Genomic DNA, 227,896 nt, shown 5'->3' on the forward strand with positions numbered 1-227,896 from the left:
CCGGCGGTGACCCAGCGGGTGCTCGAGCGGATCCGGCACGGCGTGGAGCAGCCCCGCGAGCTGGCCTCGCTGACCGACCAGGAGCGCCGCATCCTCGAGTACGTCGCGGAGGGGCTGACCAACCGCGAGATCGCCGGGAAGATGTTCCTCGCCGAGAAGACGGTGAAGAACTACGTCTCCAGCCTGCTCGCGAAGCTGGGCCTGGAGCGGCGCACCCAGGCCGCCGTGCTGGCGACCCGGCTGCTGGGCGAGCACCCGCACTGACCACGGCGCCGCTGTCAGCCGGCGGCCAGCACCAGCTCACGGATCCGCGGCACGGTGTCGTCCGCGACGTCGAGCACCACACGCGTCTGCCGCCCGGCGGACGCGTCTTCCACGACCGCGCCACGGCGGCCGTCGACCTCCACGCGCAGCCCGAGCATCGGGGCGTCCGAGAGGCCGGCGGCTCCCGTGAGGACCGCGGCGGCGAGCGGGTCGTGCAGCGGCACCCGCCGTTCCCCGAGCACCGGCTCGTAGTAGTCGAAGTAGCCGGTCAGCATCGCGGCCAGCGCCGTGCTCAGCGGCGTACCGTGCGCGCGCAGCGCCTCCTGGTCGCCGGGGCCGAACCGGTGCCGCATCGTCACGTCCAGCGGGACCAGCGTCACGGGCCAGGCCGCCGCCAGCACCTCCGCGGCCGCCTCCGGGTCGACGGCGATGTTCGCCTCGCTGTGCCCGGTGACGTTGCCCGGCACCCGCACCGCGCCGCCCATGACGGTCACGTCGCGGATCAGCTCGGGCAGGCGCGGTTCGCGGCGCAGGGCCATCGCCAGGTTCGTCAGCGGACCGGTCGCGAGGATCCGCAGCTCGCCCGGCCGGGCGCGGGCCAGCGCGAGGAGCAGATCGACGGCGGTCACGGGTACGGGCCCGGCCGCGGCCCGGGGCAGCTCCACGCCGCCGATCCCGTTGCCGCCGTGCACCACCGTGGCGTCGTGGGTGCTCGAGCCGTCGAGGGCGTGCCGGGCGCCGACCGCCACGGGCACACCACCGCGCCCGCCCAGCGCCAGCAGGTCGAGCGTGTTGCGGGCCGCCTGCGCCGCGCCGGTGTTGCCGGTGACCGTCCCGACGCCGAGCAGCTCGGCGTGCGGGGTGCCGAGCAGCAGCGCGATGGCGAGCGCGTCGTCCACGCCGGTGTCGCAGTCCAGGTAGATCGGGTCGCTCACACGGGCTCCCTCGGGTTGGGCGGGGACGGCTGCGGGTAGGTACGCGGCCCATGACGGAGTACGGAATCCATTGTTCGCACGAGCAGATCCCGCCCGCCGATCTTCTCGCAGCCGTGATAGCCGCCGAACGGGCGGGGTTCGACGCCGCCATGTGCTCGGACCACTTCTCGCCGTGGAGCGCGCGGCAGGGACAGTCCGCCTTCGCCTGGTCGTGGCTGGGTGCCGCGCTGCAGGCCACGAACCTGTCGTTCGGCGTGGTCAACGCGCCGGGACAGCGGTACCACCCGGCGATCATCGCGCAGGCCATCGGGACGCTCGGCGCGATGTACCCGGGCCGCTTCTGGGCGGCGCTGGGCACCGGCGAGTACAGCAACGAGCACATCACCGGCGGGCCGTGGCCCCGCAAGGAGGTCCGCAACGCCCGGCTGCGCGAGTGCGTCGACGTGATCCGGGACCTGCTCGCCGGCGAGGAGGTCACCCGGGACGGGCTTGTCACCGTGGACCGGGCCCGGCTGTGGACCCGGCCGCCGGAGCCGCCGCCGCTGATCGGGGCCGCGGTCAGCACCGAGACCGCCGCATGGTGCGCGCAGTGGGCCGACGGGCTGGTCACGGTCAACGCGCCGGAGGAGAAGCTGCGCGCGATGATCTCCGCGTACCGGGACGCCGGCGGCCGTGGACCGGTCTGCCTGCAGGTGCACCTGAGCTGGGCGGCGACCGAGTCCGAGGCCGAGGAGATCGCGTACGACCAGTGGCGCAGCAACATCTTCCCGCCGCCGGTCTGCTGGGACCTGGAGACCGCCGAGCACTTCGACGTCGTGTCGCAGAACGTGACGGTCGAGCAGGTCCGTTCGGTCGTCAACGTCTCCGCGGATCCGGACCGGCACACCGAGTGGCTGCGCGGGTACGCCGGCCTCGGCTTCGACCGCATCTACCTGCACCACGTCGGCCAGGACCTGAGCGACTTCGTGACGACGTTCGGCGCCAAGGTGCTGCCCGCGTTGCGCTGACGGGCTGAGCCGCCGGGGGACGGGCGGGGTCAGAGGTCGAGCTGGTAGAGCACCGACCAGTGGGTGGGCGCGTACCCCAGGGTGTCGTTCACCCGGCGCATCGCGACGTTGCTGTCCGCGGTGTCGGTGAGCAGCCCCGCGACGCCCGAGTGCGCCTCGCGGACGTGCAGGATCGCGGCCGCCTTCATCCAGCGTGCGAGACCCCGCCCGCGGTGCTCGGCCAGCACGCCGGTGCCGTAGTGCTGGGCGTCCCCGGTGCCCGTGCCCGGCACGACGAGCTCGGTGAAGCCCGCGACGCTCCCGTCGTCCTCACGGATCGCCGCCACGGTGCACAGGACGTCGCCGCGCCGGTCGATCGCCGCGGCGATGGCGCGTACCCGGTCGACGTCCCACTCCTCGGCGGCGACGTCGGTCTCGTCCATCGGCATGTCGTCCATCGCCCGCCGGGAGGCGGCGAACGAGGGCGCGAGGTCGCCCGCGACCGTGCCCTCCCAGCTGTGCAGGCGATATCCCGGGTGCGGCTCGCGCGCGAGGGCGGCGAGCCGGGCGAGGTCGGCGTCGGCGACGGCGAGTCGCGCGAAGGTCAGGTTCAGCACCGGCCGCATCCCGCGGGTGGCGAGGAACGGCGATCCGCCCGTGACCGGGCCTGCGGTGACCGACCGCCGTCCGAGCTTGCGCGCGGCGGCTGTCGCCGCCTCGAACAGGGCGGTGCCGACGCCGTGCCGGCGTTCCGCCGGGTGGACCGACACGTCGAGCTCGGCGCGGTGGTCGGCCCCGGGCGCGGTCGGTACCCGCAGGTACGCGATCCCCAGCGGCCGCCCGTCCTCCCCGGTGGCCACCCACGCCAGCCGGTACGACGACGAGCCCGGTTCGGTGTCCCGCAACGCTGTGATGTGCACGCCCCATTGTCGCGCGCCGGTGGTGCCGGGAAGCGCTTCCCACGCGCAACCGGTTCCGGGCCGGGAATCCGGCTGCGGTACACGAGAAAGCGCTCTCTCGACGGCGAACCTTTCGCCATCCTTAAGTCCGTCGATGCGCGCTTGACCGCGTCCGGTTCGCCGCGATTGAGTACCCGACTGTTAAGTGCCTTTCCGGTTCCCCGCCCCCACCGGGAGTTCCCCGTGCGTAGATTCCCCCGTCGCACCGCCCTGGCCGCCGGCACGCTCGTCGTGGCCGTGCTCGCCACGGTCGGCGTCCGCTTCACCGCCGACGCCGCCTCCACAGCCGCCTTCTCACATCCCGGAGTGCTGGTCAGCCGGGCGCAGCTCGACTTCGTCAAGGGCCGGGTCGCGGCCAAGGCGCAGCCCTGGCTCGCCGCGTACGACCAGATGAAGTCCAGCCGGTACGCCTCGCTGACGCGCACGCCGAAGCCCCGCGCGACCGTCGAGTGCGGGTCGTACTCCAACCCGAACAACGGCTGCACCGACGAGCGTGAGGACGCCATCGCCGCGTACACCGACGCGCTGACCTGGTACATCACCGGCGATGCGGCGTACGCCAGGAAGTCGATCGAACTGATGGACGCGTGGTCGGCGACCATCCGGAACCACACCAACAGCAACGCACCCCTGCAGACCGCGTGGGCCGGCTCGGTGTGGCCGCGCGCCGCCGAGATCATCAAGCACGCGTACGGGACGTGGCCGAACCAGGCCCGCTTCGCCGCCATGCTGCGCGACGTCTACCTGCCCGTGGTGATCCCCGGCATCCACAGCAACGGCAACTGGGAACTGTCCATGATGGAGGCGGCGGTCGGCATCTCCGTCTTCCTCGACGACCGCTCCAGCTACGACCGGGCCATCTCGCGGTTCAGGCTGCGTGCGGCCTCGTACATCTACATCGCCGCCGACGGCTCCCAGCCGAAGTACCCGCCGGCCGGCGGCATCGACACCCGGGCCGAGCTCGTCAGCTACTGGCAGGGGCAGAGCACGTTCGTCGACGGGCTCGCGCAGGAGACCTGCCGCGACTTCACCCACACGGGGTACGGCATCTCCGCCATCGCGCACGTCGCCGAGACCACCCGCATCCAGGGCGGCGACCTCTACCCCGATCTGCAGGACCGGCTGCGGCACACGCTCGGATTCCACACGAAATTCGAGAACGGTACGTCGGTGCCCTCGACCATCTGCGGCGGCACCGTGACGAAGGGCCTCGGACCGGTCACCGAGGTCGCGTACAACGCCCTGCACAACCGGATGGGCATCGCGATGAGCAACACCGAGACGTACACGGTGGCCAAGCGCCCGCAGGGCAGCAACAACCTGTTCGTCGCGTGGGAGACGCTCACCCACGCGAACAACCCCGCCTGACCCCCTCTCCCGCAAAGGTTCCCCGCATGAATCCCCGTGGAAAACGGCGTCTGATCGCCGTCCTCGCCTCGACAGCGGTCGTCGGCGGCCTCGGCGTCGCCGGCGTCACCACCGCCCTGGCCGCCACCACCGGCACGGTCGTCAGCTCCGCCAACGGCAAGTGCCTCGACGTGACCGACGGCTCCACCGCCAACGGCACCCTGCCCCAGATGTGGTCCTGCGCGAGCGGACCCAACCAGACCTGGACGTACGGCGACGACCAGTCGCTCAAGGGCCTCGGCAAGTGCCTCGACGTGGCCAACGGTGCCACGACCGACGGCGCTGCCGTGCACCTGTGGGACTGCTACGCCGGGCTCACCAGCCAGCAGTGGACGTACACTGCGGGCCGGGACCTGGTGAACGTCAAGTCCGGCAAGTGCCTCGACATCAAGGACAACAACCTCGCCGACGGCGCGAAGCTGCAGATCTGGAGCTGCTCCGGCGGGGCCAACCAGAAGTGGACGGTCAACGGCGCCACCACGCCCCCGACCACCACGCCCCCGACGGTCCCGCCCGGCACCGGCAACCCGGACCTCGGCCCGAACGTCACGATCTTCGACCCGTCCATGTCCGCGTCGACGATCCAGAACAAGCTCACCTCGGTCTTCAACCAGCAGGTCAGCAACCAGTTCGGCACCCAGCGGTACGCCCTGCTGTTCAAGCCGGGCAGCTACAACGTCGACGCCAACGTCGGCTTCTTCACCCAGGTCGCCGGTCTCGGCCTCAGCCCCGACCAGGTCACCATCAACGGCCGGGTGCACACCGAGGCCGACTGGTGGCCGGACGGCTCGCAGAACGCCACCCAGAACTTCTGGCGCTCCGCCGAGGGCCTGTCGGTCAACCCGACCGGCGGCCTCGACCGGTGGGCGGTCTCGCAGGCGGCGCCGTACCGGCGGATGCACGTGCGCGGCAACCTCGCGCTGTCCGACGGCGGCTGGTCGTCCGGCGGGTTCATGTCCGACACGAAGATCGACGGGCAGATCCAGTCGGGCTCGCAGCAGCAGTGGCTGACCCGCAACTCGCAGATGGGCAGCTGGTCCGGCTCCAACTGGAACCAGGTCTTCGTCGGTGCCCAGGGCGCGCCGGCGAACAGCTTCCCGTCGCCGCCGTACACGACCGTGGCGCAGACCCCGAAGGTCGCCGAGAAGCCGTACCTGTACGTCGACGCGAGCGGGAACTACCAGGTGTTCGTCCCCTCGGTGCGCAGCAACTCGTCCGGCACCACGTGGGCGAACGGCACCCCGGCGGGCACCTCGCTGCCGATCAGCAGCTTCTACGTGGTCAAGCCCGGTGACACCGCGGCGAGCATCAACGCGGCCCTCGCGTCCGGCAAGAACCTGCTCGTCACGCCGGCCACGTACCACCTGAACGCGCCGATCACCGTGACCCGGCCCGGCACCGTCGTGCTGGGGCTGGGCCTCGCCACGTTCGTACCCGACAACGGCGTCACCGCCATGACCGTCGCCGACGTCGACGGCGTCCGGGTGGCCGGCCTGCTCCTCGACGCCGGCACCACCAACTCGCCGGTGCTCATGGAGGTCGGCCCGAACGGGGCGGCCGCCGACCACTCGGCCAACCCGACCGTCCTCTCCGACGTGTTCTTCCGCATCGGCGGGCAGATCGCCGGCAAGGCCTCGGTGTCCCTGCGGATCAACAGCGACGACGTCATCGGCGACCACGCGTGGATCTGGCGCGCCGACCACGGCAACGGCGGCACGGTCGGCTGGACGATCAACACGGCGGCCAACGGGCTCGTGGTCAACGGCGACGACGTCACGTTCTACGGCCTCTTCGTCGAGCACTACCAGCAGTACCAGACGATCTGGAACGGCGAGAACGGGCGCACGTACTTCTACCAGAACGAGATGCCGTACGACCCGCCGAACCAGGCTGCGTACATGAACGGCTCGACGCAGGGCTGGGCGGCGTACAAGGTGGCCGACTCGGTCACCAACCACCAGGCGTGGGGGCTGGGCAGCTACTGCTACTTCAACGTCAACCCGTCGGTGGCCAACGCCCGCGCCTTCGAGGTGCCGGCCAAGCCGGGCATCAAGTTCACGAACATGGTGACCGTGTCGCTCGGCGGCACCGGCACGATCTCGCACGTCATCAACACCAAGGGCGCCGCGGTCACCAGCGGCCACCAGGTCGAGAACCTGGTCAGCGGGCCCTGACCGGACGGCACGCCGCGGCCCGCCCGGGAGGTCCCGGGCGGGCCGCCCCCGTCTCAGCGCTGCTTGTTGTAGTTCCACTTCGCCCACACGTACCCGGCGAGCGCGATGGCGGCGCACCAGGCCGCCGACGCGGCCAGGTCCGCGCCGACCGGCGTGCCGGCGAGCAGGCCCCGGACCGTCTCCATGATCGGCGTGTACGGCTGGTACTCGGCGAACTGCCGCAGCCCGGCGGGCATGGTGTCGGTCGGGACGAAACCGCTGCCCAGGAACGGGAGCAAGGTCAGCGGGAGGGGAGTGTTGCTCGCCTCCTCGACGGTCTTCGCCGCCATGCCGAGCGCCACCCCCAGCCAGGTGAACGCGAAGCTCACCATCGTCAGCACCGCCAGCACGCCCAGCCAGGCGCCCGGCCCCGCGTCGCTGCGGAAGCCCACGGCGACCGCGATGCCGACCACGATCACCAGGCCGATCAGCGTCTGGATGATGCTGCCCAGCACGTGCCCGGTGAGCACGGAGACGCGGGCGATCGCCATCGTGCGGAAGCGGGCCACGATGCCCTCGGTCATGTCCATGGCCACCGACACCGACGTCCCGGTGGCCGCGCCGCCGATGGTCATCAGCAGGATGCCCGGCAGCACGTACGTCAGGTATTCGGCGCGGCCACCGCCCAGCCCGGCGCCGAGCGTCCCGCCGAAGACGAAGACGAACAGAAGCAGGAAGATCACCGGCATCCCGGCGAGCATGACCGTCATCGCCGGGTACCGCCGCATGTGCCGCAGGTTGCGGCGCAGCATCGTGCTCGAGTCGCGGACCGCGAGGGCGAGGCTGCTCATCGGGCGGGCTCCTTCGGTGTCGTCGAGGCGGTCAGCGCGAGGAACACGTCGTCGAGGTCCGGCGTGTGCAGGGCCAGCGCGTCGAGCTCGATGCCGGCTTCGTCCAAAGTGGTCAGCAGCGCCCGCAGCGACGCCACGCCGCCGTCGCCGGGCACGTCGAGCGTCAGGCCGTCCGGCGGCACGGGAAGATCGAGCAGTCGGGCGGCCCCCCGCAAGCCGTCCGCGCCGGCGAAGGTGAGGCTGACGTGGCCGCCCGGCACCAGGCGCTTCAGCTCCGCGGCGGTGCCCTCGGCCACGATCCGGCCGCCGTGCAGCACCGCGATCCGGTCGGCGAGCTCGTCGGCCTCCTCCAGGTACTGCGTCGTCAGGAAGACCGTCACCCCACCGGCGACCAGGCCGCGGATCGTGTCCCAGACCGCGCGGCGGCTGCGCGGATCCAGCCCGGTCGTGGGTTCGTCCAGGAACAGCACCCGCGGGCTGCCCATCAGCCCCATGGCGATGTCGAGGCGCCGCCGCATCCCGCCCGAGTACGCCGACGCGACCCTGTGCGCCGCGTCCACCAGGTCGAACCGCTCCAGCAGCGCCGCCGCCCGCTCCCGGCCCGTCCGCCGGTCCAGGTGGTGCAGGTCGGCCATGAGCAGCAGGTTCTCCTCGCCGGTCAGGAAACCGTCCACGGCGGCGAACTGCCCGGTGACACCGATCGCGGCGCGTACGGCGTCCGGGTCGGTCCGCGGGTCGGCGCCGGCCACCCGGATCTCACCGCCGTCCGGGCGCAGCAGGGTGGTGAGGAGGCTGACCGTGGTGGTCTTGCCGGACCCGTTGGGCCCGAGCAGGGCGAAGATCGAGCCCGCCGGGACGTCCAGGCCGATGCCGTCGAGGACCGTGTGGTTCCCGTACGCCTTACGCAGCCCCGTCGCCGTGATCATGCGGCTTGCTGCCGGGACGGGCGGACGATCGAGATGTTGCCGAACGACGTGCGGGCCCGGACCTCCACCTTGTTCTCGCCGGGCTCCGCGGCACCGCCGGCGGCAAGCTGGTTCTGCACCTTGCCGAAGGAGGTGTGCAGATCCAGGTACGCCGCGGTGCCCTCGGCGATGCCGACCTGAAGCTCGCCGACGGCGGTCTGCACCGAGACGGTGCCCCGCACGACCTCGGCCACGCGGACACTGCCGTTGGCCGTCGACGCGGTGATGTCGCCCTCGGCGTGGCCCACGACGATGTCGCCGTTCGCCGCCTTGACGTTGATGTCGCCGGCCACCCAGTCGACGCGGGTGTCGCCGTTGGAGTTGCGGACCACGGCGGAACCCCGGATCGCGCCGACGTGCAGGCTGCCCGAGGCGGTGCTCGCGTGGGTGTCACCCTCGGCGGTCCGCACCTCGACCGTGCCGGCGGACGTGTTGAGTTGCAGCGCGCCGGTGTGCTCGAGCCGTACGTCACCGGTCGCGGTCTTGATCCGCGTCTCGCCCAGCGTCCCGGTGCCGTGGAACGTGCCGATGGCGGCGCCCGCGTGCAGCCGGGAGCCGGTCGGGAGGCCGATCCGCAGGTCGATCGAGCCGGTCTTCCCGAACAGCCCGAGGCTGCGCTGCTTCGGCGTCTTCACCAGCAGCTCGCCGTCGGCGTACTCGATGCGGGTCTGCTCGGCGGCCCGGACGTCGTGGTCGGAGGCGGGGTTGCTGGGCCGGACCTCGACGACGGTGTCCGGGCGGTCGCTCGCCGCGACGCGGACGTCCGCGACGACCAGCTCGAGCGTGGCGGTGATGGGCTGGGGGGTGTCGAACGTGGGCATGGTGGTCCCTTCCGGGGGAGTCGAGATGGTCGTCCAGGGGTGAGGAGTCAGCGGGCCCAGCCGGTGTAGCGCTGGCCCCCGAAGGCGTGGCTCGAGGTGACCGTGGGAGCGGCCGCCGGCTGCTGGGCCGCCGCACTCGCGGCGCGCACCAGCCAGGCGTTCACGGAGAGCCCGTCACGGGCCGCGGCCTGCTCGATACGGGACTTGAGCTGCTCCGAGAGGCGGAAGTTGATCCGGGAGACGCCACCCTCCTCGCCGTCGGGCGGCGGCGGTGACGCCGGCATGGCGCCATATGGCATCACCTCTGGTGCCGGAGCCTCCACCGGGGGGAGGGTGACGACGAAGGCGGGGTCGCCGGCACGCAGGCGCACCTCGACCGATCCGGGCGCCAGGTCGCTGGTGATCTCGTCTGCCGCGGCGGAGAGCGCGTCGAGCAGCGCCAGCCGGAAAGCCGACTCCATCGGTGCGGTGAGGCGTTCGGCCAGCGCCCGGGCCTCGGAACCACCGAGCTCGGCCGCCGATGCCAGCTCCTCCCGGAGCCGGGAGACGTACGTTGTCAGGTCCATGGCACCACTATGGCACCACTGTGGCGCCACCACAATGGCTTTCGGGAAGTGTCGTACCGGGCTGCCATAGTGCCCGCCATGGATTGGGCGGCCTGGCACGACGACTACGACGACCCCGCGAGCGCGCTCGCCCGCAGGCTGGAGTGGGTGCGCGCGGCGATCCGGACCTGGCTGGACGCGGCGCCGCCCGGACCGCTGACGGCCATCAGCCTGTGCGCCGGACAGGCCCGCGACCTGATCGGCGCGCTCGCCGGGCACCCCCGGGCCGCCGATGTCCGCGCCCTCCTCGTCGAGATGGACCCGCGCAACGCCGCGTACGCGAGAACCGCCGCGGAGGCGGTCGGGCTGGCAGGCGTCGAGGTGGTCGAGGACGACGCCGGCCGCACCGACCGGTACGCCGGGGTGGCGCCGGCGCACCTCGTGCTGGTGTGCGGCGTCTTCGGCAACATCTCCGACGCGGACGTCTCGGCGACGATCTCCGCGTGTGCCGCCCTCTGCCGCGAGAACGGCACGGTGGTGTGGACCCGGCACCGGCGAACGCCGGACCTCGTGCCCGTGATCTGCGAATGGTTCGAGACCCGCGGGTTCGAGCGGGTGGCCGTCGCGGGGGACGGGTTCGGGGCGGGGGTGCACCGGCGGGTGCTGCCGGCGGCGCGACTGGCGCCCGGGGTGCGCATGTTCACGTTCCGGGATCGGCGGTGAGGCCTCGCTGTCCGGGGTGGTGCTTCGGGGCGAGCGGTCCCGGGGCGTTGCGTTCGGGGCGAGCTGATCTGGGGGCGGTGCTTTGAGGGCGGCGGTCTCTTGTGGAGCGGCTCTCGTGCCGCGGGCGCCCGAGTCGGCAGGTGGCCCGGCGTGACCGCTGTCCCGCTGGGTGGGAGCGCTCCCATGTAGTGGCCACGAAGTTGAAGCTTATCGTTGTTTTCCGGCGCTCCGGCTCTCTACCCTGCGGGCATTCCCATCGCTCCGTCCCCCGAAGGAGAGCCATGTTCCCCCACCGCTACGCCGCACCGATGTGGTCACTGTTCCGCATCGTCGTCGGCTTCCTCTTCATGTGCCACGGCCTCGCCACCGTCTTCGGGGTCCTCGGCGGCAACCGCGGCACCGGCCAGGCGCTCGAGGCCGGCACCTGGCCCGGCTGGTACGCCGGCGTGATCCAGCTCGTCTGCGGCGCCCTCGTGCTCGCCGGGCTCGGCACCCGGCCCGCCGCGATCCTGGCGTCCGGCTCCATGGCGTACGCGTACTTCACGGTCCACCAGCCCGAGGCCCTCATGCCGATCCAGAACGGCGGCGTCACCCCGGCGCTGTACGCCTGGTCCTTCCTCATGATCGCCGTCCTGGGCGCCGGCCCGTGGTCCCTCGACGCGCTCATCGCCCGGCGTCGCGGTGCGGCCGAGCCGGTGCCCGCCGACCGGGGCGAGCTGGCCGCGACCCGCCGCTAGAACCACCACCCGGCCCGCCATCGCGCCTCCCGCGCGGCGGCGGGCCGCTGTGTGGGCCGGGCCGGCTTTTCGCCGTGTGAGCCGGGCTGTGTGGGCTGGGCTGGGCGGGCTTCGCTGTGTGGGCTGGGCTGGGCTGGGCTGGGCTGGGCTGGGCGGGCTGGCTTGGGCTGGGCTGGGCTGGCGGGCTGGCGGGTTGGCTTCGCTGTGTGGGCTGGGCTGGGCTGGGCTGTGCGGGCTGGGCTGTGCGGGCTGCCTACTGCCACGGCTGCCCGGCCCGTCGGCTGCCAGCATGCTGTGCGACTTCGGTCGGTCGGTCGGGCCGGCTGGTCGTTGCTGGGTGGATGGCCGCCGGCGGCGAACGGTGTCAGCGCGGTGGTTCGACCGGCTTGCTGAAGTAGACCCGCCGGAAGCCGTTCTCCGCGACGCGGTGCGTCTCCACGTACCCGCGCCGGGGGTAGTAGGCGAGGTTCTCCGTCATCAGCTCGTTCGTGCAGAGGCGCACCTCCGGCCGGCCGCCCTGCCGTGCCTGCTCCTCCGCGAATTCCAGCAACCGGCCGCCGACGCCCCGCCCCTGCACGTCCGGTGACACGGCGACGGTGTCCAGCAGCAGGTGATCGTCGTGCTGCACCAGGAGGGCCAGGCCGACGATCTCCCCGGCCTCGACCGCGACCCACACCTGGCCGGCGCTGACCGCCTCCGGGTAGTCGTTGTGCATCGGCGCCGGGTCGCAGCCGAGGCGGGGCACGTACTTCTCGAACGCCGCCGCCGTCAGTCGTCGCAGCGTGTCGACGTCGGCGGCCGTCGCCGGGCGCACGATGAGCACGGGCTGACGATAGACCAGGATCGTTCCAGCAGGGAGCCGGCGCCGGGAGCCGGAGCCGCGAGCCGCGAGCTGGATGTGGAGCTGCGGCGTGGGGGTCAGGGCCGGATGACCAGGGTCTTGGCGGCCATGTCGCCCAGGCGGCGGCGGTTCTTCGAGTTCACCACGATGATCAGCGCGACGAGGTAGCCGGCGATGCCGTCGATCAGCCGCGCCAGCGTGCGGACGAAGCCGGACAGCAGACCCGGGCGGCCGCCCGTCTCGGCGTCCACCACTCGGATGCCGGTGATGAGCTTGCCGACCGTACGGCCGGTGAGGCCTTCCAGCACGATGTAGTAGAGCGCGGCGATGACGAAGAGCCACCGGTTCTGGCGGGTGGAGATCTCGGTCAGGTCGAAGTCCCACCATGCCTTGCCGCTGTCGAGGAACCACGCGAGGGCGCCGTTGACGAGGCCGAACACGATGCCGTCGATGAAGGTGGCCACGATCCGCCGGCCGGTCACGCGGACGTCCGGCTTCGTCGCTGCGTAGGTCATGGCTAGATCATGACGGACGGCCGCCAGCCGGACGCGCGCGAACGAGGCCCGTCCGGCCAGGTCTGACCGCCCGGGCGGACGGGTTGCCCGCCCGCCCCGGGACGGAAGGCGGCGGCGCCGCCGGCGAAGGCAGTCCTGCGGCGGCCCGTAGCCTGAGATCACCAGGCTACGGGGGCGTAGTCCTTCAGGAAGCAGCCGTACACGTCTTCGCCCTGCTCGCCGCGGACGATCGGGTCGTAGACGCGGGCCGCGCCGTCGACCAGGTCGAGGGGGGCGTGGAAGCCCTCGTCCGCGAGGCGCATCTTGGTCGGGTGGGGGCGTTCGTCGGTGATCCAGCCGGTGTCCACACTGGTCATCAGGATGCCGTCGGCGAACATGTCGTCCGCGCTGGTGCGCGTCAGCATGTTGAGTGAGGCCTTGGCCATGTTGGTGTGCGGGTGGCCCGCTCCCTTGTAGCCGCGGCTGAAGATGCCTTCCATCGCCGACACGTTGACGACGTAGCGGCGGGGGAAGGGGGACCGCGTCATCGCCGGGCGGAGGCGGCTGACGAGGATGAACGGCGCGGTGACGTTGCAGAGCTGGACCTCGAGGAGTTCGAGGGCGCCGACCTCGTGGACGCGGTCGCTCCAGCTGTTGGTGGGTGCCAGGTCCGGCACCAGGCCGCCGGCGTCGACCGCGGTGGCCGCCGCGATGCGTTCCGGGCTCGCCGAGCCCGCGGTGAGCGCCAGCGCCGTCAGCGCGTGCGGGCTGAACGTCGCGCCCGCGTCCGGGCCGGTGAGGGCGGCCGGGTGGGCGGTGGCCCGGCCGCCGACGTACTCCAGCTCCGGGAGGGGGCCGCCGGGCAGCGGCGCGGACTCCGCCGCGACCAGGGAGGCGTACGAGCCCGGCGAGCGGCGTACGGTCTGGGCCGCGTTGTTGATCAGGATGTCCAGGGGCCCGCGGGCGGCGACCGAGTCGGCGAGGGCGACCACCTGGGCCGGGTCCCGCAGGTCGATGCCGACGACGCGGAGCCGGTGCAGCCAGTCGGCGCTGTCCGGCATGGCGGCGAAGCGGCGCACCGCGTCGTGCGGGAAGCGGGTGGTGATCGTGGTGTCGGCGCCGTCGCGCAGCAGCCGCAGCGCGATGTACATGCCGATCTTCGCCCGGCCGCCGGTGAGCAGCGCCCGGCGCCCGGTGAGGTCGGTGCGGGCGTCGCGGCGGGCGTGGTTCAGCGCCGCGCACGCCGGGCAGAGCTGGTGGTAGAACGCGTCGACCTGCACGTACCGCTGCTTGCAGATGTAGCAGCCGCGCGGCTGCTTGAGGGTCCCGGCCGTCCGCGTGCTCGTGGACGTGCTCAGCGGGATGCCGGCGGTCTCGTCGTCGATGCGGCTCGGCGCGCCCGTCGCGGTCGCCTCGGTGACCGCGCGGTCGTGTTCGAGGATCGCGTCGCGGCGGTCCCGGCGGCGGCGCAGCTTCACCGTCTTGAACAGACCCGCGGTGGCCCGGCGTACGGCGACCGCGTCGGGGTGTTCCGGGTCCAGAGCCTCCGCCTGGGCGATCACCTCGAGGCACAGGGCGAGCCGGTCGGGGTCGATCCCCGGTGCGTGCGGCGCACGGCGGGCGTGGCCGCCGGAGGTGGCGGTCTCGTCGGCTGTCGCGGTCATCCTCTTCCGTCCCGGTAGGTCGTCACTCCGGGGCACTGTACTTTCCGCGCGGGCCGGAGCCCAGTTCGGCCACCGGGCCGGGCTCAGCCTTCGGCGGGCCGGTCGGTCTCGATGACGGCGGTCGTGTCGGCGTCGGCGGGCGGGGTCGCGCGCTGGGCGAGGTCCACCGTACGGCCGAGGTCGCCCAGGTCGCGGGGCCGTCCGGCGGGGCGGTCGGGCGGTGCGGGCCGGTCGTCGGCGGGCCGCCACGGTGACGCCGCGGGGGCGGCCGGGACGGTGTCCAGCGTGATCCGCGCCGGCGCGGCGCCGGGACTGGAACCGGCCACGGGAATCCCGGCCCCGGGAGCCCAACCGGAAGCCGGCGGGTCAGAAGAGACCGGCGGGGGAGAAGAGGCCGCAGGGGGAGAAGGGGCCGGTGGGGGAGAAGAGGGCGCGGGGGGAGAGGAAGGCCGGGGGCGCGGGTCAGGCCCCTCGGGGGCGGCGTGGCGGCCGACCGAGACGGTGGGGAACAGCTCCTCGTCCTCGTACTCGGCGAGGCCGGCCCGTTCCTGCAGGCGGCGCAGCGGGCCGGGCGCCCACCAGGCCGCCGGGCCCATCAGGCGCAGGACCGCCGGGACCAGCAGCATGCGCACCACCGTGGCGTCGAGGACCAGCGCGATGATCATGCCGACGCCGACGAAGCGCATCGTGGTCACCGAGGACAGGGCGAAGGCGCCCGTGACCACGATGAGCAGGATGGCCGCCGCGCTGATCACCCGGCCGGTACGGGCCAGGCCGGTGGTGACCGCCTCGGCCGTGGACGCGCCGCGGGTGCGCGCCTCCACCATGCGCGAGAGCAGGAAGACCTCGTAGTCGGTGGAGAGGCCGAACACGACCGCCGCCATGAGGACGACGATGCCCGCCTCGAGGGGTGCCGGGGTGACGTGCAGCAGGCCCGCGCCGTGTCCGTCCTGGAAGATCCAGACGAGGATGCCGAAGGTGGCGCTCAGGCTCAGCGCGCTCATCACGACCGCCTTGACCGGCAGCAGCACCGAGCCGAACGCCAGGAACATCAGCAGCAGGGTGGCGCCGACGAGCAGGCCGATCATCAGCGGCAGCCGATCCGCGGTGGCCGCCAGGCTGTCCACGTTGCGGGCCGTGGCGCCGCCGACGAGCACTTCCGTGTCCTTCGGTGGCGGCAGTGCGCGGATGTCGTCGACGGCCGTACGGGCCTGCGCGCTGAACGGGTCCTTGCCGGCCAGGGTCGCGGTGTACGTGACGACGGCGCCCCCCGAGCCCGCCGGGGTGACCGCCGCGACGCCCGGCACCTTGGCGACCGCCGCGGCGAACTGTTCGGTGCCGGCGGGCGGCCCACCCCCGGTGCCGCGCAGCACGACCTGGATGCCGGCGCTGCTGAACGCGGGGAAGTCCGCCTTGAGCATCTCGACCGCCTGGCGGGCCGGGTCGCCGGCGGGCAGCACCCGTTCGTCGTTCTCCCCGAAGTGCACCCCGCGGATCGGCGCGGCAAGCACGAGCAGCCCGGCGAGGATCGGGAGCACGACGAGCAGCGGGCGGCGCAGCACCACGTCGGCGAGCGCGGCCCAGCCCGCTCCGGCCGGGCGGGGGTTGGCGCGCTGCGGCAGGCGTACGGGAAGCTTGTCGACCCGGTGACCCAGGACGGCCAGCAGCGCGGGCAGCAGGGTGAGCGACAGCAGCGCCGCCAGGCCGACCGCGGCGAGCCCACCGTAGGCCAGCGACTTGAGGAACCCCTGCGGGAACAGCAGGAGGCCGGCCAGCGCGGTCATCAGCAGCGTCGCGGAGAACACCACGGTGCGCCCGGCGGTCGCCACGGTCCGGGTGACGGCTTCGGCGGGCGTACGCCCACCGGCCTGCTCCTCCCGGAACCGCCCCACCATGAACAGCCCGTAGTCGATGGCCATGCCCAGGCCGAGCAGGCTGGCCACGTTGACGGCGAACGAGTTGACGTCGTGGCCGTACGCGACGGCGTGCAGCACGCCCAGCGAGCCGAGCACCGCGCAGCCGCCGACGAGCACCGGCAGCGACGCCGCGACCAGCGAACCGAAGATGAACAGCAGCAGGACCAGCACGATCGGCAGGGAGATCGCCTCGGCGAAGGCCAGGTCGTCGGTCGAGCGGCTGGCGGAGGCATCGCCCAGCGGCGCGGCCCCGGCGAGGTGCACGGTGGCGCCCGCGACCGCCAGCTTGCCGTCGATCTGCCTGTACGCCTCCAGCTTCTCGCCGTCGTCCTGCCCGGCGAGGGTGAGCACCGCGACCGCGCTCTTGCCGTCGCCGGCGGCGTACTGGTCCGCCTTGTCCGGCCAGTAGCCGGTGACCGCGGTGACCGCGGACTTCGGCAGCGCCTCGAGCCGTGCCTCGATGCGCCGGCCGAGGGCCGGGTCGTCGACGGTGCTCTGTGCCGGGCGGTAGATCGCGACGACGTCACCGCCGCGCGCGCCCAACTCCCGCTGGACGACGTCGGCGGCCCGGGTGGACTCGCTGCCGGGGTCGGTGTAGCCGCCCTCGGACAGCTGGCCGAACACCCCGGCGCCCCACACCCCGGCCGCCGTGACCGCGACGACCGCGGCCGTGAGCACGGCCCAGCGGAACCGGGCCACCCACGCACCCCACGCGGCGAACAACGATGCCCCTCCTCAGCGCAGGGTCGCCGCCTGCAGGGCCACGCCGCCGCAGTCGGAGTTGAACGAGTCCTCGGTGACCCAGCTCAGATTGATCTTGCCGTTCTTCGGTGCCCGGTACGTCACCACGAACGCCACGGTGTCCAGGTTGGTGCCGCGTTCCTCGAAGGTGCTCGTGGCCGCCGGACCGCCCGTGGAGAGCTTCGCGGTCAGCCGGCCGCGGCCCGCGAGGGCGCCGACGTACAGCTTCAGCGTGCGCGCCGACGTGCCCGCCGGGGCGGAGATCGTGAAACCGTTGCCCTTGCCGCAGGTGCGGATGCCGGTCGGGGTGCCGTCGGAGTGGTCGACGGGCGAGCCGCCCCGCCACGCGAAACGCTGCGGGCTGAACCCGTGCCGGAACCGGGGCGCGGTCGGCGGGCCCTCGAGGATGGCGAAGCCGCCGTCGTCGTCGCGTTCCAGGGAGAACGTGCTCTGCTCGCCCCAGTGCACCCAGTCGCGGGTGCCCTCGGCGCTGAGGTCGACGAGCCCGGGTACGCCGGTGCGGGCGATGCTCACCGAGCCGCGGAACGGCGGAGGGCTCGACTTGCGCGGCGGCGCGGAGCTGCTCTTCGCGGGCGTCGGTGACGGCGAGCCCGTCGGTGAGGGGCTGTCGGAGGCGCTGGGCAGCGGGATCGGGAACTGCTGGTCCGGCGGGTTGAGCGGCACGTCGCCGAGGGCGGGCGGCTGGACCGGCGGGATGGCCGCCTTGTCGTCGCCGCGGACGGCCCGGCTGACGATGAACCCGAAGGCGATCACCACGAGCACCCCGGCGAGGATCACCGCGGCCGGCATGAGGAACTCGCTGAGCCGGCGGCTGCGGCCCTCCAGCAGCTCCGGCGGCACGGCTGCGCCGCGGCGGCCGGCTGTGCGGTAGCCGTACCCGGGGCGCAGGCCGGCGGCCGGGTCCGGCCGGCGCGGGGCCCGGTCGGAGGGGCGACCTCCGGGCTGTGGCGGGCGACCTGTCGTACGGTCGTCGTCCGGCAACCGACCCTCCCCGGTCGTTCGCGGGCGCGCGCCGCACCGCCGGTGGCGGCCGGGCGGGTTGTCCCTGGTCGTGGTGCTGTTGGGGGGTCCACGTTCTCACCTTCCGTGAGTGACGGAGAAGAGCGAATTGAGTAACCACCCGTTTTGTTGATCACGCGGGTCGGCGGTTCGGTGGAGGTTCGCGCCGGGCCCGCGGGTGCCGGCGAGTACCGTGTCCGAAGTTTCCCCCGTGTCCCGCGAGTAGGAGAAGTCAGAGCAGATGAGTGTCCAGGACAAGACCGCCGGCAAGCGTCGCGGCCAGGCGCTCACGGGCGCGCTCGCGGGTGTCGCGGTGATCGCCGTGCTCGTCGCGGTCTTCATCGGCATCCAGGTGTCGGACGACGACGACAAGCCCGCGGCCACCTCCGCGCCGGCCGCCGCCACGTCGGAGCCCGCCCAGGCGCAGCCGAGCGCCCCGGCCGCCGAGCCCAGCGCGCCCGCCGCCCAGACCCCGCTCGACCCGGCGCTCAAGGAGAAGCCGGTGGTCAAGGCCGGCAAGGGCAAGGTCACCAAGCTGGTCGTCAAGGAGCTCATCGCGGGCAAGGGCCCGAAGCTGACCGCCGGCCAGACGATCCAGGCCAACTACGTCGGCGTGACGTACAAGGACGGCAAGCAGTTCGACTCGTCGTGGGACCGCGGCCAGCCCGCGGAGTTCCCGGTCGGCGTGGGCCAGCTCATCGAGGGCTGGGACAAGGGCCTGGTCGGCGTGCCGGTCGGCAGCCGGGTGCAGCTCGACATCCCGGCCGCCCAGGCGTACGGCGAGAACGCGACCGGCGGCCGTCCCGCCGGCGACCTGCGCTTCGTCGTCGACGTGCTGGCCGCGCAGTAACGGCTACAGCTCGCGGACCACGACGTCCGCCTGACGGGAGCGGCCCGCCGCGGCAGGCCGCTCCTCCACGGCGTACTTGAGGTCGCGCAGCGCGGTGAGCAGCTCGTCCACCGACGCCGGCGTCACGCCCGCGGTGGCCAGCGCCCGCACGAGGCGCCCCTTGGTGGCCTTGTTGAAGTGGCTCACCACCGAGCGGCGCGGCTCGCCGTCCACGATCCGCTCGTGCAGCACCCGCAGCGCCACGGCCTGCGGCCCCGGCGCCCACATCGCCGCGTAGGCGCCCGAGCGCAGGTCCAGCACCGGTCCGTCGTCCGGCAGGTGCCGGGTCAGGGCGGTCTTCCAGTACGGCGTCAGCCCGCCGATCCCGGGCAGCGTGACCCCGGCCGAGCACCGGTACGCGGGGATGCGGTCGGTGAGCCGCACGACGCCCCACAGCCCGGAGAACACGACCGCCCGCTCGTCCACCCACGCCCGCGCCTGCGGGGCGAGCGTGGCGGCGTCGAGGGCCTCGTAGAGCACTCCGGTGTACACCTCGGCGGCCGGCGCCGCGGGGGCGGTGGCCAGGACGGCGTTGCGCTCGAGCTCGCCGCGCTGCCCCTCGCTCAGGCCCAGCGTGGCCAGGGAGTCGGCGACCGCCCGGGCGCTCGTGCGCCGGCTCAGCGCGGACAGCCGCCCGAGGACCCGCCGGCGGGCCGGGGCGAGCTTCGGGAGCCAGAGCGTGGCCGGGTCGACCGGGTCGCCGGCGGCCGGTGCGGTCTTGCCCTCGGACGGCGGCAGGAGAACGATCACGCCGCGAGGTTACAAGCCGGGGTCGGACAGGGCGTCGGCGACGCTCGGGTACACGCCGAGGGCCGGGGTGAGCCCGACGGTCTCCAGCAGCCCGTGCAGCCAGGCGCTGGGCGCCGCCAGCCGGACCCAGCCACCGGCCGCCGCGGCCCGGCGGTGCCCGGTCACGAACGCGCTGAGCCCGGTCGAGTCGCAGAACTCCACCCCGGAGAGGTCGACCACGATCCGCGGGCTGGGGCGGTCGAGCACCTGGTCGAGGGTGGTGCCGAGGACCGGGGTGGCGTCCATGTCGAGGTTTCCGCGGACGGTCACGACCACCGAGTCGTCCAGGTTGCCGATGACGGACACGTGCACGGGAAGCCTCCTGCCATCGACGGAGCCTTCTCTCTGCCCCGTCAGGGCCGCTCCGGAACCTGCGGAACGGTGATCGTCGTCCGCACGGTCGCCTGGTCGATCTCGGTGGTGCGTACGGTGAAAGTCAGCTCGTACGTGCCCGGCACCGGGAAGGTGAGCGCACCCACGGCGTCGTTGCGCGGCGGCAGCGGCAGCATCGGCGCGGAGACCGGTTCCAGGTCCTGTCCCTGCAGCCGGGTGGTGACCGTCCACTCCGGCGCGGGCAGCGGCTTGCCCTCCGGCGTGTACGTGAACCCGTGCACGGTGTTGTTCTCGCCCAGCTCGACGGGATACACGTAGTACTGCAGCGTGAAGAGGTCGGCCGTCAGCGTCTGGGACACGCCCTTCTCGGCGGGCGCGGTCCGCTCGGCGGTGACGCTGCGCCCGGGCGTCGTCTGCACGAGGACGGCGCTGAGCCCGAGCACCGCGACGGTCGCCGCGACCTCGATGCCCACCATGCGGCGCAGCCGGCCGGGGCCGGCGGTCACCACCGCCGAGCGCTGCACGAACCGCCGGGCGAGGGCGGCCGCACCGAGCACCGCCGCCAGCACGGCGACCTTGGCCAGTACGATCCGGCCGTACCCGGTGGCCCACAGTGCCGCCGGTGTGCCGACGTGCACCACGGCCTGCACCACGCCCGCGCCGGCCAGCCAGACCACCGCCAGCGTCGCCCATCGTGACCACGCCGGCAGGATCCGGCCGAGCACCCGCGGGTGGGCCCGGCGCAGCAGGAACAAGCCCAGGGCGACGAGCCCGCCGAGCCACACCGCCATGGCGGCGAGGTGCACCACGTCCGCCGCGATGATCGCCGGACTCAGCGGCGACTCGACGGCGTGCCCGGTCAGCGGCCAGGTCGTCAGCCCCGCCGCGGCCAGCGCGAGCAGGGTGGCCGTACGCCACGGCGCGGACCGGCCGTGCAGCACCGGGGGAAGCAGCACCGCGACGGCGGCGAGCACGGCCAGGCGGGTCAGCAGGGTCAGGCCGTACGGGCCGGCGAGCACGTCGGCCAGCTCGGTGACGGACACGTCCCAGACCGGTGCCCCGCTGGCGTCCGGCGCGCGGGTCCACAGGGCGCCGAGCGTCGCGGCGGCCGTGGCGATCAGGCCCGTACGGACCAGCAGGATCGGCCCGCGCCGGGAGAGCCGCCGGGGCCACAGCAACCCGAGCAGCAGCGCCGGGCCGGCGATCAGCGTCAGGCCGGCGTACCCGAGGAAGGTGAGCGCGGGGCGCACGGCCGCGACCGACGGGTGCACGCCGGTGGGGTCGCCCTCGGCGGGCCGCGCGGACGGCGCGCCGACCGAGAACGTCATGGCGCCACCGACGGGGTGGCTGTCGGCGGAGATGATCCGGTAGCTGACCAGGTACGTCCCCAGCGGCTGACCCGCCCGGCGCACCTGGATGCGCAGCACCGGCCCGTCCGCGGTGACCGCGCCGGTGATCCGCTTGCCGTCCGGGGCGAGCACCTGGGTCCGGCCCTCGACCGGCGTGACCGGCTCGCTGAACCGGATCACGATCTCCTCGGGGGCCGCCCCGACCACGCTGCCCGGCTCCGGGCTGGCCGTCTGCAGCGCCGCGTGCGCCGCCGCGGGGGAGGCCGGCAGGAGCAGAGCGGCGAGCCCGATCACGAGCATGACCAGGACACGGACCACCCGCGGCCCCCCGACCGCACAGACTCGAGTCACGACAGGTAGTTCGGATGTTTCGCGGGAAAGGTTCAATCCCCGCGTGGCGGCTTACCGACCACCCCTCGCGGGTACGGCACGACGATACGATCCCGGGCAGGTCCACGCCCTCAAGGAGGCCCCTCGATGTCCGTGCATCCCCGCGCCGGCACCCCCGCCGATTCCCGCGACACCATCGACGTGCCCCGGGTGGTCCTGAGCTACTACACCGGCCACCCCGACCCGGAGGTGGCCGAGCAGCGGGTCGCGTTCGGCACCTCCGGCCACCGCGGCTCCAGCCTGAGGACCGCGTTCAACGAGGACCACATCGTGGCCACCAGCCAGGCCATCGTCGAGTACCGCAAGGCGCAGGGCACCGACGGGCCGCTCTTCCTGGGCCGCGACACGCACGCGCTCTCCGAGCCGGCCATGGTGTCCGCGCTGGAGGTGTTCGCCGCCAACGACGTCAAGGTGTTGATCGACAGCCGCGACGGCTACACGCCGACGCCCGCGCTGTCGCACGCCATCCTCACGTACAACCGGGGGCGCTCGGGCGGGCTCGCCGACGGGGTCGTCGTCACGCCGTCGCACAACCCTCCGGACGACGGCGGGTTCAAGTACAACCCGCCGAACGGCGGCCCGGCCGACACCGACGCCACCAAGTGGATCCAGGACCGGGCCAACGAGCTCATCGCGGCCGGGCTCAAGGACGTCCGCCGTGTCGGCGCCGCCCGCGCCCGCGTGTCCGAGCTGGTCTCCGGGTACGACTACCTGTCGGCGTACGTGGACGACCTGTCCTCGGTCATCGACATGGAGGCGATCCGCTCGGCCGGCGTACGGATCGGCGCGGACCCGCTGGGCGGCGCGTCGGTGGCGTACTGGGGCGAGATCGGCGAGCGGTACGGGCTGGACCTGACCGTGGTGAACCCGGACGTGGACCCGACGTTCGGGTTCATGACGCTGGACTGGGACGGCAAGATCCGGATGGACTGCTCGTCGCCGTACGCGATGGCGTCGCTGATCCAGCAGAAGGACCGCTTCCAGCTGGCCACCGGCAACGACGCGGACGCCGACCGGCACGGCATCGTCACGCCCGACGCCGGCCTGATGAACCCCAACCACTACCTGACGGTCGCGATCTCGTACCTGTTCCGGGTGCGCGTGGACTGGCCCGGCGCGGCGGCCATCGGCAAGACGCTGGTGTCCTCGTCGATGATCGACCGGGTCGCCGCGGACCTGGGCCGCACGCTCGTCGAGGTGCCGGTGGGCTTCAAGTGGTTCGTGCCGGGGCTGCTCGACGGCACGGTCGGCTTCGGCGGCGAGGAGAGCGCCGGCGCGTCGTTCCTGCGCCGCGACGGCAGCCCGTGGAGCACCGACAAGGACGGCATCCTGCTCGACCTGCTCGCCTCCGAGATCCTGGCCACCACCGGACGGACCCCCAGCGAGCACTACGGGGACCTGACGGCGAAGTTCGGCTCGCCCGCGTACGCCCGCATCGACGCCCCGGCGACCCGCGACGAGAAGGCGATCCTCGCCAAGCTGTCGCCCTCGCAGGTCAGCGCCAAGGAGCTGGACGGCGAGCCGATCACCGCGGTGCTGACCACGGCGCCGGGCAACGACGCGCCGATCGGCGGGCTCAAGGTGGCCACCGAGTCCGGCTGGTTCGCCGCCCGGCCCTCCGGCACCGAGGACGTCTACAAGATCTACGCCGAGTCGTTCAAGGGCCCGGAGGCGCTCGCCCGGATCCAGGAGGAGGCCCGCGCGGTGGTGTCGGCCGCCCTCAAGGGGTAGCGCCGGGACGCACGAGACCGAGGTCGTAGGCGGCGATCGTCGCCTGCACCCGGTCCCGGACGCCCAGCGTGGCCAGCAGCGCGTTGACGTGCGCCTTCACCGTGCCGGTCGTGATGCCCAGCGCCGCGCCGATCTCGGCGTTGGACAGGCCCCGCGCGATGCTGACCAGCACCTCCCGCTCGCGCGGGGTGAGGCCGGCCAGGCGGGCGTCGTCGGGCACGGTGGCGGTGATCCCGCCGCCGGCGAACGCGTCGATGAGCCGCCGGGTGACGGCGGGGCTGAGCATGGCCTCGCCGCCGGCCACCACGCGGATCGCGGCGAGCAGGTCGGCCGGCTCGGTGTCCTTGAGCACGAAGCCGGACGCGCCCGCGCGCATCGCCTCGAACACGTAGGCGTCCTGGTGGAACGTGGTCAGCACGAGCACCCGCGGCGGCTGCGGCCGGGCGGTCAGCCGCGCGGTGGCGGTCAGCCCGTCCATGCCCGGCATGCGGATGTCCATCAGCACGACGTCGGGCCGGACGCGGCCGGCGACCTCCAGCGCCGCGGCGCCGTCCGCGGCCTCGCCGACGACGCTCAGGTCGGGCTCCGCGTCGACGATCGCCGCGATGCCGGCCCGGACCATCAGCTGGTCGTCGACGACCATCACACGCGTGGCGATGTCGCCACCTCCTCGTCCTCCCCGGCCCGCTGCGGCGGCACCGGACCGTCCTGGGGCGCGGGGATCCGGATCTCGGTGTTCCCGTCCCCGTCGGCCGCGAGGCTTCCGCCGACCGCGGCCAGCCGGGCCCGCAACCCCGCGGCCACCTCGCCACCGGCATCCTCCGGCATCGGGATCACCGCGAGGCGCAGCGGGTCGCCGGTGAGGTCCACCCGTACCCGCACCGGGCCCGTGTCGCCGGCCAGCAGCAGCTCCACCACCCGGTACGCCGAGACGTCCAGGTCCGTGCTCAGCCGCCGGCCGGTGCCGGTGATCTCCAGGCCGACCGTACGGCCCCCCGCACGCCACCGGTCCACGAGCGCCGGCAGCGCGGCGAGCGTCGGCTGCGGCGCACGGGCCTGGTCCCCGCCGGCCGGGGCGTCGCGCAGGTCGTTGAGCAGGCCGCGCATCCCGTCCAGCGCGGTCCGGGCGGCGCCCACGACCGCGTCCAAGTCTCCCCGGTCGGCCGCCTCGGGCACCCGCGCGGTGTCGCGCAGCACCGCCTCGCGCAGGCCGGCCGCCACCCGGGCCCGTTCCGCGCCCGCCTCCGCGAGGGCCCACGCCGTGGCGGCCGCGACCGCGTGGTCCTCGCGGGCCCGTACGCGCTCGCGCCGGCGCCGCGTCAGGAAGCCCGCCAGCCACGCCCCGAACACCGGGAACGACAGCGGGATGCCGCCGGCGATCGCCATGATCAGGAACGTGGCCGGTGCGGGGGCCGCGGTGTCCTCGGGCGGGTCGAGCACCAGCATCAGGCTGACCGCGGACACCACACAGCCCAGCACCGCGGGCATCGCCAGCCAGGTCAGGCCCGGGCGGCGGCCGTAGCGGGCCACCGCGTGCACCGCCAGGACCTCCGCCCCGGCCCCCGTCACGGCGATCCAGCCGTGGGTGATGGTGAGCAGCCGCGCGGCGAGCAGCAGCGGCCACACCCAGCCGGTGACGAGCACGGCCGCCAGCACGGTCCAGGGCCGGCTCCGCCGCCACGCCAGCGGCAGGGCGTGCCCGATCAGCGCCAGGGCGGCCAGCGAGGCGGCGCCGGCCGGCAGATCACCCTCCAGCGCGACGAGCAGCCCGGCGGCGGGGGCGCCGAGGGCGAGCAGCAGGACGGCCACGTCGATGACCGAGTCCGGGCCCGGCCGTCGCACGCCACCGGGGACCGGGGCCGCGTCGGCGGGCAGCAGCGCGTCCACCTGCCAGCCGCCGCCGGGCCGCGGACCGGCCTCGAGCGTGCCGCCGAGGGCCGCCGCCCGCTCGCGCATCCCGGCGATCCCGCGGCCGGAGCCGAGGCGCGCGGCGGATCCGTCCGGGGTGGCGCCGGCCGGGCCGTCGTCGGCGACGGTCAGGCGTACGCCGTCCGGGGTGCCGGTGAGGCCGACGGTGACCGACGCGCCCGGGGCGTACCGCAGCGTGTTGGTGAGGGCCTCGCGGGCGATCCCGTACGCCGCCTCCGCCACGGCCGGGCCCATCGGGTGCGTGCCCTCGACGGTGACACGCTGCCCGAGGCGCCGGAAGCCGTCCGCGAGCTCGGTCAGACCCCCGCCGGGTGCCGGGACGCCGGGCTCCTGCAGCAGCGCCACCAGCCGCTGCAGGGCGGTCAGCGTCTCCCGCCCGGTACGCGCCGCGAAGTCCCTCGCCTCGGCGACCAGCTCCGGGCGGGTGGCTCCGACCCGCTGCGCGGCCGAGGCGATCACGACGATCGACGTCAGGTGGTGCGCGGTGACGTCGTGCAGCTCCCGGGCGAGCCGGTGCCGTTCGGTGTCCGCAGCCCGGGACCGCCGCTCCTCGGCCTCGGCCAGCCGGGTGGCGGCGTCGGCGCGGTCGGCGTACCAGCGGTGCCGGGCGCGGCCCAGCGCCGCCACGCCGGTGTAGACCACCACCAGCACCGCGAGCGCGGCCGGGAAGTCGCCGCCGAGCTCGTCGTCGCCGGCCACCAGCGCGGCCTGCCAGACGACCAGCGCCGCGGCCGTGGCCAGGGCCGTGCGCTGGGGGCGGCGTACGGCGATCCCGTACAGCATGACGAGGTCGGCGACCGTGATCACGGTCAGCGAGTCCGGCGGCAGGCCCAGGTCGGCGACGGTCATCGCGGCGACCACCACCCCGGTTGTCGCGATCGGGGCGGTACGCCGCCACAGCAGAGCCGCCGCGACGGTCACGGTCAGCGCCACCGCGGTGGCCGCCGAGGTCGCCGTCACGTGCTCCCCGGTGGCGTACGCCAGCCCCGGCCACGCCGCCAGCTGCAGGACGGCGAGCGCGGCGGGCAGCAGCCAGACCGGTGTGCGTTCCATGACGCCACAGACCCTAGGGGGCGCGCGCATCCCCGCACATCCGTCCGCGGGCCGGGCGGGGTCTCTATCGCAGGTTGGAGCCCCCGCGCAGGCGGTCCTGGTAATTCTCAGCTTCGACCCGCCCGAGCCGACTGGAATTCCACCAGGACCGTACAGGTATCTCGCGATGACCAGCACAGACGGGACCCCACGCCACCATGACCGCACCAGCCACGCGGGTCGGCCGCCGGCGCGCGCAGAAGCAGGCCCGCCCGGGCCCGCTTCCGCTCGCCGTGGCGGTGCTCGCGCTGCTGGCGGTACTGGGGTGGCTGCTGGTGCAGGACGGCGGCACGACCCGTCCCGGGTACGCCGGCGGCCCGTTCGCGATGCTCGGCGCCTTCCTGGCCTGCCGCCGGATCGGTGCCATGATCGTGGTGGCACGGCCGGTGCGATCCTTCTGGCGGTGGTTCGCCAACGCGGCCATCTGTCTGGGAGCCGGGGCCGCGATCAGCTTCGCGCTGGCCAACAACCGTCCGGGTCTCTCGCCATACGTCGCCGCGCCGATCATGCTCGGCGTGGCCATGGCGATGGTGGCCTTCGTGCAGCTCCCGCGGGAGCGCCGGTCCGCGCTGAGGTGGGCGCAACTCGTGCTCGACGGGGCGACCGTGGCCGTCTCCGGCGCGCTGATCTTCTGGTACGTCGTCTTCCAGCTCGCCGATCCCGCCACGCCGCCGGCCACCCTGCAGGGCGCGGCGGTCGTGGGCGTCGGCGGGCTCATCGCGCTCGTGGTGATCGGGCGCGCGGCGATGAGCCCCACCAGCGCCGTGGACCCGTTGTCGCTGCGGATGCTCGCCGTCGCGCCGCTGACCGGGGTGGTCGCCTCGGTGCTGCTGATCGCCGGCAGCCCCACCGCGCGGCTGTGGCTGTCGGCGCTGGCCATCCCGCTGGTCGGGCTGGCCATGTGCCTTGCCGCGTACCGTCAGCAGCTTGTGCTGAGCCGTCCCGGCATGGCGCCCTCGGCGCCCGCGCGCCGCAGCGTTTACAACGCCCTGCCGCTGGTCTCGGTGATCGCGACCGCGGCGCTGGTCATCACCGTCTCGGCGCGCCAGCTCGACTCGCACCAGCGCGTCGTCATCGTCGGCGCGGTGCTGATCGCGGCGTTCGTGGTCGCCCGGCAGCTGCTGGGCCTGCGCGCCAACGAGCGGATGCTCGGCGGGATCCGCCGCCAGCAGGCCGAGCTGGAACGTCTGGCGATGCACGACCCGCTGACCGGGCTGGCGAACCGGGCCCGCTTCGGCACGGTCCTCGGCGAGCGGCTGGACGCACACCTGCCGGCCAGCGTGCTGCTGGTCGACATCGACGACTTCAAGATGGTCAACGACACCATGGGCCACGCCGTCGGCGACCAGCTGCTCTACGAGGTGGCGCAGCGGCTGCGGCACCACAGCGCGGTCACCCACCTGCCGTCGCGCCTGGGCGGCGACGAGTTCGCCGTGCTGCTCGACACCGACGAGCCGGTGCAGGCCGAGGCCGCGGCCGCGCGCATCCTGGCCGCGCTGGCGGTGCCGTTCCGCGTCGGCGAGCACCAGTTGCTCGCCCACGCCAGCATCGGCGTCGCCCTGGCCGGCCCCGGCGACAGCGCCGACGAGATGCTGCGCAACGCCGACATCGCGATGTACGCGGCGAAGGCCTCCGGCAAGGCGTCCTACGCCCGGTTCGAGCCGCGGATGCGCAACGAGGTCGTCAACCACGCCCGGCTCGGCAGCGAGCTGCACAACGCGATCATCCGGCACGAGCTGTACCTGATGTACCAGCCGGTCTTCGACATCACCACCGGCCGTATGTCCGGCGCGGAGGCGCTGGTGCGCTGGCGGCACCCGACCCGCGGCAACGTGTCGCCGGGCGACTTCATCCCGGTGGCCGAGCGCTCCGGGCTGATCGTGCCGCTCGGCTCCTGGGTGCTGCGCGAGGCGTGCGAACAGCTCGCCCGCTGGCACGCCGAGTACGGCCCAGCCGCCATCCGCTCGATCAACGTCAACGTGGCCGCCCGGCAGCTGCGCGAGTCCGGCTTCGTCGACGAGGTCGCGGCCGTGCTCAGCGATACCGGCCTCGTACCGGCGAACCTGGTGCTCGAGGTGACCGAGTCGTCGGTGGTCGACGGCCGGCAGGTGCGCGAGACCCTGGAGGCGCTGCACGAGCTGGGCGTACGCCTGGCCCTCGACGATTTCGGCACCGGCCAGTCCAGCCTCAGCCTGCTGCGGGCGTTCCCGGTGGACGTGCTGAAGCTGGACAAGTCCTTCGTCGACGGGATCTGCGACGGCGAGGACCGCGGCCGGCTGGCGGTGGCCGCGGCCGTGGCCCAGCTCGCCGAATACCTCGACCTCTACGCGGTCGCCGAGGGCATCGAGACCGCCGCGCAGCTGGAACGGCTGCGGCAGATGGGCTACCGGCTCGGCCAGGGCTACTACATGGCCAAGCCGCTCCCACCGGCGGAGATGGCGGCCCTGATGGTGCGGACCGCCACCGCCGTCCCGGTCTAGGCGGACACCTCGTTGCGCTCGGCGCCCCACATCGTGTGGAACGAGCCGTCCTTGTCGACCCGCTGGTACGTGTGCGCGCCGAAGAAGTCGCGCTGGCCCTGGATCAGCGCGGCCGGCAGGCGCTCGGCGCGCAGCCCGTCGTAGTACGCCAGCGCGGACGCGAAGCCCGGCGCCGGGATGCCCTGCGCGGCCGCGAGCGCCACGACCCGCCGCCACGCGTCCTGCGCGCCGCTGACCGCCTCGAGGAAGTAGTCGTCGACGAGCAGGGTCTGCAGGTTCGCGTCCTTGTCGTACGCCTGCTTGATGTAGTCGAGGAACTTCGCCCGGATGATGCAGCCGGCCCGCCAGATCTTGGCCATCGCGCCCGGGTCGATCTGCCAGCCGTACTCGGCGCTGGCCGCCTGGATCTGCTGGAAGCCCTGCGCGTACGCGACGATCTTGGAGGCGAACAGCGCCTGCTCGACGTCGGCCTGCAGGTCCGCGCCGCCCGCGCCGGCGGTGGCCGACGGGCCGGGCAGCTTGCCCGCGGCGGCCGCGCGCACGTCCGCGCCGCCGGACAGCGCCCGGGCGAACACCGCCTCGGCGATGCCGCTCACCGGCACGCCCAGGTCCAGCGCCGACTGCACGGTCCAGCGGCCGGTGCCCTTCTGCTCCGCGCGGTCCACCACGATGTCGACGAACGGCTTGCCGCTCTCGGCGTCGACCTGCTTGAGCACCTCGGCGGTGATCTCGATCAGGTACGAGCCGAGCCGCCCCTCGTTCCAGCCCTTGAAGATCTCCGCGATCTCCGCCGGCGAGTGGCCCCCGGCCTGCCGGAGCAGGTCGTACGCCTCGGCGATGAGCTGCATGTCGGCGTACTCGATGCCGTTGTGCACCATCTTCACGAAGTGGCCGGCGCCGTCCGGGCCGACGTGCACGCAGCACGGCTCCCCGTCGACCTTGGCCGAGATGTCCTCCAGCAGCGGGCCGAGCGACTCGTACGACTCCGGCGAGCCGCCGGGCATGATGCTCGGGCCGTGCAGGGCGCCCTCCTCGCCGCCGGACACGCCGGTGCCGACGAAGTGCAGGCCACGCTCCTTGAGGGCCGCCTCGCGCCGCCGGGTGTCCGCGAAGTGCGCGTTGCCGGCGTCGATGAGCATGTCACCCGGCTCGAGCAGCGGGGCGAACTCGTCGATGACCGCGTCGGTGGCCTTGCCGGCCTTGACCATGATCACCACGCGGCGGGGCCGTTCCAGGCTCGCCACGAAGTCCTCGGCGCTCTCGGACGGGATGAACGTGCCCTCGTGGCCGAACTCCTCGACGAGCTCCTTCGTCCGGCCGTAACTGCGGTTGTGCACCGCGACCGTGTGGCCGTGGCGGGCGAAGTTGCGGGCCAGGTTGCGCCCCATCACCGCCAGGCCGGTCACGCCGATCTGAGCCTTCTGCGTCATGAACGTCCTTCCTCCACGCGAGCGGGGCGGGGTGTATCCCGTCCGTCGCCAAGCCGTCACGGCCATTGTTACGGATCGGCAACGCCGGGGGTTCGACCGGTCGTGAACCAGGTTCACCCTGCGGGACGCCACGTCCCGGACGCGCGCGTCCGCAAAGATCGGGCCGACGGTACGCTCGGCGCGTGAAGCGCGGCGAGATCTGGACCATCGGCAGCCGCACCGACCTGCGCTACCGGGTCCTCGTGCTCTCGGCCGACAGCTACAACGAGCGGTCGAACGCGTCCCCGTTCTGCGCGCCGATCGTGCGCCAGCGTGGCGTGACCGAGCTGCCGCCGTACGCGGTGGCCCTCACCGAGCAGGACCCGATCACCGGCGTCGTGGTGATCAACCGGATGCGCCGCCTGCCCGCCTCGGTCGGTGCGGAGCGCATCGGCATGGCCACCGGCGCGAGCATGGCCCGGGTCACCGAGGCGATGCGCGGCCTCTTCGAGCTCTGACCTCCCGACCGCACGATCGCGGTAGCCCGTCCGGGTGACCCGGGCCGCCTCGCGCCGCAGGTGGGATGGGGGTGGGGGTGTTCGGGGGATGACGATCTCGGCCGGGCTGGCGTATTCAGGAGGACATCGAACGACGCACGTGGAAGGGACAGTGACCTGGATGGGCGGCCGTCAGGCGTACGTGGAGGCGGTGGAGATGCGCCCTTCCCACCCCACGGACGACGCCGGCCGCGCGCTGGTCGACCGGGCCGTCGGGCTGCTTGCCGGCCGCACCCGCTGCCGGCTGTCGGACGCGCATCGGCACCTGCTGCAGATGGCCGCCGACCAGGGCCGTGACCTCGCCGACGTGGCCGGCGGCGTGATCACCCTGTTCGACGTCACCGAGCCGTCCGCCCGCGCCACCGCGCCGTACCCGCGCCTGCCCGCGGTCGGCGTCGCCCCGGTCCGGCGCCCGGACCCGTGGCTGGCGACGGCGCAGGCGGTCCTCGACGGCATGCCCGGCCAGGCCGCGCTGCTGCTGCCCGTCCGCGACGCCGGGTGCCTCGTCGACCTGGAGTTCGCCGCGGTGACTCCGGAGGCCGAGCTCGGCGACGGGCTGCACGGCCGGGCCCTGATCGGCGTGCGACTGGGCGACCACTTCCCGGAGAGTCTGCTCAGCGACCGGTGGAGGTGCTACGAGCGGGTGCTGGACAGCGGCGAGCCGGCCGAGCTCGGACCGTTCCTGATGGGCGGCGAGCGGTACACCGTCCGTGCCCACCGGATCGGCTCCGGGCTGCTGATGAGCTGGGAGCGGCACGGGCGCGGCCCGGGGGAGAGCGAACGCATCGCCGGCACCGAGCGCCTGGGCAACCTCGGCTGGGGCGAATGGGACCTGGTCAGCGGGGAGGTGCGCTGGTCCGCGCAGGTCTTCCGGATCTACGAGCGGGATCCCGCGCTGGGACCCATGTCGCGCGAGGAGACCGAAGCGCTGACCCTGCCCGAGGATGTGCCGCTGCGGCTGGCCGCCGTCGAGGCGTTCCAGCGCGGCGAGCAGGTCGACGTGACCCTCCGGGCCCGGGTGCACGGCCGGATCAAGTACCTGCGGACGGTCGCGGACGCCGTCCGGGACGCGGCCGGGTCGCCGCTGCGGATCTACGGCATCGTGCAGGACGTCACCGCCCGCGAGGCCGGCGCCCGGCGCCTGGCCGAGGTCGAGCACCAGCTCGCCGAGCAGCGCCGGTCCGCGGCCGCCGATCACGCGCTCGCCGCCCAGCTGCAGCGGGCCATCCTGCCGATCCCGGACGGGCCGGTGGCGCTGCCCGGCCTCAAGGTCGCCGTCCGCTACCTGCCGGCCGGGCAGGAGGGCATGGTCGGCGGCGACTGGTACCACGCGACGACGCTCGGCGACGGCTCGGTGCTGCTCGCCGTCGGCGACGTGGCCGGGCACGGCACCCAGGCGGCCACCACGATGGCGCAGCTGCGTCATTCGCTGCGGGCGCTGGCCGTGACCACCTCCGACCCGGCCGAGCTGCTCGGCCACCTCAACCGCCTGACCTGCGACCTGGACGCGGAGTGCCCGGAGATCGCCGCGACCGCGATCGTGGCCCGCTTCGACCCGGCCCGGCGCCGCCTCACCTGGGCCCAGGCCGGGCACCCGCCGCCGCTGCTGTCGCGGGGCGGCCGGACGGCGCCGCTGCCCCGCCCGTCGGGGCCGATGCTGGGCGTCGTCGAGGACGCCCGGTACGAGTGCGCCGTGCTCGACCTCGAGATCGGCGACCTGCTGCTGTGCTACACCGACGGGCTGGTCGAACACCGCTCCCGTGGCCTGGACGACGGTCTCGACGCGGTCATCCGCGCGGTCGACGAGTCGGTCCGCGCCTCGCCCCGGCAGCCCCTCGGCGAGCTGCTGGCCCGGCTGCGCCAGGCGAACCCGGACGACGACACGTGCATCCTCGCCGTACGCCCGATGACCGGGGAGACCCACGACCTGCGCCGATACCTGGGCCGTCGGTGAGATTCGCGCCCGCGCGGGTACCCCTGGGGTCGTGGACCTCACCCGGCCCCTGGCCCCGGACGTGCCCGCGGCACCGCACAGCGCCAGCGGTGAGCGCACCCGCCTGCACGACCTGAGCGGTCTCGCGCCGCCCGCGCGCCCGGCCCGGCGGTGGACGCCACGCCGGGTGGTGGCCACGCCGGCGGCGTACGACCATCCGCACGGCCACCGCATCATGGACCGGCTCGGGGAGCTGGGCATCGAGGTGGAACGGCTGCCCGGCAACCGGCTGACCGGGCTGCGCGGCGCCACCGAGCGGGAGACGTACGCCCGCGCCAAGGCGACCCTGGCGATCGTGGTCAGCCCGCCGTCGCGCCGCAAGCTGCAGCCGATCGCCCCCAGCGCGGACTGGCGCTTCGACCTGGCCGAGGGCTGCCCGGCGCACTGCCAGTACTGCTACCTCGCCGGCTCGCTGACCGGGCCGCCGGTGACCCGCGTCTACGCCGACCTCGACGACATCCTCGCCGGGCTGGCGCCGTACGCCGGAACCGCGAAGCGCCGCCCCGAGGAGGGCACCACCTTCGAGGCGTCCTGCTACACCGACCCGCTCGCGCTGGAACACCTGACCGGCAGCTGGCGCCGCGCGGTGGAGCACTTCGGCGCCTGGGACGACGCGGTGCAACTGCGCTGGACGACGAAGTTCGCCGACGTGGGCACCTTCGTCGGTCTGCCGCACCACGGGCGCACCCGGGTCCGCCTCAGCGTCAACTGCCTGCCGGTCACCACCCGCTTCGAGGGCGGCACGGCCAGGCTCGAGGACCGCCTCGCCGCCCTGCGCCGCCTCGCCCTCGACGGCTACCCGGTCGGCCTCACGATCGCGCCGATCATGCCGGTGCCGGACTGGCCGGAGCACTACGGCCACCTGCTCGACGAGGTGGCCCGCGCGGTGCACGGCGTGCCAGGCCTCGACCTGACCGCCGAGCTCATCACGCACCGCTTCACCCCGGGCAGCAAGGACGTGCTGCTCGGCTGGTACCCGGCGACCCGCCTGGAGATGGACGAGGAGGCCCGCGACCGCAAGCACGGCAAGTTCGGCGCGGTCAAGTACGTCTACCCGCGTACCACCATGACGGACCTGCGCTCCTGGTTCGAACGGGAGATCGCCGAGCGCCTGCCGGCCTGCCGCATCCTCTACTGGACCTGACCCGCGTTGCTCCACACCCGGAGCGCCCGGCGGACCAGGTCGGCGTTGTCCACCGCCGGGGCGCCCGTCTCGTCCACCAGGGTGTCCTCCAGCCCGATCCGGGTCGGCAGCCCGAGGCGCCCGGCATGCCGCACCAACGGCCAGCACGCCTCCTCCTCGCCGTGCAGCAGCCGAGGCCCGGCGACGCCCAGCCGGTCCAGCCGGTCCAGGATCTGATCCGCGGCCCGCTCGGCGTCCGCCACCGCCGGGTCCACGACCTCGATCAAGATCCGATCCACCGGTACGCCGCCGAGCACGCTCGCGGCGCCGGCCGTCCACACGCCCGCCTCGACGGCCACCCCCGCTTCCCGGACCGCGGCGGCGGTGTCGGCGAACCGTTCCTCGTGCACGTTCACCGACGCCATGTCGGGCCGCTGCTCCGGCGGCAGGCCGGCCCACGCGTGGATCCGCTCCAGCCGCAGCCGGGCATCGCCGCCGGTGATCCACAGCCCGGTCGAGACGCCGACAGGCGTTCCCGGGCAGGACGCGCGGACCGCGGCGACCGCGGCCCCCACGTCGAGCGTCTCGGCGCCGGTCGCGTCCCGCGGGTGCAGGTGGACGGCTTCGGCCCCGGCCGCGACGGCACCCGTCGCCGCTTCGGCAAGCTGCGCCGGCGTGACCGGCACGCCCGGATGGTCACCGGGCCGCCGCCCGCCGTTGAGACACACCTTGATCCGCCTGATCACGCCCCACCCTGACACGCTTGGCATGATGGCGCCCATGAGCGAGCAAGTCCGGGTGTCCTGCGTGTTCGTCTGCCACGACGGCAACGGCAGGATCCTGCTGGCGAAACGCTCGGCCGCCGCCCGCGACGAGCCGGGCACCTGGGACACCGGCGCGGGCGCGCTGGAGTTCGGCGAGACCTTCGACGACGCGGTCACCCGCGAGGTCCGCGAGGAGTACACCGCCACCCCGCAGGACATCACGATGCTGGGGGTGCGCAACGTCGTCCGGCCGGGCTCGCACTGGGTCGCGCTGGTTTTCGCCGTACGCGTGGATCCGGCCGTCGCGCGGATCGGCGAGCCGCACAAGTTCGACGAGCTGGAGTGGTTCACAGTGGACGCGCTGCCGTCCCCGCTGCACTCGCAGCTGCCGGCCACCCTCGAGCTGTACGCCTCCTCAGCCGTGGGCGGCCGGTAGCCACCGATCGCCGGTGAGGGCGAGCGGGCCCGGCCCGGCCGCGCCGATCACACCGGCGGCCTGCAGCGTCAGGAACTCGTCGACGAGGTGGGCGGGGAACTGCACGCCTCGGCAGCGGCGCAGCTCCGCGCGAGCGCGGTCGGCGGGCAGGTTCAGCCCGTCGTCCCCGTCCGCGCGCATGAACGCCCACGCCGCGCAGACCCCGGCCACCGCGCCGGCCGGAACCGGTACGGCATCGGGACGCCGGCGGGCGGCGTCGCCCAGAACCGCGGCCCACGCGCCGATCTGCTGGTCGAGCCACGCCACGTCGTCCGGCGTGGACGCGGCCACCGCCGGCTCGGGACGCTCCGCCGGATCGGTGATGACGACCCGGTCGCGGCCGGCCCGTTTGGCCGTGTAGAGCGCGGCATCGGCGACCGTGACCAGCGTGTCCGCGGTGACGCGGTGCGGCGGGACCGCGGCGGTGCCGCCGATCGAGATGGTGACCGTCACCGGGGTCCGGCCGTCCACCAGCACGGGCTCCCGGCTCATCCCGGTGCGGATGCGCTCGGCCAGCCCGGCCAGGTCGTCCGGCCCGGTCGCGCCGGCGAGGACAGCGAACTCCTCGCCGCCGAAGCGGGCCACCACGTCGCCGCCGCGGCAGGCGCTGCGCAGCCGGCGGGCCACCTCCACGAGCACCTGGTCGCCGGCCGGGTGGCCGTACGTGTCGTTGACGCCTTTGAAATGGTCGACGTCGATGAGCAGGAGCGCGAACGATTCGCCGTGCCGGGCCGCGCGTTCGCTCTCGAGCCGCAGCTGCTCGGTGAGGAACCGGCGGGTGTGCAGACCCGTGAGCGCGTCGGTGATGGCGAGCCGCCGCTGCGCCGCGATGAGCCCGGCCATGCGCACCAGGACGAGCAGGAACAGCACGGCCGACGCGCCGACCACGACGAGGTCGGACTGCCCCTCGCCGCGCAGGGTCTGCACCACCAGCACGGCCGGGGCCATCGCGGTGGCGGTACCGAGGAGCAAAAGCCGGTACGGCGTGGAGCCGGAGCGGGGTTCGGCCGGATCGGCGATGTGCCGCATGGACGGGTGCAGTCCGGCAGCCCCGAGTGCGACGTAGCTGAGCAGCCAGATCCCGTCGGCCCAGCCGCCGTCGGCGAAGGAGCCGCTGAGGGTGAGCAGGCCGTACGTCGTGTCCCCGAGCAGGGTGAGGCCGAGGAACGCCAGCAGCAGCTGGTAGGCCGGCTGCCGGGCGCCGCCGTTGAGCATCAGGCGGACGGCGACGGTCAGCACGCACAGGTCCATCACCGGGTACGCGGTGGCCGCCACACGGTCCAGCGTGTCGACGCCGGGCGCGCTGACCGTCGGCAGGATCAGGAAGACCCACCACAGGACGCCGGCGCCCACCGCGAGGATCGCGGTGTCGACCAGCGCGGCGGTGTTGCGCTGCGGGGTCCGCCGCCGGGTGAGCCGCACGAGCGCCGCGGCGACCAGGACGTACTGGGCGAGGTAGAGCACGTTCGCCAGCGGCGGATAACTGGCGTCGTCCTGCGAGGCGAAGTAGTACATGAGGTCGCCACCGGTGTACATCACCTGCCCGGCAGCGAACAGCCACCACACCGACGCCGGCCGCGGCCGGTGCCGGCGGATGCCCACGGCGAGCGCGCCGGCCGTCGAGCCGCTGATCAGGCAGTAGAGGAAGGTCTGGACGTCCCACCCGAAGGCGGCCGGCAGCACGAAGTAGCCGGCAAGAGGCACCAGGGCGCCGGCCGACCACAGCATCCACGCCCGCCCGGTCAACGATGTCACGCCCTCATGACAACCCCGGACGGTTCACGGCCCGGGTGTATCCCGGTTGCCCGACGGGAGCCACGGCTCAGCGGTGGGCGAAGACGAAGCCGCCCTCCACGCCCGGCGCCGGGCGGTGCACCATCTCGGCCTCGACGGTGAACCCGGCCGCGACGAGCCAGCCCGCGACCCGGGCCGTCGGGCGGCTGTGCACCTGGACGCGCATCGGGTGTCCGCCGTACCCCTCGGTCTTGAGTCTGCTGCCCGTACCGGAGTGGAAACCCAGGAGAAGCGGCCCGCCGGGCCGCAGCACCCGGAAGAACCCGGCGAGGACCGCGGGCATCTCGTCGTCCGGGACGGTGCAGGTGGCCGGTGATCCGCCCCGGGCCGCAGCCGACGTCCGCGACCGGGCCGCCGCCCTGGGCGCGTACCAGCTCGGCGAACAGGGCCAGGATGCCCCGCTGGAACGGCTCGCCGTCGAGAGCGTCGCGCAGCATGTCGGCGTAGCTGGTCGCCACTGTGTCGTACGACGCCCGGGTGTCGTGCAGCCAGTCGGGATCGCGCATGGGCGGCACGATATCGCCTCAGCGGTGCAGGCCGTCCAGGTCCCAGCGGGGCACCGGCAGCCCGGCGGGAACCCGCGAGCCCATCGGCGAGTACGTCATCACCTCGTCGGTCGCCCACCGCATGTACGCGACCAGCGCCGCCCGCACCGCCGGATCGGACGTGAGGCGTACGCCGTCGACCGCGGCGGCGAAGCAGGCCACGAACCGGTCCCCGAGGTCGTCCTCGGCTCCCTGGCTGGCGTGCAGACCGAGCATCGCGGAGTGGCCGCCGTACGCCGTGGAGTAGACCGGCGGCCCGCCGAACACCTCACCCCAGTAGTCGGCGAGGCGTTGCACGTGCTCCGGGTTGGTGGTGTGCGAGAACGGGTGCTCGAGGACGGGATCGGCCAGGCACCGCGCGTGGAAGTCCGCGGCGAGCGCGAGGAGAGCCGGCGCCCCGCCCACGGCGTCGTAGAGGGTCACGCGCCCACCTTGCCAGATGGCACGGGCGGCTTAGGGTGGGCCGGTGGTTCTCCCGCGCTTCGCCGACGTCCGGGCCGCCGCCGTCGTACCCTGCGCGACCCCCACCGACGTGGCAGCGGCCCTGCGCCAGGCCGCCGGAGGTGGGCATCCGGTGGCGGTACGCGGCGGCGGCCACTGTTTCGCCGGCCGGTCGAGCGGCACCGGCGTGGTGATCGACACCAGCCCGATGACCGGCGTCGACGTGGATGGCGACCGGGCCGTCATCGCCGCGGGCACCCGGCTCGCCGAGGTGTACGACGTCCTCGCCGCGCACGGGCGCACCATCCCGGCAGGATGCGGGCCGACCGTCGGCGTCGCCGGCCTGACCCTGGGCGGGGGACTCGGCATCCTCGGCCGCCGGTACGGGCTCACGTGCGACAGCCTCCTCGCGGCCCGCCTCGTCCTCGCCGACGGGCAGCCGGTCGACGCCGACGACGATCTACTGTGGATGCTGCGCGGCGGTGGCGCCCCCGGCGTGGTCTGCTCGCTGACGTTCCGGACGGTGCCCGCGCCGGACTCGACCGCGTTCCGGCTCTCCTTCCCGGCGGCCGCGGCCACCGGCCTCGTCGACGCGTGGCAGGACACCCTCCCGTCCCTCGACGACCCGCTGGCGCCGAGCCTGCACGTCACCGTCCCCCCGGACCCCGCGGCACCGCTCCAGGTGACCGTCTCGGGGGCCGCTCCCACGAGCGCCGCCGTGGACGACCTGATCCGGCGCCTCGGCGTGACACCGGTGTCGGACGCCCGGCACGACGGCACCCACCGTTCGACCAAGCGCTGGCTGGCCGGAGAAGACCTCCCCGACGTCCGGTACGCGTACCTGCACTCAGAGTTCTTCCGCTCACGCGTACCGGCGACCGGCCTGATCGCCCGCCTGCTCGACGACCGGCGGCCGGGCGAGGAGCGCGAGCTCGACTTCTCGCCCTGGGGCGGCGGGTACAACCGGGTGCCGGCGGCCGCCACCGCGTTCCCGCACCGCGAGGCCCTGTTCCTGCTCAAGCAGACGGCCATGGTGCCGCCGGGCCGCCGGCCGGGCGCGTGGCTCGACGAGTCGTACGCGCTCGCGCACCCCTTCGGCACGGGCGGCGCGTACCCGAACTTTCCCGAACCCGGCCTGCCGGACGAGGCCTACTACCTGGGGAACACCGGCCGGCTCCGCCGGCTGCGGTCCTTCCACGACCCCGCGGGGGTCTTCACGCCGGGCCGGGCTGAGAGCGTGACCAGCTGAGGCGCGGTCGGATCGCGGAAGAATTTCTCCGGCTCGGTGTCGGATCCGGGGCGGGCCGTTCGTGGAGCAGGCGAGGGGCGGCCGGACCGGGCCGCCGGGACAAGGGAGTCATGGGATGCCGCGGTACCTGATCTCGTTCGACGACGGCGCGATGGACCACATCCCGGCCGGGGAGATACCGGAGGTGGCCAAGGCGGCGCACGCCGTGCTCCAGGAGGCCGTGGATGCCGGCGTGTTCGTGTTCGGCGGCGGGCTCGAGCGCCAGCGGGCCGGGGTCGTCGCCGCCGACGGGGTGGTCAGCGACGGGCCGTACCCGGAGACCAAGGAGGTCATCGGCGGCCTCACGATCGTCGACGTGCCGTCCCGGGAGGAGGCGCTGAGCTGGGCCGGGAAGATCGCGGCCGCGTGCCGGTGCGCTCAGGAGGTCCGGGAGCTCATGCCCGATCCCGAGCTGGAGGAGATGCTCCGCCGGGCCGGCCGCTGAGGGCGGAGTCCCCAGGCGTCAGCGCTCTCGCGCGGGCTCGCTCCGCGCGAAGGTGATGTTGACCTCGAACGTCGCCTCGGCCGAGCCCTTCGACAGGATGACGCCCGCCTCGGCGGCGAGGGTGATGCCGAACGACGCTTCGACCTCGTTGACCTGCCAGCCGGCGTGGACCGGCAGGTCGGCGAGGCCGGTCGAGATGGAGACGGCGCCGGCCCGGATGGCGTCGCGGATGTCGTCGAGGCGGGCCGTCAGCATCTCGCTGACGTTCGAGTTCCAGCCGATCTCCCGGCCCCCGTCGGTCATCTCGACGACCGGCACGTAGACGGGCGGCGGCGTGTTCTCACTCATGGCATGTCCTCATCGTCGTGGTGAAGGATTTCCGGTTCGACGCCCGCATCGATGTCGTACAGGCCGATCAGCCAGGTGGCGAGGCGAGCCGGTTCGCCGTCGGTGGCGAGCGCCGCCCGGAACAGGGGTACGGCCCGATCGTCGCCGAGCCGGGCGAGGGTGGCCGCGGCGCAGACGCGTACCTCCGGGTCGGGGTCGTCGGCCAGTGCGGCCACCGGTGCGGTCACCGACAGCTCCCCGAGGCCGCCGAGCGCCAGCGTCGCATAGCACCGCACCTCCGCCACGGCGTCGCTCAGGGCCGTGACCAGCGCCGGAACGGTGGCCTTCCCCTCGGCGCACCACAGGCCGTAGGCGGCGCCGACGCGGACGCCCGGTCGTCCGTCCGTGAGCGCCGCCGCGAGCGCCGACCAGCCGGGCTCGCCGAGTCCGGCGAGGACGGTGGCGCAGGTTTCGGCCGGACCGTCGTCCACGGGAGCCCGCAGGCCGTCGACGAGCGCCGGTACGGCCACGGCGCCCATCCGGCGCAGGGTCTCCGCCGCACGCTCACCCCGGACCGGGTCGCCGAGGGCCTCGACCAGGGGCCCGGCCGCACGTGGCCCGAGGCGGACGAGGGCGTTCATGCCGGGCGGGTCCACCGCGTCCGCGTCGTAGGCGAACCAGTCGGGCAGCTCCTCGCCGAGCAGCGTGACGAGTGCGGCGATCGCGGCGTCGTCGGCCAGCGCGACGATGGTGTCCTCGGCCTCGGCCCGTATCCGGTCGTGCTGACTGCGCAGCTGGGCGACCATGGGCGCGGCCGCCCGCGGATCGGCGATCTCGGCGAGCGTCTCGATCGCGGCCAGACACGTGAACCCCGTGTCGCGGGACAGCAGGCCGAGCAGGGGGCCGACGGAGCTGGGGTCGGCGAAGGATCTGAGGCTGTCGGCCGCGTCCTCCCGTACGGTCCATTCCTCGTCGGAAAGGGCCTGGTGGAGGGCGTCGATCGCGCGGCGGTCGCCGAGCTCGCCCAGGCGTTTGACCGCGACCAGGCGCGAGTCGCGCCGGCTGCTGCGGGTCGCCTCGATCAGCACGTCGGCCGCCCCGGCCGGGTCGAACCTTTCCAGCGCGTCGATGATCGACCATTGGTCGAAGCCGCCGCGGCCCTTCTCCTCCACGGTCCGGAACGCGCGATTCAGGGCGGCACCGATCCCGGCGCCGTCGGCGTCGCCGGTCACCTCGCGGTCGGCGAGCCGGGTCAGGGCCCCCGCGGCGGCCATGATGACGCCGACGGACGCGTCGTCGAGGGCGGCGGCCAGCCGGGCGACGTCGCCGGACCCGCCGCTGTGGCCGACGATCCTCGCGGCCTGGGCCCGCGCCCCGGGGGCCGGATCATCGAGCACGGGGAGGACGACGGGCATTGCCGCCGGTCCGAACGCGATCACCGCCTCGGCGACCGCGTCCCGGGCCAGGTGGTCGGGATCGCCGAGCGACGCCACCAACGGCGCGACCGCCCGTTCGTCCCGCGACGAGCCCAGCCGCCGGGCGGCACCCCACCGGATCCGGGGGTCGTCGTCCCGCAGCGCCTCGATCAGGGCGGGCGTGGCGCCCCGCCATTCCAGAGAGGACAGCCGGAAGGCGGCGCCGAATCGGAGGAGCCGGTCGCCGGACGTCAAGCACTCGATGAGCGGCTCCCTCGCCCGGTACGCGTCCTGGATGAGGTCCCGGGCGGTCCCCGCGGCGTGCTGGGGTTTGCCGCCGCCGCTGACGTACTCGCCGGGGTCGTGCTCCGCCATCCACTCGAGCACCGGCAGCGCCCGGAGGTCCGCGCCCTCGCCGAGCACCCGCGCGGCGAGATGGCGTACGGCGTCGTGATCGTCGTCGAGAGCTTCCAGGAGCAGGGTCCGCGCGGGCGTACCGAGCTTGGTGAGAACTTTCCGTGCGGCGGTGTAGACCGTACGGGCGCCATGGTCCTTCTCGAACCGGCGCTCGTGACGCACCGCGGCGAGCAGGGTCTCGGCCAGCGTGTCCAGACCCACGTCCCGGTACGTGTCGTCGTTGAATTCGCCGATGGACTCGGCCGCGTTCGCGCGTGTCGCGTCTTCGCCGAGGGCGCCGAGGAGAGCGCGCAGGGAGTCGGCTCCGCCCAGCACGGCCGACGCCCCGGCGGCGCGGTGAACGACCGGCGGAACCGGATCGTCGAGAAGCGGGACCTGCCGGTCGGCCACAGACCGGTCGCCGGTCCGTCCCAGCCTCTCCAGCAACGCGACCGCGACCCGGGCCACATCCTCGTCGGCGTGCCCGGCCGCCGTCACCAGGATGTCGACGTCACGGTCGCTCAGCAGGTCGAGTGCGTCGATCATCGATCGCCAGGGGACGTCGTCGACAATGACGGAGCCGAGCGACCTCGGGTCCAGGGCGGCGGCGATGTGGCGGGCCATGCCGGGGCCGGCTTCGGGCAGCGCGGTCACGAGGGGGACGAGAGCCCGCTCGCCGAGGGCGTTGAGCAGGTTCGCGAGGTCGTCGGCGACGTACCCGTCCGCGCCGCGCATGGTCTCCAGGAGGAGGGCCGGTGTCCGGTCGTCGGCCAGCGTCAGGATGTCGCGCATCAGCGGTGACAACTGGTCGGGGCGGGTCCGGGTGACGCCCGTGATCCGGTCGAGGATCGCAGGGAGGGCCTCCGGTCCGCCCAGCTCCGTGAGCGCCGCGGAGGCGCTGACGACGACGTCGCGGTTCGAGCTGCCGAGCAGCTCGATCAGCGCGGGGACGGCCCGTTTGTCGGCGAGGGAGCCCAGCACCGACGCGATCACGGCGCGCAGCGGCTCCCAGCGGTCGTCCGACGCATCGTCGAGTGGGCCGAGCGCGGCGAGAAGCGCCGACACGGTATCCGGTCCGGACAGCGGCACCAGGACCTCGCGGACAAGCGAGTGCAACCGGCACGCTTCGTCGTCCGTCCCTGCCGGCCCGTCGCCGGGAAGGATCGAGGCGAGGGTGACCAACGGCTGGGCTGCCCTCGCCACCGCCGGGGCCGCGGCGTCGGCGACCTCGCTGTCGGGGTCACCGAGCGCCTCGATCAGCGGCAGCGCCGCCCTGCGGAGGCCGGCGACGAGTGGCGGTGCTGCCGACGGATCGCGCCATGCCGTCAGGACCTCGATGAGCGCGGTGCCTGGTGGAGATGGCATGCCCGCGATGGCGGCTTCGGCTGCCTCCTGGACGGACCGCGGCTCGTGAAGCAGGCGCCCCAGCGCTTCGCAGGCTGCTCGGCGTACCTCGGCGTCGGCGACCCGGAGGGCGGTGACGAGCGCGTCGACCGCGGCGGGATCCTCGATGTGACCGAGCTGTTCGACAGCCAGGGCGCGGGCCTCGGGCTCCCCGGATCGCACCATCGCGGCGAGGGTGTTCACGGCGCGGGCGTCCCCTGACCGGCCCAACCCGATCGCCGCGATGTCGCGCACCGCCGGGTCGATGTCGTACAGCGCGTCGTTGAGGGACACGGCCAGCCGCGGATCAGGGGGCTCGAGGACGGACAACGAGGTGGCGGCTTCGCCGAGACCGGCGATGGCGCACACGCGAGTCGCGGGATCGTCGCTGTCCGCGGCCGCGACGAGCGCCGTGATTCCCGGCTCGCCGAGGCCGGACAGGGCCGTCGCGGCGTTCCAGCGCATGTCCGGATCGGCGTGGTGGAACAGGAGGTCGGCGAGCGGCTCGACCGCCCCCTCGCCGCAGATCCGTAGGCAGCGAGCGGCCTGCTCGGCCACGTCCGCGGAATCGCTCACCATGGCGTGGAGGAGATGCGGCACGGCCCGGGGGTCACGCATGTAGGCGAGCGCGCGGAGCGCCCACGTGCGGACGTCCTCGTCGCCGTCGCTCAGCGCGTCGATGAGCGGACCGAGCGCGGGTTCGCCGAAGTAACCGAGCGCGCTCGCACTGTAGTCCTGGACCGTCCGCTCGTCGTCGGCCAGCGCGGCGATCAGCGGGGGAATCGCCCTCGGACGGTGGGAGAGTCCGAGCACGAAGGCGGCGTTCGCTCTCCGCCGTCCGTTCCGGTCGTGGCGCAGCGCCTCGATCAGCGGATCGAGGGCCGCCTCGCCCATCGCGAGCAGCGCGCCGACCGCCCCGTCCCGGGCCTCCCTCTCGCCGAGAGCCGCGATGAGATCGGGCACGGCGCGGGGATCGCCGAGGCGGCCGAGCGCGCGACCGGTCGCCCGGGACAACTCGCCGGAGGACGCCGACGCGAGGGTCTCGACCAACGGGCGCAGGGCACGCTCGTCGCCCGTCTCACCGAGCGCGGTCACGGCGGAGACCTGCACCGCCGTGTTCCCGGCTTCCCGGAGGCGCTCGATCAGCACGGGGGTGGCGCGGGAGTCGCGCAGCGCGGCCAGCCCGAGTGCGCAGGTCCACCGCACCGCCGGGTCGGAGTCGGTCAGCATGCCGGCCAGCGGTCCGGCGGCGCGTCCGTCGCGGAGCGCTCCCAGGATCGTGGCCGTGGCGCGGCGTACCCCGGCCGCGGCGTCACCGAGCAGCGGGGTCAACCGGTCGACCAGCGTCGGATCGCCCGTCGCCCAGACCGGCCAGACCTCGTTGAACTGCGGCTGGGCCACGGTCTCGACGAGGGCGGCGGTCGCCGGACGGCCACGCAGATGGTCGGCCGTGAAGTACTCCTGGATCAGCTGGTGGGTGAAGCGGACCTCGCCCGGCGACGTGACGACGAGGTCGGCACCCTCGGCGATCCGCCAGAACGTGGCGTCGTCCGACTCGAGCCATTCGGCGGCCCGCTGCCGATCGACGGAGCCGAACAGTCCGGCCGCGGTCATGCGGAATGCCAGGCAGCCGAGCTGCCGCCGTACCTCCTCGGCGTCGCCCCCTTCCCGGACCAGCGCGCCGACCAGGGTGACCGTCAGGATCTCGTCGAGGTTGTCGGAGAGCGTGCGCCGGACCCAGAAGTACCCCATCAGCTTCACGAGGAAGAAGGGGAGGGCGGCCAGCTGGTCCAGCCGCCGGGCGCGCCCGAGGGCCGTCAGGAACGCCGCCGCGGAACCGGGCGCCTCGCGGAAGTACGCCTCCGCGAGGGCCTGTGTCTGGTCCTCGTCGAGGTCCAGCAGATGCACGTCGTGCCACGCGGGGCCGCCGTCGAAGTCTCGCGGCCGGCAGGTCAGGACGCAGCCGTTCTCCTCCCACTCCGGGCGCGCCGCCAGCGCTGTGATGGCCTCGACGCGGGGGTCGGACAGGCGTCCCGTGGCGGGGTCGCGGGACAGCCGGGGCATCTCGTTGAGCCCGTCGAGCAGCAGGACGACGCGGCCCGCGCTCATCAGCCCGGGCAGCCGTTCGGCCAGGGTGAGCTGATGCAACGACCGGAGCTGCGCCTGCAGGAAGTCGAGCAGGCCGGCCGCGGGGTCGCCCCACTCGCTGAGGTCGGCGAAGATCGTCAGTCGCGCGTCGTCGCCCGCCAGGCCGGTGAAGAGGCCCCGCAGCGTGCTGGACTTGCCGGCGCCGGGGCGCCCGAGCAGGACGACCCGCCGGTGGCGCGCCAGGAAGTCGCCGAGGTCGTCGACAGGTCGGCCCGCGTCGGGCGCCGCGGTCTCGCCGGGTGGAACGGGAGCGTAGCGAGGGCCCAGGAGGGCGACCATCTCGTCCTGCTCGCGGCGCAGCGCGGCCGGGACGGCGACCGGCGTCCGGTCACCCCGTTCGAGCCCGAGAGAGACGTGCGGTCTGCGGCCGTGGCGCTCGTCGAACTGAGCGGTGAGCGCCTGCCGGTAGCGCGCGGCGAGGTCCGCGTCGGACGGCTCATCGCCGGTCGGCACCCAGACGGCGTCGAGGCCGAACCGGGTCAGCGCGTCGGCGATCGGTACGGCGTACAGAACGTTGGTCGCCTGGCCCTTCATGGCCGGCCCGGCCCCGGGACGCTGCAGCAACTGTTCGAAGAGGACACCGAGCACGGGCCGGGCGTCCGACGTCGCCAGCAGAACGGGGCTGCCCGAGTAACCCTTGTACCCGCCCAGCTCCTCGTTGACGAGCAGCTGCAGGACGGGGAACTCCGGCCCGTGATTCTTGCTGAACGGGCGCCGGGCGTCGGTGATGATGCCGGTCAGCCGCGAGTCGTTGGGGCGCGGTCGCGAGTCCACCAGCCAGTCGAGGCGATCACGCGCGCGGGCCGCGGCGAATCCGTCGACGCTCTCAGCCAGGTACAGCACTGCGACGTCGAGGTCGGCGTCGGTCTCGGCCCGCTCGACGCCGACGGCGCGGCCCGAGTCGGTGACGAACTGGAGCGACGCCTCCTCGCAACCGCGGATCACATGCTCGGCGGTCATCGCGACCCGGCTCGAGCGGCCCGGCCCCACGGCGACCACGAAACCGCTGCCCCTGAAGTCACCTCGCGCGAGGATCCGTCCGATCGTCATCGAGGGGCCCGCCGATGGTCCACGCCGACAGCATGCACGGCGGCCCGGCTCCGCGCCGTCGTGTACCCGACATAGCGTGGAAATCTACACAAACGAGGCGAAACTCTGGCGCGGACTTCGGATAAGGTCCGATAGTGGCCAGCATGCGCTCCCGCCGACTCGAGCAGATCCTCGGCGCCACTGTCGGAGAAGCGACCTACGAGCAGCTCGAAGCGTTGTGCCCCGAGGTGGCGGAAGACGAGGACCTCGACTTCAAGGCGGCCCACTACGGGTCGAACGCCGATGCCAAGAAGGAGATCTGCCAGGACGTGGCCGCAATGGCCAACACCGCCGGGGGCCTGATCGTCGTCGGCATGGCGGAGGACGCCCAGGGCAGGGCCTCCGGTGCCACCGACGTCGAGCTCACCGATCAGGAGCGGAACCGGATCCGAAGCACCGTAGCGTCAGGAGTCCATCCCCTCCCGTCCTTCGACGTGCGCAACGTGGAGAACCCGGCAAACCCGGGGCGCGGTTTCATGCTGATCGAGGTGCCCCGCAGCGTCATGGGGCCACACGGCGTCGCGATCAACGATGGATTCCGGTACCCGCGGCGAAACGGAGCCACCCGATACTGGCTGTCCGAACCACAGGTCGCCGAGAGATACCGCGCGCGGTTCGCTTACCTGGGAGACCGTCTCGACGAGGCCCGCCGTATCGAACACGAGTACATTCAGCGGCTCGATCCGAAGCAGACGTTCGTCGTCACGACGCTTGTGCCTGACCTACCCGGCGATGCGGTGGTCACCATGACGACCTTCCGGGAATTCGAGCGGCAGATCCTGACGACGAGTCCCTACCTTCCCGCCGGAGGCAGCGGCACCTTCAACTTGGCGTCGGTACGCCGGAAGCGCTTCGTGGCGACGGGCGCGATGAAGGCGAGCGAGCGCGTCTCGTGGGCGGGATGCGAGCTCCATGAGAACGGCAGTGGTGTGTTCGCGGCGATCATCGAGACACCGTCCGATGAGCTGGCCCCCACGGCGACCTGGGTCGGCGACCAGGCCATCGTCCATACCATCGCGAGTGCCATCCGTTTCCTGAGCCGCCATGCGCGGGACAGGGCCCTGACCTCCGGTCTCGCGACGCTTCGCGCGACGATCTGGCCGGCCGGCCGGGAGCATCCGTTGGAGTTGGTGCGGTTCACCGACGGCGGAGCGACGCGGCTCAAGAGGCAGGATGTGGTGGAACCCCCGGTGGCCGACACGGTCGCCGACCTCGAGGAGACCGCCGACGACGGTCAGGCCCTGCTCGCGGCGACCTATCGGCTGGCCGGCGGCCTCTTCCAAGAGTTCGGCCATCCTGAGGCAGAGCAGCTGACCTCGGAGGGGGCCCTGCGGCTCCACCACTGGAACAGCACCTACCAGGGTTACCTGCGCCCGTGGGCTGAACAGGCCGGCATCGAACTGCTGGAGCGCTGAACCGGCCGATCGAGCACGGTTGACGGCACCGCGCCCGACGGTGAGCCTGCTACGCGCAGGTGATGCAGAAACGGGCGAACGGCCGCGCTGCCAGCCGTTCCTCGGCGATCGGCTGCCCGCACCGCTCGCAGACGCCGTACGTGGCCGCGTCCACCCGTCCCAGAGCGTCGTCGACCTCGGCGACCCGCTTCCGCGCGGCGGCCAGCAGCGCAGTCAGCTGGGCGCGTTCGAAGCCGATGGTGGCGCCCTCCGGGTCGTGCTCGTCGTCGGCATTCGAATCCCGGGAGGCCGCGAACAGCGCCTCGAGATCCCGGGCCAGCGTCGCCGCCTCGGCTTCCGCGCCGGCCCGCAGCCGCAACAGCTCATCCCGGACCATTCCCGCAGCATATCCACGCGGCCGCCATCGGGATGGATACTGACCGCATGGGCCCTGGCGTCCTGGTCGTCAGCGTCGCTGCGTTCTCGTCGGGTGAGCTCGTCCAGGCCTTCCGCCGGCGTCGCGGCGCCGCTCCGGTCGATCTGCGGTCGGAGGTCGCGTTCCGGTTGGTGTTCTTCGCGGCCGTCCTGATGCTGCCGCTCGGCCGGGCCCTCGTGCCCGGCGCTGTCATCGGCGGGGGCGCCTGGCTGGGGGCGGTGCCGGCGTGGGCGGGGATGCTGCTGCGCTGGTGGTCGTTCGCCAGCCTGGGGGAGTACTTCACCGTCGTGGTCCGGACCAGCGCTGCCCAGCCGGTCGTGGACCGCGGGCCGTACCGGGTTCTGCGGCATCCGGGCTACACCGGGCTGCTGCTGACCTGCGCCGGCGTGGGGCTGATGGTGGGAAACGCGGTGAGCGCCGCCGGGGCGTTCGGCCTGGTGCTGGTGGCGCTCGTCGTCCGGATCCGCATCGAGGAGCGGGCCCTCGTCGCCGCCCTGGGTGACCGCTACCAGCGGTTCGCCGCAGGCCGGGCCCGGCTCGTCCCGTTCGTGTGGTGACGGGTCAGCGGCGCCGGCGGGCATGGCTGATCATGGTCTCCGTGGATTCCGGGACGTTCTCGTTGGTCACCCCACCGCTGTTCGCCGCGCTCGCACCCGCCCGCAACGTGCTGATCGCCGGCGCCGGTGGCGGGTTCGACGTGTACGCCGGCCTGCCGCTGGCCGTCGCGCTGTGGGATGCCGGCGTACGGGTCCATCTGGCGAACCTGTCGTTCTCCGAGCTCGTCGAGATCGGCCGCGAGTCGTGGGCAGACGAGCACGTCGTGGAGGTGACACCGGAGACGGGCAGCTCGGACTGGTACTTCCCGGAGGGCGCGCTCGCCCGGTGGCTGGCCGCCAACGACCTGCCGTCGACGGTGTACGCCTTCCCGCCGCTCGGCGTGCAACTGCTGCGGGACGCGTACCGGTATCTCGTCGAGCGCCTGGAGATCGACGCGGTCGTGCTGGTCGACGGCGGCACCGACATTCTGCTGCGCGGCGACGAGAGCAACCTCGGTACGCCCGTCGAGGACATCACCAGCCTCGCCGCGGTGGCCGGCCTCGACCTGCCGGTGAAGCTCGTCAGCTCGCTCGGGTTCGGGATCGACGCGTACGACGGCGTGAACCACGTCGAGGTGCTGGAGAATCTCGCCGCGCTCGATCGCGAGGGTGGCTATCTCGGCGCTCTGTCCGTACCGAATGCCAGCCGGGAGGCCGTGCTCTACCGCGACGCGGTCGCGAACGCCCAGGCCGCGACCCCGGCGCGGCCCAGCATCGTCCACGGGCAGATCGCCGCGGCCACGAGCGGCGCGTTCGGCGATGTCCAGTTCACGAGGCGTACGGCGGGCAGCCCGCTGTTCGTCAACCCGTTGATGGCGATCTACTTCACGGTCGACCTGGACATGCTCGCCGCCCGGTGTCTGTACCTGGACCGCATCGAGAACACGCTCGGCAGACGCCAGGTGACGACGCGGATCGAAGCCTTCCGGGCCGAGGTCTCACCGCGCATCCCGCGCGTCTTCCCGCACTGAGGCGCGCGAGCCCCGAGGGTCTACCTTGTCTCGCATGCATCTGGCGCCGCCCGTGCCGCCGAGGTCGCCGACCGGCGTGCGTTTCGCGTGCGCGCTGCTGTACGGCGTCGCGGGGCTCTGCCTGCTCTCCGCGGTCCTCGAGCTGGTGTTCGTCAACACGGACCTGAGCGTCTACCGCGACGCGTACACCGGTGACCCGGGGTCGGGGTTCGGCAGCCTGGTCATCGCGACGCTCGACATCTTCTTCGCCGGTGGCGCGGCCGTGCTGGCCGTGCTCAACGGTCAGGGCCGCAGGAACGCCCGGATCACGACGTACGTGCTCGGCGGGATCTCGCTGCTGTGCGGTGGCCTGGGCGCGCTGTCGGACCCGTTCCACGGCCCGTCCCACCCGGCCGGCTCCGGCGCGGCCGACCACGTCATGCCCGCCGTGTACGGCCTCAGCGCGGGCGCCCTGGATGTGTTGACGGCCCTGGCCATCCTGGCGGTGCTGGTGCTGCTCGCGGTGCCGTCGTCCAGCCACTACTTCGAGACCTGCCACCGCAACCGGTACGTGCTCATCGTGACGACTCCGCCGCCGCCCGGGGTTCCCGTGCAGCGTGACCTGCCGCCGCACACGGGCAGCCTGCCGCCGATCGACCCGTGGGCCGGACCCGGCGGCGGCTGACCGTCCCTGCGGGGTGCGGAGGTCCCCGTTCCCGCCCCCACCGTCGTGGATCTGCACCCGGTGGTGTGCTGTGCGCTGTGCGCCGTCACCTGTGTGCTGTGCTGGGCATGCGTTGTCTTCGGGGAGTCGAACCCCCGCGCCTGCCCCCGGCGCACCATCGAAGGGCCGGATTGCCCGCCGGCTTTCGGGTTTGTGCACGCCTCCACGTCGGCTACCTGCTCCGCATCCCTCAGTCGATCAGATCGGTCTCCCAGTTCATCCGCTGGATGAGCGTGTCGACCTCGCGGATCCGCCGGGCGAGGTCGTCGGCGCGGCGGCGTAGCTCGGCCACCGGCAGGGCGGGCAGCATCTTCAGCTCGGAGCGCAGCTGCCGGAACCCGCGCTGCCCCTCGCCGGTCGCGGCGTCCGCGGCCGACGTGACGACGCTGTGCCGCAGCCGGAGCACGTCGCGGCGGGCGAGGGCGTCGGTGAGCGTGCCGCCGCCGTCGACGACGGTGGTGGCGTTGGTGCGGTTGATCCGCCGGATGAGGGTCTCCAGTTCGTCGAGGACGGCGTCCGTCTCGTCGAGCAGGGCGGCAGCGTCCTCGGCGGGGGTCTCGCCCTCCTGGTACCGGGCGCTGCCGGTGATCCGGGAGCGGAGCTGTTCGGCGCGCCGTGACGCGTCGGCGCGCAAGGCCAGAGCCTCGGCAAGTTTCATGGTCCCGAGTATGGACCGAGATGATCACGCCCGCAGACCTTTACCCGGCGCTCACCGGCGGCTATCCTCAACCCATCGGTTGATAAGCCAGGTGGTTGAGAATGACGACAGTGCATCCCATCGACGGCGTCTTCGCCGCGCTCTCCGACCCGACGCGCCGGGCGATCCTGGCCCGGCTGGCCCTGGGGGAGGCGACGGTCGCCGAGCTCGCCGCGCCGTTCCCGATCAGCGCGCAGGCGGTCTCCAAGCACCTCAACGTGCTGGAACGCGCCGGCCTGATCGTGCGGACGCGCGAGGCGCAGCGGCGGCGGGTCCGGATCGAGCCCGGCCCGCTGCGTGACCTCGCCGGCTGGGTCGCCCAGTACCAGCGGCTGTGGGAGGAGCGCTACGACTCGCTCGGCACCTACCTGGACACCCTTCAGAAGGAGGAGCCATGAGCAACACCATCACCATGAGCACCCCGTCCGACACCGAGCTCGTCATGAGCCGCACCTTCGACGCGCCCCAGGAGCTGGTCTTCGCCGCCCACACCCAGGCCGAGCACCTGCGGCACTGGTGGGGCCGGGGCAACCCACTGGACGTGACCATCGACTTCCGCGTCGGCGGCACGTGGCGCTTCGTCGAGACGGCGGATGGGCAGGAGCACGCCTTCCGTGGCGAGTTCCGCGAGATCCAGGCCCCGGACAGCTTCACCTGGACCTTCGAGTACGAGCCCTGGGCCGGCCGGGTCATCGTCGAGCGGTACGAGTTCACCGAGCGGGACGGCCGCACGACGGTGACGGGCACCAGCACGTTCGCCTCGCCCGAGGACCTGCAGGCCATGGTGAAGTCGGGCATGGAGACGGGCGCCGAGCAGAGTTACGCCGCGCTCGACGCGTACCTGGAGAAGGCCCGCGGGTGACACGCGAGCCCGAGGTGCCGCACGCCGTGCGGCACCTCGGGAGGTGGTCTAGGGTCGTTTCCCATGGGCGTCCGTACGTGGCTCGACCACTGGCCGGTGTACCGGCAGCTGACCGGAACCGACCCGCTGGGGCGCGGCGAGGCGGCGAAGTCGGAGCGCTCGCGCTCCCTCACGGCACGCACCGAGACCGCCGACTCGATGGCCCGGTCGGTCTGCCCGTACTGCGCGGTCGGCTGCGGCCAGCGGATCTTCGTCAAGGACGGCAAGGTCGTCCAGATCGAGGGCGACCCGGACAGCCCGATCTCCAAGGGCCGGCTGTGCCCCAAGGGCTCGGCCAGCAAGAGCCTGGTCACCAGCGATCGGCGCCAGCAGAAGGTCCTCTACCGCCGGCCGTACGGCACGCGGTGGGAGGAGCTGGACCTCGACACGGCGATGAGCATGATCGCCGACCGGGTGCTCGCCGCGCGCGACGAGACCTGGGAGGACGCCGACGAGGACGGGCGGCCGCTCAACCGCACGCTCGGCATCTCCAGCCTCGGCGGCGCCACGCTGGACAACGAAGAGAACTATCTGATCAAGAAGCTCTTCACCGCCGTGGGCGCCATCCAGATCGAGAACCAGGCCCGTATTTGACACTCCGCCACCGTCCCCGGTCTGGGGACCAGCTTCGGCCGTGGCGGGGCCACCGGATTCCTCCAGGATCTGGCGAACGCGGACTGCATCATCATCCAGGGTTCCAACATGGCGGAGGCCCACCCGGTGGGCTTCCAGTACGTGGTGGAGGCGAAGAACCGCGGCGCCAAGGTCATCCACATCGACCCGCGGTTCACCCGGACCAGCGCGCTCGCGCACTCGTACGTGCCCGTGCGGGCCGGTGCGGACATCGCGTTCCTGGGTGGAGTGATCAACTACATCCTCGGCAACGAGAAGGACTTCCGGGAGTACGTGCTCTCGTACACCAACGCGTCCATGCTCGTCAATGAGGATTTCAAGGACACCGAGGAGCTCGACGGGCTGTTCTCCGGCTACGACCCCGAGCTCAACACGTACGACCAGAGCAGCTGGCAGTACCTCGGCCAGCAGGACGAGGGCCAGGAGGAGGGGGAGGCGCACGCCGACCGGGAGACCGCCTCCGGGCTGGAGCAGGAGTCGCACGGCCCGCCGGTCCCCGCCGACGTGCCCCGCGACCCGACGTTGCAGGATCCGCGCTGCGTCTACCAGGTCCTCAAGCGGCACTACGCCCGGTACACGCCGGAGGTCGTCGAGCGGGTCTGCGGCGTGCCGCAGGACAAGTTCCTCGAGGTCTGCGAGGCGTGGACGGCCAACTCCGGCCGCGAGCGCACCACCGCGCTCGTCTACTCCGTGGGCTGGACCCAGCACAGCGTCGGCGTGCAGTACATTCGCGCCGGGGCGATCATCCAGCTGCTGCTGGGCAACATGGGCCGGCCGGGCGGCGGCGTGATGGCGCTGCGCGGGCACGCCAGCATCCAGGGCTCCACCGACATCCCGACGCTGTTCAACCTGCTCCCCGGCTACCTGCCGATGCCGCACCACAGCCAGCACGAGACGTACCGGCAGTGGATCGACGCCATCCGGCACCCCGAGCAGCAGGGCTTCTGGGCGAACGCCGAGTCGTACGCGGTCAACCTGCTCAAGGCCTACTACGGCGAGAACGCGACGAAGGACAACGATTTCGGGTACGGCTGGCTGCCCCGGCTGACCGGCGACCACGGCACGTACCAGCAGGTCCTCGACATGATCGACGGCAAGATCAAGGGGTACTTCCTGCTCGGGCAGAACCCGGCGGTGGGCTCGGCGCACGGCCGCGCCCAGCGCCTGGGCATGGCCAACCTGGACTGGCTCGTGGTCCGCGACCTGTTCATGATCGAGAGCGCCACGTTCTGGAAGGACGGCCCGGAGGTCGCCACCGGCGAGATCGTGCCGGAGGAGTGCAAGACAGAGGTGTTCTTCCTGCCCGCCGCCTCGCACGCCGAGAAGGAGGGCACGTTCACCCAGACGCAGCGGATGCTGCAGTGGCGTGAGAAGGCGGTCGAGCCGCCGGGCGACTGCCGCTCGGAGCTGTGGTTCTTCTACCACCTCGGCCGGATCATGCGGGAACGCCGGGCCGGCTCCATCGACAAGCGCGACCAGGGGCTGCTCAACCTCGCCTGGGACTACCCGCTGCACGGCGAGCGGGGCGACGAGCCCAGCGCCGAGGCCGTGCTCAAGGAGATCAACGGCTACGAGATCGCCACCGGCCGGCCGCTGTCCGCGTTCACCGAGATGAAGCCGGACGGCTCCACCGCGGGCGGCTGCTGGATCTACACCGGCGTCTACAAGGACGGCGTCAACCAGGCCGCCCGGCGCAAGCCGCGTACCGAGCAGGACTGGGTGGCCCGCGAATGGGGCTGGGCCTGGCCGGCCGACCGTCGCACGCTCTACAACCGCGCCTCCGCCGACCCCGAGGGCCGTCCCTGGTCCGAGCGGAAGAAGTACGTCTGGTGGGACGAGGACGCGGGGGAGTGGACCGGCTACGACGTGCCGGACTTCGAGAAGACCAAGCCGCCGTCGTACCGGCCGCCGGAGGGCGCGACCGGCGTCGAGGCGATCAGCGGCGACGACCCGTTCATCATGCAGGGCGACGGGAAGGGCTGGCTCTACGCGCCCAGCGGGCTCATCGACGGCCCGATGCCGACGCACTACGAGCCGGCCGAGTCGATGATCCGCAACCCGCTCTACGGCCAGCAGGCCAACCCCACCCGCAAGGTGTACGAGCGCTCGGACAACCTGACCAACCCGAGCCCGCCGGAGCGGCACAGCGAGGTCTACCCGTACGTGTTCAGCACGAGCCGGCTCACCGAGCACCACACCGCCGGCGGCATGAGCCGGCAGCTCGCGTACCTGTCGGAGCTGCAGCCGGAGATGTTCGTCGAGGTGTCGCCGGAGCTCGCGGCCGAACGCGGGCTGGAACACCTGGGCTGGGCGCACATCGTCACCGCCCGGGCGGCGATCGAGGCGCGGGTGCTGGTCACCGACCGGCTCACGCCGCTGCGCATCGAGGACCGTACGGTGCACCAGATCTGGATGCCGTACCACTGGGGCGGCGAGGGCCTGGTGACCGGCGACTCCGCGAACGACCTGATCGGCATCACGCTCGACCCGAACGTGCTGATCCAGGAGAGCAAGGTGGGCACCTGCGACATCCGGCCGGGCCGCCGCCCCACCGGGCCGGAGCTGCTGGCGTACGTGCAGGGTTACCGGGATCGGGCCGGCCTGACGCCGGGTCACCGCACGCCCATCCTCACCACCGAGGTCGACGAGCCGGAGGACAGCTGACGTGGCGGGACCCAACAGCTTCTACGGGCCGCTGGACCCGGCGCCCGACGCCGGGTACGTGGACGCGCCGCCGCGGATGGGCTTCTTCACCGACACCAGCGTGTGCATCGGGTGCAAGGCGTGCGAGGTGGCCTGCAAGGAGTGGAACCTCGTCCCGGACGACGGCTTCAACCTGCTCGGGACCTCGTACGACAACACCGGCGGGCTGACCGCGAACTCGTGGCGCCACGTCGCGTTCATCGAGCAGCCGGCCGCGGGCAGCGGCCACGGCACCGACACGCCGGGCGCGTTCGCCGGGATGCCGACCGGGCCGTCCGCGAGCGCGCACACGGCCGTCGTCGCGGCCGGGACCAGCCAGGACACGGGTACGGATCCCGGTGTGCCCGCGGCGCCCGACGCGCTCGCCGCCGCGGCCACGATCACCGCCCCCGGCACTCAGTTCCTGGGGATGCCCGGGGCTGATCTGCCCGGGCGGACCATGGACGCGCCGCGCTCCGACTTCCGCTGGCTGATGATGTCCAACGTGTGCAAGCACTGCACCCACGCGGGCTGCCTGGACGTGTGCCCGACCGGTGCCCTGTTCCGCACCGAGTTCGGCACGGTCGTCGTGCAGGAGGACATCTGCAACGGCTGCGGGTACTGCATCCCGGCATGCCCGTACGGTGTCATCGACCAGCGCAAGGACGACGGCCGCGCGTGGAAGTGCACGCTCTGCTACGACCGGATCGGCGACGGCCTCACCCCGGCCTGCGCGAAGGCCTGCCCCACCGAGTCCATCCAGTACGGCGAGCTCGACGAGCTGCGCTCCCGGGCCGCGCACCGCCTGGAGAAGCTGCACGAGCAGGGCGTGGCCGAGGCCCGCCTCTACGGCCACGACCCGAACGACGGCGTCGGCGGCGACGGCGCGTTCTTCCTGCTCCTCGACGAACCCGAGGTGTACGGCCTGCCCCCGGACCCGGTGGTGACCACCCGCGACCTGCCGGACATGTGGAAGCGGGCCGGCGTCGCGGCGCTGGCCATGGCGGCGACCATCGTCGTGTCGTTCGCGGGACGGCGGCGATGAGGCCCCGGGAGGAGCGGGAGCGGCCCCGCGACGAGCGCCTCAGCCCGCCCCCGGCCGGCCACGAGGGCAGCGGCCTGAGCCGCGACGCGGGCGGTGCCTCCCGCTCGGCGCGCCGCGGTGGCAAGGGGCGCGGCCGCGGTGACCGCTCGATGGTGCCCCCGGCCGACTTCCGCTCCTACTACGGGCGCCCCATCGTCAAACCGCCGGTCTGGCACTACGACATCGCGGCGTACCTGTTCACCGGCGGCCTCGCGGCGGGCTCCTCGCTGCTCGCGGCGGGCGGTGACGCCACCGGCCGCCCCGCGCTGCGCCGCGCCGGGCGGATCACCGCGCTGGGCGCGCTGACCGCCAGCACGTACTTCCTGATCAACGACCTGGGCCGCCCCGAGCGCTTCGTCAACATGCTGCGGGTCGCGAAGCCCACCTCCCCGATGTCCATGGGTACGTGGATCCTCAGCGCGTTCGGAGCCGCGGCGGGCGCTGCCGCGGTCGCCGAGGCCGCCCCGATCCTGCCGGAACGCGGCGTGCTCGGCCTGGCCCGGCGCCTGCTCCCACCGGTGGGGACAGCCGGCCAGTACGCCGCCGCTGCCGTCGCGCCCGCGCTGGCCACGTACACGGCGGTCCTGCTCGCGGACACGGCCACGCCCAGCTGGCACGCGGCGTACCCGGAACTGCCCTATGTCTTCGCGGGCAGCGCGCTGGCCAGCGGCGCGGGCGTCGGCCTGCTGGCCGCACCCTGCGACCAGGCAGGCCCGGCCCGCCGCATGGCGGTCTGCGGCGCGGCCCTCGAGCTGTACGGCGCCCACCGCGTCGAGACCACCAAAGGCATCCTCAGCGAACCGTACCGCGACGGCCGGCCCGGCAGACTCCTGCGCGCCGGTCGCCTGCTGACCGCGGCCGGCGTGGCGGGCGCGGTGCTCGGCCGGCGCAGCCGCGTCGTGTCGGCGCTGTCCGGGCTGTCGCTGCTGACCGCTTCGCTGGCTACCCGGTTCGGCATCTTCGAGGGCGGCGTGGCGTCGGCGAAGGATCCGAAGTACACGGTCGTCCCGCAACGGGAACGCCTGGCGGCGCGCGCTGCCGAAGTCGCCGCCTCGGACGCGAAGACCACCGATGTTCCGGAGGGAAGCGGCTCGGGCGGGATCGGCGTCTGAGCCTCAGCCCGGCCGTCCGGCGGCGAGCGCCGGGTACGTCGGGAGCGTGATCGCCTCCGCCTTGCCGAACTGCCGGGCCAGCAGCTGCCGCATGGGCCAGCGTGACATCGACCGCATCGACAGCGCCCGCAGCCGGATCGCGGCCTGCGACCTCGGCGCGAACGCGGCCATCCCGCCCGGGGGCAGCCGGGTGCCCTCGGCCACGTAGGCGGCCATCTCCGCCTGGTATGCGGTGAAGGCGGTCTCCGGGTCGGCCGCCGTGGCCAGCTCGCCCGCCAGGACGTACGCACCGACCAGGCTCATGCTGGTGCCGAGCCCGGCCAGCGGGGAACCGCAGTAGCCCGCGTCGCCGAGCAGCACCACCCGGCCTCTGGCCCACCGCCCGACGTGCACCCGGTCGATCGAGTCGAAGTGGAAGTCGTCGGCGGCCGGCATGGCGGCGAGCAGGGCGGGCACCCGCCATCCCGCGCCGGTCAGCCGCTCGGTTACCAGGCGCTGCACGTCGGCCCGGCCGAGCCGGTCGTACCGGGTGCGGGAGCGGAAGGTCAGCATCGCCTTCGCCGTGCCGACCCGCTCCGGGCGGATCCCGGCGACCCGGCCGCCGGGCGCGTTGTACATCTCGAACCAGCCGCCCAGGTCGCCCGGGTCCGGCACGGTGAACAGGGCCCCGTACCCGCCCACCGGCCGGACGAACTCCTGCTCGGGACCGAACGCCAGGGCGCGTACGCCGGAGTGGACGCCGTCGGCGCCGACGACCACGTCGAACCGCTCGGTGCCGCCGCCGGCGAAGGTGACCCGGCCGTCCGGGTGCAGCGCCGAGATGCGGTCGCCGAAGCGGTAGCCGGCCGTCGCCGCGGTGGTCTCCAGCAGGATGCGGCTCAGGTCGCCCCGCGCGATCTCGATCTCCGCGACGATGCCCTCCCCGCCGAAGGCGTCCGCCGGCATCGCGGCGAGCCGGCGGCCGCGGGCGTCCACCAGCGCGACGCCGCGTTCGTCGACGCGGTGCGCCCGGACCGCGGGCATGAGGCCCATCCGCTCCACGACGGTACGGGCGGCGCCCCGGATGTCGACCGCCTGGCCGCCGGGCCGGGGCTGCGGCGCCTGCTCCACGACGGTCACCTCCGCCCCGGCGCGGTGCAGCCAGAACGCCAACGCGGGCCCCGCGATCCCGGCCCCGGAAATCAGTACACGCATGTCGGACGCTCCCTGCGTACTATGTACGGACGTGTACTAGGCAGCGTATTAACGACTCCCTCCAGGGGCAATCTGCACTAGTACGGGACCGGCCGGGTGGACCCGGTGTACTAGGACAGGAGGCGAGATGGGCGAGGCGCCGTACCGGCAGATCGTGGCCGAGGTCCGCCGGCGCATCGAGGCCGGTGAGCTCCGGCCCGGCGACCGGGTGCCGTCCGCGCGCGCGATCACCCGTGAGTGGGGCGTTGCGATCGCCACCGCGACCAAGGCGCACGCCGCGCTGCGCGAGGAAGGGCTCACCGTCTCCCGGCCGGGCGTGGGCACCGTGGTGGCCGGTCCGGCGCCCCGGCATGACGGGGTCCTGAGTCACGACCGGGTGGTCGCGGCCGCCATCGCGATCGCCGACCGGCACGGCATGGCCGAGCTGACGATGCGCCGGCTCGCGGCCGACCTCGGCGTGGCGACGATGTCGCTCTACCGGCACGTACCGGGGCGCGACGACCTGATCCTGGCGATGATCGACGCGGCGATCGGCACGATCCGGCTGCCGCGTCGGCACCCCGGCGGCTGGCGGGCCGCCTTGGAACTGGCGGCGCGGCAGGAATGGGCGGTTTTCCAGCGGCACCCGTGGCTGGCGCCGTCACTGTCGCTCACCCGGCCGCAGATGGCGCCGAACGGCGTACGGCTCAGCGAGTGGGTGCTCGCGGCGTTCGACGGCACCGGGCTCGGTCTCGACGAGCGGATGTACGTCCAGCTCACGCTCTTCACGTTCGTCCGGGGCGTGGCGAGCGCGCTCGAACCGGAAGCCGAGGCCGTCCGCGAGACCGGCCTCACCGACGAGCAGTGGCTCAGTACGCAGGAGCAGCAGTTCGCGACGCTGCTGGCCGCCCACTCGATGAGCCGCTTCCGGCGCTTGACCGCCGACGGCTTCGATTTCAGCCTGGAACGGCTCTTCGAGTTCGGCCTGGCCCGCCTCCTCGACGGCCTCACGCCCTTCGTCGAGAGTCGCTAGCCGCCGTTCACACCCGGCGCTGTTGCCATTGCTGGTTGGCGCCGCCGGAGCAGGCGTACTGGATGAGGCGGGTGGAGTCGGCGGTGGACGCGTCGCTGACGTCGAGGCACTTGCCGCTGTGCCGGGCGACGAGCCGGGCGTAGCCGCCGCCGGCGTCCTGGAGCTGCCATTGCTGGTTCGCGCCGGCGCCGCAGGTGTACTGGATGACTCTGGCCCGGTCCGTCGTGGCGGCGTCGGCCACGTCGAGGCACATGCCGCTGTGCCGGGCCACCAGGCGGACGTAGCCGTCGCCGGTGCTTCTGGCTTCCCACTGTTGATTGGCGCCGGACCCGCAGGCGTACTGGATGACTTCCGCTCCGGCGGCGGAGGAGGCGTTGACGACGTCGGCGCACTTGCCGGAATGGCGGGCGACGAGGTTGACGTACGGCGGGGTGACGCCGCTCGCCACGCCGGTCGCGGTGTCGACGGTGACCTGGGGGTACCAGTCCATGGCCATGCTCGTTCTGCTCGGGAAGCGCAGGGGCAGCCAGACGTAGCGGGAGTCCGCGTACGTCGCGCCGTAGCCTGGGCCCCACCAGTCGCCGAGATACAGGTACGTCGTCGTCTGCGAGCCCTGCACGGGCAGCACGAACGCGGTCTGGCTGCCGTAGGCGGTGGCGTTCCCGACGTCGGCCCAGCCGCTCCATGGTCCGCTCAGGCTGGTGGCGGTGGCGTACCTCTGCTGGTTCGGTGCCCATCCCGTGGCGCCGGAGGTGAGCATGAAGTAGATCCCGTCGCGCTTGAACAGGGCCGGAGCCTCGCGGTGGTCGCCCGTCCACGCCCGCACCAGCGCGGCGACGTTGGTGTAGTCCGAGGTCAGGCGGTACACGTGGAGGTCGTAGTTGTCGCGGGCGGCGGAGACCATGTAGCCGGCCCCGTCGTCGTCGACGAACGCGGTGATGTCGCGGGACATGTGCTGGTTGAAGGGACGGAGGCTGCCGCGGTACGCGTAGTCGCCGTCGATGGTGGGCGAGGTGGCCACGGCGGCCCGGGCTTCGCTGTAGTCGCGCCCGTTCTCCTTGTGCATCCACATGACGTACTGCCCGGTGGAGCGGTTGTAGATGACCTTCGGGCGTTCGATGTTCGCGACCTGGAGTTCCGGCGCGGAGGCCTGGGTGAGGACGTTCCTGCGGAATTCCCACGTCTTCAGGTCCGTGGAGCGGTAGAGCGCGACCGCCCGGAAGGTCAAGTCGGCGTTGCGGCTCTCGCCGAACCAGTAGAAGTAGCCGCCGGAGGCGAGGATGCCGCCGCCGTGGGCGTGCACGATGGAGCCGGCCGTGTCACGCGGCTGCACGCTGTTGTCGATGGTGACCGCAGCGGCCTGAGCGGGCTGAGCCGTGACGACGGTGGCTACGGCGGCCAGCGCGGTCGCGGCGATCGACGCCAGCAGCCGCGTCCGGCGGCGGGGGGACGAACGCCGCCCGGCAATCCGTGACACGTCGTCATGGACGGGGTGCGTGGCTGTGGCCGGCATGGTCACCAGCATCGCTCACTCATCGATGAACAGCAATATGTGCTTATCTGGCGTCGGGTACCAGTGCCGCGAGGAAGACCTCGGGCGGGGTGCTCGCGGGGCGGTCGCTGACCTGGCCGTCGCCGAGCTCGATGACCCGCCACCGCCCGTCGTCGCGCAACGCCAGGTCGACGGTGACGAACGGCAGGCCCAGGCTGCCGATCCCGGACAGGTCCACCTCGGCGGGCGGGAGGGCGTCGGGGGAGTCGGGGTGCGCGGTGACCAACCGGCAGGTGCCGTCGACCCACCACGTCCGCACCTCGGCGCCGGTGAACGACTCGAAGCGGCGGAGCACGAAACCGCCCGTGAAGTCGTCGCCGCGCAGCTCCCGGAAGCGGCTCGCGACCCGCCACGCCGCGTCACCGTCCGCGACGTCCGGGAGGTACGCGGCCTCGTGCCAGTAGTGCTTCATCGACTTCGTGTAGTCGCGGAGGACGGCCGGCCCCTCGCCCAGCTGGGCGCGCGCCTTGTCGAAGCCGCCCCGGTCGTCGCCCACGGTCCAGACCGTCTCCGGCGTGACCGCGGCGAGGGAGTCGTACCAGCCGGGCAGCTCGTGCGCCTGCCGGTACTGCTCAGCGGTGGTCCTGAGGACGACACCACGGCCGGCCAAGGATCGTTCCAGGGCGGCGTAGTGGTCCGCGTGCAGCATCCAGCCCCGATATCTGGCGGGGCCACTGACCCGTACCTTCGAAACGGCCGTCTCGGCACCACCGTCACGCGCGGCAGCGTCGTGGTCGATCAGCGCGACCGCGATGCCCGCCTCGCGGGCCGCAGCCGCCTCCGCGGCGAAATGCTCGTCCGGGCGTCGCGGCCGCAGCGGATCCGACGGTACGAGCAGCAGCGCCGTCACCGGAGCTCGAGGGTCTTGCCGTCGGGGCGTGCCGGAAGCAGCTCGCCGATCACGGGGTGTCCGGGCACCTCGCCGGCGACCAGCAGCCCGCCGGAGGTCTGCGCGTCGGCGAGCAGCAGCAGCTCGTCGGCGTCGACGCTGCCGGTGTCGGCGTGCGGCATCACCCAGTCCAGGTTGCGCCGGGTGCCGCCGCTGATGTACCCGTCCCGGAGCGCCTCGCGCGCGCCGTCCAGGTAGGGGACCGCGCTCGCGTCGATCCGCGCGGTGACCCCGCTCGCCCGGGCGAGTTTGTGCAGGTGACCGAGGAGCCCGAAGCCGGTGACGTCGGTGGCGCAGACCGCCCCGGCCGCCACGGCGGCCTCGGCCGCGGCGCGGTTGAGCTGGGTCATCGCGGCGACGGCCTGCGCGAACACCTCGCCGGTCGACTTGTGGCGGCTGTTCAGCACGCCGATGCCGAGCGGCTTGGTGAGCGTGAGCGGCGTACCGGCGACGCCCGCGTCGTTGCGCATGAGGTGGGCGGGGTCGGCGACGCCGGTGACGGCCATCCCGTACTTGGGCTCCGGGTCGTCGACGCTGTGCCCGCCGGCGACGTGACAACCGGCCTCCCGGGCGATCTCCAGGCCGCCGCGCAGGACCTCGCCGGCCAGTTCCATGGGCAGCAGGTCACGCGGCCAGGCGAGCAGGTTGACGGCGACGACCGGGCTGCCGCCCATCGCGTACACGTCGGAGAGCGCGTTCGCCGCCGCGATCCGCCCCCAGTCGTACGCGTCGTCCACCACGGGCGTGAAGAAGTCGGCGGTGGCGACGACGGCCATGCCCGCGGCCAGCTTGACCACGGCGGCGTCGTCACCGTCGTCCAGCCCGACGAGCAGCTCGCCGGGCCCGCGCGGGGCGGCCTCGCCGATGAGGCCGGACACGACGGCTTCGAGCTCGCCGGGCGGGATCTTGCACGCGCATCCGCCGCCGTGGGCGTACTGGGTGAGGCGTTGAGGTTGCGTCATCGTCACCCTCGAACTGTTGCACGGTGCGGGGGAGGGCGCTCGGCGGGTGGGGTGGGCGGCGGCTAGGGTGATCGGCGGAGGCGTTCAGGTGGCTGGTGCCCCTCCCGGTCTTCAAAACCGGTGTGGCCCGGTATCCGGGCCAGGCGAGTTCGATTCCCGTCCGCCTCCGCTCATCTCCGTCGCCGTGTCCCGCCGGTGACCCACCGTGCCGGCTTCTGTGCGGCGGTTCCGGCTGCGAGGACATCGCGCGGACGCCAGACTGTGACAGGTGGTCGAAGGCATGATGATTCGCGGCCGCTCCCACGGGTTATCAAGGGTGGCAGGGTCGGTTCTCCGGAGGTGGTCGTGAGTCTGCAGTTGGCGGCGCGGGACGGCAGAGCCTGCACCGTGGTGGAGGTCGGTGGGCAGGTCGACATGGCCACCGGGCCCGAGCTCAACGACTTCCTCGGGCAGGTCACCACCGACAGACGTGACCGGCCCGTGGTGCTGGACCTGGCCGGCGTGTCCTTCCTGGACTCCAGCGGCATCGGGGTGTTGCTGGTCTGGTTCAAGGAGTTGCAGGGTGCGGGCGGCCGGTTGTGCGTCGCCGGGCTGCAGGAGCCGGTCGCCTACGTGCTGCGGGTGACAGCTGTGGACCAGGTGCTGGACGTGTACGACTCGGCCGAGGCGGCCGAAGCGGACATGCCGCCGGTGGTGCGCTGACCACCGCGGGGTGGTCAGCGGCGGTCGGCGGAGGTGGCCGCGGAGACGTCGGCGCCCGCGCTGGCGTGGCGGGACAGGTCGTGGCGTCCGTGCCAGTCGATGATCAAGAGGGTGGCATCGTCCTGGAGGGCGGGGCCGGCGACGGCGAGGACCCCGTCGGCGAGGCTGCGAGCGGCCTCGCGGGGATGCAGGGCGGTGAGTGATCGCAGCTCGGCCGTGAGGTCGAGGGCCGCGGCTTCGCGTTCCCGCATGCCGTCGGTGACGATGACCAGGCGGTCGCCGGGCTGCAGCGTCACCGAGCCGGCCCGGGTCCGCGTGCCGGGGAACATGCCGAGGGCGAAGTTCCGCGGCAGGGTGAGCTCGCCCGGTTCCCCGTCCCGGATCAGGATCGGCGGCACGTGGCCGGCGTTGACCAGCGCGCAGGTGCCCGTCTGCAGGTCCAGGCGGCCGAGAACGGCGGTGAGGAAGGCGCCCTTGGCCGGGGTGTGCCCGGACACGGCGGCGCTGGCATGGTCGGCCTGTTCGGTGAGGCTGTGCCCCGCGCGGCGGGAGTTGCGAAGGCTCGCCACGCCGAGGGTGGCGATCAGCGCGCTGGTCACGCCGTGCCCCATGGCGTCGGTGACACTGAAGTGCAGGGCGTCACGGGCGACGCTGTAGTCGAAGGTGTCCCCGCCGATGCTCGCCGCCGGCTCGAGCCAGCCCGACAGGGTGAACGAGCCGCCCTCGCAGGTGAAAGCGCTGGGCAGGAGCCGGCGTTGGATCTCGGCGGACAGGTTGAACGCGGTGGTGCGCTGTCCCCACTCGAACAGGTCGGTGTGGCGCCGGTTGGCGATCACGACGAACGCCAGCGCATGCGCGGCACGCGCGATCTCGCCGAGTGCCGCCGGCGCCGGCTCGGCGCTCAGGAGGATCTCCAGCAGGCCGATCACCTCGCCACGCTCGGTGACCGGCGCCAGGATCGTCCACCCGGCGTCGTCCTTCAGCACCTGCACGACCTGGGTCCGCAACGCCTCTTCCTGCGGACCGCCGTCGAAGGGCAGCACCGTCGCCAGCTCGTCGCCGTCGCGGCGGCCCTCCGCGGCCGGTTCGAACGGGACATGCGCCAGCCGGACCAGTGCCCGGCCGCTGAGGTCGGCGATGAGAAAGGAGACGCTGCTGGCGTGCAGTGCGGCACCGAGTTCGCCGGTGACGGCCTCGACCGCGTTGACAGGCGTCGCGTCCTCCGCGGCCGCCAGCATCCCGGCCAGCGCCACCTCGACAGATGGATCCATCAGGGCAGCATACGGCCGTGCGGGCAGGCAAGGATTCTCAGTAGTCTTCCGGGATGAGTGTGGACCTGTTCGCAGGAATTGCGGTCCGCGACTACGCCACGGCGGTCGCCTGGTATGAGCGGCTCCTCGGCGCCGGACCGTCCTTCCTGCCGAATGACACCGAAGCCGTGTGGGAGATCGCCGAGCACCGGTACGTCTTCATCGAGGTACGCCCGGAGAATGCGGGACACGCCATCCACACGTTGTTCGTCAGCGATTTCGACAGCCGGATCAGCGAGATCGCCGCGCGGGGGCTGAGGCCGGCGAAAAGTGAGACGTATGAGAACGGGGTCCGCAAGGCGACATTCCGCGACCCGGACGGTAACGAGATCGGGTACGGCGGAGGGCCCGCTTAGCGACTGCCGCAACCTGACAGTCCGGTGGGAAAGACGGGGCAACGAGGCGGACGCGACGCGCCTACCCTGGCTCGCATGGCGTTCGCGGACGAACTCGAGGTGAAGGTCGGCACGATCGAGCGGCTCGCGCTGGAATGGTACGAGCAATGGATGCGGCAGTTCGGTTTCACCTGGGACGGGCACGGCTCGGTGATGCTCGATCCGCAACGGCCGCAACCGCCGGCGCAGGGGGTCAACCAGCCTCTCAGCGTGGAGGAGCAGACCCGGCCGATGCAGGAGAACTTCCGGCTCTTCAACGAGCAACTGCAGGAGCTGCTGCTCAAGTTCCGCGGTTACTACGCCCTGGAGCCGCACTCGGTGAACGAGCTCCAGGAACGGATCGGCGGCTCGGTGTCCGATGTGGGCAACGGCACCAATTCGTCGGTGCACGACCGCCTGTCGCTGGCATTCGATCCGTGGCTCCTCGAGGTGATGAAGCTCGTCGACTCCGATGACTGGTCCGGTCCGGCCGCCGGCGCGTTCCAGAGCGGTTTCCTGACACCGTTCAGCCGCATGAGCGAGATCCAGAAGGCGTGCGTCCGGGAGCTGGGCCTCACCGCGTACGGATGGAACAAAGCGACCGAGGCGGCCGAGAAGAATCTCCGGGAGATAGCCGACGCCTGCATCTATCGGATGGGTCATCCGTCCGGCCTCAGCAATGTGGCTGTGCACGTACTGTCGATCACGTCGCTGGTCGCGGGCGGTCTGTCGTTCGTGCCGCCGGTAGCCCTCCCGGCCGGTGTCGTCTCGCTCTCCACGGCCGTCTGGACGTACATGGACGCCCTGAACAAACAGTTCGAGAAGAAATTCGACTTCTACATCGAGGGAAACACGCCGCTGCAGGCGGTGGTGTCCACGACCGAGGTGCTCAAGGAAGTGGATCGGCAGCTCGCGGAGTTCGACGGGGACCTGGCCAAAGCGCTCCAGGAGGACCTGACCGGCGCCGAGGGCTTCGAGCACCCGAGCATCCGGCTGCCACCGGCGGAATCGTCCGGCGGTATGGGCCGGCTCGACATGAGCAGCCAGCGGATGGTCACCTCGATCGTCCGGCTGCACCGCGCCGGAAGCACCAACCTCCCGATCATCGCCGACCAGTACGCCGCCGCGGCAAGCATCATCGGCGGCTGCATGCCGCCGTCGGGCGTTGTCACGTTCATGGTCCAGTCCGCCGCGGCCTTCGACCGCGGCGTGGACCGGCTCGTCGACGTCTTCCACAACACGTGCGACCGGGCGACCGTCGCGGGGGAGGCGCTGGTCCAGACGGCGAAGGACTACGACCTGACCGACACCGACCGCGCCGAGGCGATGCGCCAGATCTCGGAACAGGAGCAACAGCCGGTCTGGGTGGGAGACGAGCCGGAGCGGGCGGGCGGAGTGTGAAAGGGCCCGCCGACCGGGTGAGCGGACCCGTGGTGCGGCCGGCGGCTCCGGCCGATGTCGATTCGCTGGTGCGGCTGCGGGTCGCGTCACCCCGTGACGCATGCGGTTTTGACCGTTCGCACGACCTCGATCGGAGGCGCGCGGGTCCGCACGGCGAGCGCGTACCCGTCACACTCTGCGGTATGAACAACTCGGAGAGTGTGTCGGCTCCCTTGTCGACGTTCTCGCTTGCCGTTGCCACCCGATCCGCTGTGGAACGCCTGGCGCCGCAGGAGCTCGAGTTCCTCGATGATGCGCTGTCCGCCTGGGAGCGACAGGACCTGCCTCGCCGGCGTGACCGTAGCGCGGCGGCCGGTACCGTCGGCCTGGGAGTCGATATCGCACTCGTCACCGAGACGGTGCTCGCGGTGCTCACCGGCGCGGCCACCGAGGTGCTCGGCACGGTCGCCACCGACGCCTGGCAGCGGCGCCCCCGCTGGCGGCGGAGGACCCGCGGAGGCGGGGTCCCGGCGGCACATCAGCGGCTTGCCCTGACCGCCGGCCAGGCCGACCGGTTGCGCGAAGCCTGCCGCCGGCACGGCCAGACCCTGGGGCTCTCCGCCGAGCAGGCCGATCTGCTGGCCGATGCCGTGCACGGCGCCATCGAGGGCCCGGCACACCGGTGAGGCGGTCCACGGGGGACCTCGGCCGGATGTACGCCCTGCTGTTCCTCCTCCTCGGTGCGATCGGGCTGAACGCCGGATGGATCGCCACGATGTCGTACGCCATCGGAGCGCACACCCGGTTCGACGCGTGCATGGCCAATGCCGGGACCCTGTGGCCGGCTTCCGACCTCGCCGAGGCCGAGGCGACGCGTCAGGAGCTCGGGGCCTGCCTGCGACCGGTCACGCAACCCTGGGCGCTGATCATGCTGGCCGGTGCGCTCACCGCCTTCGTGCTCACCGCCCTGCTGGCCGGGGCGGGCGCCGTCGGGGTACGCCGCCGGCTTCGCGCTGAGGGCCGCGCGGGCGGACCGGCGGTGGACACGGCCACCGCACGGTTCGCCGAGTTGTGCCGGGAACAGGGCGTCATCTCCCGCCGGCCGCGGCTGCACGTCCTGCGACCCGGTGCGCGCTTCAGCGAGCCTTTCACCACCGCAGGCATGGGCCGCCCGGTGGTGGTGATACCGGCGGCGGTCGCCTGCGCGGCTCCGGACGTGCTGGACGCGGTGGTCCGGCACGAACTGGCACACGTCCGGTCCCGGGACGTGTTCCTCGCCGCCGGAGCGTGGTGGTCCGGGTGGACCGGCGTCCTGCTGCCCGCGGTGTGCGCGGCGCCCCTTCTCGACCCACGCCGGGCCGGCGCTCCCGGGTACGGTGCCGGGCTCCTCGTCGCCGTAGTTCTGGGCGGACTGTTGCTGGCGCTGCGGGCGCACGTGCTGCGTCGGCGCGAACTCGTCGCGGACCGGGCCGCTGTCGTGCACCCGGCGCGACCCGATGCGTTCGCTCATCTGCTGCGTACCGCGGACCGGCCCGCCGGCCGCCTGCGCTCGCTGCTCGCCGTGCACCCGGACACCCCGGCAAGGATCCGGGCGCTGAGCACCGGGACCGCCGGTACCGATGGCGGCTTCCTCCCTTCGGCGGTCACCGCTTTGGTGTCGCTCATCGCCGTCCAGCCGGTCTACCAGGTCTTCCTGCACTGGGTGGGCTGGGCCGGGCCGTCCTCGCGACCCCTGTTCGCCGTCGCGGGCGGGCTCGTCGCCGTGCTGCTGATCCCCGTCTGGGCCCGCCGGTACGCCGCCGACCCGAAGGCGCCGTGGTGGCCGCCGGTGCTCGGCGTCGCCCTGGGTGGGGCGGCCGGATTCCTCCTGCCGGGTCCGGGGCTGCCGGTCAGCCCCGGCAGCCGGGCACTGAGCGCCAACTGGATCACCGGACCGCTTCTGGTGCTGGCCTTCGGCGGGACAGCCGTCCTGCTCGTCGCCCTGGCGCGCGGCGTGGACCCGGACCGGCGCGGGCAGCTGCTCGCGGCGACGGTGGCCGGCGCGGGCGTCACCGCGGTGACGGTGCCCGCGGCGGTGCAGGCGGTCATCGAGTCCGGCGGCATGCTGCACCCCACTTTCATGCGGCTGGCGATGTTCTACGGCGCCGCATGGTCGCGGGCGGAGCCGGCGGTCGCGTTCGTGGCCCTCGCGGCCCTCGCGGTGGTCGCCGCCCGGTCCGCGCCGCGCCCCCGGCCGGCGCCGCGGCCCGTGCTGGGCCTGCTCGTCGCCGTGGCGGTCGCCGCTGCCACAGCCGGCGTGGTGATGACCCTGGTGCGCCAGTCACCGGACGGTGACAGGGTCGCGGATCTGCCGTTGCTATGGCACCGGTGGTGGGTGTCGGCGCTGGCGGGGGCCGTCGCGCTGATCGTGTTGCTGACCCGCTCGCCGGCCGGCCGCACCACCACCCTGCGACTGGCCGGGGCAATGACCGCGGCCGCCGTGGTCACCCTCGCCGCGGCGGTCGCACAGTTCACCGCCCGTGCCGTCGCCACCGGCTGGGACAACGACTATCACCCGTGGCTGCTCGGCCAGTACGTGACCGTGCCGTTGCGCCTGCTGCTGTTGATCAGTGCGGTGGTGGCGCCGGTCGCGCTGCTGGTGACCCGGCCGGTCCGGCGTACACCGGGACGGCTGGGCACGCCCCTCGCCGCAGCCGTCACCGCCCTGGTGTGCGCCGCCGTGATGTTCGGCGCAGGGGAGATCCTCACCGGTGGCACGGCGGACGCGCGCAGCCTCGCGGCGAAGGCGCAGCCCTCACCGCCGTCCACCACATCGATCGCCGTCACGCCGACATCGACGGCGACGAGTGGTTTGCTGACGCCGGAGCAGGCCCGGCGCGCGGTCGACGCGGCCGATGCCGTGCTGCCCGGTTGGGCGACGAATCCCGCCCTGGCCGGCGGAGACGACAAGTCGGCGTGCGCTGCCACACTGGTCACACCACCGATCGCTGAGCCGGACGTGGAAGCCGCCAAGGGCTTCTCCGCGACGCCGGAGAGCCAGCCACCGAGCGGCGCGCACATCGTCGTGACGGTGGAGTCGTACCAGCAGGCACCCAGGCCGGAGGCCGTGTTCGCCCCGCTGCGACAGGAGATCGACGCGTGCGGCTCGTACAGCGAGCCCAACCCGGAGGCATCCGACGGCCGCAGTCACATGCGGCTGTCCGTCCGGGAGCCGGGTGCGATCGGACATCCCTCGTTCGGCTACGGCCTCGTCCGTACCGACAAAGGACCGGCTGACCTGTCCGCGGTCACCACCGTGCACGCGGTCATCGTGGTCGTGGGCCACCACGTGGTGAGCGTCGGCGCCATCCTGCCCTACATCGGTGAGCCGTCCGGCCGCCGGCTGGCCGCACTGGACACCACCGCGGCGCGGGTGCTCGCCGAGGTGCTCCAGCACCTGGAAAGCTGATTCCGGCGGCTCATCCGCGTTTGGGATCATGAGGCGATGAGCTCGTATGTATCCCACACCACCGTGGACTGCGCCGATGCCTACGCCCTGTCGCGGTGGTGGGAGGCCGTCCTGGACTACCGCGAGGACCCCGACGACCCGAACGAGCCCGGCCACGAGGAGTGCATGATCTCCTCTGCCGACGGGCGGCACCGGCTGCTCTTCATCGAGGTGCCGGAGCCGAAGCAGGTCAAGAACCGCATCCACCTCGACCTGCGGCCCGCCGACGGCACCCGCGACGCGGAACTGGCCCGGCTGGTCGGGCACGGCGCGGCCGTCGTGGCCGATCGCCGCAACGCGGACGGTACGGGCTGGGTCGTGCTTGCCGATCCGGAGGGCAACGAGTTCTGCATCCTGCGCAGCGAGGCCGAGGTCGCGGGCCGGCAGCCGTGAGCCGATCGGGCTAGATGTCGAACTCGCCGGCCTTCACACCGGCCACGAACGCCCCCCACTGTCCCGGCGCGAAGATCAGGGTGGGTCCTCCGGGAGCCTTCGAGTCACGCACCGCAACAACGCCCGGCAGATTGTCGGCGACCTCGACGCAGTCACCGCCGTTGCCGCTGCTGCGCGAGCTTTTGCGCCACCTGGCCTCGGTCAGGTCCACCGGTCCGCCACCTCCGAGATCAAGGCGAGTGTCTGTTGCCGTGGCAGCGCCTCGGCACGCACAGCCTCCCATGCCTCCTGGAGGACTGCTACCTCCTCGGCGGCGTCGACGACGGTGCCTTTGATCTGGTTGTCGAGGTAGGCGGTGTCCCTGCCCTCGAACGGCGAAGCGAGGACGAACGGGCCGCTCAGCCCGGTGTAGCCGCCGACGGTTCTCGGCACGACGTGGATGTGGATGGTGGGTCGGCCGGCCAGCTCGATCAGGCGGAGCAGCTGGGCCCGCATCGTGGAGGGGCCGCCGATCGGCCGTTCGAGAACCGTCTGGTCGAGGACCGCGACGATCAGCGGCGGCGGGGTGCGGTCCAACACCTGTTGTCGTTCGATCCGGCTGGCGACGATCTGTTCGACCTGGTCGGCCTGGAGCGGACTGCCGGTGGCGCAGAGGGCGTGCGCGTATTCCGGGGTCTGGAACAGGCCGGGCAGGACCAAGGGCTGGAATGAGCGCAAGGCCCGGGCGTCGCGTTCGATCGCCGCCCATTCCCGGAACCACGGAAGCAGGGATTCCCGGACCGTCGCCTCGCGAATACGCAGGAGGAGCCCTCCACCGCCCAGCGCCTCGTCACACTTCTGGGCGAAGTCCATCCGTGGCGGTCGGCGGCACTGCTCGACGGCCGCCACCAGCGACGCCGAATAGCTGATCTTCTCGGCGAGGGCCTCCTGCGACAGGCCGGCCCCGCAGCGGAGGCGGCGCAGTTCGCCTGCGAACAGTTCCAAGACCTGGAGTTGCGTCACCTGCACGCTCCTGCACTCGGGGCCCGGCGAAGTCTTACAACGCGGTTGTGGCGGTCCTGAGACTTCCGAAGGTGTCGATGGGTGCGCAAGAGTGTCACCCAGACGGCCGGCTGGAACGGGTGGCAGATCGCATGCCAAGGACAGGTCGCGTCGTGCGGGCCGCCTCTCTCTCCGGGGGCGGTCCGCTGATCGCGCCCGTCCGGCCAACCTCCCGCCGCCGAATCCCGTCGTGATCCGGGGAGGTCAGCAATGGTGGACGAATGGCATGCGGCGCGCGGGCGCCGACGGTGGTGGTTCCTGGGGCGCAGGCGCTGCGTGTGTGGCCTGCTGTGGCCGTGTGTCGATGCCCGGTTGCGGGAGGTCCGACGGCTCCGGCGCGGGTGACGCCGCCCGCTACCCTGGCGCGATGATCACCCGTACGGCGGCAGCGAAGATCGTGGTCGGCGGCCTCGTCGTGCTCGCCTGCCTGTGGGTGCTGTGGTTCTTCGCGCTCATGGCCTTCGGCAGCGAGGGCGCCCTGCCGCCGAAGTCGCGGATCCCCGGCGTGCCGGCCGGCGCGAGCCTCGTCGAGGAGAGCGAGCAGTGCGGCTCCGGCGGGTGCTGGTGGCAGCTCGTCCTGGCGCCCGCCGCCGGGCAGTCGCCGGCCGAGCTGGCCGGGCAGATGGGGCTGACCGAGGAGCGCAGCCTGCGGCCGGAGCTGTTCGACCCCGGGTACGTCTATGTGGGGTCCGAGCCGCGCGGTGACCGCCTCGTCGTCCACGTCGGGTACCAGTGACAGCGTGCCTGGCTTGCGCCGGACGCCGCGGACCTGTGAGGTACCAGGATGAGCAACCCCGGCACCGCCGTCACCTACCTCCTGATCGACGGGGAGAACATCGACTCGACCCTCGGGCAGCAGATCCTCGATCATCGTCCCAACCCGGACGAGCGGCCCCGGTGGGAGCGGCTGCGGCAGTTCGCCGAGGAGACCTGGGGGCAGGCCGTGACGGCCCTGTTCTTCCTGAACGCGTCGTCCGGGGCGTTGCCGACCCCGTTCATCCGGGCGCTGCAGTCGATGGACTACCGGCCGATCCCGCTGTCCGGCGGGCCGGGGCAGAAGGTGGTGGACATCGGCATCCAGCGCACCCTGGACGCCATCGGCAAGCGTCGCGGGGACGTGCTGCTGGCCAGCCACGACGGGGATTTCCTGCCGCACATCGGGCGGCTGCTGCGCGACGACGACCGGCGGGTCGGGGTCGTCGGCTTCCCGGAGTTCTTCAATGCCGGGTTCGACCACCTGGTCGGTGACGGGCTGGAGCGGTTCGACCTGGAGCTGGACGCGGGATGTTTCACCAGCGTGCTGCCGCGGGTCCGGATCCTGCCGATCGACACGTTCGATCCTGAACCGTTTCTGTAGGAAAGGGCAGAGCCGGGTGCCTGCCGTTCCCCCGGGTGGCGCGCGTCGCCCAGGATGGGGCGGCAGGGATCGAGCCCAACCGGTCGCCAGGGCCGTGAGCCCGAGGCGGGGCAGATCCTCGACCGTGCAGGAGACATCCGTGCCTACCCCCTCCCGTTCGATCCGCATCGCCGTGGTCGGAGGCGCCGCCCTGATCATGGCGGCCGGCGCCTCGTACGCCATGGCCGGCGAGACCTCGCCGCAGAAGAGCAGCCGGCAGCAGGCCGGCCAGCAGCAGAGCAGCCAGCAGGCGAGGAGCGTCAAGGCGTTCCCGGCGAACGCGAAGTTCGACTACCAGATCGGCTCCGCGTACACGCCGCCGTCCGGGGTGAAGGTCGTCAGCCGTGACGTCGGCGCGACGCCCGCCGCTGGGCTGTACAACGTCTGCTACATCAACGGTTTCCAGACGCAGCCCGACGACGGCGCGGGCAGCGAGGGCACCAGCCAGTGGTTCGCCGCCGACTCCGCGCGGCGCAAGCTGCTGCTGCCCAACCCGACGCCGAGCGTGCCGACCGCCGACGACGGCGGGAAGTACTCGCGGGACTTCTACGTCGACCCCGGCTGGCCGGACGAGATCATGTTCGACGTGCGGACGCCGGCGAACCGGGACGCGCTCGCGCAGATCATCGGGCGGCAGGTCACGACCTGTGCCAGCAAGGGCTTCGACGCCGTCGAGGTGGACAACCTGGACACCTTCACCCGGGCGTACGCGAACGTCGAGGACCGCAAGAAGGCCAAGAACGACCCCGACTTCGACGGTACGGACGCACCGAAGCTGATGACCTCAGGGCAGGCGCTGGCGTACGCGAAGCTCCTCATCGATCGCGCCCACGCGGCCGGTCTCGCGATCGCGCAGAAGAACACCGCGGAGCTGGAGGGCGACGGCAAGGCCGCCGGCTTCGACTTCGCCGTGGTCGAGGAGTGCGGGAGCACCGGGGAGTGCGCGGACTACGCCGGCGCCTACGGCGGCAACTGGGTCGACGTCGAGTATTCGTCGTCCGGGTTCACGAAGGCGTGCCGCAGCGTCAAGAGCACGATCTCGGTGGCCCGCCGCGACCAGCTGGTCACCGCGCCCGGCTCGGGGACGTACGTCTACAACGAGTGCTGACCCGCCGCCGGGTACGGTGAAACCGGCGACACGGCGAGGAGGCGCGGGTTGGGTGACACCACGGTGGATCCGCGGCGCCGGATCCCGCGTACCGATGCCGTGCTCGCCGACCCCCGGATAGCCGCCGCCATCCCGCGTCTCGGGCGCGGGCCGGTCAAGGCCGCGGTCGTCGCCGCCCAGCAGCGCGCCCGCGCCGGGGAGATCGCCCCCGACGACGTGGCCGCGGCCGCCCTGGAGGCTCTGCCGAGCAGCCCGGGCGGCCTGCGGCCGGTCCTCAACGCGACCGGCGTCGTGCTGCACACCAACCTGGGCCGGGCCGCGCTGTCGGCGGCCGCGGTGGCGGCGGTGGCGGCGGCGAGCGGGCACACCGATGTCGAGCTGGACCTGGCGACCGGCCGGCGGGCCCGGCGGGGCCGGGGCGCGCTCGCGGCGCTGGCTGCGGCCGTGCCGGACGCGGGTGGCGTCCACGTGGTCAACAACGGGGCGGCCGCGCTCGTGCTGGCCGCCACCGCGCTCGCCGCCGGCCGGGAGATCGTGGTGAGCCGCGGGGAGCTGGTCGAGATCGGTGACGGGTTCCGCCTGCCCGACCTGCTGGAGTCGACCGGGGCGCGGCTGCGCGAGGTGGGCACCACCAACCGCACGTCGTACGCCGACTATGCCGAGGCGGTGGGCCCCGACACCGGCTTCGTCCTCAAGGTGCACCCGTCGAACTTCGTCGTGCGCGGCTTCACCCGGGCCGTCGAGGTGGCCGGGCTGGGCGGGCTCGGCGTACCCGTGGTCGCGGACATCGGGTCGGGGCTGCTCGCGCCCGACCCGCTGCTGCCGGACGAGCCGGACGCGGCCACGACGCTGCGGGCCGGCGCCGATCTGGTCATCGCCAGCGGGGACAAGCTGCTGGGCGGGCCGCAGGCCGGGCTGCTGCTCGGCACCGCGGAGCTGGTGGAGCGGCTCCGGCGGCATCCCCTCGCCCGGGCGCTGCGGGTCGACAAGCTGACCCTCGCCGCCCTGCAGGCCACCGTCGCCGGCCCGGAGACGCCCACCTGGCAGGCGTTGCGCGCCGACCCCGGCGCCCTGCGGTCGCGCACCGAGGACGTCGCGGCGCGGCTGCCGGGGGCCGAGGTCGTGACGTCGGTCGCGGTGGTCGGCGGGGGTGGCGCGCCGGAACTGGAACTGCCGTCGTGGGCTGTCGCGCTGCCGGAGGCGTGGGCGGAACCGCTGCGCCTGGGCGACCCGCCCGTCGTCGGGAGGGTCGTCCGGGGCCGGCTCCTGCTGGATCTGCGCTGCATCGCCCCGGAACGTGACGCGGACGTCGTTGCAGCGGTGGCCGCCGTGGGTATGCGCTGAGCGTGCACGTCATCGCCACCGCCGGTCACGTCGACCACGGCAAGTCCACGCTGGTCCGCGCCCTCACCGGGATGGAACCCGACCGGTGGGCCGAGGAGCGCCGCCGCGGCATGACCATCGACTTGGGGTTCGCGTGGACCACGCTCGTCCCGGGTGGCACGGTCGCGTTCGTCGACGTGCCCGGCCACGAGCGGTTCGTGCCGAACATGCTCGCCGGCGTCGGGCCCGTACCCGCGGCCATGATCGTCGTCGCCGCGGACGAGGGCTGGATGCCGCAGTCCGCCGAGCACCTGGCCGCGCTCGACGCCCTGGGCGTGCGGCACGGTCTGCTCGTGGTCACCCGCGCCGACCTCGCCGACCCGGCCGCCGCGGCCGAGCTGGCCCAGGAGGAGATCGCCGCGACCTCGCTGGGAGCGGTGGAGACCGTGGCGGTCAGCGCGGTCACCGGGGCCGGGATGGGCGACCTGCGGGCCGCGCTCGGGCGGCTCGTCGCGGGGCTGCCCGCGCCCGGCAAGGGACCGGTACGGCTGTGGATCGACCGGGCCTTCACCATCAAGGGCGCCGGTACGGTCGTCACCGGCACCCTCGGCGCCGGCCGGCTGCGGACCGGCGACGAGCTGGAGCTGACCGGTGCGGCGCGGACGGTGCGCGTACGCGGCCTGCAGAGCCTGGGGGAGGCGGTCGCCGAGGCCGAGGGACCGGCCCGGGTGGCGGTGAACCTGCGCGGGGTCGAACGCGACGCCGTCACCCGCGGGGCCGCGCTGCTCACGCCGGGGGCGTACCACTTCACGGAGCTGGTGGACGTCCGCGTGCACGGGGACGCTGCCGCCGACCTGCCCGCCACTCTGACCCTGCACACCGGTTCGGCGGCGGTGCCGGTCCGGGTACGGCCCCTCGGGGCGGACACCGCGCGGCTGCGGCTCGGCCGGGCGCTGCCGCTGCGCATCGGGGACCGGGCGCTGCTGCGCGACCCCGGCCGGCATCACGTCGCGGGCGGGGTGACCGTGCTGGACGTCGTACCCCCGGGCCTGAACCGGCGGGGCGCGGCGGCCGCCCGCGCCGCCACCCTGGCCGGGATGGACGGCGTCGCGGACCTGGCCGGTGAGCTGCGCCGACGCCGGCTGGCCCGGCGCTCGGAGCTGGAACGCATGGGTGTGCCGGCCGGCGGTGATCCGGTGGCGGGGGAGTGGCTGGCGGACCCGGACCACTGGGCGCAGCTGCGGGGCCGGCTCGCGGAGGAGGTCGACCGGCACGCCCGGGAGCGCCCGCTCGAGCCCGGCATGCCCGTCGAGGCCCTGCGGCACCGGCTCGGCCTGCCCGACCGGTCCCTGGTGGAGGCCCTGGTGACGCCGCCGCTGGTGGTCCGGTCGGGGCGGGTGTCGGCCGGTGGTCCGAGCGTGCCGGCCGAGCTGGTCGCCGCCGTGGACAAGGCATTCGGCGACCTCGCGGACCGGCCGTTCGCCGCGCCCGAGGCCTACCGGCTGGCCGAGCTGGGCCTCGGGCCGCGGCAGCTCGGCGCGGCGGTGCGGGCCGGCCTCGTGGTGCAGCTCGCGAACAACGTCGTGCTGCACGCGGGAGCGCCGGAACAGGCCGTGCGGGTGCTGGCGGGGCTGCCCCAGCCGTTCACGCTGAGCGAGGCGCGCCAGGCCCTGGATACGAGCCGGCGGGTCGTGGTGCCGCTGCTCGGGCTGCTCGACCGTACGGGAGCCACCCGCCGGCTGCCCGACGACCGCCGCACCGTGATCACGCCCGCTTAGGACGCTTGATGCACGGGCGTGTCGGCCACCCACACGTCGGCCAGGTCGCTCAGCGGCACGCCGAGGGCCCGGCTGAGCCCGACCACGGTGCCGAACGCCGGGGCGGGCAGCCGGCCCGCCTCGATCTTGCGGAGTGTCTCGGGGGAGATGCCGGCCGCCAGCGCCACCTCGACGAGGCCCCGGTCGCCGCGCGCGGCCCGGAGGGCGGCCCCGAGGCGCTGGCCCGCGGCGATCTGGTCGGCGGTGAGCGGTTGGCGAACCATGCCAGCAGAATAGCCCTCCGCAGGGCGTGGTATAAAAATACCGGTATAGAAATACCAGCCGTCGAGCCTTCAGTCCGTTTGTGGGTGGCGGCGGGGTGGTTGGACGGGGCGAGGGAGCGAGTGTCGTGATCGAGCTGAAGTCCAGCGAGGAGATCGGCCGGATGGCGGTGGCCGGCCAGTTCGTCGGCGAGCTGCTCGCCGAGCTGCGCGGGGTCGCCGCGGTCGGCGTCAACCTGCTCGACATCGAGCACCACGCCCGCCGCCGGATCAAGGAGCGCGGCGCCGAGTCCTGCTACTGGGACTACGCCCCCTCGTTCGGCCGCGGCCCGTTCCGCAACGTGCTGTGCCTGTCGGTCAACGACGCGGTGCTGCACGGCCTGCCCCACGACTACGTGCTGCGCGACGGCGACCTGCTCAGCATCGACATGGCGCTGGGCATCGACGGCTGGAACGCGGACTCCGCACTCTCCTTCGTCGTCGGTACGCCCGACCCGGAGGACCTCAAGCTCATCGAGGCCACCGAGGTCGCCCTTGCCGCCGGCGTCGCCGCCGCTCAGCCGGGCGGCCGGCTCGGCGACATCTCCGCCGCGATCGGCGACGTCGCCCAGTCCTACGGGTACGGCGTCAACTCCGAGTTCGGTGGTCACGGCATCGGGCGCACCATGCACGAGGCCCCGCACATCGCCAACAGCGGGCGGCCCGGGCGTGGCATGACGCTGCACCCCGGTCTCACGGTCGCCATCGAGCCGTGGCTCTGCCGCTCCACCGACAAGATCCGGTACGACGAGGACGGCTGGACGATCCGCTCGGCCGACGGGTCCCGTACCGCGCACTCGGAGCACACGGTCGCCGTGACGGCCGCCGGGCCGCGGATCCTGACCGGCCGTCCGTGATATCTTCTCGCCAGCCGTGCGAGAGACCGAGGAGGTGGTACCCGTGAACGTTTCGACATGGGTGCTCCCCTCAGGGGTCACGGTCGGGCGATAGGTCGTCGTCCGGGAGCGCCGTTCCGCCAGCGCTCCCGAAAGGCACGACCATGGAATTCACCGCTGACCAACGCCTCGACGACGGTGTCCTCGAGCGCCGCTTCACCCTCGGCGAGATCCCCGGCATCCTGTGGACGCCCGGATCCGCCTCCGCCGCCGCACCCGCCCCGCTGATCCTGCTCGGCCACCCCGGCGGGCTGGACCGGATGTACCCCCGGGTGGCCGCCCGGGCCCGGCATTCCGCGGCGGAGGGCTTCGCCTCGGTCACCATCGAGCTGCCCGGCAGCGGCGAGCGGCCCCCGTCCGCCGCCGCCGAACAGGCCCGCGCCGACCTGCGCGCGGCGGTCCAGGCCGGCGAGCCGGTCAGCGACGACGTCGTCGACCGGCTCGTGCTCCCGCTGGTCGAGCGGGCGGTCCCGGAATGGCGGGCCGTGCTCGACGCGGTCCTCGCGCTGCCCGGGATCGGCAGCCCGGCCGGATACTCCGGCGGGATCATCTCCATCGGTGTCCGGCTGGCGGTGGCCGAGCCGCGCATCGCGGCCGCCGTCCTGTTCGCCGGGAGCTACGTCCCCCGCGCGATCGTCGAGGAGGCCCGGCAGGTCACCATTCCGCTGCTGGTTCTTTTGCAGTGGGACGACGAGGGGAACGACCGGCAGATGGCCCTCGACCTGTACGACGCCTTCGGCTCGAAGGAGAAGACGCTGCACGCCAACCTGGGCGGGCACACCGGTGTCCCGCCCTGGGAGGCCGACTCCGGGAACCGGTTCTTCAGCCGGCACCTGAGGTAGGCCCGCGGCCGCGCACGAGGGGGAGGTAGACCTCGTCGACGATCTCGACGAGGACCTCGTCCGGGGCGGTCGGCACGCCCCGCGTCACGAACTCGTTGCGCAGCAGCACGATCGCGGCCGTCGCGACGCGGGGGTGCAGGGCCCCGGCCGGGGCCTCCCCGCGCGCGACGGCTCGCTCCACGACGGACAGCCACAGCTGCGAGCCGGCGTCGGCCGACCGTTCGTGGATCGCCGCGAGCAGTTCCGGGTCGTCGGCCGTTCCGGCGAGCAGGCTGCGCATCACCGCGCCCAGCGGCGACGACATGTGCCGGTTGGCGCCGCGCAGCAGGGCCAGGGCGTCCTCGCGCAGCGACCCGGTGTCCGGTACGACCGTCGCGCTCTCGGCGAGGTGCCGGTATGCCGCCACCCCCAACGCCGCTCGGTTCGGCCAGCGGCGGTAGATGGCGTTCTTGTTGGTGCCCGCACGCCTGGCCACCGCGTCCATCGTGAAGCCCGGGTAGCCGGTCTCGGTGAGCTCCTGCGCGGCGGCTCGGAGGATCGCCTCCTCGAGCACCGCCCCTCGTCGTCGTCGCACCCGCCCATCATAGATAAGGTACTTGCAGTACCCTAACCGCATGACGCGACGAGGCATCACCTACGACACCGGGTTCCGGCACGGCGCCGGGCCCAGCACCCATGAGCCGTACGACCACGAGGCGGTACGCCGGGACCTGCGGGTGATCCGCGAGGACCTGCGCTGCACGGCCGTACGCGTGACCGGCGGCGACCCCGACCGCCTGGAGTTCGCCGCCCGGGCCGCCGCCGACGCCGGGCTGGAGGTGTGGTTCTCGCCGTTCACCAGCGACCTGACCACCGCCGAGCTGCTGGACTTCCTGGGTGACTGCGCCGAGCGGGCCGAGCGGCTGCGCGCCGGGGGAGCCGAGGTCGTCATGGTGACCGGGGCCGAGCTGACCCTGTTCACCAAGGGCTTCCTGCCGGGGGAGACGCTGGAGGAACGGCTGGCCCTGCTCGCGCGCGGCGGCCTGCGGACGGAGGACGTCCGGCCACGGCTCAACGCGTTCCTCGCCGAGGCGGCCGCGGTCGTCCGGGCGCGGTTCGCGGGACGGGTCACGTACGCGGCCCTGCCGTCGGAGCAGGTCGACTGGGCGCCGTTCGACCTCGTCGGCGTGGACCTGTACCGGTCGCGGGAGGTTGCCGAGGTGTACCCGTACGCCGTGCAGGCGCTCGGGACGCACGGCAAACCGGTGGCGATCACCGAGTTCGGCTGCACCACCTTCCGCGGCGCGGCGGACCTCGGCGCGCGCGGCATGTTCATCGTGGACTGGGACGGCGCCACACCGCGGGCGCTGAAGGGCGACGTCGTCCGCGACGAGCAGGAACAGGCCCGCTACCTGCGCGAGCTGCTCGACGTGTACGAGGACAACGGCGTGGACACCGCCTTCTGGTGCACGTTCGCGTCGTACAACCTGCCGGGCCGCTTCGACGCCGCGTCGTACGGGCTGGTGCGGGTGGACGACGACGGCACGTGGGAGCCGAAGGCGGCGTTCGCGGCCTACGCGAAGGCGAACTCGGCGATCGCCGCGAGCGACGGGCGGTAGCCGTCCGTCGTGTCGACGACGAGCGTGGGGACGTCCAGGGTGATCGGTTCCCAGGCCGGCGGCCGGGCGAGCAGGGCGGCGTCGTCGTGGGCCGCGTCGGCGGCCATCCGGGCGGCGATCCTTGCGCGGGTCACCTCGGGCGGCGGCGCGCAACGGATGACCCGCAGGGGCGTCAGCGCCGCGAGCGGCTCGAGCCGGGGCCGCCACAGCCGGTCCTGGAACGCCGCCTCCACGACGGCGGTGACCCCGCCGCGGGCCAGCACCTCGAGCACGTCGAAGAAGGTCCCGAGCGTGTGCAGGTAATCCTCGTCCGGCGTCCCGGCGTGCACCACCCCGACGCGGATCTCGTCGCGGCAGACCGCCGGGCAGCCGATCGTGGCGGCCAGCGCGTGGGCCAGCGTCGACTTGCCCGTGCCGGGGGCGCCGCTGACGACGACCAGCGTCATGCGTCCCGGGCGGCCACGGTGTAGCGCACGGTCGTCGTCAGGCGCAGGCCGCCGTCGTCGGCGCGGGAGCCCTCCAGCTCCGCTTCGGCGGCGGCGGTGGCCCGCGGCAGCACCTCCTGGGGAATGTGGTTGAGCACCTGCCGGCCGGCGTGCGAGGCGACCCATCGCATCCAGTGGCCGATGTCGCGGAACCGGCTCACCACGACGCCCTCGGTGACGGTGACCGGCCCGTAGCCGGCCTCGGCCAGCGCCGCCCGGATGCTCCTCTCGTCCTGGAACGTGGACAGGCCCGGCGGCTGCCGGTTCACCAGCCCGGTCGCGAACTGCGACACGGCCTTGACGGCCCGGGTGTACAGCGGGTCGTGCGCGGCGAAGGAGCTGAAGGCCAGTCGTCCGCCGGGCCGCAACAGCTCCCGGTACGCCCGCAGCGCGGCCGGCGGATCGGGCAGGAAGAACAGCACCTGCCCGGCCGTCACCACGTCGAAGGAGCCCGGCGCGAACTCGGGCCGCTGGGCGTCGCCGACGGTGAGCGAGACCGTGGTCAGCCCGGACAGCTCCCGCGCGGTCAGCTCCACCATGGCCGGGGCGAGGTCGATGCCGGTGACCCGCCCGTCCGGCCCCGCGGCCGCCGCGGCCGGCACGAGCACCGCGCCACGCCCGCAGCCCACGTCGAGGACGTGGTCGCCGGGCCGGATGCCGGCGCGCCGGACCAGCTCGGCGCCCATGGGCGTGAAGAACTCGACGTCGACGGCGTCGTACGTGGCCGCCGCCTCGTCGAAGGCGCGAATCAGCTCAGAAGGCATAGCGGATCCGACAATACGGCGTCACCCGGTTGATCACCTCGGTGAGCGCCGCCACATTCCGGCCCTTCTCGCCGGTCCGGTACCGCACGTTCAGCGCGCCGTTCTGCGAGCGCTTGACCTGTTGCAGGTCGGGGCGCCACAGCAGCTCCTCCGCCTTCGGGTGCCAGCCCAGGTTGACCTCGTGCAGGTCGCGGTTGTGGGTGAGGAAGATGACCTCCGCCGCCAGCTGGGCCTTCGCCGCCGGGCCGATACCGGCGTCCAGCTCGGACAGCATCGCGGCCCAGTCCTCGAGCCAGCCGTCGCGCACCACGACCGGGCTGAAGTTGACGTGCACCTCGTACCCGGCCGCGACGAAGTCGTCGATGGCGGCGATCCGTTCGGCGATCGGGCTGGTGCGGATGTCGAGCAGCTTCGCGTCGCGGTGCGGCATCAGCGAGAAGCGGATCCTGGTACGCCCCTGGGGGTCCCACTCCAGCAGGTCGCGGTTCACGTGTTTGGTGGCGAAGCTGGCCTTGGCGTTCGGGAGCCAGCGGAACAGCTCGACGAGGTCACGCACGTTGTCGCTGATCCGGGCGTCGAGCGAGCAGTCGGAATTCTCGCCGATGTCGTAGACCCAGGCCTTCGGGTCGCACTCGTTCGGCTCCGGCTTCACGCCCTGGCGGCCGGCGTGGCGCTGCACGTACCCGAGGATCTTGTCGATGTTGGCGAACACGGTGATCGGGTTCGAGTAGCCCTTGCGCCGGGGCACGTAGCAGTACGCGCAGGCCATCGCGCATCCGTTGGCCGTGGACGGCGCGATGAAGTCCGCCGAGCGGCCGTTGGGGCGGGCGGTCAGCGACTTCTTCACGCCGAGCACCAGGGCCTCGCGCTTGATCCGGACCCAGCGGTTGACGTTGGTCTCGTCGCCGTACAGCTCGGGGATGCGGCTGTGGCTCTCCACCTCGACGCGCTCGGCGTCCGGGAAGCGGGCCAGGATCTCCCGCCCGCGCGGAAGCTCGGCGGCCGCGGGCTCGACGTAGATGCGCCGGATGTCGAGAAGGTCGCTCATGCCGGTACAACCTCGCGCAGCTCGGCACCGGCACGCTCGGCGGTGGCGCGCGCCCGGCGGCCCGTGGTCAGGACGCCGAGGACCAGGATGACGAGCCCGCAGCCCACCATGATCCACCACCCCGACCTCGAGGCCGCGGCCAGCCGCTCGGCGGCCGCCCCGCCGAGGCCGGAGACGACCACGGCGCCGATGACCGCCACGCCGAGCGCCGAGCCGACCTGCCGGCTGGTCGAGGCGATCGCGGCCGCGACCCCTGCCTGGGCGCGGGGGAGGCCGGAGACGGCGGTGTTGGTGATGGGCGCGTTCACCATGCCGAAGCCGAACCCGAACACCGCGTAGCTCGCGAAGAGCAGCCGGACCGGCGTGTCCGGGGCGAGCAGGGTCAGCGGCAGCATCGCCACGGCGATCGCCGCGCCGGCCAGGACCAGCGGCAGCCGTGGGCCCCGGGCGCCGACGATGCGCCCGGACAGCGGCGCCACGACCGCGGTCATCAGCGCCATCGGCAGCGTGTAGAGGCCCGCGTGCAGCGCCGACAGGCCGCGGACCTCCTGCAGGTACAGCGAGTTGAGGAACAGGAAGCCGCCCAGCGTGCCGAACGCGCAGACGGCGATCAGCGTGGCGCCGGAGAACGGGACGCTACGGAACACGCGCAGGTCCAGCAGCGGATCGCGCCGCCGGTTCTCGTACCGGATCAGCGCGGCCAGGGCGGCCGCTCCCGCGACGAAGCAGCCGACGATGCCCGGCGAGGCCCACCCCGCCGCCGGGCCCTCGATGATCGCGAAGGTGACGGTGGCCAGGACGAGCAGGACCAGGAGCTGGCCGACCGGGTCGAGGCGGCGCGGGCGGGCCGCGCGGGACTCGGGTACGAACACCGCGGCCAGCACGAACGCGGCGACCCCGACCGGCACGTTGATCCAGAAGATCGACCGCCAGCCCAGCCCGGCCACCAGGGCGCCGCCCAGCACCGGCCCGAGCGCCATGCTCAGCCCCACCACGCCGCCCCACACACCGATCGCCCGGGCCCGCTCGCGCGGCTCGGTGAAGGTGTTCGTGATGATCGACATCGCGACCGGGTTGAGCATCGAGCCGCCGACCGCCTGCACCGTGCGGAACGCGATGAGCCAGCCGAGGTCCGGGGCGATGCTGCACAGCAGCGACCCGGCGGTGAACAGGGCCAGCCCGGTCTGGAAGGTACGTCGCCGGCCCACCCGGTCGGCGGTGGACCCGGCCAGCACCAGCAGGCTGGCCAGCACCAGCGTGTACGCGTCGATGACCCACTGCAGCCCGGACACCGAGGCGCCGAGGTCGGCGCGCAGCGAGGGCAGCGCGATGTTCACGATGGTGGCGTCCAGGCCCACGATGAACAGGCTCAGACAGCAGATCGCGAGGATGAGCAGGCGGCGGCGGGGGGTGGGCTCGGGCATCGGTTCATTTGTACCGCCGAGAGACGTGCATGATGCAGTTATCGGCGGGGTAGCTGCGTCACATGACCACGAACGATGCCGGTACGGTGCGCACCAACGTGCCCGCCCGCCTCGACCGGCTGCCCTGGGCCCGCTGGCACTGGATGATCGTCATCGGCCTCGGCACCGTCTGGATCCTGGACGGGCTCGAGGTCACCATCGTCGGCAACCTGTCCGGCCGGCTGGCGGAGCCCGGCAGCGGCCTCGACATCACGCAGAGCCAGGTCACCGGTTTCGGCGCGGCGACGTACGTGCTCGGCGCCTGCTTCGGCGCGCTGTTCTTCGGCTGGCTCACCGACCGGTTCGGCCGCCGGAAGCTGTTCATGCTGACGCTCGGCGTCTACCTGTTCGGTACGGCGATGACCGCGCTGAGCTTCGACCCCTGGTGGTTCTTCGTCTTCCGCTTCATCACCGGCGCCGGCATCGGCGGCGAGTACGCGGCGATCAACTCCGCGATCGACGAGCTGATCCCTGCCCGGCACCGCGGCCGCATCGACATCGTCATCAACGGCACGTTCTGGGCCGGCGCGGCGGTGGGCGCGCTGGTGACGGTGCCGATCCTGACCCAGCTGCCGGTGTCCTGGGGCTGGCGGGCGGCGTTCGGGCTCGGGGTGGTGCTCGGCCTGGTGATCCTGCTGGTGCGCCGGCACGTCCCGGAGAGCCCGCGCTGGCTCTTCATCCACGGCCGCGGCGACGAGGCCGAGACGCTGGTGCGCGACGTCGAGCAGACCGTCGAACGCGAGGACGGCGTCACCCTCGAGCCGGCCGGGCAGTACATCACCATCCGCCAGCGGCGGTCGATCGGCTTCGGGGAGATCGCGAGGACGCTCGTGCGGCGGTACCCGAAGCGGGCCGCGCTGGGCCTCGCCCTCTTCGTCGGCCAGGCGTTCCTCTACAACGCCGTCACCTTCGGGTACGCGCAGATCCTGCAGACCTTCTTCGACGTGCCGTCGGGCAGCACGGGCTACTACTTCGCGGTGATCGCCGTGGGCAACCTGCTCGGCCCGCTGGTGCTGGCCCCGCTCTTCGACTCGGTCGGCCGCAAGATCATGATCACCGGCACGTACGTGATCTCCGGCGTGCTGCTGCTCGTGACCGCCTGGCTGTTCTCCACGGGCGGGCTCAGCGCCGTCACGATGACCGCCTGCTGGTGCGTGGTGCTGTTCTTCGCCTCGGCGGGAGCCAGCTCGGCGTACCTGACGGTCAGCGAGATCTTCCCGATGGAGACCCGCGCGCTGGCGATCGCGTTCTTCTACGCCGTGGGCACCGCGGTCGGCGGCGTCAGCGGCCCGCTGCTCTTCGCCGAGCTGGTCGGCACCGGCAAGGTCGGCGACACCGTGCTCGCGTTCGTCATCGGCGCCGTGCTGATGATCGCCGCCGGGCTGGTCGAGGCGGTCCTGGGCGTGAAGGCGGAGCGGCAGAGCCTGGAGCAGCTCGCCACGCCATTGACGGCCGACGATGCGGCGGAAGCCCGGTCGTGATCGGTTTGTTTATCGCGTAAACGGCCGGGGACTGAAGGGGTGTACCCCAGCCCCCGGAAGGACGGATCCCATGATCACGCGCAACGACATCCCCCGGCTCTACGGCATGGACGTGTACGAGACCGACGGCGGCAAGATCGGCTCGACGGCCGAGATCTACCTCGACGAGCAGAGCGGCGAGCCCGAGTGGCTTGCCGTCAAGACCGGCCTGTTCGGCATGAAGCAGTCGTTCGTTCCGCTGCAGCGCGCCGAGGTCGGCGACGACCGCATCACCGTGCCGTTCGCCAAGGACCAGGTCAAGGACGCGCCGCGGATCGACCCGGACGGGCGGCTCACCCCGCAGGAGGAGGACGAGCTGTACCGCCACTACGGTTTCTCGTCCACCGACGGCACCCTCGATTCCCCCGGGGGCACCGTCGACGAGGACCGTCCGGGATTCGCCGGCGGCACCGCCCGCTACGACCGGGACGAGGACGCGACCACGACGCGCAGCGGGGACACCTCCACGGATGCCATGACGCGCTCGGAGGAGCGGCTGGTCACCGACACCCAGCGCGAGCAGGTCGGCAGGGCCCGGCTGCGCAAGTACGTCGTCACCGAGCAGGAGCAGGTGACCGTGCCGGTGAGCCGCGAGGAGGTCCGCCTCGAGCGCGAGCCCGTCACCGAAGCGAACCGCGGCGAGGCGTTCTCCGGCCCCGACATCACGGAGAGCGAGCACGAGGTCACGTTGCACGCCGAGCGGCCCGTGGTCCAGACCGAGGCCGTGCCCGTGGAGCGCGTACGCCTCGGCAAGGAGACCGTCCGCGACGAGGAGACCGTCAGCGGCGAGGTCCGCAAGGAGCAGATCGACGTCGACGACCCGCGGTCCGAGCGCCGCTGAGGGTCCCACATCCGGCCGGGGGGGGGGGGGGGGGCGCCGCCCCCGCCGGCGGGGGCCCGGGGGGGGCCCCCACGCCGGCCGGGCGCCCGGGCCCCCCCCCCCCGGCCCCGCCGCTGCGTTTCTGCTCACCCGGCACGGAGGGTTGAGCGGCGGGCGCGCGGGGAAGTCGAGCGGCAAGCCGACCCCCGAGGAGCGACCGCATGAAGATCTGGCCGGGCAACCCGTATCCGCTCGGCGCCACCTACGACGGCGGCGGCACCAACTTCGCCCTGTTCTCCGAGGTCGCCGAGCGGGTCGAGCTGTGCCTGTTCGACGACGACGGCAAGGAGACGCGGATCGACCTGCCCGAGCGCGAGGCGCTGGTGTGGCACGGCTACCTGCCTCGCGTCGTGCCCGGCCAGCGGTACGGCTACCGCGTGCACGGCCCGTACGACCCGTCGCGGGGGCTGCGCTGCAATCCCGCGAAGCTGCTGCTCGATCCGTACGCGAAGGCGATCGACGGGCACAACGAGTGGGACAACGCGCTGTTCTCGTACCACTTCGGCGATCCGGGGCGGCTCAACGAGACCGACTCCGCCCCGTACGCGATGCGTTCGGTCGTGGTGAACCCGTACTTCGACTGGGCCAACGACCGGCCGCTGCGGATCCCGTGGCACCAGACGGTGATCTACGAGGCGCACGTCAAGGGCATGACTGCGAACAACCCGAAGATCCCCGAGGACGTCCGCGGCACCTACTCCGGCCTGGCCCACCCCGCGATGATCAAGCACTTCAAGGAGCTCGGCGTCACCGCGGTCGAGCTCATGCCGGTGCACCAGTTCGTGCACGACAGCGGCCTCATCGAGCGCGGCCTGCGCAACTACTGGGGCTACAACACGATCGGGTTCTTCGCGCCGCACAACGACTACGCGTCCTTCGGCGGCCGGGGCAACCAGGTCCAGGAGTTCAAGTCGATGGTCAAGGCGCTGCACGCGGCCGGCATCGAGGTGATCCTGGACGTCGTCTACAACCACACCGCCGAGGGCAACCACCTCGGGCCCACGCTGTCGTTCCGGGGCATCGACAACCCGGCGTACTACCGGCTCGTCGACGAGGACAAGCAGTACTACTACGACACCACCGGCACCGGGAACAGCCTCAACGTGCGCCACCACGAGTCGCTGCGGCTGATCATGGACTCGCTGCGCTACTGGGTCACCGAGATGCACGTCGACGGGTTCCGCTTCGACCTCGCCGCCGCGCTGGCCCGCGAGTTCCACGAGGTCAACCGGCTCGCCGCGTTCTTCGACCTGGTCAACCAGGACCCGGTGGTGAGCCAGGTCAAGCTCATCGCCGAGCCGTGGGACGTCGGCGACGGCGGCTACCAGGTCGGCGGCTTCCCGCCCCTGTGGACCGAGTGGAACGGCAAGTACCGCGACAGCGTCCGCGACTTCTGGCGCGGTGAGCCGTCCAGCCTCGGCGAGTTCGCCTCCCGCTTCACCGGCTCCTCCGACCTGTACGAGATCGACGGGCGCCGGCCGATCGCGTCCATCAACTTCGTCATCGCCCACGACGGGTTCACGCTGACCGACCTGGTGTCGTACAACGAGAAGCACAACGACGCCAACGGCGAGGAGAACCGCGACGGCGAGAGCCACAACCGTTCGTGGAACTGCGGCGTCGAGGGACCCACCGACGACCCCGAGGTCACGGCGCTGCGCGAGCGGCAGAAACGCAACTTCCTCGCCACGCTGCTGCTGTCGCAGGGCGTACCGATGATCGCCCACGGCGACGAGCTGGGCCGCACCCAGCACGGCAACAACAACGTGTACGCCCAGGACAGCGAGCTGAGCTGGATCGACTGGGAGGACGCCCGGCACCACGACGTGCTGACGCTGTTCACCCAGAAGCTCACGCAGCTGCGCGCCGAGCACCCGATCTTCCGGCGGCGCCGCTTCTTCACCGGTCAGCCGGCCGGCGACTCGAAGGTGCCGGACATCGCGTGGCTGCGCCGCGACGGCGAGCCGATGACCCCGCAGGACTGGACGCAGCAGTCCGGCATGACGATGACCGTGTACCTCAACGGCCACGGCATCCCGGAGCAGGACGCCCTCGGCGAGACCATCACGGACTCGTCGTTCCTCGTGCTGTTCAACCCGCTGCCGGACCCGGTGGAGTTCACGGTGCCGCCGATCGAGTACGGCCGCACCTGGGAACCGGTCATCGACACGGCCGACCCGCTGCTGGCGCACCGCAAGAAGACCGTCAAGGCGTCCGGGCAGCTGGAGGTCGGCGGGCACACCATGGTCGTGCTGCGCTGCCGCTACTGAAATCGGTTGCGTCCGGGCGCGACCGGCCGTCAGGGTGACGGTCGTGTCCGGACTCGATCTCGCCCAGCGCTTCTACGAGCGGGCGGTCCGGCCGCTGCTCGACGGCACCCCGCACGCCGCGGCCCTGCTCGGACCGGGGTCGGAGGTGCTCGGATTCGACGACGACGTGTCACCCGACCACGACTTCGGCCCGCGCGTGCAGCTGTTCCTGCCGCCGGGCACGGCCCCGCCCGACCTGAGCGGATTGCCCGGCCAGGTCGAGGTGACCACGGCCGCCGCGTACTTCAGAGCCCGGCTCGGCGCGGACCCCGCCGCAGGCATGACCCTGACGGACTGGTTGGTGAGCCCGACGCAGGTCCTGGCCACGCTCACCGCCGGGGCGGTCTTCCACGACCCGGACGGCGAGCTGGCCCGCCGCCGCGCCGCGCTGTCCTGGTATCCACGCGACATCTGGCGGTACGCGCTGGCCGCGGGCTGGCTCCGGGTGGCGCAGGAGGAGGCGTTCCCGTCGCGCGCCGGGGCGGCCGGGGACGACCTGGGCTCGCGTGTCGTCACGGCCCGCCTCGTGCGCGAGCTGATGCGCCTCGCGTTCCTGATCGAGCGGCGCTGGGCCCCGTACGCGAAATGGCTCGGCACCGCCTTCACCCGCCTGGACCTCGCCGCGCAGGCCGGACCCCCGCTTGCCGAGGCCCTGGCCGCGACCGGCTGGCGCGACCGTGAGGACGCCCTGGTCCGGGCCGCTAGCGTGCTCGCCGCCGCGACCAACGACCTCGGCCTCGCCCCGGGCGTGGACCCGGCACCCCGCCCGTACTTCACCCGCGACATCCGGGTGCTCGGCGGCGACCGGTTCGTCACCGCGCTGACCTCGGCGGTCGAGGACGCCGAGGTGCGGGCGCTGCTCGGCCGGCTGGGCGGGCGCCGCGGCGGACCGATCGGCACCCTGCCCGGCACCATCGACCAGGCCGTGGACTCGACCGAGGTCCTGACCGACCCCGAGCGCTGCCGGCGGGCCGCGGCGGTGCTCGGCCTGCCCGCCGATCCGGGCGTGGCACGATGATCGGCATGTCGGAGCTGGAGCGGTTCGTGCAGGCGCAGGACACGACCTACGACCGGGCGCTCGCCGAGCTGCGTGCCGGCTCGAAACGCAGCCACTGGATGTGGTTCGTGTTCCCGCAGATCGCCGGGCTGGGCTCCAGCCCCACGGCCCAGCGGTACGCGATCCGTGACCTCGCCGAGGCCCGCGCCTACCTGGCCCACCCCGTGCTGGGCCGGCGGCTGACCGAGTGCGCCGAGGCGCTGCTGGCCGTCGAGGGGCGCACCGCCGAGCAGATCCTCGGCTACCCCGACGACCTGAAGCTGCGTTCCTCGATGACGCTGTTCGCCGAGGCCGCGGGGGAGGAGCGGGGCGGCCCCTTCCGGCAGGTGCTCGACCGCTTCTACGACGGCGAGCCCGACCCCGCCACGCTGGAGCGGATCTAGCCGGCCACCCGGTACGGCTGCGGCGTGGTTTCCATGACCGGGAGCTTTCCGCGCGCGGGGCCGGGACTACTGAGCTCCGGTACTCAGGATCGGGTTGCGGGAGGATGACGGGATGACGGACGTCGTCGTGCTGGGCGGCGGGATCATCGGGCTGACGGCGGCGATGCGGCTGCGCCGACGCGGCGCCGGCGTGACGCTGTGGAGCCCCGCCGGGCCCCTGGACACCGTGTCGGCCGTCGCCGCGGCGGTCTGGTACCCGACCCGCACGGACTTCGACCCGCGGGTGCTGCGGTGGGCCGGGGCGACGTACGAGCACTTCCGGCGCGAGGCCCGCGACGGCGTGCCCGGGGTGCTGATGCGGCAGACCCGCAACCTCGAACGCGACGGCTCGACCGGCGAGCCGTGGTGGGCCGCGGCCGCCGGGAAGGTGGCGTACCGGGCTGCCACCGCGCCGTGGACGCGCGAGGTGCGCTTCGAGGCGCCCCTGGTCGAGATGGACGTCTACCTGCCCTGGCTGCGCGACCGCTTCGAGCGTGCCGGCGGGCGGGTGGTGGAGCGCGGCGCGCAGCGGCTGGAGGAGGCGCTCGCCGAGGCCCCGATCGTGGTCAACGCCACCGGGCTGGCCGCCGGGGCGCTCTGCGGCGACCCCGCCGTCCACCCGGTTCGTGGGCAGATCGTCCTCGTCGCCAACCCCGGCATCACGGTGTCCGTCCGCGACCAGGGCGAACCCGGCACGTACGTGCACCCGCGCACCCGCGACGTCGTGCTCGGCGGCACCTACGACGCAGGCGAGTGGTCGACCACACCGGACCCGGCGACCCGCGAGGCCATCATCGCGCGGTGCGTGGCCCTGGTACCGGAGCTCGCCGGCGCGCCGGTGCTGGGGGAGAAGGCGGGGCTGCGCCCGGCACGCCACGGCGGCCCGCGGGTCGAGGCGGAGCGGCGTCCGGAGGGGACGGTGGTGCACGCGTACGGCCACGGCGGCGCCGGCATGACGCTGTCCTGGGGCTGCGCGGACGAGGTCGCCGGGCTGGCCGGCGCCTGACTCGTTCATGCGGCGTTCACCTTGTGTCGGGCTGCGACTCATCCCGGGCTCCTAGCGTCCGAGCCAGCGTCCGTGACGGGTGCTGACCCAGCCTGCGAGGAGCCACACCGCGATGACCGAACGACCCCGCCCGCTACCGCTGCTCGGCCCGGCCGGCCACAGCGGGCGCGACGCCATGACGTGCCTCTACCGCTGCGGCAACGCGTGCGACCACCCCGTACCGAACCGGTCGGGAAACCCCTACGTCGGTGACGTGATCTCCGACGGCATGACCCGCCGCGGCGTCGTCCGCGCCGGCGCCGTCGGCGCCCTGGTCCTGGGCATCGCCGCGACGGCGGGCGCACCCGCGGCCGCCGCCGCGCCCGCCGCGGTGCCCGAGGTGCTGCCGGAGACGCTCACGAAGGGCAAGGCCGGGGCGCTCACGTTCAAGCCGATCCCGCCGAACAAGCTCGACAACCTGGTCGTGCCCAACGGCTACGACACCGCCGTCGTGCTGCGCTGGGGTGACCCCGTGCTGCCCGGCGCGCCCGCGCTCGACGTGCACCACCAGAGCGCCGAGCGGCAGTCCGCCCAGTTCGGCTACAACAACGACTTCGTCGGCGTCGTGCCGCTGAGCCGCGACGGGCGGCGGGCGCTGCTCGTGGTCAACCACGAGTACACCAACGAGGAGCTGATGTTCCCCGGCTTCACCACCCTCGAGGCCATGACGGTCGACCAGCTCAAGGTCGCCATGGCCGCGCACGGCCTGTCCGTGGTCGAGATCGAGCGGGTCGGGGGGACGGGCCAGTGGCGCCCCGCCCGCGGCCGGCACCTGCCGTACAACCGGCGGATCACCGCGCTGGCCACCCCGTTCGCGTTCACCGGCCCGGCGGCGGGCTCGGCGTGGCTGAAGACGGCCGCGGACCCGAAGGGCACCAGCGCGATCGGCACGCTGAACAACTGCTCCGGCGGCGTCACCCCGTGGGGCACGGTGCTGTCCGGCGAGGAGAACTTCAACCAGTACTTCGTCGGCGGCGACCAGGCCCCCGACGAGCTCAAGCCGAAGCTCGCCCGGTACGGCATCAGCACCACCGCCCGCTACCCGAGCGGCTCCCGGCGCTGGGAACGCGCGCAGGAGCGCTTCGACCTGGCCAGGCACCCGAACGAGGCGCACCGCTTCGGCTGGGTCGTCGAGGTGGACCCGCTCGACCCGCAGGGCCGTCCGCGCAAGCACACCGCGCTGGGCCGGCTCAAGCACGAGGGCGCCAACGTCATCGTCGCCAGGAGCGGGCACGTCGTCGCGTACATGGGTGACGACGAGCGCTTCGACTACCTGTACAAGTTCGTCTCGGCGAAGAAGTTCATCCCGGGCAACCGCCGGCACAACCTCACGCTGCTGGAGTCCGGCACGCTTTGCGTTGCCCGGCTCGCCGGCGACAGCCCCGCCGCGGAGATCGACGGCTCCGGCAAGCTGCCCTCCGACGGCGCGTTCGGCGGCACCGGCACGTGGATCAAGCTGGTCTCCGGCACCCGGTCGTACGTGCCCGGCATGAGCGCGGCCGACGTGCTCACCTTCACCCGCCTGGCCGGGGACGCGGTCGGCGCCACCAAGATGGACCGCCCCGAGGACGTCCAGCCCAGCCCGGTCACCGGCAAGATCTACGCCGCGCTGACCAACAACAGCAACCGGGGCGTCGGCAGCAACCCGGGCGTCGACGAGGCGAACCCGCGGGTCGCCAACAAGAACGGCCAGATCTTCGAGATCACCGAGGACCGCGGCGACCACACCGCGGAGACCTTCACCTGGACGCTGCCGATCGTCTGCGGCGACCCGGCGGACCCGTCGACCTACTTCGCCGGGTACGACAAGACCGCCGTGTCCCCGATCTCATGCCCCGACAACGTCGCCTTCGACAGCGCCGGCAACCTGTGGATCTCCACCGACGGCAACGCGTTGGGCAGCAACGACGGCCTGTTCGCCACGGCGATCGAGGGCCCCGAACGCGGCCACCTCAAGCAGTTCCTCACCGTGCCGCTGGGCGCGGAGACGTGCGGGCCCTTCATCACCGCCGACGACCGCTCCGTGTTCACGGCGGTGCAGCACCCGGGCGAGATCACCGGGGCGTCACTGGAGAAACCCGCGTCGACCTGGCCGGACGGTGACTTCGCCAAGCCCGCGGTGGTCGTGACGTGGCGCCTCGACGGCGGACCGGTCGGCAGCTGAGCTCACCCGTACCGGCAGTCTGATCGTTTTCAAGAAGCACCGCCGTCGGTGCCGCTCCTAGTCTTCCCCTCAAGGCCGGTGACCTGCCGGGCCGCCGACAGCGAGGGGGACGGGACCATGCCCGAGAACGAGGAGCGCACCGACGGCTTCAGCGCCGAGGAACGCGCGGCGATGAAGGAGCGCGCCGCGGAGCTGCGCGCCGAGGGCAAGAAGGGCGCGAAGAAGGCCGACGGCCTCCAGCAGGTGCTGGACCGGATCGCCCAGCTGCCGCCGGAGGACCGCGCGCTCGCCGAGCGCGTCCACCTGGCGGTGACGAAGGCCGCCCCCGACCTGACGCCCAAGACGTGGTACGGCATGCCCGCCTACACGAACGCGGACGGCAAGATCGTGGTCTTCTTCCAGGACGCCGCCAAGTTCAAGTACCGGTACGCGACCCTCGGCTTCCAGGACGCTGCCAACCTCGACGACGGCGACCTGTGGCCGGTGGCGTACGCCCTGCGCACCTGGAACGACGAGGTGGAGAAGAAGGTCATCGAGCTCATCCGCGCGGCGGTCTCCTGACCGGCCCGCCGCCCGCGTCACACGACGCCACCGTCGCCGATGTACACGAACGGCTTGCTCGTGTCGGGGCAGTCACCGGCCGACGTCGCGGTGAGGGCCACCGTGCCGAAACGGCCGATCTCCAGGTCGACGGGAAGCGATTCGCCGTGCCTGACGGTGAACCACTGCCAGACACCGTCGTCCCCGTAGACCTGGACCTGCACCGACAACCCGGCCGGCGCCGAATCGGCGATGCCGAGCGTGCCCACCAGGCGCTGATACTTGTGCCCGGTGAAGAACGACACCTTGGGTACGGCCTCCCCGCCGCACTGCGTCCACATGCCGGTCGACCGCGCATAGCGCTGACCGCCGAGCCGCACGTCCGCCGGGCCCCGCTGCGGGCCCGGCTGGCCGGCCGAGTTGCCCGGCAAACGGTAGAGGTACGTGACAGCCGCGGTCCCGTCACCGGTCGCGCTCGACGTCGTGGTGGCGGTGGCCGGGTCGCTGGGGGCCGGCGACGGTGCGGGGGCCGAAGTGCTCGGCGTGCCCGACCCAGAGGCCGCCGCCGTGCGGGGCGTGCCGGCGCTTGTGGCGCTCCCGTCGGAACTGGCGAGGGAGACCCCCGCCGCCGTCAGGGCGGCGACCACCGTCAGGGCCACGGCGAGCCAGATCCGTTTCCTGGCGGACACTCGCGCGTCCAGGGCGGGCAGTTGGTTGATTCCCCAGCCGACGACGGTGGCGACCACCGCCGTGGCAAGAGCACCGAGAAGAACCCAGACGACCACGGTACGGCCCACACAACCCTTCCGCTCAGCGACCCGGAGAAGCAGCTTGCCACTGTAGACGCCCGAAGGGGCCGTCAGACGTGAGCGCGGACTTCGGCCCAGTCGGCGTGTGCGGCGTCGAGTTGCGCTTGGTACTTCGCGACGAACGCCTGGAGGCGCGGTGCGGCAGCTGCGAACGCCTGGTCCTGAGCCGGCCGGCGGCATGCGGCATCCGCGGCGGCGGCCTCCTTCTCGAAGGCCACTGCCTCGGCCCAGCCCGGATCGGCTTCCATGGCGGCCACGCCACGGTCGGCGGGCGGGAACTCGGCCAAGGCCAATTCGTAGGCGTGGGAACGGTCCTTCGCCGCGATCCCGGCCGCGCTCATGCAGGGGCCGTACGCGGCGAGGGCGTCAGCGACTGCCGGCGACTTCTCCACCTCACGGAAGATTTCGGCCAGCTCCTTGCCCATGTCGGCCGGGACGGCGGGGGAGACCTGTTGTTCGGCTTTTGCCGCGACGCCGGTGCAGCTGCCGACGGCCTTGCCGTACCGCGCCTCCTCCGCTGCGGTCATCTTGTTGGCCTCGTCAGCCGTGCGCAGCATGTCGGCGACCTCGGCCTGGTGGCGCTTGGCGGTGGCGATGCCGAAGTCGTCGCTGATCTCGGTGAGGCTGGACAGGTCATCGGGGCCGATCGGTCCGCCGTTCTGCTGCTCGGACGGAGCCTGCCGGTAGGTGAAGCCCTTGTCTTTCATGCAAGCGGCCAGGGCGCCCTGGAAGCGGGCGGCGGTGGCCTTCTCGGCTGCCAGGCGGTCCGCGGAAGTGCCGTAGAGGCTGTTGCTGACCTGGTGGTACAGGGCGCGGCCCCGCTCCAGGGCGGCCGGCTCGGCCCGGGCGCCGGACGCGCCCGAGTTGGCGCAGCCGGTGATGAAGGCGCCGGCGAGCGCCACCGCGCCCCAACTGATGGTCTTCTTCATGGCCTATGTCTTTCGTCGGCGTGTCAGATCGGTCAGCTGTCACAGGCGGCGAGAATGCTGCCGCCGTTGTCAAGAACGCTGATGCCGCCGACATCGACACGCCAGGAGCGGGCGCAACGGACATGATCCGGGGACCGGAGCTAGTGCGTTGACCATGAACGTTCACCGGGTCTGATCGGTCAGGCGGCCTTGGCCCGGGGCCGGCCCCAGCGTTGTTGTCGTTCGCTGCGGACCCGGGCTCGTTCGCGGCGTTGCGCTGCGAGGACGTCGGGGTGGCGGGCGTTGGCGTTACGCCATCGCAAGTATTTCTGCAGCTCGCGGGCCAGAACGGTGTGGTTCGGGTGGTTCGAGTTGGCCATCGTGAACATGCGTAGCGGCCCGAACTGCGCCTCGATCGGGTTCGCCCAGGACGCGCTGGTCGGCGTCAGGCACAGCTCGACCTTGTTCCGGGCGGCCCGGGCCCGGATCATCGGGGTCTTGTTCGCCGACAGGTTGTCCAGGATGACGTAGATCGGGGCGCCGTCCGGCCGCGCCCGGCGGATCGATTTCAGCGCGGACAGGGTGTGATCTGCGCCTTTACGGCGCCGGTTCACGCCCCAGAGCTGATCGTCGCCGAGGCTGTAACAGCCGTGGAAGTAACGGATGCCGTGCGTGCGGTGATAGGTCGCGGGCAGCCGGTCCGGATGCGAGCGTGGTGCCCAGCCACGGCCGTGGTGCGGGCGGATCGACAAAGGGCCGAACTGGTCGAACGCGAAACACCGGTTCGGGAACCGGGTGGTGACTTCCTCGATCCGATCGAGCTTGGCGCCGAAGTCGGGGTCCTTCGATTCCTTCCAGGTCCGGGTCCGCTGCCAGCTGACCTCGTTGCGGCGCAGGATCTGTCGCAGCCGTTCCCGGCCGACCACGACCGGCCGGGCGGCGTCGGTGGCCAGGTAGTCGGCGAGTTTGCGCAGGCTCCAGCAGGTGAAGGGCCGCCCGAGCGTGCTCGGGCGGGCCGTGGCCGTCGCGACGGTGAACGCGATGTCATCCTCACTGATCAGGCGGGGACGGCCTCCCGCCCACTGAGGGTCCAGCGCGCGAAGACCGATCTCGTTGAACGAGTGGATCACGTCACGGACGGTGTCCTCGTGCCCGGCGATCAGGTTCGCAATCGCTGGGACCGGTGTCCCGGACGCGGACGCCATGATGATCAACGCCCGGCGCACCCGGACCGAATCGTGCTTGCCTCTACGGACAAGTTGTTGCAGCTTGCGGCCTTCTTCTTGCGTCAACCGCCGTGCCCTGACCGGCTCGGCCAACCCGCCACCTCACTCTCAACGACCGATATCACCGCCGTTGAGAGTGAGCCTTCGGCAACAACTACCGGCGGACGTGCACCGGTGTGTCGCCGACCCGGTGAACGTTCGTGGTCAACGCACTAGACCGTCCGCAGGTCCAAGGTGTGCCACACCAGCGAGTCCTGGTCGCCCGTCGCCCACCACAGGATGCCGTTCCGCGCGAACGCTCCCGCCGACGCCGGGGTCACGTCCACCGTGCGGCCGGTTCGCAGGTCGTGCACGAGCAGGCCTTCCGTGCCCGTCAGGTCCGAGGCCGGCGTCGCCTCCGACAGGATCTCGAACCGGTCGAGGATGGCCACGTCGGTGATGGCCGCACCGGCCGTGCTGCCGGCGATGCGGCGGCGGGCGGTGCCGTCCGGGTGCATGGCGTCGATGCGGGCCAGGCCGCCCGTCGTCATCACCAGGACGCGGCACCAGGACGGGACGCAGGTGCTCAGCTCCGTGCCGGTGGTCTCGATGCGCAGCTCGCGGTTGTCCGTGAGCGACCGGAGCGCCCTCGTGCCGGTCTGGTCGCCGGGTCCGTCGGTCAGCCACGGCCAGGCCGACAACGCCCAGGTGCCGGGCTCACGGCGTACCGTCACGGCCCCGCCGGAGAGCGCGACCGACCTGATCTCCGTGACCTTCCGGTCCTTGGCCGCGGCGACCCACCACGCGCGCCCATCGGCGACCACCAGGTCCCACTGGGAGCCGTAGAAGACCGGGTCGCCGGTGTCGCGGGTGAGGCGCCGTACGCCCTCGCCGCCGGTTCTGGCGGTCCACACCTCGGCCCGGCCACCGTCCACCGATTCGGTCCACACCAGGTCGTCGCCGGACACCGCCATCGTGGCGAACTCCGGGCGGGCCGACAGCGGGCGGCGGCGCAGCTCGCGGATCGAGCCGTCGGCGGCGCGCAGCACGAGCCGTTCGTGGGTGCCCTCCGGGCTGGCCGCCGTGCCGATGCTGGTGCGCGCGTCGAGGAAGGCGAGCGGGTGGTAGATCGGCCCGTCCGGCACGTTGCCGGGCAGCTCGGCACGCTGCGCGTCCGGCCAGGCCGTGGCGAGGCCCACCCGGGCCGGGGGCGCGGGCTTGTCGTCCTTCATCGGGTACGCGAGGAGCACGCCACCCGCCACCAGGGCCACGAGCAGCCCAGCGCCGCCCAGCAGCCGTCCACGGCCGGTCATTCGTACTGCTGCTTCGGCGGGGTGACCTCCTGCCAGCCGGTCACCTGCAGGTACGGCACGTCGGCGTCGTTCACCGGGTCCTTGCCGACCCGGTTCGTGTACGCCCCCACGACCTGCACCCACGTGTCCGGGGCGACGGCGGACGGGCCGGCACCGGTCAGCCCCACCTTGATCGGGCGGCCGTCGGCGGCGCAGCAGGACAGCACCATGCGGGCCAGCATCGGCTCCCCTCCGGGCCCCGGCGTGACGAAGCCGGTGAGCCGCAGCGTGCGGCCGGTGAGGCTGCGTCCCTGGTCGAAGACCGCCCGGGACGCGTAGTCGAGCAGCCCCACGTCGACCGGGTCGCCGACGGGCAGCGGGGGATAGTCGGAGGCGGAATTCTGCGCGGTGAGCACGCTGCCGGCCTGGCCCGCCGCGTACGAGCCGAGCGCCGGCGGGGCGACGAGCAGCAGGCCGAGCACGGGCAGGATGAGCAGCCAGCCGATCCGCGGCTCGTGGTGGTGCCCGTCCCCGTCCCCGTCGTCGTTGCTGGCTGCGGCGGTCCGGCGGGGGCGCAGGTCGTACCAGAGGGTCATGACCGCGGCCGCGACCAGCAGCGCGCCGGCGCCGATCAGGAAGGGCTGCAGCCCCTCCTTCACGTAGCGCAGGTAGAGGTCGCCGAGGCTGGCCTTGAGCACCGCCCCGCCGAGCAGCAGCATGACCACCGCCTGGGCCTGCCGGTTCACAGCAGCACCGCCCCGACGCCGGTGCCGACCACGATCGCCGCGACCAGCGTGGCCGGGGCGAAGCGGACCGCGAAGCGGCGACCGAACACGCCGGCCTGCATGCTGATCAGTTTGAGGTCCACCATCGGGCCCACCACCAGGAACACCAGCCGGGACGTCAGCGAGAACTGCGACAGCGAGGCCGCGACGAACGCGTCGGCCTCACTGCAGATGGACAGCAGGACGGCCAGGATCGCCAGCGCCAGCACCGACAGCGCCGCGTTGCCCGCGAGGCTGCTCAGCCAGCGCTCGGGCACCACGACGTTGATGGTCGCGGCGGCCGCCGCCCCGACCACGAGGAAGCCGCCGGCGTGCATGAGGTCGTGCCGGACGGCCGCCCAGAACGCGTTGCCGCGGCTCAGGCCCTCGAGGTCCGGGCGGTGCGGCAGCTTGATCCACTCGGTGCGGCCCAGGCGCAGCCAGAGCCAGCCCATCGCGACCGCCACCACCAGGCTGGCCACGCCGCGCGCCACCGCCATCATCGGCTGCCCGGGGAACGCCACCACGGTCGCGGTCAGCACGATCGGGTTGATCGCGGGCGCGGCCAGCAGGAACGCGAGTGCCGCCGCCGGCGTCACGCCGCGGCGGATCAACGACCCGGCGATGGGTACGCTGCCGCACTCGCAGCCGGGCAGCACCACGCCGGCCAGCCCGGCCGCCGGCACGGCCAGAGCGGGATGCCGTGGCAGCGCCCGCGCCCAGAACGAGCGGGGCACGAACACGGCGATCACCGCGGACAGCACCACCCCGAACACCAGGAACGGGACCGCCTGCACGAGCACCGACACGAAGACGGTGGTCCAGGTCTGCAGCCGGGCGTCCGAGATCAGCGACGCGAGCGGGTTGCGGAAGACCACCAGCAGCACGAGCAGGACGGCGAGCACCTCGACGGAGCCGAACCGATGTCCGCCGCCGGCGTCGTGCTCGGCGGGCCCGCCGGCGGCAGGTGACCGCTCGATCTCGTCGGTTGCTCGCAAGGGGACACTCCGGGCACGGTCGGGGTTCGGGCGGGCCCCACCCTACCCGGTCCCGCGGGCCCGACGCCGCCTGCGGCGCGGCACCGCGGACCTATGCTGAGCTGCGCATATGCGCGTACGTCCGGGGCTTGGCGGGGACGATGCGATTCCGGCCACCGTCCTTGGCCTCGTACAGGGCGGCGTCGGCGCGCTCGATGAGCTGGTCGGACGTCTCGATGCCGTCCCAGGCCGCGACGCCGGCCGAGAACGTCTGCCCCAGCGGCGTGGCGGCCAGGGCGCGTTCCAGCACCGCCAGCGCCGCGGTCGCGTCCGTGCCCGGCAGCAGCACGGTGAACTCCTCGCCGCCGAACCGCGCGATCGTGTCGACCGTCCGCAGCGCCCCGTGCCAGGCCGCGCTGGCCTCCTTCAGCAACCGGTCGCCGGCCGGGTGCCCGTAGCTGTCGTTGAACTGCTTGAACCAGTCGAGGTCCAGGACGGCCACGCACACCGGCGCGCCGTCGCGCCGGGAATGTTCCAGCGCGCGGGGCAGCTCGTCGTTCCAGGCGCGCCGGTTGGGCAGGCCGGTCAGCTCGTCGGTGCGCGACAGCTCCCGTACCTGGCGGGACTGCTGCTCGACCTGCCGTACCAACTGGGCCATCCGGGTGACGACCAGCAGGAACAGCGCCGTCGAGCCGACCACGATCGCCGGGCCGTCCTTGACCTGGCCCGAGGCCAGTTGACCGGCCAGGATGGCCGGGGCGATCAGCGTGGCGCCGGTGAGCGCCAGCAGCTGCATGCGGCTCAGCCGCGGCGGGCGCGGGGTCACCGGCCGGCCCATGTCCCGGGCGTCGGCGTGCAACGCCGCCACCCCGGCCAGCGCGAACGCGCTCAGGAACATCATGTCGATGCTCCGGCGGAACCACTGGATCTCCTCGAGGGCCCACCCGGCGTCGCCGAGGTTGCCGAGGACCACCCAGGTGGTGTCGCCGGCGAGGAACCCGCCCAGCGCGCCGGCGATCCACCAGAACGACGCGCCCCGGACCCCGCCGGACCGCAGCAGCCGGGTCAGCATCGCGAGCAGCAGCAGATCCCCGACCGGGTACGCCACCTGCACGCTGCGGCCGAACAGCGACATGTCGGCCTGGCTCGCGGCCGGCTCGATGACGTACACCCAGGCGAGCAGGCCCAGACCGGTGGTGATCGTGGTGGCGTCGACCATCGCGGTCCAGTTACGCCCCGGCTCCCGGCGCCGGATCAGCACCGCCAGCCCGGCCGCACACGCGGGGTAGAGCAGCAGGAAGAACGGGTCGGCCGGCGTCGGCAGGTCCACCCAGCCGAGGACGTTCTCCGCGTACACCGCGACGGCGATACCGGTGGAGTTCGCGAAGATCCCGGCGCCGAAGCACCACCAGGGCAGCCGGTCGTGGCGCGGCAGCCGCCGGGCGCCGACGACGATCGCGGCCGTGCCCGCCCAGCCCACGCCCACCTGCCAGCACGTCACCCACACGGCGTCGTCGGGTATCAGCTGGTACCCGGCGATGACCACGGCCATCGCGATCGCGAAGGCTTTCCAGCTGCGTGCGTGCATGGGTCCTCGAATCCTGACGATGGTCGGCCGTCTCAGGGAACCCGCCTCCGGGTGCCGTACGGGTGCGGCTGCGGTGCGCCCGGGGAGCGGGACCCTTCCCTAAGATCGGCCCGTGACCATCGACTCGCACGCCGCCGCCGTGTCCGCCGCCCGGGAGCTCGCCGAGGTGCTCACGCCGGGCGTCGTCCAGCGCGACCGGGACGGTGCTGCGCGCGTACCCGTCGAGGCGCTGGCGGCCCTCGACGGCTCGGGCCTGCTCGCCGTCACCGTCCCGGCCGCCGACGGCGGTCCGGGTCTCGGACCGGCAGCCCTCGCCGAGGTCACCCGGACGATCGCCGCGGTCGACCCGGCCATCGCCCAGGTGCCGCAGGCGCACTACCTGCTCGTCGACGTCCTTGCCGTGCACGGTGACGACAAGACCCGGTCCGTCCTGTACGGCGAGGTGCGAGCCGGCCGGCGCATCGGCAACGCCCTCGCCGAGCGTGGCGGCACCCACGCCCAGGACCTGAGAACCCGGCTGTCGGCGGGCCGGCTGACCGGCCGCAAGTACTACACGACCGGCGCCCTGACCTCGGCGTGGATCGCGGTCAGCGCCCTCGACGACACCGGGCGGCTCGTGCTGGCCTTCGTGCCCCGCGACGCGCCGGGCGTCACCGTCGACACCGACTGGGACGTCATCGGCCAGCGCGCCACCATCAGCGGCACCGCCACCTTCGACGACGTCGCGGTCCCGCACGTGCTCGACTACGCGGGCGCGTACGAGGTCCCCCAGCAGCTCGGCGCCCGCGCCCAGCTCGTGCACGCCGCGATCGAGGTGGGCATCGCCGGGGGAGCGCTGCGCGACGCCCGGGCGTACCTGCGCGAGAAGGCGCGGCCGTCCACCGAGGCCGTCCGCGCGGGAGCCGCCACCGCAGCGGACGACCCCCACGTGCTGCACCGTTACGGCCGGATCGCCACGCGCGTCCGGGCCGCCGAGGCGCTGCTCGCTGACGCGGCGCGCACCCTGGAAGAGGTGGGCCTGATCCCGGCGTCGGCGCAGGAGGCCGCCCGGGGATCGCTCGCGGTCGCGGCGGCCAAGGCGTTCGGCAGCGAGGTGGCGCTCGAGGCGGCGTCCGAGCTGTTCCAGATGTGCGGCACCAGCTCGGCGGCGGCCAAGTACGACCTGGACCGGCACTGGCGCAACGCCCGTACCCACAGCGTGCACGACCCGCTCGACTGGAAGTACCACCACCTGGGCGCGTACGAGCTGGCCGACGTACCGCCGCCCAATCACGGGCAGCTCTGAGTTTTGTCGGTGGGTGGGTCTACGGTTCGCCCATGAGCACACTGGAGAACCGGCCCGCCACCGCGCTGCTCGTGGTCGACGTGCAGAACGCGGTGGTCGAGGGAGCTTATGAACGCGACGCCGTGGTGGCCGCCGTCGCGGACCTCGTCGACAAGGCCCGGGCGGAGAACGTCCCGGTGGTCTGGGTCCAGCACAACAGCGAGTACATGCCCCGCGGCAGCGACGGCTGGCAGATCGTCCCGGAGCTGGGCCAGGCACCGGCCGAGCCCCTGGTCGAGAAGACGTACGCCGACTCCTTCGAGGAGACCACCCTCGAGGAGACCTTGAGAGGTCTGGGCGTCGGGCGCCTGTTCCTCTGCGGCGCCCAGACCGACGAGTGCATCCGCTCGACGCTGCACGGCGCGATCGCCCGCGGCTACGACGCGATCCTGGTCAGCGACGCGCACACCACGGAGGACCAGAGCCCGTGGGGCGCGCCGACGCCGGACAAGGTGGTCGCGCACACCAACCTGTACTGGTCCAACCACCGGGCGCCGGGGCGCACGGCGGGGACGGTGGAGGCGAAGGAGGTCGCTTTCAGGGAGTGAATACGGGTTCTCCCTGACACGTCGTCCGGGTTGTCTCGGATGTCGCACGGCGAGGCCGCCGAGAGCATGGACGCCATGACGAAGACGTGGCGCCAGCTCACCGTGTGGCTGCACATCCTCACCTCCGTAGGCTGGATGGCGCAGGCCATGACCCTGTGCCTGCTGCTGGCGGCCGGTCTGGCGGCCGGTGAGCCGTCCGTCCGCGACGCCGCCACGGCCATGGCGCTCAAGGTCGACGGCCGGCTCGTCGGCCCGATGGCCGACGCCTCGGCGTTCACCGGCATCATGCTGGCGGCGGCAACCCCGTGGGGCTTCTTCCGGCACCGCTGGGTCCTGATCAAGTTCACGATCACCGTCGTCCAGCTGTTCCTCGGCATCTTCCTGCTGTCCCCGACACTCGAGCACTCGGCCACGGCGGGCCCGGCGCCGGCCCAGATCGCAGCCACCGCCCTGATGGCGTCCGCGATCGCCTTCCAGGGCTGGCTGTCGGTGGCGAAACCGTGGGGCCGGGTACGGGACCGCCCACTCACCCCGCTGGGCACCGCGCCGCGCTGGGTCTTCGTGATGACGGTGGCGGGCGGCCTCACCGACCTCGCCATCGCCTTCGTCGTCGGCCACCCGCTGCCGCTGCTGTCGATCGTGCTGCTGACCGTCGGCCTGTCCCGGCGCCCGAGCTGGACCCGCCGCACCGCGACCCGGCCCGTCCCGGCGTAACCGACCGTTCGTGGCGGGCCGTTCGTGGCGGGCCGTTTGTGGCGGCCCGTTCAGGGTCGGCCGTTCATGGCGGCCCGTTCATGGCGGCCTGTTCATGGCGGCCCGTTCATGGCGGCCTGTTCATGGCGGGCTGTTCATGGCGGGCTGTTCGTGGTCAGCCGTTCGTGGCCGGCCAGGACGGGGCCGGGCCTGCATGCGGCGGGTCTGGACGTGCCGGTCTGGACGGGGCCGGGCCTGCATGCGGCGGGTTTAGACGTGCCGGTCTGGACGGGGCCGGGCCTGCATGCGGCGGGTCTGGACGGGGCCGGTCTGGACGGGGGCGGGCCTGCATGTGGCCGACCTGCATGTGGCCGGCCCGGTCGGACAGCGCCGGACGGTTCGCCGGGTCGGTCTTCCACGGGGCCTTCCACTTTCACGGCACGCGTCCCGGGCACGCGCCGCGGCCGGCCCAAAATCGGCTGACCGCCGCCGGGCGGCTCGCCTACCCTCGCCGGGTGGAACCCCTCGATGAACGCGCGATCCGCGCCTCCTTCGTCAACTGCAGCAAGGGGGACGCGTCCCGGATCCGCATGCCCGCGGGCTTCGCCGACGGTGCCGTGCCGTGGGACGACCTCGACTTCCTCGGCTGGACGGACCCGGGCGCGCCGCAGCGGGCGCTGCTCGTCGTGCCGGGCGAGCCGGACCCGACGGGTCTGGTGCTGCGGCGGCCCGGGGCGGTGCGCTCCAGCGCGATGCGCTCGAGCATGTGCCGCATCTGCCTGACCGACCACGCGGCCTCGGGCGTGGCGCTGTTCGTGGCCCCGCTCGCCGGCCCGGCCGGCCGCCGCGGCAACTCGGTCGGCGAGTACCTGTGCGCGGACCTGGCCTGCTCGCTGTACCTGCGCGGCCGGCGGCAGCCCAGAATGCGACTGGTGCGGCGCGAGGAGACGCTGTCGCTGGCCGAGCGCATCGACCGGGCGATGACCAACCTGGCCGCCTTCACCAACCGGGTCCTCGCCGGTTGACCCGGCGGCGCGCAGCGGGCGGCGACGTCGGCCGGCGGGTTGGAACGACGGCGCGCGCCGGCCAGCAGGCGGCGGCCAGCAGGCGGCGGGGCTGCGCGCGGCGGCCAGCAGGCGGCGGGGCTGCGCGCGGCGGGCAGCGGCGGGCGGCGGGGCTGCGCGCGACGACCAGCGGCGGGCGCCGGCTGACGGATGGCGAGGCAGCGGCGACGACCAGCGGCGGGCGCCGGCTGACGGATGGCGAGGCAGCGGCGACGACCAGCGGCGGGCGCCGGCTGACGGATGGCGAGGCCGCGGCGACGACCAGCGGCGGCCGAAGGCGAGCTGGGACAACAGCGAGCGGGCAGCGAGCGGGCAGCGGGCGGCAGCAGGTGGCAGCAGGTGGCAGTGGGTGGCGCGCAGCGGGCAGCGGGCAGCAGCGGGTCGCGGCGGGCGGTCGTCAGGACCGGTCGGCGACCGCTATCCGGCCGTGCTGCAGCGACCGCCGGTGCCCGGTCGGCGAACCGACCTGTTCCGCGACCTCCATCAGGTGCACGTCCGCGGCGACGTGGAAGCCGTGTCGTCCCAGTAGCTCGGCCATCGCTTCGGGCGTCCATGTGGAGCGCCACGGTTCGCGGGACCAGACGCTGCGCCGGCCGGCCGAGGCGGTGAGCGCCCGGGAGACGAGCCGGCCCAGGGCCGCCGACGGCATGGGTCTCTGGTAGTTCACGATGAGGCGGCCGGCCGATGCTGAGCATTCCGCGACCTGCGCGACCGTCGCCGCGACCTGTTCCGGTGTCAGGTACGGCACCACGCCCTCCCAGACCCAGGTCGTCGGCAGGTCCCTGCGATGCCCTGCCGCCGCCAGCGCCGTGCCCAACGGGTCGTGTCCCAGGTTGACCGCCACGTAGCTCGGCGGCCGGCCGGGCAGGTCCGTGGCGCGGTCGCGTTTGTCCTGCTGAGAGGCCGGATGGTCGACCTCGAAGACGGTGAACTCCGGCATCCGCCAGGCGCGGCCGTCGAGCCCGGCGCCGAGGATCACCAGCTGCGGGTGGGCGGCCGCGCGGACGGCGTCATCGATGGCCACCGTACGCGGGACGATCATCTCGGCGTGGGCGCGTACCGTCTCGAAGTCGAGCCGTTGCGGCCACGGCCGGGGTCGCGCGTCGTCGCGTACCCATTGGACGGGTTCGCGTTCCGCGGCCCGCAGCAGTGTCATGGCGACGGGGTCGGCGAAGCGGTCCGGCGCCAACAGGCCGTCGGCGGCCGCCCGGCCCTGGCAGACCATGACCGCCGTCCGGCTGGATTGCAGCGTCCCGGTCATCGCGGTCCACGCCCCTGAAGTGCCCCTGCCCGTCCGGCCTGCTCAGTCATCGCGTCCCCCGATGGTCGTCGTTGCCACCGACGGTAGTGCGCGGCGCCGCGGGACGCCGCTGACATCTGTCACCAATAGACTGCGCCGCATGACGGTCGGCGTGCGCGCTGTCGCGGAGTTCGGTGAGCAGCTCGCGGCATTCGGCTGGGTGACCGATCTGCTGGTCGCCGGCTCGCTGGCGACCGGCGACCACGTGCCCGGCGTGAGCGACCTGGACCTCGTCGCGCTGACGGAAGGGCCGGTGGCCTCGGCGCGGCAGCGGGAGTTGGTCGCCCTGCACCGCCGGTTCGACGACGGTCCCGCGGCGGGCCTGCGGCTGGGCTGCGTGTACGTCGACAGCGCCCGCCGAACTGATCCCACGCTGCCGCACCCGACGTGGACCCACGGGCTGTTCGTGCAGCGCATCATGTCCGGGGTCACCCGTGCGGAGCTGGTGCGCCACGGGTACGCCGTGTTCGGCCGCGCGCCCGGCGAGGTGCTGCCGCCGATGAGCGACGACGACGTCCGCGAGGCCGCCCGCGCCGAGCTGACCGGCTATTGGGCGTGGGCGGCGCGCCGGCCGTGGTTGTGGCTGGGCCCGGGACTCGCCGACCTCGGCCTGACGTCGATGGCGCGCGGCCGGTACGCGCTGCAGCACGGCGACCTGCTGACGAAGAGCGCGGCCGTCGAGCGGATCGACGCGCCGGCGTGGCTGGTGACGCAGGTCCGGGCCCGGCGCCGCGGACAGGCCGTCGCCTCGCCACGGTTGGGCACCGCACTCGTCGCCTGGCGAGACGCCCGGCGAACGGTACGGCGAGCACTCAGCACGCCGCCGCCGGCGTAAGACGCACGCTGCCGCCGACGTGGAACGCGATCAGGCGGCCGTCGCGGACATGAACCGGACCTCCGTACGCGGGCTGAACCCGAGCCTCCGGTACAACCGCACAGCCCCCACGTTGTCCGCCGCCGCGTGCAGGAACGGCACCTCGCCCCGGCCGCGGATCCCCGCCGCGACGTGCGCCACGAGCCGGCCGGCCAGCCCCGCACCCCGGTACGCCGGATCCGTGCACACCGCGCTGATCTCCGTGTACCCCGGCACCCGCATGCGTTCACCGGCCATCGCCACGAGCACGCCGTCGCGGCGGATGCCGGCGTAGACGCCGAGCTCGATGGTGCGTTTGCGGAACGGTCCCGGCCGGGTCCGCGCCACCAGGTCCAGGATCTCCGGCAGGTCCGTCTCGCCCAGCGGCTCAGCGGACGGGTCCACGGCGCCGGCGTCATCGGTGCCGACGAGCTGGACTCCCGGTACGCCGCCGTCGGACACCCAGCCCGGTGGCGGGGTCAGGCCCGGACCGGCGAGCAGTGCCCGGTTGCCGGGGCCGATCAGGGTACGCAGGTCGTCCCAGGCGCTCTCGTCGGTCGGGTCGTCGACGGCCGCGAACGGGCTGACCTCCGGGTCGTAGCGGGCGCTGCGGCCGTACCGGTCGGCGTGGCCGGCGTGCGGGCCGCTCAGCGCGGCCCACACCGGGTTGTCGAGAACACTCACGCGCCGATTATGCGGCGAGGGCGGACTCGGCCAGCGCGGGCACCTCGGCCGGCCAGACCGGCTTGGAGAACAGGTATCCCTGGCCGTAGGGGCAGCCCATGCCGGCGAGCATGGCGCGCTGGGCCGGGTCCTCGATGCCCTCGGCGACCACCGTGAGGTCGAGGTGGCGGGCCAGCGTGACGATCGCGTCGACCAGGGCGCGCTGGCGGCCGCTGCCGAGGATGTCGTCGATGAACGACTTGTCGATCTTCAGGACGTCGACGGGGATCTGCCGCAGGTAGCTCAGCGACGAGTATCCGGTGCCGAAGTCGTCGATCGCGATGCGTACGCCCAGCGCCCGCAGCGTCTCCAGGTCGGCGCAGACCTGCTCGGCGTCGCGCAGCACCAGGCTCTCGGTGATCTCGAGCAGCAGCCACTCCGGTTCGGTGCCGGTCTCGGCGAGGGCCGCGCGGACCCGGTCGACGAAGCCGGGCTGGCGGAACTGCCGCGCCGAGACGTTGACGCTGACGTAGCGCGGGGACGATTCCGGTGCGGTGGCGCGCCACTCGGCGATCTGGCGCAGCGATTCGCGCAGCACCCATTCGCCCAGGCCGACGATCGCGCCGCTCTCCTCCGCGAGATCGATGAAATGGTACGGGCTCAGCAGACCCCGCTCCGGGTGCTGCCATCGTACGAGCGACTCGACGCCGACGACGTCGCGGGTGTGCACGTCCACGATGGGCTGGTACTGCAGCACGAACTGGCGGGCGTCGATCGCCTCGAGCAGTGAGGTGCGCAGCGCCAGCCGTTCCACCATGGCGGTGTGCAGGTCGCTGCGGTAACGCTGCCAGGTGCCCTTGCCGGCGCCCTTGGCGAGGTAGAGCGCGAGGTCGGCGTGGCGCAGCAGCTCGGTGGGGCTGCCCGCGTCGGCGCTCGTGGCGACGCCGACGCTGGCCGCGCCGCCGACCACGTGGGTGCCGCCGAGGCCGTCGCTGATCTCGAACGGTTCGGCGAGCACGGCGACGATCCGTTCGGCGGTCCGCTCGGCCGCCGTGGCGTCGCCGGACTGGGCGATCAGGATGGCGAACTCGTCGCCGCCCATCCGGGCGGCCGTGTCGCCGGTCGCGACGGCAGCGGCGATGCGTTGCCCGACCGCCACCAGCAGCTGGTCACCGACGGCGTGCCCGAGCGAGTCGTTGACCTCCTTGAAGTCGTCCAGGTCGACGAAGAGCACGCCGAGCTCGGCGCCGTCGCGGCAGGACCGGGTGAACGCCTCGTCCAGCCGGTTGCGGAACAGCGCGCGGTTCGCCAGCCCGGTGAGGCCGTCGTGGTACGCCTGGTGGGCCAGGTCGTTCTCCAGCCGGCGGCGCTCGGTCACGTCGCGGACGGTCAGCACGATGCCGCGGACGGTCGGGTCGTCGCGCAGGTCGCGCCCGGTGCACTCGACCTGCAGCAGCCGCCGGTCGGCGCACACCGCGGTGAGGTCGACGCCGTCGCCGAGCCCGCTGCGGGCCCGCTCGAGGGCGGCGGCGAGGCGGTCGTGGTGGGTGTCGGCGACGAGCCGGGTCAGCGGGGCGCCGGTGAGGTCGGTCCAGCCGAAGAGGGCGGCCGCGGACGGGCTGGCGTACCGGATGCGCTCGTCGTCGCCGACGATGAGGATGACGTCGGCCGCGCTCTGGATGAGGGTCCGGAAGTACGCCTCGCCGTCGCGGCGGCTGATCTCGGTGGCCAGCTCGATGCGCTCGACGACCATCGCGACCTGCCCGACCAGGGCCTGCACGGCCGGGCGTACGGCGCGCAGCGTGGCGAGCGGGGCCTCGAGCCGCACGGTGCGGCGCCGGGGCGGGTTGCCCGGCAGCACGATGGCGGTGTGCAGCGCGTACGGGGTGTCGCCGCCGGGCGCGATGGTGACGCCCAGCTCGACGGTGGTGGCGTCGGGCAGCGGCTCGGGCTCGCCGGTGCTCAGCGCGTACGGCCGCTCCGCGGGCATGATCATGGCGATGGCGTCGCGGACGGCCGCGAGCACGTCGTCACCGGTGGCGGCCGCGGCGAGCGCCGAGGTCGCCCGGCGCAGGGCGTGCTCGCGCTCCTGGCCCTGGCGCTGCTCGGTGATGAGCCCGGCGACCCGGGCCATGACCAGCACGAACATCAGCGCGGATCCGGCGGCGATGACCGGCGCGTCGGTGACGCCGCCCTGCAGGTACTGGGCGAGCAGCACGGCCGGGGCGATGAGGGCAGCGACCGTGAGCAGCGCGAGGTGCCGGCCGCCGGCGGGTACCGGCGCCGTCGCGGGCGTGCCGTCGCCGGTGAGCCGGGTCATGGACGGGTGCAGCGCGGCCCAGCCGGCGGCGGCGTAGAAGATGATCCAGCCGAGGTCGACCGGTCCGCCGACGGCCCAGTTGCTGTCGAGGCGGGCCAGGCCGTAGACGACGTCGGAGAAGAGCACGCCGACGATGCTCAGCGAGAGCAGGCCCAGCGCGGCGGGCTTGCGCCCGGGTGCGGTGAGCAGCCGCAGCAGGATCGCCAGCGCGAGCACGTCGCCGAGCGGGTACGCGACCGACACCGCCTTCTCGGCCAGCGTGAGGTCGGTGGCCCGGGTGTACGGGGCGATGAGGTACACCCACGACAGCAGACCGAGGCTGACCGTGGGCACGAGGGCGTCGAGCAGCGCGGCGCGGTTCGCCTCGCCGGAGCGGGCCCGGATGAAGAGCGCGAGGCCGCCCGCGAGCAGCGGGTAGACGAGCAGGTAGAGCACGTCGGAGGGGCCGGGGAAGGGCGCGGGCAGGTTCAGCGCGGTCTGCGCGTAGTAGATCGTGTCGCCGGCGACGAAGAAGACCAGCGCGACGGCGATGAGGTACCACGGCAGGCGCTGGGCGGGCCGGTGGGCGCGGACGCCGACGGCCACGGCGGCGGCACCGGAGAGCCCGATAGCGGCCCAGGAGAACACGTGCGAGGCGGGCCAGGCGTAGTAGGTCGCGGTGAGCGCGGCCATCCACGCGGCGAAGCACGCGCGAGCGTATCGCGTCGTCATGCGGGCTCCGTCCGGACGGTGGGGCGCTGTCCTCTCCGGGATCGGCATGCGGGCGGTGCTTCTGAACCGGGACGCCGGACGGCAACCGGTTTACGCCCAGGCTTCCACCTGCGTGGTCACCGTACGGTCGGTGGCGGCGGCCTCCTCGGCGGCGAGCGCGACCAGGTGGTCCTGGGCGCCGTCGGCGAGCGGGTACGGCGCCGGCCCGTCGCCGCGGACCCAGACGGCGGTGGCGTCGAGCAGGGTACCGATGGCGATCTCCTCGTCCATCCAGCGCCGGCCCGGGTACGGGTTGCGGTAGAGCACCTCGCCGCCGAACGTGATCGTGTCGGTGTCGAAGCCGTCGAGGTCGAGGTCGTAACCGGTCTGCCGGCGTACCAGCGGTGTCCGCACGATCGTGCGCGGGCCGGTGAGCCGGACCACCTCGTCGTCGCGCAGCTCCCCGTGGCTGCCGCGCACCACGAGCCGGCGGAACCGCAGCTGGTTGTGCCACTGGTTGTCGGTGAAGTCGTAGAGCCCGGACATCCCGTCGCCGAAGTCCATGGTCGCGATGATCGTGGACGCCGGCTTCGGGTCGGTGTCGTCGGTCCAGCCGTCGCGGGTGAGCGGGTCGACCAGGGGCGCGGTGGTGCGGGTGGCGCGGACGGTCACCGGCCCGCGCCCGGCGCCGAGCAGGCCGCGCATGAGCGAGACCGCGTGGTACATGTGCGTCGAGGACACCTGCACCTGGCTGGGCGTGCCGATGAGGCCGCGGCGCACCGCCTCGGCCCGGGCGGCGTGCGAGGGCACCAGGAGGTACTGCTCGGCGACCTGCACGAGCCCGGACTCGCCGACGTCGGCCCACAACCGGCGCAGCCCGTCGGCGTCGGACGCGGGCGGGGTCTCGGCGAGCACCGGCAGGCCGCGCTCGACCGCCTCGGTGATCACGCCGGGGTTGGCGTCCCAGGACACGGCCGTGACGATGAAGTCCGGCCGGGCCTGCTCGACGCACTCGGCCAGCGACCCGTACGTGGGCACCGCCAGCGACCGGGGGCTCCGGACGACCGTGCCGACGCAGTCGACCGTGTCGAGCCCTTCCGCGACACGCCAGAACATCTCCGCGCGCCATCCGGCGCCCACCGTTGCGAAGGAGGTCACGGCCGCACCCTACCGGGTGGGTACGGCCCCGGTGGAGTCCCGCACGACCAGCTCGGTGGCCAGCTCGACGTGCAACGCCTGCACCCGGTGCCGGTCGAGGACGCGCACGAGCAGCGAGACCGCCATCCGGCCGAGCTCGGCGAGCGGCTGGCGCACGGTGGTCAGCTGGGGGCTGGTGGCGCGGCTGAGGTCGATGTCGTCGTACCCGGCGATGGACAGGTCGTCCGGGACCCGCAGCCCGCGCTCGGCCGCGGCCTGCAGCGCCCCGATCGCGGTCTTGTCGTTGAAGCCGATGATCGCGGTCGGCGGCTCGGTGAGGTCGAGCAGCTCGCCGGCGGCACGCCGGCCCCACGCGACGGTCGGCTCCACGTGCCGGACCAGCCCCGGAGCGGCCAGCACGCCGGCGTCGGCGAGGGCGGCCGCGTGCCCGGCGAGGCGCGCGTCGCTGGCGAGCCACTCGTCCGGCCCGGCGATCACGCCGATGCGGCGGTGGCCCAGCGAGGTCAGGTGGGCGGTGAGCGCGCGGGCCCCGGCCGCGTGGGCGGCGGAGACGGCGAGCGTGTCGCGTGGCGGCGGCACCCGCGGGTCCACCACGACGAACGGGAACTGCCGCGCGCGCAGGGCGGCCAGGTCCTCGGCGGGCTCGGGCGGGAGGATCAGCACGGCCCCGGCGATGCCGGGCCGGTTCGGCAGCCGGGTCAGCACGTGCGCCTCCTGGGCGGCCTCGCCGGCGTTGAGCAGAACCGTACGCCCGTGCAGCTCGAGCGTCTCGGCGACCGAGGAGACGATGACGCCGAAGTAATCGGTCAGCAGGTACGGGCACCGCACGAACACGGGCCCGGTGGCGGCCCGGGCGGCGGCGCGCGGCCGTGGTCCCGCGGCGCCGAGCCGCTCGAGGGCCTGCTCGACCAGCTCCCGGGTCTCAGGTGCGACGTTGCCGCGGCCGTTGAGCACCCGCGACACGGTGGCGATCGACACGCCGGTGGCGGCGGCGACCTCCCGGACGGTGCCCCCGCCCCGACTTGTTACATCGCCTTGTTTCATGGGTGGCAGCGTACTGCCGCCCAGCAGGTCTTGACAGGACCGTTTCGCGCTTGTTTCCTGACCGTGCCATCGATACCTGTTGTTTCATAGTGTTACAGAGGAGTGCCATGAGGCGGCGAGCGTTCGGCGCGGCGGTCACCGCCGCGGTCCTGCTGCTCTCGGCCGGGCCCGCGCCGGCCCACCGGGAGCGCGTACCCCAGGCGAGGGTCTGGGTCACCACCCCCGACCGGGCCGAGCAGCTGCACGAGCGGGCGCCGGTCTCCTTCACCCGCGGCGGCAGCGACCTGACGACGATCACGGTCGACCCCGGCACCCGCTACCAGCGCATGGACGGCTTCGGCGCCTCGCTGACCGATTCCGCGGCGAGCGTGCTGTACCGGCTGGACCCGGCCGCCCGCGACGCCGCGATGCGCTCGCTGTTCGACCCGCGGCAGGGCATCGGCGTCAGCTTCCTGCGCCAGCCGGTCGGCTCGTCCGACTTCACCGCCGCGCCGCAGCACTACACGTACGACGACGTGCCCGCCGGGCGGACCGACTTCGCCCTGCGGCACTTCAGCATCGCCCACGACGAGGCGCAGATCCTGCCCCTGCTGCGCCGGGCCCGGCAGCTCAACCCCCAGCTCACGATCATGGGTACGCCGTGGAGCCCGCCGGCGTGGATGAAGACGAGCGACTCGCTCATGGGCGGCCACCTCAAGGACGACCCGGCGATCTACGACGCGTACGCCCGCTACCTGGTCAAGTACGTCCAGGCGTACGCGCGGGCCGGCGTGCCGATCGACTACCTGACCGTGCAGAACGAGCCGCAGAACCGTCACGACGGCGGGTACCCCGGCACGGCCATGCCGGTCCCGCAGGAGGCGAAGGTCATCGAGGCGCTCGGGCCGCTGCTGCGCCGGGCCAGCCCCCGGACGAAGATCCTCGGGTACGACCACAACTGGACCACGCATCCCGGGGACGTCGCGACCACGCCGCCCGGTGAGGACCCGGAGACCGACTACCCGTACCGGCTGCTCGCCTCACCCGCCGGTAAGTGGCTGGCCGGGACCGCGTACCACTGCTACTCCGGCGACCCCGGCGACATGAGCAAGCTGCACGAGGCGTACCCGGGCAAGGGCATCTGGTTCACCGAGTGCTCCGGCTCGCACGGGGAGAACGACACCCCGGAGCAGATCTTCCGCGGCACGCTGACCTGGCACGCCCGTACGCTCGCCGTCGGCACCACCCGCAACTGGGCGAAGTCGGTCATCAACTGGAACATCGCGCTCGACAGCACGGGCGGCCCGCACCTCGGCGGCTGCGGCACCTGCACCGGGCTGCTCACCCTGCAGGCCGACGGCAGCGTCACCCGCGACGCCGAGTACTTCACCATCGGGCACCTGGCGAAGTTCGTCCGCCCCGGCGCGGTCCGCATCGCCAGCACCTCGTTCGGCACGGTCGGCTGGAACGGCCAGATCATGGACGTGGCGTTCCGCAACCCCGACGGCTCCACCGCGCTCGTCGTGCACAACGAGAACGACAACCCGCGCTCGTTCGCCGTGGCCGTCGGCGACCACACCTTCGAGTACGAGCTGCCGGGCGGGGCCCTCGCCACGTTCGTGTGGCCGCGCGGTTCCTTCGGCTCCGGTGCGGAACGGCTGATCACGGTCGACGACGCCACCGCCACCGCCTCGCCGGCCGGTGAGAACCCGGCCGCGGCCGTCGACGGCGACGCCTCGACCCGCTGGTCCAGCGGCGCCGCGCAGCAGCCCGGCCAGTACCTGCAGGCCGACCTCGGTACGCCGCAGTGGTTCCGCAAGGTCGCGATCGACAGCGGCGACAACCTCGGCGACTACGCCCGGGCCTGGACGCTGAGCGCCAGCACCGACGGCACCCACTGGCGCACCCTGGCCGAGGGCACCGGCACCGGACAGCTCACCACGGTCGGTGTGCCGCTCACCCGGGCCCGGTACCTGCGCGTCACCAACACCGGTACCAGCGGGAACTGGTGGAGCATCGCGGACCTGCGGCTGTACCGGTAGTCACGGTTTCCCACCGGCCCGTGCGGGAACCACGGGCCGGTGACCAGCCGTTGGAAAGCCATGACGGTGGCGCTCGTGGCGGGGTTCATGACCCTGCTCGACGTCAGCATCGTCAACGTCGCCCTGCCGTCGATCCGCGCCGACCTGGACCTGAGCCCCGGCGGCCTGCAGTGGGTGCTGTCCGGGTACGCGCTCACGTTCGGGCTGCTGCTCGTGCCCGCCGGCCGGTTCGGCGACGCCCGCGGCCGCCGCGACGTGTTCATCGCCGGCCTGGCGGTCTTCACCCTCGCCAGCGCCGCGGCCGGCCTCGCCACCAGCGCGCTGTGGCTGATCATCGCCCGGCTGGTGCAGGGCGCCGCGGCCGGCGTGGTCAACCCGCAGGTGTCCGGCCTGGTCCAGCAGCTGTTCGAGCCGCGCGAGCGGGGCCGCCCGTTCGGCCTGCTCGGCGCCACGATCGGCATCTCCACCGCGGTCGGCCCGCTGCTCGGCGGGCTGCTCATCCAGCTGCTCGGCGCCGAGCAGGGCTGGCGCTGGATCTTCTTCATCAACGTGCCCATCGGCATCGCCGCCATCGTGCTCGGCCGCCTGTGGATCCCCGCCCGCAGCCCCGAGGAACAGGAACGCGAAAGCCTCGACCCGGCCGGCGTGACCCTGCTCGGCGTCGGCGTCTTCCTGGTCCTCCTGCCGCTGGTCCAGGAGCGCGAATGGCAGGGGCCGGCCAAGTGGCTGCTGCTCGTAGCCGGTCTCGCGGTGCTCGGCGGGTTCCTCGCCTGGGAACGCCGCTTCGCCCGCCGCGGCGGCACGCCGGTGATCGAGCTCGGGCTGTTCGGGATGCGGTCGTACAGCCTTGGCGCGCTGATCGGCTTCTTCTACTTCGCCGGCTTCACGACCATCTTCTTCATCTACACGCTCTACCTGCAGAGCGGGCTGCGCTACAGCGCCCTGGCCGCGGGCGTGGCCATCACACCGTTCGCCATCGGCTCGGCCGTGGCGGCCGGGCTCGGCGGCCGCGTGGTCAACCGCTTCGGCCGCCCCCTGGTGGCCACCGGCCTGGCCCTGGTCGCCGCCGGCCTCGCCGCGACCGTGGTGGCGCTGCACTTCGTGCCGGGCCACAACGCCGGCTGGGCGGCCGCGCTGCCGCTGCTCGTGGCCGGCATCGGCAGCGGCCTCGTGATCAGCCCCAACCAGACCCTGACGCTCTCCGAGGTCCCGGTCCGCCGGGCCGGCAGCGCGGGCGCGGTGCTGCAGACCGGCCAGCGCATCGGCACGGCGCTGGGCATCGCCATGGTCGGCGCGGTCTTCTTCAACCGCCTCGCCACGAACGGCGGCAGCTGGTCCCTGGCCTTCCGTACGGCCCTGCTGGTCACGATCGCCTTCGTCGTGGTGGCGCTCGCCGCGGCGCTCGCGGACGTCCGCGCCGCCCACCGCGCCGACGCCGCCGAGGCCACAAAGAGCCCTCATCGGGAGGCGGCCCGCGTGGGCTGAGCCCCGAGCGCTGCCGTACTACCGTGCGCGCATGGCACTGTCCCCTGAGGAGTTCTACGACCATGCCCTCGCCGCCGCGGACGGTGAGCGGCGGCTTCCACTGGCGCGCATGACGAGCTGGGACATCAGCCCGTTCGAACAGGACGGACTGCGAGTCTCGCCGCTGCGCCCGCCGGTGCTTCCCGAGACCGCCCGGCACGGCGAGGACCCGGCGGACTGCCGGAACTGCCGCGACCGGGACGAGGGGATCTGGTTCAACGATCGCTGGCGGCTGGCCCGGGTCCCGGGGGTGGGCGTGCCGCTGGTGCTCATGCTGTACCCGCGCGACCACCACGACATGGCCGACCTCCCCGACGAGCTGGCCGCCGAGCTGGGGCTGCTGACCACGCGCATCGTGCGGCACATGCAGGCCCTTCCGCACGTCTCGCGGGCGCACGTCTACCGGATCGGCGACGGCGCCGCGCATCTGCACGTCTGGTTCTTCGCCCGGCCCGAGGGGCAAGCCCAGCTGTACGGATCCTGGCTGGTGGTTTGGGACGACCTCCTGCCCGAGTACCCGGCCGACGTCGCCGACGCCGATGCCGCCACGGTGGCCGGCGCGCTGATCGGCTCCCACGGCGGCCGGCGGGATCCGGCGTGAGGTCCGCGCTGCTCGCGATCCGCTCCGGCGCCCTCTTCGACAGTGTGTCCGGGTCCCTCCTGCCCGACCCCGTGGTCATCGTGGACGGCGGGACCATCGTCTCCGTCGGCAGTGGGACGCCGGTGCCGCCGCACGCCCGGGTCGTCGACCTTCCCGGGGCGACCCTGCTGCCCGGGCTCATCGACACCCACGCCCACCTCGCGTTCGACGCCGGCGCGGACCCGGTCTCCGCCCTCGCCGCGCGTGACGAGGAGCAGGTGCTCGCGGCCATGGCTGCTGCCGCCCGTACGGCCCTGCTCGGCGGCGTCACCACGGTGCGCGACCTCGGCGACCTGCACTACCTCTCGCTGCGGCTGCGCGGCCGCGAGGATCTCCCCACGATCGTCGCGGCCGGGCCGCCGATCACCACGCCCGGCGGGCACTGCCACTTCCTCGGCGGCGCGGTGGAGGCGTCCGGGAACGCGGTGCGTGCGGCCGTGGCCGACCGCGCCGGGCGCGGCGCCGACGTCGTCAAGGTCATGGCCAGCGGCGGCCGGATGACCCCCGGCACCCGGATGGAACAGTCCCAGTTCCCGCCCGCGGTGCTGCGTGCTCTGGTGGACGAGGCCCACCGGCGCGGCCTGCCGGTCGTCGCGCACGCCCACGGCACCGCGTCGATCCGCGAGTCGCTGGACGCCGGCGTCGACGGGCTCGAGCACGTCACGTTCTGGAGCGCCGACGGCGTCGACGAGCCGGGTGACCTGATCGGCCGCATCGGACGCAGCCGGGTCCCCGTCGGGATCGTCGCCGGCAACGCCCCCGTGCCCGGCGCGGTGACCTCCCCGGCGGTGCGGGAGCGGACGCCGCGGATCATCGCGAACTTCCGGGGCCTGCACGAGGCGGGTGCGCGGCTGCTCGTCGGTACGGACGCGGGCATCGAGGTGAGCAAGCCGCACGACGTGCTGCCGTACGCGATCGCTCAGGCGAGTGACGTGGTGCTCGGCCCAGTGGGCGCGTTGCGCTCGGCCACGTCGGTCGCCGCCGCGGCGTGCGGACTCGCCGGGAGCAAGGGCCGGCTGGCGGCCGGCTTCGACGCGGACGTTCTGGCGGTGGACGGCAACCCCCTCACCGATCCCGTGGCGCTGCGCCGCGTCCGGGCTGTCTTCGCCCGCGGGCAGGCTGTGGCTGCCGGTCGGTGACCATCAGCCCGGGGAGCCGGGCGATGAGGAACTTCGGGGCCATCTCGCAGTAGCTGTCCGTGAGAAGCTCGGCGATCTCCGTCCAGTCGGTGTGGTCGCCGAGGACGGCGGCGGCGACGTTGTGTCCCCAGTCGGCGCGGAAATACGGGAAACCGTCGGCGGTCAGGCCGAGCAGGTCGTCCGCCGGTACGCGGAACGTCAGCAGGATCGCCTCCGTGAACGGCCGGCCGGGGCGCACCGGGGCGCGGCCGGGCCCGGCCTCATACACGTGGGCGATCGTGCGCTGCCGGATCCGCCAGCGCACGCCGATCCAGGCCGGTTCCTCGTGCGTCTCCGGCAGCGACCGGCAGATCGATCGCAGCCGCTCCAGGATCGCGGACGGAACGTCCCCAGGTGCCGACATGGGCCCGACCGTACCGGCCACCTGTGACATTTCCGCCGGCCCGTACGCTCGTGCGGTGACCGACTTTCGCAGTGCGGTGGAAGCACGTGACCCCGACGCCATCACGGCGACCCTGGCCGGCACCGTGGTTTTCCGCAGCCCGGTGGCGTTCAAGCCCTACCCGGGCAAGGCCATCACCGCGGCGATCCTGCGCGGCGTGCTGCGGGTCTTCGAGGATTTCCGGTACGTCCGCGAGCTGAGCGGCGACGGCGGCCGCGACCATGCGCTGGTGTTCGAGGCGCGGATCGGTGACGTCGCGGTCGAAGGCTGCGACTTCCTGCACCTCGACGAGAACGGCCTGATCGACGAGTTCACGGTGATGGTGCGGCCGCTGTCCGCCGCCCAGGCGCTGGCCGCCGCGATGGCCGCCCAGTTCGACCGGATCCAGCAGGAGGCGGCCGCCGGCTGAGCTGCGGCGCGCCGGTCGTCAGGACCGGTCCGGGCGCCGCCGCCGCAGGAGGAGGACGGCACCGCCGGCCACGACCAGCGCGCCCACGGTCACCCAGACCCACCACAGTGACGTGCCACCGTCGTCCTCGACGGCCGCCTGGGCGGGCGCCGGCGTGGTCGGCGCGACGCCGGCCGGAGCCGGCCCGGAGGCGGCGGGAGCCGACGTGGTCTCCGACGGCGTGGCCGAGGTGACCGGCGCCTTCGGGCCGGGCTTCAGGGTCACCAGGGGCGCCGGGTTGTCCGGCTCGTCCGCCCCCGCCTTCTGGATCTCGATCCAGCGCGAGACCTTGCCGTCCCCGTACGTCTCCAGGGTCTTGAACGACAGCCGCGTCTCGCCGTCGGGCAGCTTGGCGATCTTGACCTTCCACTCCGCGTCGGCGCCGACCTTGAGCGCCTTGCCGCCGACGGTGAACCCGTCCGCGCCGCGCGTGAACGTCCACCCGGCCGGCGCCTTCACCAGCGTCACCGTGGCCGGGTAGATCCCCTCGGGCAGCACGACCCGCTCGCTCTTGATGCCCGCGGACGTGCTCTCCGCCTCGCCGTGGAAGGTCAGCGTCACGTCGGACGCCCCGGCCCGGTCCTTGTCCGCGCTCACCTCGACGTGCGCGGCGGCGGGACCGGCGAGCGCCAGCACCCCCAGCCCCGCGAGAGCACCGACCGCGGACCACCGGAACCCGTTACGCACCCTTGACCACCTTCGTCTGATCTGTCGTCTGCTCGCTGTGCCGGTCGAAGCCCCAGCCCACTGCCACCGTAGTGCCGACCGTCGCCTTGTCCTTGGGTGGCTCCGTCCGGGCCGGTGCGGCGGTGATGCCGATCGCGCCCAGCGCCGCCGTCACGATCATGACCCACTCCTGGGCGTCGATGCGCTCGTCGAGGATCACCACCGCGGCGACGTTGAGGCCGGCGAGCAGCATCGCGACGACGCTCTTCGTCCACGGCCGGTCGGGAGCCAGCGGCACGAGGTAGACCCCCGCCGCCGTCACCACCGCGATCGCGACGGTCACCCACTCCGGGCGGCCGATCCGGCCGTCGCCGGAGAGCAGGGGGATGATCACGTACGCGACGGCGTACAGGAAACCGATGATCGCCTTGCCGTACTTGTTGACGAACATGGATGAACAGGGTGCCAGAACCGGCCCGTGCGGCTCGCAGGGGTCCGGCCGGATCCGGCGCGTTGTCGTACCCCGGGACTAAGGTCGGTGCCGTGACCGAGCGACCTCTGCTGGCCGTCGACGCCCCCAGCCTGTATTTCCGCGCGTTCCACGGCATCCCCGAGTCCGCCGCTAGGACGGAGGCGGGGGAGCCCGTCAACGCCGTCCGGGGCTTCGTCGACATGCTGGCGCAGCTGATCCGCACCCGCCGCCCCGGCCGGGTGGTGTGCGCGCTCGACGCGTCGTGGCGCCCGGCGTGGCGGGTGGCGCTGGTGCCGTCGTACAAGAAGCACCGCGTGGCCCACGGCGACGTCGAGGAGGTCCCGGCCGCGCTGGAGAAGCAGATCCCGGTCCTGCTGCAGGTGCTCGAGGCCGTCGGCATCCCGGCGTTCGGTGTCGACGGTTACGAGGCCGACGACGTGCTCGGCACGCTCGCGGCGACCCAGCCCGCCCCGGTCGAGGTGGTCTCCGGCGACCGTGACCTCTACCAGCTCGTCGACGACGCCCGGGGCACCCGGCTGCTCTACTGCGGCCGCGGCGTCGCCAAGCTCGAGGACAGCGACGACGCGGCGGTCCAGGCGAAGTACGGCGTCCCCGCCCGCTGGTATGCCGACTTCGCCGCCATGCGCGGCGACCCGAGCGACGGCCTGCCCGGCGTGCCCGGCGTGGGGGAGAAGACGGCTGCCCGCCTGATCGCCCGCTACGGCGGCATCGACGAGATCCTCGCCGCCCTCGACGACCCGGCGTCCGGCTTCGCGCCCGGGCTGCGCACGAAGCTCCTCGCGGCGAAGGACTACCTGGCGGCTGCCCTGCCGGTGTGCAAGGTGGCGCTCGACGTGCCGCTGCCGGCGTTCGACCCGGCCCTGCCCCGGGCGCCGAAGGACGACGAGGCGCTGCTGGCCCTGGCGGCGCGGTGGAATCTGGCGGGCTCGGCCCGGCGGCTCGTCGACGCGCTCGCCGCCGCCTGAGCACGGCATGTAAGGGATCGTGCACGATGCGTGAGAATTGCGACCGAGGCCGGGCTGACAGGAAAACCTAACGGCCGTTAAGCTCGGTCTTGTGACGGTCGAGCGGATCCTGCCAACGGACGAAGCGTACGAGGTGCTGGGGCTGACCCGGGAGATCGCCCAGGGCGAGCTGGTCCCGCGGGCGGCGCGCTACGAGGAACGGGGCGAGTTCCCCCGGGACGTGCTGCGCACGATCGGGCGGGCCGGGCTGCTCGGGCTGCCGTACCCGGAGGCGGACGGCGGCGGTGGCCAGCCGTACGAGGTGTATCTCCAGGTCCTCGAGACCCTGGCCACCTCGTGGGTCGCGATCGCCGAGGCGGTCAGCGTGCACACGCTGTCCTGCTTCCCGGTGGCCGCCTTCGGGACGGAACGCCAGCGCAAGGACCTCCCCGAGATGCTCGGCGGCGACCTGCTGGGCGCGTACTGTCTCTCCGAGCCGCAGGGCGGCAGTGACGCCGCGTCGCTGGCCACGCGGGCCGTGCGGGACACCGACGAGTACGTCGTGACCGGCACCAAAGCGTGGATCACCCACGGCGGGCACGCCGACTTCTACAACGTCTTCTGCCGCACCGGCGGTCCCGGCGCCGCGGGCATCTCGTGCCTGCTCGCCGACGCGGCCACGCCCGGCCTCCTGCCGCAGCAACCCGAACGGACGATGGGCCTGCGCTCGTCGGCACCGGCGCAGATCGTCTTCGACGGCGCGCGGATTCCCGTGGACCGCCTCGTGGGGGAGGAGGGCGCCGGGTTCCGGATCGCCATGCAGGCCCTGGACGCGGGCCGGCTCGGCATCGCGGCGTGCGCGGTGGGGCTGGCCCAGGCGGCGCTCGACCAGGCGAGCGCGTACGCGAAGGAACGCACCCAGTTCGGCAAGCCGATCGCGGCCTTCCAGGGTGTGGGCTTCCTGCTGGCGGACATGGCGACGCAGGTCGCGGCGGCGCGGGCGCTGATGCTGGCGGCGGCGCGGCTCAAGGACGCAGGCCGCCCGTACGCGGCGGAGGCGGCGAAGGCGAAGCTGTTCGCGACGGACACGGCGATGAAGGTGACCACCGACGCCGTGCAGGTGCTGGGCGGGGCCGGGTATGTCAGCGACTTCCCGGTGGAGCGCTACTTCCGGGAAGCGAAGGTGCTGCAGATCGTGGAGGGCACCAACCAGATCCAGCGGCTGGTGATCGCCCGTTCCCTGACCCGCGACTGACCACCCGTCGACCGGCCCGGATGGCCCCACCCCTACAACCTAGAATCCTAGGATGCCTTACGCGGCGTGCGGCCGCTCACAGGGTTGAACCGTTTCTGAGCAGCGAAGCGCCTTCGAGTGAGCTGCTACGAACTCGTTTGCTCGGCGGGGTAGCGGCTTCCATGATCGCTTCGTGGATGTCGTGACGCAGTGGGTGCGGACGTCGTGGACGAAGCGCTCGCGCGGCGGCCCGGCGGCGGCCGTTCGGAACGCCGCTCCGGTGGGTTTCACCTTGCCGGTGCCTCGGTGCCCTGTCGTCCACGAGGTGGTGATGGACGAGGCGTACGAGTTCGAGCCGCGCGAGTCGGTCCGAGACGGGCAGCCGGACCGGGCCGACGTGCGGTTGAAGGAGAGCGACGGTCGACTACGGGTGGAGTTGATGGTGCCGCCCTGGGGCATGCCCCGGCGGTGGCGGCGGCCCCCGGCGGTATGGCTGAGGCCGGGTGAGTGGGTGCGTTGGCAGGTCAACTACCGCTTCTCTTCGCGGCTCAGGGAGTGGACCTATCGCCTGGACACGCTGAATCTGGCATATGGCCCGACCGCAGCGGATGTCTTCACGGGCGACCCGACGCGTCATATCGATGAGCGTGGGCTTCTCCGCTAGCCGCCCTCGTTGTCGGAGTCCGAGCCGAGCCGCGGACGAGGATCGAGCGGGGAGCGGGTCAGGCGTCGGTGCCGGCGGTCAGCACGGCGAGCACACCGGTGATCTCCAGCGACCGCCGGATGATCCCGTGCACGTTGTCGATGCGGAAGCGGGACCCCTGGCGGTGGGCGGCGTTGCGGGCGCGCAGCATGATGTGGATGCCGGCCGAGTCGCAGAACTTCACGTTGCGCAGGTCGAGGATCAGCTCCGCGGGCTTCTCCGCGAGGCCCTGTTCGACGCGCTGGGCGACGATGTCGGCGGTGACCAGGTCGAGGGCGCCGTGGAGTTCCAGCCGCAGGATGTCCGCGTCGCGGCTGGCGCTGATCTCCACGTGGTCGCCGTCCTTCCGATGGGCCTGAGCCGCTGAGGTTCCCGGCCATTCTCACGTGCAATCCCGCCCGGGCGAAGTTCCGGGTCCCTCGTTAGGGGAGCCGCCCGGCCGGCGGTCCGGCACGCGACGCCGGGCCGCTGGTCTCCCATGCCTGGTCATCCGCCGATTCCGGCCGGCCGGGAGGCGAGTGCCGACCTTTCGAAGCCGGGAGGGCGGCCAGGAGAGCGGAGGCGGTATGTTCCTTGCCGTGGAAGAGATCGACCGGGCGATCGTGGGCGCCCTCACCGCGGACGGCCGGCTGTCCTACACCGATCTCGCCGAGCGGGTCGGGCTGAGCGTGTCCGCCGTGCACCAGCGGGTACGCCGCCTCGAGCAGCGTGGGGTCATCAACGGGTACACGGCGAAGGTGTCGTATGAGGCCCTCGAGCTGCCGTTGACGGCGTTCGTCGCGATCCGCCCGTTCGACCCGTCGCAGCCCGACGACGCGCCGGAGCGGCTGGCGCATCTGTCCGAGATCGACTCCTGCTATTCGGTGGCGGGGGAGGACTTCTACATGTTGCTGGTGCGGGTGGCGAGCCCGGCGGATCTGGAGCGGTTGCTGCAGGAGATCCGTACGGCGGCGAACGTGACCACGCGGACGACGGTGGTGCTGAGCACGCCGTACGAGAACCGTCCGCCCCGGATGGCTCCGGCCGGCTGAGCTGTCACCCGTACCGTCGGGCCACGATGGCGGGTTGCTCGACCACTCGCCCGGCGTGCACGTTCCAGGCCAGCCGGATGAACTGGGCGTGGGTCCACGCCAGTGGCGTGGCGGAGAACGTCGGTGTCCCCGGTGTGAAGGTGCCGGGCGGCTGCCGGTCCCAGACCTGCTCGGGGAGCATGGAGCCGGGGCCGGTGGCACGGGCCATCGTGGCGAGCTGGGTGCGGGCGGCGCCCGGCCGGCCGGCGGCGAGGGCGTATTCGCCGCGTTCGCCGTTGAGCAGGGGCCAGGCGCGGCCGCGGGTGATGCGGGAGTCGCCGGGCAGGCCGTAGTCCCACTGGGTGCCGTCGACCTTCTCGCCGTACCCGTCGAAGGACGCGCGGTGCCAAAAGAAGCCGCGGGGGGTCGCCACGCCGAGGTGGGTGTCGACGACGCGCAGGGTGTTGACGACGGCGGGGTCGCCGGCGGGCAGCACGCCGAGGCGGACGAGCTCGAGGTAGCCCGGGTCGACGACGCGGCGCTGGTCCACGTCGGTGGGGCCGCTGTCGCCGATGTCGTACGTGGTGCCGGCGTCCGGGTTCCCGTCCTTGGTGAGGCGCAGGAAGTACGGCTTCGGCGAGTACGGTCCGGTGCTGGTGACCGTCCAGTCCTTGACCCGGGCCTGCCAGGCGTCGGCGGTGGTGAGGTAGCGGCGGGCGGCGGCGGTGTCCCCGTTGGCGCGGGCGATGGCGGCGGCGCAGACCAGGCCGGCGATCTCGGCGGCGATGGTGGCGGGGGAGTAGCCGGACTGGTTCTCCCAGCGGTCCTGCGGGCTCCAGGGTGCCGGGTTGCCGTCCTGGGTGAAGCCGGTGAGGAAGTCGGCGGCGCGCCGGACGTGGTCCCAGGTGGCGGGGTCGGTGCGGCCGAGCTGGTGGGCGAGCACGATGGGCAGGGCGACTTCGTCGAGTTGCAGGCCGCCCCAGACGGGGGTGCCGTCGACCTGGGAGTTCTGCGGGAACGAGCCGTCGGGTTTCTGCTGGGTGCGGAGGAGGAAGTCGAGGGCTCGGCCGGCGCCGCGGGTGTCGCCGGCGTTGATCAGGGCGGTGGCGATCTGGTAGAGGTCGCGGGACCAGACGAGGTGGTAGGGCCCGGAGGGGTCGTCGCGGCCGAACGCCCAGGGCATGGCGGGTGCGGCGACGTACGCGCCGCGGTGGGTCTTGTCCTCACTGGCCGCGAGGACCATGACGGACACCCGGTACAGCTGCCGCTGCTGGGCGGTGGTCAGGGAGGCCGGGGGGCGCTTGAGGCCGTCGAGGTAGTGGTGCCATCCGTACGCGTAGGAGCGCGCGACCCGGTCGAATCCGTGGCGCAGTGACGCACGGGCGGTGGCCGCGGCGGTGTCGGGTGTGCCGAAGCCGAGGGCGAGGGTGGCGTGCCGGTGCCCGGCCGGTCCGGTGAGTCGCAGGGCGGCGGTCTGCACGAGGTTGCCGGCGTCCGCGGTCGGGTAGCGCCAGTCGAGGCGGCCGTCGGCGAGCAGGTCGGTCCAGCCGTCGCTGGTGCCGCGGAAGCCGTTGGAGGTGGCCGCGAAGGCGGGTGTGGCGGTGAGGGCGCTGGCGACGGTGCCGTCGGTGGCGAGGAGGGTGTCGCCGCGGGTATGTCCGGAGTCGTTGCCGCGGGTGTTGGCCAGGGCGGGGTCGTAGACGGCGTACAGGTCGTAGGTGTGGCCGTGGGCGGCGGTGAAGGTCAGGCCGGCGAGGACGGCGGCGCGGGCCGGGTCGGTGGCGTAGGTGGCGGTCAGGCGCCAGCGGCCGGAGCGTTCGGTGAAGGTCTGCTGGTAGCTGAGGCTGCGCGGGTCGGTGAGGTCGGTGCGTACGGCCGCGGCCGCGCCGGCGCGGACAGCGTGACCGTGCCGGTCGGCGATGACGAAGTCGAGGGCGCGGGCGCTGGGGGAGCCGATCGTGGGGTAGTAGATCTCGCCGAGGCCGCCCTCCTTCTGCACGGTGAACCAGACCGGGCTGGCGGCGGTGGTGGACGTGCCGAATCCGGACTTGTCGGCGGGCAGGTATTGCTCGTCGGTGCCGGGCGCGCCGGGAGCCGGCGCTGTGACGGCTCCGGCGGGAGTGGTCGCCGGGACGGCTCCGGCGGGTTGCGCGAGGGTGACGGCGGCGAGCAGGGCGGCCGCGAGCGTGTGGCCGAGGCGGGTGCGTGCGGGAGTCACCGTGCCTCCTCCGCTAAGGGGCAGGACCGTCTCTCGGTATACACCTCGTCACCGCGCCGGTCCAGCGCGTGACGGGTCTGGCGGGCGTACGGTGAGCTCATGCGGGATCAGGAACGGGAACGGGCAGTGAAGAGCCGCGAGGATTACCGTCACCTGCCGCCGCGGGTGACCCCGGAGCAGATCGTGCCGGTCAAGCCGGTGGTGCACCCCGTGTTCGACCCGACCGACGGCGACGACGATCAGTGGAACATCCGCCACGGCTGGACCGGCTGAGCTCGTTCAGGTCATCAGCGTGGCCCGGGCGCACTGGGTGACGTACGGCAGGTCGAAGACGTCCCGGCCGGCCAGGTCAGGGTGCGTGGCGGCCAGGTGCCGGACCCGGTCGAGCAGGCCGGCGCGGTCGCCGTCGCTGAGCAGGATCACGTAACTGCGCGAGGCGACGAGGTCGAGCAGCTCGTCGAGGCCGAGCCGGTGGGTCCAGCGCACCGTGTGGTGCTCGACCGGTCCGTAGGGCGCGCCCAGGTCGGTGCGGCGGGGCTGCTCGGGGGAGCGGAGGATATCGCCGAGCCGGTGGACCCAGTCGGTGGTCTCGTCGCGCAGGTTCCAGATCAGGCCGAGGGTGCCGCCGGGGGAGAGGACCCGGGCGGTCTCGGGTACGGCGCGGACCAGGTCGACCCAGTGCCACGCCTGGGCGCAGACGACGGCGTCGACGCTGCCGTCGGCCAGCGGGATGTGTTCGGCGGTGCCCTCGTGGGCCGGTACGCCGGGCAGCACGCGCCGGAGCTCGGCGAGCATGCCGTCGGAGGGGTCGACGGCGGTGACGCTCAGCCCGCGGGCAGCGATCTGTCGGGTGAGTTTGCCGGTGCCCGCGCCGAGGTCCAGCACGCGCGGCCGGCCGGCGGGTAGCAGCCAGTCCAGCGCCTCCTCGGGGTACGGAGGCCGGCCCCGCTCGTAGACGGCGGACGCGGAACCGAAGGACGTCGCCTCATCGCTCATGGGTTCCACCCTATATCTCAGGATCCTAGGATGCTCTACAGGTGGTGCGCCGCGGCACGCGGTTTCAACAACGAGCCCTTCGGGCACTGATCTCATCGACAAGAACAAAGACAGGTTCGAGTCATCGAGGAGTTGACGATGAGCTTCACTGACAAGGTCAAGAACAAGGCCGAGGAAATGACCGGCAAGGCGAAGCAGGGCATCGGCGACGCCACGGACAACGAGCGGCTCATGGCCGAGGGTCAGGCGCAGGAGACCGCGGCGAAGACGAAGCAGGCCGGCGAGCACGTGAAGGACGCGGGCCGCGATGTGCGCGATGCGCTGAGCTGATTTCCCCCATACAGAAAAGCCCCGGGCCGGCGCCCGGGGCTTTTCGTGTGCGTTATTCGGTGGCCTGTTTACGCCACCAGTCCTGGCCGGACTCGGGGAGCGTGTCGATCGGGTCGTAGTACGCGTACAGCTTGCTGAGGGCTTCGGCGTCCTCGCGTTCGATCGAGGTGCGGTAGTTCTTGGTCCAGTAGGAGATGCCGTGCTCGCGGTCGTACTCGGCGACCATGTGGACCCAGCGCTTGCCGACGAACGGGACGTCGCACACGATCCGCGGGGTGGCGTATCCGGGCAGGTAGCCCATCATGTCGTGCTGCAGCTGCTGGGCGTACCAGACGGGGACGCGCCAGTGTTCGGCGTTGGGGATCATGTCGCACATGTAGAAGTAGTACGGCAGGATGCCGGCTTCGCCCTGGAGCCCGAAGCAGAGGTCGAGCAGGTCCTTGGCGGTGGCGTTGACGCCGCGCATGAGCACGCCCTGGTTGCGGACGTCGCGGACGCCGACCTGGAGCAGCGTGTGGGCGGCCTTGGCGACGAGCGGGGTCAGCGAGTTCACGTGGTTGACGTGGGTGTGCACGGCGAGGTTGACGCCGCGGCGTTCGGCGGTGATGGCGACGCGGTTGAGGCCTTCGACGACGTCGGGCTGGAGCCAGTGCTGGGGGAGGCCCATGAGGGCTTTGGTGGCGAGGCGGATGTCGCGCACGGTGGGGACGGACAGCAGCCCCATGAGGTAGGTCTCGAGTTGTTTCCAGGGGACGTTGGCGACGTCGCCGCCGGAGACGACCACGTCGCGGACGCCGGGGTGGGCCTTGAGGTAGGCGAGGTGGGCGTCGTAGCGGTCGACGGGTTTGAGGGTGAGTTTGAGTTTGTCGACGGTGGGGGTGCTGTTGCCGACGAGGTCCATGCGGGTGCAGTGGCCGCAGTACTGGGGGCAGGTGCTGAGCAGCTCGGCGAGGACCTTGGTGGGGTAGCGGTGGGTGAGGCCTTCGGCGACCCACATGTCGTGTTCGTGGAGGCTGTCGCGGGTGGCGTGGGGGTGTGACGGCCAGTCGAGGTGGCGGTCGGTGGCCACGGGCAGCATGTAGTTGCGGATGGGGTCGGCGTAGAAGCTCTCGGTGGTGGGCGTTTCGGCCGGGACCATCGTGTTGAGCATCTGCGGCGGGATGAGCATCGACATGGTGGCCAGGCGTTGCTGGTCGGTGGCGAGGTCGTCGTAGAAGCGTTCGTCGAGCAGGTCGCCCATGACGGCGCGGAGCTGCTTGATGTTCTTGATGCAGTTGACGCGCTGCCATTGGGCGGATTCCCACTGCTGGGTGGTGACGTCGCGCCAGCCGGGGAAGCGGGTCCAGTCGGGTTCGGTCAGGGGGCGGCGCTGGTACTCGTACGGCTGTCCGGCGGTGGTCGGGGTGCCGGCGTCGCTGGGAGTCAACGGTGCCTCCTGGGGTTGAGGGTTGATCGTTTCCGACGATACTGGAGAATCTGCGGTGCAGAAACCGTCGGTCCGGAGGATTTACGGTCCGTCGGCGGTCGGACAGTCTGTTTCTCGTGAGGATGGTGGGTGTGGCGTCGGTGGGGCTGTCTCGGGTGCTGGAGCCGGTGGGGGTGTTGCCGCAGGCGGCGTGGCGGCTGGATGCGCGTCCGGAGGTGGGTCCCGACGAGGTGCGGGTGCGGGTGGAGCGGCTGAACCTGGATGCGGCGAGTTTCCGGCAGCTGGCGGGCAAGCACGGTGGTGACGGTGCGGCGGTGCGGGCCGAGGTGCTGGAGATCGTCCGTACGCGGGGGAAGATGCACAATCCGGTCACCGGGTCGGGCGGGATGCTGATCGGGGTGGTCGAGGAGGTCGGGCCGGAGTCGCCGTTGCCGGTGAAGGTGGGTGACCGGGTGGCGACGCTGGTGTCGCTGACGTTGACGCCGCTGGTGATCGACGACGGGTTGGTGGGCTGGGACGGCCGGGGTGAGCAGGTGCCGGCGTCGGGGCATGCGATCCTGTTCGGCCGGTCGGTGGTGGCGGTGCTGCCGGATGATCTGGCTCCGGAGCTGGCGTTGGCGGTGTTCGACGTGTGCGGGGCGCCGGCCCTGACGGACCGGGTGGTGCGCGAGTATGCGGACGCGGGCTCGCCGGTGTCGGTGGCGGTGCTGGGCGGTGCGGGTAAGAGCGGGTCGCTGGCGTTGACGGCGGCGCGGCTGGCGGGTGCGCGTACGGCTGCGGTGGTGGTGTCGGACGCGGAGCGCGACGCGCTGGTGTCGGCGGGGCTGGCGGATCACGTCGCGGTTTCTGATGCGCGGGATCCGGTGGCGGTGTCGTCGGCTGTGTCGGCGGCGCTGGGTGCGCCGGCGACGGTGACGGTGGTGTGTGTGGATGTGCCGGGTTGTGAGCACGGCGCGATCCTGTCGACGGCTGACGGCGGCACGGTGATCTTCTTCTCGATGGCGACGAGTTTCTCGGCGGCCGCTCTGGGGGCGGAGGGCCTGGCGGCGGACGTGACGATGCTGGTGGGCAACGGGTATGTGCCGGGGCATGCGGAGTTCGCGCTGGATGTGGTGCGGCGCACTCCTGCTGTGCGGGCGTTGTTCGAGGCGCGGGTTTCGGCAGACTGACGGTCATGACTTCCCACACGGTGCTGTACACCCACGGTCGGTTCTATTCGGCGGCGGAGCCGCGGGCCACGGCGATGCTGGTGCGCGGGGATCGCATCGGTTGGCTGGGGGCGGCGGAGGACGCGCCGGCGGCGGATGCCGTGGTGGATCTGGAGGGTGCGCTGGTGGCGCCGGCGTTCGTGGATGCGCATCTGCATGCCACGGACACGGGGCTGGCGGCGGACGGGCTGGATCTGTCGGGGGTGCGGTCGGCGGGTGAGCTGGTGGAGGCGGTGGCGGCGTTCGCGGTGACGCGGGCGGCGGGTGCGGTGGTGCACGGGCACGGGTGGGACGAGTCGACGTGGGTGGAGCAGACGCCGCCGGACGCCGAGGTGCTGGAGCGGGCGGCGCGGGGCCGGCGGGTGTATCTGTCGCAGGCGTCGGTGCATTCGGCGCTGGCGTCGCGGTCGTTGCTGGCGGCGTGTCCCGGTATCGAGGGTGTTGCGGGGTACGACGGGTCGGGCTGGGTGCGGGAGCAGGCGCATCATGCGGTGCGGGCGGTGGCGCTGGGGTCGTTGACGGCGCAGCAGCGTACGCAGGCGCAGCGGTCGGCGTTGCGGCTGGCGGCGTCGCGCGGGGTGGCTGCGGTGCACGAGTGCGCGGGTCCGGGTACGTCGAGCGAGGCGGATTTCGCGTCGGTGCTGGCGTTGTCGGGTGACGGTCTGCCGCGGGTTTTCGGCTACTGGGGTGAGCTGGGCGGGGCGCAGCGGGCGAAGGATCTGGGTGCGGTCGGTGCGGCCGGTGACCTGTACGCGGATGGGGCGCTGGGGTCGCGGACGGCGTCGGTGCGCAGTGCGTACGTGGACGGGCCGGGGTGTGGTGAGGCGTTCGTGTCGGCCGAGGAGGCGGGCGCGCATCTGCTGGAGTGCATCGAGCTGGGGGTGCAGGGCGGGTTCCACGCGATCGGGGACGCGGCGATCGAGGCGGTGCTGGAGGGGTTCGCCATCGCGGCGAGGGCGGTGGGGGTGGATCGGCTGCGGGCGGGCCGGCACCGCATCGAGCATGTGGAGCTGGCGGACAAGGCGATGATCGCCCGGATGGTGGAGTTCGGGGTGGTGGCCAGCGTGCAGCCGGTGTTCGACGCACTCTGGGGTGGCCATGACCGGATGTATGCGCAGCGTCTGGGGGTGGAGCGGGCGCTGGCGTCGAACCCGATCGGTGCGATGTACGCGACGGGGGTGCCGTTGGCGTTCGGTTCGGATTCGCCGGTGACGCCGCTGGATCCGTGGGCGGCGGTGGTGGCTGCGGCGGCGCCGCGCAATCCGGTGTTCCGGATGAGTGTGCGGGCGGCGTTCGGGGCGTCGACGCGGGGTGGCTGGCGGGCGGCGGGGGTGGACGACGCGGGGGTGCTGGCGCCGGGTGCGCAGGCGACGTTCGCGGTGTGGGACACCCCGGGTGGTCTGGAGGGTGGCCTGCCGGCGTTGCTGGCGGGTGTCGACGGTGAGGTGCCGGCGCGGCCGGTGTGCCGCCGGACGGTGTTGTCCGGTGTGCCGATCTACGAGGAGTGACGTGCAGAAGCTGGGTCTGGACCCGACGGTCGTGCGGCGGGCGAGGGAGCTCGCCGCGCGGGCGGGGCAGCCGGTCGTGGATCTGGCGCGGTCGCACACGACCGTGTCGGTGGAGCGGGCGGTGCTGCGCCTGGCGGGGGTGCGCGGGGCGGACTCCGACGGTATTCCGTGGGTGAATCGGCTGGTGGACGCGGTGGTCGCCGATGTGGGGTTGTCGCACGGGGTGGCGGTGCCGGTGTTCGACGCGTTGCGGCGTGAGGGCCTGGACGATGTGACGGTGCTGGCGCAGAAGGCGGCGGCGGGTGCGGTGCGGTTCGGCGTACCGGAGAAGAAGGGTGAGCTGACGGCGGCCCGGCGGGCGGCGGGCAGGGCGGCCACGGCGGGGCTGAAGGTCGTGGACCGGCGCCGGGTGGAGCGGGAGCGGCTGATCAAGCGGTACGGGGATGCGCCGCGGCGGCCGTGGATCTATCTGATCGTGGCGACCGGGGACATCTTCGAGGACATCCCGCAGGCGCAGGCGGCGGCGCGGGCGGGCGCGGATGTGATCGCGGTGATCCGGTCGACGGGGCAGTCGCTGCTGGACTATGTGCCGGAGGGTGCGACGCGGGAGGGGTTCGCGGGCACGTATGCGACGCAGGAGAACTTCCGGCTGATGCGGGCGGCGCTGGACGAGACGTCGCGGGAGCTGGGCCGGTACGTGCGGCTGACGAACTACGCGTCGGGGTTGTGCATGCCGGAGATGGCGGTGCTGGCCGGGCTGGAACGCCTGGACATGATGCTCAACGACTCGATGTACGGGATTCTGTTCCGCGACATCAATCCGATCCGTACGTTCGTGGATCAGCGGTTCTCGCGGCAGGTGCACGCCCGGGCGGGGATCATCATCAACACCGGTGAGGACAACTACCTGACCACGGCGGACGCGGTGGAGGCGGCGCACACGGTGACGGTGTCGCAGCTGCTGAACGAGTTCTTCGCGCATGAGGCGGGGCTGGCGGACTGGCAGCTGGGGCTGGGGCACGCGTTCGAGATCAATCCTGAGTTGCCGGAGTCGTTCCGGCTGGAGCTGGCGCACGCGTTGCTGGCGCGGGAGTTGTTCCCGGACGCGCCGCTGAAGTGGATGCCGCCGACGAAGCACATGACCGGGGACGTGTTCCGCGGGAACCTGCTGGACGGTTTCTTCAACCTGGTGGGTGCGCTGACCGGGCAGGGGATCCTGCTGGTGGGGATGATGACCGAGGCGGTGGTGACGCCGTGGCTGTCGGACCGTGACATCGCGTTGCAGAACGTGCGGTACGTGCTCAACGGGGCGGGGAACCTGCACGAGGACTTCGTGCCGGCGCCGGGCGGGTTCATCCAGTCGCGGGCGCACGAGGTGCTCGGCGAGGCGGTGGAGCTGCTGGAACGCATCGTGGACGACACGTTGCTGGAGGCCATCGCGGACGGCACGTTCGGGATCATGAAGCGGCCGGCGGACCGGGGCAAGGGCCTCGACGGGGTCGCGAAGCACGCTGAGGACTATTTCAACCCGGTGACGGAGGTCCTGGCATGACCGACTGCACCGAACGAAGAGAGGGCCAGGAGGGCATGCCGAAGGTGGGCTCAGCGTGACGATCGTGCGGCCTTATGGGGACACCACGGGTGACGGCATGGTGCAGGTGTCTTTCACGTTGCCGCTGGTGCACGACAAGCGCGCCGAGGGCGCGGCGGTGCAGCTGGCGAACAAGATGGGTCTGGACCCGGCGATGCTGGTGCACGCCAAGCCGATGGGTGAGGGGTTCACCTTCTTCGTCGTGTACGGCCGGGTGAACCACCTGGTGGACACCGAGAAGGTGCAGGTGGTGGAGCGTGACTTCCCGCTGCTGAGCGCCAAGGAGATCAACGCGGTGATCAAGCGGCGGCTGCGGCGGCGGCTGAGCGTGGTCGGGGCGTGCATCGGTACGGACGCGCACACCGTGGGCATCGACGCGATCCTCAACGTCAAGGGCATCGCGGGGGAGAAGGGCCTGGAGTACTACCGGGAGCTCTCGGTGACGAACATGGGTGCGCAGGTGTCGGTGCCGGATCTGGTGGAGACGGCGCGGGCGCAGAAGGCCGACGCGGTGCTGGTGTCGCAGGTGGTGACGCAGCGCGACGCGCACCTGCACAACACGCGGGCGATGTCGGCGGCGTTCCGGGAGGCGATGCCGGCGGGTAAGCGGCCGCTGCTGATCGTCGGCGGGCCGCGGTTCGACGAGCTGATGGCCGCCGAGCTGGGCGTCGACCGCATCTTCGGCCGCGGCACCACCCCCCGGGAAGTCGCCTCCTACCTTGTCCACGCCCTGATCGGAGCTCCGAAGTGATCACAGTGACCCACCGCCGCTATGTGCCGTACTCGCATGCGCACTACGCCGGGAACCTGGTGGACGGGGCGTACTCGCTGGGCCTGTTCGGCGATGTGGCGACGGACGTGTGCATCCAGCTCGACGGCGACGAGGGGCTGTTCGCTTCCTACGACGACGTGCAGTTCAAGGCGCCCGTGCAGGCGGGCGACGTGCTCGAGGTGACGGCCACGGTCGTCACGATGGGTACGCGCTCGCGCAGGATCGCTTTCACCTCGACGGTGGTGTGCCGGGGCACGGGCGGTTCGGCGGCGCGGGTGCTCGACGAGCCGATCGTCGCGGTGACCGCCACGGGCACGGTGGTCGTGCCCCCGAAGCCTTGAGCCGGGCCGTCTGCGTCGACGTCGGGTCCACGTACACGAAGGCCTGCGGGGTTGATCTGGCCTCGGGCCGGTTGCTGGCGCGGGCCGAGGTGCCGACGACGTCCGGTTCCGACGTCCTGCACGGCCTGGACGAGGCGGTCGCGGCCGTCGGCGGCGCGGATGAGCTGTACGTGTGCTCGTCGGCCGGCGGCGGGCTGCGCCTGGCGGTGGTCGGGTACGAGGCGCTGGTCACGGCCGAGGCGGGCCACCGGGTCGGCCTGTCGGCCGGTGCGCGGGTGGTGCACGTGGCCGCGGGTCCGCTGAACGGGCGTGCGGTGGCGGCGCTGCGCGCGGCGCGACCGGATGTGATCCTGCTGGTCGGCGGCACCGACGGCGGTGACGAGGAGACGCTGCGGCACAACGCGGCCCGGCTGGCGGCCTCGCGGATGCGGGTGCCGGTGGTGGTGGCGGGCAACGCGGCGGCCGCCCCGGACGCCGGGCAGGTGCTGGCCGGGCGGGGTGTGCCGGTGACGGTGACCGGCAACGTGCTGCCGCGCATCGGGGTCCTGGACCCGGGGCCGGCACGCGCGGCGATCCGCGACGTGTTCCTGCGCCACGTCATCGGCGGCAAGAAGCTGTCGAAGGGTACGCGGTTCGCGTCGCTGGTGCGCTGCGCGACTCCCGACGCGGTACTGGCCGGGGTGTCGCTGCTGGCCGACGTCACCGCGGCCGGGGTGCTGGTGGTCGACGTCGGCGGCGCGACGACCGACGTGTACTCGGCGTTGCTGCCGGACGCGGAACTGACGCACGGGCCGCAGGCCGACGTGGCGGGCACATTGTGGCGCTCACGCACGGTGGAGGGAGACCTCGGCGTGGGGGTCGGCGCTCCCGGCGTGGTCGCGGCCGCCTCGGCGGAGAAACTCCCCCCACCGGACATTTCGGCCGGGCGGCCGTTCGATGCCGCCACGGACCGGGCCCTGGCGGCGGCCGCGGCGATGACAGCGGTACGCCGCCACGCCCGCGGGCACTCACCCGGGCCGGGACAGCCCCGCACCGGCGGCCGCGACCTGCGCGACGTGCGGCTCCTGGTCGGCTCGGGCGGGGTACTGCGCCACGGCGGCGGCGACGCCGTGCTGGACGCGGTGCTGGGCGACACGGCGGGCGGCTGGGTCCTCCCGCGGGCCCCGCGCCGGGTGATCGACAGCGAATACGTGCTGGCCGCGGCGGGCCTGCTCGCCGAAGATCATCCCCGCGCGGCGGCGGCGTTGGTGAACGGTCTGTGACCCCCGGGGGTCGAGTGCGAGACACGCCGAGGAACGCGACACGCCCAGGTACGGGGACGCCGGTTGACAGGCCGCCGGGGGTGCGGCGTACCGTCGACGGGTCCTGTTTCGGGAAGTGACTGTTGTTCGCTTCGTTCCTTCGCCCACTGGCCACGCGCGGCAGAACCCGACCGCGCGCGCGTACGCCAGGTCCAGGGGGTGGGGGTCGGCGGAGCGGCGCGGACCGGTCGCACTCCCGGTGGGGCCAGCGGTGGAACGAGGCCAGTAGACAACGGCACGACGCGAGCAGCCAGCGCGCGGCGGGTCGGTCCGAAGGTCCCGCGACACACGCCTGGCGCACTGGCCCGGGATGGATCGTGGAAGTGCGATCGGGGGGGGGGGGGGGGGGCCCCGCCCCCGAACCACCCCCCCCCCACCCTGCCCGCCGATGCCGGGGGCCCCGGGCCCGGGTTGGTTTGGTGTTCGCGCGGGGGGGGGGGGCCCGGCCGCCCCCCCCCCGATTCCATCCCCAGCCTCACCTTCCCTGCCTTTCCGCGCCCTTGCATCCTTCCCTGCGTCTTCCTGCCGTCGGCCCGGCTGTTTGCGCTGCTGGCCGGGTTATCCACAGGCCGCGGGTGGGCGCGACGGCTTCGTGACCCGTGGCAGGTAGCCTTCCGCGGGTGGATCTGTTGACGCTTCAGCCGAGCCCGGCGCCCTCCGACGCCGGCGGGGCGGCACCGCCCGCGCCGCGGCCCCTGCCGCTGTGGGCGTCCGTACTGCTGGGCCTGGCCGCGGGCGGCGGGCTGCTGCTGGCGTTCCCGCCGTACGGGCTGTGGTGGCTGGCCCCGGTGTCCGTGGCGCTGCTCGCGGCCGCGACGCACCGGCGGCGGCTGCGCGGCGGGTTCGGCGTCGGGATGCTGGCCGGGCTGGTGCTGTTCGTGCCCCTGCTCGACTGGACCCACATCGCGGCCGGGTGGCTGCCGTGGATGCTGCTGTCGTTCGCGCAGGCCGCATACCTCGGGCTGCTCGGCCTGGCCTCGGCGTGGCTGTCGCCGCTGGCCGACCGGGCCCGCGCGCTGTGGCCGCTGCTGACCGGCCTGCTGTGGGTGACGCAGGAGGCGCTGCGCGACCGGGCGCCGTTCGGCGGGTTCCCGTGGGGCCGGCTGGCGTTCAGCCAGGGTGACGCCCCGGCGCTGCGGCTGGCCGTGCTCGGCGGGGCGCCGCTGGTGACGTTCGCCGCCGCCGCAGCCGGAGGCGCCCTGATCGCGCTGGCCTGGCGCACGTGGCGGCCCCGCACCTGGTTGCCTGCCACCGGGTTCGCGCTGACCGCGGCCGTGATCATCATCGGGCCGGCGTTCGTGCCCACGGCGCACCCCGCGCAGCAGACCCGCACGGTCGCGATCGTGCAGGGCAACGTGCCCCGCCTCGGCCTGGACTTCAACGCCCAGCGCGCCGCGGTGCTGCTCAACCACGTGCGCGCCACCGAGGCACTCGCCGAGCAGGTGCGCCAGGGCAGCCGGCCGAAACCCGAGCTGGTGATCTGGCCGGAGAATTCCAGCGACATCGACCCGCTGCGCAACCAGGACGCCGCCCAGCAGATCGCCGCCGCCGCGAACGCGATCGGCGTACCCATCCTCGTGGGTGCCGTGCTGCGCGGCGACGTGCCCGGCGAGATCCGCAACGCCGGCATCCTGTGGATGCCGGTCACCGGCCCGGACCTGGACCAGGTGTACGTCAAACGCCACCCCGTGCCGTTCGCGGAGTACATGCCGCTGCGCCCCATCGCACGGTACGTGTCCGACAAAGTGGACCTCGTGCAGAACATGGTCGCCGGGGACCATCCGGGCGTCGTGCGCACCCCCGCGGTCACCCTCGGCGACGTGATCTGCTTCGAGGTCGCGTACGACGACGTCGTGCGCGACACCGTCACCGGCGGGGCGCAGATCCTCGCCGTGCAGACCAACAACGCCACGTTCAACGAGGCCGAAGCCCGCCAGCAGCTCGCCATGGTGCAGCTGCGCGCGGTGGAGCACGGCCGAGAAGCCCTGATGGTCTCCACCGTCGGGGTGTCCGCGTTCGCCGCCGCCGACGGCACCGTGCACGGCGCGACCGGCTTCAATGTGGACGCCGTGGTCCTGCATGACATGCGCGTGGGCGGACCGCGTACGCTGGCCACTCGTCTGGGACATTGGCCGGAGATCGCAGCGGTCGCGCTGACTGTGCTCGCCCTGGCCGCGGCGGCCCCGCTGCGGCGGCGGCGCAGGAGCGGCACGGCCGCCACAGAGGGAACGACGGAGGAACGGTGAGCGACGCAGATCCGACGACGACGGGCTCGGAGGGATACCCGGGGGTCGGCCGCGTGCTCGTGGTCATCCCCACCTACAACGAGGCCGAGAACGTCCGGCTCATCACCGACCGCGTACGCAAGGCCGTGCCGCAGGTCGACATCCTCGTCGCCGACGACAACTCGCCCGACGGCACCGGCGCCATCGCCGACGAGATCTCCGCCGCCGACGACCACGTGTTCGTGCTGCACCGCGCCGGCAAGGAAGGCCTCGGCGCCGCGTACGTCGCCGGCTTCGCCTGGGCCAAGGACAAGGGCTACGACGCCGTCGTGGAGATGGACGCCGACGGCTCGCACGCCCCGGAGGAACTGCCGAAGCTGCTCGACGCGCTGCGCGACACCGACGCCGTGCTCGGCACCCGCTACATCCCCGGCGGCAGCGTGCACAACTGGCCCCTGCACCGCCTGCTGCTCTCGCGCGGCGGCAACATCTACATCCGCATGGCGCTGGGCATGCCGTTCAAGGACGCCACGGGCGGCTACCGCGCTTACCGCATGCCCGTGCTCGACGCGATCGACGTGTCGACGGTGGCGTCGCAGGGCTACTCGTTCCAGGTCGAGCTGGCGTGGCGCACGTACCGGCACGGCTTCCGCATGGCCGAGGTCCCGATCACGTTCACCGAACGCGAGCACGGCGTCAGCAAGATGAGCGGCAACATCTTCAAGGAGCAACTCCTGCGCGTGACCGTGTGGGGCGCCTCGGCCCGCCGGGATGCGCTGATGAACAAGCTCGGCCGCAAGCCGAAGCAGCCGTCGACCTGGCCCTGAGCTGACCGGGCTTCCCGCCGGCGTGCCGTCGGTGGGCGCTTGTCAGTCGCCGCCGTGTCGGCCGCCCCTGCCGGTAGCCCACACCTGTTAGTAGACCGCCGCCCGGCTCCGTGCGTGACCGGGCCCCGGTCGCGTCCCCTCGTCGCCGCCCGGGCCGTAGCTGCCGCTGCGGCGGCTGGTCGGCGACGGCTCAGCCGTCCCGGGATGGCGCACAGCTTTCGCTCAGCCGGTGCGTGTCATGCTGGGAGGGTCGGTGTGACACCCGGGAGGGTGATGAGAATGCGTCGGGTCCTGGCCCTGCTCCCCGTGGGGCTGCTGCTGCTCGCGGCGGCCGAGATCGCGCTGTTCGCCGCGGTCGCCCACGCCCTCGGCGCCGGCTGGGCGGTGCTGCTGCTGGCCGCGTCCAGCGTCGCCGGCCTCGCCCTGCTGCGCCGCGAAGGCATCCGCGGCTGGCGATCGTTCCGCGCCGCCGCCGAAGCCGGCCGCCCACCCGGCGCGCAGGTCAGCAACTCCCTGGTCGGCCTGCTCGGCGCGCTGCTGCTGGCCGTGCCCGGTTTCCTCACCGCGGTCACCGGCCTCGTCCTGATCATCCCGCCAGGCCGCTCCCTGGCCCGCCGCGGTGTGGAACGCGCCGCGGAACGGCGCCTGTCGGCAGCGGTCGCCGGTGACCTGTTCGGCCCCCGCCACGTCCGCGTCCACCAGTCCGACCCGGTCGACGACCCGGCCCCGGCACCCCGCACCCCCACCGGCGAAATCATCTCCGGCGAGGTCGTCGAAGGCGACATCGTCCGCTGAGCCCGTGCCGGTGAGCGCGCCCCGGCCGCCGCTCAGCATGCGTCCCGGCCGACCCGGCACACCGCGCCCCATCCGCGCCGCTCAGCGCGCGACAACAGCGGCCGCTCAGCATGCGTCCCGGCCGACCCGGCACACCGCGCCCCATCCGCGCCGCTCAGCGCGCGACAACAGCGTCCGCTCAGCGCGCGTCCCGGCCGGCCCGGCACCCAGAGACCGCGCGATTGACGGTCAGCGCGACTTCACCCCGTCACCCCGACCCGCCGCCCAGGCGAGCCATTGCTTGCCCACCTGGACTGTTGCTCGCCCAGGCCGTTGCTTGCCCACCCGGGCTGGTGCTTGCCCGCCGCCGCGGCGAGCCGTACTTACCTGCCGCGCCGCTCCTGGGACCAGCCGCTGCTCACCGGGGCCGGGGTCCGGGCACAGCAAATCGCCGCCCCACCGAGTCGGTGGAACGGCGATCAGGTGTGCCGCGGGTCAGCGCCCCCGGCGGGTGCGAACCTCCTGGAGCCGCTCGTTGAGGATGTCCTCCAGCTCCGAGATCGACCGGCGCTCCAGCAGCATGTCCCAGTGGGTACGCGGCGGCTTGGCCTTCTTCTGCTCCGGCTCGTTGCCGTCGACCAGTCGCGCGACGCTGCCGTCGAACTTGCATTCCCAGGTGATCGGCACCTCGGCATCGACGGCGAACGGCACCTCGAACTGGTGACCCTTCACGCACAGGTACTCGCGGGTCTGCCGGGGCGCCAGCTCCGTGTTGCGGTCGGACTCGTAGCTGACTGCGCCAAGACGGCTGCCGCGCAGCATGCGTTCGCCCATGATCGGCTTTCCCCTCGCTCGTGGTGCTGCTTCCGTTGGTGTAACGAAAGGGACGGCCGCGAGATTCCTGGCGACCGCCGTGTGTCGACGGTGTTAACGCTTCGAGCGTAACCGGCACGGCCGCCCATCGGCCGCCTCAGCCCCGTCCTGAAGTGGACCTTGGTCCACTTTACGGGATATTGAGAGACCTACGGATGGTGCGATCCCGGTCACTCGACCGTAAAGCTACCCAACGGCCGAAACTTCCCCCACCTATCGTCCCCCACCGGCCGCTTCTGAGCCAACCGCACCCACCATCAACCACATCCCACCGTCACCCACCCCGGCAGCGGGGCTCTGCCGGTGAGCGGTCAACGCTTCCCGCCGCCGGATCCCAGCGCCGCGAGCGCCGACGCCAGATCGCTGACCTGCGCCGACAACTGCGCCACCCGGACGTGCGCGGCGTCGGCGTCCGCGCGGGCCGTCTCGACCCGCCGGCGCAGCTCCTCGGCGTCACGCTCGGCAGCCTCACGCACGGCCGCCACCTCGTCGGTGGCCCGCGCCACGTCGGCGCGGTCACGCTCGGCGCCGGCCCGGACCTCGTCCACCGTACGCCGCAAAGCTTCCGTATCCGCCTTCTCGCGGCCCAGCTTCGCGCGTACCGCAGCCATCTCCTCCGCCGCACGCTGCACGTCGGTGCGCGCCGCGTCCCAGCCGGCCTGCGCTGTCGCGAGCTCGCCGGACACCGTGTCGCGCTCCGCGAGGGCGGTGTCCCGCTCAGCCCGGGCCGTACGCAGCTCCGACAGCGCCTGCTCGAGCTCACGGGCGCGCGTGTCCGCCTCGTGCCGGGTGTCGCCCAGCTCCCGGCGTACGGAATCGGTCTCGCGCCGGGCCGCATCCAGCTCGCGCCGCAGCTCGTCGGCCTCCCGCCGCGCAGCGTCGCGATCCGCTTCGGCCTGCACCCGCAGGGCAGCCGCCGCGCTCGCCGTGGCCTGAGCCTCGTCGCGGGCCGCGACCGCCCGCCGGGCATCCGCGGCCGCCGTCTCCGCCAGGCGCCGCGCCGTGTCCGCGGCCTGCAGAGCGTCATCCCGCTCGGCGCGCGCAACCACCGCCTCCTGCACGGCGGCCCCGGCCGCCTCCGCGGCCCGATCGGCGTCCCGGCGCGCCTCGTCCCGCTCCGTGTGCGCGGCCGCGACCAGCCGCGACGTCTCGGCACGCACCTCCGCGACCTGACGTTCCACGCCCGCCGGGGACATCTCCGCGTGCAACGCCTCGCTCAGCGTCCCGACCAGCTGATCGAGGCGATCCACGACCTCCCACGTCCGCGCGACCTGCCCGGCCAGCCCCGGCGACGACCGGTGCCGCATCCGCACGTTGCGCGACGCGCGCTGGCACTCGCCGTCGTTGTCCCGGCAGTACCGGAACGGGCGCCCGGCGGAAGCCCGCTGCGGAACGGGACGCCCGCAGTGCGCGCACGGCCGCGTCTCCGGCGCCGGCTCGGTGTAGGCGCCGCCGTCGTCGTAGGTCGCCGCGCGGTCGCCGGGCCGATCCGAGTGGTCCAGCTGGTCGGGGACGGTGACCGTCAGAACGGAACGCGGCTGGACCGGCCGCGTCGTCGTAGAAGCATCGTCGTGTGCCATCGCGACCCGACCCTAACGGCACCCACCGACACTTTCCGGCAACCGCGCCGGTGGCGGAGATCTCCCGCTGGGGTGGGTGGCGCTCCATGAGACACCACCTGCCTTATAGAAGCCAGCGTCGCGTCGAGCGCGGGCAGCGGGGGCGGGCATCGCATGAGCCGGTCAGCCCTTGGAGCGGCGGGGCGCAACGGCGTGACCGGCCCGCGGGCCCGGGGCGACCTGGCCGGTTCCGCGGGCCGGAGCGGCCGCAGCCCCGTCAGGTCGCGGCGGAAGTGACAGCAGCCGGGTCAGGTCGCAGCGCGGAGGTGGCAGCAGCCGGGTCAGGTCGCAGCGCGGAGGTGGCAGCAGCCGGGTCAGGTCGCGGCGGGGAAGTGCAGGTGCCAGCGTCCCGAGCGGTAGGTGAGCCGGGTCAGCGACAGCGGCGCGACCTCCAGGTTCCACACCGCTTCGTCCGGCAGGCTCAGGGCGTGCACGAGTGCCGCGCGTACGACGATCGGGTGGGCGACCGCGACGAGGCGCTGGCGGGCCACCAGGTCCAGCCATTCGCCGACGCGTTCGCGGACCCGGGCCAGGGACTCACCGCCGTGCGGGGCCGCCCGCGGGTCGGTGAGCCACTGGTGCAGGCCGTCCGGGTCGGCGGCGGCCGCCTCCTGCAGGCTCAGCCCGTCCCAGCGGCCGGCGTCCGGATCGGCCAGCTGCTGCTCCACCGCCGCGGAGTGTCCCAGCGCCTGCGCGGTCTCGCGGGCCGCGCGTGAGGGTGCGCACACCCAGCGATCGCCGCGGGCGAACGGGGACAGCGCGAGGGCGGCCCGCAGGCCGCCCTCGTCGATGTCGTCGTCACCGCCGAACCGTGCACCCCGCAGGGCCGCTGTCGGGGCGCAGGCGAGCAGCCGCAGACCGCTCACACCGGCACTGATTCCGTCTTCCCACGCGCCGCGGCCGAACGCGCGGTCAGCCGGGACAACAGCCCCGTGAACGCCAGTCCCAGCCCGGTCCACAGCGTGACCTGCGTGCCCAGCGAGCTGATCCGGAAGTCCCACAGCAGGCTCGGCGGGAACGTGTCCGGCACCTCGTCGATCGACGGGAGCAGCACGTATCCGACCGTCACGACCAGCAGAAACGCTCCCACGGCCGCGGTGGCGCGCAGCCACTCCTGCGCGTCCGCGTTCAGCGACCGGGCCGCGACCACCGCGGCCCAGACCGCGACGAGACCGATCACCACGATCGACACGTAGCTGATCGTCCGCTGATTGATCGTCGCCGGGTCGCCGACCGCCGGTGGGTTCGGCGGGTACTTCACGAACGGAACGAGCACCAGGCCCAGCAGCGCCGCGCCGGCCAGGCCGAGCGACGCCCGGGCGTCGCTCGTGCGCAGACGCCGGCGAAGCAACGCGTACGCGGTGGCGAGCAGCCCGCCCATGGCCACGCCGTACAGGGCCGTGGCCAGGATCAGGCCGCCCTTCTGGCCCTCACGGGAGACCAGCGCGTCCTCACCGTGGTGGTCGTCGCCGGCCGTGGCACCGTCCGCGTGAGCAGCAGCTTCCTCGATGGCGATGGCCGCGTCCACGTTCCGCTCACCGAACGCGAACGCGAACCCGCCGGCGAGCAGCCCGGCGATGAGGCCCGCGAGCAGGCCCCGCAGCAGGATCGCGCCGTACGTCGGCGTGGTGCGCTGTGCCGTCAGTGACACGGCACGCCGAGCAGGTGGCGGCCGTCGTGCATCAGCTCGTGCAGGTACATGCCGCTGCGCGACACCGCGCCCTGGTCGAAGGCCACCAGGTAGGCGAGGAGCAACAGCCCCACCACCACGGCGGCCGCCGTCCACAGCACACGGGCGGACACGGCGGGCGGGTTGACCGGGCGAACTGCCTGGACCTTGGGCATAACGGATCAGACCTCCTTGCGGGATGACGCGTCCCGAATCGACAGGCCTGCGACGCGTGAGCGTCCTGACTCACGAACCCTGGACGGATCCGTTCACAGTGGCGCGACCGCACCGGACTTTCACCGGTTTCCCTCACGACGCCGCAGATGGTCCCCACAACCTAGCGGCGTGCCGGTGAGCCGGTCAATCGCGGCCCAGCTCACACCGAATCTGACAAGGTCATGGCGATCATGGCTCGGGGTCACCGCCCGGGCACCGGCTCGGTAGCATCCAACCCGGTCGTTGTACGGGGGTCAGGATGAGAATCAGCAAGGCGTCGATCGTCGTCGCCGTGGCGGTCACGGCGCTGCTGCCGGGCGCTCCGGCGCAGGCCAAGGCGTACGTGTGCCCCCAGCAGCCCGGCACGGGCAAGGTGAGCGCGGCCACGCCGTACGAGACGCAGATGTTCGCGCCCGAGCGGCTGGCACCCTTCGCCACCGGCGCGGGTGTGCGCGTGGCCGTGCTCGACTCCGGTGTGGACGACACCCACCCGCAGCTGCGCGGGCAGGTCGCGCGCGGCAAGGACTACCTGCACGGCAACACCGACGGCCAGCAGGACTGCATCGGGCACGGCACCGCGGTGGCCAGCATCATCGCCGCCCGCCACCTGCAAGGCTCGGGTCTGCAGGGGCTCGCACCCGACGCCACGATCGTCCCGGTGCGCGTCAGCGAGCAGATCCCCACCGCCGACGGAGCGCCCAGCGGCCCGCAGACCAGCCCCACCACGTTCGCCCAGGCCATCGACTGGGCGGCCAGCCCGACCGGGGGCAACGCCGACGTCATCAACATGTCCCTGGTGATGACGCAGAAGAACGACCAGGTGCGCGCCGCCGTCGACCGCGCCCTCGGCCGGGGAGTGGTGATCGTCGCCGCGGTCGGCAACGACGGCGACGAGAAGGGCCGCAACCTGCCCCCGTACCCGGCGGCGTTCCAGGGCGTGATCGGGGTCGGGGCCACGGACGTCAACGGCATGCGCGGCGACTTCAGCCAGCACGGGACATACGTGGACGTGATGGCACCGGGCGTCGACGTCACGGTCGCCGCGCGCCGCGCCGGACACACCAGCGGCAGCGGCACCAGCTACGCCACGCCGTACGTGTCCGCCACGGCCGCCCTGGTGAAACAGCGCTTCCCGTCGCTCACCCCGGCGCAGGTGGCCCGGCGCATCCTCGCGACCACGGACCCGGCCCCGGGTGGCGCCCACAGCGAGCAATACGGGTACGGCATCGTCAACCCGTACCGCGCACTGACCGAGACGCTCGGCCCGGACAGCCCAGCGGCGCCGCCACCGGTGGTCATGCACACCGAGGACCCCGCGGCCGTGGCCCTCGCGGCGCGGCGGGCCGACGCACAGGACATGTCACTGATCGTCGCAGCGGTGGGCGCGGGCGTGGTGATGCTGGTCCTGCTGCTGGCCGCAGCGGTACGCCACGGCCGACGCCGTGGCTGGCGGCCGCCGGCCCCCGCCGACACGGCCGACGGCTGACCGGTGGGTCAAGCTGGACCGCACGAGGTTCGAACGGCGCGTTGCGATATGTAGCGTCGGCCATCGGTTCCCCGACGGCCCGAGGGGCGTATCTTCGTGCCCGACCACGAACCTCGCGTGTGAAGAAGCAACTATTGGACCGCAGGCTCGCCCAGATCAAGAGCAAGCTCGCTGCTCTGCCTCCGACAGAGCAGGTCACCCTCGACCCTCCGTTGACCGAGCAGCGGGTGTCGGGCTTCGAGGACTCGCACAGCATTCGGTTGCCCGAGGCGTTCCGCCAGTTCATCCTTCATATCGGCCACGCCGGATACGGCCCGACGTACGGTCTGCTGCCCATCGACAAATGGCTTGGCATGCCCATCGGCGGCAGCAAAGGGCTGGCAAGTCCCTTTCCCTTCGTTCCCGACGCCGAGGTGTCGGCACCGGCTGCCAGCGGGATCGACGCCGCCGAGGGCGTCTTTCCTGGTTCGATCACGGTCGTCCACCGGGGGTGTAGCGACTTCACCCTGCTCGTGGTCACCGGCCCTGGCCGCGGCCGACTCGTCGAGGTCAACGCGGAGGGATTCTTCCCGCCGCGTTTCTCCTCCGACTCCGATTTCCTCGCCTGGTACGAGCGTTGGCTGGACTTCGTCCTCGCCGGGCACCGTGGTCTGACTTGGTTCGCGGACCAGATGGCGGGCGACGAAGCTGAGCTCGTGGCCACGCTGGTCAACAGCCCAGTGACGGCCCATCGGCGGGCCGCAGCTTGCACGTTCATCACTTACCCGACGCCGAGTGCGTCACTTCCCGAGGTGCTGGCACAAGCGCTGCTGGCGGAGCCGCAGGTGACCGTCAAAGAGGCGATCTTGCGCGCCTTGTCCGCCCAGGGCGACTCCGGTCGCGATCTACTACCCACGGCCCTCCCGGACCGGGCACCCAGCGTCCGTTCCCTCGCAGCGATTCTCATGACCACGAGCACACGGCAGGGTAGGCGACTGGCGCCCCACCTACGCCGGATCCTCGACGCCCACCTAGAGGTAGAAACGGACCGTTCTGTGCGCGACACGATCAAGAGTCTGCTCATCTGAGCACCGCCTACCCCGCAGATCCTCGTTCCCGGGCGAGGTCAGGCTGTTGCCGTCTCTTCGACAGGACCATGATGCCCGGGAGGTCGGCTGCTCAGAGCCCGGCCTCCACGACGCCCTCGTCCGCGTTGCCGGCCTGCCCCGCAGCGCCCGCCGCTCCCTGTACGCCCGCCCTTGTCTGTCCGCCCGCCGCTGCCTGGGCGGCCGCCTCGATCTTTGCCCTGACGGTGGCGCGGGCCGTCTCGTCCGGCTGTTCCTCGTACTCGGCTGAGACGCCGGTGCGGCCGTCGAGGTGCTCCCGCAGGATGTCCGCCTGGCCGGCGTGCCGGGTGGTGTCCTGCAGCACGTGGACCATGATGGTGAACAGCTTCACCTCGGGCGTCGGCCACCACGGGACGTGGCCGGGCGCGTCGATCGGCAGCGTCGCGATTGTCTTGTCGGCGTGGGCCCAGGTGCGCTGGTAGAAGCCGATGATGTCTTCGCGGGTCTCGTCGCCGGTTGCCCACATGTCGCTGCCGTCCGCTTCCCGCCAGTGCGGCAGCGGCTCCGGGAAGGGGCGGGCGAAGACCTCGCCGAAGTACCAGGCCTCGCAGGTAGCCACGTGTTTGACCAGCCCCAGCAGGTTCGTGCCCGTCGCGGTCAGCGGACGCCGGATGTCGTACTCGGACAGTCCGTCGAGTTTCCACACCAGCGCCTGACGGGTCCAGGTGAGCTGACGGTTCAGGTACTCCTTCGCCACATCATCGATCACCGGGATGAGCTTGCCACGCCACACCAAGGGGAATCGCGGGCTTCAGGCCGGGGCCTTTCGGGGGCTGCGCGGCGCCGGGCTTGGGCGGGCTCCGGTCGGAGCGACCGCGACCAGGTCGGGGCGACCGCGACCAGGTCGGGGCGACCGCGACCAGGTCGAAGCGGACCGCCCACGGTTGGCTCGCGCCGAACGGCAAAGGACGGGCTACCGGCAGGCGTTCATCGACGCCGTCCCGCATCTGACCACGACCGCCTAGCAGGGCCGTCAGCGAGGCATCACCCCGCGTCGCTCAGGTGCCGCAGAACGTCCGGTACGCGCCGAAGTCCGGCGGTGCCGCGGCCGCGTACCGTTCCAGCCCGTCCCGGCGGGTGAACGGCTCGCGCACCACCTCCACCAGCCGGGAGAACGGCCCGAGGTCACCCGCGGTCGCCGCGTCCAGTGCTTCTTCGACCAGGTGATTGCGGGGGATGTACAGCGGGTTGATCCGGTCCATCGCGTCGGCGTCCGGGGTGAGGGACAGCCAGCGGGACACCCAGTCCTCCATGGCCGCCGGGTCGACCGACAGTGCCCGGACCGGGCCGATGTCTCCTCGGGCCGCCTCGGCGAGGGCTCGGAAGAACGTGGTGAAGTCGATGCGGCTCTCCTGCAGGGCGGGCAGAAGGTCGTCGACCAGGGCGGACGCCGGCTGTTTCCCGGTCTCCGGCGGCAGGCCGGGCTCGGCGAGCAGACCGGGCTCGGCGAGCAGACCGGGCTCGGCGAGCAGGCCGGGCTCGGCGAGCAAGCCGAGCTTGGCGAGCAGGCCCTGCGACCAGGCCCGCGCGTACTGCGGGCGGTATCTGCCCAGCGCCTGCGTGGCGAGCTCGACCGCCTGCTCCTGCTCGTCGTGCAGCAACGGCAGCAGCGCCTCGGCGAGTCGGGCCAGGTTCCATTCGGCGACCACCGGCTGGTTCCCGTACGCGTATCGTCCGCCGTGGTCGATGGAGCTGTACACCGTCGCCGGGTCGAAGGCCTCCATGAACGCGCACGGACCGTAGTCGATGGTCTCGCCGGAGATCGTCATGTTGTCGGTGTTCATGACGCCGTGCACGAAGCCGGTGAGCATCCAGCGCGCCACCAGGGCGGCCTGCGCGGCGACCACCGCTTCGAACAGTGCGAGGTACGGCCGGTCCGCCTGCGCCGCGGACGGGTGGTGGCGGCTGATCGCGTGGTCGGCGAGGCGGCGCAGCAGGCCGGTGTCGCCGGTGGCCCGGGCGTACTGGAAGCTGCCGACGCGCAGGTGGCTGGCCGCGACCCGGGCCAGGACCGCGCCCGGCAGCGGGGTCTCGCGGTGCACGGTGCGGCCCGTGGCCACCACCGCCAGGGACCGGGTCGTGGGGATGCCGAGGGCGTGCATGGCCTCGCTGATCACGTACTCGCGCAGCATGGGCCCGACCGCGGCGAGCCCGTCGCCGCCTCGGGCGAACGGTGTCCTGCCCGAGCCCTTGAGGTGGAGATCGCGGCCGTCGGGCAGCTCGCCCAGCAGCAGGGCGCGCCCGTCACCGAGGCGCGGGGCGAAACCGCCGAACTGGTGCCCGGCGTACGCCTGCGCCACCGGCGTCGCCCCGGCCGGCACGGCGGTTCCGGTGAGCAGGCCCACACCCTGCGGCGTCCGCAACCACTGCGCGTCAAGGCCCAGCTCGGCGGCGAGCTGGTCGTTGAGCGCCAGCAGGTGCGGCTCCGGCGGCTCGGCGGCCTGCCAGGCCACGGCCATCTCGGGCAGCTCGTGCGCGAAACGGTTGCCGAGGACGACGGTCGAGAGGGATGCGATGCTCACCCCTCGACCGTACCGGGGGTTGCCTGGTACGCCTGGAGCCATGAACCCCGATGACGTGAGGGCCTGGCTGCGCGAGCGTGGCGCCGAGACGATCGAGCATCCGGGCGGCACCCTGTACGCGCACCTCGGCCGCATCCATGACCGGCTGGCCGCGCTCGGGCACGACCGGGACGTGTGCCTCGCGGGCCTGGCGCACGCGGCGTACGGCACCGATGGCTTCGACGTGACGCTGTGCGATCCGGCCGACCGGGAGCCGTTGCGGGCGCTGGCCGGGGAACGGGCGGAGGCGCTGATCCACACGTACGGCGGCTGCGACCGCTCGCGTACCTGGGACGGGTTCGGCCGTACGCGCCGAGTCGTGGACCGCTGGATCGGGCAGCCGGTCGTGCTCGGCGACGCGGACGCGACGGCGTTCGCGGATCTGAGCATCGTGAACGAGCTGGACGTGGCCGAGCAGGACCCGCGCATCGCCGAGCGGTACGGCGCGTATTTCCGTACGGTCTTCACCTCCTGGCGGGGAATTGCCTCGCCGCGTCTCATGGATGACATCGCTGCGCTCTAGGGGTCCGGCAGGTCGCGCATCCGCGGGACCGGGGAGAACAGGACGAAGAAGACGCCCGCCACCGCCCCCACGGCGCCGATCCACAGTGCCGCGTGCACGCCGATGAGCTCGCCGAGCACCCCGCCCAGCAGCGCGCCGATCGGGCGTACCCCGTAATTGACCGTGCGTTGTGCGCCCTTGACCAGGGACAGGCGGGACGCCGGGGTGGCCGCCGTCTGCAGCGAGCCGACCGCGATGTCGAGGATCATCACGCCGATCGCGGAGAGGAACTCCGCGGCGAGCAGCATGCCGATCACCGTCGGGCGGGGGCCGCCGGCGAGCGGGACCAGCACGAGCGGGAGCGGGAACGCGACGTACCCGAGGACCGTGACCGGGCCGATGCCGAACCGGCGGATGAGCCGGCCGGTGAGCGCCGCACCGGCGAGCCCGCCCACGGAGCCGATGCCGACCAGCGCGCCGAGGAGCCCGGGGGAGATGCCCAGTGTCGTGGTCACGTACAGGATCTGCAGGGCGTGGAAGACGTAGTTGAAGAGGTTCATCGCGGTGACGCCGAGCAGCAGCTGTCGCAGGACCGCGGACCGGGCGATGAACGCCAGCCCGGATCCGATCCTCAGGCCGCCGTCGTCGCCGGCGGTCACCGCCGTCTCCGGCGGGGCGATCCGGGCCAGCAGCAGAGCCGATCCCAGGTACGAGAGCACGTCGGCGACCAGCGCGAACGGCGCGGTCAGCACCTGCACGAGGACGCCGCCCAGGCCCGGGCCGGCCACGTACGACAGGGCGCGGGCGCCGTTGGTCAGCGAGCTGGCGGCGATGTAGTCGGGCCGGCGCACCACGGACGCGAACAGGCTGCCGTCCGCGACCTCGTAGAAGACGGTGAGCGTACCGATGGCGAACGACAGCGCGCAGAGGTGCCACAGGTTCAGCACCCCGGCGTACGCGAGGACCGGCACGACCGCGAGCAGCGCCGCCCGGCCCAGGTCCGCGACGATCATGACTCTGCGCTTGTCCGCCCGCCGGTCCACCCAGGCGCCGGCCAGCAGCGACAGGAAGAGGTTCGGTACCAGGACGGCGGCGGTCAGGTAGCCCATCTCGGCCGGCCCGGCACCGAGGGTGAGTACGGCGAGCAGCGGGATCGCGATGAGCGTGACCTGGTCGCCGACGAGGGACACGACGTGCGCGGACCAGTAATGCCGGAACACCCGGTCGCGCAGCAGCCCGGGTCCGCGCCGGACGGCGGTGGTCATGCGGCTCCGTCCTCCGGCGCCGGGATCGCCATCTGGACGATGGAGACCGGCCGGGAGCCCTCGGCCCGCGCGGCCCTGTCCCGGTACGGCGCCAGCAGGGCCTCGACCTGCTCGGTGAGCGCGGTCAGCTGCCGGGCGGTCACGTAGATCATGTCGTCGCCGAAGCCGGCCGCCGCACGCCACTCGGCCGTCTCGTCCCCGCGCACCGCGAGGTACGCCTCGGCGCGCCGCATGTACTGCCGCAGGATCGCCGCGTTCAGCTGGTCGGCTGCGGCCTTCGCCTCCGGGTCGTCCGAGTCGTCGGTCCACGAGGTGCTGCCCGCGGTCGCCTGCCAGGGCCGTTCCCGTCCGTCGGCCGCGGGGGCGCGTTCGACGAGGCCGTACTTGGCGAGCTGGCGCAGGTGGAACGAGCAGTTCGGCACGTTCTCGTCCAGGGCGGCGGCGCACTGGGTGGCGGTCATGGGCCCGTTGCGCCGGAGCAGCCCGATGAGGCTGAGCCGCAGCGGGTGCGCGTACGCCCGCAGCGCCCTCGGGTCGCCGAGCTGGATCGTCTTGCGGTCGTCGGTGGGCATGACTGTAGAGAGTGCTTTAGAAAGCAAACTCTAGCAAGTGGGTTACGCGCGGCATCGCGGACGTCATGCGCCTTAATTACTGGATTGCTAATACCGGTAATCCGTTAATACGAAAAACGGACATAACGTGCACACATCATAATGACAGTTATGCGGTCACAACATACAAGCTGTATGGTGTCGTGGTGTCTGATGAGCAGGTGTTCTGTGCCAAGTGCGGCGAGACGAAGCCCCGCGACGCGTTCTACAACCAGTTGCACACCACGCTGCCGCGCCGGCCCTGCAAGGCGTGTATCAGCAGCGACAAGCGGCAGCGGTACGCCGCGAAAGACGGTGACAAGGTCTCGCATGCGCAGGTTCTCCGGGAGAAGTACAACCTGACTCCCGCGGAGTACGAGCGGATGCTCACCGACCAACAGGGTGTGTGCGCGATCTGCCGCAAAGCCGAGACCGCGCGTGGCCGCGGCGGCGCCCCGAGGCGACTTGCGGTCGACTACGACCACCGGAGCGGCAGGGTGCGGCAGCTGCTGTGCCAACGGTGCAACCTGGTCACCTGGGCGGTGGAGGAGAACCCTTCCTTGCTGGACGCGGTACGGACCTACCTCGAACGACACACGACGCCGAGCGATCCGCAACCGCACGCGGGAGGCGAGTGAGGACGCCGGTGGTAATTGCCGACGGTCGTCGGTGGGGAGCCGCTACTGTGCCCGCCATGGTGGACGGAGAAGAGCGCTTCGTTGCCTCCGGACCGCTGCGCATCTGGACCGAGCGGTTCGGCGATCCCGGGCGGCCCGCTGTCCTGATGATCATGGGGTCGGCCGCGCAGGCGATCAGTTGCCCCGACGCGCTGGTCGGGCGGCTCGTCGAGCGCGGCGTTCAGGTGATCCGGTTCGATCATCGCGACACCGGCCGGTCCAGCGTCGTGGACTTCGACGCTCACCCGTACACGATCGGGGACCTGGCTCGTGACTGCGTGGCGGTGCTGGACGGCTACGAACTCCGGTCCGCTCATGTCGCCGGCGCCTCCCTGGGTGGCATGCTCGCGCAGTGGCTGGCGGTGCACGCGCCGGACCGGGTCCGGTCGTTGACGGTGATGTCGAGCTCCCCGATGGGCCACGACCCGCGTCCGGTGTGGGCGCGGGCCCGGGCCGGGGAGCCGGCCGACCCGCACGACCTGCCGCCGCCCTCGCCGGCGTTCCTCGCGCATCCGGCGGACGGGCTGGCACCGGGGGTGGAGTCCGACATGGCCCTGTTCCGGATCTTCAACGGGCCGGTGCGGCCGTTCGACGAGCCGGCCGCCCGGGCGATGCTGGAGCTCGCCCTGTCGCGGGCCACCGACCCGGGCGCCGCCGCGAACCATCACCGGGCGGTCTGGCTGCCCGACCCCGGCCTGCTGGCCCCGCTGTCGTCGATCACCGCGCCGACCACGATCGTGCACGGCGACCAGGACCCGGTCTATCCGCTCGCGCACGGCGAGGCGCTGGCCGCGGCGATCCCGGGTGCGGTGCTCGAGGTCGTACCCGGGATGGGTCACGCCCTGACCTCACCCGGCCTGCCGGAGCAGATCGCCGACCTGATCCGGCTGTGACGTGCCCCGGCGCAGCCCGGCTAGAGGCCGAGGCGGACCGGTTGGTCCGGCGCTCCCGCCGTGAGCAGCGCCGTCAGGGGAGTGGCCAGGTCACGGGGCGAGAACAGCTCCGGTCCCCGGTGTTCCGTGATCTCGGAGAGCCGCCACCAGCGGAACGCCGCGAGGTGTTCCGCGGCGAGTTCGTCGTCCGTCAGCTCGCCGCGCGGCTCGAAGTGGTTCGTGCGGACGACGAAGTAGTCGTTCATGATGCCGTCGTAGCCCGGCGCGTGGCCGGCGGCGACGACTTCCTGGTGCCAGACGTGCGGTGGGTCGGCGGTGATCGCCAGACCGGTCTCCTCACGCAGCTCCCGGCGCAGCGCCGTCAGCCGATCCTCGCCGGGTTCGACACCGCCGCCCGGTGCCGCCCAGACGGCCGTCACCTGCCGCGGCACCACCGGGTGCGGGAAGACGAACCGGCAGAGCAGGACCCGCTCCTGCTCGTCGACGATGATCGCGCGGACCGAGCGGCGCAGGTTCGGCGTCACGGCGTGCCGGACGCGGCGGCGAGGTGGATGATGACCGGCACTGCCGCAGGGTATCAACGGCCGGGAGCGCGGACCGACGATCGCAAGGTCATTCCGCGGCGTGCGCCGCTGCGTCCGTGATCGTCGCGTTGAGCCGCGCGGCCTGCCGGGTGAGGTGGTCTCGCTCGGGGATGCTGTGCGCCGCCCGGGCCGCCTCCGCGTAGAGCCGCGCCGCCCCGGCCGGGTCGTCGTCGCGTTCGTGCAGGTACGCGGCCACCGCCGCATACCGGGGCAGGGCCGGGTCGAGCTCGGCCAGCGCGGCCAGTCCTGCCCGGGCACCGTCGGCCTCACCGACGGCCACGGCCCGGTTGAGGCGCGCCACCGGGCTGGCGGTGAGACGGACAAGCTCGTCGTACCACTCGACGATCTGCACCCAGTCGGTCTCCCCGGCCGTGCGGGCATCGGCGTGCAGCGCCGCGATGGCCGCCTGGGCCTGGAATTCGCCGAGCCGGTCGCGGGCCAGGGCGGCCTGCAGCACTTCGACGCCCTCGGCGATCAGGCGGGTGTCCCACCGGCTGCGGTCCTGCTCGGCCAGGGGGATGAGCCGCCCGCCCGGTCCGGTACGGGCCGCCCGCCGCGCGTGGTGCAGCAGCATGAGCGCGAGCAGCCCCGCGACCTCCTCGTGGTCGATGTGCGCCGCGAGCTCGCGGGTCAGCCGGATCGCCTCCTCGGCGAGGTCGACGTCGCCGGAGTAGCCCTCGTTGAACACCAGGTAGAGCACCCGCAGGACCGTGGCGACGTCGCCGGGGCGGGTGAACCGGACGTCGGCCACGGTCCGCTTGGCGCGGCTGATGCGCTGCGCCATGGTCGCCTCGGGTACGAGGTACGCCTGCGCGATCTGCCGGGTGGTGAGGCCGCCGACCGCGCGCAGGGTGAGCGCGACGGCCGACGACGGGGACAGCGACGGGTGGGCGCACAGGAAGTACAGCTGCAGGGTGTCGTCGACCGCCTCGCCGGGCCCGGGGGGCGGTTCGGCGTCGACGCGCACCTCACGCAGCCGGCGTGCGGTGTCGGCGCGGGTGGCGTCGAGGAACTTGCGCCAGGCGACCGTGACCAGCCAGCCCTTGGGGTCGCGGGGCGGCTCGTGCGGCCACGCCCGTACGGCCTCCAGCAGGGCCTCCTGCACGGCGTCCTCGGCCGCCGCGAAGTCGGCCCCGCGGCGGACGAGCACGCCGATGACGGCGGGGGTCAGGATGCGCAGCAGTGCCTCGTCCACCTGCGCGTCACTCCGTGATCGTGTCGGGGTAGGCCAGGAACGGGCGCACCTCGATCCATTCGTGGATCGGCTTGCCGTCCGCACCCGGGGCGGCGGACAGCTCCCCGGCCAGGTCGACGGCGCGCTCGTACGTGTCGACGTCGATGATCATCCAGCCGGCGATGAGGTCCTTGGTCTCGGCGAACGGGCCGTCGGTGACCGGCGGGCGCCCCTCGCCGTCGTAGCGCACGAACGTGCCCTCCGGCGACAGCGCCTGGCCGTCGACGTACTCGCCGGTGGTCTCCAGCCGGGCCGCGAAGTCCTGCATGTACTGGATGTGGGCGGTGACCTCCTCGGGGCTCCACTTGTCCATCGGGACGTCGTTGACCGGCGCCGGCGCGCCGCGGTAGTGCTTGAGCAGCAGGTACTTCGCCATGGTGAACTCCTCGGTGCGGTACGGCCATTCTTGCCGTGTTCGTACCGGGGACGCAGCCGCCGGTCCGTTCTCGACATCGCGGCGCAAGATTTTTCCCGGACGGGCTGCTCGGGTACGACCGGGGCACCCTGGTGATCGAGGACGCCGCGGGCGGCTGTCGCAGTACCTGTTCGACACCACGACCGTCGAGCGGCTGCAGGCGGAGACCGACGTGACGAACCTCGCGGCGCAGCGGGTGCTGGAGAAGGCGGGCGTCCAGCGTGAGGGTGTCGCCCGGCACGCGCAGTTCCGCAGGGGCACGTGGCACGACATGGTGGTCTACAGCCGGCTGCGCGGCGACCCCCGGCCGTAGGGTCGCCGCGTACGGCCGCTCAGGCGGGGACGGTCTGCGGGTAGAAGGCGCTGGGGTCGCCGGCGAGCGCGGCCTTGACGTGGCGGCTCCAGTCGTCGGCGAGCACTTCGAGCCGGCCGGCCTGCACGCCGTCGAGGGCGGCCCGGACCACCTCGGACGGCGGGAGCTTGTCGATGTCGAAGCCGGCCATCATGTCGGTGTCGACGGCGCCCATGTGCAGGGCGGTGACGAGGGTGCCGTGCTTGGCGAGCTCGAGCCGTACGCCGTTGGTCACCGCCCACTCGGCGGCCTTGGCCACGGCGTAGGAGTTGGCGCCGTCGTAGGAGAACCACGACATGGCCGACAGCACGTTGAGGATCGCGCCGCCGCCGTTGCGTTCCAGCGCGGGCGCGAAGGCGCGGATGACGCTCAGCGGTCCCCACACCATGGTGTCGACCTCGGCGTGCATCTTGACCAGGTCGCCGGTGACGAGGTTCTGGTGCGCCGACACCCCGGCGTTGTTGATCAGCAGGTTGACGTCGGGGGCGGCGGCCGCCGCGGCGGCGATCGAGGCCGGGTCCGTGACGTCGAGCGCCAGCGTCCGTACGCCGGGGATGTCGATGCTGTGGGGGTTGCGGGCGGTGGCGTACACCTTCGCGGCGCCGCGCTCGAGCAGATCGAGGGCGAACTGGCGGCCGATGCCGCGGTTGGCGCCGGTGACGAGCGCGACCGAACCGGTGATGTCCATGGGGATCTCCCTTGCTTGTGGTGGGCCAGCGCTACGCTAAAACCTGACGTTGGCGTCAAGGGCAAGTCAGATGTGACGGGGATCTACCGGAGGGCGTGACGTGCGGATCGGAGAGGTGGCCGCGGCGGCCGGAGTGAGCCCCCGCGCGCTGCGCTACTACGAGGAGCAGGGGCTGCTGACCTCGCAGCGGCATGCCAGCGGGCAGCGGCACTACGGTCAGGACGCGGTGCAGCGCGTGCGGTGGATCCAGGCGCTGTACGCCGCCGGGCTCAGCAGCAAGTCGATCACCGGGCTGGTCGGTTGCGTGCACACCGGCGTCGCCACGGACGCGATGCGCGCCCAGCTCGCCGCCGAGCGGGAACGCATCGACACCCAGATCCGGGACCTGACGCACACCCGCGACCGGCTCGACGCCATCATCGCCGCGGCCGACGACCCCGACCGGATGCGCGCGTCCTCCGGCTGCGAACTCTGAGGTGAACCGATTCCGGGCCCGGGGCGTGTGCAGGAGACAGGGGTAGGCTGCTGCCTTCCGTCACCTCCAGGCAAAGGATCGTTCAGGGTGTCTCGTCCGCGCCGCGTCGCCGGGTGGATCGCCACCGGTCTCGCCGCTTCCGTGGTCTTCCTGGCGCTGGTCGTGCCCGACCAGATCACCCGGCTGCCGCCCGGGGCGTCGCCGTGGGCGACGCTGCTGCGCGTACCGCTGGAGGCGCTGGCCGTGGCCGCCGTGCTGCTGGTGCTGCCGGCGCGGGCGCGGGCGGTCACCGCCGGGGTGCTCGGGGCGCTGCTGGGCGTGCTGACCGTCGTCAAGGTCATCGACCTGGGATTCTTCGCCGTGCTGTCGCGCCCGTTCGACCCGGTGCTGGACTGGCCGCTGTTCGCCGACGGCTACCGGTTCGTCCAGGGCTCGGCGGGCGGCGGGGCGGCGGTGGCGGCGCTCGTGGGGGCGATCGCCCTTGCTGTGGCCGTACCTGTCTTGATGGTGTTCGCGGTGCGGCGTCTGGCCGCCGTCGCGGCCCGGCACCGGCACCCGGCTCGCGTGTCCGTCGGTGTCGCCGCCGTGGCGTGGCTGGCGCTTGCCGTGCTGGGCGCGTCGCTGGTGCCGGGGGTCTACGTCGCCTCCGACAGCGCGGTGGTGCTGGCCCGCGACAGCGTGCTGACCGTGCCCGCGGCGATCCGCGACAAGCGGGCCTTCACCGCCGAGGTGGCCGCTGACGCGTTCCGGGGCACCGCGCCGGAGCAGCTGCTCGGCGGGCTGCGCGGCAAGGACGTGATGTTCGCGTTCATCGAGAGCTACGGCCGGTCGGCCATCGAGGATCCCGCGTTGGACACGAGCGTGCGCGCGGCGCTGACGGCTGGCACGGCGCAGCTGCGCGACGCCGGGTACGCCGCTCGCAGCGGGTTCCTCACCTCGCCGACCGCCGGCGGTGGCAGCTGGCTGGCGCACTCCACGTTCCAGTCGGGGGTGTGGATCGACAACGAGCAGCGCTACCGCAGCCTGGTCTCCGGCGACCGGCTCACCCTGACCGGCGCGTTCAAGAAGGCCGGCGCGTGGCAGACCGTCGCGGTCGAGCCGGGTGTCACGTACGCGTGGCCCGAGGCGCAGTTCTACGGCTACGACCGGCTGTACGACTCGCACACGCTGGGCTATCACGGGCCGGTGTTCGGCTGGGGGCCGGTCCCGGACCAGTTCACGCTCAAGGCGTTCACCGACGCCGAGTACGCCCGCCCGGGCCGCGCGCCGATGATGGCGGAGCTGACCTTCGTCTCCAGCCACACGCCGTGGGCGCCGCTGCCGTCGATGGTCGGCTGGGACCAGCTCGGCGACGGCTCGATGTACGCCGCGCAGCACGCCCAGGGGCAGAGCGCCGCGCAGGTGTGGCAGGACCCGGTGCGGGTACGGGCCGCGTACGCCCAGTCGATCACGTACTCGATCGGCAGCCTGGTGTCGTGGGTGCGGACGTACGGCACGGACGACCTGGTGCTGGTGTTCCTCGGCGACCACCAGCCGGCCCCGGTCGTGGTCGGTGACCGGGCGAGCCGCGACGTGCCGGTGACGATCGTGGCGCACGACCCGGCGGTGCTGGACCGGGTGGCGTCCTGGGGCTGGACCGACGGGCTGCGCCCGGACCCGCAGGCCCCGGTGTGGCGCATGGACCAGTTCCGCGACCGGTTCCTCACCACGTTCGCCGCACCCACGGACACCCGGCCGCTGTCGCCGCCCCGGTAATTGGGGTGTCGCCGCCGGGTGCGGCGGCTACGGTCTGCGCCATGACGTCTCGCACCATCCGGGTCACCGTCCGCGGCGCCTTCGACGCCCTCACCGACGCCCAGCGCGCCGAGCTGCTGGCCGCCGCCGCCGAGCACGACGTGGCGTTCGCCGCGTTCACCGCCGACGGGTCGATGACCTACGACATCGCCGCCCGCCCGTTCTTCACGTTCCGCTACGCCGAGACGGTGGACGAGGAGCGCGACATCCCCGCGGTCACGGCCCGGGCGCAGGCGGCCGCCGAGCGGTGGTGCTCCGCGCGCGGTTACGGCTTCAAGAACCTCAGCGCGCAGGCGGTGGACCTGTCGCAGACGCCGCTGGGCAGCCGTGGCCGCCGCGAGGCCGCCCGCAACGGCTAGAGCGCGGCCAGGTCCGCTTCGCTCAGGCGGAGGGCGCCGGCCGCCATGTTCTGCTCCAGGTGCTCGACGCTGCCCGTGCCGGGGATCGCGAGCACGTGCGGGCCCTGGTGCAGGATCCACGCCAGCCGCACCTGGTGCTCGGTGACGCCGTGGGCGGCCGCGACGGCCCGCAGCGCCGCGTCGCTCGTCGCCCCGGCCGCCCCCTGCTCGCGACCCGGGCCGGCGACCGAGAAGTACGGCACGAACGCGATGCCGCGCCGGGCGCACTCGCTCAGCAGCGCCGTGCCGTCCGGGTCGCGCAGGTCGAGGCCGTACTCGTTCTGCACGCACGCGACCGGGGCGATCGCCTGCGCCTCGTCGAGGTGGCCCGGCCGCACGTTGGAGATGCCCAGGTGCCGGATGAGGCCCTCGCGGCGCAGCTCCGCCAGCACGGCGAACTGCTCGCCGAGCGAGGCGCCGCGATCGCGCAGCCGCAGGTTGACCACGTCGAGGGCGTCGACGCCGAGGCGGCGCAGGTTGTCCTCGACCCGGGCGCGCAGCTCGGCCGCGGTGGCCGGCCGGTCGCCGGCGGCGGCGCCGACCTTGGTGGCGATGACCAGGTTCTGCGGGTACGGGTTGAGCGCGGCGCGGATCAGCTCGGTGGCGTAGCGCTTCTCGCCCGTACCGACGCCGAGCGTGCCGCCGGGGGACACGTAGAACGCGGCCGTGTCGATGTGGTCGACGCCCAGTTCCACCGCGCGGCGCAGCACCCGGATGGCGAGGTCGCGGTCGGGGTTCGCGGTGAGGCGCATGGAGCCGAATCCGAGGCGGTGCACCGTACGGTCACCGAGCTTCGCGGTGCCGCTCACGGCTGGATCAGGCCGCGCTCGAGGGCGCTGCGCTCGACGCAGAACTCGTTGCCCTCGGGGTCACGCAGGGTGGCCCAGCCCAGCCCGTCGGGGCTGCGGTGATCGTCGTACAGGGTGGCTCCGGCGGCGAGGAAGCGCTGCACGGCCTCGTCGCGGGTGCCGGCGGGTGGCTGGACGTCGAGGTGGACGCGGTTCTTGCCGGCCTTGGCCTCGGGTACGCGGATGAACAGCAGGCCGGGCCAGCCCGGTTCCGGCGCTTCGAGCAGCACCTCGTCGTCGCCCGGGGAGTCCTCGTCGCTGACCGGGTAGCCGGTGACCAGGGACCAGAACTGGGCGAGCTGCCAGGGGTCGTGAGCGTCCACTGTGATGTGACGGACCGGATTGAGGGACATGGTGGATCACCCTACGCGTCAACCGGTGGTTGACGCAGCCGTCGCGTCAACCTAGAGTTGACGGCATGACGCAGACCTCGCCGCCCGTGCGGCTCGACGACCTCATCCACAGCATCACCACCAACCGGCCCGACGCCCCGCTGGAGCGGCTCTCGGACGCCGTACTGCTCGCCGACCACCTCGGCGACCTCGCCGACCACCTCATCGGCCACTTCGTCGACCAGGCCCGCCGCTCCGGCGCGTCCTGGACCGACATCGGCCGCAGCATGGGCGTCAGCAAGCAGGCGGCCCAGAAACGCTTCGTGCCCAAGGCCGACCTCGACCCGTCGCAGGGTTTCAGCCGCTTCAGCCCGAACGCGCGCACCACCGTCACCGGCTCGATGACCGCGGCACGCGCCACCCGGCACCCCGAGATCCGCCCCGAGCACCTGCTGCTGGGGCTGCTCGACGTACCGGACGCCACGGCGCACGCCGCGCTCGGCGACTTCGCGCGGGTGCGCGAGGCCGCCATGGCCTCGCTGCCGGAGTCGCCGGGCGCCGACATGCCCGAGCTGATCCCGTTCGACGCCCGCTCCCGCAAGGTCCTGGAGCTGACCTTCCGGGAGGCGCTGCGCCTGGGCGACGACACCGTGGGCACCGCGCACATCCTGCTCGCGCTCATCGAGGAGGAGCCGCCCGGCGGTGTGCTGGCCGGCCTCGGCATCGACAAGGCCGCCGTGGAGAGCGCCGCTCAGTCCGCCAGGTAGGTCTCGATCGCCTCGACCACCAGCGCGTGGTCCTCGGCCTGCGGCAGGCCCGACACGGTCACCGCGCCGACCACCCCCACACCCTCCACGCGTACGGGGAAAGCACCGCCGTGAGCCGCATAGTCGGCCGGGTCCACCCCGTACTTGGCGTCCAGCGCGTCACCCCTCGCCGCGAGCCGGCGCCCCACCAGGTACGACGAGGCCGCGAAGCGTTCCACCACCCGTACCTTGCGGGCGATCCAATGGTCGTTGTCGGCCGTGCTGCCCGGCAGCGCGGCGTGGAACAGCTGCTGCGCGCCCCGGCGGATGTCGACGGCCACCGGCAGCTCCCTGCCGGTGGCCAGGTCCACCAGCAGGCAGCCGAGCTGCCACGCGTCCGCGTTGGTGAACCGGGTGAAGGTCAGCCGCCGCTCCTGCTCCTCGAGCCGGGCGATGAGATCGTCGTCGGTCATGCGCCCATCCTCGCGCACCGGCTCAGGCCCGGTACTGGTCGACGCCCAACTTCACGATCAGGGCCAGCACCACGACCAGCAGCACCACCCGCACGAAGCCCGAGCCGCGGCGCAACGCCATCCGCGCGCCGAGCACCGCCCCGGCGATGTTGCACACCGCCATGCCCGCGCCCAGCAGCCACAGCACGTGCCCGGTGGCCCCGAACACCGCCAGCGCGCCCAGGTTCGTACCCGTGTTCACGATCTTCGCCATCGCCGAGCCGTGCACGAAGTCCGCGCCCACCACCGTGGTGAACGCCAGCACCAGGAACGTGCCGGTGCCCGGGCCGATCAGGCCGTCGTACGCGGCGATCACCCCGCCGGCCAGCGCCACCACCGCCACCGTCCGCGCCGGGGTGCGCTTGAGCGGATCGGCGACCAGCCCCATCGCCGGGCGCAGCGTCACGAACAGCGCCACCGCCACCAGCACACCCAGCACCACCGGCCGGTACGCGGCCGCCGGCACCCGCCCCGCCAGCAGCGCCCCCAGCCCGGAGACCACCACCGCCATGCCGGCCGCCGGTCCCGCCACCCGCCAGTCCAGCTTCGTGCGCCGCGCGTACGTCACCGCGGCCGTGCTCGTGCCCGCCACCGCCGCCAGCTTGTTCGTGCCCAGCGCCGTGGCCAGCGGCAACCCCGGCGCCGCGATCAGCAACGCCGGCAGCAACAGCAGCCCGCCGCCGCCGACGACCGCGTCAACCCAGCCCGCCGCCGTCGCCGCCGTCAGCAAGGTAACGACCGAAAGACCATCCACAGCTGACAAGCATGCCGGTCACCCCCGGCGCCGCCGCAACCAGATCCCCGCCGTCCCGATGAGCAGGAACACCGACATCGCGCAGCAGAACGCCTTGATCAACACCGCACACCTCCGGTACCGGGGATAGGCTCTACACCCGTGCGCCTGGCCACCTTCAACCTGCTGCACGGCCGCTCCCTGTCCGACGGCACCGTACACGCCGGCCGGATAGCGGACGCCGTCGCCGACCTCGACGCCGACGTGCTCGGCCTGCAGGAGGTCGACCGCGCCCAGCCCCGCAGCGGCCACCTCGACCTCACCGCCATCGCCGCCGACGCCCTCGGCGCCCCCGCGCACCGCTTCGCCGCGGCGGTCGCCGGCACACCGGGGGAGACCTGGCACCCCTGGCAGTCCGAGGACGACAACATCCACCCCCTGTACGGCATCGCCCTGGTCAGCCGCTACCCGGTGCTGCGCTGGCAGATCACCCAGCTGCCGGCCGCGCCCGTACGCTCACCGGTCTGGGCGCCCGGCCCCGGCGGCGGCCTCATCCTGCTCAAGGACGAACCCCGCGTCATGATCGCCGCCGTCGTCGACGCCCCTACCGGGCCGATGACCGTCGCCACCACCCACCTGTCCTTCGTCCCCGGCTGGAACGTGCGCCAGCTGCGCGCCGCCGTACGCGCCCTGCGAGCCCTGCCCGCCCCGCGCATCCTGCTCGGCGACCTCAACATGCCCGCCGGGCCCGTACGCGCCTTCACCGGCTGGCGCAGCCTCGCGCGCCGGCCCACCTACCCCAGCCCCGCGCCGCGCGCCCAGCTCGACCACATCCTCGCCGACCCCCGCGGCGCCGCCCCGCTCGGCCCGGTCGTGCAGATCCGCACCCCGGCCGTCGCCGTGTCCGACCACCGGCCACTCGTCGTGCACCTGGACCCGGATCACACCGCCCGCTCGTAGACGATCTCCAGGCCGTCCACCTCGTCCCACTGCTCGCCGACCTTCTCGAAGCCGAACGGCGCGATCGTGGCCAGCGACGCCACGTTGTCCGGCCGGATGCTCGCCCGCACCAGGCGCACCCGCGGGTCACCCTCCGCGCGCCGGATCAGCTCCGCGAGCATCGCCTTCGCGAAACCCTTCCTGCGGTACGCGGGATCCACCCCGTAACCGACCTCCACGCGACCCTCGTCGTCCGGCGGCCCGTGGAAGCCGCCCGCCCCGACGACCTGACCGTCCACCACGGCCGCCCGGGCGATCCACTCCTCGGCCGCCGGATTCGCCTCGATGTCGCGTACCCGGATCTCCCATAGCCACCGCTCACCCAGGATCCATTCGCTCAGCGGATGACCCGCCACCGCGCTCGCCGTGGCGAGGTCCCCGGCGACGAGCGCGCGCAGAGCGGGCAGCGGCAACGGCACGAAAGTGATCATCCGCCGATCCTAGAGGTGTGGCTCACACCGAGATTCGTTGTGCACAACTGAGTTGTGGACTACCGTTCGGGGCATGCAAGAGAGCACGGGCCTCGAACAGATGATCTGCTTCGAGCTCTACGCCGCCTCCCGGGCCATGACCAGCCTCTACCGGCCCGCCCTCGACGCCGTAGGCCTCACCTACCCGCAGTACGCGGCGCTCCGCGTCATCTGGCACCGCGGCCGCATCACCGTCCGGGACCTCGGCGCCGCCCTCCACCTCGACAGCGGCACGCTCTCACCCCTGCTCAAACGCCTCGAACACCAGGGCCTCATCCACCGCACCCGCGGCACCGACGACGAACGCATCGTCTGGATAACGCCCACCGACAAAGGCTCCGACCTGCAGCATCGAGTAGCGGACCTGCCCCAGCGCCTGGCCTGCGCCCTCGACCTGAGCGTCGAAGAATTCACCACCCTGCACACCCTGCTGACCCGCATCCGCGGCGCGGCAACCCTGCGCTAGAAGGAGACCACCATGCCGGCTGTCTACACCGCCTCCGCCACCGCCACCGGAGACGGCCGCAGCGGACACACCCGCTCCAGCGACGGCGTCCTCGACCTCGACCTCGCCGTCCCCAAGGAGATGGGCGGCCCCGGCGGCCACCTCACCAACCCCGAACAGCTCTTCGCCGCCGGCTGGGCCGCCTGCTTCCACAGCGCCCTCAAGATCGTCGCCAGCAAGCAGAAGATCCAGCTCACCGACACCGCCATCACCGTCGACGTCGGCATCGGCCCCGACGGCAGCGGCGCCTTCGGCCTCACCGCCACGATCGAAGCCGAACTGCCCAGCGTCGACGAGGCCACCGCCCGCCAACTCCTCGACGCCGCCCACCAGGTCTGCCCGTACAGCAAGGCCACCCGCGGCAACGTCGACGTCACCCTGACCCTGGCCTGAGAGGACTCCTAGTGCCTTACGCAACCTCCGACGGCGCCGACCTCTACTACGAGGACTTCGGCAGCGGCGACCCCGTCGTGCTCATCCACGGCTGGCCCCTGTCCGGCCGCAGCTGGGAAGCCCAGATCCCCGCGCTCGTCGCCGACGGCAAACGCGTCATCACCTACGACCGCCGCGGCTTCGGCAAGAGCAGCCAGCCCTGGACCGGCTACGACTACGACACCTTCGCCGCCGACCTGCGCGCCCTGCTCGAACACCTCGACCTCACCGGCGTCACCCTCGTCGGCTTCTCCATGGGCGGGGGAGAGGTAGCCCGCTACCTCGGCACGTACGGCACCGACCGGGTCAGCAAGGCCGTCTTCGCCGGCGCCGTCCCGCCGTACCTCTACAAGAGCGACGACAACCCCGACGGCGCCCTCGACGACGCCACCATCAAACAGTTCCAGGACGGCGTCACCACCGACCGCATCGCCTTCGTCGACGGCTTCGCCGAGAACTTCTTCAAGGCCGGCGGCACCCTCAAGGTCAGCGACAACCAGGTCCGCTACGCCCAGGAACTCGCCCACGTCGCCAGCGCCAAGGGCACCCTCGACTGCATCGCCGCCTTCGGCCTCACCGACTTCCGCGGCGACCTGGCGAAAATCACCATCCCCACGCTGGTCATCCACGGCGACAGCGACGCGATCGTCCCCATCGAGCACAGCGGCAAGCGCACGGCGGAGAGCATCCCCGGGGCGAAGCTCGTGGTCATCCAGGACGGGCCGCACGGCATCAACGCCTCACACCCGACCGAGTTCAACGAGGCACTGCTGAGCTTCCTCAACAGCTGACAGCTCGCCTTTGCGGTTGTCCCGGTCTTCCGGACCCACCGTTTCGCGGGGGGGGGGCCCCCCCCCCCCCCCCCCCCCCCCCGGGGGCCCCCCCCCACCCGCCCCCGCCCCCCCACTTTGGGGCGCCCCCCCCCCCCCGCGGCCCCCCCCCCGCCCGGCTTTCCCCACCCGCTACGGTCCCGCCTCAGGACAAACGGCCCAGCGCCCGATTCGTACGGTTCGCCCGCACCGCCGCCCGCTGCTGCGCCGCCGTCACCTCGATGTACCCCTGCGACGTCGTCAACGACGCATGCCCCAGCAACCGCATGATCTCCGAAGCATTCGCCCCGTCCTCGGCCAGCCGCGTCGCGAACGTATGCCGCAACGCGTGCAACTGCGCCCCCCGCGGCACCCGATCCGACACCCCCGCCCGCCGGAAACACGACTGCACCAGATACTGCAGCCCACCGCGCCGCAACGGCTCACCACGCCCATCCACCAGCAACGCATCATCCGGCCGCACCCGCCCGAACCGCACCCGCCGGCTCTCCACGTACCGCGCCACCACCGCATCCAACTCCGGCTCGATCGGCACGGACCGCGGCCGCCCACCCTTGCCCGCCACCTCCACCCGCCGCTCACCGGGCCGCCCCACCACCGACCCGGTCCGCAACGCCAACAGCTCGGACAACCGCAACCCGGCACACAACGCCAGAGCCAGCACCACCACATCCCGCTCCGGCCACGGATCCCGCTGCCGCTCATCGGCCCGGCTCACCGCCTCCAGCAACTGCTCCGGCGTGTCCTCACCCCGCAGCGGCTTAGGGGAGGGGACCGACACCCGCGGCTTCCCGACGGCCGGCATCGGATTCCCGGCGACCACGCCGTCGACCACCAGGAACCCGTAGAAGGAGTTCCACGTCGACCACGCCCGATACACCGAGGCTGGCGCCCGCCCAGCCGCGAACGCCGCGAACGCCGACCGCAGCGAGCGAGGGGAGAGGTGACCGAGAGTGACATCCTCGGTGGGGACGTCGAGCGCTCCGGCAACGATGCGCAGGACGGCGGTCAGGTCGCGGCGGTAGGCGAGAAGGGTGTGCTGAGACGGCTTCTGTACGGCACGAGCACCGAGAAACTCCTCGACCAGCGACTCGACCGAAATGTCTTGTTCATCCTGCATAAGGAATATTATGCAGGAAAGTCGCGTCCGTGCGGGGCGCTGGGGGCAGCGGGTTTCTCCGTGGACTGCCGCCCGTTGGCGCTTTGCGCCGTGTGTTCTCCGCATCTCGCGGGTGGGCGCGTCGGCTTTCACTGATGCGCGGGCAGTGAGCCGCCTGGGCGGGGGCGTGCGGCAGTCAGGTGCACTGCATTGCGCTGGCCGCGCCGCGACCGGCGGGTCGTTTGTCGAGCAGGTCCGGTGGCCGATTCCCGGGACGCAGCTCCCGTGTCCCGGGCCGGTTCTGTCAGAAGCATCCTCCTCAGGTTTCATCCCTGGCCGAGGCGCACCCCTCAGACGTCGGCGGGCGCGCGGCATCAACGCCGTCCAGGGGGCAGTCCAGCTGTCGCGTCTCGTCGCACTCCCGCGTTTTGAGCCTCCTCCACGCTCAGATTGACATAATGTAGATTATCGACCACTTGGTTATCGCGGGATCAGCGCCTCCCGGGCGCCCAGGGACGCTGACGTTCGAGCGCCTCGGCAAATCGATCGCTGAGGCGGCACGGTGCTCGCTAGGGTCCGCCCCATGCGGCTCGAAGAGATCACTCCGAAGAACTACGAGGCGGCTCTCGACCTGTCGGTGCGCCCCGACCAAGAGGACCTGGTCGCGCCGGTGGTCAAGTCCCTCGCCGAGGCGTTCGTGTTCTCCGCGTACGCCTGGCCGCGGCTCATCTACGACGGCGAGCGGCTGGTCGGCTTCGTGATGGCGTTCCTCGACATCCCGTGGAATCCCGACCGCGACCCGTCCGACCGGCGATCCGGCCTGTGGCGCCTCGCCATCGCGGCCGACGCTCAGGGCCGCGGCTACGGCAAGTTCGCCGTCGAGGCGGTCTGCCAGGAGATCCGCGCTCGTGGCGGCGACCGGGCGTATGTCACCTGGGAACCCCGTGAGGGCGGACCGGAGGGCTTCTATCTGAAGCTGGGTTTCCGGACGACGGGTGAACGCAGCGGTGGGCAGACAGTCGGAGTGCTCGACCTTCCGTCGTGACGTGAACGGTCATCCGTAAAGATGGCGAGGCCCTCCCCTGGCGTGTGCTCGAGCTCGCCGCGCAGGCCCAGGTCACGGTGGACCGGGTGGAGCGCCGGGGGTGTTGCGTGTGCACACCGAACCCCGGACGATCGCCGTCCATCGTTGATCGAGTCGACGCCGATAGGCGTGAGGGTGGTGCTCTCCCCTGCCGAGCTGGCGCAGCTGTCGGGGCTGGGGGCGATGGTGCGGGACGCCGCCCGCTGAGCGGCTTCGGTGGACGGCAGGGCAGGATCTCGGTCATGGCGGAGACCGTAGAGGCTGGGTCCGACACTTTCGTACGGTGGATCACCGGGTTTCTGGATTCTCCGTCTCGTGCGGCGGAGGAGTTCTGGCAGGCCGTGACGGGTTCGACGGCGTCGGCGCGGCGGGGGCCGGGTGAGGCGTTCGCCACGTTGGTGCCCGCCGGCGGTGACGCGTACCTGAGGGTGCAGGTCGTCGGGGACGGCCCGGCGCGGGCCCACTTGGATCTGCATGTCGAGGATGTGCCGGCGCAGGCGCGCCGGGTGGTGGGGCTGGGCGCGGCTGTGGTGCTGGATGAGGGTGATCTGGTGGTGCTGCGCTCCCCTGCCGGTCTGGCGTTCTGTCTGGTGCGCTGGCAGGGCGAGCGGGTGCGGCCGGCGCCGGTGGGGGTCGCGGGGGCGCGCAGTCTGGTGGATCAGCTGTGTGTGGATGTTCCGGCTGCGTCGTTCGACGCCGAGGCGGATTTCTGGGCTTCGGTGACGGGCTGGGCTCGGCGGCGGGGGTCGCGCCCGGAGTTCGATTTTCTGGTACGCCCGGACGGCATGCCGTTGCGTCTGCTGCTGCAACGAGTCGGTTCTCCCGTTCCCGGCATGCACTTCGATCTTGCTTGTGAGGACCGGGAAGCCCTGGTGGCGCGGCATGTCAATCTCGGCGCGTCGGTGGTGCGGGCGGAGGCTGCGTGGACGACGCTGCGGGATCCGGTGGGGCGGTTCTACTGCGTGACGGACCGGGATCCGGCGACGGGCCGGCTGGGTTGACGGGTTCTTGTCGGTGGGTGCTGGTAGAACAGACGACGTTGGAACACACGTACGACAAAGGGGCGATTCGATGGCGGCGGCGCGGACCGGTGTGCGAGGGCTGAGCGGTGACGACCTGCAGATGATCCGGGACGGGCTGGCGGCCGGGCGTAAACCGCGGGTGATGTTCACGGAGTCGGCGGGTCAGATCGCGGGTCAGGTGGGTCAGGTGGTGACGCTGGCCGATCCGGCGGAGTCCGACGAGTGGGTGGTGGTGCGGTTCGGCCGTGACGAGTTGCCGTTCGCGCCGGGTGATCTGCAGGTGGCGCCGAAGGGGGCGGCGGCGCGCAAGGCTGCTCCCCCTCCCCCGGCTCCTCCGGTGCGCGTGGAGCCGGAGTTTGTCATCGACAAGCCGGTGCCGGTGCCGTCGGGTGCTGCGGGTTCGCGTGCTTCCGGGGCTTCCAGCGCCGGGGCTTCGGGTGGCTCCGGGGCGGGTGTTTCCGGGGCGGGGGGCCGGTCGGGCGGGGCCGCGTCGGGTGCCGCTGGGGCACCCACGACTGCTTCTGCCAATGCGCCGGCCGCTGCTTCGGCTCCGGCTCCGGCTCCGCGGAAGGCGCCGGGTCGGGTGGCCAAGCCGAAGCCGCCGCCGGGGTTGACGGTGACGCTGGCGTACACGGACGGCGAGTGGACGGTGGCGGCGAATCAGGGCACGAAGGCGTTGGCGAAGCCGTATGTGATCCGTCCGGCCGAGGCGATGCGGATGGTGTCGCTGGTGGACGTGCCCGGGGTGCAGGAGGCGGTCGAGCAGATCCTGGCGGCGGAGCGGGCGGAGGCTGAGCAGCAGGCGGAGCGGTTACGCGCGGAGCTGGCCGAGATCGAGGCGCGGTTGCAGGAGCTTCGGGACGCGGGCTGAGCTCGGAGGGCGGCCGGTGGGCGGTCGGTGGGCGGTCCGCGCTTTGCCGGCTTGCTCACCTAGCGGCGGCTTCTGCTGCGTGTCCCCTGGCCCCGATAGTTTCCCTCCGTTTCGGTCCCTTCCCGCGGTCTCTCCCCGCCGCGCTGCTCCCTGCTGGGCTGCTCCGTGCTGGGCTGATTCCTGCTGGCTCGCTTCGCGCGGGCGGGACTTGCGGGCGAGGGCTGCGGGGGACCTTGCGGGCGGGGCTTGCGGGCGTCTGCCGGGCCGGTGGCCTGCCCCCTACCGGCGGCGGTGACGTGCGATCATGGCGCCCTGATGGAAGAAGCGACGTGGCGTGTGCCGGTGGTGTGGCGGGTGCTTCTGCGCCTGTCGCGGCTGCTGGTTCCCTTGATCTGCCGGCTGCGGGTGAGTGGCCGGGTGCCGGTGGAGCTGCGGCATGGTCCGCTGATCCTGGCGGCCAATCATGTCAGCCCTGTGGACCCGGTCATCATGACCGCGGCGTGCAGCATCGCGGGGGTGGCTCCGCGGTTCATGGCGACCGGCGGGTTGTTCGACGCGCCGATCGCGGGGGCGGCCATGCGGGCGTCCGGGCATCTGCGGGTGGATCGGCACACCGCGCAGGTGGCCGAGGCGTTGCCGAACGCGGCGGCGGCGTTGCGGGCGGGTTCGGTCATCCTCGTGTACCCGGAGGGGCGCATCGGGCTGGACCCGTGGATGTGGCCGGAGCGGGGCAAGACCGGGGTGGCGCGGATGGCGGCGTTGTCCGGTGCGCCGGTGATCCCGGTGGCGCAGTGGGGGTCGCATGCGGTGCTGCCGTACACGTCGCCGAAGGACGTGGTGCGGGCCGTGCTGAGGGCGATGGTGCACCGGCCGGTGGTGCAGGTGCGCTTCGGTGAGCCGGTGGACCTGGCCGAGCTGTCCGGTACGGCCGGGGCGCAGGCGATGCGGGCCACCGACCGGATCGTGCAGGCGATCACCGACACGCTGGCGCCGCTGCGCGAGGACGAGCCGGAGATGCCGCGGTTCGTGGACCGTACGCGGCCGGTGGACATGTCGAGGGTCCGGCGCCGGCCCCGCGTTCCCTGAGCTGCCCGGCCTCCGTCGGCCGGGACCATTGAGAGCGGCAGCCATCGCGGTCTCGCTCCAGGTCGCACAACCGGGGGTTCGGCGCTGGGACGTCGCGGGGAATACGGTCGCTGCCGGACCTCGTCTGTGGGCAGACTGCGCGCATGTTGCTGACGATCGCCGGTTCCAGCTGCTCCGGGAAAACGACAGCGGCGCGCGCGTGTGGGTCCATGCCGCGGCTGGTCGTTCACGACTTCGACGAGATCGGGGTTCCCCGCAGCCCGGACGGGGACTGGCGGCAGCGGAGCACGGAGGTGTGGATCGAGCGGGTGCTGCGGTACCAGACCGATGGCGTCGACGTGGTGCTGACCGGACAGTCGCCGCTGGGTGAGGTGCTGGCCAGCCCGTCGGCCACCGCGCTCGACGGGATCGCGGCGTGTCTGGTCGATGTCGATGACGAGGTACGCCTGCGCCGGCTCGACGAGCGGGACCCCGGTAAGTGGGACCGCGACGCTCAGCGGCGGTTCATCGGGTGGGCGCGGTGGAATCGGGGCCATGCCGGTGATCCGCGGCACCTGCCGGAGGCGATCCGGCCCGGGTGGCGGCGGATGAGGTGGGATCGCTGGAGCGACTGGACGCACACCGATCCGCGCTGGTCCGTACGGGTGATCGACACGACGGGCCGCGACGTCCGGGAGTCGGCCGCCGACGTCCGGGAGTGGGTGGTCGATGCTCGCTCGCGGTTCGCCCGTGGGGAGCTGCCCTTGGCGGCCGGTTGGGCGACGCGCGACAGCGGTGGGAGCAGCGGCCGGTGATGAGCCGGCGGGGCGGGGAGGAGAACGTGGGGAGCGGCGTCACAGGGTCTTGGCGAGGTGGCTGAGGACCTGGACCAGCCCGTACGCCTGCTCCAGGTCGTCCGCGGTGAAGGACACCGTCCGTGCGCCCGCCGTGCGGCTGACGCCGGGGATCAGCGTGGCCAGGTCGGCCGTTGCCGGGTTGACCAGGTCGACCTGCAGCTCCAGGGGCCCGGGCAGGTGCTGGACCGGGATCTGGTCGGCGCGGCGTACGGCCTTGGCGGCGGCGCGGTGGATCTGGTCCCGGGCTTCGTCGGGGTGCAGCGCGATGGCGGCGCCCTGGCCGAGGGACTGCTTCACGGCGACCGTCGCCGCGGCCGGTACGAGGTCCCGCAGCTCTGCGCAGGCCGCGTCGTCGCCGGTGAGCAGGACGACGGGCACTCCGTGGTGGCCGGCGAGGGCCGTGGTCAGGCCGATTTCGCCCAGGGAGCGGCCGTCGAGGCGTACGTCGAGGATGGCGTCGCTGACGGTGTGGGCGAGCACGGCCGGTCCTGTGCCGGCGCGGGCGTGGTAGCCGATGAGCAGGACCGCTGCGGTGTCGGTGTCCAGGCCGCCCAGCATGCCGTGCGGGCGGGGTTTGCCGCGGACCAGGCGGGCGCGGCGGTCGAGGTCCTCGGGCAGCAGGTTGCGGTACGGCCCGTGCGCGTCGGCGACGAGGACCGTGGCGGAGGGTACGGCCTCCAGCACCCCGGCGATGGCCGCGTTGACCTCGGCGGTCATCAGGGCGCGGCCACGTTCGTAGTTGTGGCCTCCGGGGTTGGTCTCGTCCGGGTGGACGATGCCGGAGATGCCTTCCATGTCGGCGGAGATCAGCACCTTCATCGACGAGCAGGATACGCGAGCCGCCCCGGCGGCGGCGGCGGCGGAAGGAAGCCGGACCCGGCGATCGGCCGGTTCGGCTGACCGAACGGGCGCTCTGGGCTAAGCAGAGGGGATGGACACGGATGACGCACCGGGCGGACCGCACAGCGATTCGTTGTTCGAACAGCTGCTCGACGCGGCGCCGGACGCCACCGTCGGGGTGGACCGGGCCGGTTCCATCGTGTTCGTCAACGCTCAAGCCCTCCGCCTCTTCGGGTACCGGCGTGACGAGCTGCTGGGTGAGCCGATCGAGATCCTTGTGCCGGATGACATGACCCGCGCTCACCGTGGCCTGCGCAAGAAGTACTCCGCCGCCGCGACGCACCGGGCCATAGGCAGCGGCAACCCCCTGCATGCCCGGCGCAAGGACGGCAGTGTGTTCCCGGCCGAGATCAGCCTGTCCGGGTTGCAGGCCGGCACCGGGCTGATCGTGTCCGCGGCCGTCCGCGACATCACCGACCGGCTGCACGCCGAGGCGGAGCGGGCCCGGCTGCGGGAGGAGGCGGAGCGGGCGAAGTTGCAGAACCAGTTGCAGCACGCGCAGCGCATCGAGAGCCTCGGGCAGCTTGCCGGTGGGATCGACCTGCTGCTCACCGATGTGATCATGCCGCACCTGCTCGGCACCACGCTGGCCGAGCAGGTCACCGCGCTGCACCCCGGGACCCGGGTGCTGTTCATGTCCGGCTACGCCACCCCGGTGCTCGCCGCGCGGGGGACGCTCGACCCGGCCGTCACCCTGCTGGAGAAGCCGTTCACCCGCGACGAGTTGTGCACCGCCGTGCACCAGGCCCTGCGCTGAGCTATTCGGTGGTGCGGCGTTGCCTCAGGTAGGCCAGGACGGCTTCGCGGGTCGTCCGGACGCCGAACAGGGCGCGGGCCTCGGCGATGCGGCGGTTGGCCGTGCGCAGGGACAGAAATTCGGCCGCGGCGGCCGCCGCGATCGTGTCGCCGGCGGCCAGGCGGTCCAGCAGGGCGCGCTGTTCGGGTACGAGCTCAGCGACCGCGTCCGTGCTGTCGGCCGTGGCCGGGGCGGGTGAGCCGCCGGGCCCGAGGTGGACGGCGCCGAGCCGGCTCAGGTCGTCGACCAGCGCGCGGCCGGTCGGGCTGTCGGCGTCGCACACGGCCACGATGCCGGCTCCCCGGGCGGCGGCGAGGACCGCGAGGTGCAGGGCGTCCTGGTCGGTGACGCGCCCGTGCAGGACGAGCCGGTCGGTGCTGACGTCCCAGGTCGCGCTGGGCAGCGCGAACCCTTCCCGGACGGTCCAGCCGTCGCGGGTGAGGCGGCGCACCACGGTGTCGGCGTCGGTGGTGGAGGCGACGACGTGGCGGGGGGCGTCGGGTTGTCGGGTCACCGGCCATCCTCACGGTCGGGGAAAGCGGAGGGAACGGGAGCGCGGTCGGGGGCCGGGGCGTCCTCCAACTGGGTCATGGCGAGCGCCGCGGCTTCCGTACGGGTGCGGGCGCCGAGCTTGCGCATGCCCGCCCGGATGTGGGTGTCCACGGTCTCCGCGGAGATGCCGAGCTGCCCGGCGATGCGGCGGGTGGGCTCCCCCGCGGCGACCAGGCGCAGCACTTCGGCCTCCCGGCGGGTGAGCTGGGTGCCGGAGCGGGGGCTGCGGGTGTCGCGGTGCACGTGGTGCCGGCGCAGGCCCCGGCGGGCGCGGCCGGCGAGGACGACCAGTCCGGCGGTGTCGGCGAGCTGTTCGGCCTGCAGGAGCGCGTCGACCGCGCGGTGCGGGTCGCGGTCCTGCAGGCCGGCGGCGAGCAGGCAGCGGATCTGTTCGCGCAGGGCGGTGCCGGCCCACGCCTCGGCGGCGGCGGTGAAGCCGGTGCCGGTGGCCCAGGCGGTCAGGGTGCGGCGGGCCGCGGTGGGCAGCGCGGCGGGAACGGCGGGTCCGGGCGCGGGGGCGCCGGCGTCGTACGCGGCCCAGCGGGCGGTGATGTGGTGCAGGCCGGTGAGCAGCCCGGGCGCCTCGGTGTCCGGGGCGCGGGCGGCGCGGTCGGGCTGCCCGTCGAGCCAGGCCGCCTCGCGGGCCACCCACGCGGTCGCCGGGTGCGCGGCGTCGGCGCCGAGGCGGGCGCGGGCGGCGGCGAGCAGGCCGGTGTCGGCCTCGACCAGGGCGGTGGCGGCCAGCGCGTAGCCGCGCGCGTCGGCGGGCAGGGCGCGGTCGGTGAGGTCGGCGCTGCGGCGTACCACGTCGTCGACGGCGGGGGTGGCGCCGCGCAGCACGTCGGCCCAGTCGGCGGCGGCGAGGAAGCGGGTCTGCCAGCTGTACGCGAGGTCGCCCGCGCAGGCGTCGGCGGCGTGGCGGGCGGTGGTGGCGGCGTCGTCGAGGCGCCCGTCGGCGGCGAGGTGCTCGACGAGCAGCCAGGCGCTCCACCGGCCGGTGAGCGGGTCGGCGGTGCCGGCGGCGGCCGCGAGGGCCTGCTCCCAGCCGGGCGTACGGTGCGCGGCGCGCACGGCGGCGAGGGCGGCCGCGACCCCGGGGGCCGGTACGGGATGCCGCGCAGCGATCTTGTCGGCGGTGTCGAGGGCGCCGGTGGGGTCGGTGGCGAGGTCGGCCAGCAGCAGGATGCGGTCGCGGGCGGCCACCACGGTCGCCGAGGCGGCGTCGGGCACCGGGCGGACGCAGTCGCGGGCCGCCACCGGGTCGCCGCCCTGCAGCAGGGCCTCCCCGCGCAGCACGTCGGCCTCGACGCCGAGCGGCCGGGCGGTGGTGAGCACCCGGGCAGCGGCGTGCGGGCGCCCGGCGGACAGCAGCGCGTCGGCGGCGGCGAGGCGTACCCGCGGGTCGACCGTGACGCCGGGCAGCTCGCAGGCGAACAGCAGCAGGTCGGCACGGTCGCCGCCGCCGGCCCGGTCGGCCGCGGCGAGGGCCCTGCGGTACGCGCCCGGATGGTCCCCGGCGGCGGCGAGGTGCCGGGCGGCCTCCGCGTCGGGAGTCAGCGCGGCGAGCGCCTGGTGCAGCTCGGTGCGGGCGTCGCCGTCGAGCAGCCCGGCCGCGGTCTCGGCCAGGTACGCCGACACGGGCACGATGCCGTCGCCGGCCTGCTCGACGAGCCCGGCCTCGTGCAGCACGGCCGCGCCCGGGCCCAGCATCGCCGCGAGGGCGGGGCGCCCGAGCAGGCCCAGCGCGGCGAGCGCGGTGCGGGCGGGGCGGGGCAGGTCGGCCAGGGCGGTGGCGATCGCGTACGCCACCTGGTCGATGCCGGTGTCGGCGGCGCCGCGCCCCCCGGCGGCGTGCCGGGCCAGCGCGGTGACCGCCAGGGGGTTGCCGCCGGCGCGGGCCAGTACCGCCGCGAGCGCGTCGTCGCCGAGGTGCGGTGCGGTGCGCCGGGCCAGCGCCGCCGCGTCGGCCGGGCTCAGCGGCGGCACGTCGAGCCAGGCGGTGGCGGCGGCGCGCAGGGCGGCGACCGTGTCGGCGCTCAGCCGGTGCGGGGTACGCAACGCCACGACGACGCGTACGTGGGCGGCCAGGTGCGGCAGAGCGGCCAGGGTGGCGGGGTCGGCGTACTGCAGGTCGTCGAGGACGAGCAGCCCGCCGCGTACCCGGGAGCGCACCGCCTCGGCCAGCAGCGGGACGTCGTGCACGGGCAGGCGAGCCCGCACCGCCCGCGACAGGGCGAGGGCGGGCACGGCGGCGAGCATGGCCAGGCCACCGCCGGCGTACGCGGTGCCACCCGCGGCGGCGGCGACGCGGCGCAGCAGCGTGGTGCGGCCCGAGCCGGGGGCGCCGGTGAGCACGACGAGGCCGGGGCGGCGCAGATGCGCGGCCGCGAGCCCGGCCAGGTCGTGCGATGCCACGCGCGCCCCCATCCCGCTGCGCCCCCTGCAGCGTTGCCTTGGCACGAACACGGGATCCGCCCGTGCCCGTCCCCTCGTAGTCTGTGCTGCGGCAGGCGATCCCGCCCTGCCCGGGTACGGGAAGGGCAACCACCTTTGTCTGCGATGACGGCCGCGGTCAGCACATTCTCCCTGACTGTGTGCTCGGCTGACGAGTCATGACCGTCGGCCCGCTGTCCGCACGCATGGCAACGCTGTGTGACGAAATCGTCGCCCGGGTCGGCCCGGAGGTCGCCGGCCAGGTGGAACACGTCCGGGAGCGGCTCGCGGAGCCGTTACGCATCGCGATCGCGGGACGGTTGAAAGCCGGAAAGTCGACACTCGTCAACGCGCTGATCGGCCGCCGGGTCGCGCCCACGGCCGCCGGGGAGTGCACCCGGGTGGTCACCCGGTTCCGCTACGGCACCGCCGACCGGGTCGACGTGGTGTGCCGCGACGGTGAGCGCCGCAGCCTGCCGCTGGGCGACGACGGCATGCTTCCGCAGCGCCTGGGGGTGCCCGCAGGCCGGGTGGCGTACCTGGACGTGTCGCTGACCAGTGAGAAGCTGCGCGGGCTGACCGTGGTGGACACCCCGGGCCTCGCCTCCACCGACACCGGCCTGTCCGCCCGGGCCGCCGCCGAACTCAGTGAGGCGGGGCACCGGCCGGACACGACCGCACCGTTCGACGCCGCGATCGACGCCGACTCCGCCTCCGAGGTCGCCGCCGCGGAGGCCGTCGCGTACGTGTTCACCCAGGCCGTCCGCGCCGACGACGTCCAGGCGCTGGAGGCGTTCCGGTCGGCGTCGGCGCGGCTGGCCTCGAGCCCGATCAACGCGCTGGGCGTGTTCGGCAAGGTCGACACGCTCGTCGGCGGGGCCGCGGACCCGTGGCCGGTCGCCGGTCCTCTGGCCGAGCAACAGGCGGCGCTGCTGGCCCGTACGGTGTCCGAGGTCATCCCGGTGGTGGGCCTGCTCGCCGAGACCGGTGAGGCGGGGCGGCTCACGGCCGCCGACTGCGCCGCCCTGCGGCAGCTGACCACCATCCCGGTCGACCAGCTGCGGGTGCTGCTGGCCTCCGTCGACCTGTTCCGCACCCGGCCCGCCCCGGTGGAGCCCGCCCGGCGTGAACGGCTGCTGGAGCTGCTCGACCTGTACGGCATCGGCTTCTGCCTGGCGCAGCTGGCCGCCGACCCGTCGCTGGGCAGCGGCGAGCTGGTGCGCCGGCTGGTGCAGGCCTCCGGATTCCCCCGGTTGCAGCGCACGCTCGAGCAGACCCTGCGGTGGCGCGCCGACGCGATCAAGGCGGGATGGGCGCTCGCCCGGCTGGAACGCATCGCCGGGCACACCGGTGACCTGCGCGACCGCGAGACGCTGCGGGCGGCCACCGAGCGGCTGCTGCGCGAGCCCGCGTACCACCGGCTGCGGCTGCTGGAGGTCGCGCAGCGCGTCGCCACCGGTGCCGTGCCGCTGCCGGTGGCGTGGGAGCGGGAGCTGACCCGGCTGGCGACCTCCGACGACGCCCGGTGGATCCTGCGGCTGCCGCACGCCGGGCCGGACGAGCTGGCCGCGGCCGCGGTGGAGGCGGCGGGCCGCTGGCGGGTGTACGCGGTCGCCGGCGCGGCCCCGGCCCAGTCGCGGGTCGCGCAGGTCGCCCACCGCGGCTTCCACCTGCTCGCCCAGGCGATCCGCGCCCAGGCCGCAGGAGGAGAAGCCGCGCCCGAGACCCGCGCCCGGGCCGCAGGAGGAGAAGCCGCGGCCGAGACCCGGGCCCGGACGCAAGCGGCGCAGCCCGGCAGCGACGACGAGACCCGGGTGCAGACGGAGGCCGGACGATGACCGCGACCCGCGAGCTGGCCGGCGTGCTCACCGCCGCCGTCGACGACGCGCTGGCCGTCGTGCAGGCCGCCGACCCCGACGCCGGTGCGGAGCTGGCCGAGCTGCGCCGCCGCCGGCTGACCCGGCCGTCCATCGTGCTGGTCGGTGAGACGAAACGCGGCAAGAGCTCGCTGATCAACGCGCTGCTCGGGGTGCCCGGGCTGTCGCCGGTGGACGCGGCCGTCGCCACCGCCGCGTACCTGCACTTCTCCCCCGGCAGCACGGTGACCGCGACGGCGTACGTGCCGGGCTCGGGGGAACCGGTCGAGTTGAGCGTGGAGCAGCTGGCCGAGTGGGCGACCGGGCGCGGCGGCGTACGGGCACCCCGGCGCATCGACGTCACCCATCCCGCGCCGCTGCTGCAGTACGTGAGCCTGCTGGACACCCCCGGCGTCGGCGGTCTCGACCCCGCGCACACCGCCGTCGCGCTGGACGCCGTGGAACGGGCGACCGCGCTGCTGTTCGTGGCCGACGCGTCGGCGCCGCTGTCGCAGCCGGAGCTGGAGTTCCTGGTCGCTGCGAGCGAACGCGTCGACGCGGTGGTGTTCGCCCTGACCAAGGTGGACGCGTTCGGAGGCTGGCGGCGCATCGCCGAGGACAACCGGGCGCTGCTGCGGGCCCGCGCGCCCCGGTTCGCGGACGCGCCGTGGTTCCCGGTGTCGGCGCGGCTCGCCGAGATGGCGCTGGCGGTACCCGCCGGGGAGCAGGCCGCGCTGGTCGACGCGTCACGCATCGCCGAGCTGCAGCACGCCCTGGTGGAGCTGGCCGGGCGCGGGCACCAGCTGCAGCTGGCCAACGTGCTGCGCGCCGCCCGCGCCGAGCTGGGCCGCCTCGAACAGGCCGCGCAGGACCGGGTCGCCGCCGCCGAGGCCGACCCGGGTGCCACCGCCCGGGTACGGCAGCAGCGCAGCGCCCTGGCCGCGCGCAAACGCACCGAGTCGCGGCAGTGGGCGCTGCTGCTCAGCGCCGAGACGCAGCGGGCCCGCGTCGAGGTGGTGGGGATGCTGCGTACCCGCATCGGCGAGCTGCAGCAGCAGGTCGGGGCGCGCATCGACACGCTGCGCGGCGACGGGCTGGCCGCGCTGCCCGACCAGGTGGACGCCGAGCTGCAGGCGGTGGCCGTACGGCTGTCGCAGGACCTGGAGGCCACGTTCCGGCAGGTCGGCGAGCGGGTGCTGGCGCAGGTGTTCGACGACGAGGAGCTGGCCGCGGTGCTGGACCGGCTCAACGCCACCCTGCGGCACGCGCTGAGCGCCGGGCCGCCGCGCGAGCACTCACCCGACAACATGCTGATCGCGTTGTCCGCGGGCGGGATCGCCGTCATGGCCGGCCGCGGCGCGGTGTTCGGCGCGTCGCTGCTCGGCGTGGGCGGCGTGGTCGCCGGTGGCCTGCTGGTGCCGGTCGCGGGGCTGGGCCTGGGCGTGGCCGCCGGCGGGTACGTGCTGTACCGGCGGCGGGTGCAGTCGGACCGCCAGCAGGCCCGCGCGTGGCTGCGTGAGGTGCTCGGCGAGGCCCGCGCGGCGTTGCAGGACGAGATCTCGTACCGCTTCACCGACCTGCAGTACGCCCTGGGCGTGGCCGTCGACGACGCCGTGGAGCGGCGCCTGCGCGACCTGGACGCCCGCATCGCCGAGATCGACGCGGCGGCCGCGGAGGACGCCGCGGGCCGGTCCCGGCGCCGGGCGGCGGCCGCCGCCGAGCTGCAGCAGGTCCGTGCCCGCGTCAAGCAGGCCGACGACGTTCTCGCCCGGGCCCGTGCCCTGGCGCCCACTCCCACCGGTCCGGAGGAATCATGAGCGACGAGCACGGCTGGCCGGAGTTCCACGACGCCGGTCACCACGACGACCCGGGCCACCACGGCTTCGACGACGACGACGGCGCGCACGCCGCCCACGACCAGGTCGACGGGTGGCAGGACGACGTGGCCGGCGCGGACCACGACGACCTCGACGCGATGGATCACGGCTGGGAGCAGCCGGACCACGCCGAGCCGGAGCTGCCCTCCACGCACGACGTGCACGAGGTCCACGACGTGCACGCCGACGCGGACGCGCACGGCGTCGTCGACGTCACCCACGGGCACGAGTTGGGCCCGGTCGGCGCGGACCCGGACGCCGCGGCGGACCACGGCGACGTCGGCGACCCGGCCGGGGTGTTCCCGCCGGCGCTGGACGTGGGTCCGCTGCCCGAGCCCGTCGACGGGTTCCCGTGGATCGACACGGGCAGCCTCGGCGCCGTCGACCCGCACGCGATGCCCGCCGACCCGGTCACCGCGGCGGACCTTGCCGGGTACGCGGCCGAGGACCTCCCGCCGGCCGAGGACCCGTGGGCGCACCTCGCGCAGTCCGAGGACCCGGCGACGAGCGCCCTGGCCCGCTGGTGGCGCGACAACGGCTGAGCGGTCCGCCGCAAGGGCCCGCGGATGCTCTAAGCTGCCTGCCGAGCGGCGGGAAATCGCCTGGTCCTGGGAAGGTTTCACAGCAATGGGCGCACCCGCAGATACGCCGGCCGGAACCGTCGCGCCCACCCCGGCGCGGCGCGAGCGCACCGGCTGGTATTTCTACGACTGGGCGAACTCGGCGTTCTCCACGACCGTCATCACGGTGTTCCTGGGGCCGTTTTTGACCTCGGTCGCCGAGCAGGCCGCCGGGTGCGCGCTGGGCGCCGACGAGTGCGACGGGCGGGTGCATCCGCTGGGCATCAGCGTCGCCGCCGGGTCGTACTTTCCGTACCTGGTGTCGCTGTCGGTGCTGCTGACGGTGTTCGTGCTGCCCGTGATGGGTGCGATCGCCGACCGGGCGGAACGCAAGAAGCCGCTGCTGGCCGCGTCCGCGTTCATCGGGGCCGGCGCGACCGTGGCGATGGCGTTCGTGACCGGCGAGCGGTACCTGCTGGGCGGGGTGCTGTTCATCGTCGCCAACGTGTCGTTCGGCGCGTCCGTGGTGGTGTACAACTCGTTCCTGCCGCGGCTGGCCGGGCCCGACGAGCGCGACAAGGTGTCCAGCCGGGGCTGGGCGCTGGGCTACCTGGGCGGCGGGGTGTTGCTGCTGCTGAACCTGGTGGTGGTGACCGTGCTCAGCGTCGAGGGCGACGACCGGCGCACCCTGGACCTGGCGCGCTGGTGCATCGTGTCGGCCGGCGTGTGGTGGGCGGTGTTCACGCTGCTGCCGCTGCGGTGGCTGCGCGAGCACCCGGGCACGGCCGCGGGCGGCGCGCGCGGCAACGTGCTCACCGACGGGTTCCGGCAGCTCGGGCACACGGTGCGCAGCCTGCGGGCGTACCCGTTGACGTTGTTCTTCCTGGTCGCCTTCCTGGTCTACAACGACGGCATCCAGACGGTGATCGCGCTGGCCAGCCAGTTCGGCACCGAGGAGCTGAAGCTGGGGCAGAGCACGCTGATCGTCACCATCCTCATCGTGCAGTTCCTGGCGTTCGGCGGGGCGCTGCTGCTGGGGGCGCTGGCCGCGCGGATCGGCGCGCGCCGCACGGTGCTGTTCGCGCTGGCGCTGTGGCTGGTGGTGATCCTGGCCGCGTTCTGGCTGCCGGAGGGTGAGCCGGTCCCGTTCATGTTGCTCGGCGTCGGCATCGGCCTGGTGATGGGCGGCAGCCAGGCGCTGAGCCGGTCGCTGTTCAGCCAGCTGATCCCAGAAGGCCGCGAGGGCGAGTACTACGGCTTCTACGAGATCAGCGACAAGGGCACGAGCTGGCTGGGTCCGCTGGCGTTCGGGCTGGTGTACCAGCTGACCGACAGTTACCGCATCGGCATCGTGTCGCTGGTGGTGTTCTTCGTGGCCGGTGGCATCCTGCTGGCGGCGGTGCCGATGCGCCGCGCCATCGAGGCGGCGGGCAACACCCCGCCGCGGCTGCTGTGAGCGCGGAAGGACCGCCGGGCATGGACATCACGATCGACGCGGGTTCGCCGGTGCCGCCGTACGAGCAGGTCCGGTTGCGGATCGCGGCGCTGGCCGCCGACGGGACGCTGGCGGCGGGCACCCGGTTGCCGCCGGTGCGCACGCTGGCCGCGCAGCTGGGCCTGGCGGTCAACACGGTGGCCCGCGCCTACCGGGAGCTGGAGCAGGCCGGGCTGGTGGAGACCCACGGCCGGGCGGGCACGCTGATCACCGCGGCGGCGGCCGGGACGCCGGTCGCGGCCCGGAAGGCGGCCCAACGGTACGCGGACGAGACAAAATCCCTCGGACTGACACCGCAGGCGGCCTTGGCGCTGGTCGAGGCCGTTCTCCGCCGTCCGGGCTGAACGTCGTGGTCAGGCCTGCGCCCGGGCCCGCAGCATCCGGACCAGGACGGCGGCGCGGGCCTGCAGGTTCTTCGCCGCCATCGGCGGCATGCCGGGCCGCCCGGCGGCGGCCGCCGCCCGGGCCGGGAAGCCGGCGTCCACGCCGTGGCGGGGGAACAGGTGGCGCACGACGGCGAGGGTGACCGACAGGTGGCTCGCCCCGAGGGAGGCCAGCTCGCCCAGGAACCGGTCCGGGTACGGCCGCAGCACGTCGGCGTGGGCCGGATCCCAGAAGGCCCGCCCGATCGGGCGCAACGCGCTGGGCGGCACCCGCCGCTCGCCGAACACGGCCCGCCACACCTCCTCCTTGGCGGCCGGCTCGGGTGAGGCGGCCCGCACGGTCAGCGCCGAGTGGATCGCGTCGGGGTCCGGGTCGCGGCGCAGCTGCCGCTCGACCGCCGCGGGGTCGTGCCGGCCGACGGCCGCCAGCCGGGTGAGCCAGCGCCACCGCAGGTCGATCGAGTCGCCGACGGGGCCGTCGAGCTCGGCGAGCCGGTCGGCGGTGGTGGCCAGGGCGATGGCGGCCTGCAGGCCCGCGGTGCGGGCGGCGGCGTCGCCGGCGCGTCCGGCCAGGGCGAGGCAGGCGGCGCCGAGGTGTTCCCTGGCCTCGACGGCGGGACCGGCCCAGTCCACCGCGACCGCGACGGAGGTCCGCAGCAGGTCGTCTCGGACGATGGGGTCGGTCTCGAGCGGGAGGGCACCGGCGGCGTACCCGATGAGGTCGGCGGGGGCGAGCAGCCCGTCCTCGAGCAGGTGCCACAGAATGATCCGGGTCAGCGCCCGGCTGTCCGCGCCGGGCAGGTGGCGGCCGTGGCCGAGCAGGAGCTTCAGGGAGGCGGCGTCGGGGCGTACCCGGGCGAAGGTGAGGTCGTCGTCGTTGATCAGGATCAGGTCGGCGGCCGGTTGCCCGGCGAGCCCGGCGATGGGCTGGGTCGCGGCGGTGGTCTCGACGGGGAGGCGGTGGCGCCGTACGGGCCGGTCGTCGCGCAGGTCGTAGACTCCGGCGGTCAGGCGGTGGACCCGCCGTGCCGGCCGGTCGGGCGGTGGTGTGGTGGTGACGGCGACCTCGCGGTAGCGGCCGTCCGGGCCGGTCTCGCAGGCGACGGTCAGCACGTCGGTGCCGGCGGTGCGCAGCCACCCGTCGGCCCAGCCGGACAGGTCCCGGCCGGCGGCGCCACCGACCGCGGCGAGCAGATCGGTCAGCGTGGCGTTGCCGTACGCGTGGTCGGCGAAGTAGCGGGCCAGCCCGGCGACGAAGGCCGCCTCACCGACGTACTCGGCGAGCTGGCGCAGCAGGCTGGCACCCTTGCCGTACGTGATCATGTCGAATGCGGCCTTGGCGTCGGCGGCCGTCGCGATGTCCTGGTGGATCGGGTGGGTGCCGGGGCCGGCGTCCTCGGTGTACCCGTCCTCCTTGCGGGAGCCGAGGAACCAGCGCCACGCCCCGGTGTACGCCGTCGCCTGCTCGGCGGCCCACAGCGCTGCCCAGTCCGCGAACGACTCGTTGAGCCACAGGTCGTCCCACCAGCGCAGGGTGACCAGGTCGCCGAACCACTGGTGGGCCATCTCGTGCAGCAGCACCACGGCCCGGTCGTAGCGCTCGGCGGCTGTGGGGACCGTGCGGTGCAGGTAGCGGTCGCTCCAGGCCACGCAGCCCCAGTTCTCCATCGCCGCGCCGGGGAAGTCCGGGCAGAAGACCTGGGTGTACGTGCGCTGCGGGAACGGTGACGCGAACCGGTCGTTGAAGAACCGCAGCCCGCGCCCGGTCAGGTCGAACAGCTCGCCGGCCTGCTCGTCGAGGTGGGAGGCGAGGCTGCGGCGGCTCAGCAGGCGCAGCTCGTAGCCGTCCACGCTGCGCCGCACCTCGTGGAACGGCCCGGCGCACACCGCGGTGACGTACGGCGACAGCCGCGGCGTGTCCTCGAAGACCCAGGTGCGGGTCGTCCCGGCGTCGGTGCACGAGGCCGCGGCGGAGTTGGACACCACCGACCACGCGTGCGGGGCGTGCACGGTGAACGCGAAGACGGCCTTGAGGTCGGGCTGGTCGAAGCAGGCGAACACGCGCCGGGCGTCGTCGGGTTCGAAGCTCGTCCACACGTAGACGTCGCCTTCGCCGTCGCCGGAGTCGACCGTGCGGTGGATGCCGGCGCGCTGCCCGGTGCGGGTCATGGTGGCCGCGACCTCGAGCCGGTGCTCGCCGTCGAGCGGGGGCAGGTGCAGCCGTTCGCCGTCGAACGCCCCGGGTGCCAGCGCGACGCCGTCCAGCCACGCGTCGGCCGTGTCGGCGATGACGTCGATGAAGGTCGCCTCGCCGGGGTGCCGCGCGGTGAACGACACTGTGCTGCGGCTGTGCAGCACCGGGCCGTCGAGCAGGCCGGTGAGGTCCAGGTCGACGTCGTAGCGGTGGACGGTCAGCGCGGCGGCGCGGTGGCGGGCCTCGGCCACGCTCAGCGTCGCCTCCTGGCGGTCGGTCTGCATGTCTCCCCCATCGGCGGCGCGCGACATCAACCGCGGCCACTGTAGAGGCAACGTGCACGGCTCAGGTGGTGGTGACGGTGATCGCGCCGGCGGGGCACATGACGACGGCGCGTTGCAGGAGCTCGGGGTCCACGCCGTCGGGCTGTGGCTGCAGCACGACGACCACGCCGTCGTCGTCCTGGTCGAAGACGCTGCCCAGGGTCATGACGCAGTTGCCGGCGCCGATGCAGACGTCACGGTCGGCGCTCACGCGGGCGCTCACCACGTCACCGGCATTTCCGCGAGGCCGTACACGATGGACATCTCCCGTTTGGGCAGCGCGGCCGGGTCGGCGGCCAGGGCCAGGCCCGGGAAGCGCCGGGCCAGGCGGGTCAGGGCGATGCGCAGCTCGGCGCGGGCCAGGGGCTGCCCGATGCACTGGTGCACGCCGAAGCCGAACGCGACGTGCTGGTGCGCCTGCCGGTACGGGTCGAACTCGTCGGCGTCGTCGAACACCTCGGCGTCGCGGTTGGCCAGCGACAGCAGGGCGGTGGCGGGTTCGCCGGCGCGGATGAGCCGGCCGCCGATCTGCACGTCGCGGATCGCCTGGCGGGGCAGCCCGGTCCGGATGATCGTGAGGTAGCGCAGCAGCTCCTCGACGAGGGTGTCGGCGTCCGCGTCGGTGCCGTCGCGCAGCCGCTGCCACACGGCGGGGCGTTGCAGCAGCAGGAGCACGCTGAGCCCGATCATGTTCGCGGTGGTCTCGTGCCCGGCGATGAGCAGCAGCAGCGCCATGCCGATGAGCTCGCCGATCTCGAGCTCGCCGGTGCGGACCCGGTCGCTGACGAGCCGGCCGAGCAGGTCGTCGCCGGGGCGGCCGCTGGTGCGCTTGGTCTCGATGAGCCCGCCCAGGTACGCGCGCAGGCTCGTGGCGGCGTCGCGTACGGCGAGCGGGTCGGCGCCCTGGTCGAGCATGACGGCGCTGCGCTGCTGGAAGAACGCGTGGTCGGCGTACGGCACGCCGAGCAGGTGGCAGATGACCAGCGACGGTACGGGCAGCGCGAACGTGGCGACGAGGTCGGCCGGCGGTCCGGCGGCTTCGAGGGCGTCCAGGGCGCCGTCGACCACGTCACCGATGAGCGGCTCGATCCGCCGGACGTTCTTGATCATGAACTCGGGGGTGAGCATGCGCCGCAGCCGCAGGTGTTCCTCGCCGTCCATGCGGATGAACCCGCCGCGGCGGTTCTGCGGGGTGGCCGGCGGCGGGGTGCGCAGCAGCGGGAACCCGGGCCGGGTCATGTCGGCGCTGAACGCGTCGGAGCGCAGCATCTGCTTGACGTCGGCGTGCCGGGTGATCAGCCACGTCCAGCCGCCGGTGGGTAGCCGTACCCGGGTGACGGGCCCGTCGAGGCGGCGCCGGTCGGCCGGGGTCACCGGGGTGAACGGGTCCTCGTCGGGGCTGCGGAACGGGAACAGCGGGAGGCGGTCGGTCAGCACGTCGGCCACGGCGGCGCTCCTGACGTTGCGGGGAGTACTGGTTCGCAAGCGCTACGTTAACGCCGGATCGGGCATAGGACAACGAATGTCGATGAATCTCCTCGCCCGGTCATCCGCGTCGCGCGTGGCCCCGGATCACGAGGATGTGCCACAGGTACTTCAGCAGCTGCAGCACCGTGGCGTGGTCGCCGAACCCGGCGAAGTCGCCCGTACGGTGGCTGGCCGCGCCGATCACGGCCGCGTCGATCGGGCCGGGGCCCAGGGCGCGGGCCAGCCGCTCGGCGTCGGGTCCGCGCAGCTGCGCGCCGAACCCGGCGGCGTCCAGCACGAAACCCGGATGCCACTCCAGTGGGGCGATCGTGGCCAGGTGCCCGGCGGTGGGCGTACCGGCGAATGCGGGGTCGCAGACGATCGCCTCGACGTCGGTGGCCAGGTCGACGCCGCCGTGCACCTGCGCCTCGACGTAGTCGTCGAGGGTGCGGCCCGGCTCGCGACGCGGCGCGGTGAGCGCGGCGATCCACTGCGGTGCCGCGGCGGCGTTCACGCCCAGCGCCTGCCCGGTGCGCTCCACCTGCTCGAGCAGGGCCGCCCAGATGCCGCCGAACGCGTCGGCGGTGCCCACGATCTCCGGTTCGGTGACGCTGTCGCCGTGGCTGTACGTGGCCCGCTCGGCGGCCGCCGCCCGCAGCCGCAGGTGGCAGCTGCCGAACCGTGGCGCCGCCCCGTCCGGGTGCCCGGCCAGGTTGAGCGCGCCGTACACGGGCCGCCCGGCGCTGACCTCGCTCGGGTACGCCCCGGCGAACATGCGCTGCTCCCACCGGTCCCGGTCGCCGCCGGGGTACGCGGTGAGCCCGCCGTTGGAGATCCGCGTCTCGAACTGGCTGCGGTACACACCCTCGGCGGCCAGGTGCTCGGCGACCGTACGCCCGTCGCCCAGCAGCCGGTCCGGGTGGAAGTTGATCGTGATCCGGGCCGCCGGCACGGGCAGCCGGCCGGCGGCGCCGAGCGCGCGCACGTGCGCGACCGCCCGCGCCGCCCCCGGGGTCACTTCGGGTCGATGGCGCCGGTCGCCAGCAGCACCATCAGCAGCGCGCCCAGCACCAGCCGGTAGCCGATGAAGATCGAGTACGAGTGCCGGGCGATGAACTTGAGCAGCCACGACACCGCGAACCAGCCGACGATGAAGCTGACCACCGTGGCGGTGATCGTGGCCGGCCAGCCGACGCCGCCGTTGGCGGTGGAGATGCCGTCGTACTCCTGGGCGGTCTGCAGCACGGTCGCGCCCAGCAGCGCCGGGATGCTCAGGAAGAACGACAGTTTCGTCACGGTCACCCGATCGAGGTCGCGCAGCAGGCCCGCGGTCATCGTCGCGCCCGAGCGGGACACGCCGGGGATCAGCGCCAGGCACTGCACCGTACCGATGATCAGGGTGTCCTTCCAGGTGACGTCCTCCTGGTGGCGCACCTGGGTGGCGGCGTGGTCGGCGAACCACATCACACCGCTGTAGAGGATCAGCGCGCCCGCGACGAACCACAGGCTGCGCAGCGTGGTCTCGATGGTGTCCTGGAACAGCAGCCCGATGATGCCGATCGGGATCGAGCCGAGGATGACCGCCCAGCCGAACCGGTAGTCGGCGTTGCCGCGCTGCTCGCTGCTGAACACCCCGCGCAGCCACGCCGTGATGATCCGGATCAGGTCGTGGCGCAGGAAGATCACCGTGGCCAGCACCGCGCCGGACTGGATGATCGCCGTGAACGCCGTGATGTCGGGCGCGTCGATCCGGTAGCCGAGCAGCTTCTCCAGGATGGTCAGGTGGCCCGTGCTGGAGATGGGCAGGAACTCGGTGAAGCCCTCCACCGCGCCCAGCAGCACCGCTTCGATGATGTTCAACCCAACCCCGTCCCGAGATCGACAGCCCGACCGCGGTCGAGGATAGGGGGTCGCTCAGGCGCCGCTGCGACGGACCCGCGCCGCCGCGATCGTGTACGCCGGGTCACGGTCGAGGTTGTGCCGGTCCCGGTCGTAGCGGCGGGTGGTGCGCGGATCGGCGTGACCCATCGCGTCCTGCACGTCTTCGAGGGGCACCCCCTCGGCGCGGGCCGTCGTGGCGAACGCGTGCCGCAGTGAGTGCGGCGACAACCGCTCCCAGCCCGGTACGCCGGCCTCCCGCGCGAGCCGCCGGACCAGCCGGAACACCGCGTGCCGGTCCAGGCGGGCCCCCGAGGCGGTGACCAGCAGCGGCCCGTCGAGCCGGTCCGCGGTGGTGCCCTGCGCGGCCGCGCGCTGCGCCAGGTACGCGTCCAAGGTGACCGCGGCGTACGGGGTCAGCGCCCGCCGCCGCGGCTTGCCGCCCTTGCCGACGAACCGCACGCTGCGGTGCCCGCGCTCGACCCCCACGTCGGCGACGTCGAGGCCCACCAGCTCACCGACACGCAGCCCCAGGTCGGCCAGCAACGCGATCGCCGCGTGGTTACGGGCCGCCGCCGCTCCCGTGCCGGCCTGCGCGGCGGCCAGCACCGCGTCGACCTCCTCCGGGCTCAGCCCGACGGTGGCCGAGTGGTCGCGGGACACGAACGGCCTGTCCGCGCCGGCCACCGGGTTCGCGTCGACCGCCCGCAGTTTGACGAGGAAGTCGTACCAGCTGGACAGCCCGGACAGCTTGCGCGCCACCGTCGCCGGGGCCAGCTCGGCCGCCTCCAGGCCGCGCGCGTACGCGTTGACGTCCAGGAAGGACGCCCGCAGCGGGTCCACCTCCCGGGCGGCGCACCACGCCAGCCACGCCGCCACATCCCGCCGGTACGCGTCGCGGGTGTGCACGGACAGCCGCCGGTTCTGCAGCCACGCCTCGGTGACCTGCTCGGCGCTGCCGCCGACCGCGACCGCGCCGCCGCTCTGCCGGGGTACCAGGGACATGCCCGCCATGATCTCAGCCGGCGTGCACCCGAGCGTGCTCGACATGCCAGGTGCGGGTGTGCCCGATCGCATCGGCGAACCACCGGTCGTGGGTGACCGTCACCAGCGTCCCCCGGTACGCCCGCAGCGCCTCCTCCACCACGTCGAGCGCGTCGAAGTCCAGGTAGTTCGTCGGCTCGTCGAGCAGCAGCACCCGCGCCGGGCTGTTGACCATGACGGCCAGCAGCAGCCGCCGCAGCTCCCCCGCGGACAGGCTGCGCACCCCGGCGGTCCACTGGTCGGGGCCGAACTGGTGCCCGGCGAGCAGCGCCTCGGCCTCGTCGGCGTACACCGGCACCCGCGAGCGGAAGAACTCCACCACCGTGGCGTCCGTACGCAGGCCCGCGTCGGTCTGCGGCAGCACCGCCACCGGCACTCCCGCCTGCGCCTGCAGCTCGCGCAGCAGTGTCGTCTTGCCGGAGCCGTTGCGCCCGGTGACCAGGATCCGGTCGCCGCGGCGCACGTCCAGGTCGACGCCGTCGAGGACCACCCGTTCGCCCCACTTGACGGTGAGGTCGCGGACGGCGATCAGCGGCTCGCCGGGCTGCGCGTCGTCACCGGGGAACGCCAGGGTCAGCGGCGGGCGGGTCCGCGGCTCGCTGATCCAGCGCACCGACTCCATCTGCCGGCGCAGCCGCCGCTCGCGCACCTTCGCCTTGCGGGCCACCTTGCGGGCGATCCGGCGCAGGTGCGGCGCCTCCACCCCGGACCGCACCGTGGTCTCCACGAACACCGACTGCGCCTTCGTACGCTCGATGTCGTCCTCCCAGCGGCGGCGGTCCTTCTCCTGCGCCTCGTAGTCCAGCAGCAGCTTCTGCCAGCGGCGCGTCTTCTCCCGCCGGTACGCCGCGTAGCCGCCGCCGGGGTAGTCCTGCGGCTCGTCGTGGATGCCGTCGAGCTCGATGACGTGGGTCACGGCGGTGTCCAGGAACGCCCGGTCGTGGCTGACCGCGAGGACCGCGCCGGCGTACCCGGCCAGCCACTGCGCGAGCCACGCGGCGCCCTCAGCGTCGAGGTGGTTGGTGGGCTCGTCGAGCAGCAGCACGTCCGGTTCGTCCAGCAGCGCCCGGGCCAGCAGCAGCCGCGCCTGCTCGCCGCCGCTGACCTCGTCCAGCGGCCGGTCGTCGTCCAGGTGGGCGATGTCCAGGCGCAACCGCACCTCGGCCAGCCGGGACTCGGCGGTCCAGCCGCGCAGGGTGCTCCACCGGTCCTGGGTCTCGCCGTACGCGGTCAGCACGTCACGGCCCTGCGCGAGCTCCCGTTCCAGGCGGCGCATCCGCGCGGTCACCTCGGCCAGCTCACCCAGCCCCGCGGTCAGGAACCCACCCACCGTGGCGTGCCCGGCGACCACCTGCTGCGGCACGTACCCCACGCGGGTGCCGGGGCCGCGCACCACCGTCCCGGACGCCGGGGGCAGCTCCCCGGCCAGCGCACGCAGCAGGGTGGTCTTGCCGGCCCCGTTGGGGCCCACCACCCCCACCCGGTCACCGGCGCCGAGCACCAGGCCGAACCCGGTGAACAGCGGATCACCGTCGTGGGAACAGCTGAGCGAAACGGCTTTGAGCACGCAGACCTCCGCGGAAATGCAGACACCGACACGGGTACGGCGACCAGCACGCGCGCGGACAGTCAGCGGCGCGTGGCGGGTCGGGTCGGTATCACATGGAAGCGTCGGCTCCTACGGGGTTCGGCGATGCTCATCGGCCACCCTGCCCGGCTCCGTACCGGCCCGCAACCGCTTTTCCGATGAGCTGCGGCCGCCCACTACCATCCCCCGGGATACAGCGGACACCGGAGGATGGGTATGGCGGTGCTGACGACAGTGGGACAGGTGGCGGACCGGGCGTCGGAGCTCGGCATCGCCGTAGTGGCCGGGCAGGACGAGGACGACCTGCGCGATCAGCCGGTGTCCTGCTACGGCGAGGACCTCGCCGGAGCGCTCCTCAGCATGATGGAGGAATGGGGCCCCGGCGTGCGGGTACACCCGAAAGTGGACACCCTCCTGACGGGCTATCGAGAGCTGTTCGACCGGTTGACCGCCAGCAGCGGAGGCGCGGTGACCATCACCGACGTGGAACTCTTCGAAGAAGCCGGCGATGAGCGCATCCGGATGCTGGTCAACGACGACGAACTCGTCTGGCATCTGGAGCATCGATCCGACCGGTACATCGACACGCTGATGATCGCCGAGATCGCCGACCGACTGACGCCGCGCGACAGCACGGATCCGCGGGTTTTCGTCGACATTGCGCACAACGGCGAAGGGTTCGGGCTCATCTTCGCCGATCCGGCGGCCCTGTCGATCCTGCTCCGGGAACTCGGAATCGAGCACGCCTGACGACGGGCCGCCACCGTGACCCGGCGGCGGCCCGTCGTCAGGCTCGTACGACTCAGGCGGCGTACGCCATCGCCTTGTTCGTGCCCTGCGCGTCCGTCACGGCCAGCCGCGACGCCATCGTCGACCGGCTCGCGATCTGCGCCGCGTACGCCGCCCGGCGCCGCGCCACACACCCGTCACCCTTCGCCGCCGCCGTGTCCTGCTGCTCCATGTGCCGGCCCAGCCCGTCACGCAGCAACGCCAGCGCCTCGGTCCGCAGCTGCGACACCCGCGACTCGGTCACCCCGAGCTCCGCCGCCACCTCCGACAGCGGCCGCTCCTGCAGGAACGACGCCTCCACCACGAACCGCAGCCGCTCCGGCAGCACCGCCACCGCGTCGTGCAGGTACCCGATGCGCTCACGGTGCAGCAGCATCTCCTCCGGGTTCAGCGACGCCTCCGTCACCATGTCCTCAGCCGTGCCCGCCGAGAAACCCTGCAGCGACAGCACCGCCGCGCGCTGCACGTCGTCATCCACCGCCGCCAGCTCCGAGACACCCACACCCAGCAGCTCCGCCAGCTCCGTCGGGGTCGGCGTACGCCCCAGCTGAGCGGTCAGCTCCTGCCGTGCCACATCGGCGCGCCGCGCCCGGGCCCGCACCGACCGGCTCGCCCAGTCCATGCCGCGCAGCTCGTCCAGCAGCGCACCCCGCACCCGGACCGCCGCGAACCGGCCGAACGGGATGCCACGCTTCGCGTCGAACGCCTTCGCCGCCGTCACCAGCGCCGCGTACCCGGCCGAGGCCAGATCGTCACGGTGCACATGCGCGGGAACCTTGAACAGCATCTCCCGGACCAGGTGCCCCACCAGCGGCATGTTCTCGCGGATCAGGCCCTCCAGCTCACGGCTGACAGTCTTCGGCGCGGTCGCTGCGGACATCGTGTGTTCCCCCTCGTATCCCGTCTCCCGGTGACGGCTCACCGGCTGACAGGGGGAACTTTTCGTGTCTCAGGGTGCAACCAGCGGTCACCCACGGTTGCTGATCGGTTGTAGCCGGAAAAAGCCTAAAGTGTCAGCAGCCACCCGTTGTCCCGCGCCAGGCGCACCGCCTCGGCCCGCGTCCGCGCACCGGTCTTCCCGATCGCCGACGACAGGTGATTACGCACCGTCCCCTCCGAAAGATGCAGCTCACGGGCAATGTCCGCGACCGTGCCGCCGTCCCGCGCCGACCGCAGCACCTGCGTCTCCCGCTCCGTCAACGGCGAATCCCCCTGCGCCAGCGACTGCGCCGCCAACCCCGGATCCACCACCCGCAACCCCTCATGCACCCGGCGCACCGCATCCGCCAACTGCCGCGCCGGGGTGTCCTTCACGACGAACCCGCTCGCCCCCGCGGCCATCGCCTGCCGCAGATAACCGGCCCGCCCGAACGTCGTCACCATCAACACCCGGCACCCCGGCACCGCCCGATGCACCTCCCGCGCCGCCGCCACCCCGTCCATCCCCGGCATCTCCACATCCAGCAACGCCACATCCACCGCATGCGCCCGGACCGCCGCCACGACCTCGTCGCCGCGACCCACCTCCGCCACCACACACAGGTCCGGCTCCAGATCCAGCAACGCCGCCATCGCACCCCGCACCAGCGCCTGATCATCAGCCAGCAACACCCGGATCACTGAACGTTTTTCACCGTGGCGGGGCCGCGCCGGCCCGTCGCCGGTCGACGGGCCGGCGCCCTCAGGCTCGATGTCAGGTTGAAAAACGTTCACTCCGGCACCTCCACCCGTACGCGGAAACCCGGCCCGTCCGCCCGCCGCCCCACCACCAAGCGCGCCCCCGCAGCCTCCGCCCGGCGCCGCAATCCCGCCAGACCCTGACCGTCCGGCGCCGGCGGCCCGTCACCCGGACCGTCATCCACGATCTCCACGCTGCCCGGCGACAACCGCACCACACACCGGCTCGCCCCGCTGTGCCGCACGACGTTCGTCACCGCCTCCCGGATCGTCCACGCGAACAACTCCCGCACCCGCGTCGGCACCTCATCGGCCGCCCCCGGCAACTCCGCCACCACATGCGCCGCCGCCAGCGCCGCCCGCGCCGCCGCGATCTCCCCCGGCAACGAGATCCCCCGCACCCCCATCGCCGTCGCCCGCACATCCGACAACGCGTCGCGCGCCAGCACCTCCAGATCCCGCAACTCCCGCCGCGCCCGCTCCACATCCACATCCAGCAACCGCTGCGCCAACTCCGCCTTCACCGTCACCACCGTCAGCGAATGCCCCAGGATGTCGTGCAGATCCGCCGCGATCCGCGCCCGCTCCTGCTGCACCGCCATCACCGCCAGCTCCTCCTGCGCCACCGCCAACCGCGCCTGCCGCTCCCCCGCCAGCCGCAACCCCCACACCGCCGCCGACCCCAGCAACACCCCCAGCCCGTACCCGTTGTCCTCCCACCCCGGCATCCGCCACGCCAGCACCTCCGCGGCCACCGCCAGCGACGCCGCGAACGGCGCCGCCTGCACCAGCGGCAACGACGCCATCGCCGTCGACGCCACATAGACCAGGCAGGTCAGCGCATGGAACCCCGCCCCCGGCACCTGCGCCACCGTCAACGCCAGCATCGCCGCCAGGCCCGCCCACACCCGCGGCGAACCCCGCAGCCGCGCCTGCCGCGACCCCGCCCGGCTGAACCAGCTCACCATCGCCAGGTACAGCGCCCCGAACCCGGCCAGCGCGGCCAGCCCCAGATCACGCTGCCAGTCGTTGCCCCGCGCCGTCAGCGCCGACAGGTTCTCGCTGAGGTAGAACAGCCACACCGCGGCGAACAACCACCCGAAACGCGCCCGCGGACCCCCCAACGCGACCGTGACCCCCGAACCGCCGGCCCCACCCGCGCCGTCGCCGGGCCGGCCGGGGCCGAGGTCGGCGCCGCGAGGGCCGGGGTCGCCGCGGGGGTCGTCGCCCGGGTCTGGGTCGCCGCGGGGGTCGTCGCCGCCCGGGCCGGAGCCGCGGTCGACGACCCCGGGGCCGCGCGCGCCGTCGCCGTTACCGGGGGCCGGGCGGCCGTCACCGGGGGCCGGGCGGCCGTCGCCGGGGCGGCCGGGGCCGCCGCCGGCGGTCCCGGCGACGGCAGGCTCGTCGGCGTCGCGGCCGCTCACACCCGGGCCGTGTCCCGCCGGAACCGCCACACCGCGCCCGCCGTGAACACCGACGTCCACGCCAGCACGTTCAATCCCGCCAGCCACAGATTCCCCTCCCGCACCAGCGGATACCGCGCGAGCTCACCCACGCCGTACACCGGGGTGAACTTCGCCAGCGTCGCGAACGTCGAACCCATCAGATCCACCGGCACGAACAACCCGCCCGCGAACGCCAGCACCGCCAGCATCGGACCCAGAATCTGCATCACGTTCTCACTCGGCAACAGATAACCCATGAACAGCCCGAACGCCGCGAACACCAGCGCACACACCCACGCCAGCACCCCGCACTCCACCCACGCCGCCGCCGGCAGCTCCGCCCCCGCGAACGCACCCACCACGAACGCCACGGCCACCGACACCGCCCCGATGATCATCGCCAGGACCAGCTTCACCGCCACGTACGCCACCGGATGCAACGGCGTCAACCGCAACTGCCGGCTCCACCCCGCCGCCCGCTCCACCGACACCATCGCCCCACCGCTCGTGGTCGCCAGCATCGCCCCGTACACCGCCATGCTCACCAGCACGAAACCCGTCACGTTGCCGCCGCCCACCCGCTCGGTGCGATACGACTCGCTCGTACCGAACAGCAGGAAGAACAGCGCCGGCATCACGAACGTGAAGATCACCGTCCGCCTGTTACGCACCAACCGGCGCAACTCCAGCCGGATCATCCCCCACGAGAACCCACCCAGCCGGGGCAGACTCCGCTCCCGCACCACAGCAGCCGTCATCACCGCACACCCCCCGCACCCTCAACCGCCGTCATCGTCCCGCCCGCACCCGCCGCATCGTCCGACGTCAACGCCAGGAACGCCTGCTCCAGATTCCGCGACGTGATCTCCAGATCCCGCGCCGGCGTCCGCGACAACAGGAACCGCGCCACCGCATCCGAATCCCGGCCCTGCACGTACACCGAATCCCCGCGCACCTCCACCGAATCCACCCCCGGCAACCCCATCAGCGCCGCCTCGTCCGCACCCGGCCACGTCGCCCGCACCGTACGACCCGACGCCATCGCCTTCACCTGCGCCGCCGTCCCGTCCGCCACCACCCGGCCCCGCCGCACGAACACCACCCGGTCCGCGTACGCATCCGCCTCCTCCAGGTAATGCGTCGCGAACACCACCGTGCGCCCCGACCGCGCGTCCTCCCGGATCGCCGACCAGAACTCGTGCCGGCCACCCACATCCATCCCCGTCGTCGGCTCGTCCAGGATCAGCAACTCCGGATCCGGCAACAACGCCATCGCGAACCGCAACCGCTGCTGCTGGCCACCCGAACACTTACCGACCAGCCGCCCCCCGATGTCCGCGATCCCCGCCCGCTCCAGCACCTCGCCCACCTGCGACCGCGGCCGCCCGAACAACACCGCCGTCAACCGCACCGTCTCCTCGACCGTGTAGTCCTTCAGCAACCCGCCGGTCTGCATCACCGCCGACACCAGCCCCAGCGCCACCGCCTCCCGCGGCGCCCGCCCGTACACCCGCACCGACCCCCGCGTCGGTGCCGACAACCCCAGCAGCAGATCCACCGTGCTGGTCTTGCCCGCCCCGTTCGGACCCAGCAGGGCCACCACCTCACCCGCACCGATCCGCAGACTCACCCCGTCCACCGCGGCGACATCCCCGAACCGCTTCACCACACCGTCCAGCTCCACCGCCGGAACCCCCGACCCGCGAGCCACACCCTCACTCACCGCAGCGACTGTCATGCCACCACCCTCACCCCACGAACCCCCGCCCACGCAGCACACCCGTCACGACCGGCCCATGACATCCGTCAGGGGTCCATCGGACGATCGGCCGCTGCCCACAACCACCCACCACCTCCACACTGGACCGGACAGCACCACCGACCACCCGGTGCGGTCCGGCACGACCGCACACCCGCCCGGTCACGGCGCGGGACGCAGCCGCGCCGACCGGGACGGCCGCACCGGGCCCCGGTGCACCTCACGCCGCCACGCAGAACTCGTTGCCCTCCGGATCGGCCATCACCACGTGATGCCCCGCGACCGTCGCCAGCACCCGGCCACCCACCGCCACCAGCGACGCCGCCTTCGCCTCGACCCGCGCCCACGCATCCGGCCCCCGCCCCACCCGCACATCCAGGTGCAGCCGGTTCTTCGCCACCTTCGGCTCCGGCACCTCCAGGAACACCAGCCGCGGACCCACCCCCGCCGGATCCCGCAGCCACGCCCCGCCGCCCTCGCCCTCCTCCGGCTCCCCGAACGACGCCACCCACTCCTCACGCGTCGCGAACGGCGCCGGCGGCGGCTCGTCCTCGTAGCCCAGCACCACCTTCCAGAACTGCGCCAACGGTCCCGCCGCCACGCAGTCGAACGTCAGATCCACCCGCAATCCCACGACCCGCCCCCTCGTTCAGCCGACAGCGAGAGCATCTTCCACCCCGGGTACGACAACCGCCGCCAGGCCAGGAAGACCTTGATTTGTGGCGGGTCGTTGAATTCCTTTTTGTTCTTGATCTTTGGTGACGGGGGCGACTCCGCGCACACCCTGTAGAGCGTCCTAGGATGTTACAGGTGCAGAATGGGCGCCGTGACCCGCGCCGAGCTGCAGGCCCTGCGACCCGGGCTGGTGGACGCCTACGACCGGGCCCTGCCGCGCGCCCGCGCCGAGATCCTCGCCCGGCTGCTCATCGCCCTGGCACACGAGCCCCTCCCCGGCACCAGGACGGCAACGGTCGCTCCGGCAACCGAGCCGCCGCTGGGGCGCGGGCCGGCAGCGGGCGCCCCGGCGAACCAGCCCCTGCCAGGGCCGGCAGCGGGCGCGGCGGCAGCTGAGCCGCTTCCCCGCCCGGGACGGGTCATGCCGGCCGTCACGCCCTTCCAGCCGGTCGCCGCGGGGCTCGCCTGCCGGCTCGGCCGCGAGACCATCACCGACCCGGTCGTGCTCGTGCGCCGGCTCGGCTGGCCGGAGACGTTCGCCGGCGAGATCGGCAACAGTGTGGTCAACCTCGCCCTCGCGTACGCGGACCCGCCCCCGCCCACCCCTCGCCCGCTGCTGGACCTGGCCCCGGACCTGGCCACCGTGGAGCAGCTCGTGGCCGACGGGCACCCGCTGCACCCCTGCTGCCGTACGCGCACCGGGATGAGCGTCGCCGACGTGCTCGCGTACGCCCCGGAGCACCGCCCCACCCTGCGGCTGACCCGCCTGCGCGTCCCCACCGGACGCTGGTACGGCACCGGGGAACCGGTCCTGCTCGCCCACCCGTGGCAAGCCCGGCATCTGCGGGAGGCGTACCCGTGGCTGCGGCCCGACGGCGAGACCGGGCCCGTACGCCCGCTGATGTCCCTGCGCACCGTCGACACCGGAGCCGGCCACGTCAAGACCACGGTCGACGTGCAGATGACCTCCGCCGTCCGTACGGTCTCCCCCGCCGCCCTGCACAACGGCCCGGTCCTGTCCGCGCTGCTCGGGGCGCTCACCGCCGGCCTGCCGCTCACCGTGCTCGCCGAGTCCGGGGCCGGTGCCGTCCTGGTCGACGGCGAACCCAGCCGCCACCTGGCTCACCTGCACCGGCAGGCGCCACGGCTCGGGCCCGGCGAGACGGTGGTCCCGTTGGGGGCGCTGGCCGCTGCCGACCCGTACGACGGCCGCCCCCTGCTGCTGCACGCCGCGGCCGACCCGTACGCGTGGTGGCGCGACCTCTGTCACCTGCTGTTCCCGCCGCTCCTGGCCCTGCTGCACCGCGGCGTCGCGCTGGAGGCGCACGGGCAGAACACGCTCGTCGTGCTCGACCGGGGCCGGCCCACCCGGATCATCTACCGCGACTTCGGCGGGGTGCGCGTCAGCCCCGCCCGGCTGCGCGCCGCCGGGCACGACGCCCCGCCGCTGCACGGGGACCTGCCCACGGACGACCCGCACGAGCTGCGCACCAAGCTCGCCGCCGCCGTGCTGGGCACCGTCGCGCCGCAGCTCATCGCCGTGCTGACCGCCGCCGGCGCCGACCCCGCGAAGCTGTGGGCCACCGCCGCGGAGGCGATCGCCACGGTCGCCACCCCGGACGCCCGCGCCCTGCTCACCGAGCCGCTGCCGCGTAAGGCCACGACGGCGATGCGGCTGGCCGACGACCCGCTGGCCGACGTGTGGGCGTACCACGACAACCCCCTCGCCGCATGACTCGCAGCCTGACCGCCCGCCGGCTCGCCCTGCACGCCGCCCACGCCGGCGCGTCCCTGGCGGTGCACGCCCCGGACCTGCACGACCCGTTCATGGCCACGCTGCCCGAGGCGGCGGACATCGTGGGGCGGCGGCTGCGCGGCGCGCTCGTGCGGGAGGGGCTGCTGCCGGCCGCGCCGGGCGACCGCTTCCACGCGTTCCACCGCGTCGAGTACGCCCACGCCGGCGCCGACGACCCCGCGGATCTGCTCCCGGCCGACCTGCCCGGCAACGCGGCCGGCTTCGCCGCCGAGCTGCGCAACGCCGTGGTGAACCTCGCCATCGCCATGGCCCGCCCCGGGCCCCGCGACGGCGGCGACCCCGACGAGGCCGCCGTCGCCGCGGAACGGCTCGCGGTGGCCGGGCACAACCTGCACCCGTGCGGGCGTACGCGGCTGGGCTGGGACACCACCGACGTGCTCGAGCACGACCTGGAAGCCGGGCACACCCGCGTGGGGTTCCTCGCCGTCCGCGACGACGTGCACCTGGGCGACGACGTCGGCGCGGCGCTGCGGGCGGCGTACCCCGAGCTGCCGGAACTGCCACTCGGATACCGGCTGCAACCGGTGCATCCGTGGCAGCGGGACACGGTCCTGCCCGGGCGGTACGGGGACCTGTTCGCCGGCGGGCTGGTCCGCATCCTCGACGCCGAGCTCGGCGCGGTGCCCACGGCCGCGCTGCGCACGCTGCTGCTGCCCGTCGCAGCGGACGGCGGCCGCCGCTACGTGAAGGTGTCCCTGGACATCCAGGTGACCTCCACCCGGCGCAGCATCTCGATCGCCAGCACCCGCAACGGTCCCGCTGTGTCGCGGGTGCTGCACCAGCTGGTCGCCGACGACCCGGACGCCGACCGGCTGCTGCTCATGGCCGAGACCGCCGGAGCCGCCGTACCGGCCGGGTCGGGGCGGGACATGTCGGCGATCCTGCGCGACGGGCTCACCGGGCGGTTGCACCCCGGCGAGCGGGCCGTGCCGGGCGGGGCGTTGCCGCTGCTGGCCGCCGGGCTCGTCGGGGAGTTCGCCGCCACCACCGGGCGCCGCGACGACACGAGCGCGGCCGCCGCTTTCCTTGACGCGTACGCCCGGCTCCTGCTGCCACCGCTGTTGCGCCTGACCGTACGCGGGGTGGCGCTGGAGGCGCACCTGCAGAACTGCTTGCCGACCTTCACCGGCGGGGTGCCGCACCGGCTGGCCGTCCGCGACTTCGCGGGGCTGCGGCTGCACCCGGGCCGGCTGGCCCGCGCGGGACACGAGGTGGCGCTGTGGCCCGCGTCCGTGGTGGCCACCGGGGACGTCGCCGTGCTGCGCGCCAAGCTCGGGTACACGGCGTTCCAGGCCCACCTCGGCGAGCTGGTGCTGCGCCTGGGCGAGTCGCACGGCCTCGCCGAGGACCGGGCGTGGCGGCTGGTCCGGGCCGTCGTCGACGAGACGTACGACGCGCTGGGCGGCGCCGGGCGCGACGACCACGCGGCGTTCACCGCGGCGACCGTGCCGCACAAGGCGCTGGTGCGGATGCGGCTGGCCGGGGGCGGCGACGCGTACCTGCCCGTGGAGAATCCGCTGCATGCGCGCGCCTGAGCGGGTCCTCGCCGCCCTGGCCGGGCTCGAGTCGCCGGTCTGCGCGTACGTCTACGACCGGCGGTCTTTGCGGGAGCGGGCCGCGGACGTGCGTGCCGCCCTGCCGGCCGGCACGACCCTGCTGTACGCGGTCAAGGCCAACGGACATCCGGAGGTCGTGCGGACCCTCGCCGAGGAGTGCGACGGCCTGGAGGTGGCCTCCGGCGGCGAACTGGAGCTGGCCGTGGCCGCGGGGGCGCGGCGCATCGTCTTCGGCGGTCCTGCCAAGACCGACGCCGAGCTGGCCGCGGCGGTCGCCGCGGGCGCGCAGATCAACATCGAGAGCGGCCAGGAGCTGCTCCGGCTTGATCGCCTCGCCCGGGCCGCGGGGGTCGTCGTGCAGGCTTGCGTACGGGTCAACCGCGCGGCCGGCGGCCTCACGGGCAGCCACACCATGACCGGTACGCCCACCCCGTTCGGCATCGACGAGCAGCACCTGCCCCGGATCCTCGCCGAGCGCACCGGCAACGTGGAGATCACCGGCTTCCACCTGCACGCCGTGTCGAACAACCTCGACGGCGCCGCGCACGCCCGTTTCCTGGCCGGATGCCTCGACTGGTCGGCCGCCACGGCCCGGCGCCACGGCCTGACCCTGCGCACCGTCAACGCCGGCGGCGGGTTCGGCGTGGACTACCTCTCCGACGCCACCATCGACCTGTCCGCCCTCTCCACCGTGGACGTTCCCGCCGGGGTGGAGCTGATCGTCGAGCCGGGTCGCCTGCTCGCCGCCGACGCCGGCTGGTACGCCGCCGAGGTGCTGGACCTCAAACGCACCCACGGCCGCTGGTTCGCGGTGCTGCGCGGCGGCACCCACCACTTCCGGCTCCCCGCCGCCTGGGGCTACAGCCACCCGTTCACGGTGCTCGAGCGGGAGCGCTGGCCGTACGAGTGGCCCCGCCCCGGGATCACCGACGAGGTCGTGGACGCCGTCGGGGAGCTGTGCACCCCGCGTGACGTGCTGTCGCGTGACCATCGGGCCGGGCGGCTGCGCATCGGCGACGTGCTGCTGTTCGCCCGCACCGGCGCGTACGCGTGGGACATCTCGCACCACGACTTCCTGCGCCACCCGCCGCCATCGTTCATCGTGGTCTGATGGATCTCACCCACCGCCCGGCCGCGCGGGTCATCTGCCTCGACGCCAACGACCGCGTGTTGCTGATGCACTGGATCGACCCGGTCGACGGGCACCTCGTGTGGGAGCCGCCCGGGGGTGGCCTCGACCCCGGCGAGACCCACCTGGAGGCGGCCCGCCGGGAGCTGGCCGAGGAGACCGGCCTCGACCCGGCCGCGGTGCTGGACCGCAGCATCGAGGTCGAGCGCGACTTCGTCTGGAGGGGACGCCGCTTCGGCGGGCCCGAGCACTTCTACCTGGCCCGGTTCGCCGGGTCCCGGCCGGCGCTGCGGCGTGACGGGCTGCTGCCCGACGAGCAGGAGGCGCTGGCCGGGCACGGCTGGTGGAGCCTGGACGAGCTGCCCGGCCTGCCCGGGCTGGATCCGCCGGACCTCGCCGAGATCATCCGGCGGATGTGAGCCCGCCCGGCACGGCCGGCGCCCGGAGGGTCACGGCCGGCGCCCGGACGGTGAGGTGGGCGGACAGGGCGGCGAGGACATCGGGGGCGTCGAAGATCGCGCCGGCCGAGGCGACGCCGGTCGTCCGGGTCCGGCCGGTGAGGATGCGGTCGACGGCCTCCACCGCGAGCGGCGCGCTGACGGCGTAGATGTCCTGACCGGTGGCGGCCAGGCGGCGCTGCGTACCGCCGCTGCGGACGAGGACGTCGACGACGAAGCTCTGCGCGGAGCGGCCGCGGTCGTCGACGGCGGCCGGGGGCGGCGAGTCCGGGGAGGCCAGGTCCGAGGCCGCCCCGGTCGTCAGGTAGGTGCGCACCTCCGGGACGGCCAGGTGGCTGGGGACGGTGACGACGTCGGCCATGGTGAACTCGCTGATCACCTCCCGGACCCCGAACGGGGCCGGGAATTCCCAGTCCACCGTCGACACCGGGTCGTCGTGCAGCTGCAGCCGCCCGCCGGCGTAGCGGATGCGCCGCCCACCGCGCCGCCCTGAGGACACCCGGCCAGCGGCGAGCGTGCCACCGGTGGGGTGCCAGCTGCTCAGGCCGTACGCCACGTGGACCTCGTCCGCCGACGTCGCGTCGCCCATGGCGGCGGTGACCAGCAGGTCGCCCAGGCCGCCGAAGAAGGCCATCGCCGGCACGACCACGGTGCCCGCGGCACGGGCGGGCCGCGCGAACCGCGTGAACGTGTCGGCGTTCGCCTCGATCTCGGCCGCCACGTCGACGTACGGGATGCCGGCCCGCAGCGCCGCGTCGATCACCGGGCCGGCGGTGGCGGCGAACGGCCCGGCCGTGTTGATCACCGCGTCGGCGCCGTGCAGCGCCCGGTCGAGCCGGATCGGGTCGTCGACCGGGGCGTGGCGCCGCGGTGCGCCCGGAAAATCCGCCGCCATGGCCTCCAGCCGGTCCCCGTCCCGGCCGAGCAGCAACGGACGGTGTCCACGCTCGCGCAGCTCGGCAGCCACGAACCGGCCGGTGTGTCCGTACGCGCCGTAGACCGCGATGGTCTGCCCTGTTTCCATGTTCTCGATCTTGTCGTGGTCCCCGGCGGCGGGACAGTGTCGGAAACGACCGCGCCCGTACACTTTCGGCCATGGCCTCCGTCCCGGGTTCCGTCGCCATCGCCGCGACCGACGCGATGCTGCACTTCGAGCTGGCGCTGTGCCACGAGGTCTTCGGCACCCGCCCCGACGCCGTACCGGGCCCCTGGTACGACGTCCGCGTGTGCGGCCCGGGCGCGGTACGCCTCGGCCGGTTCGTGCTGGAGCCGGACAGCGGCCTGGACGCGCTGGCGAGCGCCGGCACCGTGATCGTTCCCGGGCTGGCCGACGTCGACCGCGACCCGCCCGCCGAGCTGATCGACGCGGTACGCGCGGCCCACCGGGCCGGCGCTCGGATGGTCTCGCTGTGCACGGGAGCGTTCGTGCTCGCCGCCGCCGGCCTGCTCGACGGGCTGCGCGCGACCACCCACTGGGCGCACACCGGCACCCTCGCCGGCCGCTACCCCCGGGTGACGGTCGACCCGGATGCGCTCTACGTCGACAACGGCACGGTCCTCACCTCGGCGGGCAAGGCCGCGGCCATGGACCTGTGCCTGCACCTGATCCGCCGCGACCGCGGCTCGGCGGTCGCCAACCTCGCCGCCCGCCGACTGGTCGTGCCCCCGCACCGGGCCGGCGGGCAGGCGCAGTTCGTCACGACGCCCGTACAGGCCCGCGACGACCACCCGCTGGCCGAGTTGCTGCCCTGGGTGATGCGGCGGCTGGACCAGCCGCTCACCGTCGAGGACCTGGCCCGTCAGTGCCACCTGAGCTCGCGCCACCTGACCCGGCAGTTCCGGTCGGTCACCGGCACCACCCCGCTGCAGTGGCTGCTCACCCAACGGATCCGCCGGGCGCAGGAGCTGCTGGAGACCACCGGCGACAGCGTCGAGAGCATCGCCTCGGCCGTCGGCATGGGCACCGCGACGACGCTGCGCCGGCACTTCCACCGTACGGTCGGCGTACCGCCGGACACTTACCGTCGCACGTTCCGGGCGTGACGGCGCGGCGTCACCCGGCGGCTCTGAACTCGGCTCGCCAGCGGGCGACCAGCGTCTCGCCGCCGTCGGCGATGTGCTCCACGGACACCGTCTGCAGCGCCGCGCCGCCCGGCGTCCCACGACCGAACGCGTCGATCTCGGCCCGGCTCAGCGGCCAGGGCGGCCCGTCGGGGCTGCCGGTCGCGGCGGCGGCCAGGACCAGCAGCGTGCCGCCCGGCGCCACCAGCGGCCCCACGTTCGCGATGGCCCGGGCCCGGACGTCCGCCGGCAGCGCCTGCACGTTGTTGCTCTCCAGGACCAGGTCGTAGCCGCCCCGCCACGCCGCGGGCGGGTCGAGCAGGTCCGCGACGACGTACGACACCGCGGAGCCGGGGTGCCGCTGCCGGGCCGTGCGCACCGCCGTGGCCGAGATGTCGAAAGCGGTCACCGCGAAGCCGAGCCCGGCGAGGAACTCGGCGTCGCGGCCCAGCCCGCAGCCGACCACGAGCGCACGGCGGCCGTGCCCGTCGAGGTCGCGGTGCTGCGCCCAGGCGGCGAGGTGGCGGCTCGGGGCGGGCACGTCCCAGGGCACCTCGGCGGTGCCGGCGGCGGCCTCGGCGTACAGCTTCTCGAACCAGCCGGTCGCGTCGCCCTCGGCCAGCGACTCGGCCGCGAGCCGCCGGGTGTCCGGCTCCCGCTCGCTCACGCCCGGGCTGAGTTTGATGGGCATGCCGTCCCGGCCCTCCGCTGCGCTCCGGTGCAGTCCGTCATGCCGTGCGGCCGCTGCGCAGCGTACGCAACGCCTGACGGCGGGTGTCGCCGGTGAGCGTGTCGATGTACAGGCGGCCGTCGAGGTGGTCGGTCTCGTGCTGCAGGGCGCGGGCCAGGAAGCCGGTGCCGGTGATCGTGCGCGGGGCGCCGTACTGATCGAAGCCGGTCGCGGTGACCGTCCAGGCCCGCGGCGTCGCAAAGCCCATGCCGGGCAGCGACAGGCAGCCCTCCTCGTCGTCCTGCTCGCCGTCGAAGCCGGACAGCACCGGGTTGACCAGGTGTCCCACCTCGCCGCCCACGTTGTAGGAGAACGCCCGCAGGCTCACCCCGATCTGGGGTGCGGCGACCCCGGCGCGGCCCGGCTCGCGCACGGTGTCCTCCAGGTCGGCGACCAGGCGCCGCAGCTCGTCGTCGAAGACGGTCACCGGCTCGGCCGGTGTCCGCAGCACGGGGTCGCCGAACAGCCGGATCGCTCGCACAGTCATGGCCGAGACCCTATCGCGGGTATCGGGCGGCCACGAGCACCGCTCGTTACGCGAACAGGGCCAGCTGGTCGGCGGCGAGCAGCCCGCGCAGCCGCTCCAGGGACCGCCTCGTCTGGGTCTTGACGACGCTGGCCGGCACCTCCAGCGCGTCGGCGACCTGCTCGACGCTCAGGTCCTCGAAGTAGCGCAGGATGACGATCGCGCGGTCCCGCGGCGGCAGCTGCGCCAGCGCGTCCAGCATGGTCAGCCGCAGGTCCGGGTGGTGCCGGTACCCCTGCTCGTGCAACGCGCCGACGACGGCCTCGGTGGAGCTGCGCCGCCGCCGGTGGTCCAGGTAGACGCGGACCAGGACCTTCTGCGCGTACGCCGGGAGGTTGTCGGCCTGGCGCACCCGCCGCCAGCCGAGGTACAGCTTCGTCAGGGTGCTCTGGGTCAGGTCCTGGGCCAGGTGCCAGTCGCGGCACAGCATGAACGCGGTGGTGCGCAGCCGCTCGGCGCAGGCGCCCGCGAACTCCGTGAAGTCCTCGTCGTGATTCACCGCGCCGCCCTAGCCGAACGTCGCCAGGTGCGGGAAGTCCTGCTCGCCGGCGCGTACGAGCGCGGGATCCATGCCGTCGCCCCACCGCGGGTCCGAGACCACCGCCTTCGCCTCCTCGTCGGTCAGGGCGAGCGGCGTCGGCGTGCTGCCGCCGGCGGTCATCCGGCACGTCGCCAGGTCCGCCTGCACCGTCATCCCGCCGGGCCAGTCGGCGCGCACGACCTTCGCCTGGGTGCAATTGTCGGGCAGCGTCTCCACGGTGACCGTCGGCTTCCCGGCCCGCGGCAGTGACGGATATCCGGCAACGGAGACGCGGATGATCGCCGGCCCCTGTCCCCGATCGAGTGACATCTGCACCTGCAGGTCGGAGTGGGCGGCCTTGGCGGCGTCGCTTGTACGCCCCGGCGGGAGCAGGTTGCGCAGCAGCACCAGCATCGCCTCCGGGGTGGCCGGGATCCGGCTGTCGAGCGTCTGCGACGGCGACGCCGCGACCACGACGCCGGCGTCCGGAACCGGGGCGGTGCCGTACGGCCCGGCGAGCGCCACCGCCACGGCCAGCACGCCCGCCACCGCGGTACCACCGCCGGCCGCCGCGAACCGCCGCCGCCTGCGGATCCGGCGGCCGTCGCGCACCGCCGACCCCACCAGGTCACCCAACGGCGGCGGCCGCTCGGCGCTCAGCTCGTCGCGGAGCAGGCTCCGCAGTTCCTCGGTCACGGCCGGTCCCCTCTCGCATGTGCCCTCACCCGTACCGACGGGCCGGGACCCTCGGCCGGTGACAGCGGCGCGCGAAGTTTTCTAGGAACCTGCCAGCGCGGCCCGGATCGGGGCGGCCTTCGCGGCGGCCTCGGCCACCTCCGCCCCCGGGTCGCTGTCCCAGGTGATGCCGCCGCCGGCCCACAGGTGGACACGGCCCGCGGTCGCCGCCACGGTCCGGATCGTCAGGCCCAGGTCGATGTGGTCGGTGCCGACCCAGCCCAGCCCGCCCATGCTCACGCCGCGCCCGACCGGCTCCACGCGCTCGATCTCGCGCAGCGCGGCCAGCTTGGGCGCGCCGGTCACCGAGCCGCCCGGGCACACCGCCCGCAGCAGCTCGGCCAGGCCGAGCGGGCCCTCGATCGGCGCCGACACCTGCGACTCGGCCTGCCACAACCCCGACCACCGGCGTACGGCGAACAGCTCGTCCACGCGCACCGGGCCCACGCCGGGCAGCCGGGCCAGGTCGTTGCGTTCCAGGTCGACGATCATGACGTGCTCGGCGCGCTCCTTGGCCGAGCCGAGCAGCTCCCGGCGGCCCCGCGCGGTGGCCGGGCGGGTGCCCTTGATCGGCCGGGTGATCACCCGGCCGGCGCGGACCTCGACGAGGGTCTCCGGCGACGCCGTGGCGATCGCCCAGCCGTCGCCCGCCAGGAGGCCGCCGTACCGGGCACCGGCCAGTTCGGTCACTCGCTGTAGGGCCGGGCCGGGATCGCCCGCGTACGGCGCGCTGGCGTGCCCCACGACGTTGACCTGATACACGTCCCCCCGGGCGATCGCGGCGCGGACCTCCGACACCGCGGCGCCGTGGTCCGCAGCGGTCCAGCTGTCCTCCCATGGGCCCAGCGACCACGCCGGAGTTGTTGACGCACCGTGATCAGCCGCGCGCGGCGAGAGACCGCTCTCCCGGTTCGGAACTTCCGCGGTGTGGACGTACAGAACCGCTGCCACATCAGGGATCTCCGGAACCGGTGAGGGTCGTCCGGGGGCGCCGCCGGTCATCACCGATCCGGCCGCGGCAGACACGTACAGTGACGCTCCGCAGGGGGTGCCGACGCCGAACGGGTGAATCTGATTGGCCGTTCGGACGAGGTTTCGCACCGGCAGTCCGTTGTCGGCGAGCCACGCTGTCACAAGCTCTGCGGGGTCACCGCCGTCGCCCTGGAACCACTCGAACACCGATGACGGACGGTGACGGTGCAGGCAGGAGGCCGGAGAACCCGGTGGACGGGCTTGCGCGACTGTCGCAAAGTGGCCGTATCGGCCCGCTGCGTGGACCATCTGAATAGTGGACTCGCTCAATGGGGCCCCGTCACCCGATCCAACCGGACTCGTTCGGATGGGAGTAGTGTTCGGCCCCGTTGATGTGAAGCACGACACAACACACCCCTGACCGGAGACCTCCGATGTGCCAGCACCAGACACCCTGTCCCTCATCCGAAGCGATGGACCGCGAGGCGGCCCGGATCGTGGCGACGTTCCCCGAGCAGGGCTGGAGCCTGCTCTGCAACGGCGTCATCGTCTTCGAGGACACCGGTGAGCTGCTGCCCGACGGCCGCACGATCGCACCGCACCGGGGACCCGCCCGGCACGCGCTCGCCGCCTGACCCGCGCAGCGTAACGACGGCACGGCCGTCGCGGTGACGACCCCCGCGACGCAGCCGCCACGCACCCCGCACCCCGCACCCGCCGCACCCCGCAGCTCGCTTCCCGGGCGCGACCCACCCGGGCGAGCCGGCCACCGGCCGACCCGCCCCGGGCGGACCTCACTCCTCGAACGCCTCCGGCGCCGGGCACGAGCAGACCAGATTCCGGTCGCCGTAGGCCCCGTCGATGCGCCGCACCGGCGGCCAGTACTTCGCCGTCCGGTCCACGCCCGCCGGGAAACCGGCCAGCGACCGCGGGTACGCGTGCTCCCACTCTTCCGCCGACACCGCCGCCGCCGTGTGCGGGGCGTTGTGCAGCGGATTGTCGTCCCGCGGCCACTCGCCGGCCGCCACCCGGTCGATCTCGCCCTTGATCGCGATCATCGCGTCGCAGAACCGGTCCAGCTCCGCCAGGTCCTCGCTCTCCGTCGGCTCCACCATCAGCGTGCCCGCGACCGGGAACGACATCGTCGGCGCGTGGAAGCCGTAGTCGATCAGCCGCTTCGCCACGTCGTCCACCGACACCCCGGTCGCCTTCGTGATCGGCCGCAGGTCCAGGATGCACTCGTGCGCGACCAGGCCCTCGTTGCCGGCGTACAGCACCGGGTAGTGCTCGCGCAGCCGCGCCGCCACGTAGTTGGCCGCCAGCACCGCCACCGACGTCGCCGCCGCCAGCCCGTCCGGCCCCATCATCCGCAGGTACGCCCACGAGATCGGCAGGATTCCCGCCGAGCCGTGCGCCGCCGCCGACACCGCGTGGTGCTCACCCGGCTCGAGCGGGTCACCCGGCAGGAACTCCGACAGGTGCGCGCGCACCGCGACCGGCCCGACACCGGGACCACCGCCGCCGTGCGGGATGCAGAACGTCTTGTGCAGGTTCAGGTGCGACACGTCCGCGCCGAACTTGCCCGGCCGGGCGAAGCCGACCAGCGCGTTCAGGTTGGCGCCGTCCACGTACACCTGGCCGCCCGCGTCGTGCACCTTGCCGCACAGCTCGGCGATGCCCTTCTCGTACACGCCGTGCGTCGACGGGTACGTCACCATGATCGCCGCGAGCGCGTCCCGGTGCTTCTCGATCTTCGCGTCCAGGTCGGCCAGGTCCACGTTGCCGTTGTCGTCGCAGGCCACCACGACGACCCGCATGCCCGCCATCACCGCGCTGGCCGCGTTCGTGCCGTGCGCACTCGACGGGATCAGGCACACGTCGCGGTGCTCGTCGCCGCGCGACCGGTGATACCCGCGGATCGCCAGCAGGCCCGCCAGCTCACCCTGCGACCCCGCGTTCGGCTGCACGCTGACCGCGTCGTACCCGGTCAGCTCCGCCAGCCAGCCCTCCAGCTGCGCGACGAGGGCCTCGTACCCCGCGGTCCGCGACGCCGGTGCGAACGGGTGGATGTTCGCGAACTCCGGCCACGACACCGGTTCCATCTCGGTGGTCGCGTTCAGCTTCATCGTGCACGACCCCAGCGGGATCATGCCCCGGTCCAGCGCGTAGTCGCGGTCCGACAGCCGCCGCAGGTACCGCAGCATCGCCGTCTCCGAGTGGTACGACGAGAACACCGGGTGGGTCAGGAAGTCCGACGTACGCCCCAGCGGCCGGGCACCGCACTCCGCGGACGCCGCCGGCTTCGCGCCGAACGCCGCCAGCACCGCCTCCACCTGCGCGGACGTCGTCGTCTCATCCACCGACACCGACACCCGATCGGCGTCGACCAGCCGCAGGTCGATGCCCTCGCCGGCGGCCGCGGCGACCACGTCGGCGGCCCGGCCCGGCACCACCGCGGTGACCGTGTCGAAGAACGCGTCGTGCGCCACCTCGACGCCGGCCGCGGCGAGGCCACCGGCCAGCGACAGCGCGTGGTCGTGCACCCGCTTCGCGATCGCCCGCAGGCCATGCGGACCGTGGTACACCGCGTACATGCTCGCCATCACCGCGAGCAGGACCTGCGCCGTGCAGATGTTGCTCGTCGCCCGCTCCCGGCGGATGTGCTGCTCGCGCGTCTGCAACGCCAGCCGGTAGGCCGGCGCGCCGTCCGCGTCCCGCGACACCCCCACCAGACGCCCGGGCAGCGACCGCTCCAGCCCGGCGCGCACCGCCAGGTAACCGGCGTGCGGACCACCGAAGCCCAGGGGTACGCCGAAGCGCTGCGTCGTCCCGGCCGCGATGTCCGCGCCGATCTCCCCCGGCGGGCGCAGCAGCGTCAACGCCAGCAGATCCGCCGCCACGGTCACCAGCGCACCCACCGCGTGGGCCGCCTCGACCAGCGCCGCGTGGTCCCGCACGGCTCCCGACGCGCCCGGATACTGCAGGTGCAGGCCGAAGAACTCCTCCGGCAGCTCCTCGCCGGCGTCCAGGTCCACGAGCCGCACGTCGATGCCGAGCGGTTCCGCCCGCGTCCGCAGGATCGCCAGGGTCTGCGGCAGCGTGTCCGCGTCCACCACGTACACGCTGCTCTTGCTCTTCGACGACCGGCGGGCCAGCGTCATCGCCTCCGCGACCGCCGTGCCCTCGTCGAGCATCGACGCGTTCGCCGTGGTCAGCCCGGTCAGGTCCGTCACCATCGTCTGGAAGTTCAGCAGCGCCTCGAGCCGGCCCTGACTGATCTCCGGCTGGTACGGCGTGTACGCCGTGTACCACGCCGGGTTCTCCAGCACGTTGCGCCGGATCACCGCCGGCGTCACCGTGCCGTAGTAGCCCAGCCCGATCATCGACGTGGTCACCGTGTTGCGCCCGGCCAGCTCGCGCAGCTCGGCGATCGCCTCCTCCTCGGAGGCCGCGGCCGGCAGGTCCAGGGTTCCGTGCCAGCGGATCACCTCGGGGATCGCGGCATCCATCAGCGCGTCCAGCGACGCGTACCCGATGGCCTTCAGCATCTGGGTCTGCGCGTCCGGATCCGGACCGATGTGGCGAAATGCGAACGTCATGGCGGCTCCAGCGGGGGCAGAAGGTCGACGGGCAACCTCCCCCTCTGTCGTACCCACCGGGCGGTCACACCCACCGGGCACTTCAGAGTCGCCTGCCCCCGCGGTCCTTTTGCCTGAGAGGTTCCGGGGAGGATTTGCCCCTTCGGCGCCGTCGGCGGACCGACGGTCTCTCCCGCGTGGGTGGTACCGGCCCCATCAACCTACCAGCGGAGATGTTTCGATCATGTGTCCCTAGGCTGTGGTGTGTGACCTACTCCCCCGCGGACGACCGCTACGACACCATGACCTACCGCCGCGCCGGGCGCAGCGGACTCCGGCTCCCCGCCATCAGCCTCGGCCTCTGGCACAACTTCGGCGACGCCCGCCCGCTCGAGCGCCAGCAGGCCATCGTCCGGCGCGCCTTCGACCTCGGTGTCACCCACTTCGACCTGGCCAACAACTACGGCCCGCCGCCCGGCAGCGCCGAGAGCAACTTCGGCCGCATCCTGCGCACCGACCTCGCCGCCCACCGCGACGAGATCGTCGTCTCCACCAAGGCCGGCTACCACATGTGGAACGGCCCGTACGGCGAGTGGGGCTCCCGCAAATACCTGGTCTCCTCGCTCGACCAGTCCCTGAAGCGCCTCGGCCTCGACTACGTCGACATCTTCTACCACCACCGCCCCGACCCGGACACCCCGCTCGAGGAAACCATGGGCGCCCTCGACGCCGTCGTGCGCGCCGGCAAGGCCCTCTACGTCGGCATCAGCAACTACACCTCCGAGCAGACCGCCCAGGCCGCCGCCATCCTCCAGGAACTCGGCACCCCGCTGCTCATCCACCAGCCGTCATACTCGATCCTCAACCGCTGGATCGAGAAGGACCACCTGCTCGACACCCTTGAACGCGTGGGCGCCGGCTGCATCGCCTTCAGCCCCCTGCAGCAGGGCCTGCTCACCGACCGGTACCTCGGCGGCATCCCGGACGACTCGCGCGTGCGCACCAGCGTCTTCCTCAACGAGAAGGACCTGGACCCGGCCACCATGGGGCGCATCCGCACCCTCGACGACATCGCGCGGCGCCGCGGCCAGAGCCTCGCCCAGATGGCCCTCGCCTGGGCCCTGCGCGACGAGCGCATCACCAGCCTCATCATCGGCGCCAGCAGCGTCGAGCAGCTCGAGACCAACATCGCCGCGCTGGACAACCCCACCCTCGCCGCCGAGGAACTCGACGAGATCGACGGGACCGTCCTCGACCTGTGACCGCTCTGTACCCGCCCGGCACGATCCTCGCGGTGGGGGGGGGGGGGGGGGGGGGGGGGGGGGGGGGGGGCGCGGCGGGCGCGCCCACCCCCCCCCGCGGGGGGGGCCCGCCCGCCCGCCCCGTCCCGGGGGGTGGGGGGCGGCCCCGGCGGCCCCGCCCGCGCCGCCCGGGCCCCCCCCCCCCCCCGCCGGGGCGTGTACGCCGCACCCACCCGCGCGTTCTGGCGCCTCGACAAGCCGCCGACCCACCTCGACGGACCCCGCGACGAACAGTTCTCCTGGGAGATCGAACGCTTCTGCACCCTCGCCCTGCAGGCCAACCCGACCGTCCTCGAAGTCCTCTGGTCACCGCTCGTCGAGCACCTCACCGGCGACGGCCGGGCCCTGCTCGCCGCCCGCGACGCGTTCCTCTCCCGGCGCGTCGCCGACACCTACGGCGCGTACGCCCGCGACCAGCTCAAACGCGTCGCAGCCCGGCGCGACGCCACCGGCGAGACCAACCACAAGCAGGCCATGCACATGATCCGCCTGCTGTACGCCGGCGCCCACGTCCTGCGCACCGGCCAAGTCCTCGTCGACGTCAGCCACCTGCGCGAGCGGCTCCTGGAGATCAAAACCGGTGGAGTGCCCTGGGAATCCGTGGTCTCGTGGGCCGAGGACCTGCTCGCCGGCCTCGCCGACGCGCAGGCGGCCACCACGCTGCCCGCCGAACCCGACCGGAGCCGCGTCGACGCCCTGCTCACCGCCGTACGCGAAAGGAACCTGGGATGACCACGGACGTGCCGGCCTGGGCCGCCGAGGCCGCGGCGCTGCCCTACCCGGCCGTCTTCGTGACCGTCAGCGGCGCCCACCTCTACGGCTTCGCCTCCGTCGACAGCGACCTCGACCTGCGCGCCAGCCACCTCCTGCCCGCGCACGAGGTCGTCGGCCTGCGCACCGGCCCGGAGACCATCTCCACCGACACCCCGTCCAACCACCCCGCCGCCACCCACAAACGGCCTGAAGGCTGCCTGCGCGACGGCGTGGAACTCGACGTGGTCAGCCACGACCTGCTCAAGTTCGCCCGCATGCTCACCACCCGCAACGGCTACGTGCTCGAACAGCTCCTCTCACCGCTGGTCGTGGCCACCTCACCGCTGCACAAGCAGCTCATCGATCTGGCCCCGGGCCTGATCACCCGTCACCACGCCCACCACTACCTCGGCTTCGCCGCCACCCAGGAACGGTTGTTCGCCAAGACCGGCGAGCTCAAGCCCGCGCTCTACACGCTGCGGGTGCTGCACACCGGCATCCACCTCATGCGTACGGGCTCCGTGGTCGCGGACCTGGGCGCGCTCAGCTCGCTGCCGTACGTGCCCGAGCTGATCGCGATGAAGCGTACGGCCGAACACGCCACCTTCCCCCCGGCGCTGCGCGAGCGCGTCGAGCACGACGCCGCCCGGCTGCGCACCGAGCTCGAGGCGGCACGGGACGCGTCCAGCCTGCCGGAACACGCCGACCCGGACGCCGTGGAGGCCCTGCACCGGCTCGTCGTCGACGCCCGGCTGACCGGCCTCCCCGCCTGACGCCGCGGTCACCGCCCGACCGCGGCGTGAACCTGCCCCGGCGCCCGGGCGGCTCACCCCCGGCGCCCGGGCGGCTCACCCCCGGGGCACGGCGCTGGCGATCGGCACCACGCGCGGAGAGCCGTCCCCGGCGACATACGCGAGGCGCGCGATGTCGCGGGCGAGCAGTTCCCGGCTGCCCGGCCGGTCGAGGATCTCGGTGAGCTGGGCCGGTTCCGAACACCTGTGAAACGCATCGCGTCCGCGACCGCTCGCGTGGCGGTCAGGCTCCGGTCGTTGCGGCGCGCTCGCGATGGGCGCGGATCTCGTCGTGGTGGTCGGCGGCCCAGCCGATCAGCGAGGTGGCGATCTCGTGCAGGCCGCGGCCGCGGGTGGTCCCCTCACCAGCAGGAATCACCGGCCGTGGCCCGCGGCGGCCAGACATGCGTCCGTGACGACCTCGGTCCACACGCCTGGGTGGGTGAACCAGAAGTCATGCGGCACACCCGGCACCGTGGTGAACCGGCCCCGCGGCACAAGGGCGGCGAGCTGCGCCAGGGGCCAGGACGGGCGGATGTCATCGCCCGCCGCGACGAAGTGCATCGGCACGGCGCAGTCCGCCAGGCCGCGCCACAGATCCGGGCGATGGGCCCACTTGGTGAACGACGTGCTCAGAGCCGCATGGACGGCGGGCACCCAGTCGATCTCGACCGCAGGTTCGGACGGCTTGCCGGCCTCGTACGCCTCGGACCACGTACGGTCGAGCTGCGGACCCCGCCCGGCGACGCCCACCACCGCGGTCACCGAGCCCGGATGCTCGACCGCATATCGCACGGCCAGATCAGCGCCCCACGAATGGCCCAGGACGATCCACCTGTCGACGCCGGCCGCCGCGCGGATCCCTTCGAGGTCGGCAACCGCTTCCTCCATCGTGTGCGGTCCCCCGCCCGACCGGCCGACACCGCGCGGCTCGGGAAACCAGGCGCGGTGCTCCCTGGGGGCGAGGTCGTCCCGCTCCAGGTACTGCACACAACCGGGCCCGCCGCTCAGCACGACGACGTCGGGGCCATCGCCCGTGACACCGACGTGCAACGCCGCACCGTCCACCCGTAAAGTCCGCGACTCCATGGCCGCGAAGCTACCAACGGCCGTGCCGGCCCCCCCCCGGCCCGCCGGGGGCGGGCGGGGCCCCGAGGCCCCCGAAACGGCCGCGCCTCCTGGCCCGCTAAGCTACCACCGGCCGTCGGGCCCGCCCCGGTCCCGGCGCGGGCCGGACGGCACCGGATCAGCGAAGAAGAACGGCGGCGTCGTACCAGTCGTAGTAGATCTGGTAGTGCTTGGCCGCCGACGTGCCGTTGTCATCGCAGTACGTCGGCTTGTTGCCGTTGGTGGCGAAGATCTGCACGCACGGGATCTTCCCGTCCGAGACCTTGTCCGCGACCGCGATGTCGTAGTGGTCCGGCGCATCCACCAGGTGCAGATGCACCTGGCCGACGACCCGCCCGCTCGAGTTCTCCACGCTCACCAGCAGGTCGTCCGCCCAGTCCGGGCCCTCCGCCAGGGCCGGCACCGCCAGCGCGCCGGCCGCCACGACCCCCAGCGCCGCGGCGGCCGTCAGCTTCGCGATTGTCTTCCGCACGTGTTCCTCCTTCTCGTCAGGTCCGGCGCGGTGTGCCGCCCCGGGCTGCTCACCCCCGTCGGGAGCGGGCCACACCGAGATTGGCCGGACCGGCGTACGCCGATCAACGCCGAACTGTCCCTGACCTGCGCCTATCTGTCCCCCACAGACAGATAGCGCCCCCGGCGGGCATAATCGCCATCGATGGATGAACCCCGATCAGCGCCGCTCCCGCCGTGGTGGGCCAGGGTGCATGAGGCCGCGCAGCTGCTGGCCTCCGAGCTCAACGCCGCCGTCGCCCACGCCGCCCGGGCCGGCACGTACACTCCGCCGCCCGGCTCCCCACCACCACGGCGACGACGGCAACCCGGCTCCCTGCGCCACCTCGCCGAGGTGATCCGCTCCCACCGCCTGGCGCCCGGCGTCTCCGCCGACAAGGACGACGTCGCGGCCGTCCTCTCCGGCGATCCGCGCCACCTCGCCGACCCGGCCCTCGTCGTCGCGGTCGCCCGGGCCAGCCGGCTCATCTCCGGCGAGCCGTTCGCCGCCATCGACGCGGACCGGCTCGTGGTGGCCAGCAGCCACGTCTCGGCGTTGCTCGACGCCGCCCGCGAGGCCGACGACCGGGCGCCGCGGGCCGTACCCGCCCCGCGCCCCGCCCCCGGTCCGCGGGTCGCCCCCGGCCCGCCCGCTGTCACCGCCCCTCGCACCGCCACCTCGGGCGCGCAGCCCGAGGTCATCGACGCGTACTTCACCACGCGCCGGCCCACCCGGCGCCGGCCGCTGATCGCCGGTGCCATCAGCGCCCTGGTGCTGGCAGGCATCACCCTCCTCGCTCTGCACCGCCAGGAACCGCACCCGCCGGCACCTCCGGCGCCTCCCGCAGCCGCGGTGGCCGCGGTGACGCCGCTCGAGCACGGGCACGCGCCCAACGACTACCTCAACAGCCGGCCGCTGCAGGACGCGCTCGACCACGGATTCACCAGCATCGAGGCCGACGTCTACCTGCGGGACGGCACCCTGGTGCTCTGCCACCGGTTCGAGGGCGACCTCTGCCGGGACGACCGCGGCGCCCGGACCACCGCGCGGCCCTTCGAGGCGACGTACCTCCAGGGGCTCAGCGCGAGGGTGAGACGCCACAGCGGGCGGGTGTACCCGGGATACCAGCAACCGGTCCTGCTGTTCGTCGAGATCAAGTGCGTGGAGGACGCGTACGGCTGCCGGCTGCCCGCGGACCCGGACGCCGCGGCCACGGACGAGAACAACCCGCTGGTGGTCGCCGGCAGAATCATGAGTGCGCTCGTCCCGTACCGCGGCATGCTCTTCCACGCCGACCCGGCGGCACGGCGCTGGGGACCGGTCCAGGTCGTCCTCACCGGCGACCACAACGAGGACCAGCTCCCGGCCGGCGCCCACGGCTCCACCTCCGTACGCGGACTCCTCGCCCAGCAGCCCGACAGGTACGCGTTCCTGGACGGAAGCTTCGCCGTCGATCGGGACCAGTACAACGCCGACCTCGTCCCGGTGATCAGCTTCGCGAACCCGGCCACGACGGGCGCGTGCATGACCGCCGGACGAGACCCCATCCAGACCCTGCACTGGGACAACATCATCAAAGCCCAGAGCACCGGGCACCACGTCCGGGCGTCCGACCCGGCGAACTGCCCCGACCACGACGACGCGTGGACCGACGCGCTGTACGCCGGCGTCGACTACCTCAGCAGCAAGCACCTGCCCCAGCTCGGCGGCTGGCTCACCGACAACGCCACCGGCGGGGGCGGCGGCCACTGCGCCCTCCCCACCTGGATCGCCGGCGCGCGGCTGCAGGGGCAGTACTGCACGCTCAGCACCGGGAATGTGCCCGTCATGAGCCGGCCGGATCCCCACTCCCCGCGCGTGGGAACCCTCTCGCACGGCGGCGCCACCTGGTTCCTGGGTCAGCAGCCGGGTGAGCCGTACGTGGACCACTCGACCCACAACTACTGGTGGGCGTACACGCGGGCGGACAACGGGCAGTGGGGCTGGGTGTCGCTGGTGTACTTCACCGACCCGGGGCCCGACCAGTCCGCCGACGGGCTGCAGTACGGCTGCTACGACGTACGCCCCGGCGAGAACGACGACTGCCACCCGCTCTGACCGACCGTCTCCTGATCAGGTGTTTTGTGGTCAGCCGGCGAAGCCGTCGGCATTGTTCTGTGGTCCGGCGCTCCGCGCCTAGAGCATCCTAGGAACCTAGGGGTTATTCGTCCGGGCGGGTCCCGGTCTAGGCTGGACGCATGCCCGCCCGCGCACTCGACGCTCCCGTCGCCCACCTCGCCCGGCCGCACCGGCCCGTGCTGGTGGCCGGGACGCTCGCCGAGCTGACCGGTCCCACCCAGGGCCAGGTCGAGCTCCCGCTGCGCCTCTGGTGGAACCCGCACCGCGCCTTCAACCTCGGCGAGCACACGATGCTGCTCTGGATGTACGAGAACGTCCTGCGCGAGGCCGTTCGCATCGACGAGCTGCGCGACCACCTGCACGGCCCGACACTGGTGCGCCTCTGGCCGGAGCTGAACCTCCCCCGCGGGGTGCGCGCCGCCTGGGAGGCCCGCCACCCGGCGCTGCGCCACGCCGCCCGCGCCGCCTGACCCCGAGCGCGCCCAGCACGAGCGCAAGCCGCGCAGCCTGGGCGCAAGCCGCGCTGCCAACGCGGTCGGGGCGGCTGAGACGGGAGGGCGGGCTGAGCGCACCCCACGCAGCCGACACCCTCAGCCTGACCGGCGCGCTCAGCGGAACGGGCACGACCCACACGGTCGGCGCGGCCGCGGCGGAGCGGGCAGCCCGCCATCCCGGAGGCGGCGGACAGAAATCGTTTCCGGCCGGCGGAGCCGTCGCTCTATGCTGCTTCACCCCGGACGACCTGACGTCGAGGAGCTGCCGATGCCGCACGTGACGCTTCACGCGCTCGAGGAGGAGCTCGCCGGGAGGGAAGCCCTCCTCATCGAGCACCTCACCGGCGCCGTCGTGTCCGTGTACGGCGAGTGGGCCCGGCCCTCCGTGGACGTCCGGCTCATCGGCGTCCCGGCCGGACGGTGGGGTCGCGGCGGAACGGCAGTCGCGACCGCCGCCCCGAGCGTCACGTTCGGCATGCGGGAGGAAGTGTTCGCCAGGGACGACGCCGCCACGGTGGTGGCCCGGCTCGTCGCCGCGTTCACCGACGCCGTCGCCGCCGTGTTCGGGGAGAATTGCCGGGACGACGTCCTGGTCGAGCTGGTCGGCCGGCCCACGTCCCGGTCCGGGCTCGGTGGGAGGGTGATCGGCGACGGCCGCACACCGGCGGGCTGACCGGAGCGGTCAGGCCTGCCGTTCGGCGCGTTGCCGGATGAGCTGCTCGACCGCGGTCGGCAGCGTCGTCTCGAAGTCGATCAGCTTGGCCCAGGTGGGCGTGACGACGATGCGGACCATGCCGTCGTAGAGCGACCGCACCTCCGCCTCCCAGGCCACCCGCTGGTCCGGCGTCATCGCGTAGCTGCCGTTCATCTGCAGGAACTCGTCCGGGATGCCGTCGACGACGTCCAGTTCCGCGCGGCCGCGCAGGAGCAGGATCGTCGGTGGGTGGACCTCGGTGTCGATGGTCAGGGCCACCGCCGGGTGGCGGCGCAGCGACGCCAGCTTGGGGGCGTTCTTCGCCGTGCACATGACGATCTGCGCGCCAGTCCAGGTGAACGCCATCGGCACGCAGCGGGGAGTGCCGTCCTCGGCGACGTACGCGAGGCGGGTGATGTCGCGGGCGAGCAGGTCCCGGCTGCCCGGCCGGTCGAGGACGATCTGGGTCGGTTCCACGGTGTCTCTCCCGATGTCGAGGTGATCGCTGCGCCGGGGACGGAGCCGGCCTCGCTTTCTCGACATCGGGAGAGACACCGCCGTCAGGCCGGGGCGTACTTCCCGCGGCCGGTCTTGCGGAAGGCGCCGCGCTTCACGCCTTCCTTGAGCGCGTTACGGAAACGGGTCGGGCCCCAGTACTTGCAGCCCAGCGCCTCACCGATGTGGTCGCGGGACGCCTCGCCCTCCTCCTTGAGCAGGCTCTGGATCAGCGAGATCTCGCGCCGCGTCCACCATTCGTTCTCGTCGGCGTCCACGCTCGAGGTGGACGGGAACGGGGTGTATCCCATGACGGCCTCCTTTGCCGGATCAGGACGGGGCGTGGCCGGTGCCGCGGCCCTGACCGCGGCCGAGGGTGTACGGGTCGGCCTCCTCGCCGGGCTCGTCGAGCTCGGCGGCCTGCGCCGACAGCGGCGGGGCGATGTCCTCCAGGTCCCGCTGCGCCGCCTCGACACCCATCGTGGCCTGCACGATGCCACCGAGGATCATGACCACGGCGCCGACGACGTACCCGATGAAGATCTGCTTGGGTTCGCCGCTCTGGATGAGCGCACCGAACAGCAGCGGGCCGCCGAAGCCGCCGACGATCGTGCCGGTGGCGTAGAAGAACGCGATCGCCATGGCTCGCGTCTCCATCGGGAAGATCTCGCTGACCGTCAGGTACGCCGCGCTGGCCCCTGCCGAGGCGAAGAAGAAGATGATGCACCAGGCCACGGTCTGCGTCGTGGCGTTCAGCGCGCCGTTGCGGAACAGCACGCCGGTGATGACCAGCAGGATGCCGGAGAGAATGTACGTGCCGGAGATCATCGGCTTGCGCCCGACCGTGTCGAACAGCCGGCCGAGCAGCAGCGGGCCGAGGAAGTTGCCGACCGCGAACGGGATCAGGTACCAGCCGACGGCGTTTGTAGAGGAACGCCTGCCCGGTGAAGAGCGACAGGCCGACGAAGGTGCGCTTGGGGTACATGCGGAACACCACGCCGGCGATCTCGGCGATGCCCATCGGCGGGCGCTGCTTGATCCGGATGGTGCGCCGGGGCTCGATCAGTTCCTGCCCGGTCTCGCGGACCACCTCGTGCTCGATTCTGCCGGGTGACGCGTTCCGCTTCCTCCTCGTACCCGTGCAGGAAGAGCCATCGTGGACTTTCCGGGACGTGCCGGCGGACCAGCAGGATCGCGAAGCCCATGATCGCGGCGAGGCCGAAGGCGAGCCGCCAGCCGATGTCGATCGGGAACCATTCGGGCCTGAGCAGCGCGACCGAGGCCAGCGAGCCGAAGATCGTGCCGATCCAGTAGGAGCCGCCGATGACCAGGTCGACGGCGCCGCGCACGCGGGCGGGGATGAGCTCGTCGACCGCGGAGTGGATGGCCGAGTACTCGCCGCCGACGCCCGCGCCGGTGATGACCCGGCAGACCAGGAACCAGATGAAGTTCATGGAGAACGCGGTGAGGATGCTGCCGGCCAGGAACACCGCGAGAGTGATCATGAACAGCTTCTTGCGGCCCAGCCGGTCGGCCAGCCGCCCGAAGTAGAGGGCGCCGACGCAGGCGCCGACGATGTACGCCGAGCCGGCCGAGCCGACCTGGGTCGCGCTCAGCTCGAGGCCGCTGCCCGGCTCGGACAGCCGGCCGTCGATGGCGCCGACGATCGTGACGGCGAGACCGTCGAGGATCCAGACCGTGCCGAGCCCGATGAGTCGATCAATGCGGGCCTACGGCGACGACGCGGACCGCCGCGGCGCCGGCCTCGTCGCTGGCCGCGAGGTCGACCTCCGCCTCGATGCCCCAGTCGTGGTCGCCCTCCGGGTCCTCGAAGACCTGCCGCACCTTCCACACCGCCGGGCCCTGCTCGATGTGCAGGAACGCCGGGCCGCGCGCGGACGGTCCCGTGCCGACCGTCGGGTACTCGTCGTAGTAGTCCTCGAGGGCTTCGATCCAGCGCTCCGTCGTCCAGCCGCTCTCGGCGTCGAGCTCACCCAGCTCCTCGGCGCGGCGCAGGGCGAACAGTTCGACGCGACGGAACAGGGCGTTGCGCACCAGTACCCGGAACGCGCGCAGGTTGCGGGTGACCGCCGGCGGCTTGTCGTCGAGCGGGGACGGTTCGGCGACCTCCGCGCCCGGGTTGCGCAGCCGCTCCCACTCGTCGAGCAGGCTGGAGTCGACCTGGCGGACGAGCTCGCCGAGCCATTCGATCAGGTCGGTCAGTTCTTCCGTACGCGCGTCCTCCGGCACGGTCTGCCGCAGCGCCCGGAACGCGTCCGCGAGGTAGCGCAGCACCAGCCCCTCGGAGCGGGACAGGCCGTAGAAGGACACGTACTCGGTGAACGTCATCGCGCGCTCGTACATGTCGCGGACGACGGCCTTGGGCTTGAGCTCGTAGTCGGCCACCCACGGGTGCCCGCGCCGGTACGTCTCGTACGCGGCGTAGAGCAGCTCGGCCAGGGGCTTCGGGTACGTGACCTCGTCGAGCAGCTCCATGCGCTGGTCGTACTCGATGCCCTCGGCCTTCATGGCGTTGACCGCCTCGCCCTTGGCCTTGAACTGCTGCGCCGAGAGCACCTGCCGCGGGTCCTCGAGCGTCGCCTCGATCACCGACACGACGTCGAGCGGATAGTCCGGCGACTCGCGGTCGAGCAGCTCCAGGCAGGCCAGCGCGAACGGCGACAGCGCCTGGTTGAGCGCGAAGTCGAGCTGCAGGTCGTCGACGAGCCGGTACGCGCCGTCGACCTTCTCGATGACCCCGCCGGCGAGCAGGGCCCGCGCGATGGCGATGGCCCGGCGGATGTGCCGGCGCTGCGCCGCGGGCTCCTCGTGGTTGTCGGTGAGCAGGTGCCGCATGGCCGCGAACGGGTCGCCGCCGCGGGCGATCACGTTGAGCAACATCGCGTGCGACACCTGGAACGACGAGGTCAGCGGCTCGGGGTCGGCCGCGACGAGCCGCTCGAACGTGGGCTGGCCCCAGCCGATCGTGCCCTCCGGCGGCTTCTTGCGCACGACCTTGCGGCGCTTCTTCGGGTCGTCGCCGGCCTTGGCGAGCGCGCGCTCGTTGTCGATGACGTGCTCGGGCGCCTGCACGATGACCGTGCCCAGCGTGTCGTAACCGGCTCGGCCGGCCCGGCCGGCGATCTGGTGGAACTCGCGGGCCTTGAGCAGCCGGGTCTTCACGCCGTCGTACTTGCTCAGGCCGGTGAACAGCACCGTACGGATGGGCACGTTGATGCCGACGCCGAGGGTGTCCGTGCCGCAGATGACCTTCAGCAGGCCGGCCTGGGCGAGGGTCTCCACGAGCCGGCGGTACTTGGGCAGCATGCCGGCGTGGTGCACGCCGATCCCGTGCCGGACCAGGCGCGACAGCGTACGCCCGAAGCCCGCGGTGAACCGGAAGTTGCCCAGCGCCGCGGCGATCGCGTCCTTCTCGGCGCGGGTGCACATGTTGATGCTCATCAGCGACTGGGCGCGCTCGAGGGCGGCCGCCTGGGTGAAGTGCACGATGTACACCGGCGCCTGGCGGGTGGTGAGCAGCTCCTCGATGGTCTCGTGCAGCGGCGTCATCGCGTACGAGAACAGCAGCGGGACCGGCCGCTCGGCGTTCGCGACCACCGCCGTGAGCCGGCCGGTGCGCCGCGACAGGTCGTCGACGAAGCGCGTGGTGTCGCCGAGCGTGGCGGACATCAGCAGGAACTGGGCCTGCGGCAGCTCGATCAGCGGCACCTGCCAGGCCCAGCCGCGGTCCGGCTCGGCGTAGAAGTGGAACTCGTCCATGACGACCTGGCCGACGTCGGCGTCGGCGCCCTCGCGCAGCGCCAGGTTGGCGAGGATCTCCGCGGTGCAGCAGATGATCGGCGCGTCCGCGTTGACGCTGGCGTCGCCGGTGAGCATGCCGACGTTGTGCGCGCCGAAGACGGCGCAGAGGGCGAAGAACTTCTCCGACACCAGCGCCTTGATCGGCGCGGTGTAGAAGGTGGTGCGCTTCTCGGCCAGGGCGGCGAAGTGCGCGCCCGTCGCCACCAGGCTCTTGCCGGAGCCGGTCGGGGTGTTGAGGATGACGTTCGCCCCGGTGGCGATCTCGATGAGCGCCTCCTCCTGGTGCGGGTAGAGCGTCAGGCCCTGCTCGGCGACCCAGGACTGGAAGGCCTCGAAGACGGCGTCGGGTTCGGCGGTGCCGGGCAGGCGATCGGTCAGATTCATGATTCGTCCAGTCTATGGGCCCTGCCCGGCGCACAGCACCGTGGCCGGGCGCTGCGCGCGCCCGGCCACGGAAGGGACCTTGCTGTGGAGTTGTGCGGGTGACCTACGCGCCGAACGCCGCGTAGATCGGGCCGGCGACGCTGCCCGCGAGGCCGATGACGGCCGCGACGACGGCGATGGTGGATCCGATTCTCAGGCGCATCTCGGGAGCCTTTCCGGTGCTGAACTGGCCTCGCTGAGATAGAGATTCGCGGCCGGCCGTTGCAGGCCGGTACTTGCCAGGTTGCGAAACGGTTGCCTAGCGCGGCCACCCGGCCAGCCGCTCGCGCAGCCGGGCGACATCCGCCTCGCTGAGGCCGTACCGGGCGAAGCGGGCGTCGTCGAGGCGGTCCAGGTAGCGGCCCGCGTCGGCCACCTCCTCGTCGTCGAGGCTCTCGTCGAGCGCGCGCGCCAGCTCCAGCACCCGCTCGAGGGGATAGCGCTCCAGCGCCGCGGCCACGTCGATGTAGTCGCGCACCTCGCGCCTGTTCACCAGCGCCGCCACCTTCGAGGCGACGAGGTCGTCGAGGTGCATGACCGGGCCGACGTCCATCACCACGGGCGCGCGCCGCCGGTCGAGGCGGGTCAGCGTCAGCCGCAGCGCCCGGCGGCCGTCGGCGACGTGGTATTCGCGCAGGTCCTCGTCCATGCCCGCGAACATCTCGTCGCCCACCTCGCGGAACACCTGGTAGCCGGCGTCGGTCAGCGCCCCGGTGACGTCGGCGGCGGCCGCCTCCACCGCCCCGGCGGTGTCGGTGAACAGGTCGATGTCCTCGGTGGGCCGGCGCACCAGCCCGTTGACCAGCCACGCCACGCCACCGCCGAGCACGAACCCGTGCCGCTCCCCCACCTTCAGGGCGATCGTGGCGACGTCGCGGTAGAAGTCGTCGATGTGCGCTGTCACGCCGCAGACCGTACCGGTCACCTCCGACAGAAAATCACCTGGAACGTGGTGCCCACGCCCGGGCTGCTGGTCACCTCGATGCGGCCGCCGTGGTCGGTGACGATGCGGTGCGCGATGGTCAGGCCCAGGCCGGTGCCGCCGGTGGCACGCTGGCGGGCGGGGTCGGCGCGCCAGAACCGGTCGAAGACGCGTTCCAGGTCCGCCGCCGCGATGCCCACGCCGGTGTCCTGCACGGTCAGGACGGCCTCGCCCGCCTCCTCGCGGACCCGCAGCAGCACGTGCCCGCCCGCGTCGGTGTACCGGATCGCGTTGGTGAGCAGGTTGCCCAGCACCTGGCGCAGCCGGTCCGGGTCGCCCTCGATCCACACCGGCGCGGGGGCGTCCACGGTCATCGCCACCCCCGCCTCGGCGGCCACCGCCCGGTGCGCGGTCGCGCCGCCCGAGACCGCCTCGGCGAGGTCGAGGGGCGCGAACGTGTAACCCAGGTCGCCCGCCTCCGCCAGGGCGAGGACCTGCAGATCGTCGAGGATGCGGCGTTGCAGCAGGGTCTCCTCGTGCAGCGACGCGAACAGCTCCCGGCTCGGCTCGACCACCCCGTCCGACAGCCCCTCCAGGTAACCGCGCAGGTTGGACAGCGGCGTACGCATCTCGTGCGCGACGTCGGCGATGAGCCGGCGCTGGCGCTCCTCGCTGCGCTGCACGGCCTCGGCCATCGCGTTGAACGACTCGGACAGCCGGGCCAGCTCGCTGCTGCCGGCCGCCGGGACGCGTACGTCGAGCCGGCCGTCGGCGAGCAGCCGGGACGCCTCGGTGAGCCGGCGCACCGGCAGGCTGACCCGGCGGGCGATCAGCGCGGTGCCGGCCAGCGCGACGACGATGAGGCCGGCGGTGCCGAGCAGGGCGGGCTGCCTCAGGTCGCCGAAGCCGGTGTCGGGGCGCGCGCCGAGGTACAGCTGCAGCGGTACGGCCGCGGGACCGCTGACGCCGGTCGTGAAGGCCGCGCGGACGCAGCCCGGGCTGTCCGCGGCCTTCCGGGTGCAGCGCCACCACACGTTCTGGATCTCCCGCAGCCAGCCGGTGTCGCCGACGACCTTGCGGCTGGCTTGCTGCACGCAGTCCGGGTGCCCCGACACCTGCGCGGCGGTCAGGTACGGCACCCGGTCGGTGCTGAGCGCGGCCCCGTCGCCGTCGATGCACCGCACCGCGATCAGCGCCGCCCGGTACTGCGCCACCTGCCGCAGCATCAGCATCGGCGCCGAGGCGGAGACCGGGTCGGCGGGTTCCGGGGCGAACAGGTCGGGTGGCAGGTCGAACGAGAGAAACCCCTTCGCCAGGAGGGCCGCCGCGGGCGGGGCGGCTCCGGCGGGATCCTCGAAGGTACGGGTGATCGCGGTGGACAGCGCCGGGCGCGGGTCGATGCCCAGCGCGGTGCCCTGCACCGGCCCGGACGTGCGCCCGTCGAGGGTGTCGGAGTCGACGAGGACCGTGCCGTCCTGGGTGCGCAGCTGGATGTGCAGGCCGGTGTCGCGGGACAGCTGGGCGACGAGCCGGTCCAGGCCCGGCCAGCGCCCGCGCAGCAGCCCGAAGCGCTGCACCGCCTCCACGATCGCCGTCTGGTGCTCCACCGCGGCCCGCTGCGACAGCCGCACCTCGCGGGAGGTGAGGCTCAGCGTCAGCCAGGCGGTGGCGCCGATCGCCGTCACCGCCACGACCATGACGAGCAGGAACACGCGCAGCCGGAAGCTGCGGAAGCTCACCGCTCGGCCATCCGGTAGCCGCGGCCGTAGACGGTCTGCACGTACCGGGGCTCGGCCGGGTTCGCCTCGATCTTGCGGCGCAGGTTCACCACGTGGGCGTCGACCGTCCGCTCGGACACGTCGTGCTCGAAGC

General features: G+C 73.1%; 218 protein-coding genes, 1 tRNA gene, 2 pseudogenes and 2 riboswitches (2 of these 223 cut by a window edge). Of the genes and pseudogenes, 111 read left to right on the forward strand and 110 right to left on the reverse strand.

Going from position 1 to position 227,896, the window contains the following annotated elements:
* Positions 1–264, forward strand: the 3' end of a protein-coding gene (locus IT780_RS00565) for a response regulator (RefSeq protein WP_199509353.1). The gene continues 378 nt to the left of window position 1, outside the view; 264 of the gene's 642 nt are visible here — the last part of the coding sequence; its start codon lies off the left edge, out of view; its stop codon occupies positions 262–264.
* Positions 265–278: 14 nt separating this feature from the next.
* Here IT780_RS00565 and IT780_RS00570 read toward each other — a convergent pair whose 3' ends face one another.
* The gene (locus IT780_RS00570; RefSeq protein ID WP_199509354.1) at positions 279–1,199 is read right to left on the reverse strand and encodes a nucleoside hydrolase; all 921 of its coding nucleotides are present in this window, start codon (positions 1,197–1,199) and stop codon (positions 279–281) included.
* 50 nt (positions 1,200–1,249) lie between these two features.
* On the opposite strand from IT780_RS00570, the gene IT780_RS00575 reads away from it, so the two are divergent.
* A complete protein-coding gene (locus IT780_RS00575) occupies positions 1,250–2,206 on the forward strand; it encodes a TIGR03885 family FMN-dependent LLM class oxidoreductase (protein WP_199509355.1) in 957 nt (318 codons plus the stop codon).
* Positions 2,207–2,235: 29 nt separating this feature from the next.
* Here the strand turns inward: IT780_RS00575 and IT780_RS00580 are convergent, their stop codons facing one another.
* Complete coding sequence (locus IT780_RS00580) at positions 2,236–3,105, reverse strand: GNAT family N-acetyltransferase (RefSeq protein ID WP_199509356.1); 870 nt, start codon at positions 3,103–3,105, stop codon at positions 2,236–2,238.
* A gap of 222 nt (positions 3,106–3,327) precedes the next feature.
* Here IT780_RS00580 and IT780_RS00585 point away from each other — a divergent pair, with 222 nt between their 5' ends.
* Positions 3,328–4,512, forward strand: coding sequence for an alginate lyase family protein (locus tag IT780_RS00585; protein ID WP_307830979.1), 1,185 nt, complete (start codon positions 3,328–3,330; stop codon positions 4,510–4,512).
* A 26-nt stretch (positions 4,513–4,538) separates the two neighbouring features.
* Complete coding sequence (locus IT780_RS00590) at positions 4,539–6,725, forward strand: RICIN domain-containing protein (RefSeq protein ID WP_199509357.1); 2,187 nt, start codon at positions 4,539–4,541, stop codon at positions 6,723–6,725.
* Between the two features lie 53 nt (positions 6,726–6,778).
* On the opposite strand, the gene IT780_RS00595 is transcribed toward IT780_RS00590, so the two are convergent.
* The 4 genes from IT780_RS00595 to IT780_RS00610 are packed head-to-tail and all read right to left on the reverse strand — an operon-like array spanning position 6,779 to position 9,907.
* Positions 6,779–7,555: an ABC transporter permease gene (locus IT780_RS00595; protein WP_199509358.1), complete on the reverse strand. Its 777-nt coding sequence runs from the start codon at positions 7,553–7,555 to the stop codon at positions 6,779–6,781.
* Positions 7,552–8,481, reverse strand: coding sequence for an ATP-binding cassette domain-containing protein (locus IT780_RS00600; protein ID WP_199509359.1), 930 nt, complete (start codon positions 8,479–8,481; stop codon positions 7,552–7,554). Before IT780_RS00600 ends, IT780_RS00595 begins: the two co-directional genes overlap by 4 nt.
* On the reverse strand, positions 8,478–9,341 hold the full coding sequence (locus IT780_RS00605) for a DUF4097 family beta strand repeat-containing protein (protein ID WP_199509360.1): 864 nt from the start codon (positions 9,339–9,341) through the stop codon (positions 8,478–8,480). Before IT780_RS00605 ends, IT780_RS00600 begins: the two co-directional genes overlap by 4 nt.
* Before the next feature lie 47 nt (positions 9,342–9,388).
* On the reverse strand, positions 9,389–9,907 hold the full coding sequence (locus tag IT780_RS00610) for a type II toxin -antitoxin system TacA 1-like antitoxin (protein ID WP_199509361.1): 519 nt from the start codon (positions 9,905–9,907) through the stop codon (positions 9,389–9,391).
* A gap of 78 nt (positions 9,908–9,985) precedes the next feature.
* On the opposite strand from IT780_RS00610, the gene IT780_RS00615 reads away from it, so the two are divergent.
* Both IT780_RS00615 and IT780_RS00620 read left to right on the forward strand, forming a co-directional pair.
* On the forward strand, positions 9,986–10,609 hold the full coding sequence (locus tag IT780_RS00615; protein WP_199509362.1) for an SAM-dependent methyltransferase: 624 nt from the start codon (positions 9,986–9,988) through the stop codon (positions 10,607–10,609).
* A 281-nt stretch (positions 10,610–10,890) separates the two neighbouring features.
* Complete coding sequence (locus IT780_RS00620; RefSeq protein ID WP_199509363.1) at positions 10,891–11,346, forward strand: DoxX family protein; 456 nt, start codon at positions 10,891–10,893, stop codon at positions 11,344–11,346.
* A gap of 364 nt (positions 11,347–11,710) precedes the next feature.
* Here IT780_RS00620 and IT780_RS00625 read toward each other — a convergent pair whose 3' ends face one another.
* The 5 genes from IT780_RS00625 to IT780_RS00645 form a co-directional block, all read right to left on the reverse strand.
* Entirely contained in the window at positions 11,711–12,169 is a 459-nt protein-coding gene (locus tag IT780_RS00625; protein WP_199509364.1) for a GNAT family N-acetyltransferase, read from the reverse strand.
* A gap of 95 nt (positions 12,170–12,264) precedes the next feature.
* Positions 12,265–12,702: an RDD family protein gene (locus tag IT780_RS00630; protein ID WP_199509365.1), complete on the reverse strand. Its 438-nt coding sequence runs from the start codon at positions 12,700–12,702 to the stop codon at positions 12,265–12,267.
* Positions 12,703–12,860: 158 nt separating this feature from the next.
* Positions 12,861–14,345, reverse strand: coding sequence for an SDR family NAD(P)-dependent oxidoreductase (locus IT780_RS00635; protein WP_199509366.1), 1,485 nt, complete (start codon positions 14,343–14,345; stop codon positions 12,861–12,863).
* A gap of 83 nt (positions 14,346–14,428) precedes the next feature.
* Positions 14,429–16,984, reverse strand: a complete 2,556-nt coding sequence (locus IT780_RS00640) for an MMPL family transporter (protein ID WP_233412029.1) — start codon at positions 16,982–16,984, stop codon at positions 14,429–14,431.
* Positions 16,985–16,996: 12 nt separating this feature from the next.
* Complete coding sequence (locus tag IT780_RS00645; protein ID WP_199509367.1) at positions 16,997–18,004, reverse strand: hypothetical protein; 1,008 nt, start codon at positions 18,002–18,004, stop codon at positions 16,997–16,999.
* A gap of 259 nt (positions 18,005–18,263) precedes the next feature.
* Here IT780_RS00645 and IT780_RS00650 point away from each other — a divergent pair, with 259 nt between their 5' ends.
* Positions 18,264–18,872 (forward strand): FKBP-type peptidyl-prolyl cis-trans isomerase, encoded by a 609-nt coding sequence (locus tag IT780_RS00650; RefSeq protein ID WP_199509368.1) that lies wholly within the window; start codon positions 18,264–18,266, stop codon positions 18,870–18,872.
* A 3-nt stretch (positions 18,873–18,875) separates the two neighbouring features.
* Here the strand turns inward: IT780_RS00650 and yaaA are convergent, their stop codons facing one another.
* From yaaA to IT780_RS00665, 3 genes are read right to left on the reverse strand one after another with little or no spacing between them, the layout of a single operon-like run.
* Positions 18,876–19,661, reverse strand: coding sequence for a peroxide stress protein YaaA (gene yaaA, locus IT780_RS00655; RefSeq protein ID WP_199509369.1), 786 nt, complete (start codon positions 19,659–19,661; stop codon positions 18,876–18,878).
* A 9-nt stretch (positions 19,662–19,670) separates the two neighbouring features.
* Positions 19,671–20,012 (reverse strand): STAS domain-containing protein, encoded by a 342-nt coding sequence (locus IT780_RS00660; RefSeq protein ID WP_199509370.1) that lies wholly within the window; start codon positions 20,010–20,012, stop codon positions 19,671–19,673.
* A 41-nt stretch (positions 20,013–20,053) separates the two neighbouring features.
* Complete coding sequence (locus tag IT780_RS00665; protein ID WP_307830980.1) at positions 20,054–21,700, reverse strand: copper resistance CopC/CopD family protein; 1,647 nt, start codon at positions 21,698–21,700, stop codon at positions 20,054–20,056.
* A gap of 159 nt (positions 21,701–21,859) precedes the next feature.
* On the opposite strand from IT780_RS00665, the gene pgm reads away from it, so the two are divergent.
* On the forward strand, positions 21,860–23,503 hold the full coding sequence (pgm, locus tag IT780_RS00670; RefSeq protein ID WP_199509371.1) for a phosphoglucomutase (alpha-D-glucose-1,6-bisphosphate-dependent): 1,644 nt from the start codon (positions 21,860–21,862) through the stop codon (positions 23,501–23,503).
* Here the strand turns inward: pgm and IT780_RS00675 are convergent.
* Together IT780_RS00675 and IT780_RS00680 are read right to left on the reverse strand one after the other, a co-directional pair.
* On the reverse strand, positions 23,493–24,146 hold the full coding sequence (locus IT780_RS00675) for a response regulator (protein WP_233412107.1): 654 nt from the start codon (positions 24,144–24,146) through the stop codon (positions 23,493–23,495). The two genes, pgm and IT780_RS00675, sit on opposite strands and share 11 nt — an antisense overlap.
* Positions 24,146–26,485: a sensor histidine kinase gene (locus tag IT780_RS00680; protein WP_199509372.1), complete on the reverse strand. Its 2,340-nt coding sequence runs from the start codon at positions 26,483–26,485 to the stop codon at positions 24,146–24,148. Before IT780_RS00680 ends, IT780_RS00675 begins: the two co-directional genes overlap by 1 nt.
* A 197-nt stretch (positions 26,486–26,682) precedes the next feature.
* Here IT780_RS00680 and IT780_RS00685 point away from each other — a divergent pair, with 197 nt between their 5' ends.
* The gene (locus IT780_RS00685) at positions 26,683–29,004 is read left to right on the forward strand and encodes a putative bifunctional diguanylate cyclase/phosphodiesterase (protein ID WP_199509373.1); all 2,322 of its coding nucleotides are present in this window, start codon (positions 26,683–26,685) and stop codon (positions 29,002–29,004) included.
* Here IT780_RS00685 and gnd read toward each other — a convergent pair.
* Positions 29,001–30,434 carry an NADP-dependent phosphogluconate dehydrogenase gene (gnd, locus tag IT780_RS00690; protein ID WP_199509374.1) on the reverse strand — a complete coding sequence of 478 codons (1,434 nt, stop codon included), beginning with the start codon at positions 30,432–30,434 and terminating at the stop codon, positions 29,001–29,003. The genes IT780_RS00685 and gnd overlap by 4 nt on opposite strands.
* A gap of 182 nt (positions 30,435–30,616) precedes the next feature.
* On the opposite strand from gnd, the gene IT780_RS00695 reads away from it, so the two are divergent.
* The 3 genes from IT780_RS00695 to IT780_RS00705 all read left to right on the forward strand — a co-directional run bounded on the left by IT780_RS00695 (position 30,617) and on the right by IT780_RS00705 (position 34,107).
* The gene (locus tag IT780_RS00695) at positions 30,617–30,931 is read left to right on the forward strand and encodes a type II toxin-antitoxin system PemK/MazF family toxin (RefSeq protein ID WP_199509375.1); all 315 of its coding nucleotides are present in this window, start codon (positions 30,617–30,619) and stop codon (positions 30,929–30,931) included.
* Between the two features lie 160 nt (positions 30,932–31,091).
* The gene (locus IT780_RS00700; protein WP_199509376.1) at positions 31,092–32,924 is read left to right on the forward strand and encodes a SpoIIE family protein phosphatase; all 1,833 of its coding nucleotides are present in this window, start codon (positions 31,092–31,094) and stop codon (positions 32,922–32,924) included.
* A gap of 31 nt (positions 32,925–32,955) precedes the next feature.
* Positions 32,956–34,107 carry a spore photoproduct lyase family protein gene (locus IT780_RS00705; RefSeq protein ID WP_199509377.1) on the forward strand — a complete coding sequence of 384 codons (1,152 nt, stop codon included), beginning with the start codon at positions 32,956–32,958 and terminating at the stop codon, positions 34,105–34,107.
* Here IT780_RS00705 and IT780_RS00710 read toward each other — a convergent pair.
* Entirely contained in the window at positions 34,095–34,832 is a 738-nt protein-coding gene (locus tag IT780_RS00710) for a 3-keto-5-aminohexanoate cleavage protein (RefSeq protein ID WP_307830981.1), read from the reverse strand. The genes IT780_RS00705 and IT780_RS00710 overlap by 13 nt on opposite strands.
* Positions 34,833–34,866: 34 nt before the next feature.
* On the opposite strand from IT780_RS00710, the gene IT780_RS00715 reads away from it, so the two are divergent.
* On the forward strand, positions 34,867–35,286 hold the full coding sequence (locus IT780_RS00715; RefSeq protein ID WP_199509379.1) for an NUDIX domain-containing protein: 420 nt from the start codon (positions 34,867–34,869) through the stop codon (positions 35,284–35,286).
* Here IT780_RS00715 and IT780_RS00720 read toward each other — a convergent pair.
* The 3 genes and pseudogenes from IT780_RS00720 to IT780_RS00730 all read right to left on the reverse strand — a co-directional run bounded on the left by IT780_RS00720 (position 35,266) and on the right by IT780_RS00730 (position 38,087).
* Complete coding sequence (locus tag IT780_RS00720) at positions 35,266–37,080, reverse strand: GGDEF domain-containing protein (RefSeq protein ID WP_199509380.1); 1,815 nt, start codon at positions 37,078–37,080, stop codon at positions 35,266–35,268. The two genes, IT780_RS00715 and IT780_RS00720, sit on opposite strands and share 21 nt — an antisense overlap.
* 67 nt (positions 37,081–37,147) lie before the next feature.
* Positions 37,148–37,625 (reverse strand): annotated as a pseudogene (locus IT780_RS00725) (class I SAM-dependent methyltransferase).
* A gap of 18 nt (positions 37,626–37,643) precedes the next feature.
* The gene (locus IT780_RS00730; RefSeq protein WP_199509381.1) at positions 37,644–38,087 is read right to left on the reverse strand and encodes a globin domain-containing protein; all 444 of its coding nucleotides are present in this window, start codon (positions 38,085–38,087) and stop codon (positions 37,644–37,646) included.
* A 43-nt stretch (positions 38,088–38,130) separates the two neighbouring features.
* Here IT780_RS00730 and IT780_RS00735 point away from each other — a divergent pair, with 43 nt between their 5' ends.
* Positions 38,131–39,354, forward strand: coding sequence for an FAD-binding oxidoreductase (locus IT780_RS00735; RefSeq protein WP_199509382.1), 1,224 nt, complete (start codon positions 38,131–38,133; stop codon positions 39,352–39,354).
* A 115-nt stretch (positions 39,355–39,469) separates the two neighbouring features.
* On the forward strand, positions 39,470–39,838 hold the full coding sequence (locus IT780_RS00740) for a YciI family protein (protein ID WP_199509383.1): 369 nt from the start codon (positions 39,470–39,472) through the stop codon (positions 39,836–39,838).
* Positions 39,839–39,856: 18 nt separating this feature from the next.
* Here the strand turns inward: IT780_RS00740 and IT780_RS00745 are convergent, their stop codons facing one another.
* Together IT780_RS00745 and IT780_RS00750 are read right to left on the reverse strand one after the other, a co-directional pair.
* Positions 39,857–40,186, reverse strand: a complete 330-nt coding sequence (locus IT780_RS00745; protein WP_199509384.1) for a CU044_2847 family protein — start codon at positions 40,184–40,186, stop codon at positions 39,857–39,859.
* Entirely contained in the window at positions 40,183–46,557 is a 6,375-nt protein-coding gene (locus IT780_RS00750) for a HEAT repeat domain-containing protein (protein WP_199509385.1), read from the reverse strand. Before IT780_RS00750 ends, IT780_RS00745 begins: the two co-directional genes overlap by 4 nt.
* Positions 46,558–46,700: 143 nt before the next feature.
* Between IT780_RS00750 and IT780_RS00755 the strand changes: the two genes are divergently transcribed.
* The gene (locus tag IT780_RS00755) at positions 46,701–48,011 is read left to right on the forward strand and encodes an AlbA family DNA-binding domain-containing protein (protein ID WP_233412112.1); all 1,311 of its coding nucleotides are present in this window, start codon (positions 46,701–46,703) and stop codon (positions 48,009–48,011) included.
* Positions 48,012–48,060: 49 nt separating this feature from the next.
* Here IT780_RS00755 and IT780_RS00760 read toward each other — a convergent pair whose 3' ends face one another.
* The gene (locus IT780_RS00760) at positions 48,061–48,387 is read right to left on the reverse strand and encodes a TraR/DksA family transcriptional regulator (RefSeq protein ID WP_199509387.1); all 327 of its coding nucleotides are present in this window, start codon (positions 48,385–48,387) and stop codon (positions 48,061–48,063) included.
* 47 nt (positions 48,388–48,434) lie between these two features.
* Between IT780_RS00760 and IT780_RS00765 the strand changes: the two genes are divergently transcribed.
* Genes IT780_RS00765 through IT780_RS00775 form a run of 3 tightly spaced genes read left to right on the forward strand, consistent with a single transcriptional unit; the run spans position 48,435 to position 50,657 of the window.
* Positions 48,435–48,983: a methyltransferase family protein gene (locus tag IT780_RS00765; RefSeq protein ID WP_199509388.1), complete on the forward strand. Its 549-nt coding sequence runs from the start codon at positions 48,435–48,437 to the stop codon at positions 48,981–48,983.
* Complete coding sequence (locus tag IT780_RS00770) at positions 48,980–49,993, forward strand: DUF1152 domain-containing protein (RefSeq protein ID WP_307830982.1); 1,014 nt, start codon at positions 48,980–48,982, stop codon at positions 49,991–49,993. The genes IT780_RS00765 and IT780_RS00770 overlap by 4 nt, the downstream gene beginning before the upstream one ends.
* A gap of 34 nt (positions 49,994–50,027) precedes the next feature.
* Entirely contained in the window at positions 50,028–50,657 is a 630-nt protein-coding gene (locus tag IT780_RS00775) for a hypothetical protein (RefSeq protein WP_199509389.1), read from the forward strand.
* A 229-nt stretch (positions 50,658–50,886) separates the two neighbouring features.
* Here IT780_RS00775 and IT780_RS00780 read toward each other — a convergent pair whose 3' ends face one another.
* A complete protein-coding gene (locus tag IT780_RS00780) occupies positions 50,887–51,354 on the reverse strand; it encodes a DIP1984 family protein (protein WP_199509390.1) in 468 nt (155 codons plus the stop codon).
* A gap of 101 nt (positions 51,355–51,455) precedes the next feature.
* Here IT780_RS00780 and IT780_RS00785 point away from each other — a divergent pair, with 101 nt between their 5' ends.
* From IT780_RS00785 to nrfD, 5 genes are all read left to right on the forward strand, one after another.
* On the forward strand, positions 51,456–51,791 hold the full coding sequence (locus IT780_RS00785; RefSeq protein ID WP_199509391.1) for an ArsR/SmtB family transcription factor: 336 nt from the start codon (positions 51,456–51,458) through the stop codon (positions 51,789–51,791).
* Positions 51,788–52,255 carry an SRPBCC family protein gene (locus tag IT780_RS00790; RefSeq protein WP_199509392.1) on the forward strand — a complete coding sequence of 156 codons (468 nt, stop codon included), beginning with the start codon at positions 51,788–51,790 and terminating at the stop codon, positions 52,253–52,255. The genes IT780_RS00785 and IT780_RS00790 overlap by 4 nt, the downstream gene beginning before the upstream one ends.
* A gap of 63 nt (positions 52,256–52,318) precedes the next feature.
* Entirely contained in the window at positions 52,319–55,591 is a 3,273-nt protein-coding gene (gene fdh, locus IT780_RS00800; protein WP_267909889.1) for a formate dehydrogenase, read from the forward strand.
* A 1-nt stretch (position 55,592) separates the two neighbouring features.
* Positions 55,593–56,654, forward strand: coding sequence for a 4Fe-4S dicluster domain-containing protein (locus IT780_RS00805; RefSeq protein WP_199509395.1), 1,062 nt, complete (start codon positions 55,593–55,595; stop codon positions 56,652–56,654).
* The gene (nrfD, locus tag IT780_RS00810; RefSeq protein ID WP_199509396.1) at positions 56,651–57,805 is read left to right on the forward strand and encodes an NrfD/PsrC family molybdoenzyme membrane anchor subunit; all 1,155 of its coding nucleotides are present in this window, start codon (positions 56,651–56,653) and stop codon (positions 57,803–57,805) included. The genes IT780_RS00805 and nrfD overlap by 4 nt, the downstream gene beginning before the upstream one ends.
* Before the next feature lie 3 nt (positions 57,806–57,808).
* Here nrfD and IT780_RS00815 read toward each other — a convergent pair whose 3' ends face one another.
* Positions 57,809–58,999: an FAD-dependent monooxygenase gene (locus IT780_RS00815; protein WP_199509397.1), complete on the reverse strand. Its 1,191-nt coding sequence runs from the start codon at positions 58,997–58,999 to the stop codon at positions 57,809–57,811.
* A 127-nt stretch (positions 59,000–59,126) separates the two neighbouring features.
* On the opposite strand from IT780_RS00815, the gene IT780_RS00820 reads away from it, so the two are divergent.
* Positions 59,127–60,011 carry a TetR/AcrR family transcriptional regulator C-terminal domain-containing protein gene (locus tag IT780_RS00820; RefSeq protein ID WP_199509398.1) on the forward strand — a complete coding sequence of 295 codons (885 nt, stop codon included), beginning with the start codon at positions 59,127–59,129 and terminating at the stop codon, positions 60,009–60,011.
* Between the two features lie 7 nt (positions 60,012–60,018).
* On the opposite strand, the gene IT780_RS00825 is transcribed toward IT780_RS00820, so the two are convergent.
* Genes IT780_RS00825 through selD form a run of 3 tightly spaced genes read right to left on the reverse strand, consistent with a single transcriptional unit; the run spans position 60,019 to position 63,414 of the window.
* Positions 60,019–61,524, reverse strand: coding sequence for an RICIN domain-containing protein (locus IT780_RS00825; RefSeq protein WP_199509399.1), 1,506 nt, complete (start codon positions 61,522–61,524; stop codon positions 60,019–60,021).
* A gap of 43 nt (positions 61,525–61,567) precedes the next feature.
* Positions 61,568–62,413 carry an ATP-grasp domain-containing protein gene (locus IT780_RS00830; RefSeq protein WP_307830983.1) on the reverse strand — a complete coding sequence of 282 codons (846 nt, stop codon included), beginning with the start codon at positions 62,411–62,413 and terminating at the stop codon, positions 61,568–61,570.
* Positions 62,410–63,414, reverse strand: coding sequence for a selenide, water dikinase SelD (gene selD / locus IT780_RS00835; RefSeq protein ID WP_199510022.1), 1,005 nt, complete (start codon positions 63,412–63,414; stop codon positions 62,410–62,412). Before selD ends, IT780_RS00830 begins: the two co-directional genes overlap by 4 nt.
* 76 nt (positions 63,415–63,490) lie before the next feature.
* Between selD and IT780_RS00840 the strand changes: the two genes are divergently transcribed.
* Positions 63,491–63,584 (forward strand) — tRNA-Sec (locus tag IT780_RS00840).
* 175 nt (positions 63,585–63,759) lie between these two features.
* On the forward strand, positions 63,760–64,116 hold the full coding sequence (locus tag IT780_RS00845; RefSeq protein WP_199509400.1) for an STAS domain-containing protein: 357 nt from the start codon (positions 63,760–63,762) through the stop codon (positions 64,114–64,116).
* Positions 64,117–64,130: 14 nt separating this feature from the next.
* Here IT780_RS00845 and IT780_RS00850 read toward each other — a convergent pair whose 3' ends face one another.
* Positions 64,131–65,387, reverse strand: coding sequence for a PP2C family protein-serine/threonine phosphatase (locus tag IT780_RS00850; RefSeq protein ID WP_199509401.1), 1,257 nt, complete (start codon positions 65,385–65,387; stop codon positions 64,131–64,133).
* Positions 65,388–65,440: 53 nt separating this feature from the next.
* Between IT780_RS00850 and IT780_RS00855 the strand changes: the two genes are divergently transcribed.
* The 5 genes from IT780_RS00855 (at position 65,441) to IT780_RS00875 (ending at position 71,060) form a co-directional block, all read left to right on the forward strand.
* On the forward strand, positions 65,441–65,782 hold the full coding sequence (locus IT780_RS00855; RefSeq protein WP_199509402.1) for a VOC family protein: 342 nt from the start codon (positions 65,441–65,443) through the stop codon (positions 65,780–65,782).
* A gap of 75 nt (positions 65,783–65,857) precedes the next feature.
* Positions 65,858–67,201, forward strand: coding sequence for a hypothetical protein (locus tag IT780_RS00860; protein ID WP_199509403.1), 1,344 nt, complete (start codon positions 65,858–65,860; stop codon positions 67,199–67,201).
* Positions 67,202–67,218: 17 nt separating this feature from the next.
* The gene (locus IT780_RS00865; RefSeq protein ID WP_199509404.1) at positions 67,219–67,866 is read left to right on the forward strand and encodes a hypothetical protein; all 648 of its coding nucleotides are present in this window, start codon (positions 67,219–67,221) and stop codon (positions 67,864–67,866) included.
* Positions 67,863–70,628, forward strand: coding sequence for a M48 family metalloprotease (locus IT780_RS00870; protein WP_199509405.1), 2,766 nt, complete (start codon positions 67,863–67,865; stop codon positions 70,626–70,628). Before IT780_RS00865 ends, IT780_RS00870 begins: the two co-directional genes overlap by 4 nt.
* A gap of 36 nt (positions 70,629–70,664) precedes the next feature.
* Entirely contained in the window at positions 70,665–71,060 is a 396-nt protein-coding gene (locus IT780_RS00875) for a VOC family protein (RefSeq protein WP_199509406.1), read from the forward strand.
* 10 nt (positions 71,061–71,070) lie between these two features.
* On the opposite strand, the gene IT780_RS00880 is transcribed toward IT780_RS00875, so the two are convergent.
* Positions 71,071–71,271: a DUF397 domain-containing protein gene (locus tag IT780_RS00880; RefSeq protein ID WP_199509407.1), complete on the reverse strand. Its 201-nt coding sequence runs from the start codon at positions 71,269–71,271 to the stop codon at positions 71,071–71,073.
* Positions 71,262–72,062: a helix-turn-helix domain-containing protein gene (locus IT780_RS00885; RefSeq protein ID WP_199509408.1), complete on the reverse strand. Its 801-nt coding sequence runs from the start codon at positions 72,060–72,062 to the stop codon at positions 71,262–71,264. Before IT780_RS00885 ends, IT780_RS00880 begins: the two co-directional genes overlap by 10 nt.
* A gap of 406 nt (positions 72,063–72,468) precedes the next feature.
* Here IT780_RS00885 and IT780_RS00890 point away from each other — a divergent pair, with 406 nt between their 5' ends.
* From IT780_RS00890 to selB, 5 genes are all read left to right on the forward strand, one after another.
* Entirely contained in the window at positions 72,469–72,837 is a 369-nt protein-coding gene (locus IT780_RS00890) for a hypothetical protein (protein WP_199509409.1), read from the forward strand.
* Between the two features lie 48 nt (positions 72,838–72,885).
* Complete coding sequence (locus tag IT780_RS00895; protein ID WP_199509410.1) at positions 72,886–73,458, forward strand: NYN domain-containing protein; 573 nt, start codon at positions 72,886–72,888, stop codon at positions 73,456–73,458.
* Positions 73,459–73,597: 139 nt separating this feature from the next.
* Positions 73,598–74,605, forward strand: a complete 1,008-nt coding sequence (locus tag IT780_RS00900) for an endo alpha-1,4 polygalactosaminidase (protein WP_199509411.1) — start codon at positions 73,598–73,600, stop codon at positions 74,603–74,605.
* Positions 74,606–74,653: 48 nt separating this feature from the next.
* Positions 74,654–75,949 carry an L-seryl-tRNA(Sec) selenium transferase gene (gene selA, locus IT780_RS00905; protein WP_233412030.1) on the forward strand — a complete coding sequence of 432 codons (1,296 nt, stop codon included), beginning with the start codon at positions 74,654–74,656 and terminating at the stop codon, positions 75,947–75,949.
* Positions 75,950–75,951: 2 nt separating this feature from the next.
* Complete coding sequence (selB, locus tag IT780_RS00910) at positions 75,952–77,706, forward strand: selenocysteine-specific translation elongation factor (protein WP_199509412.1); 1,755 nt, start codon at positions 75,952–75,954, stop codon at positions 77,704–77,706.
* Here the strand turns inward: selB and IT780_RS00915 are convergent.
* Positions 77,703–77,969 carry a helix-turn-helix domain-containing protein gene (locus IT780_RS00915; protein WP_199509413.1) on the reverse strand — a complete coding sequence of 89 codons (267 nt, stop codon included), beginning with the start codon at positions 77,967–77,969 and terminating at the stop codon, positions 77,703–77,705. The two genes, selB and IT780_RS00915, sit on opposite strands and share 4 nt — an antisense overlap.
* 125 nt (positions 77,970–78,094) lie before the next feature.
* Here IT780_RS00915 and map point away from each other — a divergent pair, with 125 nt between their 5' ends.
* Both map and IT780_RS00925 read left to right on the forward strand, forming a co-directional pair.
* Positions 78,095–78,862 carry a type I methionyl aminopeptidase gene (gene map, locus IT780_RS00920; protein WP_199509414.1) on the forward strand — a complete coding sequence of 256 codons (768 nt, stop codon included), beginning with the start codon at positions 78,095–78,097 and terminating at the stop codon, positions 78,860–78,862.
* A gap of 143 nt (positions 78,863–79,005) precedes the next feature.
* A complete protein-coding gene (locus IT780_RS00925; RefSeq protein WP_199509415.1) occupies positions 79,006–79,743 on the forward strand; it encodes a dienelactone hydrolase family protein in 738 nt (245 codons plus the stop codon).
* Here the strand turns inward: IT780_RS00925 and IT780_RS00930 are convergent.
* Positions 79,724–80,317, reverse strand: a complete 594-nt coding sequence (locus IT780_RS00930; protein WP_307830984.1) for a TetR/AcrR family transcriptional regulator — start codon at positions 80,315–80,317, stop codon at positions 79,724–79,726. The genes IT780_RS00925 and IT780_RS00930 overlap by 20 nt on opposite strands.
* Before the next feature lie 40 nt (positions 80,318–80,357).
* On the opposite strand from IT780_RS00930, the gene IT780_RS00935 reads away from it, so the two are divergent.
* A complete protein-coding gene (locus tag IT780_RS00935; protein WP_199509417.1) occupies positions 80,358–81,341 on the forward strand; it encodes a glycoside hydrolase family 113 protein in 984 nt (327 codons plus the stop codon).
* Here the strand turns inward: IT780_RS00935 and IT780_RS00940 are convergent.
* The 4 genes from IT780_RS00940 to IT780_RS00955 are packed head-to-tail and all read right to left on the reverse strand — an operon-like array spanning position 81,296 to position 85,062.
* A complete protein-coding gene (locus tag IT780_RS00940) occupies positions 81,296–81,787 on the reverse strand; it encodes a P-loop nucleotide/nucleoside kinase family protein (protein WP_199509418.1) in 492 nt (163 codons plus the stop codon). The two genes, IT780_RS00935 and IT780_RS00940, sit on opposite strands and share 46 nt — an antisense overlap.
* Positions 81,784–82,590 (reverse strand): class I SAM-dependent methyltransferase, encoded by an 807-nt coding sequence (locus tag IT780_RS00945; RefSeq protein WP_199509419.1) that lies wholly within the window; start codon positions 82,588–82,590, stop codon positions 81,784–81,786. Before IT780_RS00945 ends, IT780_RS00940 begins: the two co-directional genes overlap by 4 nt.
* On the reverse strand, positions 82,580–83,638 hold the full coding sequence (locus tag IT780_RS00950) for a spore photoproduct lyase family protein (protein WP_199509420.1): 1,059 nt from the start codon (positions 83,636–83,638) through the stop codon (positions 82,580–82,582). Before IT780_RS00950 ends, IT780_RS00945 begins: the two co-directional genes overlap by 11 nt.
* Positions 83,635–85,062: an MFS transporter gene (locus IT780_RS00955; RefSeq protein WP_199509421.1), complete on the reverse strand. Its 1,428-nt coding sequence runs from the start codon at positions 85,060–85,062 to the stop codon at positions 83,635–83,637. The genes IT780_RS00950 and IT780_RS00955 overlap by 4 nt, the downstream gene beginning before the upstream one ends.
* Positions 85,063–85,124: 62 nt before the next feature.
* Here IT780_RS00955 and IT780_RS00960 point away from each other — a divergent pair, with 62 nt between their 5' ends.
* From IT780_RS00960 to IT780_RS00995, 8 genes are all read left to right on the forward strand, one after another.
* Positions 85,125–86,582, forward strand: coding sequence for an MFS transporter (locus IT780_RS00960; protein WP_199509422.1), 1,458 nt, complete (start codon positions 85,125–85,127; stop codon positions 86,580–86,582).
* 70 nt (positions 86,583–86,652) lie between these two features.
* Positions 86,653–87,462: a DUF2382 domain-containing protein gene (locus IT780_RS00965; RefSeq protein WP_199509423.1), complete on the forward strand. Its 810-nt coding sequence runs from the start codon at positions 86,653–86,655 to the stop codon at positions 87,460–87,462.
* 200 nt (positions 87,463–87,662) lie between these two features.
* Entirely contained in the window at positions 87,663–89,771 is a 2,109-nt protein-coding gene (glgX, locus tag IT780_RS00970) for a glycogen debranching protein GlgX (protein ID WP_199509424.1), read from the forward strand.
* A 43-nt stretch (positions 89,772–89,814) separates the two neighbouring features.
* A complete protein-coding gene (locus IT780_RS00975) occupies positions 89,815–90,828 on the forward strand; it encodes a DUF4037 domain-containing protein (protein WP_199509425.1) in 1,014 nt (337 codons plus the stop codon).
* A gap of 5 nt (positions 90,829–90,833) precedes the next feature.
* Entirely contained in the window at positions 90,834–91,250 is a 417-nt protein-coding gene (locus tag IT780_RS00980) for a DUF1810 domain-containing protein (RefSeq protein ID WP_199509426.1), read from the forward strand.
* Positions 91,251–91,362: 112 nt separating this feature from the next.
* On the forward strand, positions 91,363–92,295 hold the full coding sequence (locus tag IT780_RS00985) for an FAD-dependent oxidoreductase (RefSeq protein ID WP_199509427.1): 933 nt from the start codon (positions 91,363–91,365) through the stop codon (positions 92,293–92,295).
* A 112-nt stretch (positions 92,296–92,407) separates the two neighbouring features.
* Complete coding sequence (locus tag IT780_RS00990; RefSeq protein ID WP_199509428.1) at positions 92,408–94,498, forward strand: PhoX family protein; 2,091 nt, start codon at positions 92,408–92,410, stop codon at positions 94,496–94,498.
* Between the two features lie 117 nt (positions 94,499–94,615).
* Positions 94,616–95,059: an iron chaperone gene (locus tag IT780_RS00995; RefSeq protein WP_199509429.1), complete on the forward strand. Its 444-nt coding sequence runs from the start codon at positions 94,616–94,618 to the stop codon at positions 95,057–95,059.
* 17 nt (positions 95,060–95,076) lie between these two features.
* On the opposite strand, the gene IT780_RS01000 is transcribed toward IT780_RS00995, so the two are convergent.
* The 7 genes from IT780_RS01000 to IT780_RS01030 form a co-directional block, all read right to left on the reverse strand.
* Complete coding sequence (locus tag IT780_RS01000) at positions 95,077–95,835, reverse strand: hypothetical protein (protein WP_199509430.1); 759 nt, start codon at positions 95,833–95,835, stop codon at positions 95,077–95,079.
* A gap of 62 nt (positions 95,836–95,897) precedes the next feature.
* On the reverse strand, positions 95,898–96,776 hold the full coding sequence (locus IT780_RS01005) for a hypothetical protein (RefSeq protein ID WP_199509431.1): 879 nt from the start codon (positions 96,774–96,776) through the stop codon (positions 95,898–95,900).
* Positions 96,777–96,955: 179 nt separating this feature from the next.
* Positions 96,956–98,074, reverse strand: coding sequence for an IS630 family transposase (locus IT780_RS01010; RefSeq protein WP_199509432.1), 1,119 nt, complete (start codon positions 98,072–98,074; stop codon positions 96,956–96,958).
* Positions 98,075–98,193: 119 nt separating this feature from the next.
* Positions 98,194–99,273, reverse strand: coding sequence for a hypothetical protein (locus IT780_RS01015; protein ID WP_199509433.1), 1,080 nt, complete (start codon positions 99,271–99,273; stop codon positions 98,194–98,196).
* Positions 99,270–99,998, reverse strand: a complete 729-nt coding sequence (locus tag IT780_RS01020; RefSeq protein ID WP_199509434.1) for a TIGR03943 family putative permease subunit — start codon at positions 99,996–99,998, stop codon at positions 99,270–99,272. The genes IT780_RS01015 and IT780_RS01020 overlap by 4 nt, the downstream gene beginning before the upstream one ends.
* Positions 99,995–100,996, reverse strand: coding sequence for a permease (locus IT780_RS01025; protein WP_199510024.1), 1,002 nt, complete (start codon positions 100,994–100,996; stop codon positions 99,995–99,997). The genes IT780_RS01020 and IT780_RS01025 overlap by 4 nt, the downstream gene beginning before the upstream one ends.
* A gap of 109 nt (positions 100,997–101,105) precedes the next feature.
* On the reverse strand, positions 101,106–102,581 hold the full coding sequence (locus IT780_RS01030) for a GGDEF domain-containing protein (protein WP_233412032.1): 1,476 nt from the start codon (positions 102,579–102,581) through the stop codon (positions 101,106–101,108).
* A 112-nt stretch (positions 102,582–102,693) separates the two neighbouring features.
* Here IT780_RS01030 and IT780_RS42960 point away from each other — a divergent pair, with 112 nt between their 5' ends.
* The 4 genes from IT780_RS42960 (at position 102,694) to IT780_RS01050 (ending at position 106,171) form a co-directional block, all read left to right on the forward strand.
* Positions 102,694–103,866, forward strand: a complete 1,173-nt coding sequence (locus IT780_RS42960) for an acyl-CoA dehydrogenase family protein (protein WP_199509435.1) — start codon at positions 102,694–102,696, stop codon at positions 103,864–103,866.
* 32 nt (positions 103,867–103,898) lie between these two features.
* A complete protein-coding gene (locus IT780_RS01040) occupies positions 103,899–104,453 on the forward strand; it encodes an isochorismatase family protein (protein ID WP_199509436.1) in 555 nt (184 codons plus the stop codon).
* A gap of 75 nt (positions 104,454–104,528) precedes the next feature.
* Positions 104,529–105,167: a hypothetical protein gene (locus IT780_RS01045; protein ID WP_233412033.1), complete on the forward strand. Its 639-nt coding sequence runs from the start codon at positions 104,529–104,531 to the stop codon at positions 105,165–105,167.
* A gap of 494 nt (positions 105,168–105,661) precedes the next feature.
* Positions 105,662–106,171 (forward strand): FBP domain-containing protein, encoded by a 510-nt coding sequence (locus tag IT780_RS01050; RefSeq protein WP_199509437.1) that lies wholly within the window; start codon positions 105,662–105,664, stop codon positions 106,169–106,171.
* A 436-nt stretch (positions 106,172–106,607) separates the two neighbouring features.
* Here the strand turns inward: IT780_RS01050 and IT780_RS01055 are convergent, their stop codons facing one another.
* The gene (locus IT780_RS01055; protein WP_199509438.1) at positions 106,608–107,471 is read right to left on the reverse strand and encodes a class I SAM-dependent methyltransferase; all 864 of its coding nucleotides are present in this window, start codon (positions 107,469–107,471) and stop codon (positions 106,608–106,610) included.
* A 139-nt stretch (positions 107,472–107,610) separates the two neighbouring features.
* Here IT780_RS01055 and IT780_RS01060 point away from each other — a divergent pair, with 139 nt between their 5' ends.
* On the forward strand, positions 107,611–108,345 hold the full coding sequence (locus IT780_RS01060) for a nucleotidyltransferase domain-containing protein (RefSeq protein ID WP_199509439.1): 735 nt from the start codon (positions 107,611–107,613) through the stop codon (positions 108,343–108,345).
* A gap of 30 nt (positions 108,346–108,375) precedes the next feature.
* Here IT780_RS01060 and IT780_RS01065 read toward each other — a convergent pair whose 3' ends face one another.
* From IT780_RS01065 to IT780_RS01080, 4 genes are all read right to left on the reverse strand, one after another.
* A complete protein-coding gene (locus IT780_RS01065; protein ID WP_199509440.1) occupies positions 108,376–109,047 on the reverse strand; it encodes a GNAT family N-acetyltransferase in 672 nt (223 codons plus the stop codon).
* Positions 109,048–109,054: 7 nt separating this feature from the next.
* Positions 109,055–112,057: a putative bifunctional diguanylate cyclase/phosphodiesterase gene (locus tag IT780_RS01070; RefSeq protein ID WP_199509441.1), complete on the reverse strand. Its 3,003-nt coding sequence runs from the start codon at positions 112,055–112,057 to the stop codon at positions 109,055–109,057.
* Between the two features lie 90 nt (positions 112,058–112,147).
* The gene (locus IT780_RS01075) at positions 112,148–113,194 is read right to left on the reverse strand and encodes a Gfo/Idh/MocA family protein (RefSeq protein ID WP_199509442.1); all 1,047 of its coding nucleotides are present in this window, start codon (positions 113,192–113,194) and stop codon (positions 112,148–112,150) included.
* 9 nt (positions 113,195–113,203) lie between these two features.
* Positions 113,204–114,238, reverse strand: coding sequence for a LacI family DNA-binding transcriptional regulator (locus IT780_RS01080; protein WP_199509443.1), 1,035 nt, complete (start codon positions 114,236–114,238; stop codon positions 113,204–113,206).
* Between the two features lie 107 nt (positions 114,239–114,345).
* Here IT780_RS01080 and IT780_RS01085 point away from each other — a divergent pair, with 107 nt between their 5' ends.
* Genes IT780_RS01085 through IT780_RS01100 form a run of 4 tightly spaced genes read left to right on the forward strand, consistent with a single transcriptional unit; the run spans position 114,346 to position 119,562 of the window.
* Positions 114,346–116,259 carry a discoidin domain-containing protein gene (locus IT780_RS01085; protein WP_199509444.1) on the forward strand — a complete coding sequence of 638 codons (1,914 nt, stop codon included), beginning with the start codon at positions 114,346–114,348 and terminating at the stop codon, positions 116,257–116,259.
* Positions 116,260–116,319: 60 nt separating this feature from the next.
* Complete coding sequence (locus IT780_RS01090; protein WP_199510027.1) at positions 116,320–117,744, forward strand: MFS transporter; 1,425 nt, start codon at positions 116,320–116,322, stop codon at positions 117,742–117,744.
* 31 nt (positions 117,745–117,775) lie between these two features.
* Positions 117,776–118,384: an HIT family protein gene (locus IT780_RS01095; RefSeq protein ID WP_199509445.1), complete on the forward strand. Its 609-nt coding sequence runs from the start codon at positions 117,776–117,778 to the stop codon at positions 118,382–118,384.
* The gene (locus IT780_RS01100) at positions 118,381–119,562 is read left to right on the forward strand and encodes an amidohydrolase family protein (protein ID WP_307830985.1); all 1,182 of its coding nucleotides are present in this window, start codon (positions 118,381–118,383) and stop codon (positions 119,560–119,562) included. The genes IT780_RS01095 and IT780_RS01100 overlap by 4 nt, the downstream gene beginning before the upstream one ends.
* On the opposite strand, the gene IT780_RS01105 is transcribed toward IT780_RS01100, so the two are convergent.
* Complete coding sequence (locus IT780_RS01105) at positions 119,489–119,965, reverse strand: MmcQ/YjbR family DNA-binding protein (protein WP_199509446.1); 477 nt, start codon at positions 119,963–119,965, stop codon at positions 119,489–119,491. The genes IT780_RS01100 and IT780_RS01105 overlap by 74 nt on opposite strands.
* Before the next feature lie 55 nt (positions 119,966–120,020).
* On the opposite strand from IT780_RS01105, the gene IT780_RS01110 reads away from it, so the two are divergent.
* Positions 120,021–120,413 carry a nuclear transport factor 2 family protein gene (locus IT780_RS01110; protein ID WP_199509447.1) on the forward strand — a complete coding sequence of 131 codons (393 nt, stop codon included), beginning with the start codon at positions 120,021–120,023 and terminating at the stop codon, positions 120,411–120,413.
* An 18-nt stretch (positions 120,414–120,431) separates the two neighbouring features.
* Here the strand turns inward: IT780_RS01110 and IT780_RS01115 are convergent, their stop codons facing one another.
* Positions 120,432–121,139: a DUF1775 domain-containing protein gene (locus tag IT780_RS01115; protein ID WP_199509448.1), complete on the reverse strand. Its 708-nt coding sequence runs from the start codon at positions 121,137–121,139 to the stop codon at positions 120,432–120,434.
* A complete protein-coding gene (locus IT780_RS01120) occupies positions 121,132–121,569 on the reverse strand; it encodes a hypothetical protein (RefSeq protein ID WP_199509449.1) in 438 nt (145 codons plus the stop codon). Before IT780_RS01120 ends, IT780_RS01115 begins: the two co-directional genes overlap by 8 nt.
* A 92-nt stretch (positions 121,570–121,661) precedes the next feature.
* Between IT780_RS01120 and IT780_RS01125 the strand changes: the two genes are divergently transcribed.
* The 3 genes from IT780_RS01125 (at position 121,662) to IT780_RS01135 (ending at position 124,453) form a co-directional block, all read left to right on the forward strand.
* Complete coding sequence (locus tag IT780_RS01125) at positions 121,662–122,576, forward strand: 5'-3' exonuclease (RefSeq protein WP_307830986.1); 915 nt, start codon at positions 121,662–121,664, stop codon at positions 122,574–122,576.
* A gap of 91 nt (positions 122,577–122,667) precedes the next feature.
* Positions 122,668–123,810 (forward strand): acyl-CoA dehydrogenase family protein, encoded by a 1,143-nt coding sequence (locus IT780_RS01130; protein ID WP_199509451.1) that lies wholly within the window; start codon positions 122,668–122,670, stop codon positions 123,808–123,810.
* Positions 123,811–123,982: 172 nt separating this feature from the next.
* Positions 123,983–124,453: a hypothetical protein gene (locus IT780_RS01135; protein WP_199509452.1), complete on the forward strand. Its 471-nt coding sequence runs from the start codon at positions 123,983–123,985 to the stop codon at positions 124,451–124,453.
* Positions 124,454–124,511: 58 nt separating this feature from the next.
* Here IT780_RS01135 and IT780_RS01140 read toward each other — a convergent pair whose 3' ends face one another.
* The gene (locus IT780_RS01140) at positions 124,512–124,823 is read right to left on the reverse strand and encodes an STAS domain-containing protein (RefSeq protein ID WP_199509453.1); all 312 of its coding nucleotides are present in this window, start codon (positions 124,821–124,823) and stop codon (positions 124,512–124,514) included.
* A gap of 247 nt (positions 124,824–125,070) precedes the next feature.
* Between IT780_RS01140 and IT780_RS01145 the strand changes: the two genes are divergently transcribed.
* The gene (locus IT780_RS01145) at positions 125,071–125,523 is read left to right on the forward strand and encodes an Lrp/AsnC family transcriptional regulator (protein ID WP_199509454.1); all 453 of its coding nucleotides are present in this window, start codon (positions 125,071–125,073) and stop codon (positions 125,521–125,523) included.
* Positions 125,524–125,527: 4 nt separating this feature from the next.
* Here IT780_RS01145 and IT780_RS01150 read toward each other — a convergent pair whose 3' ends face one another.
* The gene (locus IT780_RS01150; protein WP_199509455.1) at positions 125,528–127,720 is read right to left on the reverse strand and encodes a glycoside hydrolase family 15 protein; all 2,193 of its coding nucleotides are present in this window, start codon (positions 127,718–127,720) and stop codon (positions 125,528–125,530) included.
* A 99-nt stretch (positions 127,721–127,819) separates the two neighbouring features.
* Here IT780_RS01150 and IT780_RS01155 point away from each other — a divergent pair, with 99 nt between their 5' ends.
* On the forward strand, positions 127,820–127,993 hold the full coding sequence (locus tag IT780_RS01155; RefSeq protein ID WP_199509456.1) for a hypothetical protein: 174 nt from the start codon (positions 127,820–127,822) through the stop codon (positions 127,991–127,993).
* A gap of 6 nt (positions 127,994–127,999) precedes the next feature.
* On the opposite strand, the gene IT780_RS01160 is transcribed toward IT780_RS01155, so the two are convergent.
* Entirely contained in the window at positions 128,000–128,716 is a 717-nt protein-coding gene (locus tag IT780_RS01160) for a class I SAM-dependent methyltransferase (protein WP_199509457.1), read from the reverse strand.
* 138 nt (positions 128,717–128,854) lie between these two features.
* Between IT780_RS01160 and IT780_RS01165 the strand changes: the two genes are divergently transcribed.
* On the forward strand, positions 128,855–129,046 hold the full coding sequence (locus IT780_RS01165; RefSeq protein ID WP_199509458.1) for a CsbD family protein: 192 nt from the start codon (positions 128,855–128,857) through the stop codon (positions 129,044–129,046).
* 52 nt (positions 129,047–129,098) lie between these two features.
* Here IT780_RS01165 and IT780_RS01170 read toward each other — a convergent pair whose 3' ends face one another.
* Positions 129,099–130,472 (reverse strand): KamA family radical SAM protein, encoded by a 1,374-nt coding sequence (locus tag IT780_RS01170; RefSeq protein WP_199509459.1) that lies wholly within the window; start codon positions 130,470–130,472, stop codon positions 129,099–129,101.
* A 131-nt stretch (positions 130,473–130,603) separates the two neighbouring features.
* Between IT780_RS01170 and kdd the strand changes: the two genes are divergently transcribed.
* From kdd to IT780_RS01215, 9 genes are all read left to right on the forward strand, one after another.
* A complete protein-coding gene (gene kdd / locus IT780_RS01175; RefSeq protein WP_199509460.1) occupies positions 130,604–131,641 on the forward strand; it encodes an L-erythro-3,5-diaminohexanoate dehydrogenase in 1,038 nt (345 codons plus the stop codon).
* 5 nt (positions 131,642–131,646) lie between these two features.
* On the forward strand, positions 131,647–133,188 hold the full coding sequence (locus IT780_RS01180; RefSeq protein ID WP_199509461.1) for an amidohydrolase: 1,542 nt from the start codon (positions 131,647–131,649) through the stop codon (positions 133,186–133,188).
* A gap of 1 nt (position 133,189) precedes the next feature.
* Entirely contained in the window at positions 133,190–134,740 is a 1,551-nt protein-coding gene (gene kamD / locus IT780_RS01185) for a lysine 5,6-aminomutase subunit alpha (RefSeq protein ID WP_199509462.1), read from the forward strand.
* Between the two features lie 55 nt (positions 134,741–134,795).
* On the forward strand, positions 134,796–135,530 hold the full coding sequence (gene kamE, locus IT780_RS01190) for a lysine 5,6-aminomutase subunit beta (RefSeq protein ID WP_199509463.1): 735 nt from the start codon (positions 134,796–134,798) through the stop codon (positions 135,528–135,530).
* Positions 135,527–135,892: a 3-aminobutyryl-CoA ammonia lyase gene (gene kal / locus IT780_RS01195; protein ID WP_199509464.1), complete on the forward strand. Its 366-nt coding sequence runs from the start codon at positions 135,527–135,529 to the stop codon at positions 135,890–135,892. Before kamE ends, kal begins: the two co-directional genes overlap by 4 nt.
* Positions 135,889–137,154, forward strand: a complete 1,266-nt coding sequence (locus tag IT780_RS01200; protein WP_199509465.1) for a glutamate mutase L — start codon at positions 135,889–135,891, stop codon at positions 137,152–137,154. Before kal ends, IT780_RS01200 begins: the two co-directional genes overlap by 4 nt.
* Positions 137,155–137,822: 668 nt before the next feature.
* Positions 137,823–139,439, forward strand: a complete 1,617-nt coding sequence (gene lnt / locus IT780_RS01205) for an apolipoprotein N-acyltransferase (RefSeq protein WP_199510029.1) — start codon at positions 137,823–137,825, stop codon at positions 139,437–139,439.
* A complete protein-coding gene (locus IT780_RS01210) occupies positions 139,436–140,245 on the forward strand; it encodes a polyprenol monophosphomannose synthase (RefSeq protein ID WP_199509466.1) in 810 nt (269 codons plus the stop codon). Before lnt ends, IT780_RS01210 begins: the two co-directional genes overlap by 4 nt.
* Before the next feature lie 279 nt (positions 140,246–140,524).
* The gene (locus tag IT780_RS01215) at positions 140,525–141,040 is read left to right on the forward strand and encodes an FxsA family protein (protein ID WP_199509467.1); all 516 of its coding nucleotides are present in this window, start codon (positions 140,525–140,527) and stop codon (positions 141,038–141,040) included.
* 474 nt (positions 141,041–141,514) lie between these two features.
* On the opposite strand, the gene IT780_RS01220 is transcribed toward IT780_RS01215, so the two are convergent.
* The 5 genes from IT780_RS01220 to IT780_RS01240 all read right to left on the reverse strand — a co-directional run bounded on the left by IT780_RS01220 (position 141,515) and on the right by IT780_RS01240 (position 145,356).
* A complete protein-coding gene (locus IT780_RS01220; RefSeq protein ID WP_015622005.1) occupies positions 141,515–141,853 on the reverse strand; it encodes an RNA polymerase-binding protein RbpA in 339 nt (112 codons plus the stop codon).
* A gap of 350 nt (positions 141,854–142,203) precedes the next feature.
* Positions 142,204–143,472: a serine/threonine protein kinase gene (locus IT780_RS01225; protein WP_233412036.1), complete on the reverse strand. Its 1,269-nt coding sequence runs from the start codon at positions 143,470–143,472 to the stop codon at positions 142,204–142,206.
* 353 nt (positions 143,473–143,825) lie between these two features.
* A complete protein-coding gene (locus IT780_RS01230; protein WP_199509468.1) occupies positions 143,826–144,377 on the reverse strand; it encodes a histidine phosphatase family protein in 552 nt (183 codons plus the stop codon).
* Entirely contained in the window at positions 144,374–145,162 is a 789-nt protein-coding gene (locus IT780_RS01235; protein ID WP_307830987.1) for a CbtA family protein, read from the reverse strand. Before IT780_RS01235 ends, IT780_RS01230 begins: the two co-directional genes overlap by 4 nt.
* A complete protein-coding gene (locus IT780_RS01240) occupies positions 145,153–145,356 on the reverse strand; it encodes a CbtB domain-containing protein (RefSeq protein WP_199509469.1) in 204 nt (67 codons plus the stop codon). The genes IT780_RS01235 and IT780_RS01240 overlap by 10 nt, the downstream gene beginning before the upstream one ends.
* A gap of 60 nt (positions 145,357–145,416) precedes the next feature.
* Positions 145,417–145,488: riboswitch (cobalamin riboswitch) on the reverse strand.
* Positions 145,489–145,655: 167 nt separating this feature from the next.
* Between IT780_RS01240 and mycP the strand changes: the two genes are divergently transcribed.
* On the forward strand, positions 145,656–146,882 hold the full coding sequence (gene mycP / locus IT780_RS01245; protein WP_199509470.1) for a type VII secretion-associated serine protease mycosin: 1,227 nt from the start codon (positions 145,656–145,658) through the stop codon (positions 146,880–146,882).
* A 119-nt stretch (positions 146,883–147,001) separates the two neighbouring features.
* Complete coding sequence (locus IT780_RS01250) at positions 147,002–147,949, forward strand: SMI1/KNR4 family protein (protein ID WP_199509471.1); 948 nt, start codon at positions 147,002–147,004, stop codon at positions 147,947–147,949.
* A 91-nt stretch (positions 147,950–148,040) separates the two neighbouring features.
* Here the strand turns inward: IT780_RS01250 and IT780_RS01255 are convergent, their stop codons facing one another.
* Complete coding sequence (locus IT780_RS01255; RefSeq protein ID WP_199509472.1) at positions 148,041–148,697, reverse strand: DinB family protein; 657 nt, start codon at positions 148,695–148,697, stop codon at positions 148,041–148,043.
* Positions 148,698–148,986: 289 nt separating this feature from the next.
* Positions 148,987–150,510 (reverse strand): protein adenylyltransferase SelO, encoded by a 1,524-nt coding sequence (locus tag IT780_RS01260; RefSeq protein ID WP_307830988.1) that lies wholly within the window; start codon positions 150,508–150,510, stop codon positions 148,987–148,989.
* A 40-nt stretch (positions 150,511–150,550) separates the two neighbouring features.
* On the opposite strand from IT780_RS01260, the gene IT780_RS01265 reads away from it, so the two are divergent.
* A complete protein-coding gene (locus tag IT780_RS01265; protein WP_199509474.1) occupies positions 150,551–151,072 on the forward strand; it encodes a DUF6817 domain-containing protein in 522 nt (173 codons plus the stop codon).
* Here the strand turns inward: IT780_RS01265 and IT780_RS01270 are convergent.
* Entirely contained in the window at positions 151,069–152,316 is a 1,248-nt protein-coding gene (locus tag IT780_RS01270; protein WP_199509475.1) for an MFS transporter, read from the reverse strand. The genes IT780_RS01265 and IT780_RS01270 overlap by 4 nt on opposite strands.
* Entirely contained in the window at positions 152,313–152,888 is a 576-nt protein-coding gene (locus IT780_RS01275) for a helix-turn-helix domain-containing protein (RefSeq protein WP_199509476.1), read from the reverse strand. Before IT780_RS01275 ends, IT780_RS01270 begins: the two co-directional genes overlap by 4 nt.
* A 185-nt stretch (positions 152,889–153,073) precedes the next feature.
* On the opposite strand from IT780_RS01275, the gene IT780_RS42505 reads away from it, so the two are divergent.
* Together IT780_RS42505 and IT780_RS01285 are read left to right on the forward strand one after the other, a co-directional pair.
* The gene (locus IT780_RS42505) at positions 153,074–153,544 is read left to right on the forward strand and encodes an endonuclease domain-containing protein (protein ID WP_199509477.1); all 471 of its coding nucleotides are present in this window, start codon (positions 153,074–153,076) and stop codon (positions 153,542–153,544) included.
* Positions 153,545–153,600: 56 nt separating this feature from the next.
* A complete protein-coding gene (locus IT780_RS01285) occupies positions 153,601–154,476 on the forward strand; it encodes an alpha/beta fold hydrolase (protein ID WP_199509478.1) in 876 nt (291 codons plus the stop codon).
* A 20-nt stretch (positions 154,477–154,496) separates the two neighbouring features.
* Here IT780_RS01285 and IT780_RS01290 read toward each other — a convergent pair whose 3' ends face one another.
* From IT780_RS01290 to IT780_RS01300, 3 genes are all read right to left on the reverse strand, one after another.
* Positions 154,497–155,000 (reverse strand): NUDIX domain-containing protein, encoded by a 504-nt coding sequence (locus IT780_RS01290; protein WP_199509479.1) that lies wholly within the window; start codon positions 154,998–155,000, stop codon positions 154,497–154,499.
* 88 nt (positions 155,001–155,088) lie between these two features.
* On the reverse strand, positions 155,089–156,255 hold the full coding sequence (locus tag IT780_RS01295) for an RNA polymerase sigma factor (RefSeq protein ID WP_199509480.1): 1,167 nt from the start codon (positions 156,253–156,255) through the stop codon (positions 155,089–155,091).
* A 7-nt stretch (positions 156,256–156,262) separates the two neighbouring features.
* On the reverse strand, positions 156,263–156,670 hold the full coding sequence (locus IT780_RS01300) for a YciI family protein (RefSeq protein ID WP_199509481.1): 408 nt from the start codon (positions 156,668–156,670) through the stop codon (positions 156,263–156,265).
* 211 nt (positions 156,671–156,881) lie between these two features.
* Between IT780_RS01300 and IT780_RS01305 the strand changes: the two genes are divergently transcribed.
* Entirely contained in the window at positions 156,882–157,022 is a 141-nt protein-coding gene (locus IT780_RS01305; RefSeq protein WP_199509482.1) for a GNAT family N-acetyltransferase, read from the forward strand.
* 19 nt (positions 157,023–157,041) lie between these two features.
* Here IT780_RS01305 and IT780_RS01310 read toward each other — a convergent pair whose 3' ends face one another.
* A complete protein-coding gene (locus IT780_RS01310) occupies positions 157,042–157,749 on the reverse strand; it encodes an SDR family oxidoreductase (protein WP_199509483.1) in 708 nt (235 codons plus the stop codon).
* Positions 157,750–157,849: 100 nt separating this feature from the next.
* Between IT780_RS01310 and IT780_RS01315 the strand changes: the two genes are divergently transcribed.
* The 3 genes from IT780_RS01315 (at position 157,850) to IT780_RS01325 (ending at position 160,377) form a co-directional block, all read left to right on the forward strand.
* The gene (locus IT780_RS01315; RefSeq protein ID WP_199509484.1) at positions 157,850–158,224 is read left to right on the forward strand and encodes a MerR family transcriptional regulator; all 375 of its coding nucleotides are present in this window, start codon (positions 157,850–157,852) and stop codon (positions 158,222–158,224) included.
* Between the two features lie 87 nt (positions 158,225–158,311).
* Positions 158,312–159,979 (forward strand): alkaline phosphatase family protein, encoded by a 1,668-nt coding sequence (locus tag IT780_RS01320; protein WP_199509485.1) that lies wholly within the window; start codon positions 158,312–158,314, stop codon positions 159,977–159,979.
* Between the two features lie 41 nt (positions 159,980–160,020).
* Positions 160,021–160,377: a DUF6204 family protein gene (locus IT780_RS01325; protein ID WP_199509486.1), complete on the forward strand. Its 357-nt coding sequence runs from the start codon at positions 160,021–160,023 to the stop codon at positions 160,375–160,377.
* Here IT780_RS01325 and IT780_RS01330 read toward each other — a convergent pair.
* Positions 160,374–161,225, reverse strand: a complete 852-nt coding sequence (locus IT780_RS01330) for an aldo/keto reductase (protein WP_307830989.1) — start codon at positions 161,223–161,225, stop codon at positions 160,374–160,376. The genes IT780_RS01325 and IT780_RS01330 overlap by 4 nt on opposite strands.
* Positions 161,222–161,617 carry a VOC family protein gene (locus tag IT780_RS01335; RefSeq protein ID WP_199509487.1) on the reverse strand — a complete coding sequence of 132 codons (396 nt, stop codon included), beginning with the start codon at positions 161,615–161,617 and terminating at the stop codon, positions 161,222–161,224. The genes IT780_RS01330 and IT780_RS01335 overlap by 4 nt, the downstream gene beginning before the upstream one ends.
* A 65-nt stretch (positions 161,618–161,682) precedes the next feature.
* Between IT780_RS01335 and IT780_RS01340 the strand changes: the two genes are divergently transcribed.
* Positions 161,683–162,363 (forward strand): Clp protease N-terminal domain-containing protein, encoded by a 681-nt coding sequence (locus IT780_RS01340; RefSeq protein WP_199509488.1) that lies wholly within the window; start codon positions 161,683–161,685, stop codon positions 162,361–162,363.
* Here IT780_RS01340 and IT780_RS01345 read toward each other — a convergent pair.
* Positions 162,348–162,815, reverse strand: a complete 468-nt coding sequence (locus tag IT780_RS01345) for a heme-degrading domain-containing protein (protein ID WP_199509489.1) — start codon at positions 162,813–162,815, stop codon at positions 162,348–162,350. The genes IT780_RS01340 and IT780_RS01345 overlap by 16 nt on opposite strands.
* Before the next feature lie 22 nt (positions 162,816–162,837).
* The gene (locus IT780_RS01350) at positions 162,838–163,584 is read right to left on the reverse strand and encodes a TSUP family transporter (RefSeq protein WP_233412038.1); all 747 of its coding nucleotides are present in this window, start codon (positions 163,582–163,584) and stop codon (positions 162,838–162,840) included.
* 165 nt (positions 163,585–163,749) lie between these two features.
* Here IT780_RS01350 and IT780_RS01355 point away from each other — a divergent pair, with 165 nt between their 5' ends.
* The gene (locus tag IT780_RS01355) at positions 163,750–164,547 is read left to right on the forward strand and encodes an endonuclease/exonuclease/phosphatase family protein (protein ID WP_199509491.1); all 798 of its coding nucleotides are present in this window, start codon (positions 163,750–163,752) and stop codon (positions 164,545–164,547) included.
* On the opposite strand, the gene IT780_RS01360 is transcribed toward IT780_RS01355, so the two are convergent.
* Positions 164,529–165,017, reverse strand: a complete 489-nt coding sequence (locus tag IT780_RS01360; RefSeq protein WP_199509492.1) for a GNAT family N-acetyltransferase — start codon at positions 165,015–165,017, stop codon at positions 164,529–164,531. The genes IT780_RS01355 and IT780_RS01360 overlap by 19 nt on opposite strands.
* Positions 165,018–165,090: 73 nt before the next feature.
* On the opposite strand from IT780_RS01360, the gene IT780_RS01365 reads away from it, so the two are divergent.
* From IT780_RS01365 to IT780_RS01375, 3 genes are read left to right on the forward strand one after another with little or no spacing between them, the layout of a single operon-like run.
* A complete protein-coding gene (locus IT780_RS01365; RefSeq protein ID WP_199509493.1) occupies positions 165,091–165,522 on the forward strand; it encodes a MarR family winged helix-turn-helix transcriptional regulator in 432 nt (143 codons plus the stop codon).
* A 12-nt stretch (positions 165,523–165,534) separates the two neighbouring features.
* On the forward strand, positions 165,535–165,954 hold the full coding sequence (locus IT780_RS01370; RefSeq protein WP_199509494.1) for an organic hydroperoxide resistance protein: 420 nt from the start codon (positions 165,535–165,537) through the stop codon (positions 165,952–165,954).
* An 11-nt stretch (positions 165,955–165,965) separates the two neighbouring features.
* Complete coding sequence (locus IT780_RS01375) at positions 165,966–166,784, forward strand: alpha/beta fold hydrolase (protein WP_199509495.1); 819 nt, start codon at positions 165,966–165,968, stop codon at positions 166,782–166,784.
* A 184-nt stretch (positions 166,785–166,968) separates the two neighbouring features.
* Here the strand turns inward: IT780_RS01375 and IT780_RS01380 are convergent, their stop codons facing one another.
* On the reverse strand, positions 166,969–167,943 hold the full coding sequence (locus IT780_RS01380) for a tyrosine-type recombinase/integrase (protein WP_199509496.1): 975 nt from the start codon (positions 167,941–167,943) through the stop codon (positions 166,969–166,971).
* 562 nt (positions 167,944–168,505) lie between these two features.
* Between IT780_RS01380 and IT780_RS01385 the strand changes: the two genes are divergently transcribed.
* The 5 genes from IT780_RS01385 to IT780_RS01405 all read left to right on the forward strand — a co-directional run bounded on the left by IT780_RS01385 (position 168,506) and on the right by IT780_RS01405 (position 172,779).
* Positions 168,506–168,967 carry a GNAT family N-acetyltransferase gene (locus IT780_RS01385; protein ID WP_199509497.1) on the forward strand — a complete coding sequence of 154 codons (462 nt, stop codon included), beginning with the start codon at positions 168,506–168,508 and terminating at the stop codon, positions 168,965–168,967.
* Between the two features lie 281 nt (positions 168,968–169,248).
* A complete protein-coding gene (locus IT780_RS01390) occupies positions 169,249–170,007 on the forward strand; it encodes a VOC family protein (protein WP_199509498.1) in 759 nt (252 codons plus the stop codon).
* Positions 170,008–170,128: 121 nt separating this feature from the next.
* A complete protein-coding gene (locus IT780_RS01395) occupies positions 170,129–170,899 on the forward strand; it encodes a hypothetical protein (protein WP_372443588.1) in 771 nt (256 codons plus the stop codon).
* 315 nt (positions 170,900–171,214) lie between these two features.
* On the forward strand, positions 171,215–171,985 hold the full coding sequence (locus tag IT780_RS01400; protein WP_199509500.1) for a lysophospholipid acyltransferase family protein: 771 nt from the start codon (positions 171,215–171,217) through the stop codon (positions 171,983–171,985).
* Positions 171,986–172,194: 209 nt separating this feature from the next.
* Positions 172,195–172,779 (forward strand): hypothetical protein, encoded by a 585-nt coding sequence (locus IT780_RS01405; RefSeq protein ID WP_199509501.1) that lies wholly within the window; start codon positions 172,195–172,197, stop codon positions 172,777–172,779.
* Between the two features lie 39 nt (positions 172,780–172,818).
* Here the strand turns inward: IT780_RS01405 and IT780_RS01410 are convergent, their stop codons facing one another.
* Positions 172,819–173,640, reverse strand: coding sequence for a M55 family metallopeptidase (locus tag IT780_RS01410; protein WP_199509502.1), 822 nt, complete (start codon positions 173,638–173,640; stop codon positions 172,819–172,821).
* Positions 173,641–173,752: 112 nt separating this feature from the next.
* On the opposite strand from IT780_RS01410, the gene IT780_RS41470 reads away from it, so the two are divergent.
* A complete protein-coding gene (locus IT780_RS41470) occupies positions 173,753–174,478 on the forward strand; it encodes a PAS domain S-box protein (protein WP_233412039.1) in 726 nt (241 codons plus the stop codon).
* Between the two features lies 1 nt (position 174,479).
* Here IT780_RS41470 and IT780_RS01420 read toward each other — a convergent pair whose 3' ends face one another.
* Positions 174,480–175,031, reverse strand: a complete 552-nt coding sequence (locus tag IT780_RS01420; protein WP_199509503.1) for a LuxR family transcriptional regulator — start codon at positions 175,029–175,031, stop codon at positions 174,480–174,482.
* Entirely contained in the window at positions 175,028–177,484 is a 2,457-nt protein-coding gene (locus tag IT780_RS01425; protein WP_307830990.1) for a LuxR C-terminal-related transcriptional regulator, read from the reverse strand. The genes IT780_RS01420 and IT780_RS01425 overlap by 4 nt, the downstream gene beginning before the upstream one ends.
* A 224-nt stretch (positions 177,485–177,708) precedes the next feature.
* On the opposite strand from IT780_RS01425, the gene IT780_RS01430 reads away from it, so the two are divergent.
* The 5 genes from IT780_RS01430 (at position 177,709) to IT780_RS01450 (ending at position 183,634) form a co-directional block, all read left to right on the forward strand.
* Positions 177,709–179,340 (forward strand): dynamin family protein, encoded by a 1,632-nt coding sequence (locus IT780_RS01430; protein WP_233412040.1) that lies wholly within the window; start codon positions 177,709–177,711, stop codon positions 179,338–179,340.
* Positions 179,337–181,175, forward strand: coding sequence for a dynamin family protein (locus tag IT780_RS01435; protein ID WP_199509506.1), 1,839 nt, complete (start codon positions 179,337–179,339; stop codon positions 181,173–181,175). Before IT780_RS01430 ends, IT780_RS01435 begins: the two co-directional genes overlap by 4 nt.
* Positions 181,172–181,777, forward strand: a complete 606-nt coding sequence (locus tag IT780_RS01440) for a hypothetical protein (RefSeq protein WP_199509507.1) — start codon at positions 181,172–181,174, stop codon at positions 181,775–181,777. Before IT780_RS01435 ends, IT780_RS01440 begins: the two co-directional genes overlap by 4 nt.
* 85 nt (positions 181,778–181,862) lie before the next feature.
* Positions 181,863–183,251, forward strand: a complete 1,389-nt coding sequence (locus IT780_RS01445; RefSeq protein WP_199509508.1) for an MFS transporter — start codon at positions 181,863–181,865, stop codon at positions 183,249–183,251.
* 20 nt (positions 183,252–183,271) lie between these two features.
* Positions 183,272–183,634, forward strand: a complete 363-nt coding sequence (locus IT780_RS01450; protein ID WP_199509509.1) for a GntR family transcriptional regulator — start codon at positions 183,272–183,274, stop codon at positions 183,632–183,634.
* Between the two features lie 9 nt (positions 183,635–183,643).
* Here the strand turns inward: IT780_RS01450 and pepN are convergent, their stop codons facing one another.
* From pepN to IT780_RS01485, 7 genes are all read right to left on the reverse strand, one after another.
* Positions 183,644–186,151, reverse strand: coding sequence for an aminopeptidase N (pepN, locus tag IT780_RS01455; RefSeq protein ID WP_199509510.1), 2,508 nt, complete (start codon positions 186,149–186,151; stop codon positions 183,644–183,646).
* A 61-nt stretch (positions 186,152–186,212) separates the two neighbouring features.
* Entirely contained in the window at positions 186,213–186,401 is a 189-nt protein-coding gene (locus tag IT780_RS01460; protein ID WP_307830991.1) for a (4Fe-4S)-binding protein, read from the reverse strand.
* A gap of 8 nt (positions 186,402–186,409) precedes the next feature.
* A complete protein-coding gene (locus IT780_RS01465) occupies positions 186,410–187,636 on the reverse strand; it encodes a cytochrome P450 (RefSeq protein WP_199509512.1) in 1,227 nt (408 codons plus the stop codon).
* A gap of 100 nt (positions 187,637–187,736) precedes the next feature.
* Positions 187,737–188,675, reverse strand: coding sequence for a DUF3626 domain-containing protein (locus tag IT780_RS01470; RefSeq protein WP_199509513.1), 939 nt, complete (start codon positions 188,673–188,675; stop codon positions 187,737–187,739).
* Positions 188,672–189,517: an undecaprenyl-diphosphate phosphatase gene (locus tag IT780_RS01475; protein WP_199509514.1), complete on the reverse strand. Its 846-nt coding sequence runs from the start codon at positions 189,515–189,517 to the stop codon at positions 188,672–188,674. The genes IT780_RS01470 and IT780_RS01475 overlap by 4 nt, the downstream gene beginning before the upstream one ends.
* 54 nt (positions 189,518–189,571) lie before the next feature.
* Positions 189,572–190,540 carry a tyrosine-type recombinase/integrase gene (locus tag IT780_RS01480; protein ID WP_233412041.1) on the reverse strand — a complete coding sequence of 323 codons (969 nt, stop codon included), beginning with the start codon at positions 190,538–190,540 and terminating at the stop codon, positions 189,572–189,574.
* A 13-nt stretch (positions 190,541–190,553) separates the two neighbouring features.
* The gene (locus IT780_RS01485) at positions 190,554–192,146 is read right to left on the reverse strand and encodes an ABC-F family ATP-binding cassette domain-containing protein (RefSeq protein WP_199509516.1); all 1,593 of its coding nucleotides are present in this window, start codon (positions 192,144–192,146) and stop codon (positions 190,554–190,556) included.
* Positions 192,147–192,383: 237 nt separating this feature from the next.
* Here IT780_RS01485 and IT780_RS01490 point away from each other — a divergent pair, with 237 nt between their 5' ends.
* Positions 192,384–192,917 (forward strand): hypothetical protein, encoded by a 534-nt coding sequence (locus IT780_RS01490; protein ID WP_199509517.1) that lies wholly within the window; start codon positions 192,384–192,386, stop codon positions 192,915–192,917.
* Positions 192,918–192,969: 52 nt separating this feature from the next.
* Here the strand turns inward: IT780_RS01490 and IT780_RS01495 are convergent, their stop codons facing one another.
* The 6 genes from IT780_RS01495 to IT780_RS01520 form a co-directional block, all read right to left on the reverse strand.
* Positions 192,970–193,836, reverse strand: coding sequence for a sigma-70 family RNA polymerase sigma factor (locus tag IT780_RS01495; protein WP_199509518.1), 867 nt, complete (start codon positions 193,834–193,836; stop codon positions 192,970–192,972).
* Between the two features lie 125 nt (positions 193,837–193,961).
* Positions 193,962–194,576: a response regulator transcription factor gene (locus IT780_RS01500; RefSeq protein WP_199510033.1), complete on the reverse strand. Its 615-nt coding sequence runs from the start codon at positions 194,574–194,576 to the stop codon at positions 193,962–193,964.
* 89 nt (positions 194,577–194,665) lie between these two features.
* Entirely contained in the window at positions 194,666–196,057 is a 1,392-nt protein-coding gene (locus IT780_RS01505; protein WP_307830992.1) for a sensor histidine kinase, read from the reverse strand.
* The gene (locus tag IT780_RS01510) at positions 196,054–196,836 is read right to left on the reverse strand and encodes an ABC transporter permease (protein WP_199509519.1); all 783 of its coding nucleotides are present in this window, start codon (positions 196,834–196,836) and stop codon (positions 196,054–196,056) included. The genes IT780_RS01505 and IT780_RS01510 overlap by 4 nt, the downstream gene beginning before the upstream one ends.
* A complete protein-coding gene (locus IT780_RS01515) occupies positions 196,836–197,816 on the reverse strand; it encodes an ABC transporter ATP-binding protein (RefSeq protein WP_199509520.1) in 981 nt (326 codons plus the stop codon). Before IT780_RS01515 ends, IT780_RS01510 begins: the two co-directional genes overlap by 1 nt.
* Before the next feature lie 241 nt (positions 197,817–198,057).
* The gene (locus IT780_RS01520) at positions 198,058–198,471 is read right to left on the reverse strand and encodes a VOC family protein (RefSeq protein WP_199509521.1); all 414 of its coding nucleotides are present in this window, start codon (positions 198,469–198,471) and stop codon (positions 198,058–198,060) included.
* 183 nt (positions 198,472–198,654) lie between these two features.
* On the opposite strand from IT780_RS01520, the gene IT780_RS01525 reads away from it, so the two are divergent.
* The 4 genes from IT780_RS01525 to IT780_RS01540 are packed head-to-tail and all read left to right on the forward strand — an operon-like array spanning position 198,655 to position 203,432.
* Positions 198,655–200,247 (forward strand): IucA/IucC family protein, encoded by a 1,593-nt coding sequence (locus IT780_RS01525; RefSeq protein WP_199509522.1) that lies wholly within the window; start codon positions 198,655–198,657, stop codon positions 200,245–200,247.
* Positions 200,244–201,863, forward strand: a complete 1,620-nt coding sequence (locus IT780_RS01530; protein WP_199509523.1) for an IucA/IucC family protein — start codon at positions 200,244–200,246, stop codon at positions 201,861–201,863. Before IT780_RS01525 ends, IT780_RS01530 begins: the two co-directional genes overlap by 4 nt.
* Positions 201,850–202,995 (forward strand): alanine racemase, encoded by a 1,146-nt coding sequence (locus IT780_RS01535; protein WP_199509524.1) that lies wholly within the window; start codon positions 201,850–201,852, stop codon positions 202,993–202,995. The genes IT780_RS01530 and IT780_RS01535 overlap by 14 nt, the downstream gene beginning before the upstream one ends.
* Complete coding sequence (locus IT780_RS01540) at positions 202,995–203,432, forward strand: NUDIX hydrolase (RefSeq protein WP_199509525.1); 438 nt, start codon at positions 202,995–202,997, stop codon at positions 203,430–203,432. The genes IT780_RS01535 and IT780_RS01540 overlap by 1 nt, the downstream gene beginning before the upstream one ends.
* Here IT780_RS01540 and IT780_RS01545 read toward each other — a convergent pair.
* Positions 203,416–204,495 (reverse strand): saccharopine dehydrogenase NADP-binding domain-containing protein, encoded by a 1,080-nt coding sequence (locus IT780_RS01545; protein ID WP_199509526.1) that lies wholly within the window; start codon positions 204,493–204,495, stop codon positions 203,416–203,418. The two genes, IT780_RS01540 and IT780_RS01545, sit on opposite strands and share 17 nt — an antisense overlap.
* Positions 204,496–204,566: 71 nt before the next feature.
* On the opposite strand from IT780_RS01545, the gene IT780_RS01550 reads away from it, so the two are divergent.
* Complete coding sequence (locus IT780_RS01550; protein ID WP_199509527.1) at positions 204,567–205,514, forward strand: helix-turn-helix domain-containing protein; 948 nt, start codon at positions 204,567–204,569, stop codon at positions 205,512–205,514.
* Between the two features lie 10 nt (positions 205,515–205,524).
* Here the strand turns inward: IT780_RS01550 and IT780_RS01555 are convergent, their stop codons facing one another.
* The 5 genes from IT780_RS01555 to IT780_RS01575 all read right to left on the reverse strand — a co-directional run bounded on the left by IT780_RS01555 (position 205,525) and on the right by IT780_RS01575 (position 209,324).
* Entirely contained in the window at positions 205,525–206,223 is a 699-nt protein-coding gene (locus IT780_RS01555; RefSeq protein WP_233412042.1) for a class I SAM-dependent methyltransferase, read from the reverse strand.
* A 37-nt stretch (positions 206,224–206,260) separates the two neighbouring features.
* The gene (locus IT780_RS01560) at positions 206,261–206,749 is read right to left on the reverse strand and encodes a peptide deformylase (protein ID WP_199509528.1); all 489 of its coding nucleotides are present in this window, start codon (positions 206,747–206,749) and stop codon (positions 206,261–206,263) included.
* Positions 206,750–206,795: 46 nt separating this feature from the next.
* Positions 206,796–207,287 (reverse strand): SigE family RNA polymerase sigma factor, encoded by a 492-nt coding sequence (locus tag IT780_RS01565; protein WP_199509529.1) that lies wholly within the window; start codon positions 207,285–207,287, stop codon positions 206,796–206,798.
* 9 nt (positions 207,288–207,296) lie between these two features.
* Positions 207,297–208,004: a hypothetical protein gene (locus tag IT780_RS01570; RefSeq protein ID WP_199509530.1), complete on the reverse strand. Its 708-nt coding sequence runs from the start codon at positions 208,002–208,004 to the stop codon at positions 207,297–207,299.
* Positions 208,005–208,085: 81 nt separating this feature from the next.
* Positions 208,086–209,324 carry a chorismate-binding protein gene (locus IT780_RS01575; protein WP_199509531.1) on the reverse strand — a complete coding sequence of 413 codons (1,239 nt, stop codon included), beginning with the start codon at positions 209,322–209,324 and terminating at the stop codon, positions 208,086–208,088.
* Positions 209,325–209,449: 125 nt separating this feature from the next.
* Here IT780_RS01575 and IT780_RS01580 point away from each other — a divergent pair, with 125 nt between their 5' ends.
* Positions 209,450–209,650, forward strand: a complete 201-nt coding sequence (locus IT780_RS01580) for a DUF5999 family protein (protein WP_199509532.1) — start codon at positions 209,450–209,452, stop codon at positions 209,648–209,650.
* A 159-nt stretch (positions 209,651–209,809) separates the two neighbouring features.
* On the opposite strand, the gene gcvP is transcribed toward IT780_RS01580, so the two are convergent.
* On the reverse strand, positions 209,810–212,614 hold the full coding sequence (gene gcvP / locus IT780_RS01585; RefSeq protein ID WP_199509533.1) for an aminomethyl-transferring glycine dehydrogenase: 2,805 nt from the start codon (positions 212,612–212,614) through the stop codon (positions 209,810–209,812).
* 91 nt (positions 212,615–212,705) lie between these two features.
* Positions 212,706–212,799, reverse strand: a riboswitch (glycine riboswitch).
* A gap of 27 nt (positions 212,800–212,826) precedes the next feature.
* On the opposite strand from gcvP, the gene mgrA reads away from it, so the two are divergent.
* The 3 genes and pseudogenes from mgrA (at position 212,827) to IT780_RS01600 (ending at position 215,420) form a co-directional block, all read left to right on the forward strand.
* Positions 212,827–213,855 carry an L-glyceraldehyde 3-phosphate reductase gene (gene mgrA, locus IT780_RS01590; protein WP_199509534.1) on the forward strand — a complete coding sequence of 343 codons (1,029 nt, stop codon included), beginning with the start codon at positions 212,827–212,829 and terminating at the stop codon, positions 213,853–213,855.
* A gap of 186 nt (positions 213,856–214,041) precedes the next feature.
* Positions 214,042–214,626: pseudogene (locus tag IT780_RS01595) on the forward strand (nucleotidyltransferase domain-containing protein); the annotation flags it as partial.
* On the forward strand, positions 214,623–215,420 hold the full coding sequence (locus tag IT780_RS01600; protein WP_199509536.1) for a nucleotidyltransferase domain-containing protein: 798 nt from the start codon (positions 214,623–214,625) through the stop codon (positions 215,418–215,420). The pseudogene IT780_RS01595 and the gene IT780_RS01600, both read left to right, overlap by 4 nt.
* 262 nt (positions 215,421–215,682) lie before the next feature.
* Here the strand turns inward: IT780_RS01600 and IT780_RS42510 are convergent, their stop codons facing one another.
* The 3 genes from IT780_RS42510 to IT780_RS01610 all read right to left on the reverse strand — a co-directional run bounded on the left by IT780_RS42510 (position 215,683) and on the right by IT780_RS01610 (position 217,038).
* Positions 215,683–215,817, reverse strand: a complete 135-nt coding sequence (locus IT780_RS42510; protein WP_267909892.1) for a hypothetical protein — start codon at positions 215,815–215,817, stop codon at positions 215,683–215,685.
* Complete coding sequence (locus tag IT780_RS01605) at positions 215,814–216,527, reverse strand: alpha/beta fold hydrolase (RefSeq protein WP_199509537.1); 714 nt, start codon at positions 216,525–216,527, stop codon at positions 215,814–215,816. Before IT780_RS01605 ends, IT780_RS42510 begins: the two co-directional genes overlap by 4 nt.
* A gap of 157 nt (positions 216,528–216,684) precedes the next feature.
* The gene (locus IT780_RS01610) at positions 216,685–217,038 is read right to left on the reverse strand and encodes a hypothetical protein (RefSeq protein ID WP_199509538.1); all 354 of its coding nucleotides are present in this window, start codon (positions 217,036–217,038) and stop codon (positions 216,685–216,687) included.
* Between the two features lie 183 nt (positions 217,039–217,221).
* Between IT780_RS01610 and IT780_RS01615 the strand changes: the two genes are divergently transcribed.
* The 3 genes from IT780_RS01615 to IT780_RS01625 all read left to right on the forward strand — a co-directional run bounded on the left by IT780_RS01615 (position 217,222) and on the right by IT780_RS01625 (position 220,341).
* On the forward strand, positions 217,222–219,153 hold the full coding sequence (locus IT780_RS01615) for a PI-PLC domain-containing protein (RefSeq protein WP_199509539.1): 1,932 nt from the start codon (positions 217,222–217,224) through the stop codon (positions 219,151–219,153).
* A gap of 140 nt (positions 219,154–219,293) precedes the next feature.
* A complete protein-coding gene (locus IT780_RS01620) occupies positions 219,294–219,644 on the forward strand; it encodes a hypothetical protein (RefSeq protein ID WP_199509540.1) in 351 nt (116 codons plus the stop codon).
* A gap of 292 nt (positions 219,645–219,936) precedes the next feature.
* Positions 219,937–220,341: a tautomerase family protein gene (locus IT780_RS01625; protein ID WP_199509541.1), complete on the forward strand. Its 405-nt coding sequence runs from the start codon at positions 219,937–219,939 to the stop codon at positions 220,339–220,341.
* Between the two features lie 9 nt (positions 220,342–220,350).
* Here IT780_RS01625 and IT780_RS01630 read toward each other — a convergent pair whose 3' ends face one another.
* The 8 genes from IT780_RS01630 to IT780_RS01660 form a co-directional block, all read right to left on the reverse strand.
* Positions 220,351–220,839 (reverse strand): pyridoxamine 5'-phosphate oxidase family protein, encoded by a 489-nt coding sequence (locus IT780_RS01630; protein ID WP_199509542.1) that lies wholly within the window; start codon positions 220,837–220,839, stop codon positions 220,351–220,353.
* Between the two features lie 83 nt (positions 220,840–220,922).
* Positions 220,923–221,168 carry a hypothetical protein gene (locus tag IT780_RS01635; protein WP_199509543.1) on the reverse strand — a complete coding sequence of 82 codons (246 nt, stop codon included), beginning with the start codon at positions 221,166–221,168 and terminating at the stop codon, positions 220,923–220,925.
* 19 nt (positions 221,169–221,187) lie between these two features.
* Positions 221,188–221,763 carry an MFS transporter gene (locus IT780_RS41475; protein ID WP_307831030.1) on the reverse strand — a complete coding sequence of 192 codons (576 nt, stop codon included), beginning with the start codon at positions 221,761–221,763 and terminating at the stop codon, positions 221,188–221,190.
* Positions 221,760–222,581, reverse strand: a complete 822-nt coding sequence (locus IT780_RS41480) for an MFS transporter (RefSeq protein ID WP_307831031.1) — start codon at positions 222,579–222,581, stop codon at positions 221,760–221,762. Before IT780_RS41480 ends, IT780_RS41475 begins: the two co-directional genes overlap by 4 nt.
* Complete coding sequence (locus tag IT780_RS01645; protein ID WP_199509544.1) at positions 222,577–225,063, reverse strand: DEAD/DEAH box helicase; 2,487 nt, start codon at positions 225,061–225,063, stop codon at positions 222,577–222,579. Before IT780_RS01645 ends, IT780_RS41480 begins: the two co-directional genes overlap by 5 nt.
* 298 nt (positions 225,064–225,361) lie before the next feature.
* Positions 225,362–226,006: a nucleotidyl transferase AbiEii/AbiGii toxin family protein gene (locus tag IT780_RS01650; protein ID WP_199509545.1), complete on the reverse strand. Its 645-nt coding sequence runs from the start codon at positions 226,004–226,006 to the stop codon at positions 225,362–225,364.
* Between the two features lie 17 nt (positions 226,007–226,023).
* Positions 226,024–227,763, reverse strand: a complete 1,740-nt coding sequence (locus tag IT780_RS01655; RefSeq protein ID WP_307830993.1) for a sensor histidine kinase — start codon at positions 227,761–227,763, stop codon at positions 226,024–226,026.
* On the reverse strand, positions 227,760–227,896 hold the 3' portion of the coding sequence (locus tag IT780_RS01660) for a response regulator transcription factor (RefSeq protein ID WP_199510037.1). The gene runs 556 nt beyond the window's last position; the window shows 137 of its 693 coding nt (coding positions 557–693); its start codon lies beyond the right edge, outside the window — the gene reads right to left on this strand; the stop codon is at positions 227,760–227,762. Before IT780_RS01660 ends, IT780_RS01655 begins: the two co-directional genes overlap by 4 nt.

The sequence above is a fragment of the Nucisporomicrobium flavum genome (genome assembly GCF_016464385.1).
In the GTDB taxonomy this organism is placed as follows: Bacteria; Actinomycetota; Actinomycetes; order Mycobacteriales; family Micromonosporaceae; genus Actinoplanes; species Actinoplanes flavus_A.

Bases quoted from the DNA above. Each gene is read 5' to 3' on its own strand.
- IT780_RS00575 (WP_199509355.1), top strand. From the start codon at position 1,250: ATGACGGAGTACGGAATCCATTGTTCGCACGAGCAGATCCCGCCCGCC.
- IT780_RS00590 (WP_199509357.1), top strand. From the start codon at position 4,539: ATGAATCCCCGTGGAAAACGGCGTCTGATCGCCGTCCTCGCCTCGACA.
- IT780_RS00595 (WP_199509358.1), bottom strand. From the start codon at position 7,555: ATGAGCAGCCTCGCCCTCGCGGTCCGCGACTCGAGCACGATGCTGCGC.
- IT780_RS00600 (WP_199509359.1), bottom strand. From the start codon at position 8,481: ATGATCACGGCGACGGGGCTGCGTAAGGCGTACGGGAACCACACGGTC.
- IT780_RS00605 (WP_199509360.1), bottom strand. From the start codon at position 9,341: ATGCCCACGTTCGACACCCCCCAGCCCATCACCGCCACGCTCGAGCTG.
- IT780_RS00610 (WP_199509361.1), bottom strand. From the start codon at position 9,907: ATGGACCTGACAACGTACGTCTCCCGGCTCCGGGAGGAGCTGGCATCG.
- IT780_RS00615 (WP_199509362.1), top strand. From the start codon at position 9,986: ATGGATTGGGCGGCCTGGCACGACGACTACGACGACCCCGCGAGCGCG.
- IT780_RS00620 (WP_199509363.1), top strand. From the start codon at position 10,891: ATGTTCCCCCACCGCTACGCCGCACCGATGTGGTCACTGTTCCGCATC.
- IT780_RS00630 (WP_199509365.1), bottom strand. From the start codon at position 12,702: ATGACCTACGCAGCGACGAAGCCGGACGTCCGCGTGACCGGCCGGCGG.
- IT780_RS00635 (WP_199509366.1), bottom strand. From the start codon at position 14,345: ATGACCGCGACAGCCGACGAGACCGCCACCTCCGGCGGCCACGCCCGC.
- IT780_RS00650 (WP_199509368.1), top strand. From the start codon at position 18,264: ATGAGTGTCCAGGACAAGACCGCCGGCAAGCGTCGCGGCCAGGCGCTC.
- pgm (WP_199509371.1), top strand. From the start codon at position 21,860: ATGTCCGTGCATCCCCGCGCCGGCACCCCCGCCGATTCCCGCGACACC.
- IT780_RS00675 (WP_233412107.1), bottom strand. From the start codon at position 24,146: ATGGTCGTCGACGACCAGCTGATGGTCCGGGCCGGCATCGCGGCGATC.
- IT780_RS00680 (WP_199509372.1), bottom strand. From the start codon at position 26,485: ATGGAACGCACACCGGTCTGGCTGCTGCCCGCCGCGCTCGCCGTCCTG.
- IT780_RS00685 (WP_199509373.1), top strand. From the start codon at position 26,683: ATGACCGCACCAGCCACGCGGGTCGGCCGCCGGCGCGCGCAGAAGCAG.
- gnd (WP_199509374.1), bottom strand. From the start codon at position 30,434: ATGACGCAGAAGGCTCAGATCGGCGTGACCGGCCTGGCGGTGATGGGG.
- IT780_RS00700 (WP_199509376.1), top strand. From the start codon at position 31,092: ATGGGCGGCCGTCAGGCGTACGTGGAGGCGGTGGAGATGCGCCCTTCC.
- IT780_RS00715 (WP_199509379.1), top strand. From the start codon at position 34,867: ATGAGCGAGCAAGTCCGGGTGTCCTGCGTGTTCGTCTGCCACGACGGC.
- IT780_RS00740 (WP_199509383.1), top strand. From the start codon at position 39,470: ATGCCGCGGTACCTGATCTCGTTCGACGACGGCGCGATGGACCACATC.
- IT780_RS00745 (WP_199509384.1), bottom strand. From the start codon at position 40,186: ATGAGTGAGAACACGCCGCCGCCCGTCTACGTGCCGGTCGTCGAGATG.
- IT780_RS00750 (WP_199509385.1), bottom strand. From the start codon at position 46,557: ATGACGATCGGACGGATCCTCGCGCGAGGTGACTTCAGGGGCAGCGGT.
- IT780_RS00755 (WP_233412112.1), top strand. From the start codon at position 46,701: ATGCGCTCCCGCCGACTCGAGCAGATCCTCGGCGCCACTGTCGGAGAA.
- IT780_RS00760 (WP_199509387.1), bottom strand. From the start codon at position 48,387: ATGGTCCGGGATGAGCTGTTGCGGCTGCGGGCCGGCGCGGAAGCCGAG.
- IT780_RS00765 (WP_199509388.1), top strand. From the start codon at position 48,435: ATGGGCCCTGGCGTCCTGGTCGTCAGCGTCGCTGCGTTCTCGTCGGGT.
- IT780_RS00775 (WP_199509389.1), top strand. From the start codon at position 50,028: ATGCATCTGGCGCCGCCCGTGCCGCCGAGGTCGCCGACCGGCGTGCGT.
- IT780_RS00780 (WP_199509390.1), bottom strand. From the start codon at position 51,354: ATGAAACTTGCCGAGGCTCTGGCCTTGCGCGCCGACGCGTCACGGCGC.
- IT780_RS00785 (WP_199509391.1), top strand. From the start codon at position 51,456: ATGACGACAGTGCATCCCATCGACGGCGTCTTCGCCGCGCTCTCCGAC.
- IT780_RS00790 (WP_199509392.1), top strand. From the start codon at position 51,788: ATGAGCAACACCATCACCATGAGCACCCCGTCCGACACCGAGCTCGTC.
- nrfD (WP_199509396.1), top strand. From the start codon at position 56,651: ATGAGGCCCCGGGAGGAGCGGGAGCGGCCCCGCGACGAGCGCCTCAGC.
- IT780_RS00815 (WP_199509397.1), bottom strand. From the start codon at position 58,999: ATGCGTGTACTGATTTCCGGGGCCGGGATCGCGGGGCCCGCGTTGGCG.
- IT780_RS00820 (WP_199509398.1), top strand. From the start codon at position 59,127: ATGGGCGAGGCGCCGTACCGGCAGATCGTGGCCGAGGTCCGCCGGCGC.
- IT780_RS00825 (WP_199509399.1), bottom strand. From the start codon at position 61,524: ATGCCGGCCACAGCCACGCACCCCGTCCATGACGACGTGTCACGGATT.
- selD (WP_199510022.1), bottom strand. From the start codon at position 63,414: ATGACGCAACCTCAACGCCTCACCCAGTACGCCCACGGCGGCGGATGC.
- IT780_RS00850 (WP_199509401.1), bottom strand. From the start codon at position 65,387: ATGGATCCATCTGTCGAGGTGGCGCTGGCCGGGATGCTGGCGGCCGCG.
- IT780_RS00855 (WP_199509402.1), top strand. From the start codon at position 65,441: ATGAGTGTGGACCTGTTCGCAGGAATTGCGGTCCGCGACTACGCCACG.
- IT780_RS00860 (WP_199509403.1), top strand. From the start codon at position 65,858: ATGGCGTTCGCGGACGAACTCGAGGTGAAGGTCGGCACGATCGAGCGG.
- IT780_RS00875 (WP_199509406.1), top strand. From the start codon at position 70,665: ATGAGCTCGTATGTATCCCACACCACCGTGGACTGCGCCGATGCCTAC.
- IT780_RS00890 (WP_199509409.1), top strand. From the start codon at position 72,469: ATGATCACCCGTACGGCGGCAGCGAAGATCGTGGTCGGCGGCCTCGTC.
- IT780_RS00895 (WP_199509410.1), top strand. From the start codon at position 72,886: ATGAGCAACCCCGGCACCGCCGTCACCTACCTCCTGATCGACGGGGAG.
- IT780_RS00915 (WP_199509413.1), bottom strand. From the start codon at position 77,969: ATGGTTCGCCAACCGCTCACCGCCGACCAGATCGCCGCGGGCCAGCGC.
- IT780_RS00925 (WP_199509415.1), top strand. From the start codon at position 79,006: ATGGAATTCACCGCTGACCAACGCCTCGACGACGGTGTCCTCGAGCGC.
- IT780_RS00935 (WP_199509417.1), top strand. From the start codon at position 80,358: ATGACGCGACGAGGCATCACCTACGACACCGGGTTCCGGCACGGCGCC.
- IT780_RS00940 (WP_199509418.1), bottom strand. From the start codon at position 81,787: ATGACGCTGGTCGTCGTCAGCGGCGCCCCCGGCACGGGCAAGTCGACG.
- IT780_RS00945 (WP_199509419.1), bottom strand. From the start codon at position 82,590: ATGCCTTCTGAGCTGATTCGCGCCTTCGACGAGGCGGCGGCCACGTAC.
- IT780_RS00950 (WP_199509420.1), bottom strand. From the start codon at position 83,638: ATGAGCGACCTTCTCGACATCCGGCGCATCTACGTCGAGCCCGCGGCC.
- IT780_RS00955 (WP_199509421.1), bottom strand. From the start codon at position 85,062: ATGCCCGAGCCCACCCCCCGCCGCCGCCTGCTCATCCTCGCGATCTGC.
- IT780_RS00960 (WP_199509422.1), top strand. From the start codon at position 85,125: ATGACCACGAACGATGCCGGTACGGTGCGCACCAACGTGCCCGCCCGC.
- IT780_RS00965 (WP_199509423.1), top strand. From the start codon at position 86,653: ATGATCACGCGCAACGACATCCCCCGGCTCTACGGCATGGACGTGTAC.
- glgX (WP_199509424.1), top strand. From the start codon at position 87,663: ATGAAGATCTGGCCGGGCAACCCGTATCCGCTCGGCGCCACCTACGAC.
- IT780_RS00980 (WP_199509426.1), top strand. From the start codon at position 90,834: ATGTCGGAGCTGGAGCGGTTCGTGCAGGCGCAGGACACGACCTACGAC.
- IT780_RS00985 (WP_199509427.1), top strand. From the start codon at position 91,363: ATGACGGACGTCGTCGTGCTGGGCGGCGGGATCATCGGGCTGACGGCG.
- IT780_RS00990 (WP_199509428.1), top strand. From the start codon at position 92,408: ATGACCGAACGACCCCGCCCGCTACCGCTGCTCGGCCCGGCCGGCCAC.
- IT780_RS00995 (WP_199509429.1), top strand. From the start codon at position 94,616: ATGCCCGAGAACGAGGAGCGCACCGACGGCTTCAGCGCCGAGGAACGC.
- IT780_RS01005 (WP_199509431.1), bottom strand. From the start codon at position 96,776: ATGAAGAAGACCATCAGTTGGGGCGCGGTGGCGCTCGCCGGCGCCTTC.
- IT780_RS01015 (WP_199509433.1), bottom strand. From the start codon at position 99,273: ATGACCGGCCGTGGACGGCTGCTGGGCGGCGCTGGGCTGCTCGTGGCC.
- IT780_RS01030 (WP_233412032.1), bottom strand. From the start codon at position 102,581: ATGCACGCACGCAGCTGGAAAGCCTTCGCGATCGCGATGGCCGTGGTC.
- IT780_RS01040 (WP_199509436.1), top strand. From the start codon at position 103,899: ATGAGCACACTGGAGAACCGGCCCGCCACCGCGCTGCTCGTGGTCGAC.
- IT780_RS01045 (WP_233412033.1), top strand. From the start codon at position 104,529: ATGACGAAGACGTGGCGCCAGCTCACCGTGTGGCTGCACATCCTCACC.
- IT780_RS01055 (WP_199509438.1), bottom strand. From the start codon at position 107,471: ATGACCGGGACGCTGCAATCCAGCCGGACGGCGGTCATGGTCTGCCAG.
- IT780_RS01060 (WP_199509439.1), top strand. From the start codon at position 107,611: ATGACGGTCGGCGTGCGCGCTGTCGCGGAGTTCGGTGAGCAGCTCGCG.
- IT780_RS01070 (WP_199509441.1), bottom strand. From the start codon at position 112,057: ATGACGACGCGATACGCTCGCGCGTGCTTCGCCGCGTGGATGGCCGCG.
- IT780_RS01080 (WP_199509443.1), bottom strand. From the start codon at position 114,238: ATGAAACAAGGCGATGTAACAAGTCGGGGCGGGGGCACCGTCCGGGAG.
- IT780_RS01085 (WP_199509444.1), top strand. From the start codon at position 114,346: ATGAGGCGGCGAGCGTTCGGCGCGGCGGTCACCGCCGCGGTCCTGCTG.
- IT780_RS01090 (WP_199510027.1), top strand. From the start codon at position 116,320: ATGACGGTGGCGCTCGTGGCGGGGTTCATGACCCTGCTCGACGTCAGC.
- IT780_RS01095 (WP_199509445.1), top strand. From the start codon at position 117,776: ATGGCACTGTCCCCTGAGGAGTTCTACGACCATGCCCTCGCCGCCGCG.
- IT780_RS01105 (WP_199509446.1), bottom strand. From the start codon at position 119,965: ATGTCGGCACCTGGGGACGTTCCGTCCGCGATCCTGGAGCGGCTGCGA.
- IT780_RS01120 (WP_199509449.1), bottom strand. From the start codon at position 121,569: ATGTTCGTCAACAAGTACGGCAAGGCGATCATCGGTTTCCTGTACGCC.
- IT780_RS01155 (WP_199509456.1), top strand. From the start codon at position 127,820: ATGCGGGATCAGGAACGGGAACGGGCAGTGAAGAGCCGCGAGGATTAC.
- IT780_RS01160 (WP_199509457.1), bottom strand. From the start codon at position 128,716: ATGAGCGATGAGGCGACGTCCTTCGGTTCCGCGTCCGCCGTCTACGAG.
- IT780_RS01165 (WP_199509458.1), top strand. From the start codon at position 128,855: ATGAGCTTCACTGACAAGGTCAAGAACAAGGCCGAGGAAATGACCGGC.
- IT780_RS01180 (WP_199509461.1), top strand. From the start codon at position 131,647: ATGACTTCCCACACGGTGCTGTACACCCACGGTCGGTTCTATTCGGCG.
- IT780_RS01215 (WP_199509467.1), top strand. From the start codon at position 140,525: ATGCGTCGGGTCCTGGCCCTGCTCCCCGTGGGGCTGCTGCTGCTCGCG.
- IT780_RS01220 (WP_015622005.1), bottom strand. From the start codon at position 141,853: ATGGGCGAACGCATGCTGCGCGGCAGCCGTCTTGGCGCAGTCAGCTAC.
- IT780_RS01225 (WP_233412036.1), bottom strand. From the start codon at position 143,472: ATGGCACACGACGATGCTTCTACGACGACGCGGCCGGTCCAGCCGCGT.
- IT780_RS01240 (WP_199509469.1), bottom strand. From the start codon at position 145,356: ATGCCCAAGGTCCAGGCAGTTCGCCCGGTCAACCCGCCCGCCGTGTCC.
- mycP (WP_199509470.1), top strand. From the start codon at position 145,656: ATGAGAATCAGCAAGGCGTCGATCGTCGTCGCCGTGGCGGTCACGGCG.
- IT780_RS01265 (WP_199509474.1), top strand. From the start codon at position 150,551: ATGAACCCCGATGACGTGAGGGCCTGGCTGCGCGAGCGTGGCGCCGAG.
- IT780_RS01270 (WP_199509475.1), bottom strand. From the start codon at position 152,316: ATGACCACCGCCGTCCGGCGCGGACCCGGGCTGCTGCGCGACCGGGTG.
- IT780_RS01275 (WP_199509476.1), bottom strand. From the start codon at position 152,888: ATGCCCACCGACGACCGCAAGACGATCCAGCTCGGCGACCCGAGGGCG.
- IT780_RS01285 (WP_199509478.1), top strand. From the start codon at position 153,601: ATGGTGGACGGAGAAGAGCGCTTCGTTGCCTCCGGACCGCTGCGCATC.
- IT780_RS01300 (WP_199509481.1), bottom strand. From the start codon at position 156,670: ATGGCGAAGTACCTGCTGCTCAAGCACTACCGCGGCGCGCCGGCGCCG.
- IT780_RS01310 (WP_199509483.1), bottom strand. From the start codon at position 157,749: ATGGACATCACCGGTTCGGTCGCGCTCGTCACCGGCGCCAACCGCGGC.
- IT780_RS01325 (WP_199509486.1), top strand. From the start codon at position 160,021: ATGACGTCTCGCACCATCCGGGTCACCGTCCGCGGCGCCTTCGACGCC.
- IT780_RS01335 (WP_199509487.1), bottom strand. From the start codon at position 161,617: ATGTCCCTCAATCCGGTCCGTCACATCACAGTGGACGCTCACGACCCC.
- IT780_RS01340 (WP_199509488.1), top strand. From the start codon at position 161,683: ATGACGCAGACCTCGCCGCCCGTGCGGCTCGACGACCTCATCCACAGC.
- IT780_RS01345 (WP_199509489.1), bottom strand. From the start codon at position 162,815: ATGACCGACGACGATCTCATCGCCCGGCTCGAGGAGCAGGAGCGGCGG.
- IT780_RS01360 (WP_199509492.1), bottom strand. From the start codon at position 165,017: ATGATCACTTTCGTGCCGTTGCCGCTGCCCGCTCTGCGCGCGCTCGTC.
- IT780_RS01365 (WP_199509493.1), top strand. From the start codon at position 165,091: ATGCAAGAGAGCACGGGCCTCGAACAGATGATCTGCTTCGAGCTCTAC.
- IT780_RS01370 (WP_199509494.1), top strand. From the start codon at position 165,535: ATGCCGGCTGTCTACACCGCCTCCGCCACCGCCACCGGAGACGGCCGC.
- IT780_RS01380 (WP_199509496.1), bottom strand. From the start codon at position 167,943: ATGCAGGATGAACAAGACATTTCGGTCGAGTCGCTGGTCGAGGAGTTT.
- IT780_RS01385 (WP_199509497.1), top strand. From the start codon at position 168,506: ATGCGGCTCGAAGAGATCACTCCGAAGAACTACGAGGCGGCTCTCGAC.
- IT780_RS01390 (WP_199509498.1), top strand. From the start codon at position 169,249: ATGGCGGAGACCGTAGAGGCTGGGTCCGACACTTTCGTACGGTGGATC.
- IT780_RS01395 (WP_372443588.1), top strand. From the start codon at position 170,129: ATGATCCGGGACGGGCTGGCGGCCGGGCGTAAACCGCGGGTGATGTTC.
- IT780_RS01400 (WP_199509500.1), top strand. From the start codon at position 171,215: ATGGAAGAAGCGACGTGGCGTGTGCCGGTGGTGTGGCGGGTGCTTCTG.
- IT780_RS01405 (WP_199509501.1), top strand. From the start codon at position 172,195: ATGCCGCGGCTGGTCGTTCACGACTTCGACGAGATCGGGGTTCCCCGC.
- IT780_RS01410 (WP_199509502.1), bottom strand. From the start codon at position 173,640: ATGAAGGTGCTGATCTCCGCCGACATGGAAGGCATCTCCGGCATCGTC.
- IT780_RS41470 (WP_233412039.1), top strand. From the start codon at position 173,753: ATGGACACGGATGACGCACCGGGCGGACCGCACAGCGATTCGTTGTTC.
- IT780_RS01430 (WP_233412040.1), top strand. From the start codon at position 177,709: ATGGCAACGCTGTGTGACGAAATCGTCGCCCGGGTCGGCCCGGAGGTC.
- IT780_RS01435 (WP_199509506.1), top strand. From the start codon at position 179,337: ATGACCGCGACCCGCGAGCTGGCCGGCGTGCTCACCGCCGCCGTCGAC.
- IT780_RS01440 (WP_199509507.1), top strand. From the start codon at position 181,172: ATGAGCGACGAGCACGGCTGGCCGGAGTTCCACGACGCCGGTCACCAC.
- IT780_RS01445 (WP_199509508.1), top strand. From the start codon at position 181,863: ATGGGCGCACCCGCAGATACGCCGGCCGGAACCGTCGCGCCCACCCCG.
- IT780_RS01450 (WP_199509509.1), top strand. From the start codon at position 183,272: ATGGACATCACGATCGACGCGGGTTCGCCGGTGCCGCCGTACGAGCAG.
- pepN (WP_199509510.1), bottom strand. From the start codon at position 186,151: ATGCAGACCGACCGCCAGGAGGCGACGCTGAGCGTGGCCGAGGCCCGC.
- IT780_RS01480 (WP_233412041.1), bottom strand. From the start codon at position 190,540: ATGTCCCTGGTACCCCGGCAGAGCGGCGGCGCGGTCGCGGTCGGCGGC.
- IT780_RS01490 (WP_199509517.1), top strand. From the start codon at position 192,384: ATGGCGGTGCTGACGACAGTGGGACAGGTGGCGGACCGGGCGTCGGAG.
- IT780_RS01495 (WP_199509518.1), bottom strand. From the start codon at position 193,836: ATGTCCGCAGCGACCGCGCCGAAGACTGTCAGCCGTGAGCTGGAGGGC.
- IT780_RS01510 (WP_199509519.1), bottom strand. From the start codon at position 196,836: ATGACGGCTGCTGTGGTGCGGGAGCGGAGTCTGCCCCGGCTGGGTGGG.
- IT780_RS01515 (WP_199509520.1), bottom strand. From the start codon at position 197,816: ATGACAGTCGCTGCGGTGAGTGAGGGTGTGGCTCGCGGGTCGGGGGTT.
- IT780_RS01525 (WP_199509522.1), top strand. From the start codon at position 198,655: ATGGGCGCCGTGACCCGCGCCGAGCTGCAGGCCCTGCGACCCGGGCTG.
- IT780_RS01530 (WP_199509523.1), top strand. From the start codon at position 200,244: ATGACTCGCAGCCTGACCGCCCGCCGGCTCGCCCTGCACGCCGCCCAC.
- IT780_RS01535 (WP_199509524.1), top strand. From the start codon at position 201,850: ATGCGCGCGCCTGAGCGGGTCCTCGCCGCCCTGGCCGGGCTCGAGTCG.
- IT780_RS01540 (WP_199509525.1), top strand. From the start codon at position 202,995: ATGGATCTCACCCACCGCCCGGCCGCGCGGGTCATCTGCCTCGACGCC.
- IT780_RS01545 (WP_199509526.1), bottom strand. From the start codon at position 204,495: ATGGAAACAGGGCAGACCATCGCGGTCTACGGCGCGTACGGACACACC.
- IT780_RS01550 (WP_199509527.1), top strand. From the start codon at position 204,567: ATGGCCTCCGTCCCGGGTTCCGTCGCCATCGCCGCGACCGACGCGATG.
- IT780_RS01555 (WP_233412042.1), bottom strand. From the start codon at position 206,223: ATGCCCATCAAACTCAGCCCGGGCGTGAGCGAGCGGGAGCCGGACACC.
- IT780_RS01560 (WP_199509528.1), bottom strand. From the start codon at position 206,749: ATGACTGTGCGAGCGATCCGGCTGTTCGGCGACCCCGTGCTGCGGACA.
- IT780_RS01575 (WP_199509531.1), bottom strand. From the start codon at position 209,324: ATGGTCCACGCAGCGGGCCGATACGGCCACTTTGCGACAGTCGCGCAA.
- IT780_RS01580 (WP_199509532.1), top strand. From the start codon at position 209,450: ATGTGCCAGCACCAGACACCCTGTCCCTCATCCGAAGCGATGGACCGC.
- gcvP (WP_199509533.1), bottom strand. From the start codon at position 212,614: ATGACGTTCGCATTTCGCCACATCGGTCCGGATCCGGACGCGCAGACC.
- mgrA (WP_199509534.1), top strand. From the start codon at position 212,827: ATGTTTCGATCATGTGTCCCTAGGCTGTGGTGTGTGACCTACTCCCCC.
- IT780_RS01600 (WP_199509536.1), top strand. From the start codon at position 214,623: ATGACCACGGACGTGCCGGCCTGGGCCGCCGAGGCCGCGGCGCTGCCC.
- IT780_RS01605 (WP_199509537.1), bottom strand. From the start codon at position 216,527: ATGGAGTCGCGGACTTTACGGGTGGACGGTGCGGCGTTGCACGTCGGT.
- IT780_RS01615 (WP_199509539.1), top strand. From the start codon at position 217,222: ATGGATGAACCCCGATCAGCGCCGCTCCCGCCGTGGTGGGCCAGGGTG.
- IT780_RS01620 (WP_199509540.1), top strand. From the start codon at position 219,294: ATGCCCGCCCGCGCACTCGACGCTCCCGTCGCCCACCTCGCCCGGCCG.
- IT780_RS01625 (WP_199509541.1), top strand. From the start codon at position 219,937: ATGCCGCACGTGACGCTTCACGCGCTCGAGGAGGAGCTCGCCGGGAGG.
- IT780_RS01635 (WP_199509543.1), bottom strand. From the start codon at position 221,168: ATGGGATACACCCCGTTCCCGTCCACCTCGAGCGTGGACGCCGACGAG.
- IT780_RS01645 (WP_199509544.1), bottom strand. From the start codon at position 225,063: ATGAATCTGACCGATCGCCTGCCCGGCACCGCCGAACCCGACGCCGTC.